Annotated in this window: 218 protein-coding genes, 4 tRNA genes and 1 riboswitch (2 of these 223 cut by a window edge); of the genes, 129 read left to right on the top strand and 93 right to left on the bottom strand. The window is 56.7% G+C overall.

Features of this window, described 5'->3' with window-relative positions:
- The 7 genes from QQG91_RS14250 to hslU form a co-directional block, all read left to right on the top strand.
- Positions 1-592, top strand: partial view of an aminoglycoside phosphotransferase family protein gene (locus QQG91_RS14250; RefSeq protein ID WP_285770883.1) — the 3' portion only. It extends 341 nt beyond the left edge of the window; 592 of the gene's 933 nt are visible here — the last part of the coding sequence; the start codon falls outside the window, past its left edge; the stop codon is at positions 590-592.
- Positions 585-1271 carry a nucleotidyltransferase family protein gene (locus QQG91_RS14245; protein WP_285770882.1) on the top strand — a complete coding sequence of 229 codons (687 nt, stop codon included), beginning with the start codon at positions 585-587 and terminating at the stop codon, positions 1269-1271. The genes QQG91_RS14250 and QQG91_RS14245 overlap by 8 nt, the downstream gene beginning before the upstream one ends.
- Entirely contained in the window at positions 1264-4218 is a 2955-nt protein-coding gene (gene addB, locus QQG91_RS14240; protein WP_285770881.1) for a double-strand break repair protein AddB, read from the top strand. The genes QQG91_RS14245 and addB overlap by 8 nt, the downstream gene beginning before the upstream one ends.
- A complete protein-coding gene (gene addA, locus QQG91_RS14235) occupies positions 4215-7592 on the top strand; it encodes a double-strand break repair helicase AddA (protein ID WP_285770880.1) in 3378 nt (1125 codons plus the stop codon). The genes addB and addA overlap by 4 nt, the downstream gene beginning before the upstream one ends.
- 61 nt (positions 7593-7653) lie before the next feature.
- Positions 7654-7974 carry a thioredoxin gene (gene trxA / locus QQG91_RS14230; protein WP_285770879.1) on the top strand — a complete coding sequence of 107 codons (321 nt, stop codon included), beginning with the start codon at positions 7654-7656 and terminating at the stop codon, positions 7972-7974.
- 109 nt (positions 7975-8083) lie between these two features.
- A complete protein-coding gene (gene hslV, locus QQG91_RS14225; protein WP_285770878.1) occupies positions 8084-8644 on the top strand; it encodes an ATP-dependent protease subunit HslV in 561 nt (186 codons plus the stop codon).
- Positions 8645-8656: 12 nt separating this feature from the next.
- Entirely contained in the window at positions 8657-9964 is a 1308-nt protein-coding gene (hslU, locus tag QQG91_RS14220; RefSeq protein ID WP_285770877.1) for an ATP-dependent protease ATPase subunit HslU, read from the top strand.
- 22 nt (positions 9965-9986) lie between these two features.
- Here the strand turns inward: hslU and QQG91_RS14215 are convergent, their stop codons facing one another.
- Genes QQG91_RS14215 through QQG91_RS14205 form a run of 3 tightly spaced genes read right to left on the bottom strand, consistent with a single transcriptional unit; the run spans position 9987 to position 12264 of the window.
- Entirely contained in the window at positions 9987-10583 is a 597-nt protein-coding gene (locus QQG91_RS14215; RefSeq protein ID WP_285770876.1) for a Smr/MutS family protein, read from the bottom strand.
- Positions 10580-11611 (bottom strand): murein transglycosylase A, encoded by a 1032-nt coding sequence (gene mltA / locus QQG91_RS14210; RefSeq protein ID WP_502881580.1) that lies wholly within the window; start codon positions 11609-11611, stop codon positions 10580-10582. The genes QQG91_RS14215 and mltA overlap by 4 nt, the downstream gene beginning before the upstream one ends.
- Positions 11608-12264 carry a Tim44/TimA family putative adaptor protein gene (locus tag QQG91_RS14205; protein WP_285770874.1) on the bottom strand — a complete coding sequence of 219 codons (657 nt, stop codon included), beginning with the start codon at positions 12262-12264 and terminating at the stop codon, positions 11608-11610. The genes mltA and QQG91_RS14205 overlap by 4 nt, the downstream gene beginning before the upstream one ends.
- A 99-nt stretch (positions 12265-12363) precedes the next feature.
- On the opposite strand from QQG91_RS14205, the gene QQG91_RS14200 reads away from it, so the two are divergent.
- Both QQG91_RS14200 and secB read left to right on the top strand, forming a co-directional pair.
- Positions 12364-12840, top strand: coding sequence for an FxsA family protein (locus QQG91_RS14200; protein WP_285770873.1), 477 nt, complete (start codon positions 12364-12366; stop codon positions 12838-12840).
- Positions 12841-12904: 64 nt separating this feature from the next.
- Entirely contained in the window at positions 12905-13390 is a 486-nt protein-coding gene (gene secB / locus QQG91_RS14195; RefSeq protein WP_285770872.1) for a protein-export chaperone SecB, read from the top strand.
- Here secB and dnaQ read toward each other — a convergent pair.
- From dnaQ to QQG91_RS14175, 4 genes are read right to left on the bottom strand one after another with little or no spacing between them, the layout of a single operon-like run.
- A complete protein-coding gene (gene dnaQ / locus QQG91_RS14190; protein ID WP_285770871.1) occupies positions 13387-14121 on the bottom strand; it encodes a DNA polymerase III subunit epsilon in 735 nt (244 codons plus the stop codon). The genes secB and dnaQ overlap by 4 nt on opposite strands.
- Entirely contained in the window at positions 14114-14704 is a 591-nt protein-coding gene (coaE, locus tag QQG91_RS14185; RefSeq protein ID WP_285770870.1) for a dephospho-CoA kinase, read from the bottom strand. Before coaE ends, dnaQ begins: the two co-directional genes overlap by 8 nt.
- Positions 14701-15534, bottom strand: a complete 834-nt coding sequence (locus tag QQG91_RS14180; RefSeq protein ID WP_285770869.1) for a shikimate dehydrogenase — start codon at positions 15532-15534, stop codon at positions 14701-14703. The genes coaE and QQG91_RS14180 overlap by 4 nt, the downstream gene beginning before the upstream one ends.
- The gene (locus tag QQG91_RS14175; RefSeq protein WP_285770868.1) at positions 15531-16130 is read right to left on the bottom strand and encodes a Maf family protein; all 600 of its coding nucleotides are present in this window, start codon (positions 16128-16130) and stop codon (positions 15531-15533) included. The genes QQG91_RS14180 and QQG91_RS14175 overlap by 4 nt, the downstream gene beginning before the upstream one ends.
- A gap of 385 nt (positions 16131-16515) precedes the next feature.
- On the opposite strand from QQG91_RS14175, the gene hemJ reads away from it, so the two are divergent.
- From hemJ to QQG91_RS14140, 7 genes are all read left to right on the top strand, one after another.
- Entirely contained in the window at positions 16516-16965 is a 450-nt protein-coding gene (gene hemJ, locus QQG91_RS14170; protein ID WP_285770867.1) for a protoporphyrinogen oxidase HemJ, read from the top strand.
- Between the two features lie 122 nt (positions 16966-17087).
- The gene (rho, locus tag QQG91_RS14165) at positions 17088-18362 is read left to right on the top strand and encodes a transcription termination factor Rho (protein ID WP_285770866.1); all 1275 of its coding nucleotides are present in this window, start codon (positions 17088-17090) and stop codon (positions 18360-18362) included.
- A 27-nt stretch (positions 18363-18389) separates the two neighbouring features.
- Positions 18390-19670: a tRNA uridine-5-carboxymethylaminomethyl(34) synthesis GTPase MnmE gene (mnmE, locus tag QQG91_RS14160; RefSeq protein ID WP_285770865.1), complete on the top strand. Its 1281-nt coding sequence runs from the start codon at positions 18390-18392 to the stop codon at positions 19668-19670.
- Positions 19671-19673: 3 nt separating this feature from the next.
- Complete coding sequence (mnmG, locus tag QQG91_RS14155) at positions 19674-21551, top strand: tRNA uridine-5-carboxymethylaminomethyl(34) synthesis enzyme MnmG (RefSeq protein ID WP_285770864.1); 1878 nt, start codon at positions 19674-19676, stop codon at positions 21549-21551.
- Positions 21548-22156, top strand: a complete 609-nt coding sequence (rsmG, locus tag QQG91_RS14150) for a 16S rRNA (guanine(527)-N(7))-methyltransferase RsmG (RefSeq protein WP_285770863.1) — start codon at positions 21548-21550, stop codon at positions 22154-22156. The genes mnmG and rsmG overlap by 4 nt, the downstream gene beginning before the upstream one ends.
- Entirely contained in the window at positions 22149-22946 is a 798-nt protein-coding gene (locus QQG91_RS14145) for a ParA family protein (protein WP_285770862.1), read from the top strand. The genes rsmG and QQG91_RS14145 overlap by 8 nt, the downstream gene beginning before the upstream one ends.
- Positions 22947-22960: 14 nt before the next feature.
- Entirely contained in the window at positions 22961-23851 is an 891-nt protein-coding gene (locus QQG91_RS14140; RefSeq protein ID WP_285770861.1) for a ParB/RepB/Spo0J family partition protein, read from the top strand.
- On the opposite strand, the gene hemW is transcribed toward QQG91_RS14140, so the two are convergent.
- From hemW to rph, 3 genes are read right to left on the bottom strand one after another with little or no spacing between them, the layout of a single operon-like run.
- The gene (gene hemW, locus QQG91_RS14135; protein ID WP_285770860.1) at positions 23848-25005 is read right to left on the bottom strand and encodes a radical SAM family heme chaperone HemW; all 1158 of its coding nucleotides are present in this window, start codon (positions 25003-25005) and stop codon (positions 23848-23850) included. The two genes, QQG91_RS14140 and hemW, sit on opposite strands and share 4 nt — an antisense overlap.
- Entirely contained in the window at positions 24998-25609 is a 612-nt protein-coding gene (gene rdgB / locus QQG91_RS14130; protein ID WP_285770859.1) for an RdgB/HAM1 family non-canonical purine NTP pyrophosphatase, read from the bottom strand. The genes hemW and rdgB overlap by 8 nt, the downstream gene beginning before the upstream one ends.
- Positions 25606-26313, bottom strand: a complete 708-nt coding sequence (gene rph, locus QQG91_RS14125; RefSeq protein WP_285770858.1) for a ribonuclease PH — start codon at positions 26311-26313, stop codon at positions 25606-25608. Before rph ends, rdgB begins: the two co-directional genes overlap by 4 nt.
- 113 nt (positions 26314-26426) lie before the next feature.
- On the opposite strand from rph, the gene hrcA reads away from it, so the two are divergent.
- Together hrcA and QQG91_RS14115 are read left to right on the top strand one after the other, a co-directional pair.
- Positions 26427-27494 carry a heat-inducible transcriptional repressor HrcA gene (gene hrcA / locus QQG91_RS14120; protein WP_285770857.1) on the top strand — a complete coding sequence of 356 codons (1068 nt, stop codon included), beginning with the start codon at positions 26427-26429 and terminating at the stop codon, positions 27492-27494.
- 13 nt (positions 27495-27507) lie between these two features.
- On the top strand, positions 27508-28068 hold the full coding sequence (locus tag QQG91_RS14115) for a nucleotide exchange factor GrpE (RefSeq protein WP_285770856.1): 561 nt from the start codon (positions 27508-27510) through the stop codon (positions 28066-28068).
- On the opposite strand, the gene mutS is transcribed toward QQG91_RS14115, so the two are convergent.
- A complete protein-coding gene (gene mutS, locus QQG91_RS14110) occupies positions 28065-30704 on the bottom strand; it encodes a DNA mismatch repair protein MutS (RefSeq protein ID WP_285770855.1) in 2640 nt (879 codons plus the stop codon). The two genes, QQG91_RS14115 and mutS, sit on opposite strands and share 4 nt — an antisense overlap.
- Positions 30705-30831: 127 nt before the next feature.
- Between mutS and QQG91_RS14105 the strand changes: the two genes are divergently transcribed.
- Both QQG91_RS14105 and QQG91_RS14100 read left to right on the top strand, forming a co-directional pair.
- A complete protein-coding gene (locus tag QQG91_RS14105; protein WP_285770854.1) occupies positions 30832-33087 on the top strand; it encodes an NADP-dependent malic enzyme in 2256 nt (751 codons plus the stop codon).
- Between the two features lie 15 nt (positions 33088-33102).
- On the top strand, positions 33103-33975 hold the full coding sequence (locus QQG91_RS14100; RefSeq protein ID WP_285770853.1) for a ribokinase: 873 nt from the start codon (positions 33103-33105) through the stop codon (positions 33973-33975).
- A gap of 54 nt (positions 33976-34029) precedes the next feature.
- Here QQG91_RS14100 and QQG91_RS14095 read toward each other — a convergent pair whose 3' ends face one another.
- Positions 34030-35256 (bottom strand): argininosuccinate synthase, encoded by a 1227-nt coding sequence (locus QQG91_RS14095; protein WP_285770852.1) that lies wholly within the window; start codon positions 35254-35256, stop codon positions 34030-34032.
- 128 nt (positions 35257-35384) lie between these two features.
- Here QQG91_RS14095 and QQG91_RS14090 point away from each other — a divergent pair, with 128 nt between their 5' ends.
- Complete coding sequence (locus QQG91_RS14090; RefSeq protein ID WP_285770851.1) at positions 35385-36119, top strand: hypothetical protein; 735 nt, start codon at positions 35385-35387, stop codon at positions 36117-36119.
- Here the strand turns inward: QQG91_RS14090 and QQG91_RS14085 are convergent.
- Positions 36116-36535 (bottom strand): NUDIX domain-containing protein, encoded by a 420-nt coding sequence (locus QQG91_RS14085; protein WP_285770850.1) that lies wholly within the window; start codon positions 36533-36535, stop codon positions 36116-36118. The genes QQG91_RS14090 and QQG91_RS14085 overlap by 4 nt on opposite strands.
- 82 nt (positions 36536-36617) lie before the next feature.
- On the opposite strand from QQG91_RS14085, the gene hslO reads away from it, so the two are divergent.
- The 5 genes from hslO (at position 36618) to QQG91_RS14060 (ending at position 41171) form a co-directional block, all read left to right on the top strand.
- Positions 36618-37619, top strand: a complete 1002-nt coding sequence (gene hslO / locus QQG91_RS14080; RefSeq protein ID WP_285770849.1) for an Hsp33 family molecular chaperone HslO — start codon at positions 36618-36620, stop codon at positions 37617-37619.
- The gene (locus QQG91_RS14075) at positions 37606-38202 is read left to right on the top strand and encodes a CoA pyrophosphatase (RefSeq protein ID WP_285770848.1); all 597 of its coding nucleotides are present in this window, start codon (positions 37606-37608) and stop codon (positions 38200-38202) included. The genes hslO and QQG91_RS14075 overlap by 14 nt, the downstream gene beginning before the upstream one ends.
- 53 nt (positions 38203-38255) lie before the next feature.
- Positions 38256-39344, top strand: a complete 1089-nt coding sequence (locus tag QQG91_RS14070) for a CCA tRNA nucleotidyltransferase (protein ID WP_285770847.1) — start codon at positions 38256-38258, stop codon at positions 39342-39344.
- A gap of 57 nt (positions 39345-39401) precedes the next feature.
- Complete coding sequence (locus QQG91_RS14065; RefSeq protein ID WP_285770846.1) at positions 39402-40601, top strand: class I SAM-dependent RNA methyltransferase; 1200 nt, start codon at positions 39402-39404, stop codon at positions 40599-40601.
- A gap of 72 nt (positions 40602-40673) precedes the next feature.
- The gene (locus QQG91_RS14060; protein WP_285770845.1) at positions 40674-41171 is read left to right on the top strand and encodes a L,D-transpeptidase family protein; all 498 of its coding nucleotides are present in this window, start codon (positions 40674-40676) and stop codon (positions 41169-41171) included.
- Between the two features lie 7 nt (positions 41172-41178).
- Here QQG91_RS14060 and dalA read toward each other — a convergent pair whose 3' ends face one another.
- Positions 41179-41694, bottom strand: a complete 516-nt coding sequence (gene dalA, locus QQG91_RS14055; protein WP_285770844.1) for a divisome-associated lipoprotein DalA — start codon at positions 41692-41694, stop codon at positions 41179-41181.
- 197 nt (positions 41695-41891) lie between these two features.
- Between dalA and QQG91_RS14050 the strand changes: the two genes are divergently transcribed.
- Both QQG91_RS14050 and QQG91_RS14045 read left to right on the top strand, forming a co-directional pair.
- Positions 41892-42449 carry a L,D-transpeptidase gene (locus QQG91_RS14050; protein WP_285770843.1) on the top strand — a complete coding sequence of 186 codons (558 nt, stop codon included), beginning with the start codon at positions 41892-41894 and terminating at the stop codon, positions 42447-42449.
- A 145-nt stretch (positions 42450-42594) separates the two neighbouring features.
- Positions 42595-42780 (top strand): hypothetical protein, encoded by a 186-nt coding sequence (locus QQG91_RS14045; protein ID WP_285770842.1) that lies wholly within the window; start codon positions 42595-42597, stop codon positions 42778-42780.
- 85 nt (positions 42781-42865) lie between these two features.
- On the opposite strand, the gene hemH is transcribed toward QQG91_RS14045, so the two are convergent.
- A complete protein-coding gene (hemH, locus tag QQG91_RS14040; protein ID WP_285770841.1) occupies positions 42866-43933 on the bottom strand; it encodes a ferrochelatase in 1068 nt (355 codons plus the stop codon).
- Positions 43934-43997: 64 nt separating this feature from the next.
- A complete protein-coding gene (locus QQG91_RS14035) occupies positions 43998-44816 on the bottom strand; it encodes a methyltransferase domain-containing protein (protein ID WP_285770840.1) in 819 nt (272 codons plus the stop codon).
- Between the two features lie 21 nt (positions 44817-44837).
- Here QQG91_RS14035 and QQG91_RS14030 point away from each other — a divergent pair, with 21 nt between their 5' ends.
- The 4 genes from QQG91_RS14030 to QQG91_RS14015 are packed head-to-tail and all read left to right on the top strand — an operon-like array spanning position 44838 to position 47114.
- Positions 44838-45563 (top strand): ComF family protein, encoded by a 726-nt coding sequence (locus tag QQG91_RS14030; RefSeq protein ID WP_285770839.1) that lies wholly within the window; start codon positions 44838-44840, stop codon positions 45561-45563.
- A 27-nt stretch (positions 45564-45590) separates the two neighbouring features.
- A complete protein-coding gene (gene grxC / locus QQG91_RS14025; RefSeq protein ID WP_285770838.1) occupies positions 45591-45845 on the top strand; it encodes a glutaredoxin 3 in 255 nt (84 codons plus the stop codon).
- Positions 45842-46678 (top strand): carbon-nitrogen hydrolase family protein, encoded by an 837-nt coding sequence (locus QQG91_RS14020; RefSeq protein ID WP_285770837.1) that lies wholly within the window; start codon positions 45842-45844, stop codon positions 46676-46678. The genes grxC and QQG91_RS14020 overlap by 4 nt, the downstream gene beginning before the upstream one ends.
- Positions 46671-47114, top strand: a complete 444-nt coding sequence (locus QQG91_RS14015; protein WP_285770836.1) for a MarR family winged helix-turn-helix transcriptional regulator — start codon at positions 46671-46673, stop codon at positions 47112-47114. Before QQG91_RS14020 ends, QQG91_RS14015 begins: the two co-directional genes overlap by 8 nt.
- On the opposite strand, the gene ubiG is transcribed toward QQG91_RS14015, so the two are convergent.
- Positions 47111-47857, bottom strand: a complete 747-nt coding sequence (ubiG, locus tag QQG91_RS14010) for a bifunctional 2-polyprenyl-6-hydroxyphenol methylase/3-demethylubiquinol 3-O-methyltransferase UbiG (protein WP_285770835.1) — start codon at positions 47855-47857, stop codon at positions 47111-47113. The genes QQG91_RS14015 and ubiG overlap by 4 nt on opposite strands.
- Before the next feature lie 65 nt (positions 47858-47922).
- On the opposite strand from ubiG, the gene pip reads away from it, so the two are divergent.
- The 6 genes from pip (at position 47923) to infB (ending at position 55964) form a co-directional block, all read left to right on the top strand.
- Complete coding sequence (gene pip / locus QQG91_RS14005) at positions 47923-48894, top strand: prolyl aminopeptidase (RefSeq protein ID WP_285770834.1); 972 nt, start codon at positions 47923-47925, stop codon at positions 48892-48894.
- A 63-nt stretch (positions 48895-48957) separates the two neighbouring features.
- Positions 48958-50463, top strand: coding sequence for an ABC transporter substrate-binding protein (locus QQG91_RS14000; protein WP_285770833.1), 1506 nt, complete (start codon positions 48958-48960; stop codon positions 50461-50463).
- Positions 50464-50588: 125 nt separating this feature from the next.
- On the top strand, positions 50589-51179 hold the full coding sequence (gene rimP / locus QQG91_RS13995) for a ribosome maturation factor RimP (RefSeq protein WP_285770832.1): 591 nt from the start codon (positions 50589-50591) through the stop codon (positions 51177-51179).
- Positions 51179-52780 (top strand): transcription termination factor NusA, encoded by a 1602-nt coding sequence (gene nusA, locus QQG91_RS13990; RefSeq protein ID WP_285770831.1) that lies wholly within the window; start codon positions 51179-51181, stop codon positions 52778-52780. The genes rimP and nusA overlap by 1 nt, the downstream gene beginning before the upstream one ends.
- Before the next feature lie 20 nt (positions 52781-52800).
- Complete coding sequence (locus QQG91_RS13985) at positions 52801-53436, top strand: RNA-binding protein (protein WP_285770830.1); 636 nt, start codon at positions 52801-52803, stop codon at positions 53434-53436.
- On the top strand, positions 53433-55964 hold the full coding sequence (gene infB, locus QQG91_RS13980) for a translation initiation factor IF-2 (RefSeq protein ID WP_285770829.1): 2532 nt from the start codon (positions 53433-53435) through the stop codon (positions 55962-55964). Before QQG91_RS13985 ends, infB begins: the two co-directional genes overlap by 4 nt.
- 58 nt (positions 55965-56022) lie before the next feature.
- Here infB and mutT read toward each other — a convergent pair whose 3' ends face one another.
- Genes mutT through QQG91_RS13965 form a run of 3 tightly spaced genes read right to left on the bottom strand, consistent with a single transcriptional unit; the run spans position 56023 to position 58490 of the window.
- A complete protein-coding gene (gene mutT / locus QQG91_RS13975; RefSeq protein ID WP_285770828.1) occupies positions 56023-56427 on the bottom strand; it encodes an 8-oxo-dGTP diphosphatase MutT in 405 nt (134 codons plus the stop codon).
- On the bottom strand, positions 56424-57644 hold the full coding sequence (argJ, locus tag QQG91_RS13970) for a bifunctional glutamate N-acetyltransferase/amino-acid acetyltransferase ArgJ (RefSeq protein WP_285770827.1): 1221 nt from the start codon (positions 57642-57644) through the stop codon (positions 56424-56426). Before argJ ends, mutT begins: the two co-directional genes overlap by 4 nt.
- Positions 57645-57647: 3 nt before the next feature.
- Positions 57648-58490, bottom strand: coding sequence for a peptidylprolyl isomerase (locus tag QQG91_RS13965; protein WP_285770826.1), 843 nt, complete (start codon positions 58488-58490; stop codon positions 57648-57650).
- A gap of 186 nt (positions 58491-58676) precedes the next feature.
- Here QQG91_RS13965 and secA point away from each other — a divergent pair, with 186 nt between their 5' ends.
- The 3 genes from secA to QQG91_RS13950 all read left to right on the top strand — a co-directional run bounded on the left by secA (position 58677) and on the right by QQG91_RS13950 (position 64197).
- Positions 58677-61367, top strand: a complete 2691-nt coding sequence (gene secA, locus QQG91_RS13960) for a preprotein translocase subunit SecA (protein WP_285770825.1) — start codon at positions 58677-58679, stop codon at positions 61365-61367.
- Positions 61368-61551: 184 nt separating this feature from the next.
- Positions 61552-62607 carry a hypothetical protein gene (locus QQG91_RS13955; protein WP_285770824.1) on the top strand — a complete coding sequence of 352 codons (1056 nt, stop codon included), beginning with the start codon at positions 61552-61554 and terminating at the stop codon, positions 62605-62607.
- Positions 62608-62736: 129 nt separating this feature from the next.
- Positions 62737-64197 (top strand): phosphate ABC transporter substrate-binding/OmpA family protein, encoded by a 1461-nt coding sequence (locus QQG91_RS13950; protein WP_285770823.1) that lies wholly within the window; start codon positions 62737-62739, stop codon positions 64195-64197.
- Here the strand turns inward: QQG91_RS13950 and radC are convergent.
- The 4 genes from radC to QQG91_RS13930 form a co-directional block, all read right to left on the bottom strand.
- On the bottom strand, positions 64189-64965 hold the full coding sequence (radC, locus tag QQG91_RS13945; RefSeq protein WP_352232107.1) for a RadC family protein: 777 nt from the start codon (positions 64963-64965) through the stop codon (positions 64189-64191). The two genes, QQG91_RS13950 and radC, sit on opposite strands and share 9 nt — an antisense overlap.
- Before the next feature lie 39 nt (positions 64966-65004).
- Positions 65005-66150 carry a molecular chaperone DnaJ gene (gene dnaJ, locus QQG91_RS13940; protein ID WP_285770822.1) on the bottom strand — a complete coding sequence of 382 codons (1146 nt, stop codon included), beginning with the start codon at positions 66148-66150 and terminating at the stop codon, positions 65005-65007.
- Positions 66151-66230: 80 nt separating this feature from the next.
- Complete coding sequence (gene dnaK, locus QQG91_RS13935) at positions 66231-68141, bottom strand: molecular chaperone DnaK (RefSeq protein ID WP_285770821.1); 1911 nt, start codon at positions 68139-68141, stop codon at positions 66231-66233.
- Positions 68142-68369: 228 nt separating this feature from the next.
- Positions 68370-69191 carry an ABC transporter permease gene (locus QQG91_RS13930; RefSeq protein ID WP_285770820.1) on the bottom strand — a complete coding sequence of 274 codons (822 nt, stop codon included), beginning with the start codon at positions 69189-69191 and terminating at the stop codon, positions 68370-68372.
- A 130-nt stretch (positions 69192-69321) separates the two neighbouring features.
- Between QQG91_RS13930 and cysQ the strand changes: the two genes are divergently transcribed.
- The 8 genes from cysQ to QQG91_RS13890 all read left to right on the top strand — a co-directional run bounded on the left by cysQ (position 69322) and on the right by QQG91_RS13890 (position 78730).
- Entirely contained in the window at positions 69322-70119 is a 798-nt protein-coding gene (gene cysQ, locus QQG91_RS13925; protein ID WP_285770819.1) for a 3'(2'),5'-bisphosphate nucleotidase CysQ, read from the top strand.
- Positions 70120-70125: 6 nt separating this feature from the next.
- Positions 70126-71352, top strand: a complete 1227-nt coding sequence (locus QQG91_RS13920; protein WP_285770818.1) for a glycosyltransferase family 2 protein — start codon at positions 70126-70128, stop codon at positions 71350-71352.
- A gap of 120 nt (positions 71353-71472) precedes the next feature.
- Positions 71473-72366, top strand: a complete 894-nt coding sequence (gene galU / locus QQG91_RS13915) for a UTP--glucose-1-phosphate uridylyltransferase GalU (protein WP_285770817.1) — start codon at positions 71473-71475, stop codon at positions 72364-72366.
- A gap of 6 nt (positions 72367-72372) precedes the next feature.
- A complete protein-coding gene (galE, locus tag QQG91_RS13910; RefSeq protein ID WP_285770816.1) occupies positions 72373-73359 on the top strand; it encodes a UDP-glucose 4-epimerase GalE in 987 nt (328 codons plus the stop codon).
- Positions 73340-74542, top strand: a complete 1203-nt coding sequence (locus tag QQG91_RS13905) for a glycosyltransferase family 4 protein (RefSeq protein ID WP_285770815.1) — start codon at positions 73340-73342, stop codon at positions 74540-74542. The genes galE and QQG91_RS13905 overlap by 20 nt, the downstream gene beginning before the upstream one ends.
- Positions 74543-74591: 49 nt before the next feature.
- Positions 74592-75602: a glycosyltransferase family 2 protein gene (locus tag QQG91_RS13900; RefSeq protein WP_285770814.1), complete on the top strand. Its 1011-nt coding sequence runs from the start codon at positions 74592-74594 to the stop codon at positions 75600-75602.
- A complete protein-coding gene (locus tag QQG91_RS13895) occupies positions 75599-77296 on the top strand; it encodes a DUF5927 domain-containing protein (RefSeq protein WP_285770813.1) in 1698 nt (565 codons plus the stop codon). The genes QQG91_RS13900 and QQG91_RS13895 overlap by 4 nt, the downstream gene beginning before the upstream one ends.
- A 3-nt stretch (positions 77297-77299) precedes the next feature.
- Positions 77300-78730 (top strand): sulfotransferase family 2 domain-containing protein, encoded by a 1431-nt coding sequence (locus tag QQG91_RS13890; protein WP_285770812.1) that lies wholly within the window; start codon positions 77300-77302, stop codon positions 78728-78730.
- Here QQG91_RS13890 and QQG91_RS13885 read toward each other — a convergent pair whose 3' ends face one another.
- The 9 genes from QQG91_RS13885 to malE form a co-directional block, all read right to left on the bottom strand.
- A complete protein-coding gene (locus tag QQG91_RS13885) occupies positions 78731-79195 on the bottom strand; it encodes a PTS sugar transporter subunit IIA (protein ID WP_285770811.1) in 465 nt (154 codons plus the stop codon). It lies immediately after the preceding gene.
- A gap of 32 nt (positions 79196-79227) precedes the next feature.
- Entirely contained in the window at positions 79228-79803 is a 576-nt protein-coding gene (gene hpf, locus QQG91_RS13880) for a ribosome hibernation-promoting factor, HPF/YfiA family (protein ID WP_285770810.1), read from the bottom strand.
- A 232-nt stretch (positions 79804-80035) separates the two neighbouring features.
- A complete protein-coding gene (lptB, locus tag QQG91_RS13875; RefSeq protein ID WP_285770809.1) occupies positions 80036-80788 on the bottom strand; it encodes an LPS export ABC transporter ATP-binding protein in 753 nt (250 codons plus the stop codon).
- 1 nt (position 80789) lies between these two features.
- Positions 80790-81275 carry an LptA/OstA family protein gene (locus QQG91_RS13870; protein WP_285770808.1) on the bottom strand — a complete coding sequence of 162 codons (486 nt, stop codon included), beginning with the start codon at positions 81273-81275 and terminating at the stop codon, positions 80790-80792.
- 3 nt (positions 81276-81278) lie between these two features.
- On the bottom strand, positions 81279-81872 hold the full coding sequence (gene lptC / locus QQG91_RS13865; RefSeq protein WP_285770807.1) for an LPS export ABC transporter periplasmic protein LptC: 594 nt from the start codon (positions 81870-81872) through the stop codon (positions 81279-81281).
- A 9-nt stretch (positions 81873-81881) separates the two neighbouring features.
- Entirely contained in the window at positions 81882-82493 is a 612-nt protein-coding gene (locus tag QQG91_RS13860) for a ribonuclease D (protein ID WP_285770806.1), read from the bottom strand.
- Positions 82494-82625: 132 nt separating this feature from the next.
- On the bottom strand, positions 82626-83516 hold the full coding sequence (malG, locus tag QQG91_RS13855) for a maltose ABC transporter permease MalG (RefSeq protein ID WP_285770805.1): 891 nt from the start codon (positions 83514-83516) through the stop codon (positions 82626-82628).
- Positions 83516-85045, bottom strand: coding sequence for a maltose ABC transporter permease MalF (gene malF, locus QQG91_RS13850; protein ID WP_285770804.1), 1530 nt, complete (start codon positions 85043-85045; stop codon positions 83516-83518). Before malF ends, malG begins: the two co-directional genes overlap by 1 nt.
- Before the next feature lie 69 nt (positions 85046-85114).
- Entirely contained in the window at positions 85115-86281 is a 1167-nt protein-coding gene (malE, locus tag QQG91_RS13845; protein WP_285770803.1) for a maltose/maltodextrin ABC transporter substrate-binding protein MalE, read from the bottom strand.
- A gap of 253 nt (positions 86282-86534) precedes the next feature.
- Between malE and QQG91_RS13840 the strand changes: the two genes are divergently transcribed.
- The 3 genes from QQG91_RS13840 to QQG91_RS13830 are packed head-to-tail and all read left to right on the top strand — an operon-like array spanning position 86535 to position 90015.
- Positions 86535-87578, top strand: a complete 1044-nt coding sequence (locus QQG91_RS13840) for a substrate-binding domain-containing protein (protein WP_285770802.1) — start codon at positions 86535-86537, stop codon at positions 87576-87578.
- Positions 87579-87589: 11 nt separating this feature from the next.
- A complete protein-coding gene (locus QQG91_RS13835; protein ID WP_502881604.1) occupies positions 87590-88663 on the top strand; it encodes an ABC transporter ATP-binding protein in 1074 nt (357 codons plus the stop codon).
- Positions 88660-90015, top strand: a complete 1356-nt coding sequence (locus QQG91_RS13830; protein ID WP_285770800.1) for an alpha-amylase family glycosyl hydrolase — start codon at positions 88660-88662, stop codon at positions 90013-90015. Before QQG91_RS13835 ends, QQG91_RS13830 begins: the two co-directional genes overlap by 4 nt.
- A gap of 33 nt (positions 90016-90048) precedes the next feature.
- On the opposite strand, the gene QQG91_RS13825 is transcribed toward QQG91_RS13830, so the two are convergent.
- From QQG91_RS13825 to QQG91_RS13815, 3 genes are read right to left on the bottom strand one after another with little or no spacing between them, the layout of a single operon-like run.
- Positions 90049-91611 (bottom strand): POTRA domain-containing protein, encoded by a 1563-nt coding sequence (locus tag QQG91_RS13825; protein WP_285770799.1) that lies wholly within the window; start codon positions 91609-91611, stop codon positions 90049-90051.
- A 2-nt stretch (positions 91612-91613) separates the two neighbouring features.
- Positions 91614-92108 carry an invasion associated locus B family protein gene (locus tag QQG91_RS13820; RefSeq protein WP_285770798.1) on the bottom strand — a complete coding sequence of 165 codons (495 nt, stop codon included), beginning with the start codon at positions 92106-92108 and terminating at the stop codon, positions 91614-91616.
- Between the two features lie 2 nt (positions 92109-92110).
- Complete coding sequence (locus tag QQG91_RS13815) at positions 92111-96805, bottom strand: two-partner secretion domain-containing protein (RefSeq protein ID WP_285770797.1); 4695 nt, start codon at positions 96803-96805, stop codon at positions 92111-92113.
- A 1453-nt stretch (positions 96806-98258) separates the two neighbouring features.
- Between QQG91_RS13815 and QQG91_RS15575 the strand changes: the two genes are divergently transcribed.
- From QQG91_RS15575 to QQG91_RS13800, 4 genes are all read left to right on the top strand, one after another.
- On the top strand, positions 98259-99461 hold the full coding sequence (locus tag QQG91_RS15575; RefSeq protein WP_352232106.1) for a peptidoglycan-binding domain-containing protein: 1203 nt from the start codon (positions 98259-98261) through the stop codon (positions 99459-99461).
- Between the two features lie 80 nt (positions 99462-99541).
- On the top strand, positions 99542-101044 hold the full coding sequence (locus tag QQG91_RS13810) for a zinc-binding metallopeptidase family protein (RefSeq protein ID WP_285770796.1): 1503 nt from the start codon (positions 99542-99544) through the stop codon (positions 101042-101044).
- Between the two features lie 1286 nt (positions 101045-102330).
- Positions 102331-102951: a hypothetical protein gene (locus tag QQG91_RS13805; protein WP_285770795.1), complete on the top strand. Its 621-nt coding sequence runs from the start codon at positions 102331-102333 to the stop codon at positions 102949-102951.
- Between the two features lie 152 nt (positions 102952-103103).
- A complete protein-coding gene (locus QQG91_RS13800; RefSeq protein ID WP_285770794.1) occupies positions 103104-103451 on the top strand; it encodes a hypothetical protein in 348 nt (115 codons plus the stop codon).
- A gap of 232 nt (positions 103452-103683) precedes the next feature.
- Here QQG91_RS13800 and QQG91_RS13795 read toward each other — a convergent pair whose 3' ends face one another.
- Positions 103684-104784, bottom strand: a complete 1101-nt coding sequence (locus QQG91_RS13795) for a tyrosine-type recombinase/integrase (RefSeq protein WP_285770793.1) — start codon at positions 104782-104784, stop codon at positions 103684-103686.
- 57 nt (positions 104785-104841) lie between these two features.
- A tRNA-Leu gene (locus QQG91_RS13790) sits at positions 104842-104927 on the bottom strand.
- Between the two features lie 141 nt (positions 104928-105068).
- Here QQG91_RS13790 and QQG91_RS13785 point away from each other — a divergent pair.
- From QQG91_RS13785 to QQG91_RS13740, 10 genes are all read left to right on the top strand, one after another.
- Positions 105069-106052 (top strand): complex I NDUFA9 subunit family protein, encoded by a 984-nt coding sequence (locus tag QQG91_RS13785; RefSeq protein ID WP_285770792.1) that lies wholly within the window; start codon positions 105069-105071, stop codon positions 106050-106052.
- Between the two features lie 15 nt (positions 106053-106067).
- Complete coding sequence (locus QQG91_RS13780; protein ID WP_285770791.1) at positions 106068-106874, top strand: undecaprenyl-diphosphate phosphatase; 807 nt, start codon at positions 106068-106070, stop codon at positions 106872-106874.
- 156 nt (positions 106875-107030) lie between these two features.
- Complete coding sequence (locus tag QQG91_RS13775) at positions 107031-108467, top strand: NAD(P)-dependent oxidoreductase (RefSeq protein WP_285770790.1); 1437 nt, start codon at positions 107031-107033, stop codon at positions 108465-108467.
- A gap of 22 nt (positions 108468-108489) precedes the next feature.
- Complete coding sequence (locus QQG91_RS13770; protein WP_285770789.1) at positions 108490-109239, top strand: hypothetical protein; 750 nt, start codon at positions 108490-108492, stop codon at positions 109237-109239.
- Between the two features lie 33 nt (positions 109240-109272).
- Positions 109273-113811, top strand: coding sequence for a glutamate synthase large subunit (gene gltB, locus QQG91_RS13765; protein WP_285770788.1), 4539 nt, complete (start codon positions 109273-109275; stop codon positions 113809-113811).
- A 98-nt stretch (positions 113812-113909) separates the two neighbouring features.
- On the top strand, positions 113910-114635 hold the full coding sequence (gene mtgA, locus QQG91_RS13760; RefSeq protein WP_285770787.1) for a monofunctional biosynthetic peptidoglycan transglycosylase: 726 nt from the start codon (positions 113910-113912) through the stop codon (positions 114633-114635).
- A gap of 75 nt (positions 114636-114710) precedes the next feature.
- Positions 114711-115376, top strand: a complete 666-nt coding sequence (fzlA, locus tag QQG91_RS13755) for an FtsZ-binding protein FzlA (protein ID WP_285770786.1) — start codon at positions 114711-114713, stop codon at positions 115374-115376.
- Positions 115377-115380: 4 nt separating this feature from the next.
- Positions 115381-116406: a tRNA epoxyqueuosine(34) reductase QueG gene (queG, locus tag QQG91_RS13750; RefSeq protein ID WP_285770785.1), complete on the top strand. Its 1026-nt coding sequence runs from the start codon at positions 115381-115383 to the stop codon at positions 116404-116406.
- Positions 116407-116467: 61 nt separating this feature from the next.
- Positions 116468-116656 carry a hypothetical protein gene (locus QQG91_RS13745; RefSeq protein WP_285770784.1) on the top strand — a complete coding sequence of 63 codons (189 nt, stop codon included), beginning with the start codon at positions 116468-116470 and terminating at the stop codon, positions 116654-116656.
- 54 nt (positions 116657-116710) lie between these two features.
- Positions 116711-117631 carry a DMT family transporter gene (locus QQG91_RS13740; protein ID WP_285770783.1) on the top strand — a complete coding sequence of 307 codons (921 nt, stop codon included), beginning with the start codon at positions 116711-116713 and terminating at the stop codon, positions 117629-117631.
- A 51-nt stretch (positions 117632-117682) separates the two neighbouring features.
- Here the strand turns inward: QQG91_RS13740 and QQG91_RS13735 are convergent, their stop codons facing one another.
- Positions 117683-118552 (bottom strand): branched-chain amino acid aminotransferase, encoded by an 870-nt coding sequence (locus QQG91_RS13735; RefSeq protein ID WP_285770782.1) that lies wholly within the window; start codon positions 118550-118552, stop codon positions 117683-117685.
- Between the two features lie 145 nt (positions 118553-118697).
- Here QQG91_RS13735 and QQG91_RS13730 point away from each other — a divergent pair, with 145 nt between their 5' ends.
- The 7 genes from QQG91_RS13730 to QQG91_RS13700 are packed head-to-tail and all read left to right on the top strand — an operon-like array spanning position 118698 to position 124543.
- Positions 118698-119195, top strand: coding sequence for a MarR family winged helix-turn-helix transcriptional regulator (locus QQG91_RS13730; protein ID WP_285770781.1), 498 nt, complete (start codon positions 118698-118700; stop codon positions 119193-119195).
- On the top strand, positions 119192-119893 hold the full coding sequence (locus tag QQG91_RS13725; protein WP_285770780.1) for a response regulator: 702 nt from the start codon (positions 119192-119194) through the stop codon (positions 119891-119893). Before QQG91_RS13730 ends, QQG91_RS13725 begins: the two co-directional genes overlap by 4 nt.
- 4 nt (positions 119894-119897) lie before the next feature.
- Entirely contained in the window at positions 119898-120824 is a 927-nt protein-coding gene (locus tag QQG91_RS13720) for a histone deacetylase family protein (protein ID WP_285770779.1), read from the top strand.
- The gene (locus tag QQG91_RS13715) at positions 120821-121063 is read left to right on the top strand and encodes an exodeoxyribonuclease VII small subunit (protein ID WP_285770778.1); all 243 of its coding nucleotides are present in this window, start codon (positions 120821-120823) and stop codon (positions 121061-121063) included. Before QQG91_RS13720 ends, QQG91_RS13715 begins: the two co-directional genes overlap by 4 nt.
- Positions 121023-121922: a polyprenyl synthetase family protein gene (locus QQG91_RS13710; protein ID WP_285770777.1), complete on the top strand. Its 900-nt coding sequence runs from the start codon at positions 121023-121025 to the stop codon at positions 121920-121922. Before QQG91_RS13715 ends, QQG91_RS13710 begins: the two co-directional genes overlap by 41 nt.
- A gap of 21 nt (positions 121923-121943) precedes the next feature.
- Positions 121944-123869 (top strand): 1-deoxy-D-xylulose-5-phosphate synthase, encoded by a 1926-nt coding sequence (gene dxs, locus QQG91_RS13705; RefSeq protein WP_285770776.1) that lies wholly within the window; start codon positions 121944-121946, stop codon positions 123867-123869.
- A 17-nt stretch (positions 123870-123886) separates the two neighbouring features.
- On the top strand, positions 123887-124543 hold the full coding sequence (locus QQG91_RS13700; protein WP_285770775.1) for an androgen-induced gene 1 family protein: 657 nt from the start codon (positions 123887-123889) through the stop codon (positions 124541-124543).
- Here the strand turns inward: QQG91_RS13700 and QQG91_RS13695 are convergent.
- On the bottom strand, positions 124509-125369 hold the full coding sequence (locus QQG91_RS13695) for an SDR family oxidoreductase (protein ID WP_285770774.1): 861 nt from the start codon (positions 125367-125369) through the stop codon (positions 124509-124511). The genes QQG91_RS13700 and QQG91_RS13695 overlap by 35 nt on opposite strands.
- Positions 125370-125501: 132 nt before the next feature.
- Here QQG91_RS13695 and QQG91_RS13690 point away from each other — a divergent pair, with 132 nt between their 5' ends.
- The 3 genes from QQG91_RS13690 to QQG91_RS13680 all read left to right on the top strand — a co-directional run bounded on the left by QQG91_RS13690 (position 125502) and on the right by QQG91_RS13680 (position 128365).
- The gene (locus QQG91_RS13690; protein WP_285770773.1) at positions 125502-126983 is read left to right on the top strand and encodes an AMP nucleosidase; all 1482 of its coding nucleotides are present in this window, start codon (positions 125502-125504) and stop codon (positions 126981-126983) included.
- Positions 126984-127116: 133 nt separating this feature from the next.
- Positions 127117-127404, top strand: coding sequence for an HU family DNA-binding protein (locus tag QQG91_RS13685; protein ID WP_285770772.1), 288 nt, complete (start codon positions 127117-127119; stop codon positions 127402-127404).
- A gap of 79 nt (positions 127405-127483) precedes the next feature.
- Positions 127484-128365, top strand: a complete 882-nt coding sequence (locus QQG91_RS13680) for a DMT family transporter (RefSeq protein ID WP_285770771.1) — start codon at positions 127484-127486, stop codon at positions 128363-128365.
- Here the strand turns inward: QQG91_RS13680 and QQG91_RS13675 are convergent.
- On the bottom strand, positions 128348-129292 hold the full coding sequence (locus QQG91_RS13675) for an AEC family transporter (protein WP_285770770.1): 945 nt from the start codon (positions 129290-129292) through the stop codon (positions 128348-128350). The genes QQG91_RS13680 and QQG91_RS13675 overlap by 18 nt on opposite strands.
- The gene (gene aroC / locus QQG91_RS13670) at positions 129293-130396 is read right to left on the bottom strand and encodes a chorismate synthase (protein WP_285770769.1); all 1104 of its coding nucleotides are present in this window, start codon (positions 130394-130396) and stop codon (positions 129293-129295) included.
- Between the two features lie 102 nt (positions 130397-130498).
- Positions 130499-130605, top strand: a riboswitch (TPP riboswitch).
- Positions 130606-130647: 42 nt separating this feature from the next.
- Between aroC and thiB the strand changes: the two genes are divergently transcribed.
- Genes thiB through QQG91_RS13655 form a run of 3 tightly spaced genes read left to right on the top strand, consistent with a single transcriptional unit; the run spans position 130648 to position 133818 of the window.
- Entirely contained in the window at positions 130648-131634 is a 987-nt protein-coding gene (gene thiB, locus QQG91_RS13665) for a thiamine ABC transporter substrate binding subunit (RefSeq protein WP_285770768.1), read from the top strand.
- Positions 131610-133142 (top strand): thiamine/thiamine pyrophosphate ABC transporter permease ThiP, encoded by a 1533-nt coding sequence (locus QQG91_RS13660; protein ID WP_285770767.1) that lies wholly within the window; start codon positions 131610-131612, stop codon positions 133140-133142. The genes thiB and QQG91_RS13660 overlap by 25 nt, the downstream gene beginning before the upstream one ends.
- The gene (locus QQG91_RS13655) at positions 133129-133818 is read left to right on the top strand and encodes a thiamine ABC transporter ATP-binding protein (RefSeq protein WP_285770766.1); all 690 of its coding nucleotides are present in this window, start codon (positions 133129-133131) and stop codon (positions 133816-133818) included. The genes QQG91_RS13660 and QQG91_RS13655 overlap by 14 nt, the downstream gene beginning before the upstream one ends.
- A 39-nt stretch (positions 133819-133857) precedes the next feature.
- Here the strand turns inward: QQG91_RS13655 and QQG91_RS13650 are convergent, their stop codons facing one another.
- From QQG91_RS13650 to petA, 3 genes are read right to left on the bottom strand one after another with little or no spacing between them, the layout of a single operon-like run.
- The gene (locus tag QQG91_RS13650; RefSeq protein WP_285770765.1) at positions 133858-134718 is read right to left on the bottom strand and encodes a cytochrome c1; all 861 of its coding nucleotides are present in this window, start codon (positions 134716-134718) and stop codon (positions 133858-133860) included.
- 17 nt (positions 134719-134735) lie between these two features.
- Positions 134736-136061, bottom strand: a complete 1326-nt coding sequence (petB, locus tag QQG91_RS13645; RefSeq protein ID WP_285770764.1) for a cytochrome b — start codon at positions 136059-136061, stop codon at positions 134736-134738.
- Between the two features lie 11 nt (positions 136062-136072).
- Positions 136073-136633: a ubiquinol-cytochrome c reductase iron-sulfur subunit gene (gene petA / locus QQG91_RS13640; protein ID WP_285770763.1), complete on the bottom strand. Its 561-nt coding sequence runs from the start codon at positions 136631-136633 to the stop codon at positions 136073-136075.
- Between the two features lie 166 nt (positions 136634-136799).
- Here petA and QQG91_RS13635 point away from each other — a divergent pair, with 166 nt between their 5' ends.
- Positions 136800-137159, top strand: coding sequence for a GFA family protein (locus QQG91_RS13635; RefSeq protein ID WP_285770762.1), 360 nt, complete (start codon positions 136800-136802; stop codon positions 137157-137159).
- Here QQG91_RS13635 and QQG91_RS13630 read toward each other — a convergent pair.
- The 3 genes from QQG91_RS13630 to dapF all read right to left on the bottom strand — a co-directional run bounded on the left by QQG91_RS13630 (position 137156) and on the right by dapF (position 139895).
- Complete coding sequence (locus QQG91_RS13630) at positions 137156-137758, bottom strand: glutathione S-transferase family protein (protein ID WP_285770761.1); 603 nt, start codon at positions 137756-137758, stop codon at positions 137156-137158. The two genes, QQG91_RS13635 and QQG91_RS13630, sit on opposite strands and share 4 nt — an antisense overlap.
- 62 nt (positions 137759-137820) lie before the next feature.
- Positions 137821-139083, bottom strand: coding sequence for a tRNA (N(6)-L-threonylcarbamoyladenosine(37)-C(2))-methylthiotransferase MtaB (gene mtaB / locus QQG91_RS13625; RefSeq protein WP_285770760.1), 1263 nt, complete (start codon positions 139081-139083; stop codon positions 137821-137823).
- Positions 139080-139895 carry a diaminopimelate epimerase gene (gene dapF / locus QQG91_RS13620; protein ID WP_285770759.1) on the bottom strand — a complete coding sequence of 272 codons (816 nt, stop codon included), beginning with the start codon at positions 139893-139895 and terminating at the stop codon, positions 139080-139082. The genes mtaB and dapF overlap by 4 nt, the downstream gene beginning before the upstream one ends.
- A gap of 93 nt (positions 139896-139988) precedes the next feature.
- On the opposite strand from dapF, the gene QQG91_RS13615 reads away from it, so the two are divergent.
- Positions 139989-140064: transfer RNA gene (locus tag QQG91_RS13615), tRNA-Lys, on the top strand.
- Between the two features lie 145 nt (positions 140065-140209).
- On the opposite strand, the gene QQG91_RS13610 is transcribed toward QQG91_RS13615, so the two are convergent.
- The 4 genes from QQG91_RS13610 to pcaC are packed head-to-tail and all read right to left on the bottom strand — an operon-like array spanning position 140210 to position 142786.
- A complete protein-coding gene (locus QQG91_RS13610; RefSeq protein ID WP_285770758.1) occupies positions 140210-141055 on the bottom strand; it encodes a 3-oxoadipate:acetyl-CoA acetyltransferase in 846 nt (281 codons plus the stop codon).
- Positions 141048-141662, bottom strand: coding sequence for a protocatechuate 3,4-dioxygenase subunit alpha (gene pcaG, locus QQG91_RS13605; RefSeq protein WP_285770757.1), 615 nt, complete (start codon positions 141660-141662; stop codon positions 141048-141050). The genes QQG91_RS13610 and pcaG overlap by 8 nt, the downstream gene beginning before the upstream one ends.
- Positions 141662-142384, bottom strand: coding sequence for a protocatechuate 3,4-dioxygenase subunit beta (gene pcaH, locus QQG91_RS13600; RefSeq protein ID WP_285770756.1), 723 nt, complete (start codon positions 142382-142384; stop codon positions 141662-141664). The genes pcaG and pcaH overlap by 1 nt, the downstream gene beginning before the upstream one ends.
- 24 nt (positions 142385-142408) lie before the next feature.
- Positions 142409-142786: a 4-carboxymuconolactone decarboxylase gene (pcaC, locus tag QQG91_RS13595; protein ID WP_285770755.1), complete on the bottom strand. Its 378-nt coding sequence runs from the start codon at positions 142784-142786 to the stop codon at positions 142409-142411.
- Positions 142787-142880: 94 nt separating this feature from the next.
- Here pcaC and pcaQ point away from each other — a divergent pair, with 94 nt between their 5' ends.
- Positions 142881-143804: a pca operon transcription factor PcaQ gene (gene pcaQ / locus QQG91_RS13590; RefSeq protein WP_285770754.1), complete on the top strand. Its 924-nt coding sequence runs from the start codon at positions 142881-142883 to the stop codon at positions 143802-143804.
- Here the strand turns inward: pcaQ and QQG91_RS13585 are convergent.
- Positions 143801-144823 (bottom strand): LacI family DNA-binding transcriptional regulator, encoded by a 1023-nt coding sequence (locus QQG91_RS13585; RefSeq protein ID WP_285770753.1) that lies wholly within the window; start codon positions 144821-144823, stop codon positions 143801-143803. The two genes, pcaQ and QQG91_RS13585, sit on opposite strands and share 4 nt — an antisense overlap.
- A gap of 117 nt (positions 144824-144940) precedes the next feature.
- On the opposite strand from QQG91_RS13585, the gene QQG91_RS13580 reads away from it, so the two are divergent.
- Positions 144941-145017, top strand: a tRNA-Arg gene (locus tag QQG91_RS13580).
- Between the two features lies 1 nt (position 145018).
- On the opposite strand, the gene QQG91_RS13575 is transcribed toward QQG91_RS13580, so the two are convergent.
- Entirely contained in the window at positions 145019-145723 is a 705-nt protein-coding gene (locus QQG91_RS13575) for a winged helix-turn-helix domain-containing protein (RefSeq protein ID WP_285770752.1), read from the bottom strand.
- Entirely contained in the window at positions 145695-145967 is a 273-nt protein-coding gene (locus QQG91_RS13570; protein ID WP_502881579.1) for a hypothetical protein, read from the bottom strand. Before QQG91_RS13570 ends, QQG91_RS13575 begins: the two co-directional genes overlap by 29 nt.
- A 182-nt stretch (positions 145968-146149) precedes the next feature.
- On the opposite strand from QQG91_RS13570, the gene QQG91_RS13565 reads away from it, so the two are divergent.
- The 3 genes from QQG91_RS13565 to QQG91_RS13555 all read left to right on the top strand — a co-directional run bounded on the left by QQG91_RS13565 (position 146150) and on the right by QQG91_RS13555 (position 148549).
- Positions 146150-146605, top strand: coding sequence for a hypothetical protein (locus tag QQG91_RS13565; protein WP_285770750.1), 456 nt, complete (start codon positions 146150-146152; stop codon positions 146603-146605).
- 109 nt (positions 146606-146714) lie between these two features.
- Entirely contained in the window at positions 146715-147338 is a 624-nt protein-coding gene (gene rnhB, locus QQG91_RS13560; RefSeq protein ID WP_285770749.1) for a ribonuclease HII, read from the top strand.
- 104 nt (positions 147339-147442) lie between these two features.
- Complete coding sequence (locus tag QQG91_RS13555; RefSeq protein WP_285770748.1) at positions 147443-148549, top strand: site-specific DNA-methyltransferase; 1107 nt, start codon at positions 147443-147445, stop codon at positions 148547-148549.
- A 101-nt stretch (positions 148550-148650) separates the two neighbouring features.
- On the opposite strand, the gene QQG91_RS13550 is transcribed toward QQG91_RS13555, so the two are convergent.
- Entirely contained in the window at positions 148651-149775 is a 1125-nt protein-coding gene (locus QQG91_RS13550) for an alkane 1-monooxygenase (protein ID WP_285770747.1), read from the bottom strand.
- A gap of 47 nt (positions 149776-149822) precedes the next feature.
- Complete coding sequence (mutY, locus tag QQG91_RS13545) at positions 149823-150860, bottom strand: A/G-specific adenine glycosylase (RefSeq protein ID WP_285770746.1); 1038 nt, start codon at positions 150858-150860, stop codon at positions 149823-149825.
- Positions 150861-150934: 74 nt separating this feature from the next.
- On the opposite strand from mutY, the gene QQG91_RS13540 reads away from it, so the two are divergent.
- Positions 150935-151450, top strand: a complete 516-nt coding sequence (locus QQG91_RS13540) for a DUF721 domain-containing protein (protein ID WP_285770745.1) — start codon at positions 150935-150937, stop codon at positions 151448-151450.
- An 11-nt stretch (positions 151451-151461) separates the two neighbouring features.
- Positions 151462-152100 (top strand): DsbA family protein, encoded by a 639-nt coding sequence (locus tag QQG91_RS13535; protein WP_285770744.1) that lies wholly within the window; start codon positions 151462-151464, stop codon positions 152098-152100.
- 45 nt (positions 152101-152145) lie between these two features.
- On the opposite strand, the gene lpxK is transcribed toward QQG91_RS13535, so the two are convergent.
- Entirely contained in the window at positions 152146-153108 is a 963-nt protein-coding gene (lpxK, locus tag QQG91_RS13530; RefSeq protein ID WP_285770743.1) for a tetraacyldisaccharide 4'-kinase, read from the bottom strand.
- A 2-nt stretch (positions 153109-153110) separates the two neighbouring features.
- Complete coding sequence (locus QQG91_RS13525) at positions 153111-154298, bottom strand: 3-deoxy-D-manno-octulosonic acid transferase (RefSeq protein ID WP_285770742.1); 1188 nt, start codon at positions 154296-154298, stop codon at positions 153111-153113.
- Positions 154299-154529: 231 nt separating this feature from the next.
- Here QQG91_RS13525 and QQG91_RS13520 point away from each other — a divergent pair, with 231 nt between their 5' ends.
- The gene (locus QQG91_RS13520; RefSeq protein ID WP_285770741.1) at positions 154530-155318 is read left to right on the top strand and encodes an HAD-IIB family hydrolase; all 789 of its coding nucleotides are present in this window, start codon (positions 154530-154532) and stop codon (positions 155316-155318) included.
- Between the two features lie 10 nt (positions 155319-155328).
- The gene (locus tag QQG91_RS13515; RefSeq protein WP_285770740.1) at positions 155329-156561 is read left to right on the top strand and encodes a glycosyltransferase family protein; all 1233 of its coding nucleotides are present in this window, start codon (positions 155329-155331) and stop codon (positions 156559-156561) included.
- Here QQG91_RS13515 and QQG91_RS13510 read toward each other — a convergent pair.
- The 3 genes from QQG91_RS13510 to QQG91_RS13500 form a co-directional block, all read right to left on the bottom strand.
- Positions 156542-157312, bottom strand: coding sequence for an inositol monophosphatase family protein (locus tag QQG91_RS13510; RefSeq protein ID WP_285770739.1), 771 nt, complete (start codon positions 157310-157312; stop codon positions 156542-156544). The genes QQG91_RS13515 and QQG91_RS13510 overlap by 20 nt on opposite strands.
- A complete protein-coding gene (locus tag QQG91_RS13505) occupies positions 157305-158651 on the bottom strand; it encodes a TldD/PmbA family protein (RefSeq protein ID WP_285770738.1) in 1347 nt (448 codons plus the stop codon). The genes QQG91_RS13510 and QQG91_RS13505 overlap by 8 nt, the downstream gene beginning before the upstream one ends.
- An 81-nt stretch (positions 158652-158732) precedes the next feature.
- On the bottom strand, positions 158733-160250 hold the full coding sequence (locus QQG91_RS13500) for a hypothetical protein (RefSeq protein WP_285770737.1): 1518 nt from the start codon (positions 160248-160250) through the stop codon (positions 158733-158735).
- Between the two features lie 131 nt (positions 160251-160381).
- Between QQG91_RS13500 and QQG91_RS13495 the strand changes: the two genes are divergently transcribed.
- From QQG91_RS13495 to QQG91_RS13485, 3 genes are read left to right on the top strand one after another with little or no spacing between them, the layout of a single operon-like run.
- A complete protein-coding gene (locus QQG91_RS13495; protein ID WP_285770736.1) occupies positions 160382-161131 on the top strand; it encodes an SDR family oxidoreductase in 750 nt (249 codons plus the stop codon).
- On the top strand, positions 161128-161736 hold the full coding sequence (locus tag QQG91_RS13490; protein ID WP_285770735.1) for an enoyl-CoA hydratase/isomerase family protein: 609 nt from the start codon (positions 161128-161130) through the stop codon (positions 161734-161736). Before QQG91_RS13495 ends, QQG91_RS13490 begins: the two co-directional genes overlap by 4 nt.
- A gap of 25 nt (positions 161737-161761) precedes the next feature.
- Positions 161762-162943, top strand: a complete 1182-nt coding sequence (locus QQG91_RS13485; RefSeq protein ID WP_285770734.1) for a TIGR03862 family flavoprotein — start codon at positions 161762-161764, stop codon at positions 162941-162943.
- On the opposite strand, the gene QQG91_RS13480 is transcribed toward QQG91_RS13485, so the two are convergent.
- The 6 genes from QQG91_RS13480 to QQG91_RS13455 form a co-directional block, all read right to left on the bottom strand.
- Positions 162907-163563 carry a hypothetical protein gene (locus QQG91_RS13480; RefSeq protein WP_285770733.1) on the bottom strand — a complete coding sequence of 219 codons (657 nt, stop codon included), beginning with the start codon at positions 163561-163563 and terminating at the stop codon, positions 162907-162909. The genes QQG91_RS13485 and QQG91_RS13480 overlap by 37 nt on opposite strands.
- 66 nt (positions 163564-163629) lie before the next feature.
- Positions 163630-164652 (bottom strand): DNA polymerase III subunit delta, encoded by a 1023-nt coding sequence (gene holA, locus QQG91_RS13475; protein ID WP_285770732.1) that lies wholly within the window; start codon positions 164650-164652, stop codon positions 163630-163632.
- Positions 164649-165149 carry an LPS assembly lipoprotein LptE gene (lptE, locus tag QQG91_RS13470; protein ID WP_285770731.1) on the bottom strand — a complete coding sequence of 167 codons (501 nt, stop codon included), beginning with the start codon at positions 165147-165149 and terminating at the stop codon, positions 164649-164651. Before lptE ends, holA begins: the two co-directional genes overlap by 4 nt.
- Positions 165139-167688 carry a leucine--tRNA ligase gene (leuS, locus tag QQG91_RS13465; RefSeq protein ID WP_285770730.1) on the bottom strand — a complete coding sequence of 850 codons (2550 nt, stop codon included), beginning with the start codon at positions 167686-167688 and terminating at the stop codon, positions 165139-165141. The genes lptE and leuS overlap by 11 nt, the downstream gene beginning before the upstream one ends.
- Before the next feature lie 74 nt (positions 167689-167762).
- Positions 167763-168245 carry a DUF3576 domain-containing protein gene (locus tag QQG91_RS13460; RefSeq protein ID WP_285770729.1) on the bottom strand — a complete coding sequence of 161 codons (483 nt, stop codon included), beginning with the start codon at positions 168243-168245 and terminating at the stop codon, positions 167763-167765.
- A gap of 167 nt (positions 168246-168412) precedes the next feature.
- Positions 168413-169366 (bottom strand): porin, encoded by a 954-nt coding sequence (locus QQG91_RS13455; protein WP_285770728.1) that lies wholly within the window; start codon positions 169364-169366, stop codon positions 168413-168415.
- 225 nt (positions 169367-169591) lie between these two features.
- Between QQG91_RS13455 and QQG91_RS13450 the strand changes: the two genes are divergently transcribed.
- Positions 169592-170245, top strand: coding sequence for a YggS family pyridoxal phosphate-dependent enzyme (locus tag QQG91_RS13450; protein ID WP_285770727.1), 654 nt, complete (start codon positions 169592-169594; stop codon positions 170243-170245).
- Here QQG91_RS13450 and QQG91_RS13445 read toward each other — a convergent pair.
- Both QQG91_RS13445 and ribA read right to left on the bottom strand, forming a co-directional pair.
- Positions 170242-170742: a L,D-transpeptidase family protein gene (locus QQG91_RS13445; RefSeq protein WP_285770726.1), complete on the bottom strand. Its 501-nt coding sequence runs from the start codon at positions 170740-170742 to the stop codon at positions 170242-170244. The two genes, QQG91_RS13450 and QQG91_RS13445, sit on opposite strands and share 4 nt — an antisense overlap.
- Positions 170739-171812, bottom strand: coding sequence for a GTP cyclohydrolase II (ribA, locus tag QQG91_RS13440; RefSeq protein ID WP_285770725.1), 1074 nt, complete (start codon positions 171810-171812; stop codon positions 170739-170741). The genes QQG91_RS13445 and ribA overlap by 4 nt, the downstream gene beginning before the upstream one ends.
- A 158-nt stretch (positions 171813-171970) precedes the next feature.
- Here ribA and QQG91_RS13435 point away from each other — a divergent pair, with 158 nt between their 5' ends.
- Both QQG91_RS13435 and QQG91_RS13430 read left to right on the top strand, forming a co-directional pair.
- Complete coding sequence (locus tag QQG91_RS13435; RefSeq protein WP_285770724.1) at positions 171971-172657, top strand: response regulator transcription factor; 687 nt, start codon at positions 171971-171973, stop codon at positions 172655-172657.
- Positions 172658-172843: 186 nt separating this feature from the next.
- Complete coding sequence (locus tag QQG91_RS13430) at positions 172844-173632, top strand: exodeoxyribonuclease III (protein WP_285770723.1); 789 nt, start codon at positions 172844-172846, stop codon at positions 173630-173632.
- Here the strand turns inward: QQG91_RS13430 and QQG91_RS13425 are convergent, their stop codons facing one another.
- Complete coding sequence (locus QQG91_RS13425; protein ID WP_285770722.1) at positions 173633-174268, bottom strand: SGNH/GDSL hydrolase family protein; 636 nt, start codon at positions 174266-174268, stop codon at positions 173633-173635. It lies immediately after the preceding gene.
- Between the two features lie 126 nt (positions 174269-174394).
- On the opposite strand from QQG91_RS13425, the gene QQG91_RS13420 reads away from it, so the two are divergent.
- Genes QQG91_RS13420 through QQG91_RS13410 form a run of 3 tightly spaced genes read left to right on the top strand, consistent with a single transcriptional unit; the run spans position 174395 to position 176133 of the window.
- Positions 174395-175306: a thioredoxin family protein gene (locus QQG91_RS13420; RefSeq protein ID WP_285770721.1), complete on the top strand. Its 912-nt coding sequence runs from the start codon at positions 174395-174397 to the stop codon at positions 175304-175306.
- A 27-nt stretch (positions 175307-175333) separates the two neighbouring features.
- Positions 175334-175960, top strand: a complete 627-nt coding sequence (locus QQG91_RS13415; protein WP_285770720.1) for an LON peptidase substrate-binding domain-containing protein — start codon at positions 175334-175336, stop codon at positions 175958-175960.
- Positions 175957-176133 carry a Trm112 family protein gene (locus QQG91_RS13410; RefSeq protein WP_285770719.1) on the top strand — a complete coding sequence of 59 codons (177 nt, stop codon included), beginning with the start codon at positions 175957-175959 and terminating at the stop codon, positions 176131-176133. Before QQG91_RS13415 ends, QQG91_RS13410 begins: the two co-directional genes overlap by 4 nt.
- On the opposite strand, the gene QQG91_RS13405 is transcribed toward QQG91_RS13410, so the two are convergent.
- Positions 176130-177383 carry an FAD-dependent monooxygenase gene (locus tag QQG91_RS13405; RefSeq protein ID WP_285770718.1) on the bottom strand — a complete coding sequence of 418 codons (1254 nt, stop codon included), beginning with the start codon at positions 177381-177383 and terminating at the stop codon, positions 176130-176132. The genes QQG91_RS13410 and QQG91_RS13405 overlap by 4 nt on opposite strands.
- Before the next feature lie 51 nt (positions 177384-177434).
- Between QQG91_RS13405 and QQG91_RS13400 the strand changes: the two genes are divergently transcribed.
- The 5 genes from QQG91_RS13400 to QQG91_RS13380 all read left to right on the top strand — a co-directional run bounded on the left by QQG91_RS13400 (position 177435) and on the right by QQG91_RS13380 (position 185182).
- Complete coding sequence (locus tag QQG91_RS13400; protein WP_285772363.1) at positions 177435-178763, top strand: amidase; 1329 nt, start codon at positions 177435-177437, stop codon at positions 178761-178763.
- A gap of 133 nt (positions 178764-178896) precedes the next feature.
- Positions 178897-180075, top strand: coding sequence for an aminotransferase class I/II-fold pyridoxal phosphate-dependent enzyme (locus QQG91_RS13395; RefSeq protein ID WP_285770717.1), 1179 nt, complete (start codon positions 178897-178899; stop codon positions 180073-180075).
- An 8-nt stretch (positions 180076-180083) separates the two neighbouring features.
- Positions 180084-183083, top strand: coding sequence for a DNA translocase FtsK 4TM domain-containing protein (locus QQG91_RS13390; RefSeq protein WP_285770716.1), 3000 nt, complete (start codon positions 180084-180086; stop codon positions 183081-183083).
- Between the two features lie 55 nt (positions 183084-183138).
- The gene (locus QQG91_RS13385; protein ID WP_285770715.1) at positions 183139-184467 is read left to right on the top strand and encodes a hypothetical protein; all 1329 of its coding nucleotides are present in this window, start codon (positions 183139-183141) and stop codon (positions 184465-184467) included.
- Between the two features lie 100 nt (positions 184468-184567).
- The gene (locus QQG91_RS13380) at positions 184568-185182 is read left to right on the top strand and encodes a LolA family protein (protein ID WP_285770714.1); all 615 of its coding nucleotides are present in this window, start codon (positions 184568-184570) and stop codon (positions 185180-185182) included.
- Positions 185183-185211: 29 nt separating this feature from the next.
- Here QQG91_RS13380 and QQG91_RS13375 read toward each other — a convergent pair whose 3' ends face one another.
- Positions 185212-185805 (bottom strand): transglycosylase SLT domain-containing protein, encoded by a 594-nt coding sequence (locus tag QQG91_RS13375; protein ID WP_285770713.1) that lies wholly within the window; start codon positions 185803-185805, stop codon positions 185212-185214.
- Between the two features lie 234 nt (positions 185806-186039).
- Here QQG91_RS13375 and hspQ point away from each other — a divergent pair, with 234 nt between their 5' ends.
- The 3 genes from hspQ to QQG91_RS13360 are packed head-to-tail and all read left to right on the top strand — an operon-like array spanning position 186040 to position 187522.
- Positions 186040-186366: a heat shock protein HspQ gene (gene hspQ, locus QQG91_RS13370; protein WP_285770712.1), complete on the top strand. Its 327-nt coding sequence runs from the start codon at positions 186040-186042 to the stop codon at positions 186364-186366.
- Between the two features lie 59 nt (positions 186367-186425).
- A complete protein-coding gene (gene msrC / locus QQG91_RS13365) occupies positions 186426-186878 on the top strand; it encodes a free L-methionine (R)-S-oxide reductase MsrC (RefSeq protein ID WP_285770711.1) in 453 nt (150 codons plus the stop codon).
- Complete coding sequence (locus QQG91_RS13360) at positions 186875-187522, top strand: pseudouridine synthase (protein WP_285770710.1); 648 nt, start codon at positions 186875-186877, stop codon at positions 187520-187522. The genes msrC and QQG91_RS13360 overlap by 4 nt, the downstream gene beginning before the upstream one ends.
- Here QQG91_RS13360 and QQG91_RS13355 read toward each other — a convergent pair whose 3' ends face one another.
- Complete coding sequence (locus QQG91_RS13355; RefSeq protein ID WP_285772362.1) at positions 187523-188959, bottom strand: aldehyde dehydrogenase family protein; 1437 nt, start codon at positions 188957-188959, stop codon at positions 187523-187525.
- A 132-nt stretch (positions 188960-189091) separates the two neighbouring features.
- Here QQG91_RS13355 and QQG91_RS13350 point away from each other — a divergent pair, with 132 nt between their 5' ends.
- Positions 189092-189745, top strand: a complete 654-nt coding sequence (locus QQG91_RS13350; RefSeq protein WP_285770709.1) for a peroxiredoxin — start codon at positions 189092-189094, stop codon at positions 189743-189745.
- A gap of 36 nt (positions 189746-189781) precedes the next feature.
- On the opposite strand, the gene QQG91_RS13345 is transcribed toward QQG91_RS13350, so the two are convergent.
- The 8 genes from QQG91_RS13345 to rbfA all read right to left on the bottom strand — a co-directional run bounded on the left by QQG91_RS13345 (position 189782) and on the right by rbfA (position 196820).
- Positions 189782-190411, bottom strand: coding sequence for a L,D-transpeptidase (locus tag QQG91_RS13345; RefSeq protein ID WP_285770708.1), 630 nt, complete (start codon positions 190409-190411; stop codon positions 189782-189784).
- A gap of 103 nt (positions 190412-190514) precedes the next feature.
- Positions 190515-191162 (bottom strand): hypothetical protein, encoded by a 648-nt coding sequence (locus tag QQG91_RS13340; RefSeq protein WP_285770707.1) that lies wholly within the window; start codon positions 191160-191162, stop codon positions 190515-190517.
- A 148-nt stretch (positions 191163-191310) separates the two neighbouring features.
- Positions 191311-193449, bottom strand: coding sequence for a polyribonucleotide nucleotidyltransferase (pnp, locus tag QQG91_RS13335; RefSeq protein ID WP_285770706.1), 2139 nt, complete (start codon positions 193447-193449; stop codon positions 191311-191313).
- Positions 193450-193711: 262 nt separating this feature from the next.
- Positions 193712-193981 carry a 30S ribosomal protein S15 gene (gene rpsO, locus QQG91_RS13330; RefSeq protein WP_285770705.1) on the bottom strand — a complete coding sequence of 90 codons (270 nt, stop codon included), beginning with the start codon at positions 193979-193981 and terminating at the stop codon, positions 193712-193714.
- A gap of 144 nt (positions 193982-194125) precedes the next feature.
- Positions 194126-194827: a calcium-binding protein gene (locus QQG91_RS13325; protein WP_285770704.1), complete on the bottom strand. Its 702-nt coding sequence runs from the start codon at positions 194825-194827 to the stop codon at positions 194126-194128.
- 63 nt (positions 194828-194890) lie between these two features.
- Positions 194891-195418 (bottom strand): DUF1643 domain-containing protein, encoded by a 528-nt coding sequence (locus QQG91_RS13320; protein ID WP_285770703.1) that lies wholly within the window; start codon positions 195416-195418, stop codon positions 194891-194893.
- Positions 195419-195427: 9 nt separating this feature from the next.
- On the bottom strand, positions 195428-196336 hold the full coding sequence (truB, locus tag QQG91_RS13315) for a tRNA pseudouridine(55) synthase TruB (protein ID WP_285770702.1): 909 nt from the start codon (positions 196334-196336) through the stop codon (positions 195428-195430).
- Between the two features lie 67 nt (positions 196337-196403).
- A complete protein-coding gene (rbfA, locus tag QQG91_RS13310; protein WP_285770701.1) occupies positions 196404-196820 on the bottom strand; it encodes a 30S ribosome-binding factor RbfA in 417 nt (138 codons plus the stop codon).
- Between the two features lie 95 nt (positions 196821-196915).
- Here rbfA and dapB point away from each other — a divergent pair, with 95 nt between their 5' ends.
- Together dapB and QQG91_RS13300 are read left to right on the top strand one after the other, a co-directional pair.
- Positions 196916-197725 (top strand): 4-hydroxy-tetrahydrodipicolinate reductase, encoded by an 810-nt coding sequence (dapB, locus tag QQG91_RS13305; RefSeq protein ID WP_285770700.1) that lies wholly within the window; start codon positions 196916-196918, stop codon positions 197723-197725.
- Between the two features lie 68 nt (positions 197726-197793).
- Positions 197794-198141, top strand: coding sequence for a dihydrodipicolinate reductase (locus QQG91_RS13300; RefSeq protein WP_285770699.1), 348 nt, complete (start codon positions 197794-197796; stop codon positions 198139-198141).
- Here the strand turns inward: QQG91_RS13300 and QQG91_RS13295 are convergent, their stop codons facing one another.
- On the bottom strand, positions 198142-198321 hold the full coding sequence (locus QQG91_RS13295) for a DUF1674 domain-containing protein (RefSeq protein WP_285770698.1): 180 nt from the start codon (positions 198319-198321) through the stop codon (positions 198142-198144).
- A 67-nt stretch (positions 198322-198388) separates the two neighbouring features.
- Here QQG91_RS13295 and QQG91_RS13290 point away from each other — a divergent pair, with 67 nt between their 5' ends.
- The 9 genes from QQG91_RS13290 to QQG91_RS13250 all read left to right on the top strand — a co-directional run bounded on the left by QQG91_RS13290 (position 198389) and on the right by QQG91_RS13250 (position 209935).
- Positions 198389-199663 (top strand): RsmB/NOP family class I SAM-dependent RNA methyltransferase, encoded by a 1275-nt coding sequence (locus QQG91_RS13290; protein ID WP_285770697.1) that lies wholly within the window; start codon positions 198389-198391, stop codon positions 199661-199663.
- A 69-nt stretch (positions 199664-199732) separates the two neighbouring features.
- The gene (locus QQG91_RS13285) at positions 199733-201487 is read left to right on the top strand and encodes a heparinase II/III family protein (RefSeq protein WP_502881578.1); all 1755 of its coding nucleotides are present in this window, start codon (positions 199733-199735) and stop codon (positions 201485-201487) included.
- Between the two features lie 14 nt (positions 201488-201501).
- Positions 201502-203091 (top strand): bifunctional phosphoribosylaminoimidazolecarboxamide formyltransferase/IMP cyclohydrolase, encoded by a 1590-nt coding sequence (gene purH / locus QQG91_RS13280; protein ID WP_285770696.1) that lies wholly within the window; start codon positions 201502-201504, stop codon positions 203089-203091.
- A 17-nt stretch (positions 203092-203108) separates the two neighbouring features.
- Positions 203109-203603: a signal peptidase II gene (gene lspA / locus QQG91_RS13275; protein WP_285770695.1), complete on the top strand. Its 495-nt coding sequence runs from the start codon at positions 203109-203111 to the stop codon at positions 203601-203603.
- Positions 203604-203653: 50 nt separating this feature from the next.
- Positions 203654-204145 (top strand): DUF3035 domain-containing protein, encoded by a 492-nt coding sequence (locus tag QQG91_RS13270; RefSeq protein ID WP_285770694.1) that lies wholly within the window; start codon positions 203654-203656, stop codon positions 204143-204145.
- 78 nt (positions 204146-204223) lie between these two features.
- Complete coding sequence (locus tag QQG91_RS13265) at positions 204224-205561, top strand: M16 family metallopeptidase (RefSeq protein WP_285770693.1); 1338 nt, start codon at positions 204224-204226, stop codon at positions 205559-205561.
- A gap of 2 nt (positions 205562-205563) precedes the next feature.
- Positions 205564-206874 carry a M16 family metallopeptidase gene (locus QQG91_RS13260; protein WP_285772360.1) on the top strand — a complete coding sequence of 437 codons (1311 nt, stop codon included), beginning with the start codon at positions 205564-205566 and terminating at the stop codon, positions 206872-206874.
- Positions 206875-206915: 41 nt separating this feature from the next.
- Positions 206916-208769 carry a DNA mismatch repair endonuclease MutL gene (gene mutL, locus QQG91_RS13255; protein ID WP_285770692.1) on the top strand — a complete coding sequence of 618 codons (1854 nt, stop codon included), beginning with the start codon at positions 206916-206918 and terminating at the stop codon, positions 208767-208769.
- Entirely contained in the window at positions 208766-209935 is a 1170-nt protein-coding gene (locus tag QQG91_RS13250) for a DNA recombination protein RmuC (protein WP_285770691.1), read from the top strand. The genes mutL and QQG91_RS13250 overlap by 4 nt, the downstream gene beginning before the upstream one ends.
- On the opposite strand, the gene QQG91_RS13245 is transcribed toward QQG91_RS13250, so the two are convergent.
- Together QQG91_RS13245 and QQG91_RS13240 are read right to left on the bottom strand one after the other, a co-directional pair.
- Entirely contained in the window at positions 209932-210582 is a 651-nt protein-coding gene (locus tag QQG91_RS13245; protein ID WP_285770690.1) for a ChrR family anti-sigma-E factor, read from the bottom strand. The genes QQG91_RS13250 and QQG91_RS13245 overlap by 4 nt on opposite strands.
- A 12-nt stretch (positions 210583-210594) precedes the next feature.
- Positions 210595-211143 carry a sigma-70 family RNA polymerase sigma factor gene (locus QQG91_RS13240; protein WP_502881603.1) on the bottom strand — a complete coding sequence of 183 codons (549 nt, stop codon included), beginning with the start codon at positions 211141-211143 and terminating at the stop codon, positions 210595-210597.
- A gap of 214 nt (positions 211144-211357) precedes the next feature.
- Here QQG91_RS13240 and QQG91_RS13235 point away from each other — a divergent pair, with 214 nt between their 5' ends.
- From QQG91_RS13235 to QQG91_RS13215, 5 genes are all read left to right on the top strand, one after another.
- Positions 211358-212656: an NAD(P)/FAD-dependent oxidoreductase gene (locus QQG91_RS13235; protein ID WP_285770689.1), complete on the top strand. Its 1299-nt coding sequence runs from the start codon at positions 211358-211360 to the stop codon at positions 212654-212656.
- Positions 212653-213408: a DUF1365 domain-containing protein gene (locus tag QQG91_RS13230; RefSeq protein ID WP_285770688.1), complete on the top strand. Its 756-nt coding sequence runs from the start codon at positions 212653-212655 to the stop codon at positions 213406-213408. The genes QQG91_RS13235 and QQG91_RS13230 overlap by 4 nt, the downstream gene beginning before the upstream one ends.
- Positions 213405-214634, top strand: coding sequence for an MFS transporter (locus QQG91_RS13225; protein WP_285770687.1), 1230 nt, complete (start codon positions 213405-213407; stop codon positions 214632-214634). The genes QQG91_RS13230 and QQG91_RS13225 overlap by 4 nt, the downstream gene beginning before the upstream one ends.
- 9 nt (positions 214635-214643) lie before the next feature.
- Positions 214644-215372, top strand: a complete 729-nt coding sequence (locus QQG91_RS13220; protein WP_285770686.1) for an SDR family NAD(P)-dependent oxidoreductase — start codon at positions 214644-214646, stop codon at positions 215370-215372.
- Between the two features lie 75 nt (positions 215373-215447).
- A complete protein-coding gene (locus QQG91_RS13215) occupies positions 215448-215774 on the top strand; it encodes a DUF3775 domain-containing protein (RefSeq protein ID WP_285772358.1) in 327 nt (108 codons plus the stop codon).
- Here QQG91_RS13215 and QQG91_RS13210 read toward each other — a convergent pair.
- Positions 215771-216415, bottom strand: a complete 645-nt coding sequence (locus QQG91_RS13210; RefSeq protein WP_285770685.1) for a histidine phosphatase family protein — start codon at positions 216413-216415, stop codon at positions 215771-215773. The genes QQG91_RS13215 and QQG91_RS13210 overlap by 4 nt on opposite strands.
- A gap of 177 nt (positions 216416-216592) precedes the next feature.
- Here QQG91_RS13210 and QQG91_RS13205 point away from each other — a divergent pair, with 177 nt between their 5' ends.
- Positions 216593-218233 carry a peptidoglycan-binding protein gene (locus QQG91_RS13205; RefSeq protein WP_285770684.1) on the top strand — a complete coding sequence of 547 codons (1641 nt, stop codon included), beginning with the start codon at positions 216593-216595 and terminating at the stop codon, positions 218231-218233.
- Between the two features lie 15 nt (positions 218234-218248).
- Here the strand turns inward: QQG91_RS13205 and QQG91_RS13200 are convergent, their stop codons facing one another.
- From QQG91_RS13200 to QQG91_RS13190, 3 genes are all read right to left on the bottom strand, one after another.
- Positions 218249-219454, bottom strand: a complete 1206-nt coding sequence (locus tag QQG91_RS13200; RefSeq protein WP_285770683.1) for a DVUA0089 family protein — start codon at positions 219452-219454, stop codon at positions 218249-218251.
- Positions 219455-219582: 128 nt separating this feature from the next.
- On the bottom strand, positions 219583-219708 hold the full coding sequence (gene ykgO, locus QQG91_RS13195) for a type B 50S ribosomal protein L36 (protein WP_008231708.1): 126 nt from the start codon (positions 219706-219708) through the stop codon (positions 219583-219585).
- 73 nt (positions 219709-219781) lie between these two features.
- A tRNA-Val gene (locus tag QQG91_RS13190) sits at positions 219782-219856 on the bottom strand.
- A 144-nt stretch (positions 219857-220000) separates the two neighbouring features.
- On the opposite strand from QQG91_RS13190, the gene QQG91_RS13185 reads away from it, so the two are divergent.
- Positions 220001-220858 carry an N-formylglutamate amidohydrolase gene (locus QQG91_RS13185; protein WP_285770682.1) on the top strand — a complete coding sequence of 286 codons (858 nt, stop codon included), beginning with the start codon at positions 220001-220003 and terminating at the stop codon, positions 220856-220858.
- On the opposite strand, the gene QQG91_RS13180 is transcribed toward QQG91_RS13185, so the two are convergent.
- The gene (locus tag QQG91_RS13180; RefSeq protein WP_285770681.1) at positions 220859-222112 is read right to left on the bottom strand and encodes a DNA polymerase IV; all 1254 of its coding nucleotides are present in this window, start codon (positions 222110-222112) and stop codon (positions 220859-220861) included.
- 130 nt (positions 222113-222242) lie between these two features.
- Here QQG91_RS13180 and QQG91_RS13175 point away from each other — a divergent pair, with 130 nt between their 5' ends.
- Together QQG91_RS13175 and QQG91_RS13170 are read left to right on the top strand one after the other, a co-directional pair.
- Positions 222243-223124 (top strand): SPFH domain-containing protein, encoded by an 882-nt coding sequence (locus tag QQG91_RS13175; protein ID WP_285770680.1) that lies wholly within the window; start codon positions 222243-222245, stop codon positions 223122-223124.
- On the top strand, positions 223124-223402 hold the full coding sequence (locus QQG91_RS13170) for an NfeD family protein (protein WP_285772357.1): 279 nt from the start codon (positions 223124-223126) through the stop codon (positions 223400-223402). Before QQG91_RS13175 ends, QQG91_RS13170 begins: the two co-directional genes overlap by 1 nt.
- Positions 223403-223502: 100 nt before the next feature.
- Here QQG91_RS13170 and QQG91_RS13165 read toward each other — a convergent pair whose 3' ends face one another.
- On the bottom strand, positions 223503-223727 hold the full coding sequence (locus QQG91_RS13165; RefSeq protein WP_285770679.1) for an orotidine 5'-phosphate decarboxylase: 225 nt from the start codon (positions 223725-223727) through the stop codon (positions 223503-223505).
- A 100-nt stretch (positions 223728-223827) separates the two neighbouring features.
- Positions 223828-224523, bottom strand: a complete 696-nt coding sequence (gene pyrF, locus QQG91_RS13160; RefSeq protein ID WP_285770678.1) for an orotidine-5'-phosphate decarboxylase — start codon at positions 224521-224523, stop codon at positions 223828-223830.
- 417 nt (positions 224524-224940) lie between these two features.
- Here pyrF and clpB point away from each other — a divergent pair, with 417 nt between their 5' ends.
- Complete coding sequence (gene clpB, locus QQG91_RS13155) at positions 224941-227556, top strand: ATP-dependent chaperone ClpB (protein WP_285770677.1); 2616 nt, start codon at positions 224941-224943, stop codon at positions 227554-227556.
- Between the two features lie 41 nt (positions 227557-227597).
- Here clpB and QQG91_RS13150 read toward each other — a convergent pair whose 3' ends face one another.
- On the bottom strand, positions 227598-228058 hold the 3' portion of the coding sequence (locus tag QQG91_RS13150; RefSeq protein WP_285770676.1) for a fasciclin domain-containing protein. 16 nt of this gene lie beyond the right edge of the window; 461 of the gene's 477 nt are visible here — the last part of the coding sequence; its start codon lies beyond the right edge, outside the window — the gene reads right to left on this strand; it ends in the stop codon at positions 227598-227600.

Raw genomic sequence — 228058 nt, 5'->3', positions numbered from 1 at the left:
TGCGCGAATTCAGACGATTTCACCGACATGGGACTTGCCTTTGCTAGACGCAAAGAAAGCGCGGACTCTCGCTGAACTTTTCACCGAATGGTGCGCGCCTGGTCTTGGCCAAGGCGCTTTAGAGTCCTTGGAGGAGGCGTGGCACACCCTTGAACCATATCCGCGCGTCCTATCGCTTCGTGATCTACACGCAGAGAACATCATCTGGCGACCCGAGAAAGCGGGCCTCGATCGGATCGGACTGCTTGACTTTCAGGACGCCGTTCTGACCCATCCCCTCTATGATCTAGTCTCTCTTTTGCGAGATGCGAGGCGTGATGTGAAACCTTCGACCATTCGCGCGGCGAAGTCAGAATTCCTGAATGCATCGCAAATGAATCCGAATGACTTCGAAAAGGCTTTTGCCACAATTTCGGTCCAACGTGCGCTTCGAATTCTTGGAATATTCAAGCGGTTGGAAGTTCGGGACGGAAAAACAAAGTATCGGCCCTTTATCCCGCGTATGGTTGCTTATCTCAAAGAAGATTTAAAACACCCGCACCTCGCCGAGCTTGCAAGGCATTTGGAGCAAGAAATCAAACAATATGATTGAAACAGCTTTCTTTTACGCGGCTGGATTGGGGACCCGAATGAGACCCCTTACCGAAGATCGCCCGAAGCCGTTGATCGAACTCGCGGGCAAAACCCTATTGGAGCATGCAATAGATCCAGCAAGAGCGGCTGGGATCACGAAGTTCGCGACGAATATCCATTACCTTGCAGATCAGATCAAAGAACATCCTGCGACGCGGAACTTTGTGATTTTTGACGAAAGAGAAAAACTTTTGGAAACCGGTGGCGGACTGAAGGCAGCTACAGCAATCTTAGGGGTCGCTCCGCTTTTCACAATGAACACAGATGCAGTCTGGAAAGGAGAAAATCCCTTTCAAAAGCTCGATAAACATTGGGAGCACTCCAAGATGGATGCGCTGCTACTCCTTGTTCCTACGTCTAAAGCCCGCGGATATTCGGGCAAAGGTGACTTTGAACTTGGCGGGAACGGTGAAATTCGGCGCGGGAACGGATTTGTCTATACTGGCTGTCAAATAATCGATCCTTCGGGACTTTCGGACTTTGAAGACTCGGTGTTTTCTACGAACCTTTATTGGGATCGGCTCGCCCAGAAGGGGCGGCTTTTCGGACTGGTCTATGACGGACTTTGGTGTGATGTCGGAAAGCCCGACTCCATCGCGATTGCAGAAAACATGTTAAAAGAAGCAACTGATGTTTGAACCGAGTAAGACGCCGCGCATTTTCGGCTTGGCACCGGGCGTGGACTTTGCGACAGCGCTGGTAGACGGGCTGATCGAACGAACCAAGGGTGACGATCCGTTCCTTCTTGCCCGCACCGAAGTGTTCTTGAACACGCAACGCATGGTGCGCAGGATCCAAGAGGTGTTCGACGAACGCGGGAACCTGCTGCTTCCACGACTGAGACTCGTCACGGATCTTGCGGATGAGCCTGTTGCATCCGATATCCCCCCCGCAATCGCTCCGTTGCGACGCAGGTTGGAGCTGACAAACTTTGTTGCCAAGCTCCTTGAAACTGAACCCGATCTCGCGCCTCAGTCATCGCTTTACGATTTATCCGATAGCCTTGCGGGTCTCATGGACGAAATGCACGGCGAGGGTGTCGATCCCGAGCGCGTCAATGCGCTGGATGTCACAGACCAAAGCGGACATTGGGCCCGAGCTCTCAAGTTTATCAACATCATCAGTGGTTTTTACAAAATCGCGGACTCGCATCCTGATAAGGAGGCAAGACAACGGCTTGTCGTCCAGCGTCTACTGAAGTCTTGGGCGAGCGAAGCTCCGACCCACCCTGTAATAGTTGCAGGCTCGACAGGTTCGCGGGGCACGACCGCGCTCTTGATGGAGGCAGTTTCAAAGCTACCTCAGGGCGCAGTGATCCTTCCCGGTTTTGATTTTGAAATGCCCTCGTCGGTTTGGGACAGTATGGACCGCGATACGGGCGGAGAAGATCACCCACAGTTCCGGCATAAGATTGTTGTCGAAAGAGCAGGGCTGACCAAAGGCGATGTCCCAACATGGAGCAACCATCCCTGCCCTTCACCGGAGCGCAATAAAGTCATCTCGCTTTCTCTTAGACCTGCACCGGTTACCGACCAATGGCTGAGCGAAGGACATACGCTTGGCGATCTTGTGCATGCGATGAAAGATGTGGCGTTGATCGAAGCGCCTTCCCCACGGATCGAAGCAGAGGCCATTGCGCTCGTTCTGCGCAAGGCAATGGATGACGGGAAGAAAGCGGCTCTAATCACGCCTGATCGAAACCTCACGCGTCAGGTTTCCGCGGCTTTGGTCAGATGGAACATCGAAGCCGATGATAGTGCTGGCCAGCCCCTTGCTCTTACGCCTCCCGGTCGATTCTTGCGGCAAGTCGGTGAATTGATCGGGGCGAAGCTGACGTCCGAGGACCTATTGGCGCTCCTCAAGCATCCGCTCACACACAGCAAGCGAGAGGATCGGCGCGAACATCTTTTGCGCACGCGCCGACTTGAGCTTCATATCCGTCGTCACGGCCCTGCGTTCCCAAGCCCCGAGACGATAATCGCCTGGTCAAATGGCAAAGAAGCAGAACGGGACGAGGGGCTGCGGGATTGGGGAGAATGGCTTGCAGAATGTATGCGAGACAGCGAGCAGTTAGTCGAAGCGCATCTGACAGAACTCGTCGCCTTTCACCGCGCAAAAGCAGAACTTTGGGCAGCGGGACCAAAGAGCGCTACACCAAGTGGCGCACTTTGGGACGAGGCAGCGGGGCGTAAGGCGCTTCAGGTCGTCACCGAACTCGAAGACCATGCGGACGCCGGCGGAATTCTATCCGCTCGGAATTACTTGTCGCTATTCGGTGCAATTCTCTCCAAGGGTGAAGTCCGAAATCCCGACACGGTCCACCCGATGATCCAGTTTTTAGGCACACTCGAGGCACGCGTGCAATCCGCAGACCTGATCATTCTGGGGAGCATGAACGATGGAACCTGGCCCGAAACCTCTGCACCCGACCCTTGGCTCAACAGAAAAATGCGCCGCGATGCGGGTCTATTATTGCCCGAAAGGCGCATCGGTCTTGCTGCGCATGACTACGAACAAGCTGTATCAGGAAAAGAGGTCTGGATCTCGCGTTCGATCAGATCGGATGAAGCAGAAACAGTCCCATCCCGTTGGCTTAACAGGCTTGTGAACCTGCTGAGCGGCCTCCCTGAACAAGGCGGTGATGTCGCGCTCCAGGAAATGCAGCGCAAAGGGCGCGAAATTTTGGGATATGTTGCAGCCAACGAAACCGTAGAAGAGCGCGTCCCCCCTTATCAACGCCCCTCGCCTCGCCCTCCGTTAGCCGCGCGCCCAAAAGAGCTTTCTGTTACCCAAGTCAAAACCCTAATCCGTGATCCCTACGCGATCTACGCGGACAAGGTTCTGGGCCTTCGCGCGCTCGATCCATTGGTTCAAACCGCCGACGCGCCCACACGCGGGATTGTCATCCATTCAATCCTCGAACAATTCATCAAATCTGGTGTTGAACCGCACGACCCGACAGCGCTCGAAACGTTGCTCGCAATTACAGATGCAGCGCTTGAGACGGAGTGCCCATGGCCCACAATTCGGAGGATGTGGCGGGCGAGGATTGCGCGTGTCGCGTCTTGGTTCATCGAAGGTGAAAAACAAAGGCGCGCACTGGGAACACCCAAATATTTCGAGACAAAAGGATTTCTGAAACTCGATAACCTTGATTTCATGATCAAAGGAACCGCGGATCGCATTGATGAGACCGAAGACGGAGCAGTCCTGATCTACGACTATAAATCGGGAACGGTTCCATCGGAAAAACAACAAATCCATTTCGACAAACAGCTTTTGCTCGAAGCAGCAATGGTTGAACGCGGCGCGTTCGAAGAGGTCGGGGCAAAACCCGCAAAGGCTGCAACTTACATCGGTTTGGGGAGCAATCCGGTCGAACGAAATGCGCCCTTGGAAAAACATCCCGCAGATCAAGTGTGGGATGAGTTCGGTCAACTGATCAATGCTTGGATGACATTCGAGCGCGGATATACGGCCCGACTTGCACCATTTACCGAGTCAGAAGCAGGCTATTACGATCACCTCGCCCGATTTGGGGAATGGGACCAAACAAACGAGATTGCGCCGGAGGACATGGAATGACCCTTAACGACGCGACCCTTCGTCAAATCGAGGCAGCGGACCCGAAAGCTTCGACCTGGCTTTCTGCGAATGCCGGCTCGGGTAAAACACGCGTTCTGACTGACCGCGTTGCGCGGCTTTTGCTGGATGGCGTTGATCCCGAGAACATTCTGTGTCTGACCTATACGAAAGCCGCAGCGAGCGAGATGCAGAACCGGCTTTTCAAGCGGCTCGGCAAATGGTCGATGATGTCCAACGACAATCTCGCCAAAGACTTGGCGCAGCTTGGTACCAACACCGATATCGAGACCGAAACACTTGGCAAAGCGCGCACTCTCTTCGCAAGAGCGATCGAAACACCGGGCGGTCTCAAAATCCAGACGATCCACTCATTCTGCTCGAGCATCCTTAGACGTTTCCCTCTCGAAGCCCAAGTCAGTCCGCAGTTTACGGTTCTCGAAGACAAGGATACCCAGATCCTTCGTATGGAAGTTCTGGACGAGATTTCAGAGGGCGCCCAAAGCGGCGTAGTCGATGGGATCGCTCGATATTTGAGCGATGAAGGTATCGCAAAATTCCTTTCGGAAGTTTGTTCGAAGAAGTCGACTTTCAGGTCTCCCAAAACGGATGACCAATTGCGGGCAATGTTCGATCTACCTTCCAACATGGCACCCGAGCATGCGCGCGCACCTGCTTGGATCGGCGGAGAATCGGATCTTGCCAAGCAGATTAATGATACGATCATCGCTGCGAACCTGAGCGACACGATGAAGAAATTCGGCGAAAAGCTCGTCGGGATCGATCATGATCGACGCAGTGCCAGTGATTTCGAAGCGCTTGTGTCGATCTTTTGCAGAGAGGACGGGACCTCAAAATCTGAAACATTCCCCCAAAAAGGTTGGGTTAAGATCCGAGAACAGCTGGCCGAAGTGCTCGACGATATGCATGCATGGATGGATCGAACCGCCGAGGCCTTTGAGATCGTAAAGCGAATACAGGCGTTTGAGCGGACCAAGGCGCTTTATGCTTTCGCGGCCGTGTTTCTGCCGGCTTACGAACGCAGGAAACAGTTGCTTGGTGCTCTGGATTTTGACGACGAGATCGAGAAAACGCGCGAGCTTTTGACCCAACAGGCGGTGGCCCAATGGGTGCTTTTCAAGCTTGACGGAGGGATCGACCATATTCTCGTCGATGAAGCCCAAGATACCAGCCCGGCGCAATGGGAAGTCATTCGTGCTCTGACCCAAGAATTTGCCAGCGGCGAGGGGGCTTCACCGAACCGAGATCGCACGATCTTTGTCGTAGGAGACAAAAAACAATCCATCTACTCTTTCCAAGGAGCCGACCCCGAAGGCTTTGACCGAATGCGCGAACACTTTGGTGAAGAACTCGGCAATGTCGGCAAACGGCTTAATCCCCTTGCGTTGGAATATTCGTTCCGCTCTTCAAGCGCGATCCTTTCGCTGGTCGATACAACCTTCAAAGACGAGCGATCAAAAGGGCTTGAAAAAAACGTCAAACACCGAGCGTTCAAACACGAGATGCCGGGCCGTGTTGATCTTTGGCCGGTGATCGAAGCGACCAAATCGGAAAACGAGCGCAAATGGTTCGAACCCGTCGATTCAATAAGCCAAGAGAGTCACACCGTGAGCCTGGCGAAAAAGATTGCCAGCTCTGTGCGCAAGATGATCGACACCGAGACCATTCCCGAGGAAATCAACAATACGGGCGAATTCTACCGTAGGCCAATTCGAGAGGGCGATTTTCTTATCCTCGTTCAAAGCCGCAAGCGTCTCTTTTCCGAGATCATTCGGGAACTCAAAAAGCAAAAGCTTGAGGTTGCCGGCGCTGACCGTCTCAAAATCGGCGAGGAACTCGCAGTAAAGGACATCATCGCATTGCTACGCTTCCTTGCGCTGCCCGAAGATAATCTTTCGCTCGCAAGTGCTCTCAAATCTCCTCTATTCGGGTGGAGCGAACGGGATCTATATTCGGTCGCACAAGGCCGCCCCAACGGGCAAACACTTTGGGAAGCCGTCAGAGCCAATCGCGAAAGGTTCTCGGATACATTCCAAATCATTGACGATCTAATGCGCTGGGCTGACTTCCTGCGTCCATTCGATCTCATTTCGCGGACCCTGATCAAGCACGAGGGGCGTAGAAAACTCGTTGCCCGTTTAGGAGAGGAAGTCGAAGATTCCATTGACGCACTTCTTGCCCAATCGCTGTCCTATGAGCGCAGCAACGTCCCCAATCTTACCGGTTTTCTGAGCTGGTTCGATAGTTCGGACGTCGAGGTTAAACGACAGATGGACTCGGCCGAGAACCGTATTCGGGTAATGACGGTCCACGGTTCCAAGGGCCTTGAGGCGCCTATAGTTATCCTGCCCGATACCACGAAATCCAATCGGGACATCAAAGCCACTCTGATCGGTTCGAACGACGCGCTTATGTGGAAGATGAACGCAAACACAAAACCAAAGATCACCGAGAGCGCCTATGAGGCCTATCTTGATGCACAGGACGAAGAAAAACGCAGGCTCCTGTATGTTGCGATGACGCGCGCCGAAAAATGGCTGATCGTTGCCGCTGCGGGTGACGTTGGAAAAGAGGAAAGCGACAGCTGGTACAATCTTGTCCACGACGGGATGAAATCATCGGGCGCAAAAGAGATTGATGGCGGAGTTCTGAGACTCGAAACCAACGATTGGTTGGGTCTAGACCTTCGCGCCACCGATAACCAAGTCTCGAAGCCACTATCGAAATTGACCTTTGAGACCGCGCAGCCCTTTACCAAATCCGACAAAGTGCTTTCTCCTTCCGATCTTGGTGGCGAGAAATCACTGTTCGGCGAGGCTGTCGAGGGTGACCAAGACCTCGCCAAAGCTAGGGGCAGGGTCATCCACAAACTACTTGAACATCTGCCCTTTCATCCAGCGCAGAGCCGCCAAGAAATCGGGCGCCGAATTCTTGCTTCGGATGAAGACGCCAAGCTTTTGGATACGATAGAGTCAGACTTGAACGATGTTCTTGAAATGCTAGAGAAGCCTGAATTCGCCCACCTCTTTTCTCGGGAAACGCTGAAAGAGGTCGGCTTTACAGCGAAGCTTTCCCAGCTCGGGAATAGAACTGTGCATGGTGCCATCGACGCTCTGGTGATCGAAGGCGATCTTATCACCATCGTTGACTTCAAAACCAACCGAACGCTTCCAAAGGTGCCCGAACAGACGCCAGAAGGAATTTTGCGCCAAATGGGCGCCTATGCCGCAGCGATCAAGAACATCTATCCAAACCATCGGATCAAAACACAAATCCTATGGACAACCGGCCCGACATTGATGGATTTGCCCACAGATATTGTGTCAGTCGCTCTCGATCGTGCGAGCGTCACTTGACCATCCAGACAGACCTACTTAGGTTTCGTTTTCAAGTTATATGCCGCCAAGGAGAAACCCAATGGCAACCGTTGCAGTCACCGACGATACATTCGACGCAGAAGTGCGTCAGTCCGATATTCCTGTGCTCGTAGACTTCTGGGCAGAATGGTGCGGCCCTTGCAAAATGATCGGCCCCGCTCTGGAAGAGCTCTCGGACGAGATGGCCGGCAAAATCAAAATCGTCAAAGTCAATGTTGACGAAAACCCGAACTCGCCTGCCCAGATGGGTGTGCGCGGTATTCCCGCACTTTTCGTTTTCAAAGGCGGCGAAGTCGTAGCCAATAAAGCAGGTGCTGCTCCCAAAGCGGCTCTTCAGGCTTGGATTGAATCCAGCATCTAAGGTTCTGATAAAAGATGTGAATTCGGGCGCCAATTCGGCGCCCTTTTTCGTTTGGGGTTGTAGCTGGATTGGCTGCCTACCATATTCATTTCAACTAAGGAGAGCGATAATGTCCGATAACGAATTCCCGGGTTGGCACGGCACCACAATCATCGGCGTGCGCAAAGATGGCGAGGTGGTCATTGCAGGGGATGGACAAGTCAGTTTGGGCCAGACCGTGATCAAGGGAACGGCTCGGAAAGTGCGGCGGCTGAGTGCGGCTGGCTCCGAGGTGATTTGTGGCTTTGCGGGCTCCACCGCGGATGCCTTTACTCTCCTCGAAAGACTTGAGAAGAAACTCGAGAATACTCCGGGCCAACTTGCACGAGCATGTGTCGAGCTCGCCAAGGATTGGCGCACCGACAAGTATCTTCAAAAATTGGAAGCGATGCTGATTGTCTCGGATGGCGCAGACTTGTTCGTCATTACGGGCGCAGGCGATGTCCTAGAGCCCGAACACGATGTCACCGCAATCGGGTCCGGCGGAAACTTTGCTTTGGCCGCTGCGCGTGCGCTGATGGACTCGGACAAAACCGCAGAAGAAATCGCGCGCAAAGCGATGGGAATAGCAGCCGATATTTGCGTCTATACCAACGGCAACCTGACCGTTGAATCCATCAAGAAGTCCTAAGGATCATTTATTATGACCGACCTCACACCTCGTGAAATCGTATCGGAACTCGACCGCTTTATCATCGGCCAAAATGATGCAAAGCGCGCGGTTGCAGTCGCGCTGCGTAACCGCTGGCGCCGCAAGCAACTCTCCGATGATCTGCGCGATGAGGTTTACCCCAAGAACATCCTGATGATCGGGCCCACTGGTGTCGGTAAGACCGAAATCAGTAGGCGTCTTGCAAAACTTGCCCGAGCGCCTTTCATCAAGGTGGAAGCAACGAAGTTCACCGAAGTCGGCTATGTTGGCCGCGATGTCGAGCAGATCATCCGCGATCTCGTCGATACCGCGATTCTCCAGACACGCGAATTCATGCGCGAAGATGTCAAAGCCAACGCACAACGCGCCGCAGAAGACCGAGTGATCGACGCCATTGCGGGAACCACGGCACGCGATGGAACGCGCGAAACCTTCCGCAAAAAGCTACGTTCAGGAGAACTTGATAATACAATTATCGAGCTCGAGGTCGCCGATACATCAAGCCCGCTCGGGGGTTTTGAAATTCCGGGCCAGCCCGGCGGAATGCCCGGCATGATGAACATTGGTGATCTCTTCGGCAAAGCCTTTGGAGGCCGGAAGGTCAAAAAGAAGATGACCGTTCTGGAAAGCTATGAGGTACTGATCTCGGAAGAGGCCGACAAGCTCTTGGACGATGAGACCGTCAACAAAGCGGCGATCGAAAGCGTGGAGCAAAACGGAATAGTCTTTCTCGATGAAATAGACAAAGTCTGTGCGCGCGCTGAAACGCGCGGCGCAGACGTCAGCCGTGAGGGTGTTCAGCGGGATCTTCTTCCACTTATCGAAGGGACCACAGTGAGCACCAAATATGGTCCGATCAAGACCGACCACGTCTTGTTCATTGCATCGGGTGCATTTCACGTGGCGAAACCCTCGGATCTTTTGCCCGAACTGCAAGGGCGCCTACCGATCAGGGTCGAGCTTTCAGCGCTTACCAAAGAAGATTTCGTTCGTATTTTGACCGAAACCGACAACGCGCTGACACGTCAGTACGCGGCTTTGATGGGCACCGAAGACGTGAAGGTCGAGTTCACCCCTGACGGGATCGATGCCATTGCAGAGATTGCAGCCGAGGTGAATAAATCCGTCGAGAATATCGGAGCACGTCGGCTCTATACGGTTATCGAGCGGGTATTCGAAGAGCTTTCATTTACGGCTCCGGATCGGGCAGGCGAAGAAATCAAGATCGACAGAAGCTATATCGAGCAACGCCTCGGTTCGCTTTCGCGTTCAATCGATGTAAGCCGCTACGTTCTATAGGTTTGGCGCAAGCGGTTCGCTTTTAACGTCCACGCCGCAGGTAAACATAGTAAGCCCCTTCGCCTCCATGCCGAAGGTGGGCAGGCGTGACTTGAAGAACCGCTGATGAAAGTGGCGGAAGACGGAGCCATTGCGGCACTTGATGGCGCAGGATTCCAAATCGGGTCGGGATCGGGCCACCGTCGTCCCGATCTTTGCCCTTACCCGTTATCACCAGAACCAGACGCTTGCCTTCTGAATGTGCACCAAGCACGAAAGCCACAAGTTCGGGATGGGCTTCACCAAGGGTCAGTCCATGCAAATCGAGCTTGGCCTCGGGGAGCAGTTTTCCGCGCTTCATCTTGCCGAAAGCTTTATGATCCATCTGGACCGGAGCCGAGGTCAAGGCATCGCCGATACTTGGAGCAAGATCATGCTTGACCGAAGTCTTGGCCTTTGCACCGATACGAAATTGCGAAATCGGTCGCTGGCGCGGAAGGGTAGGGGCAGGGGTCTTGGCAACAGGTGTCGGACCATGGTCAAGAACAGGCGCAACCTTTTTCTCGAGCGGTATCGTTCGTCCTGCGACAAGGCTCCAAAGCTCTCGCTCTTCTTTGCTGAGATGGCGCTTTCGTCTCACAACACGGTTTCCGGCAATAAGGCATAGGCACGCTGGATCGGCATCAAGACAATCATACGGCCCGGATCGTTCAACCTTCCGGCTTCTCGACCCGCTTTCGCGCCAGTTCCTACAAATATGTCTGCTCGCTGTGCACCCTTGATCGCAGAACCGGTGTCCTGAGCGATCATCAATCTGTTGATCGGGTCCGAGCCTTGTTTTTCGATCCACACAGGTGCGCCCAATGTAGTGAACTCCGGATCGACGGCTATGCTTCGCATCGCGGTGATCGAACGGTTCATCGCTCCAAGGGGGCCTTTGTCTGAAGGAACCTCGCTGACTTCGCGGAAAAAGACAAAACTGTCGTTAACCCAGAGCAACTCCCGGCCATCGACCGGATTGTTTTTCACCCAGTTGCGAATGACTTGGGCAGACACCTGATGTTCGGTGTAAACGCCGCGCCGCACAAGCTCGCGGCCGATCGAGGAATACTCGTGCCCATTCTTACCACCAAAGCCTACACGGATCGAACGCCCATCTTGAAGACGTATACGTCCCGAACCCTGAACCTGAAGGAAAAAGACATCGACAGGATCATCGAGCCAAGCAATCTCGAGGCCGCGACCTTCGAGCGCTCGACCTTCTTCGATTTGACGCCTTGTCAGCCATGGGGCACCCGAAACTTCAGGCGGCTTTGAATAGATCGGGAAACGGAAGCGCGAAGTAGGGACTGCGCTTCCTTCAAGCTCGGGCTCGAAATAACCGGTAAAGACCATAGGTGCGCCATCTTCGATCAGAACAGGCACAAAAAATCGCTCGAAGAAATCACGCGCATTGGTTGCTGTTTTGGCGATGGGACAAAGCGCTTTCCAATCAGGATCGCCAATATCCTCGCAGGTCTCGGAGAAAACGGCCAAAGCGGCCGAATGGTCATCATCCACCCAGCCGCTTAGCTCCGAGAAATCGAGCAAGGTATGTTTTGTCTTGGCCATGGCACCAGCCGCCAAAGTTAAAAAAACCGCTAATGTGCTAGCGATTCGTGCAATCATTCGCCCGTCGCAATCAAGAACCAATTCGGATCTTCCGAACTTAGATCACGCGCAAACGTCCAAACGTCTTTTTGCTTTTTGATCGCGTGCTGGCTACCTTCTACGACTTGGCCTTCGGCATTCTCGACGACATAGCTCAGCTCACCTACAAAACGGACGCTCACTTCGCCTTCCTTGGTCTCTTCGTCGAATTCGGCATCATGGATTGCCAATTCCGAAATACCGATAAACTCGGCTTTAACGACAAGACCCTGTTCTTCACGTTGCTTCACAACCGAGGAAAAGACGTCGAAAACATCGTCGGAAATGAAAGGCCGGATCGAATCCAGATCGCCCTTTTCAAAGCCCATCAGGATCATCTCATAGGCTCCACGCGCACCTTGTAGAAAGCCGGAGACGTTGAAATCGGGATCCACACGCTTCATTGCTGCAAGCGCGCGGGCAGAGCTGCTTCCATCGGGAACGTGGTCGATGATGTCATGATCGGGACCCCCCTCGATCACTTCAAAATTTCGACGTTCTTTTGGCGCTGCATCGCGCACGACATTCGGCTTTTCAAACCCTTCTCGGGTGCCCAACACGCTCCGTAGCCGCAGGATCAAGAATATGGCGATCCCGGCGAGCACCAGAAGTTGGATAATCGGAGCGTTCATTGTTACCTCTTTCTGCGAAGGCGTAGAAACTTGGATACTTCGCACTTATGTAGGTTAGCGTCATGGTCAAGTCTACCTCGGGTGGGAAAGGATAACAAAATGTGGCTTCTCTTTGCTTTTATTCTCGTACCACTCATCGAAATCGGCCTTTTCATACAGGTTGGAGGAGCTATCGGGCTCTGGCCGACGCTTGCAATCGTGCTTTTGACGGCAGTGGCGGGTTCTTATCTTGTGCGCAGTCAAGGTGCGCGAGAGCTTTCGAACCTTCGCAATTCGTTCGGAACAATGCGTGATCCTTCCGAACCACTGGCCAATGGAGCTATGATCCTCTTCGCTGGTGCTCTTCTTCTTACGCCGGGGTTTTTCACTGACTTTGTCGGATTCTTGCTGCTTTTCCCGCCATTCCGCGCAGCAGCTTACAAATGGGTCCGGTCCAAAGTGAAAACCCAGAGTTTTGCATTCGAGTCGCACCAAACAAGCCAATTCCGGCAAACAACCATTATCGAAGGTGAGTTCGAAGACCTTGAACGACGCCCGAACGATCAGAACAGTCCTTCGGGATGGACAAAACACTGACTTTGCATTGAGCCTGTCAAGCAGGGCTGGTAGACATGCGCGACAGATTTTCAGGGAGACAAAAATGTCCGAAGAGACCTCCGCAGCTGAACAGCAGCAGCCGCAAATCAAACAGCGCATCATCGCGCAATATGTCCGTGACCTTTCCTTCGAGAATATCTTGGCTCAGAAGGGGGCAAATGCCGAAGGTCAGCCCGAGATGTCGATCAAAGTGAACCTCGATGCCCGTAAGCGCGCCGAAAACACCTATGAAGTCATCACTAAGCTGAACGTTTCTGCCAACAGCAAAGAGAACAAAGAGCCGCTCTTTATTCTCGAAGTCGAATACGCCGGTGTGTTCCACATCGAAGGCGTTCCCGAGGAACAACTTCACCCTTACCTGTTGATCGAGTGCCCGCGTATGACCTTCCCGTTCATCCGCCGCATTGTCAGCGATGTTTCTCGTGATGGCGGCTTCCCGCCACTGAACCTCGAGAACATCGACTTCCTGTCGATCTATCGCAACGAGCTTGCGCGCCGCGCCGAAGCTCAGAAAGCTCAGATCAACTAACCAAGCTTTTTCCAGATTGAGCCGTCGCCCATCTTGTCTACAAAGGCTTGATGCGCGGCGGCTTCTTCTTGGGTAATGCGCGACGCGAGCCGTGTTCCGCGCGGCATTGGTCGCCAATCTTCCTGAATATCGACGGTCTCTTTCTTGACCTTTGACGGACCCGCAAGGACAAGATCCGGCTGCCGACCTCCGATCAGTTCAAGATAAACTTCTGCGAGGATTTCACTGTCGAGCAAAGCGCCGTGCAAAGTTCGCGAGGAGTTATCAATTCCAAATCGACGACACAGGGCATCGAGTGAGGCAGGAGATCCTGGAAACTTGCGTCTTGCGATGGCAAGCGTATCAATTGCGCGGTCATTACTGATCTTGGGCAGCCCGAGCCAACCCAACTCTGCGTTCAAGAACTTCATATCGAAAGCAGCATTGTGGATGACCAGTTTGGACTCACCTATGAAGTCCAGAAAATCCTGTGCGTGCGCCTTGAATACCTTTTTGTCTCTCAATGTAACCTGACCTTTTTCAGGCTTTTGAGGCGGTTCGAGAAGATCAGGCCCGATGCCGTGCACTTTAAAGGCGTCCGCAGGCATCGAACGTTCCGGATTAATATAAACGTGGAACGTTTTTCCTGTCGGCATATGGTTCAGAAGCTCAAGGCAACCGATCTCGACCAGACGGTCACCACTTTCGGGTTCAAAACCGGTTGTTTCGGTATCGAGTACGATTTCACGCATCTTGCAATTTGCTCCTGATCTCTTTGATCAAATTTGTCACATCTTCTCGGGTTTGTTCCAATGAGAGTGTCTCGATGATGTGATCTGCCTTTGACCGTTTCTGTTTATCTGACATTTGGCGTGAAAGAATGAATTCGAACTGCTCTTGAGTCATTCCAGGACGCGACAAAACCCGTTCCTTCTGGAGCGCCTCAGGTGCTGAAACGACCAAAACAGAGTTTAACCAAGCCTCGGCTCCCGTTTCGAACAGGAGCGGAATATCAAACACAAGAATGTCTGACACGGTTTTCTTGAAGTCTTCGCGATCTTTTGCAAGGAGTGGATGAACAATTTTCTCGATCAATCCGAGCAAGGATCGATCGCTGGAAATCCTGCTTTTCAACACTTCTCGCGAAACCGATCCATTGACGATCGCGTCGGGTATCAACTCGCCAATCGGAGCAACCGCAGCGCCCCCTAAGGCATAGAGTTTATGGACGCAGTCATCCGCATCCCAAACAGGAATACCCTGATCACGGAATATTTGGGCAGTGGTCGACTTGCCCATTCCAATTGATCCGGTCAGCCCGAGCAGCCAAGTCATGAGAGGGCGACACGCCGTGTTTCGTCATCGACCTCTGGCATTTTGCCGAACCAGCGCTCAAATCCTGGTGCAGCCTGATGCAGCAGCATGCCCAATCCATCAACGGTGACACACCCCGCTTCCTTTGCAGTTTTGAGCAAAGTGGTTTCAAGCGGTTCATAAACGATATCGGTGACAACCGTATCCGAGCGCAATCCATCAAGGGGGACCCGAAACTCGGTTTTTCCGCTCATACCAAGGGAAGTCGTATTCACGATTGTGCCAGCATCCTCGACCACATTACCGGCTTGGACCCACTCCACAACGCGAACGCGTGCACCGAACTCGGACTTGAGCATGTCTGCGTTATGTCGTGTCCGGTTGGTCAAAATGATTTCGGGCACACCCGCATCAAGAAGAGAACAAATAACAGCGCGGGAGGCGCCGCCCGCGCCGAAAACCAGGGCTGGACCTGATTTAGGATCCCAGCTTGGAGCGCCTTGTTTAAGAGAAGCGATGAATCCGTAACCGTCGGTGTTGTCTGCGTGGATCTTACCTTCGGCCGTAAAGGTCAGCGTATTGGCCGCGCCAATCAGTGTTGCTCGATCAGTGACTATATCTGCGATGCCAAGAACAGAAACTTTATGCGGTATCGTCACGTTTATTCCGCGAAAGCCCAACTTGGGCAGTGAACGAAGCACCGTCTCTAGGTCATCGTGTTCCACGTGCATCGGCACATAAAACCCTTTGATCCCGTATTTCTTGAGCCAATGGCCATGGATCAAAGGGGAGCGGGAATGTGAAATGGGGTTACCGATCACACCTGCCAATGGAATTTTTGTTTCACTCATCTGTGCAATACCCCTCTTACCTTGAGATACCCGATGAGCTCTATCATCGGCAAACCCAGAATTGTGAAATAATCACCTTCAATCGCAGTGAATAAACGAAGGCCTTCTTCCTCGAGTTTGTATCCCCCGACCGAATGGCGAATGCTTTCCCAGTTCCGCTCTACATAGTCCCCGAGATAGGCGTCAGAGGACATATCCATAGTCAGCCGAGCAACACCGACGTGCCGCCAAACTGGTTCACCCTTATCGTATATGACTGCAGCTGAAAGAAGCTTGTGCTCTTTTCCTCTCATGGCCTTTAGCTGAACGAGCGCTTGATCTTTGGTCGTTGGTTTCGAAAGGACATCACCTTTGAAATCAAGAACCTGATCACACCCGAGCACCATAGCTTCGAGATTCCTGTTGGCGACCTTGAGAGCTTTCATCTCCGCCAACGCATCTGCCACGTCTCGAGTTGTCGCACCGTCTGAAACAAGGGACGCCTTGACCGTTTCCTCATCCACACGCGCTTTCTCCACCAAGTGATCGATACCTGCGTTTCTAAGCAAGGTGCTCCTGATTTCAGAACCAGAGGCGAGGATCAGAGGGATATTCATGTGGATAAAACCTAGGACAGACTGTGAGGGGTTTGTGCATGCTTGACCGGTTTTAGTCTCGTCCCGCTCAGGGCGCAATTCTTACCGAAAGAATGCCCTGTCGGTCCCATGAATATCCACGGTGGATGAGGATAACTGACCTTTGTGAACAACTTTGGTGTCCAAGAGAGTCAAGACGTTAAGTTGTGAAAAATACTCTGTTCGTCTCTCGTCAAACACTTGAAAATAAATAATTTTAATAGATGCGTTCAGCAGGCGCTATGTCTCATGGCCTGTGCATAACAAGTGGGAGGAATCTTTGAACAAGGGTTATCCACAGTAAATCAACTACTACATCTTTCTTTTATCTTTCTTTATAAAGGTAAGAAGAAAAGAGGGCCTAAGAATGACTGACTTCCTGATTGCCGTGTATCCATACGTAAAGTCGCTTCACATTGTTTCGGTGATCTCATGGATGGCAGGGATGTTCTACCTACCACGGCTTTTCGTCTATCATGCCGAGAAAGCCAAAATCGGCTCTGAGCTCGACGAAACCTTCAAGGTGATGGAATACAAGCTTCTTCGTCTGATTATGAACCCTGCTATGATTGCAACTTGGGTCTTCGGATTGATGCTCGTATTCACACCGGGCGTGGTCGATTGGACGCTTCCTTGGTCTTGGGTCAAAGCGGCCGCTGTCATTGCAATGAGCGCCATGCATGGATGGCTCTCCAAGCGCCGTAAAGAGTTTGCCAAAGGTGGCAACACTCGCTCTGGTAAGACTTTTCGTATGGCGAACGAAGTTCCAACAATCTTGATGCTACTGATTGTTTTCGCGGTTGTGGTTAAGTTCTGAGAAGCTTTCGTTGACTCATCTAAGTAATCCGCTTATGCGAATTGGACCCTCCCGTCCGGTGAGGTTGCTTCACTGTTTTTACCGCTGATCTACAACTCTTCGAGTTGCGAAAGGACTTTGCCGTGTCCAAATACCGTCTGAATCTCGCCGACCTTAAAGCTAAGAGCCCGAAAGATCTTCTTTCGATGGCTGAAGAGCTCGAGATCGAAAACGCGTCCACCATGCGCAAGGGCGATATGATGTTCGCCATTCTCAAGGAGCGCGCCGAAGACGAGTGGGTCATCGGTGGTGATGGTGTACTCGAGGTTCTTCAGGACGGTTTTGGATTCCTCCGTTCCCCAGAGGCAAATTATCTTCCCGGTCCTGACGATATTTACGTCTCGCCGGATATGATCCGACATTTTTCGCTTCGCACAGGTGATACCGTTTCCGGTGTGATCCAGGAACCTGGCGATAACGAGCGTTATTTCGCGCTGGTAAGCGTTGAACAGATCAACTTTGAAGATCCCGAGAAGGCGCGCCACAAGGTTGCATTTGATAACCTGACTCCGCTTTATCCCGATGAACGCCTCAAGATGGAGATCGAAGACGATCCGACCATCAAGGACCGTTCTGCGCGGATCATCGACCTCGTTGCCCCAATTGGTAAGGGTCAACGTTCATTGATCGTTGCACCGCCTCGCACCGGTAAAACCGTTCTTCTTCAGAATATTGCGCATTCGATCGAGCAGAACCACCCAGAGTGCTATCTGATTGTCCTGTTGATCGACGAACGACCCGAAGAAGTCACCGACATGCAGCGTTCGGTGAGGGGCGAAGTAGTATCTTCGACCTTCGACGAACCCGCTTCGCGTCACGTCGCGGTTGCCGAGATGGTTATTGAGAAAGCGAAGCGACTCGTTGAGCATAAACGAGATGTAGTAATTCTTCTGGACTCCATAACAAGACTTGGTAGAGCCTATAACACAACGGTGCCATCTTCGGGTAAAGTCCTTACCGGTGGCGTTGACGCCAACGCGCTTCAGCGCCCCAAACGTTTCTTTGGTGCCGCACGTAACATCGAAGAGGGTGGCTCTTTGACCATCATTGCAACAGCCCTGATCGATACAGGTTCGCGTATGGACGAGGTTATCTTTGAAGAGTTCAAGGGTACGGGTAACTCTGAAATCGTTCTTGATCGTAAGGTCGCCGATAAGCGTGTCTTCCCTGCGATGGATATCCTCAAGTCGGGTACTCGTAAGGAAGATCTCCTTGTTGATAAGGTCGATCTGCAGAAAACCTACGTGCTTCGTCGTATCTTGAACCCGATGGGCACAACGGATGCTATCGAGTTTCTGATTTCCAAGCTCAAGCAAACAAAGACAAATTCGGATTTCTTCGACTCGATGAACACCTAAGGCCGGTTTAGGCAAAGGATTGCTCGGATGGAGACGATTTTCGCCCTCGCTTCGGCGCCGGGGAAAGCTGGCGTTGCCGTGGTCCGGATATCCGGGCCGCGAGCTTTTGTTGCGGTAGAGAAGCTTTGTGGCTCGATTCCATCGAGCCGCGGCTTGCGGAAAATCCAAGACTTGGACGGTTCACTTATCGATGAAGCATTTGTCATCGTTTTTCGTGATGGCAAAAGTTTTACCGGAGAAGATGTTGTTGAACTTCATCTTCATGGCAGTGTCGCAATCGTTTCGTCGGTTCTAAGGTTATTGTCCGAACAAGATGGGCTTCGTCAGGCTGAGGCGGGCGAATTTACCCGTCGAGCAATGTTGAATGGTCGGCTCGACCTCGCCCAAGTCGAAGGCCTTGCCGATCTGGTTGAAGCTGAAACAGAAGCTCAAAGAAAGCAGGCCATACGCGTTTTTTCAGGTCACCTTGGTGAGCGAGTTGATCGTTGGCGGGCGAAACTTGTTCGAGCTGCTGCTCTTGTCGAAGCAACGATAGACTTTGTCGATGAGGATGTTCCCGTGGATGTATATCCAGAGGTGCGAACGCTCCTTTCAGAGGTGCACAGTGAAGTCACAAAGGAAGCCGACGGTGTTCGTATAGCTGAGCGAGTTCGTCAGGGTTTCGAGGTTGCGATCGTTGGTGCTCCTAATGTTGGTAAATCGACTTTGCTCAATCGGTTGGCGGGTCGCGAAGCAGCGATTACCTCGGACATTGCGGGCACTACTCGCGATGTTATCGAAGTTCGGATGGACTTGGACGGGCTTCCGGTCACGTTCCTCGACACCGCTGGACTTCGCGAGTCCACAGATATCGTCGAGGGGATCGGGATCGAGCGTGGAAAGCAACGTGCTGAACAAGCGGATGTAAGAATTCACCTTTTGCTGGATGGGGACAGTCCGCTTCTCGAAGTGCAAAAGGAGGACATTGTCGCTTTTGCCAAGTCTGACCTGAGCGAAGCATCTGGTTTCTCGATCTCGGCAAGAACCGGCCGCGGTATTGACGAGCTTGTTTCCAAAGTTTCATCAATTTTAAAGGGGCGCACAGCTTCGATCGGAACCGCCATGCGCGAGCGGCATCGCACAAGCCTTGTTGGTGGGGCGCGGGCCCTTGATATTGCGCTTGATCAGCTCTCGCAGGGTGACCCGATTCCTGATATCTTGGCCGAGGATATAAGAGCCGCGATCCTTCGCTTGGATTCGTTGGTTGGAAGAGTTGATGTCGAGGATCTTCTGGACGAGATTTTCTCGAGTTTCTGCATCGGTAAGTGAGGAATGTTTCACGTGAAACAAAACGACTTTGATGTGATCGTTGTTGGCGGTGGGCACGCGGGGACGGAGGCTGCCCATGCTTCCGCGCGCATGGGGGCGAAGACAGCACTTGTCACGCTCTCTAGGTCGAATATTGGCGTGATGTCATGCAATCCGGCAATAGGTGGGCTTGGAAAAGGTCACCTGGTGCGCGAAATTGACGCTCTGGACGGCGTCATGGGGCGCGTTGCCGACTTGGCAGGTATCCAGTTTCGTCTCTTGAACCGGAAAAAGGGGCCAGCTGTTCAAGGCCCGAGAGCGCAAGCTGATCGGCAGATTTATCGCACTGAAATGCTCAAATTGACCGAGCAGCAGGAAGGTTTGACGATTATCGAGGGTGAGGTTGCCGACCTTATCCAGGAAAGCGACAAGATTAGCGGCGTCGTACTTGCAGATGGATCGCAGATTTCAGCGCATGCTGTCATCCTCACCACTGGAACGTTTCTTCGCGGCGTGATTCATATCGGTGATCAGAAAAGTCGAGGCGGGCGGATCGGAGATAAACCTTCTGATTTGCTCGCGCAAAGGCTGGACTCGTTTGGACTGCCGCTGGGTCGCCTCAAGACGGGAACTCCGCCGCGTTTGGATGGTAGGACGATAAAGTGGGATCAGTTGGAGTCACAGCCGGGTGATGAGGAACCGGAGCTGTTTTCGTTTTTGTCGACCACAGTTTCCGCACGGCAGATCGCTTGTGGTATCACCCACACGAACGAAAAAACTCATCAGATCATTACAGATAACATCCACCGCTCTGCCATGTATGGTGGTCATATCGAAGGTGTTGGACCCAGATACTGTCCATCGATCGAGGATAAGGTGGTGCGCTTTGCTGATAAGGCTTCGCATCAAGTTTTCTTGGAGCCTGAGGGTCTCGGTGATCACACGATTTATCCTAATGGAATATCCACCTCGCTCCCTATTGACGTGCAGGAACAATACGTCCGCTCGATCTATGGCCTTGAAGATGTTATAATTCTTCAGCCAGGATACGCGATTGAATATGACTATGTTGATCCTCGGTCATTATCTTCGACTCTGGAGCTTAAAACAATCAGCGGTCTTTATCTCGCGGGTCAAATCAACGGCACGACAGGTTATGAAGAAGCTGCCGCTCAAGGTTTGATTGCCGGACTTAATGCTGCTGCTTCAGCCAAAGAAGCTGACAGAATTGAGTTCAGCCGAACAACTTCCTACTTCGGTGTCATGGTTGATGATCTCATAACCCGAGGAGTGACCGAGCCTTACAGGATGTTTACATCGCGTGCTGAGTTCAGGCTCTCGCTTCGTGCCGATAACGCGGACCAGAGGTTGACCGAGTTTGGTCGCAAGGTGGGTTGCGTTGGGGCAAACCGAATGGCTTTGTTCCAAGAGAAGATGGAAAAGATTTCGTCTCTCAAACAGGAACTCGAGCAAATACGGGTTACGGCAAAATCAATTGCTTCAACCGGCTCTAAGTTGAACCCTGAAAGCGATAGCCGTAGTGCGCTTCAAGCGCTCGCCCTCTCGGATTTTGACGAAACAGATCTTTTGTCCATCGTAAATCTGCCCCGCGATGCAAATATGGCCGCATTGCGCCAGATCAAACGTGACGCTCTATACTCGAATTATATCGAGCGACAGGCACAAGATATTCAGACGCTTCAGAAAGAAGATGCGCTCAAGCTTGATGTGGATCTTGATTATGCATCAATTCAGGGACTTTCAAACGAATTAAGGCTCAAGCTTGAACGTATTCGCCCGGAGTCGATTGGACAGGCTTCTCGGATTGAAGGAATGACGCCTGCTGCGTTGATGTTGCTGATTTCCAAAGTTCGTTCCAAAGACATGAAGCGTTCTGCATGACATCTTATATCGGTCAAGATGTTTCACGTGAAACAATGGAAAGACTTAAGGGATTTGAGCAACTTGTTCAAAAATGGAACCCGACCATCAATCTTGTCTCGAAGAATGATCTGACAAACCTGTGGGAGAGGCATATCGTAGACTCCCTCCAGGTCGCAAACGAATGCACGGCCTATGAAAAGTGGGTTGATATTGGATCAGGGGGAGGTTTCCCGGGTGTGATAGTTGCCATCGTTGCGAAAGAGAAAAACTCTAGCGCGACGCATACCTTTATTGAGAGCGATCTAAGAAAGGGCACTTTCCTGCGTACGGCGATCAGAGAACTTGATCTGAATGCGACAGTAATCACAAGGCGCATTGAAGAGACAGAACCCCAGCAAGCCGACGTCTTGTCGGCGAGAGCACTCGCTACGCTTGATAAGCTGTTTGGTTTTGCAGAACAGCACTTGAAAAAAGACGGTCAGGCAATTTTTCCAAAGGGCCAATCCGCTTCAAAAGAAATAGAGGAAGCCGAGAAAAGCTGGCATTTTTCATATCGACGCATTCAAAGCACAACCAACCCTGAAGCATCTCTTTTAGTTTGTAGGAATATCGAGCGTGTCTGATTTAGACAGAATTACCGCACCAAAAATCATATCGGTCACCAATCAAAAGGGTGGGGTGGGTAAAACAACGACAACCATCAACCTTTGTGCTGCCTTGGCCGAGCTTGGTCGACGTGTTTTGTTGGTTGATCTGGACCCGCAGGGGAACGCATCCACAGGTCTTGGAATAAATCCCGAAGACCGCGACTACACGACGTATGATCTGTTGGCTGGAGATGCGACGCTCTTTGATGCAATCAAGCAGACCGATGTAGAAAACTTACAGATAATCCCTGCAACGACTGATCTGAGCTCGGCAGATCTGGAACTAATCAGCAATGAAAAGCGCAGCTTTCTTTTGCACGACGCTTTGCGTCAGTCATCGATCGATGCGTTTGCGTTCGACTATATTCTGATCGATTGCCCGCCTTCGCTGAACATTTTGACGATTAATGCTTTGGTCGCATCGCAGTCGGTCATTATTCCTTTGCAAAGCGAGTTTTACGCTTTGGAAGGTCTATCTCAGTTGATGTTGACCATTCGAGAGGTTCGTCAGAGTGCGAACCGTAACCTTAGGATCGAAGGTGTGCTGTTGACGATGTACGATCGTCGGAACAACCTATCGCAGCAGGTGGAGGAAGATGCTCGGTCAAACCTCGGGGAGCTGGTTTTCAATACCATTATCCCTCGAAATGTGCGATTGAGCGAAGCTCCGTCATTTGCCATGTCGATCTTGCAATATGATAGTGCGTCACGAGGGAGCGAAGCTTATCGCGAATTGGCACAAGAAATAGTAGCCCGCGAGGCTTGAAGGGAGATATCTAGATGAATGATCGCACAAATAAGCCTCGTGGCTTGGGCCGTGGCCTCTCTGCCTTGATGTCAGACGTTGCGATGGCGAATGAAACACAGGAGCAAAGCCCAAAGGCTCCGGATCTTTATGTGGCTGTTGAGCGGGTCCAACCAAACCCAAATCAGCCAAGGCGCAGCTTTAACGAAGACGCGCTGTCGGAACTTGCGAGCTCGATAAAAGAAAAGGGGATCATCCAGCCTCTTATCGTGCGGGTGATGCCAAGTGATCCAAGTAAGTTTGAAATTGTTGCAGGTGAACGCCGTTGGCGCGCCGCGCAACGCGCACAACTTCATGAAGTTCCGGTAATCGTCCGTGAGTTTACCGACACTGAAGTTCTCGAAGTTGCGATTATTGAAAATATCCAGCGCGCAGACCTCAATGCAATTGATGAGGCTGCAGGCTACAAACAGCTCATGGATCGCTTTTCGCATACGCAAGACAATCTTGCTTCTGCGCTTGGGAAAAGTCGAAGCCATATTGCCAACATGCTAAGGCTGCTGAATCTTCCAGAAGAAGTGCAGGGATATGTTGTCGAGGGCAAGTTAAGCGCGGGTCATGCCCGAACGCTTGTTGGTAATGACGACGCTATACCCCTTGCCCGCAAGATTATCGCAGAGGGTCTCTCGGTGCGTGACGCTGAAAAGCTCGCAAAGGGGGCGAAACCATCTGTGGTAAAGGAGAAGAAGCCGCGCTCATCCGAAAAGGACCCTGACACGATCCAGCTTGAGCAAGAGCTTTCTGCAACGCTTCGGATCAAGGTTTCGATTGACCATGACTCTGGGAAAGAATCCGGTAGAATTTCTCTTCAGTATCAGGATTTGGATCAGCTTGATGAAATCCTGCGACTTCTGTCGGTTGGTTAATCGCTGAGGAGTTCAGTCAGGACTGCATTAAGAATGGGGCGACCTTCAGGGGTCGCCCTAATGCGTTCCAGGGAAATCTCTAAAAGGCGCATCTCGATAAGTCTTTCGAGATTGTCATGCACTGGACCGTCCGCAAATGCATTGAAACGGGTTTGGGAAATACCCTCAGTGAGACGAAGCCCCATAAGTACGAACTCTGTAAATTGGTCTTTTCGCGAGAGCGGCTCCATCTCGGTTTGACCTGAACCTTTGTGTTCTACAAGATCGAGCCATTTTGAAGGATTGAGCGGACTAAATGTAGAATGCCGAACGCCCTCACGCGTTATCCTTCCGTGCGCCCCAGGTCCGATACCGGCGTAATCCCCATACTTCCAGTAGATAAGGTTATGTCGTGACTCCTCACCGGGTTTTGCATGATTAGAGACTTCATAGGCAGGCATTCCCGCTTTGTCGCAAATCTCTTGGGTCGCCTCATACATGTCCGCTGCGAGATCCTCGGATGGAAGTCCGGTCAATCGGCCAGCGGCATGACGCATACCAAATGCTGTGCCATCCTCGATGGTCAGCTGATACAGAGACAAATGATCAATCGCCATTTCCAGAGCGCGACCGAGTTCTTTCTTCCACTCCTCCAAGCTCTGGTCTTGGCGCGCATAAATAAGGTCGAAGCTTACGCGATCGAATGTTTCCCTTGCGATGCGAAAGGCTTTTTGGGCTTCCTCGGCTGTATGCAGTCTTCCAAGCGCTTTCAGATCTTTATCGTTGAGGGCTTGAATGCCCATTGAAATCCGATTGACGCCGCCTTCCTTAAATCCAAGGAACTTGCCCGCTTCAACAGAGGTCGGGTTGGCCTCCAGCGTCACTTCCAAGCTGTTTGATGTTTGCCAGTTGCGCCTAACGCGCTCGAGGATCGCTGCAACGGTTTCGGGGGCCATGAGGCTTGGTGTGCCTCCACCAAAGAATACAGAGTCAAGAATCCTTGGCCCTGTCAGCGAAGCAACTCTATCGAGCTCCGAAAGGTAGGAAGAGAGCCAGCGCCTTTGGTCTATCTGGCTCGCTACATGGGAATTGAAGTCGCAATAGGGGCATTTGGCCTGACAAAATGGCCAATGGATATAGAGCCCAAAGCCCCCATGTTGCCAATCTTCAAGCAAAGCAGCCCTTTACCAATTTGTTGAAAGCATCTGCCCGATGGCTGATTTTATTCTTTTCCCAGCGGTCCATTTCACCAAAGGTGATGTCAAAGCCCTCGGGCTGAAAAATCGGATCGTAGCCGTGACCCTGATCCCCACGCATGGGCCAAACCAGTTGGCCAGGCATAACTCCTTCGAACACCTCATCGTGACCATCGGGCCAAGCTAGGACCAGCGTGCACCTAAACTGTGCCGTACGCGGGTAGGGCGCATTTATCGCTTCCAGCTTTTCCCAGGTCTTTTTCATCGCCATGACAAAGTCGCGACCATTGGGCGTTTCCGCCCAATCTGCGGTGTAAACTCCGGGGGCGCCTCCAAGAGCATCTACTGAAAGACCGCTATCGTCGGCTAGAGCGGGAAGTCCGGTCGCCTTGGCTGCGGCATGCGCCTTGATCCTTGCATTGCCCACAAAAGTCGTTTCGGTTTCTTCCGGCTCGGGCAAATCGTGATCAGAATTGGACGTAAGCTTGATCCCAAAGGGCTCGAGTAGAGCCTGAATCTCTTCCAACTTTCCCTTGTTGTGGGTTGCCACAACAAGCGAGTTTCCTTCGAAACGGCGGGTCATTTTACAGCAGCCAACTGAGCAGCGGTGAGATCCGCAATCCCTTTGTCCGCGAGGTCCAACAGTTGGTTCATTTGATCGCGGGTAAAGGTCGAGCCCTCTGCCGACATTTGAACTTCGATAAGTTTACCGCCCGTCATTACAAAATTGCCATCGACGCCGGCTTCTGAATCTTCGGGGTAGTCAAGATCGAGCACAGGCTGTCCTGCATAGATCCCGCAGCTGACGGCCGATACCGGTGCCAAAAGAGGATCTGTAATGATGTCGCCAGCTTTCATCAGTTTGTTCACTGCAAGTCGCAGTGCAACCCAGCCACCCGTGATTGAAGCACAGCGGGTCCCGCCGTCGGCTTGGATGACATCGCAGTCGATTGTGATCTGTCGCTCGCCAAGGGCAACCCTATCAACACCCGCCCGAAGCGAACGTCCGATCAGACGCTGGATTTCTTGCGTGCGACCAGATTGACCGTTCTTTGCTTCACGGCGCATCCGTGTGTTCGTTGCGCGGGGCAGCATTCCATACTCTGCAGTGACCCAGCCAAGTCCGGTATTGCGAAGAAAAGGCGGCACGCGTTCATCTAGAGAAGCCGTGCACAGTACGTGGGTGTCGCCACATTTGATGAGGCACGAGCCCTCGGCATGTTTGGTCACGTCAATTTCAATTGAAATCTCACGCATTTCATCAATTCTTCTACCGGACGGGCGCATATCGGAACTCCTTGTGATTTATCCTTCGATACGCTGGCCAAGTTAGAAATCCAACCCCGATTGACGTTCCGTCTCGCCTCGCTTTAATTGGGTCGCTGCCCGAGGACATTGGAATGAACGATAAGACGCCGCAATTGACAGAGTTGAATGATCGCTCGCGCGAGGTATTCCGCTTGGTGGTCGAAGGCTATCTTCAAACGGGCTCGCCTGTTGGATCACGTACATTGACCCGCAATATGTCCGAGAGTTTGAGTGCCGCGACCATCCGCAATGTGATGCAAGACCTCGAGTATCTCGGATTACTGGGCAGCCCACATGTAAGTGCAGGGCGTATCCCCACACAGTCGGGTCTGCGTATGTTTGTTGACGGTCTTTTGGAAGTCGGTGATCTCAACGGTGATGATCGCGCAACCATCGACAAGACTGTGACGAATTCGGACTTGGACGTTGCCTCGCTCCTGGATCGGGTCGGTGCCGCTCTCTCGGGTGTGACACGTGGCGCAAGCCTTGTTCTCACGCCAAAGCATGAAGAAGCATCGATCAAGCATATCGAATTTGTATCGTTAAGCGCGGATCGAGCATTGGTCGTTCTTGTGTTCTCGGATGGCCACGTTGAAAACCGCCTGTTCACTCCGCCTCCGGGACAAACACCATCTTCGATGCGAGAAGCCGCAAACTTTGTGAACGCGATCGCACAGGGCCGCACCTTGAGAGAGTTGAGCCGCGTCATGCAGCGCGAGATCGAAGCAAGACGACAAGAGATCGATGCTCTCGCGGCTGCATTGGTCGAGAGCGGGCTTGCGATTTGGGAAAATCATGGCGAATCGACCGAGCGGTTGATCGTGCGTGGGAGATCCAATCTTTTGAACGAAAGCGAGAATGCAGGAGATCTGGAACGCATTCGAACGCTCTTTGACGACCTTGAAAGAAAGCAGGACATCGCCCAATTCCTAGAACTTACGGACGAAGGTGATGGAGTGCGTATTTTTATAGGTTCAGAGAATAAACTTTTCTCACTTTCGGGTTCCTCTTTGGTCGTTTCTCCTTATATGAACGCCGACCGAAAGATTATTGGCGCCGTGGGCGTCATCGGTCCGACTCGCCTCAATTATGGGCGGATCGTCCCGATTGTAGATTATACAGCTCAGCTGGTCGGGCGCGTCCTGTCCGACCGGTCCTAGAAGGAAGACGGAAATGACCGAGCAGAACGAAGATCTCAAGAGCCTTGATGAACTGGCCGCAGAAGCAGACGAGATCGAAGCGGCTCAGAACGGCGGCATGACTGCCGAGGAAGTTGAAGCGCTTGTTGCTGAACGCGACGATTACAAAGATCGTTTCGTGCGTGCACTTGCCGACGCCGAGAACACCCGCAAGCGCGCCGAGCGTGATCGCCGCGAGGCCGAGAACTATGGCGGTTCAAAACTCGCCCGTGACTTGCTGCCGGTCTATGACAATATGAACCGTGCAATTCAGGCTATTTCGGACGAGCAGCGCGAAACATCGGCAGCTGTGATCGAAGGTATCGAGCTCACCATGCGCGAACTTTTGAATGTGTTTCAAAAGCACGGCGTTACTCTTGTTAAGCCTGAAGTCGGTGATCGATTTGATCCCCAGCAGCACGAGGCAATGTTTGAAGCGCCTGTCCCTGGAACCAAGGCCGGCGATATTATCCAGGTGATGGCCGAGGGCTTCCTCCTTCACGATCGCTTGCTGCGTCCAGCGCAAGTCGGCGTATCTTCGACGCCAGCTTCCTAATCAGACCCGCTCAGAGCTTTTAGCTCGTAGAGAAGATCAAGGGCCTCGCGCGGTGTAAGGTTGTCTGGGAAAATTTCCCTAAGGCGATCTTCCACCGCCGAGGCTTTTTGACTCTCTGTCGGCTTTGCGGGTGCCGACATAGCCGCGAAAAGCGGCAGATCATCGATGAGACTCTGACGTGCAGTGCCGCCTTCACGCTCGCCTTTTTCAAGCGCTTCCAAGACGACTTTGGCACGCTCGACGACAAGCGGAGGAAGGCCGGCAAGCCGGGCGACCTGAACCCCATAGCTTCTGTCTGCTGTTCCACGTCGAACTTCATGAAGAAAGACGACATCGCCCTTCCATTCCTTGACGGATACGGTCGCATTATCCACGCCGTCCAGTTTCTCGGCGAGCGAGGACATTTCGTGGTAGTGCGTCGCAAAAAGAGCGCGGCAGCGGTTCACATCGTGAAGATGTTCAAGTGTCGCCCAAGCAATCGAGAGACCATCATAGGTCGCGGTGCCGCGCCCGATCTCGTCTAGGATAACCAAGGCTCGATCGTCTGCTTGATTGAGGATTGCAGCGGTTTCGACCATTTCGACCATGAACGTTGACCTGCCGCGGGCAAGATCATCGGATGCCCCGACCCGCGAAAAGATTTGGCTCACAAGACCGATTTCGGCGGACTTGGCGGGAACAAATGAACCCATTTGCGCCAGGACCGCGATCAAAGCGTTCTGGCGAAGGTAGGTTGATTTACCAGCCATGTTTGGACCGGTCAAAAGCCAGATCGGGGTTTCGGTTAGCGAGCAATCGTTGACAACAAAGGGCTCGCCTGTTCGTTTAAGCGCTTGTTCAACAACGGGGTGCCGCCCACCCTTGATGTTGAAAGCCCGTGATCTGTCGAGCTTTGGTCTTGTCCAGTTTTCCGCACGCGCAAGCGTCGCGAGGCTCACAGCAACATCAAGCTCTGCCAAGGCACGGCTGAGCTGGCCCAACTCTGCCGCGCGCGCAACAATTGCACTATTCAGGCTTGAATAGAGACGCTTTTCGATCTCGATCGCTCGCGATCCCGCGTTCAGTATCTTGGTTTCGATTTCGCTGAGTTCAACCGTGGTGAAGCGAACTTGGTTGGCAGTTGTTTGGCGGTGGATAAAGGTTTCATTGAGCGGCGCGCTCATCATTTTTTCCGCATGGGTCGCGGTTGTTTCGATGAAATAGCCAAGAATATTGTTGTGTTTGATCTTGAGTGACGAAATCCCCGTGCGTTCGATGAACTCGGCCTGCATGCATGCGATTACCGAGCGACCTTCGTCCCTGAGTGTTCGGGCTTCATCAAGCTCTTCGTCGTATCCGGGTGCTATGAAGCCGCCGTCCCGCGATAGAAGTGGGGGCTCGGCGACCAATGCTTGGTCAAGCAGCTCCAATAGCTCTTCATGGCCAACCAGCGACTCGACCGCGGATTTCAGTACTTCGGGCAAGTTGGATCCCGACAGAACCTGATGCAGACGCTCCGCTTCGCTTTGGGTGTTGCGAATGGCAGCCATATCTCTCGGCCCGCCACGTTCAAGCGCCAGACGGGAAAGCGCGCGGTCAACATCGTGAACGGCGCGAAGATGCTCGCGTACATCTTCCGAAAGCCTTGAGGATTCGTTAAAGAATGCAACCGCTTCCTGACGTTGGACGATGGTCTGGAGATCGCACGACGGTGAAGAAATCCGACGTTCAAGAAGTCTGGCCCCCGCTGCGGTGACCGTTTTGTCGATCGTAGCAAGGAGAGACCCGGCGCGCCCACCTTGGGACCCGTGGGTAAGCTCCAGTGAGCGGCGGGTTGCTGCATCGATTTGCATATTTTGCGAATGCATTTCGATGACAGGGGGCCGAAGAAGCGGCAGGTTCCCCTTTTGTGTAATTTCGAGATACTCGACTACGGCCGCCATCGCAGAAACCTCGGCGCGGCCAAAGGTGCCAAAGGCATCAAGAGAAGCGACAGAATAGAGACTACAAAGGCGCTTTTCGCCATTTGTGCTGTCAAAGGCGGATCGTCCAAGCTCCGAGATTGCAGCACCTGCGTCTTTGACGATGTTCCTGAGTTCGGTATCCGCATCGTCTATCAGGATAACTTCCCGCGGAGACAGTCGCGCAAGTTCAGGTCCAAGCCGGACTTGCGGGCAGGACATGACATTGAAGGCGCCAGTCGAAATGTCGACCCAAGCCAGCGCGCCTTCATCGCGCATCACGGCATACGCCGCGAGGAAGTTGTGGCGCCGTGCATCAAGAAGGCTATCTTCGGTCAGCGTTCCTGGCGTTACCAGACGCACAACATCACGCTTCACTACGGCCTTGTATCCACGCTTCTTGGCCTCTGCGGGATCTTCCAGCTGTTCGCAAACGGCGACACGAAAGCCCTTGCGGATGAGGGTGAGGAGGTAGCCTTCGGCCGCATGAACGGGGACGCCGCACATGGGGATGTCCTCGTCATTGTGCTTTCCACGCTTGGTCAGAGCGATATCAAGAGCCTCTGCCGCCGCGACTGCATCTTCAAAGAACATCTCGTAGAAGTCGCCCATGCGATAAAACAAGAGCGCACCCGGATGATTTTCTTTGATCTCCAGATACTGCGCCATCATCGGCGTAACTGCGCCAGTGCTCATTCGGTCCCCCAATTTGTTGCACCAGAACCTAAACGACCGATGTTAGCGACAAAAGTCGAAAACGAACCCGTTGCGAGGAATGAACCTCTCCCTTATGGCTGAGGAACGCTTCAGGAGGGATAGGCAAATGGCGAAGGCTCGTGTCACACGCGAAGATGCGTTGACGTTTCATATGGACCCAACACCCGGTAAGTGGGAGGTCCAAGCGACCGTCCCGATGACAACCCAGCGCGATTTGTCGCTGGCGTATTCTCCTGGGGTTGCTGTTCCTTGTGAAGAGATCCATGCCAATCCGGAAACCGCATATGACTACACCAACAAGGGTAACCTTGTCGCTGTTATCTCGAACGGCACTGCGGTTCTTGGACTTGGAAACCTCGGTGCACTCGCATCCAAGCCGGTGATGGAGGGCAAGTCGGTTCTCTTCAAGCGTTTTGCTGATGTGAATTCAATTGATATCGAACTTGATACCGAGGATCCCGACGCGTTCTGCAATGCCGTTCGCCTCATGGGGCCGACCTTTGGCGGCATCAACCTCGAGGATATCAAGGCCCCCGAATGCTTCATCATCGAGCAACGTCTCAAGGAAGAGATGGACATTCCGGTCTTTCATGACGACCAGCACGGCACCGCCGTGATCTGTGCAGCGGGATTGATCAACGCACTGCACATCTCGGGTAAAAAGATCGAGGACTGCAAGATTGTTCTGAACGGTGCGGGTGCCGCTGGCATCGCCTGTCTCGAACTCATCAAGACGATGGGTGCCAAGCAGGATAATTGCATTATGTGCGACACCAAAGGCGTGATCTATCAGGGTCGCACCGAAGGCATGAACCAATGGAAGTCGGCGCATGCCGCCGTTACCGATGCGCGCACTCTCGAAGAAGCTATGAAGGGCGCGGACGTTTTCCTTGGTGTGTCGGCCAAAGGCGCCGTGACTGCCGAGATGGTTGCGAGCATGGCTCCGAATCCTGTCATTTTTGCGATGGCAAACCCCGATCCTGAAATTACCCCCGAAGAAGCACATGCAGTTCGCGAGGATGCGATCGTCGCCACTGGTCGTTCGGATTATCCGAACCAAGTGAACAACGTTCTCGGTTTCCCCTATTTGTTCCGCGGTGCACTTGATATCAATGCTCGTGCGATCAATGACGAGATGAAAATCGCTTGTGCAAAAGCTCTCGCAGAACTTGCGCGCGAAGATGTTCCTGATGAAGTCGCTCTGGCCTATGGCCGAAAGCTTGGATTTGGTCGCGATTACATCATTCCGACGCCCTTCGATCCGCGCCTGATCCATCGAATCCCGCCCGCAGTCGCTCGGGCAGGCATGGATACGGGGGTGGCACGTCGTCCGATCGTAGATATGGACGCCTACGAAGCGTCGCTCAAGGCGCGCATGGACCCGACAGCGAGCATTCTGCGCGGAATTCAGTCCCGAGCCCGCGCAGCTCAGGCAACGATTATTTTTGCCGAAGGCGACGATCCTCGCGTTTTGCGTGCTGCTGTTCAGTATCAACGCAACGGTCTTGGCAAGGCTCTTGTCATCGGCCGCGAAGCCGAAGTGGCCGAGCTTTTGACATCCGAAGGACTTGCCGACGCAGTCAGCGAGATCGAAGTCGTCAACGCAAAGAACACCTCGCATTTAAGCACCTACAAGTCGTTCCTCTATGACCGTCTTCAGCGGAAAGGGTTCGACCGCTCCGATATTCACCGTCTTGCGGCCCGAGACCGTCATGTCTTTGGCGCGTTGATGCTTGCACATGGTCACGGTGACGGTCTGGTGACGGGCGCTACCCGTAAATCAGCGCATGTTCTTGAGCTCATCAATCATGTGTTTGACGCATCTCCCTCTTCGGGAGCAGTCGGGATTTCTGCGATCATCAACAAGGGCCGTATCGTTCTGATCGGCGATACGCTTGTGCATGAATGGCCAAGCGAAGAGGACCTTGCGGATATTGCCGAACGCGGTGCCGACGTTGCCCGTGACCTTGGTCTGGATCCTCGGGTTGCCTTTGTATCGTTCTCGACCTTCGGATATCCCGTATCGGAACGCGCAACCAAGATGAATGTCGCACCCAAAATCCTTGATAAGCGTGGTGTAGATTTCGAGTACGAAGGCGAGATGACGGTAGATGTTGCGCTAAATCCGCGTTCAGCAGAGCATTATCCGTTCAGCCGCCTCACGGGACCAGCGAATGTCCTTGTCGTTCCTGCTCGCCACTCGGCTTCGATCTCGGTCAAGTTGATGCAGGAAATGGGGGGCGCGACCGTGATCGGACCGATTCTCGCAGGTGTCGATAAACCCATCCAGATTTGCTCGACTGTCTCGACGGTTAATGACATCCTGAACATGGCTGCAATCGCAGCCTGCAAGGTGCGTTAACCAAGGGAATGTAAAATGGCGATCTGGAATTTAGGCTCTATCAATGCCGATATTGTCTATTCCGTGCCTCATATCCTCGCCCCGGGAGAAACTTTAAGTTCGACGGGGCGGGCGATCTATCTCGGCGGCAAGGGGGCGAATATGTCCGTTGCCGCCGCACGTGCGGGCGCTCAGGTCCACCACATCGGAGCGGTTGGTGCAGACGGGATATGGGCCCGCGATCGGCTTCTCGAATACGGTGTGGATACCCGATATATCGAAACGATCGGCGATTTGACCTCGCAAGCCATTATTGCTGTGGCTGACGATGGTGAGAATACGATCATCATCCAACCCGGTGCTTCGACATTGATCCGACTGGAATCCGTCCAGGCCGCGCTTTCCGAAGCGCATACAGGTGACCGTGTCGTTTGCCAGAACGAAACCAATCTTCAGGTTGAAACCGCCGCGCTTGCCAAGCAGATGGGTCTCAAAGTTGCCTATGCTGCGGCACCCTTCAGCGCAAAGGCCGTTTCGGATGTGATCGAGTTTATCGACTTTCTCATCCTGAACGAAGTCGAGGCGCGCCAGTTGACCGAGGCGCTGGGCAAGACGCCTCAGGAACTTGGTGTGCGTGACGTTATCATCACCTTGGGATCACGCGGTGCAGAATGGTTCGAAACCGAGCACGGCATTCACAAGACGTTTGAAGCCTACAAGGTCGAACCTGTTGATACGACGGGGGCAGGGGATACCTTTACGGGTTATGTCCTTGCAGGTCTTGATCGTGGTCAGCCGATGGAACAAGCGCTCAGGACCGCTAACCGCGCAGGCGCCATCATGGTAACCCGCAAAGGGGCTGCCGACTCGATCCCCGACCTGCATGAAGTCCAGACAGTTCGTCTCTGACAAAGCAAAAAGGGCCCGAATTTCGGACCCTTTCGCATTTCATATGCAACCAGTTCAGCCTTTGACGCGGCGGTTCCGCGTTGCAATGAGCTTGAGACGCAGCGCGTTGAGCTGAATGAAGCCGGCGGCATCTTTCTGATCGTAGGCGCCCGCGTCTTCTTCAAAGGTGACGTGCTTCTCGGAGTAGAGCGAGTATTCGGACCAGCGGCCAACGGTGCTTGCCGAACCTTTGTAAAGCTTGAGTCGGACGGTGCCCGTAACATGTTCTTGGCTCTTGTCGATAAGCGCCTGAAGCATTTCGCGCTCGGGTGAGAACCAGAAGCCGTTATAGATCAGCTCGGCATAGCGCGGCATGATCGAATCCTTGAGGTGACCCGCACCGCTATCAAGGGTGATCTGTTCGATACCACGGTGCGCTTCAAGAAGGATCGTGCCGCCCGGTGTTTCATAGATGCCGCGGGACTTCATGCCGACGAAGCGGTTTTCGACGAAATCAAGACGCCCGATGCCATGCTTACGGCCATATTCGTTAAGCTCGGTAAGGATCGTTGCTGGCGACATTTCGACACCGTTGATCGCAACCGCATCACCCTTTTCAAAGGTGACTTCGATGAACTCGGGGGTGTCTGGTGCCTCTTCCGGAGAAACGGTGCGCTGGTAGACGTATTCGGGTGCCTGATCAGCAGGGTTCTCGAGAGCTTTACCTTCGGACGAAGTGTGCAGCAGGTTTGCGTCAACCGAGAAGGGAGCCTCGCCGCGCTTGTCCTTGGCGATCGGAATCTGGTGCTCTTCCGCGAATTCGATCAGTTTGGTGCGCGAGGTCAGATCCCATTCGCGCCAGGGTGCGATCACCTTGATAGCGGGGTTGAGCGCATAAGCCGACAGTTCGAAGCGAACCTGATCGTTGCCCTTGCCGGTCGCGCCGTGCGCAACGGCGTCGGCGCCGGTCATTTCCGCGATCTCGACAAGACGCTTGGAAATCAGCGGACGTGCAATGGATGTGCCGAGCAGATAAAGGCCTTCGTAAACGGCATTTGCACGGAACATCGGGAAGACGAAGTCCTTTACGAATTCTTCGCGCACGTCTTCGATAAAGATGTTTTCGGGTTTGATGCCGAGCAGCTCTGCCTTTTTGCGCGCAGGCTCAAGCTCTTCGCCCTGACCAAGGTCGGCGGTAAAGGTGACAACCTCACAACCGTATTCGGTCTGGAGCCACTTCAGAATGATCGACGTGTCGAGGCCGCCGGAGTAGGCGAGGACGACTTTCTTTGGGGCGGACATCGCGGTCTCTCCTTGTTGGATATCGCAGGCGCGATAACGGGTTTTTTAACTGCAAGCAAGGGAAGGCCATTGACCCCAAGCCGTGTTTCGTGAGTTCTACGGCTAAATTTTGGGTTCTGGAGAAGAATATGCACGGATTGATCCTGCGACATGCGTTCAAGATGCTGACGGGGAACTTTGGCAATGCGCTCAAGATCTCGGTCGGACCCGCAGTATTGCTCGGCGGGATAATCTATTTCTTGCTGAGCCGATTTCAGATTCTCGAAAATCCAGAAGGAACATCATCGTTCTATCTTTTGATCACCATGTTTGCCTTCTTGGTGCTTACGTCATGGGTGCCTGTTCTGTGGCACCGCTTTATCCTGCTGGAAGAATATCCAGCGTGGCTTCCTGTTGTGCATATGAAGGAACTGATCGGTTATGTCGGTCGGGTCTTTGGTGTTTCGATGATCATTCTTGCCGTCGTGATGATCGGCTTTCTAGTGATCGGAGTGATTTCCATCGGATTAGGTAACCTTCTGGTTTATCTTGCGCCCTTTCTCGAATTCGGTGTGACGCTCGTCGTTTATTTTCTGACCTTGCGTTTCAGCCTTGCACTTACTGGGATAACTGTCGGCCACTCGCTTCCGATCCTCGAGTCCTTTCGGATGACCGCAAGCGTGAGCAAAGACCTTTTTCAAATTGCTCTGATCCTTGGGGTTTTGAACTATGTTCTTAGTATCTTGCTCGTGCAGTTCGAAGCGCTCTTTCCGACTGGAGGAATATTGCTCTGGTTGCCTTTCATCTGGCTCGAATTCATGTTCAGCCTGAGCGTTCAGACTACGCTCTATGGACTGTTGGTCGAAAAACGCGATTTGACCTAGAGCGAGGCGACAAAGGCGCGATCGCCTGAATTTGCGAGCACGATTTCTGCAAGGGCTTTTTCGACCCAAACGGCCTGGTGACCGAGTTCGGTCGGGGCGCCGAGTTTCAGGATCGGGCGCGCGATATAGATGTGGCACACTTTTTTCGCCCAGAGATCATAATCGGGCATATAGCAGAAACGCTGATAAACGCCTACTTTGAGCGGATCGGCGATGCGCCAGCCTGTTTCTTCGAATACCTCTCGGTGAAGCGCTTGAAGAGGTGACTCCCCGCGGTCGATACCGCCACCGGGGAGTTGAACCTCACCGTCCTGTTTGGTGAGCAAGAGACGCCCTTGGCGCGGTAGAATGACATATACTCCGGGGCGAACGGTGTATTTTTGACCCGAAATTACGGGTTCTCCGAAGCGCCTCATGTCATTTACCCCCTTGGACCTTTGCTCAAGACGACTATATGGACGCGATACGCCAATTCCAGACCTTTTCGAAGGAAGTCATATGTCGCTCGGCTCGCAGCTCGCTTGGGATGATACCGTCCTGCCATTTCAACTAGACCGCTCGGATATTCGGGGGCGGGTCGCGCGGCTCGATGGTCTGTTGCAGCAGGTGCTGGCCCAGCACGATTACCCGCCGCAAATCGAAGCCTTGATCGCCGAGATGTGTCTATTGACCGCGCTCATCGGTCAAACCATCAAGCTGCGCTGGAAGCTCTCTCTCCAAGTGCGTGGTAGCGGTTCCGTGCGGCTTATCGCGACCGATTATTATGGGCCGACCGATGATGGCGAGCCTGCTCGCATCCGCGCTTACGCGTCATTCGATCGAGAGGCGCTTGATCCGAACCAGGATACTTTCACCCAAATCGGCCAAGGCTATTTTGCGATCCTGATCGATCAGGGCAAAGGCATGACCCCTTATCAAGGCATCACGCCGATTGCGGGCGGCTCTTTGTCGAAATGTGCTGAAACATACTTCGCCCAGTCCGAGCAAATCCCGACCCGTTTCGAGTTGAGCTTCGGGACATCACAAATGCCTGGGCAAGATGCGCATTGGCGTGCTGGGGGTGTCATGCTCCAGCATATGCCCAAGGCGTCGCCCTTTGCCAAAGGAGAAGAAGCAACAGGAGAAGACGGTCTCTTGGCTGCGACAGATCTCCTCGACGAGGATGAAGGTGAAAACTGGACCCGTGCAAATGTGCTTCTCGATACGGTCGAACAACTCGAATTGATCGGCCCGACGGTCCAGCCGACCGAACTTCTTTTGCGTTTGTTCCACGAAGAAACCCCTAGGGTCTTTGATGCGCAGACAGTAAAATTCGGCTGCACCTGTTCGGAAGAGCGCGTTCGCGAAAGCCTTTCGATCTATTCGGCCAAGGATATTCGTCACATGACGACCGAAGAAGGTATTGTGACCGCCGATTGTCAGTTCTGTGGTTCGCATTACGAGTTCGATCCTGCTACTCTCGGATTTGAAGCAACCGAGAAGCCGGATGAACAAGCCTGATTTAAGACAGATTTTGCTGAGCGCCCTTGCCAAACGGGGCGACAGCTCTTCTGACTTTGATCTCAACCCCGGTATCCGCCTTCCTGCGGGGCGGACACCGAGACAGGCTGCAGTTCTTGTAGCATTCAACGAAAGCGACGGTTCACTGATCCTCACCAAGAGGTCAGCACATCTCAAACATCATCCGGGGCAAATCGCATTTCCCGGTGGTCGTCGTGACGATACGGATGCGGATCTGGAAGCAACCGCGCTGCGCGAGGCCCATGAAGAAATCGGCCTCGTGCCTTCGAACGTCGAAGTGCTGGGTTGCCTTCCGACCCATGAAACCGTTTCGAACTATATCGCGACGCCGGTTGTCGCCCTTGTAAAAGAACCCTTCGTCTTCGAACCCGAAGCGGGCGAAGTTGAAGAAGCTTTTACCGTCCCGTTCGATCACGTCACCAACCCATCGAATTTTCGTGTAGAAGGCAGACGCTGGCAGGGGCAAAAGCGGTTTTACTTCACTGTACCCTACGGCCCTTATTATATTTGGGGTGCGACCGCTCTCATCCTGCGCCGCTTTGCCGAACGGTTGGATCAATGACGAAAATTCGGGACGCATGGATATCGTCATCCGCATCTCAACGCGTGTGCGCAATGTTCGAGGATGCTGGGTTCGAAGCCTTTTTTGTCGGGGGCTGTGTGCGCAACGCCTTGCTCAAGCAGCCTGTGTCGGACTTCGATATTTCGACCTCTGCGACGCCTGAGCAGATACTATCGCTGGCCGAATCTGTTGGAATAAAAGCCGTTCCGACGGGTATCGATCACGGCACGATCACTCTTGTAGAAGACGGCATTCCTTTTGAGGTCACGACCTATCGCAAGGATGTCGAGACCGATGGCCGACATGCCGTCGTTGCATTCGCAGAAACGATGCAAGAGGATGCTGCGCGCCGCGATTTCACCATGAATGCTCTTTATGCAAATTCCAAAGGCGACGTTTTCGATCCTATAGGGGGCTTGCCTGATCTTGAGCAGGGCATCGTTCGCTTTATCGGCAACCCTGAGGATCGAATTCGCGAGGACTACCTCAGGATACTCAGGTTTTTTCGCTTCTCCGCGTGGTATGGTAATGCCGACCAGGGGATAGACGCAGAGGCTCTTGCCGCCTGTGCCGAACATCAGGATGGTATCGAAGCTCTTTCCGCCGAGCGGATTGGGAACGAGATGCGGAAACTCTTGGCAGCGCCCGATCCTGCGCCTGTGCTTGGATCCATGGGCGCTTCGGGAATCCTGGCGCGCGTGTTGCCGGGAGCAGCCCCCGTCACGCTGGCAATTCTCGTCCACCTCGCGACCGAAGCCGTTCCAGATCCGATGTTGCGTCTTGCAGCGCTTGGGGGTCAGGACGCCAAAGAGCGTTTGCGTCTGAGCAACTCCGAGGCAAAACGTGTCGACCTTTATCAAGCAGAGGCGTTAGGGAGCAAGGCTCCTGCCGAGCTCGCTTATCGGTATGGTCTCGAGACCGCTCGGTCCATAATGGTTCTTCGTTTCGCCTTTTTTCAGAATCCGTTACCGGCAATCGAAGATGATCTTGCGCTTGGCGCATCCGCGAGTTTCCCGATCAAGGCACAAGAGCTTCTTGGTCAGTACGAGGGTCACGCGCTGGGCGAGCGTTTGCGGACCCTTGAAGCCGCGTGGATCGAATCCGGGTTCACGCTTTCCAAAGACGCCCTTCTTGCACTCTGACAGTTGCGGGATAACGAAAAGCTGGGGTAATGCAGCCTCGGATCAAAGGAAGCCCTCATGCAACTCATCAAGTCACTCACGCACAACGCTCTTGGCCGCACCGAAGACGGCGAACTCGTCGCGCGGGTGCTTCCCGACGAGGAAGTTGACGTCCTTGAAGATGGCACCGCACGTATTCTCAAGCCTTCGCCAGATCGCGTTGCTCCACCTTGTCGACATTTCAAGGCTTGTGGGGGCTGCGCACTTCAACATGCCTCTGATCGGTTTGTTGCGGAATGGAAAGCATCGGTTGTTCAAAAGGCACTTGCGGCTCAGGGGATCGATTTTGCACCGGAACATGTCGAGACATCGCCTGCAAATTCGCGTCGTCGGGCCAAGTTTTCCGGCAAGCGCACGAAAAAGGGCGCGATGGTCGGTTTTCATGCCAAAGGTTCGGGCACCATTGTCGAAATTCCCGACTGCAAGCTTCTGACGCCCGAATTGATCGCTCTCATTCCGACGCTTGAGGCCCTTACTGTCGCGGCTGCATCGCGGAAGGGCGAGATCGATATTACGGTCATTCAAAGCGAAGCGGGTCCCGATATTCATGTCGAAACCGACAAAGAGCTGACCGAGGCTATTCGCATCGAGATGGCAGAATTTGCGCGCATCCATAATATCGCCCGTTTGGTCTGGAAGGATGAGCCAATCGTCACCATGAACCCGCCCGAGCAGCGTTTTGGAGCAGCGCGTGTCGTTCCTCCGCCGGGTTCATTCCTTCAGGCGACCAAGGCGGGTGAGGCGGCGCTTCAATCCTTTGTCATCGAAACCGTCGGCAAAGCGCCGAGCGTTATCGATTTGTTTTCGGGTTGTGGAACTTTTTCGCTTCCTCTCGCCAAAACTGCAGAAGTTCATGCGGTCGAAGGCGTTCGTGAAATGCTCGCCGCTCTTGATCGTGGTTGGCGCGAGGCAAGCGGCCTCAAACTTGTGACGACCGAAACGCGGGATCTTTTCCGCAGGCCGTTGGAACCTGACGAACTTGCGCGCTTCAAAGCGATCGTGATTGATCCTCCTCGAGCAGGAGCCGAAGCCCAGATCGAAGCCATCACACGCTCCGCCGTGCCCGTTGTCGCGATGGTATCTTGTAACCCCGTTACATTCGCACGCGACGCCAAGACGCTTGTCGATGCGGGGTGGAAACTTGAGCGGTTGATCGTCGTCGATCAGTTCCGTTGGTCGTCACACGTCGAGATTGCAGGTGCATTCACACGCTCGTGAACAGCTGTTCTTCAATAGATCGGGCCTCTGAATTGATGTAGGAGGGCGCAAGGTAAAATTGAGCAGCTAAACATGAAACTTGTAAAAATCTTGGTGGCGTTCGTCGCTTTTCTCGGGCTCGCAAGTTGCGGCAAACCATCAAAGTTTGTCGCCTATAAAGGCCCAGAAATCACGAGCATCGTCGTGCAGAAAGAGAATCGACGCATGTTCCTGATGAATGGGAACAGCGTGGTAAAGGCCTATGATTTCGAACTCGGCTTCACCCCGGAGGGGCACAAGCAGTTCGAAGGCGATGGGAAAACACCCGAAGGCACCTATCGAATCAGCCATCGCAACCCGCGTTCCGCTTATCATTTGTCACTCGGGATTTCGTATCCGAACACCCGAGACGCCGAATTTGCGCGCTCTCAAGGCAAGAAACCTGGCGGAGATATTTTCATCCACGGAACGCCTAAGAGCGAGCTCGGCAAAGATGATTGGACCGCCGGCTGCATCGCGGTGACGAACGAAGAGATCGAAGAGATTTATGCGATGGTGAAGGACGGTACGCCGATCTTCATCTATCCCTGAACAGGCATTAGAACCTGCCGGTGACGAGGGTCCACCAAATCTTGCCGGCAGGTTCCTGATACCACGAAAATCCAAGCAAAGTGGCGTTGCGATCAAGAACAACTGAGCGCGTGTCCTCTTGCTCGAGCCATGCAGCAAGGGTTTCCATCTCGGTTTCGTATGTTTCCGAGATATTCTCTCCAAGGATTGAACCCGTAAAGCCGACGCGGCGCGCACGGTCGAGCGGTGACGATCCGTCAGACCCGAAATGCCAAGGCCGGTTCTGGAGCGCCATATCGCGAGAGTGTGTGGCTGCGGCAGCATTCAGACCGGAATCAAAACGAAGCGGCGCAGCACCTGCGACTTCCCGAAGTGCGTTTATGCCGTCAAGCATGCGGTATTGGATGTCTGCTTCCATGTCGGGCTTGATCCGGTAAACTTGCGGCAAAGGGTTCCCGTCGGGCCCGATGCGCCCTTTGGGCACAGGCGCACAGGCCGCTGCTGCAAAAAGTCCGGATACAACAAGAAAACTACGACGATTCATGGATCAAACCCCAATTAGTTGCCGCATGAATACCGAGAAGATCATGGCTGCGCAAATGGGCATCGGCGGAGAATGGATCATCTAACGCTTGTTTGAATTGCGGTAACAACGACAGGCGCGTAAATAATGTCCAAATTTACGGAAAACTCCGGAGCAGTTCAGTGTCAAAAATCGTTTCCCCGAAAATCAATCGCAGAATGTTCGTTGCCGCGGCTGCAGCTTCGGTCGGAACAGGTGCTTTTGCGCAAGCCAACAATTCGACCGAGATCGAAGGCGAGATTTCGCAATCCACGCGTCGCAACATCTCGAGCTTTCGCTCGCTCGACTGGCATCCATATTTCGATTCTCTGAAAAATGGGGCGGTACTCGTCGATATCCAAAGCCGCGCTCTCCATTTCTGGTCCGAGGATGAATCGACCTACCGTCTTTTCCCGACCAGCGTTCCGCTCACCGAAGACCTGACCCGTCTGGGACGTACCGAGATCGTTCGCAAAGTCGTCGGCCCCGAGTGGCGTCCGACACCATCTATGCGGGAACGAAACCCCGAGTGGCCGGAATACATTGGTCCTGGACCCGAGAATCCGCTCGGCACGCATGCGTTGTATCTGTCGTGGCAGTATTACCGAATCCACGGCACGCATGACACGCGGAAAATCGGCCGTCGCTCTTCGAATGGATGCGTGGGTTTGTATAACGAACACATCGCGCAACTCTTTGAATTGACGAAAGTTGGCACTCAAGTGTTGCTAATTTAACCACATCCGTGCAGATATTTACGTGCCCTACTCTCAATTTCTTTGCAAAGCGCCAGATTTGTAGGTTAGTGGGGGTCACGAGGTAAGTCTTGGTGCCTACGGCTGTCCTCAACAAAATGCCGTGGGCGAATACTGGAGAAATGTTATGAAAAAGCTCGCAATCGCTGCTGTACTCGCTGGTCTCGCTTCCACCGCTTTCGCTGGTGGCATGGCTGCACCGGTAGTTGAAATGGCCCCCGTAGTTGTAGAAGAAGCTGCTTCTTCTTCGTCGTCCGGCCTGATCATCCCGCTGATCCTGCTCGCTATCCTTGCTGCTACCAAACTCAAGTAATAGCTAGCAAGTTTCTAGATTGTGAAAGGGCAGCGCATCGCGCTGCCCTTTTGCTTGTGTTCTGTGCTTCTCGGAAAAGGCCGGATCAGATCCAGCCTTGCAGGTTCTTTTTGATAAGATCGGTGAGCGCTGAAATATGCGCAGGATCATCATTGAGGCACGGGATATAGGTAAAGCTTTCGCCACCCGCATGGATGAAGCTTTCCTTGATCTCTTCGTTGATCTCTTCAAGCGTCTCGATGCAATCCGCAGAAAATGCTGGGGCGCAGACGGCAATGTTCTTGATTCCTTTTTCGGCGAGACGCGCAACCTCTTCGACTGTGTAAGGTTTGAGCCATTCCTCAGGTCCGAACTTCGACTGGAAAGTCGAAGTAATTTGGTTGTCATCCCAGCCCAACCGCTCCTTGAGAAGCCTTGTCGTTTTGACGCATTGGCAGTGATAGGGATCACCTTCCATCAAATACCGCTTAGGCAGTCCATGGTAGGAACATACCAGTAAATCCGGCTTGGTCTCGGCTGCCGCATACGCCCGTTCGACAGACTGCGCGAGAGCATCGATATAGGCTGTATCTTCGAAGTAGGGTTCGACCACGCGCACGATCGGTTGCCATTTTTCCTTCATCAAAGCACGGAAGAACTGATCGACGGCAGTCGCCGACGTTGCCCCCGCATAATGCGGATAGAGCGGGAAAAACAGAATCTTGGTGCACCCTGCTTCGACCATTTCGCGCACTTTCGACTCGGTCGAGGGGTTGCCGTAGCGCATGCAATAATCGACAAGAACCTCTCCCCCAAAAGCCTCTTCGATGTGCGAACGTATGGCGCGGGTTTGGTCTTTGGTAATCGTGAGAAGCGGACTTTCGTTGGCTTCGTTGTTCCAAATAGAGCGATACGCCGCGCCCGAGCGGAACGGGCGGCTGGTAAGAATGATGAGCTGCAAAAGCGGCTGCCATAGCCAGGGAGAGTAATCGACAACGCGTCGATCCGAGAGGAATTCACTCAGATAGCGCCGCATTGAAAAATAATCGGTGCCGTCAGGAGTCCCAAGGTTCGCAATCAAGACACCAATCTTGCTTGGCCTGACGGCGGGGTGGTCTTTTGGAGCGTGGGCAGGGCAAACTGCAGGTGCACCAGTGAGCTGATAGTCTTTCATAATTTGGTCCGATCCCTCTTTTGGTTAGCCAGATAAAGCTGGCTGCAGCTTGGTCAAATGTAACCTAGTCCAATTTCTTCTCAACTGCACCCAAAGCATCAGCGAGCCGCGCCTGAGCGGAACCTGGACGCAACGGTTTTTGCTGGCTGTCGTCGGGCGCCCAGCCGGTAAGGAAAATGATCTCGAAAGTCGCCTCGAGGCGGCCATCTTTACCTTGAAAAGCCCGAGCATAAATATCCCCGGCCTTGGCAAAAAGAGTACGTGGCATCGTGCCCTTGTGTCTTTGGAGTAGGGCATTCGTTTCGCCCATATTGCGCAAATCCCGAAAGAGGGAAAAGACATCGCCATAGCTGACTTTGAGCGGCAAAGAGTCCGCCACGGGCAACGCAAAGCCGGCCCGTTGAAGGAGACCGCCAAGGTCACGGATTTCGGCCATGGGCGCGATCCGTGGAGAAAGTCCGCCGAGAACAGCAATTTCGGCCTCGGCCAACGCACTACGCAACTCGTTCAATGTTTCTCCGCCGAACAATACAGCAAGAAGCAACCCGTCGGGCTTTAGCGCGCGCCGCGACTGAACCAATTGCCCAACCGGATCATTGGCCCAGTGCATCGCCATAGCGTGGACCACGAGATCATATTTCCCCAAGTCGATCGCAATTACGTCTTCGTCAAGGATATGATCGGCTTCGGGAAAATGGGTCCTCCAATAGTCGGGGAATCCACTGACAACCGCGACCTGAGTAAACGGCCTGTTAACCTCTTGGAGCCTTTCATGCATTTCGTCGGCGATCTGATCGAACAGAAATGTCTCGAGCGCCCGCGCTGCACGAGCGCGGTGTTTGAGAAGGGCGTTTCTATCGGTGAGCTGGGGCGGAGTGTTCATAGGTCGATCACATAGGGAAACATGCGTCTTTTGCAAAGTGCCGTTCGTTGGATCTATCCTGCCGAATGTAGCGGTTGTCACGATCTGATGTCTGAAGAGTTTGGATTTTGTGGCAAATGCTGGAGTGAGCTTGGGGTCATAATCGGGCTTGCCTGTCATTTCTGTGGTGCACCGCTCAAGGGGCAATCGGATGGCGGTATCGAGGTATGCGATCACTGTCTTTCCTATCCAAGACCTTGGGTGCGTGGTGCCTCCGCAACACGTTATGGTGGCCTTAGTCGAACTCTCGTTCTTGCGCTCAAATACGCGGATCGGACCGAACTGGCCCGATCATTCAGCGGTATTCTTGCCAGCAAACTCGCCTCTCTCGATGTCCAAGACCCATTGCTTGTCCCGATACCGCTGTTCTGGAAGCGGCGATGGTCGCGCCGCTATAATCAAGCGTCATTGCTGGTGCAGGGCATTTCAGCAAAGACCAGTATCGACATGCAGCTTGATGCGCTTCGGCGGGTCAGGGCGACCCCGATTCTCAAAGATCTTTCGGATGTAGAGCGTTTCACGGCACTGAGTGGTGCGATCGAGGTCATGGATCAGGCGATCCCAAGTGTGAGAGGCCGTTCAATTGTGCTCGTCGACGATGTTTTTACTTCGGGCGCGACTTTCTCCAGCGCGACGAATGCGCTTTTGTCCGTTGGGGCAAAAGAAGTTTTCGTCTTGGCACTGGCCCGAGCGGGCAAGAATGCATAGGTTCCAGTCAAACAAAGAGGATTTGAGATGAAACCCGTAGAAGTCTATGCGACCCCGACTTGTCCTTATTGTCACGCAGCCAAGCGCTTGCTCGTTCAAAAAGGCGTTGAGTTCACTGAAATCAACGTCGCACGCGAACCCGAGCGCCGCATCGAAATGACCGAGCGCTCGCACGGAGGCCGCACGGTTCCACAGATTTTCATCGGCGACGTGCATGTCGGCGGCTGTGATGACCTTTATGCGCTTGAGCATGAAGGTAAACTGGACGCTCTTCTCGCGTGAAAGCCGCGCTCATCCAGATAACATCCTCGGATGATCCGATGGAGAACGCTGAAATGGTGTCCTCTGCGATCCGTGAGGCTGCCGGAAACGGTGCAGGATTTGTCCTGACGCCCGAAGTATCAAACATCGTTTCGATGGATCGTGACCATCAGTCCGAAATCTTGTGTCTGGAGGAAAACGATCCGTTTCTAGCCCATATGAGACGCGAAGCGAAGGCATCGGGCGTGTGGCTTTCGCTTGGGTCTCTGGCGCTCAAAACGGGTGATCAGGATGGACGTTTTGCCAATCGGTCTTTTGTGATCGATCCAAGCGGGGAAATCCAAGCCCGCTATGACAAAATCCATATGTTCGACGCCGAAGTGAGCGACAGCGAAACCTATCGTGAGTCCTCGGGCTATCGTCCTGGGGAAACGGCGACGATCTGTCGGACCCCGTTTGGCGTCCTCGGCCTGACTATTTGCTACGATTTGCGCTTTCCCTATCTTTATCGTGCACTTGCGCAAGCGGGTGCAGAAGTCCTTTTGGTTCCCGCCGCTTTTTCCCCACAAACCGGAAAGGCGCATTGGGAAACCCTGCTTCGGGCACGTGCAATCGAAACGGGCTGCTACGTGCTCGCTTCTGCTCAAACGGGGACGCACAGAACAGGCAAAGGCAAAAAGCGCTCGACTTATGGGCATACGATGGCCATTTCGCCTTGGGGCGAGGTGCTCGCCGACATCGGCGAAGCCTGCGGCACGTTGTATCTCGATTTGGATTTGGCAGACGTGGCGAATGCCCGTAAACGTATACCCAGCCTTCACCACGATAGAAGCTTCAAGTTCCTGAATGACTAATCAAACCAATAGTTTGGCAGTAGCCCTCTTTAGCGAGATCCTCGTCGTGGATCAGCTCGCTCGGCATAACGTAGCCAAGGCCATGCCCAAAGGAATGGAGCTTTCGCATTTCTCGGTGCTGAATCATCTCGCGCATGCGGCCGAAGAACGCTCGCCCGCTCAACTTGCGAAAACCTTTCATCTGACGCGTGGGGCGATGACCAATACGCTTGGCAAGCTGGAATGGGCGGGTTGGGTGCACATCCGCCCCGATTGGGAAGACGCAAGGCGGAAAATGGTATCGATAAGTCCTGCCGGGCTTGCCGCGCGCGATGCCGCACTCGCTGCCATGACCCCAATCATTGCAAATATGGTGGAAAAGGTCGGAGCAGATAAAATCCGTTCGGTTATTCCTGTCTTGCGCGAGCTACGCCTTCAGCTGAGCGAGAACGACTAGCGTTTGATCGCTGCCGTGACATAGTTGACCGATAGATCCTTTTCCGAAATCCGCCACGTCCAGAGCACAGGATTGAACACATAGCCTTTGCGATCAACGGGATCGAGCCCCGCCCGGCGCATGAGATCGAAAAGCTCGTCGGGCGTTATGAACTTGTTCCATTCATGCGTTCCCTTGGGAAGCCAGCGCATCACATATTCGGCACCCACGATCGCCATAGCAAAGCTTTTGGGATTGCGGTTGATCGTCGAGCACAGGTGAAGCCCGCCGGATTTCAAAAGCTGCTGACAGGCCGTCAGATAGGCAAGCGGATCGGCAACATGTTCGACAACTTCCATATTCAGAACCACATCGAATTGTTCACCCGCTTCGGCCAGTGCCTCTGCCGTTGTGTGGCGATAATCGATGTCCAGCCCTGATTGCTCGGCATGGATACGCGCAACGGGAATATTGCGCTCGGCTGCGTCTGCTCCGACAATCGTCGCCCCAAGTCGCGCCATCGGCTCGCACAAAAGGCCGCCACCGCATCCGATATCAAGGATTCGTAGACCTGCGAATGGCTTATCCGCCTTGAGATCACGCCCGAATTCAGCAGCGATCTGATCTGTGATATAGCTCAGTCGCACAGGGTTCATCATGTGGAGCGGCTTGAATTTCCCCTCAAGGTCCCACCATTCGGCCGCCATGGCTTCGAATTTGGCGATCTCGTTTGCATCAACAGTGGTTCGGGGTTCAACGGACATAATTCGCTCCGATTGTTTGTCGTAGGGTGATGGCAACTCTGCGCAACTCATTATATAGTTCGAACATGGATAAATTCTCGGGTCAAAAGCGCAGTGTGCCGCACCTATATCCGCCGATCGACCCGTTCGACCAGCGGATGTTGGATGTAGGAGACGGTCATCGGGTTTATGTCGAACAGGTGGGACGTCCTGACGGCATACCCGTCGTCGTGTTCCATGGTGGGCCTGGTGGCGGGTGTAGCCCGATGATGCGCCGCTTTTTCGATCCTTCTGTTTATCGTGTCGTTCTTTTCGATCAGCGTGGGTGCGGTAGGTCGCGCCCGCATGCCTCGGTCGAGAACAATACGACCTGGGATCTTGTCGCTGATGCCGAATTGATCCGTCAGACGCTGGGTATCGATCGCTGGATCGCCTTTGGCGGCAGCTGGGGCGCGACGCTTTCTTTGATTTACGCCCAAGCACATCCCGAGCGCGTCAAAGCGCTTGTTCTGCGTGGTGTCTTTTTGATGACCAAGCCAGAGCTGGATTGGTTTTACGGCGGTGGTGCTGGAAAATTCTGGCCCGATCTATGGAGCCGTTTCGTCAGTCTTGTTCCCCCCGAAGAGCGGGATGATCTGATTGCCGCTTATCACAAACGACTTTTTTCCGGTGATATCCCGACCGAACTGCGGTTTGCGCGCGCTTGGGCGCAATGGGAAAACGCCCTCGCATCGATTGAATCCCAAGGGTTTGGAGGCGAGCCTCCCTCCGATTATGCCCGCGCCTTTGCTCGGCTCGAAAACCATTACTTTGTGAACAACGGTTTTCTAGGCGAAAGCCAACAAATCCTCGATAATATGGACCGGATCGCGCATATCCCCGGATATATCGTTCAGGGGCGGTTTGACATGATTTGTCCGCCGACATCGGCCTTCGAACTTTCGCGTCTGTGGGCTGGAGCGCGGCTCGATCTTGTTCCACTAGCAGGTCATGCGCTTTCCGAGCCCGGAATCGCGGATGCTTTGGTTCGGATTATGGATCGTCTTCGGTCAAATTGACCACGCGGGCCTTGTAACCTTGTTGGAATCTGCGCAACCTGTGCCTCCGAAACGGAGGAACAGATGACCCCTCTTGGAAGACGTAGGCTCTTGCAGTCCGGTGTCGCCGCAGCCCTGCTCGCGGTGTCGGGAATGCCTGCGCGTGCGCGCTCTCGGGGTGGAAAGTTGACCGCCGCGTTGTCTGGAGCTTCGGTGACCGATACTTGGGATGGTCGCACCCATGCAGGTGTCTTTATGATGGCTGCTGCATCGGGTGCCGTTTTCGATACCCTGACCGAAGTTGCCGCCGATGGCTCTCTCAAAGGAGAGCTTGCGACCCACTGGGTGGCCAGCGCGGACGCAAGGACCTGGACCTTTGATCTTCGCCAAGGCGTTCGATTCCATGATGGAACGGCATTCTCGGCAGAAGACGTGATTGCCTCGCTCCTGCTACACAAAGACGTGACCTCGCCCGCGGCTCCTATTTTGGCCGAAGTGGAGCGGATCGAGAAAACGGGCGCGCATCAAGTCCGGTTCGAGCTCAAGCGCGGCAACGCGGACTTTCCCTATCTTTTGTCCGACTACCACCTTCTCATTTATCCCGCGTCCGATATTGCTGGTGCAATCGAGACGGGGAATGGAACGGGTCTTTACCGTGTGAAGCACTTCGCCCCCGGTGATCGGCTCGTCGCGACCCGCGTTGCGGATCATTACAAAGGTGAGGGTGCAGGGTTCTTCGACGAGATCGAGTATATCGCGATGAACGACGCATCGCGTCGGGTGTCCGCTCTTATGATGGGCAAGGTCGATGCGATCAATGCGGTCCCCGTGGCTGCGCTCGGTCGGATTGCCGAAAGTCCTGCGGTTCAATTGCAAACCGTTCAGGGCAATCGCCACATATCTTTCTCTTCGATCACGGGTGCCGTGCCTTTTGCCGACCCTGACGTGAAAATGGCACTCAAATATGGTCTGGATCGCGTTTCTCTTTTGAACGACGTTCTGGGCGGCCATGGTGCAATCGCGAGCGATTCGCCGATCGGCCCCGCAAACCAGTTTTTCGCCCCTGATATCGTTCCGGTTCAGTTCGATCCCGAACGCGCCGCGTTTCACTTGCGCAAGGCCGGTCTGAACGGGCTTTGCATTGATCTCGGCTATGACCCGCGCGACGGAAACGAGGCCGAGGCCAATGCGCTTTTGTTCAAGGCGAGTGCGGCGAAAACAGGCATCGAAATCCAGGTTTCCGCAGCGCCCGACAGGGAATGGAATGCGGCGACATGGTCGGGTCGTGCGACCGAAGATTGGATGCTCTCCGCAGCGTATGGCGTAAATACACCATGGAATAGGCATGGTTGGGCCCCCGCGCGGTTTCAGGATCTTGTAGCGGCTGCGCGTTCAGTGCTCGACAGCGATCTAAGACGCGAGATGTATTACGAGCTCCAAATCATGTTGCGCGACGATGGTCCCTCCATCATTCCTGCGTTTACACCCTTTCTTCAGGCGACCAGCAATCGGGTCGGAACACCTGAAACCATTGGTAATCTCTTTGACATGGATAGCACGCGAATGGCCGAGCGGTGGTGGTCAGCATAAAGCCTTGCAGTTTTCAGAAGTGCGGCGTATACGCAGCTCAACAGCGGCGCTGAGAACATCGGTTCAACGCTCCACCGGGAAACATCGACGGGCCGCGCGCCCGTTTTTTTGTGCTTGAAGAGACCATGAACGATTTAATTGCCAAAGCGGCTATTGACCGCCGAATTGCCGAGATCATCGATCCGGTCATTGCCGACATGGGTTTCGAGCTCGTGCGTATCCGTTTAATGACTGGCAAGGAATCCACCCTCCAGATCATGGCGCAGCGGCCCGATGGAACCATCGAAGTCGATGACTGCGCCGATATTTCGAATGCCGTTTCGGCTTTGCTGGATGTCGAGGACCCCATTATCGACGCCTACACGCTCGAAGTCTCGAGCCCGGGTATCGACCGTCCTTTGACCCGTCTCAAGGATTTCGAGCTTTGGGACGGTTATGTTGCAAAGCTTGAGACCACCGATTTGATCGACGGTCGCCGCCGCTTCAAAGGCACCCTTCGCGGGGTAGAAGGCGACGAAGTGTTGATCGAACTCGACGAGCAAGGCGAAGACATCACCATCGGACTCAAGTTCGAGTGGCTGTCCGATGCCAAGCTTGTTCTGACCGACGAGCTTATCCGCGATGTTCTGCGCGGACGTAAAGACGCGGGCCAAATCGACGAAGCCCAATTTGACCAAGTTGAGACCATCATTGATGGCGATGAGGAGACGAACTGATGGCCATTACCTCTGCTAACCAGCTAGAGCTTTTGCAGACCGCCGAAGCGGTCGCCCGCGAGAAGGGGATCGACCCCAACCTCGTAGTCGAAGCGATGGAAGAATCGCTCGCCCGTGCAGCCAAGAGCCGCTACGGGTCGGAAATGGACATTCGCGTGTCCATTGACCGCCGCACCGGTCGCGCGACCTTTACGCGCGTGCGCAGCGTTGTTGCCGATGAAGATCTCGAAAACTATCAGTCCGAGATGACCGTTGATCAGGCCAAACAGTATATGGACAACCCCCAGATCGGCGACACCTATTCGGAAGAAGTTCCGCCCGTAGAACTCGGCCGCATCGCTGCCCAGTCCGCCAAGCAGGTGATCCTTCAGAAGGTCCGCGAAGCAGAGCGTGACAAGCAATACCAAGAGTTCAAGGATCGTGCAGGCACGATCATCAATGCTCAGGTCAAGCGCGAGGAATACGGCAACGTCATCGTCGACGTGGGTGCCGGCGAAGCCATCCTGCGCCGCAACGAAAAGATCGGCCGCGAAAGCTATCGCCCCGGCGACCGTATCCGTTGCTACATCAAAGACGTACGTCGCGAGCCGCGCGGACCGCAGATCTTCCTTTCGCGCACCGCTCCCGAATTCATGGCCGAGCTCTTCAAAATGGAAGTGCCCGAAATCTATGAAGGAATCATCCAGATCAAAGCCGTTGCCCGTGATCCGGGTTCGCGCGCCAAGATCGCGGTTGTGTCGTATGACAATTCGATCGACCCCGTTGGTGCTTGCGTCGGTATGCGCGGTAGCCGCGTTCAGGCTGTTGTAAACGAGCTTCAGGGCGAAAAGATCGACATCATTCCGTGGAATGAAGACGTTCCGACCTTCCTTGTGAATGCGCTCCAGCCTGCCGAAGTGACAAAGGTCGTTCTCGACGAAGAAGCCGGCAAGATCGAAGTCGTGGTTCCCGATGAACAGCTTTCGCTCGCCATCGGTCGTCGCGGCCAGAACGTGCGCCTTGCTTCGCAGCTCACGGGTCTCGACATCGACATCATGACCGAGGAAGACGAATCCAAGCGTCGTCAGGCTGAATTCGAAGTCCGCACCAAGCTCTTCATGGAAGCGCTGGATCTGGATGAATTCTTTGCCCAGCTTCTCGTTTCCGAAGGGTTCACGAACCTCGAAGAAGTTGCATATGTCGAACTCGACGAACTTCTCGTGATCGACGGTGTGGATGAAAGCACCGCAGAAGAGCTTCAGGCTCGTGCACGTGACGTTCTCGAAGCACAGAACCGCAAAGCGATCGAGCGTGCTCGCGAGCTTGGTGTCGAGGATAGCCTCTTCGAATTCGAAGGTCTGACCCCGCAGATGATCGAAGCGCTTGCCGAAGACGGCGTAAAGACGCTCGAAGATTTTGCGACCTGCGCCGACTGGGAACTCGCTGGTGGTTGGACCACCGTAAACGGCGAGCGCGTCAAGGACGAAGGTATTCTCGAGAAGTTCGAGGTCAGCCTCGAAGAAGCTCAGGATCTCGTCATGACTGCACGCGTTGTTCTGGGCTGGGTCGATCCGACCGAGCTCGAAGGTGACGACAACCAAGATGAGGAGTCCGAGGCTTAATCGCTTCGAGAGCTTGAAAAATGACACGTGGTGGCAAACATAACCCTCAGGGTTTGGACGCGGAACGCAAGTGCATCGTCACGGGCGACGTCCAGCCCAAGCAAGGATTGATCCGTTTCGTGATCGGTCCCGATGGGTCTGTTGTGCCCGACGTGCTCGAGAAACTCCCGGGTCGTGGAATGTGGGTTACCGCAAACCGTGCAACCCTTGAAAAAGCAGGACGCGGGCAATTTGCGCGTTCTGCAAAACAACCGGTCACTGTGCCCGAAAATCTGGTTGATGAAGTCGAGCGCCAAATCGCGCGTCGCGTCGTCGATCTGATTGCCTTGGCGCGCAAGGCCGGACTTGCCGTATGTGGTTTTGAAAAAGTCAAAAGCTGGCTTTCCGGAAACGAACGCGTTCGCGTTCTGCTTCAGGCTGGTGACGGATCAGAACGCGGCAAAGCAAAACTTTGGACGCCGGAAGGCGCCCGTTATTTCGATTGCATGAGCTCTGAGGAATTGGGTTTGGCATTTGGGCGTCAAAGTGTGATACATGGCGCTCTCGCGGCTGGCGGACTCAGCGATCGTGTAGTAGAGGAAGCCGCAAAGCTGAAAGGCTTGCGCGATATTGACGGCGGCACGGACGCTGCCGGAAAGGAAAAAGAAGCTAGATGAGCGATAACGACGGTAAAAAAACCCTTGGTCTGCGTGGCGGTTCCAACAGCGGAAACGTAAAGCAAAGCTTTAGCCATGGGCGCACCAAGAACGTCGTGGTGGAGACCAAGCGCAAGCGCGTTGTGGTTCCCAAGCCCGGTGCGGCTAAGCCCACGACTGGCGGCGCAAGCCCCGTAGCTGGTGATCCTTCCAAGCGTCCCGCTGGTATCACGGATGCCGAACTCGAGCGCCGCATGAAGGCACTTGCGCTGGCCAAAGCCCGTGAGGCCGAGGAAGCAGCACAACGCGAAGCGGATGAGAAAGCCCGCGAAGAAGAGCGTGACCGCCGCCGTGCCGAGGCCGAAGCCAAGGAACGTGAAGAGCGCGAGCGCGAAGAGGCTCTCAAAGCCCGCGAAGAAGAAGAGCGTAAGCGCAAAGAAGCCGAAGAAAAGGCACGTGTTGCCGAGGCTGCTGCTGCCGCCGCTCCGAAAGCTGCGCCTGCCAAGCCTGCTGCACCTGTTGCGCGCAAGGCAAATGATGCCGACACCGAGGATCGCGGTGCAAGCGGCCCTCGCAAGGTCGATCGTGACCGTGATGCAGGTCGCGCAGAGCGCGTGGTCAAGGCCAAACCTGGTCGCGGTGACGATGGTCGCCGCGCTGGTAAGTTGACCCTCAACGACGCCCTTGCGGGTGGCGAAGGTGGTCGTCAGCGTTCGATGGCTGCAATGAAGCGCAAGCAGGAACGTGCACGCCAAAAGGCGATGGGCGGCCAGCAAGAGCGCGAAAAGATTGTCCGTGACGTTCAGGTCCCCGAGGCGATCACTGTCGCAGAGCTCGCCAACCGTATGGCCGAGCGCGTTGCCGATGTGGTCAAATCGCTGATGCAGAACGGCATCATGGCAACCCAGAACCAGACGATTGACGCGGATACCGCTGAACTCATCGTCGAGGAATTCGGCCACCGCGTTCAGCGTGTGTCCGATGCGGACGTTGAACAGGCGATTGATCAGGTCGAGGACAAAGCAGAAGATCTTCAGTCGCGTCCCCCGGTCATCACGATCATGGGTCACGTCGACCACGGTAAGACCTCGCTTCTTGATGCGATCCGTCAGGCGAACGTTGTTTCGGGCGAAGCCGGCGGCATCACCCAGCACATCGGCGCCTATCAGGTCACGACCGAGTCGGGTGCCGTTCTGTCGTTCCTCGATACCCCTGGCCACGCTGCGTTTACGTCGATGCGTGCCCGCGGTGCTCAGGTCACGGATATCGTGGTGCTCGTGGTTGCGGCCGACGACGCCGTGATGCCCCAAACCGTCGAAGCGATTAACCACGCTAAGGCAGCCAAGGTTCCGATGATCGTCGCGATCAACAAGTGCGACAAGCCCGACGCGAACCCGCAAAAGGTGCGCACCGATCTTCTCCAGCATGAAGTTGTTGTCGAAGAAATGGGCGGCGACGTTCAGACCGTGGAAGTGTCGGCCAAGACGCGTCTTGGACTTGATAACCTTCTCGAAGCGATTGCGCTTCAGGCAGAGATCCTTGAACTCAAAGCGAACCCCGATCGTTCCGCTTCGGGTGCTGTGATTGAAGCCCAGCTTGACGTGGGCCGCGGCCCTGTTGCCACCGTTCTCGTTCAGAACGGCACACTCAAGCGCGGCGATATCTTCGTCGTGGGCGAGCAGTGGGGTAAAGTCCGTGCGCTGATTAACGACAAGGGCGACCGCGTTGACGAAGCCGGTCCGTCGGTTCCGGTTGAGGTTCTCGGCCTTAACGGAACGCCGGAGGCTGGTGACGTTCTCAACGTTGTCGACACAGAAGCTCAGGCGCGTGAAATCGCTGACTACCGCGCACACAGCGCGCGTGAAAAGCGTGCCGCGGCTGGCGCCGCGACGACGCTTGATCAACTTATGGCCAAAGCCAAGGCGGATCAGAACGTCTCCGAGCTTCCGATCCTCGTCAAAGCTGACGTTCAGGGTTCGGCCGAAGCGATCGTGCAGGCGATGGAAAAAATCGGTAACGACGAAGTCCGCGTGCGCGTCCTCCACTACGGCGTTGGTGCGATCACCGAGACCGACATTGGTCTTGCTGAAGCATCGGGTGCTCCGGTTATCGGCTTCAACGTGCGTGCGAACGCATCTGCCCGTAACACCGCCAACCAAAAAGGCGTAGAGATCCGTTACTACTCGGTCATCTATGACCTTGTGGACGATATCAAAGCCGCTGCTTCGGGCCTTCTCTCTGCAGAAATCCGCGAAAACTTCATCGGCTATGCGTCGATCAAAGAAGTCTTCAAGGTGTCCAACGTGGGCAAGGTCGCTGGTTGTCTCGTCACCGAAGGCGTTGCACGTCGTTCGGCAGGCGTGCGTCTTCTTCGCGACAACGTGGTTATCCACGAAGGCACGCTCAAGACCCTCAAGCGCTTCAAGGACGAAGTCAAAGAGGTCATCTCGGGTCAGGAATGCGGTATGGCGTTCGAAAACTACGACGATATCCGTCCCGGCGACGTTATCGAAATCTTCGAGCGCGAGGAGATCGAGCGCAGCCTCTAAGCTGCGTTCCTTTCCCCCAAAATACAAAGGGCGGCTCTTGGGCCGCCCTTTTGCTTTTTCAAAGCCAGTCCCGCAGGATCGGGATAAGCGGAATATCCGCTGGTGGCATGGGATAGTCTTTGAGCTCGCTTGCCTTTACCCATTTCAGGGCTTGGCCTTCGTTCGACATAGGCGTGCCTTCCCAACGGCGACAGGCGAAAAGCGGCATGAGAAGATGGAACTTTTCGTAGCTGTGCGAAGCAAAGGTCAATGGCGCAAGGCAGGATGACCACGTGTTGATCCCCAGCTCTTCCTGAAGCTCGCGGATCAACGCCTCTTCCGGAGTTTCACCTGTTTCCACCTTGCCGCCTGGAAATTCCCAAAGACCGGCCAGAGATTTTCCCTCTGGCCGCTGGGCTAGCAGAACGCGCCCATCCACATCGATGAGCGCGACTGCCGAGACGAGGACGATTGGCTTGCTCACGAGCGATAGTCCGCGTTGATCTGGATATAGACGTTGGTCAGGTCACAGGTCCAAACCGTGCTGATCCCTTGGCCAAGTCCCATATCCACGGCGATCACGAGCTCTTGGCCTTTCATATAGGCGGCCGCATCGGCTTCTTTGTAGGACGGAGACACCCAACCGTTTTCAGCGACGAGGATATCGCCAAAGCGGATCTGGAGAAGATCACGGTCAGCTGCCGCACCGGATTTGCCGACGGCCATCACGACACGTCCCCAGTTCGGGTCTTCGCCTGCAATCGCAGTTTTGACCAAGGGCGAGTTTGCGATTGCCATCGAAACCTTGCGGGCATCGTCGTCATTGGCGGCACCCGTTACGCGGACTTCAACAAACTTGGTCGCACCTTCGCCGTCACGCACCACCTGATGCGCAAGATCGAGCATCACAGCGTTAAGCGCTGCTGCAAAATCATCATTTCCCGTTACATCGACGCCCGAAGCGCCCGTTGCGGCAAGCAAGAGGGTGTCAGAGGTCGAAGTATCGCTATCAACGGTGATGCAGTTGAAAGTTCGGTCTGTGTTCTTGGTCAGAATGGACTGAAGCGCCCCGTGACCGATTTTGGCATCGGTAAAGATATAGACCAGCATCGTCGCCATATCGGGAGCAATCATGCCCGAGCCTTTGGCGATACCTGCGATCTTGACCTCTTTTCCATCCACAATGATCGTTGCCGAAGAGCCTTTGGGGAAGGTATCGGTCGTCATGATCGCCCGCGCCGCACCTTCGATCCCGTTCGCATCGAGCGAAGCCGAAAGTTCTCCGAGTTTCGCGCTGATCCGTTCATGGGGCAGGGGCTCGCCGATCACGCCGGTGGACGACGTGAATACGCGGCTTTCGTCGATCCCGAGTTCTGCCGAGACCGCTTTGCAGAGGCTTGCAACCGCCTCTGCTCCGTTCTTGCCGGTAAAGGCATTCGAATTGCCCGAGTTCACCAGGATCGCGGCGCGTCCCGAAGAGGCGACGCCATTCTTTGCCTGACAATCGAGCACGGCTGCAGAACGGGTCGACGAACGCGTAAAGACGCCCGCAACCGTGGTGCCTTCGGCAAGTTCGGCAAGCATTACATCCGTGCGGTTCTTGTATCGCACGCCCGCTTGGCACGACGCAAAGCGCACGCCTTCGATAACGGGAAGTTCGGGAAAGTATGCAGGAGCAAGAGGGGAAACAGCGAGTGCCATGATTTACTCTTCGAGAAGATCGAGGTTTTTCAGAAGCGCAGGATCGAACGCCCCTTCTTCGGGACGGGTGATCTCGGCCGCAGCGGTGAGTTCAGCCAGCTTGCTGGTCACAAGCTCTTCTTGGAGCTTGCCGGCAATCTCGGCGCGCATCTCCTCAAGTGTGGGGTTGGGGCGATTGCGTGTTTCATTGAGCTTGATGATATGCCAACCGAACTGGGTTTGCACGGGATCGGACACTTGGCCCGCTTCAAGTGCTTCGACGGCGGTCTGGAATTCTTGAACCATCATGCCTTCCGAGAACCAACCCAGATCGCCGCCCGACGGACCCGAGGGACCTGTCGAAAGTTGACGCGCCAATTCGGCAAAATCCTCGCCAGAGTCGGCACGAAGTTTTGCAGCAGCAGCTTCTTCTTCGCTGGCAAGAAGGATGTGAGCAGCGCTGTATTCGAGAACAGGTTCCACGTCCGCGAATTGGGCGTCATACGCGGCTTGGATCGCCTCTTCGGTGATCAATTCGGCGCTCAGCGCGTCGATCAATTCCGCAGCCAAAAGCCCGCGACGGTCATTGCTCATCGCAAGCTCGACCCGTGCAGGAACCTTTTCAAGCGCGTTGGCCAAGAGTTGTTGCTGGATCAGCTGGTCCAACACGCCTTCCCACAAAACGTCATCGGGAAGCTGGAGATACTGTTGCGGAAGTTGCGCACGGGAAATGATCATTTCTCCGAGAAGAATCTCCTTGCCGTCGACCGTAGCGACGACGGTGTTCATGTTCGGATCTTCTGCAAAGGCGGCCTGCGCCGACAGAGCGATCACACCGGCACAAATAATCGTCGAAAAATGCTTCATTAGTCTTTCCCTGCTTGGCCGTAACGGGTTCACGGCGTTGACACTCTATGACCCGCCCCTTACATCCTTGCAAGGCTCTGAGGGGGCCGTCTTGCACCTTGTTTAGGCCTCGGGCGCTACGCCTACAAGCAACCTCCTCATCATAACGACGTTAACAAGCCCCACCAAATGGGGATCGGAGAGAATATGCTCGGAATTGGCAAGCTGGCAAAGAAGGTCTTTGGCACGGCGAATGACCGCAAGGTTAAATCGGTCCGTCCGCTGATCGCAAAAATCAATGCCCTCGAACCCGAGTTCGCCGCGCTTGATGACAATGGCCTCAAGGCAAAGACGGCGGAATTCAAGGAACGTATCGAAAAAGGTGAAAGCCTCGATAGTCTCCTTCCCGAAGCCTTTGCCAACTGCCGCGAAGCCGCCAAGCGCGCGTTGGGTCTGCGTGCCTTCGAGACGCAGCTTATGGGCGGGATTTTCCTCCACCAAGGCAACATCGCCGAGATGAAGACCGGTGAAGGCAAGACGCTCGTTGCGACGTTCCCCGCATATCTCAATGCATTGAGCGGCAAAGGCGTGCACGTCGTCACCGTGAACGACTACCTCGCCCGCCGCGACGCCGAATGGATGAGCAAAGTTTACGGTGCTCTTGGTTTGACCACGGGTGTGGTTGTCCCGCAGCAACCCGAAGCCGAAAAGCGTCAGGCCTATGCCTGCGATATCACCTATGCCACGAACAACGAACTCGGCTTCGATTATCTGCGTGACAACATGAAGTCCGAGCTGAGCCAGATGACCCAGCGCGGTCACAACTTTGCGATCGTCGACGAAGTCGACTCGATCCTCGTGGACGAGGCGCGCACCCCCCTGATCATCTCGGGTCCCGCTCAGGACCGTTCAGAGCTTTATCGCGCCGTTGATGCACTTGTCCCCGAGCTGACCGCCGAGCACTACGAGCTTGACGAAAAGACCAAGAACGTGACGTTTACCGACGAAGGCAACGACTTCATCGAAGCCCGTCTTGTGGCGGCGGGCGTTCTGCCCGAGGGCCAATCTCTCTATGATCCCGAAAGCAGCACCGTCGTTCACCACGTGAACCAAGGTCTGCGCGCTCACAAGTTGTTTGCCAAAGACAAGGACTATATCGTTCGTAATGGCGAAGTCGTTCTGATCGACGAATTCACCGGCCGTATGATGCATGGCCGCCGTCTGTCGGATGGTTTGCATCAGGCAATCGAAGCAAAAGAAGGCTGTGACATCCAGCCCGAGAACGTCACCTTGGCGAGCGTTACGTTCCAGAACTACTTCCGTCTTTATTCGACCCTGTCGGGCATGACCGGCACGGCTTTGACCGAAGCGGACGAATTCATGGAAATCTATGGCCTTGGCGTGGTCGAGGTTCCGACCAACCGCCCGATTGCCCGTAAAGACGAACACGATCAGGTCTATCGCACCACCCGCGAGAAATATGACGCCATTGTCAAAGAGATCAAAATCGCGAACGAAAAGCAGCAACCCGTTCTTGTCGGCACAACGTCGATCGAGAAATCGGAACAGCTTTCGCAGCTCCTCACACAGGCTGGGATCAAGCATAACGTTCTGAACGCGCGCCAGCACGAACAAGAAGCCCAGATCGTTGCCGATGCGGGCAAGCTTGGGGCCGTCACCATCGCCACCAACATGGCGGGCCGTGGAACGGACATCAAACTTGGCGGAAATGTCGAGATGAAGGTGCTCGAGGCTATTGCCCAGAACCCTGATGCGCACCCCGATGAAATCCGCGCGCGGATCGAAGGGGAACACGCCGCCGAAGAAGAGGCGGTCAAGGCCGCTGGCGGTCTCTTTGTGCTTGCGACCGAGCGTCACGAAAGCCGCCGCATCGATAACCAGCTCCGCGGTCGTTCGGGCCGTCAGGGTGACCCAGGTCGTTCGGTGTTCTTCCTCTCGCTCGAAGACGACCTGATGCGTATTTTCGGATCGGACCGTCTCGACAAGGTTCTGTCCTCGCTCGGCATGAAAGACGGCGAGGCGATTGTCCACCCTTGGGTGAACAAGTCGCTCGAACGCGCTCAGGCCAAGGTCGAAGGTCGGAACTTCGATATCCGTAAGCAGCTTCTGAAATTCGACGATGTTATGAACGATCAGCGCAAGGTGATCTTTTCGCAGCGTCGCGAAATCATGGAAGCCAACGATTTGGCGGAAATCGTTCAGGATATGCGTCACGAGTTCATCGACGATCTCGTCGACAAACATATTCCCGCGCGCAGCTATGCCGACCAATGGAATGTCGAGGCTCTTCGTGCGGACGTAAAGTCCAAGCTTGGTCTTGATCTGCCTATCGAGGATTGGGCTGCAGAAGAGGGTGTCGACGACAGCGATATCCGCGAGCGCCTCTTCGAGGCCACGGATGCGTTCATGGCAGAAAAGACGGCCGCCTTCGGTGACGCCACCATGCGCCAGATAGAGAAGCAGATCCTGCTGCAGACGATCGACGCGAAATGGCGTGATCATTTGCTTCGACTTGAGCACCTGCGTTCGGTCGTCGGTTTCCGTGGGTATGCCCAACGTGATCCTCTCAACGAATACAAGACCGAGTCGTTCCAGCTCTTCGAAAGCCTTCTTGAAGGTCTGCGCGAGGACGTGACCGAGAAACTCTCGCAAATCCGTCCGATGACCCAAGAAGAGCAACAGGCCATGATCGCCCAGATGGTCGAGCAACAGCGACGCGCGCAAGCCGCCGCCACTGCAGGTGCGGTCGCCGCTAACCCTGCGGCAGCGCCCGGTTTTGACGAAAGTGACCCAAGCACTTGGGGTAACCCCTCGCGTAATGATCCATGTCCTTGCGGATCGGGTGAAAAGTTCAAACACTGCCACGGCAAGCATTGATCGTGAAAGACCGGCCCAAAAGGCCGGTCTTTTTGTTTCCAGAGATAGAACTAGTCTTATCCCTACAATTTCCGATTGCCTGCTTTTGGCCCTAATTCGGGCGGAAAATTACCTTTGAGCGGTCCTTCGTAGACCATCTTCTGTTTCTAGATTGTCTCCAATTCGTATTGGTTAGGGGGCAATTATGCTTCAGAAGAAAAAGCTTATTACAGCGGGCGCGACCTTTTCTGTGGCGCTTGGAATCGGTTTTGTGATGCAGAACGGTGATGTTCTTGCCGCGCGCTCCACGGTGGAGCCAGAGCCCGAATACGTTCAAACCGAAACAGTTGCTCCCCAAGAGGAATTGATCGCTGATCAAGGTCCCGTTTTGGAAACGCCAGTCGAGGCGGAAGCGGAAATGATCGTCGCGCAAGTGGAGCAAGAGATTGTCATAGAGGAACCCGAGGCTCTGATCCTGCTCGCTGCGGTCGAACCCGATCCGGTGTTCAAGCCGATCCCTCTGGTGCAGTCCGAACCCGTTGCGATCACTTCCGAACCACTGGTCGAGCAGGAACGTGCTGAAGCCGCAGTCGATTGTTCTCCTCAAATGTTTGCAACTCCAGCTCCTGCAGCCTTTGCACAGCTTGATCTGGTCGCGCCGTGCCATGCGAATGCAGGTGTCACCATCCACCATCAAGGCATGATGTTCAGTGTCCTCACGGACCAGGACGGCAAGCTTTCGGTTCTCGCGCCTGCCCTTGCTGAGGAGGCGGTTTTCATTGCGGCTTTCGACTCTGGTGATGGCGCCGTCGCAACGATCGAGGTTCCCGATCTCGTCGGTTACGAACGCGCGGTGCTCCAGTGGCAAGGCGAAACTGCCTTTGCGATCAATGCTTTCGAGGATGGCGCTCTCTTTGGTCAGGAGGGTCACGTTTCGGCGTTGCACAGCCGTGATTTCGCAGCCATCGATGCAAAACAGGGTTTCCTTGTCCCCCTTGGCAATCCTGATGCGCCGCAACAGCTCTTGGCCGAAGTTTACACATTCCCCATCGGCGCGGCGGAAGACGTTGTGCTGAGTGTCGACGCCTCGATCACCAATTCCAATTGCAACCGAGAGGTGACTGCCCAGTCGATCCAGATCTCCCCGGGTTCCGAGCCTGAAGCCCTTGATCTTGTGATGATTATGCCATCATGCGACAGTGTTGGTGACTATCTGGTGTTGAAAAATATGTTCAAGGACCTGACACTCGCCTCGAACTGACGTGCAGAGATAGAGTTGATGACAACTTTTTATAGAAGCGCGGCTGTCGTGGCCGCGCTTTCATGTTTTGGAATTTTTCCGGCTTTTGCCGAACCCATTACTATTTCCACTGAATCCAACGGCATAACCGTGACCGGTGAACTCCTGTCGTTTGACGGACGCTTTTTGCAACTGGAAACAGAGGCAGGTGTCGTCACGATGAAAGCAGACGGTGTGACCTGCACCGGCGAATCCTGTCCCGACTTTGATAACTTCGTGCCACGCATCCGCATTTCAGGCGCTGCCCGCCTCGGAGAGCTTTTGCTGCCTGCCTTGATCGAAGGATATGCGCGCTCGGAAGGGCTACAGGTCGAGCGCGAAGAGGGCGAAATCGTTTCCTATTCCCTCAGCAACGTCGACGGTGATGTGCTCGAAGTCACGATCCGTTCGACGACGTCGGATCAAGGGTTCATCGATCTGCTCGAGGCAAATGCTGATCTGGTGATGTCTGCGCGTGAAATCCGGACCAGCGAAGTCGAAAGCCTGCGAGAGGCGGGGCTTGGCCATCTTGATCAGGCGGGCCATTCAAAAGTGATTGCTCTCGATTCCCTCGTTCCTGTAACAGGGGTGGGTCAAAGTGTTCAGGATGTTTCGATGTCCGAGCTGGCTGCTGTCTTTGCAGGCCAGATCACCGATTGGGGAGCCCTCGGCGGTCAGGAGGGACTCCCTATTCACCTCTACCTCCCCAGCGACCATTCGGGGTTCGCGCAGGGCCTCCTCGAGCGTTTGACAGGCACAGAAACCGTCAGTGTTTCGCTCTTCCGCGAGGATGATACCAATACACTCGCCGACGTGATCGCTGCCGATCCCCAAGCGCTTGGCGTGCTACCTTCACGTGCCTTGGGGAGTGCGGTTGCCCTCGGTCTCGTGGGAGAGTGCGGTTTGCGGTCCGTGCCACGCGTCACGGCTGTCAAAACCGAGGACTATCCGCTGTCCTTTCCGCTCTTTGTCTACATCCCCGAGAGGCCTCTTGCCCCTGTCGTGGATGCAATGCTCGATTGGTTTCGCACAGCGGATGCCCAACTCGTCGTGCGACGCGCGGGTTTCGTAGATCAAGGGGCGGTTCCGATCGGGCTCGAGGTGCAGGGCGAGAGGTTGGCGAACGCGATCCTGAGTGCAGGCGACGAGACATCGCTTGCAACCCTCAAGACGTTGGTTTCCGACATGTATACCGCCGTCCGTCTTTCCCCGACATTCCGTTTTCAGGAAGGCTCCTCCGATCTTGATATCGTATCTCGATCAAGCCTTATGACCCTCGCCCAAGGGCTCCTTGACGGTCGATATTATGGTCAAAAACTCAAACTTGTCGGTTTCAGTGACGGCGCAGGGCCTGCCGAGGCGAACCAATCCCTCTCCGAAGCGCGCGCACTCAGCGTGCTCAACGATCTTCTCGTTATGTTGGGCGGCGAGCTTCCCTCTGGTGTCGTCATTCAGACCGTCGGTTACGGCGAGGCGCTCCCTATCGGCTGCGATGAAAGCCGTTGGGGTCGGCAGGTCAATCGCCGCGTCGAGCTTTGGCTCGAAAACGCGCCAGCTCAGGTGTCACAATAACCCCTCGCTACGGAAACTGAGTTCGCGAGAGCGCCCGATGATAAGGTGATCGTGAAGCTCGATCCCGAGAGCGGCGGCCGCCATACCGATTTGTTTGGTCATTTGGATATCCTGGGTCGACGGAGTCGGGTCCCCGGATGGATGGTTGTGAACAAGGATCAAGGCCGAAGCATTCATCTCCAGCGCCCGTTTCACAACTTCGCGCGGATAGACGGGCACATGGTCGATGGTGCCCCGCGCCTGTTCCTCATCTGCAATGAGAACGTTCTTGCGATCGAGGAAAAGAATGCGGAATTGCTCGGTGTCCCGATGCGCCATGACCGTGTGGCAATAGTCGAGCACGGCATCCCAACTTGAAATCACATGTTTGCGCAGGATGCGGGCACGGGCCAATCGCTGGGCTGTCGCTTCAACGATTTTCAATTCGCAGATGACCGTATCCCCGACCCCCTTGATCTTGGTCAGTTGGGCGACGGGTGCCGAAACCACCGCGTTGAAATCACCAAAGGTTTCCAAGAGAAGATGGGCAAGCGGTTTGACGTCCTGCCGCGGGATCGCGCGGAAAAGCACCAATTCCAAAAGTTCATAGTCGGGCATGGCTGCCGCCCCACCGCGCATGAACCTTTCACGAAGCCGTTGCCGATGATCCCGAAGATATGATGGGGCTTTGGCCTCGGTTCGCGGAATAACCTCGTCCCCCGAAAGATCGAGTGAACCGAAAGGAAGCTGCGCCTCCGAAAGAAAACTGCCGCCATGATTCTGTGTCATGACGGCAGTTTGGATGAGTTCAAATGAAGGAAGGGTTAATTACCCTTTCATCGAGTCCCAGAACCCTTTGACCGCAGAAAAGAACTTGGACGTGTTGGGGTTGTTCTCTTCGCTCAGTTCCTGAAACTCTTTGAGTAGCTCTTTCTGACGGCTTGTGAGCTTTACAGGTGTTTCCACGGCGAGCTCGATGAACATATCACCGCTGCCCGCACCACGAAGCGCAGGCATACCCTTGCCGCGAAGACGCATCTGGCGGCCGGATTGGCTACCTTCGGGGATACGCACGCGGCTACGGCCGCCATCGAGCGTCGGGACTTCTACATCACCGCCGAGCGCTGCATCGACCATCGAGACGGGAACACGGCAAAAGAGGTTCATCCCCTCGCGTTCAAAAATCTCGTGCTCTTGCACTTCAATAAAGATGTAGAGATCGCCCGAGGGACCACCGCGCATACCTGCTTCGCCTTCACCGGCAAGTCGGATGCGCGTTCCTGTTTCCACACCCGCGGGAATGTTGACCGAGAGCGAGCGCTCTTTCTCGACACGCCCCGCACCGTGACAGGTTTTGCACGGATTCTTGATCGTCTGACCCATACCCGAACATGTCGGACATGTGCGCTCGACAGTAAAGAAGCCTTGCTGGGCGCGCACTTTGCCCATCCCCGAACAGGTCGGACAGGTGACAGGCTCCGAGCCGCCCTCGGCACCCGTGCCGTTGCAGCCATCACAGGATACCGAAGTCGGAACCCTGATCGATTTTTGCAGACCGTTATAGGCGTCTTCGAGCGAGATGCGCAGGTTATAGCGAAGATCATTACCACGCGATGCGCGAGAACGTCCGCCACCGCGGCCTCCCATCATATCGCCAAAGAGATCGTCGAACACATCCGAGAAAGCGGAGGCGAAATCGCCGTGCCCACGGAAACCACCACCGGGATGACCGCCGCCGCCCATACCGTTTTCAAAGGCAGCATGACCATAGCGGTCATAAGCGGCCTTTTTGTCGGCGTCTTTCAGAACGTCGTAAGCTTCGTTGATTTCTTTGAACTGGGCTTCTGCGTTCGGATTGTCGGCATTGCGGTCAGGGTGAAGTTCCTTGGCCTTGGTACGATAAGCCTTTTTGATCTCGTCAGCGCTTGCGCCTTTCGAGATTCCCAGAAGTTCGTAATAGTCGCGTTTTGCCATGAGTTATCTTCCCCCTTGGGAATGCAAAAACCGGCCCGTCACTGGGCGAGCCGGTTTCCTCATTTAACTACACGCTGGCTTTAGCCGCGCTTGTTGTCATCGAGATCTTCAAAGTCGGCGTCGAGGATATCGTCTTCATCCGAGCGGCCACCTGCAGAGCGCGGTTCGTCGGAGTCATTGTCATCCTGGCTGGCTTTGTAGATCGCTTCCCCAAGCTTCATCGCAGCTTCGGTCACGTTCTGGATGCCCGAACGGATCTTGGAGGTGTTGCCCTCTTCGAGCTCGTCCTTGAGAGCGGCAATAGCCAGTTCGATCGCTTCGATCGTGGTCGGGTCAACCTTGTCGCCGTGCTCTTCCATCGACTTTTCGGTCGAGTGGATAAGGCTTTCGGCTTGGTTCTTGGCTTCGACCAGCTCGCGGCGTTCTTTGTCGGCCTCTGCGTTGGCTTCGGCGTCGCGAACCATCTTCTCGATATCCTCGTCGGACAGACCGCCCGAGGCTTGGATCGTGATGTTCTGCTCTTTGCCGGTGCCCTTGTCCTTGGCCGAAACCGAAACGATACCGTTGGCGTCGATGTCGAAAGTCACTTCGATCTGGGGCATACCGCGCGGTGCGGGCGGGATGTCCTCGAGGTTGAACTGACCAAGCATCTTGTTATCGGCAGCCATCTCGCGTTCGCCCTGGAACACGCGGATCGTTACGGCGTTCTGGTTGTCTTCTGCGGTCGAGAACACCTGCGACTTCTTGGTCGGGATGGTGGTGTTACGATCGATAAGACGGGTGAACACGCCGCCGAGCGTTTCGATGCCGAGCGAGAGCGGGGTCACGTCGAGAAGAACAACGTCCTTCACGTCACCCTGAAGAACACCAGCCTGAATGGCGGCCCCCATCGCCACGACTTCATCGGGGTTTACACCGCGGTGCGGGTCTTTGCCGAAGAACTTCGAAACCTCTTCGATCACTTTGGGCATACGGGTCATACCGCCGACGAGAACGACTTCGTCGATGTCCGAGGTTGAAAGACCGGCATCCTTGAGAGCGGCCTGACAGGGCTTGAGCGAGTTCTTGATGAGATCACCGACAAGGCTCTCGAGCTTGGCGCGGGTCAGCTTCATTACCATGTGAAGCGGCTGGCCGTTGGTGCCCATCGAGATGAACGGCTGGTTGATTTCGGTCTGGCTCGACGAAGAAAGCTCGATCTTGGCCTTTTCGGCAGCTTCCTTGAGACGCTGAAGAGCCATCTTGTCTTTGGTAAGATCGACCGAGTGCTCTTTTTTGAACTCGTCAGCAAGATAGTTGACGATGCGCATGTCGAAGTCTTCACCACCGAGGAAGGTGTCGCCGTTGGTGGACTTCACTTCAAAGAGACCGTCATCGATCTCGAGGATGGTTACGTCGAAGGTGCCACCGCCAAGGTCATAGACCGCAATGGTCTTGGACTCTTTCTTGTCGAGACCATAGGCGAGCGCAGCGGCGGTCGGCTCGTTGATGATGCGGAGCACTTCGAGACCGGCGATCTTGCCTGCGTCTTTGGTTGCCTGACGCTGGGCGTCGTTGAAATAGGCAGGCACGGTGATAACGGCCTGAGTGACTTCTTCACCGAGATAGGACTCGGCGGTTTCTTTCATCTTTTGGAGGATGAAAGCGGAAATCTGCGAAGGGCTGTACTTCTCGCCACGCGACTCGACCCAAGCGTCACCGTTGCCGCCGTTGATCACATTGAACGGAAGGTTCTTCTTGTCCTTGGCAAGGTGTGCGTCGTCGGCACGGCGACCGATAAGACGCTTCACACCAAAGATAGTGTTATCGGGGTTCGTAACGGCCTGACGCTTGGCGGGCTGGCCGACAAGGCGCTCACTTTCCGTGAAAGCAACAATCGACGGAGTGGTGCGCGCACCTTCTGCGTTTTCGATAACGCGCGGTTTGGAGCCATCCATGATGGCTACGCAAGAGTTGGTGGTCCCGAGGTCAATCCCGATGACTTTTCCCATTTTCAAATCCCTTTCTTTAAGCGGTTTGAACGGCACAAACCCGTTCCGGCATCTGTGCCTTTCTGGATTTCGCATTGGGCAGCGCCCGCAGCGGATCAAGCGGTATATAGGGGCCGTTTTTAGGCGCTGCAACGGGTAGGACGGGAGGAAATGTGATAAAAATACAATACAAATGGGAAAGAGTGCGGACTCTGCCCCATTTGGTCGAAAAACTTAGGCAAACAAGCCCTAGCGCGTGGCGAACCAGCTGAGCGAAACGCGTTTTCTCGTGAAGAATTCTGCCATGAGTCCGATCATAATAAGTGCGATCGAGACATAGATCGGATACATCAGCGAACTTTTGTGCGGGAAATAATTGATAAAGATATAGCCCCGCGCCTGATCGATGCAGTGGAACAGCGGGTTCCAAGCAAAAAGCTTGAGGATGTAGTTAGGGGTTGCATTGGCAACGAACATCTTGCCCGAGGCAAGCATATTGGCGCGAGAATAGACTTGGTTCGCCACATTCGCGAAATTGGGAAACCATGGTTTGAGCGACAGGAAAATCAGTCCGACCGCAATCCCTGAAAGCCATGCCAGCAAAAGGCATCCAAACGCTTTGACGGGATCATAGATTGTGATGCGTTCAATGACGGTGTGATAGAGATAGAGAATGCAGATCAGCGTCAAAGTCTGCATGTAAAGTGCCGACAGTGCCGAAGACACAATTGAAATCAGAGTGTTAAGCGGCGCGTGTTTCATCATGGCCGACGTCGGCCCCTCTGCACCCGCGACGGCGCCCATCGCTTTGTTGTGGGTCAGAAACAGGAAAACGCCCGACATGATATACAAAAGGTAATCGCCCCTGATGGGTGCACTGCGCATCCCCAGAAGAATGAACATCGCATAAAAGATCGCGACAAAGATCACAGCTTGGAACATGCTGAGCACAAGGCCGACAACCGCATTGCGGTGTGATTTGCGATTGGACCGCACCACACTATGAAAGATCAGCTCTCCCATAGTGATGATCGCCATAAAGACGCTCTGACGCTTGATCGGCGTATGCATTGCTCCGAAGTCCTTTCGACGCCTTTATAAACACGAATTTCTTGCGGATCCGTTATGGCTTGAGCATAAGGGCCCTAGATGCTTCAAGCAACTACAACGACATATTGCACGTTTATTTGAAGGTATTTTCATGGACCACGTTCGCCTGACCCAAGTTATTCGCAAACTCGCGCTCGAGGCGGGCGAGATCATTATGGAAATCTACAATTCCCCCGATTTCGAGGTCAAAACCAAATCCGACGCCAGCCCTGTGACAGAAGCCGACGAAGCTGCGGACGCCCATATCTCGGCCGGCCTTCGCGCCGCTTTCCCTGATGTCGCTTTGGTCACCGAAGAACAGGCCCAGTCGCATGGCCAATCGGTGTCGACATTCCTGATCGTCGATCCTTTGGATGGGACCAAGGAGTTCATCAATCGTCGTGGCGATTTCACGGTGAATATCGCCTATGTCGAAAATGGAAAGCCGATCCGCGGGGTGGTCTATGCCCCTGCAAAAGGCCGACTGTTTTATACCGACGCCACAGGTGCAGCGGTCGAGGAAAAAGGTCCCTTCGACACCGACAAGATCGGTGAACTCACACCGATCAAAGTGTCGGAACCCGATAACAATGCGCTCTTGGTCGTTGCCTCGAAATCCCATCGCGATCAGGCAACCGACGATTACATCAACAAATACAAAGTTTCGGACATGCGCAGTGCAGGTTCTTCGCTCAAGTTCTGTCTTGTTGCCACGGGCGAAGCCGACCTTTACCCCCGCGTCGGTCGAACGATGGAGTGGGACACGGCTGCAGGCCACGCCGTTCTTTGCGGTGCGGGCGGCGACGTGATCCGCTTTGATGATCACAGCCCGCTTGTTTATGGCAAAGACGGCTTTGAGAACCCTTTCTTCATCGCCTATGCCCCCGGCGTAGAGCTGCAAAAGGCCTAAGACCTGATGGAGGGGAGTGGATCACAATCTCCCTCAGTTTCCGTCGTTATCGTTACGCGTGACCGCCCGCGCAGCCTTGCGCTCACGCTCAAAGGCCTTCGGCAGCAATACTATGATAACTTTGAAATCGTCATCGTCGGCAATGACAAAAGTTTGGGCGGGCTGGCTGCGGAAACGGGGATCAAACTCGTTCGCTTTGATGAACCCAATATCTCGCGGGCGCGGAACCTTGGCGTTGCCCAAGCATCAGGTGAAATCATTGCGTTCATTGACGATGACGCGATCCCCGAACCAACGTGGCTTGGGTTCCTCATCGCCCCCATCGCGCAAGGCAAAGCCGAAATAGCGGGCGGCTTTGTGCGTGGTCGCAACGGCATAAGCTTTCAGTGGAAAGCACGGTGGGTCGATCACACAGGTCAAACCCGACCGCTCGCCGTCGATGTGACGTCTGTTTTTCCGCCCGACCAAAGCGGCGCCGCGAAAACCGAAGGCACCAATATGGCGATCCGACGCGACGCGCTCATCGCGCTGGGCGGCTTCAACGAGGCCTATCATTTCTTTCTGGATGAAACCGATCTCAACCTGCGGGCGGGCAAGATCGGGCTTCGCACAGCCATTTGCCCCGAGGCACAGGTCCATCATGGCTATGCCGAAAGCGAAAGACGCCGTGGGGATCGTGCTCCGAAAACACTTTTCCAAATCGGAGCGAGCGTTGCCGTTTTCGTTCGCGAGCATACTCCCTCGCCCGACGACGCCATCCGAATTTTTCGGGAACAGCACCGCAAATGGCTCCTCTCTTTGATGGTGTCCGGTCACATCGAGCCCCGCGATGTTGCGAGGCTACTTGCGACTTTCGACACCGGTTTGATCGAGGGTGCGCAAAGGCAGAATACTTTTTCACGGTTCGACCAGCGAGAGAGCTTTGTCGCGCTGCCGGTCAGCCCATCACCTCACATTGCGCTCTATGGTCACTGGGTCCGCGCTATCCCGTTGATCAAAAAGGCCCGTCGTCTTGTCAAACAAGGCAACCGTGTCTCGCTCTTCCTGTTTTCACTCGGTTCGCGCTTTCACACAGTCCGTTTTGTAAGGTCGGGATACTGGCTCCAACATGGGGGCTTATTGGGCAAATCCGAACGTTCCGATCACATGATCCGGCTTATGAGCCTCAAGAGCCGATTTAATCTGGAGTTGGAGCGGGTGCGTAAATTGCGCTCAAATTGTATACAAAGGTGACAAAATTGACGTCATCTAACAAAATTGATGCAAACTGGTTGCTAAACTCTTCACAAGGACCGATCCGAAAGGATAGTTCAGGACTGTTCCTTTGGTCGCAATTTACTTGAGGCAAACACGATGAAGCGCAAAGTCACAAAAGCTATTTTTCCGGTCGCCGGTTTGGGGACCCGCTTTCTCCCTGCGACTAAATCGGTGCCCAAGGAGATCATGACTTTGGTGGATCGTCCTTTGGTTCAATATGCCATCGACGAAGCGCGCGCCGCAGGTATCAAAGAATTCATCTTCGTCACTGCCAAAGGCAAATCTGCGCTCGAAGATTACTTCGACACCGCGCCCGAGCTTGAATCCTCGCTTAAAAAGTCGGGCAAGACCGATCTGCTCGAGACTTTGCGTTCCACTTATATGGACAGCGGCGCAATCGCCTATATCCGCCAGCACAAAGCATTGGGCTTGGGTCACGCGGTCTGGTGCGCACGCCGCTTTATCGGGAACGAACCTTTTGCCGTGATGCTCCCCGATGACGTGATCGCCGCGGAAAAGCCCTGTCTCCAGCAGATGGTCGAAGCCTACGAAGAAACAGGCGGCAGCATGGTCGCCGCGATGGAAGTTCCGCGCGACAAGGTGTCCTACTACGGCGTGCTTGATGTCAAAGAGGATCACGGCAAACACGTGTCCGTCTCTGGCATGGTTGAAAAACCCAAGGCCGAAGATGCCCCTTCGAACCTTGCCGTAATCGGTCGCTATATCCTTTCGCCCAAGGTGATGAGCAATCTAGGCAAGATCAAACAGGGTGCGAACGGCGAAGTGCAACTTACCGACGCCATTGCCGCCGAAATCGAGCAAGGGCGCGATGTGTTCGGCTATCGTTTTGACGGGACGCGTTTCGATTGTGGATCAAAGGCGGGCTTCCTACAGGCGACGGTGTCCTTTGGTCTGTCTCGCGATGACCTTCGCGACGAACTGGCCGATTATCTCGATCAGCTTTACGCGCATCGCCGCGCGGCGCAGTAATCCGTTATGGCGAACAATGTTCTGGTCACGGGCGGCGCGGGCTATATCGGCTCGCACGCCTGCAAAGTGCTCAAGCTTGCGGGCTTTACGCCGGTTACCTTTGACAACCTGAATACAGGGTGGCGGGACGCGGTCAAATTCGGCCCCTTCGAACAGGGTGATCTTCTGGACCGCGCGCGCCTTGACGAAGTCTTTGCCAAATACAACCCCGTTGCGGTCATGCACTTTGCTGCGCTTTCCCAAGTGGGCGAGAGCGTCAGAATTCCGGGTGCCTACTGGCGGAACAATGTTGCGGGCAGCCTCAACCTTATCGAGGCGGCCAACGCCGCCGATTGCAAAAAGTTCGTCTTTTCCTCCACCTGCGCGATCTTCGGTGATCAGGACGGCGTCGTCCTACAAGAAGACAGCCGTCGCGCCCCGCTCAATGCCTATGCCGCCTCCAAGAGCGCGATCGAGGATATGCTCTCCGATTTCGGGGTCAGCGACGGGATGGAGTCCGTTATCTTCCGCTATTTCAACGTAGCAGGCGCGGACCCCGAGGCCGAGATCGGCGAGTTTCACCAGCCCGAAACTCATCTTATTCCCCTCATGCTGTTCTCGATCATGGGGAAACGCGACGCCTTGACCATTTATGGCACGGATTATGCAACGACTGATGGCACATGCATTCGCGACTATGTCCACGTTATGGATCTGGTCGATGCGCATGTGCTTGGACTGAAATGGTTACTCGAGGAAAAAGGCAGCGCAGTTTTCAATCTCGGCACAGGGAGCGGGTTTTCCGTCAGAGAAGTCATCGATCATTCGGCAGCCGTAACAAACTGCGAGGTTCCGATCATCGAAGGCGCTCGGCGTGCGGGTGATGCGGCCAAGCTCGTTTCTGGAAGCCAAAAAGCGGAAACTGTGCTTGGATGGACACCGACGCGTTCGAACCTGCGTCAAATGATCGGTGATGCATGGCGGTGGCACCAGAATGGGCACTACAAAGACTGATAAACCCACACGTCTTCTCGACATCACGCGGCTGGTGAGCCGCGCAGGGAGAAGACTTACGGGAGTTGATCGTGTCGAGCTTGCCTATCTCGAGCGCTTTGTTTGTGATCCTGTTCCGGCCTATTTCATCGTTGCAACCTCGATTGGTTACATCCTGCTCGACAAAGCGGGGGCGAGCGATTTCCGCGATGCTCTTGTCACGGGGGAATGGCCTGAACGCTCTGTCTTCTCGCGCTTTTTCCGCAAGCAAACCAAAGAGATGCAAGCCGCATTGACCCTTCTTCGGGCAAGCGCTGTGGACAAGTCGTCTCGAGCAGCGGTTAACCGTATGCTCATGCGGAACTTCCTTCCGGGTCTCGAATATTACAACGTCGGGCACAGCAACTATCGTGTTGGTTTGCTCGACGCGCTCAAAACCGTTCTCGGGGCCAAGATCAATTTGATGATCCACGACGCCATTCCTGTGGAATATCCCGAATTTCACGCGCCCGCCTCTGTCAGAAGGTTCCGCAAAAAGCTTGAGATCGCTTCCAAATATGCGGATCGGGTGATCAGCATTTCCAACGCCGCTTGCGAATCCGTGGCAAAGGTTCTCGAAGAAACGGGTCGCGTTCCGGAAATCGTGCGGGCCTATATCGGTCGCACCAGATTCCAGCCGAAATACGCAAACTTTCCCGAGTCGATCGATCTGACGCGCCCTTATTACGTGACAGTCGGCACGATCGAGCCGCGCAAAAATCACAATCTGCTGCTCGATGTCTGGCAAGAGCTTCCCGAAAGCGGGCCCCAGCTTGTGATCTGTGGTACCCGTGGCTGGATGAACACCTCGCTTTTTGAACGACTGGACGCAGGTGTGCGCAATGTGATCGAGCTCCCGAACCTGAAAGACGAGACGATCGCCGCTGTCATCGCCGAATCCCAAGGCCTCTTGTTCCCGACATTTGCCGAAGGGTTCGGCCTCCCACCCGTTGAAGCGCTCAGCCTTGGTGTGCCTGTTTATTGCAGCGATTTGCCCGTCTTCTATGAAGTTCTGGGTGATGCTGCCGTATACCTACCCAAGGGCAATTACAAAGCCTGGCTCCGCACGTTAAAAGAGACTCCCGACGGGACCGCGAACAAAGTTCAAATTGAAAAATTTGTTGCTCCAACATGGGACGAACACTTCAATATTGTGTTAAGTTAATAGAAATAAGTCAGAGCAAACAAAGAGTTTGCATTTCCAAGGGTAAAATTTGGGCGTTTGGCAATCATATCGGCTACGGCTTCAACGCAAAAGGTGGCGCATTCGTGCGCTGCGCAAGCGTCGTGAGCTAGAGGTTGTGCAGGATCGCACCGCCGATATTACGCCGTCCGACATCCTTGTTTTTTCCACCCTGCGCAACGAACTTGTGCGACTTCCCTATTTTCTCGAGTATTATCGCAAGCTCGGCATCAATCACTTCTTGATCGTCGATAACGACAGCGATGACGGCAGCCGTGAATATCTTCAAGAGCAACCCGACGTTTCGCTCTGGACCACGACAGCAAGCTACAAGCGCGCGCGCTTCGGCGTGGATTGGCTCAATTGGCTCCAGCGCAAATACGCGGCGGGGCATTGGACGCTTGTCGTCGATCCGGACGAGTTTTTCGTCTACCCGTTCTGCGATACGCGCCCGATCCGCGCTTTGACCGATTGGCTTGACGCCTCTTCGATCAAATCTTTCGGCGCGATGCTTCTCGATATGTATCCCAAGGGTGGGATCAACGACACGCCTTATCGCATGGGGCAAAATCCGTTCGAAATCGCGTCATGGTTCGATGCAGGCAATTACCTTATCGAAAAGAACAAACGCTTTGGAAATCTCTGGATTCAGGGCGGCCCGCGCACACGCGTGTTCTTTAACGATGCGCCTGAAAAGTCCCCAGCATTGAACAAGGTTCCGCTTGTGAAGTGGGACAAGCGTTATACCTATGTCAGCTCGACCCACATGCTTCTCCCGCGTGGTCTGAACCTCGTCTATGACGAATGGGGCGGGGAAAAGGCATCGGGCGTTCTTCTGCACGCCAAATTCCTCAACACCTTTGCCGCCAAAGCCCAAGAAGAACTCCGTCGTCGCCAGCATTTTGCAGGAAGCATGGAATACAAGGCCTATGCCGAGGGCGCGACCGACAATCCCGATCTTTGGTGTAAATGGAGCGAAAAGTATATCAACTGGCGTCAGCTTGAAATTCTGGGCCTCATGTCCAAGGGGAACTGGGCATGACACTTGGTATCGTAATGCTCGCCCACACCGCTCTGGATCGCGCCGAACAGGTGATCCGGCATTGGAACGCTCATGGCTGTCCCGTGGTTGTGCATGTAGATGCCAAGGTCGGGAAAGCCGCCTTTGAACGGTTTAAATCGAACCTTGCCGATCTTGAAGATCTCCGCTTTACCAAGCGCCTGAGATGCGAGTGGGGCACTTGGGAGCTCGTTCAGGCAACGCAAATCGCGTCTGAAACCCTTCTTGCCGAGTTTGCAGAGGTGCGGCACGTCTATTTGACATCGGGGTCGTGTTTGCCGCTTCGACCCGTTGCAGAACTCAAGGCCTATCTCGACGCCCGTCCGCGCACCGATTTTATCGAAAGCGCAACGATCGCCGACGTGCCTTGGACCGTCGGCGGTCTTGACGAGGAACGCTTTACGCTTCGCTTCCCGTTTTCCTGGCGCAAGAACCGTTGGCTCTTTGATCGCTATGTCGAACTTCAGCGCAAGCTTGGGCTCAAACGACGTGTTCCTGCGGGGCTCGTGCCCCATATCGGGTCCCAGTGGTGGTGCCTGACCCGCCAGACCCTCTCGGCCATTCTCCAAGATCCCGACCGCGGGCTCTATGATAGCTATTTCTCCAAGGTCTGGATCCCAGACGAGAGCTATTTCCAAACTCTCGTGCGCCACTATTCGACCCAGATCGAGAGCCGCTCGCTGACCCTTTCGAAATTCGATTTTCAGGGAAAGCCACATATTTTCTATGACGACCACCTGCAACTTTTGCGGCGCTCCGATTGTTTTGTCGCGCGTAAAATATGGTCGGAAGCCAACCTGTTGTATGACACGTTCCTCGGCGATCCAGATGCCGTGGTCAAAGGCTCTGAACCCAACCCCGGCAAGATCGACCGTATCTTCGCCCGCGCTGTCGAACGTCGAACCCGTGGGCGTCCGGGACTTTATATGCAAAGCCGTTTCCCCAACGAAAACTGGGAAAACGGTGTGACCTGCGCCGAATATTCCGTGTTCGAAGGCTTTACCGAACTCTTCGAGGATTTCGAGAACTGGCTCGCCAAGGCCACAGGGGCCCGTGTGCATGGCCACCTCTTTGCGCCTGATCGTGTCGAGTTCGAAGGTGGGCAAACCACATTCACTGGTGCGTTGAGCGATTCCGCTGCGGTGCGCGACTATAACCCGCGCATGTTCCTTCGAAGCCTTATCTGGAACACCCGCGGAGAGCGCCAGATTTTCCAGTTTGGTCCTCTCGATATTCAGGACGTGAGCTGGGATATCGCCCGCGATGCAAACGCGCAGATCAGCATCATCACAGGCGCATGGGCGGTTCCGCTGTTCCAGACGAACCGCAACTTTGCCGACCTGAGGACCGAGGCGGCGTTGTTGCAGAAGATCGAGAATGAACATCTGACCGCGCTTCGCTCTATTCACGCGAAAGCCAAAATCCGCATCTGGACCCTTGCCGAGTTCATCGAAACACCGATGGAAGCCCTCCAAACCGTCGTGGACGAGATTACCGGCAAGAATACCCGCCGTCTGACCGAAGTGCCCAAGATGGTGGACCTGACCGGCTTTGGCCAATTCCTTCAAAACCTAAAGAACCAGGGGATGCACCCCTATCTGATGGGCGATTTTCCCGTCGATCCCGTGCCGGAGAATAAAAAACCGGCAAAGCGCAAACCCTATTTGGTCCGATAATTTATGTCGAAATTTGATTACTTTGTCGTCTTTGCAGAAATGCGGACAGGCTCCAATTTTCTCGAAGCGAATATCAACTCCTTTGATGGTTTGATCTGTCACGGAGAGGCCTTCAATCCGCACTTCATCGGTTATCCCAACAGCTACAATATTCTCGGCGTGACCCAACACGAACGCGAGCAGAACCCGAAACTTCTGCTTGATGCGATCCGCCAGAGAAGCGAGGGGCTTGGCGGTTTTCGCTTCTTCAACGACCATGATCCCCGCGTTCTGGACGAGATGTTGAATGATCCGCGCTGTGCGAAGATTGTTCTCACGCGCAATCCGATCGACAGCTATGTGAGCTGGAAAATCGCGCAAGCGACGGGTCAATGGAAACTGACCAATCCCACCCAAGCGCGTTCGGAAAAGATCGTGTTTCATGACGGCGAATTCGTCGCTCACCTCGAAGCGCTTCAGGCCTTTCAGGTCCGCATCATGAACGCGCTCCAGATTTCGGGCCAGACCGCTTTTTATGTCGCCTACGAGGACCTACAGAACGTCGAGGTGATGAACGGACTCGCTGCGTTCCTTGGATCGAACGCGCGGATCGAAGCGCTGGACAAGAAACTCAAGAAACAGAACCCCGAACCGCTCAGCGAAAAGGTTCAGAACTTCGAGGAAATGGAACGCAGTCTTGCGCGGCTCGACCGTTTCAATCTTAATCTCACCCCGAATTTCGAACCCCGTCGTGGGGCGGTGATCCCGACTTATGTCGCCGCCGAAAAAGCGCCGCTTCTTTATCTCCCGATCAAGGGCGGTCCTGTCGAAGCGGTCAGGAACTGGCTTGCTGCCCTTGATGGCGCGACCACTGAGCAGCTCCAAAGCGACTTCAACCAGAAAACGCTCCGCCAGTGGAAGCGCAAGCACACCGAGCATCGGAGTTTTGCGGTGCTCCGTCACCCTGTCGCCCGCGCGCATGCCGCTTTTTGCGACCACATCCGCGGTGATGCCGAGACGACCTATCGGGAACTGCGTGCAACGCTCATTCGGGTCTTTAACCTTCCTCTGCCGGAAGAGGGGATCGGTGGCGGATTTTCTCTCGATGACCACAAGGCCGCGTTCAAGGCGTTCCTTGCCTTTCTCAAATCCAATGTGGCGGGGCAAACGTCGCTCCGTGTGGATGCGGCTTGGGCCTCGCAGAGCAACATCATCCAAGGCTTCAGCTGGTTCGGCTCGCCTGACTTGATCCTACGCGAGGACCGTCTTCCCATGGATCTGGCGTTTCTGGCGATGCAGATCGGTCGCGACGATGCGCCCGACTTCGATCCTCGGAGCGCGGATGCGCACCATGCGCTGCTCGCGTCCATCTACGACGACGAAATAGAGGCGATGGCCCGCGATGCCTATCAGCGGGATTACATGACCTTCGGTTTCGGAAAGTGGAAGCCCTGATCAGGCCGCTTGCGTCGCGTGCGAGTCCGTAAGGATCGCGTGGAGCGTCGCAGGGTCTGCATTCGCTCGAAGCTTTGCACAGGTCGCGGCGTCACGCATCGTGCGCGAGACAAGCGCAAGCGCCTTGAGATGCTCGACCCCCGCAGAAGCAGGCGCAAGAAGCACAAAGACAAGATCAACAGGCTGACGGTCGACGGACTCGAAATCCATCGGTTTCTCGATGCGCAAGAACAGTCCGCACACGCGATCTACACCTTCGAGTCGTGCGTGGGGCAGGGCGATTCCATGTCCCACGCCGGTCGGTCCAAGGTTCTCGCGCTCGATGAGAGCTTCGACAACCTCGGACGCTTTGTAACCGAGCACGCTTTCGGCCAATTCACCGATATCATGAAAGAGACGTTTCTTACTCGTCGAAGAACCAATGATCTTGATTGCTTCGGGTTTCAGAATTTCAGAAATCTGCATCAACTGGCCTAGGGCTTTGTTCGGTCAGGATTTTACCCCATGCTACGTGGGTCGATCCAGCCGATGTTTCCGTCTTCTCGGCGGTATACAACATTCACACCGCCATGTTTTTCGTTTCTAAAGACCTGAAGCTGGGCGTGGGCCAATTCCATCTGCATCACCGCCTCGCCGACCGAGATCGAAGGAATCTTCGTCTCCATCTCAGCGATAATCATCGGTGCGAGATCTTCTGGCTCCGCCTCACCATGGTCATCAATTCCGGCGAGGATATACGAGGAGACTTCGGAAAGTTCAACCGGCTCCGCACGATCGCGGTGGTGGTCTTTCAAGCGACGCTTGTAACGGCGCAACTGCTTGTCCATTTTTTCCAGACAGCTATCGAATGCGGCATAAATGTCATGCGCATGGCCCTTTGCCTGACAGGTCAGACCGGTGGACAGGTGAACGACGGTTTCGGCGACAAGCTCGCTGCCGGACTTCGAGAAGACGATATAGGCTTCGGTCGGGCGTCCTGCATATTTTTCCAGGGTGGCTTCAAGCTCGGTCTTTACATGCGTTTGAAGAGCTTCACCGATGTCGATTTGCTTGCCGCTGATTTGGTAACGCATCGTATTCTCCTTTATACTGGTGACACAGCTTCAGCCCGAGCCAAGTTGGCACGGTAAATCGCCGTTTGCTGTGTTGATATGGTGATGATCGATCCGGTTTTCACACTCAACACGACCGTCAGGCTGTCGAGCCTGCACCGAAACGCGAGGAGAAACTTTGTCTTTCATCCCCTTCATTTGGCGACAGGTCACGGGTGCTTGTCAACGAGATTCAGCGATCGCGCGTTGAACTTTAGTTGACGCGGAAACCTTGGCCCAAATAGACGCGGCGGACATTCTCGTCGTTCACCACTTCGTCTGTCGTGCCGCTCATCAGGACACGTCCGTCATGGAGAATGTAAGCGCGGTCGACGATGTTGAGCGTCTCGTGCACGTTGTGATCGGTGATCAAAACACCAAGCCCGCGCGTCTTGAGATCGGCCACAAGCGAGCGGATTTCACCGACTGCAATGGGGTCCACCCCTGCAAAGGGTTCATCGAGAAGAACATAGTTCGGATTGGCCGCCAGACAGCGCGCAATCTCGGCGCGACGGCGCTCCCCGCCCGAAAGAGCGAGCGCGGGGGCACGGCGCAAATGCTCGATGGAAAACTCGGACAAAAGCTCTTCGAGCCGCTCGCGGCGGCGCAGCGGGTCCTTTTCGTTGATCTCGAGGATCGCGAGGATGTTGTTCTCGACCGAAAGCCCGCGAAAGATCGACATTTCCTGTGGAAGATAACCGATCCCGAGATTGGCACGGCGATACATGGGGAGCATCGTCACATCGCGCCCGTCGACGATCACCTTGCCGCCTTCGGGCTGGACCAATCCTGCGATGGAATAGAAACAGGTGGTCTTGCCCGATCCGTTCGGCCCCAGCAATGCAACCGCCTCGCCTCGGTTCAGCTCGAGGCTCACATCGCGGATGACGGTGCGCTTTTTATAGCTCTTGCGAAGCCCGACGATGCGGAGCCCCTGACTGCCCTGTTCCACCTTGAGTTCAGCCATCTCACTGGCCTCCCTGCTGCAGAACGGTGCGCACGCGACCCTCTGCAACGGCGGTCTTGGCGGTCAGATCGACACGTAGCGTAGAGGTGGTAATCGAATTGCGTCCCTGAACAAGGATCACATCGCCCGTGAGCTCCAAAAGCCCAGTCTTGAGATCATAGACAGCACTCGCGGCTTCGGCGCGTTCCTGCGAGGTGACAAAGGTCACACCCTCCGAAGCGACCAGCCGCGAAATCTCGCCCGTTTCTTCCGAATAGACCACCTCGACGACACCCGCCGTCACCTTGAGGCTGCCTTGGATGATCTCGACATTGCCGACAAATTTCGCGATGCCCGTGTCCTGATCGACGCTCAGGCTGTCGGCCGCCACTTCGACGGGATCGGTCGGATCAACGTCAAGACCGCCGAGCGAAAGTCCGGTTTGAGCCACGGAAGTGGATGCGACGGCGATCCAGAACACTGCGGCAAGAGCGGCGAATTTGGTCATGGTTCAATCCTTGATCCGATAGGTCATTCTGACCCCGTTCTGGAACAGCAGTGTAGCACCACCATCGATTTTGCCCAGTTCTACGACGAGTTGCCCCGCCGACAAACCCCCGAATGGCGTCACAATCTCAAGAGCACCATCGGTTTGCGCCCGACCTGCGGTCAAGTCGGCCGACAAACCGCGGCTTTCGATCGTGTATCCATTCGATGTTTCAAGGCGCACCAAATCCTCGAAAGTGATTTTGCCCAGATCATCGCTCAGAACCGCCTTGCCTGCACGGATGCGGATTTGCCCTTCATTCGGGTCGATCGCGCTCAGGGTCGGGGCTTCGATCGTGATGCGCGTGGGGTCCGAGGCATCGGGTTTGATCGTTTTGGCCGAGACCTGAAACGACGCGCCGGGATCGGTCATGCCGGAAAAATTCGGGTCGCTCAGCCGCGACTCGCGCGCTGCTTCTTCGATGGTCGAGAACGGGACGGACATTTCCGTGTCCACCGCCCTCGCCAGAAAGAACACCGTCGACAACAGCACAAGCGCCCCAAGAGGGAGCACGACTTTGGCCCAACTCACAAAGGTGCTATAGCTGTTGTTCTGCACGATAACCCTTTAGTGCGAGAAGATGTCGATCTCGGGCCAACCAGCCAGATCGAGCTTGGCGCGCGTCGGCAGGAACTCGTAGCAAGCCTGTGCGATTTCGGTCCGCCCTTCGCGGGCAAGCATTACGTCGAGCGCATCCTTGAGCTTGTGAAGGTAAAGAACATCTGAGGCGGCATAATCGAGCTGTGCCTCGCTCAGCTTTTCCGCGCCCCAGTCACTCTGTTGCTGATGCTTCGAAATGTCTACGCCGACCAGCTCTTGCAAAAGATACTTGAGCCCGTGACGATCGGTGAATGTGCGGACCAGCTTGGAAGCGATCTTGGTGCAATAGACCGGAGCAGAGAGCGCACCGAATGTGTTGTAGAGCGCAGCAATGTCAAAGCGCCCGAAGTGGAACAGTTTGAGCACATTGGGATCTTCGAGCATCTTGCACAGGTTTGGGGCCTCGGTCTGGCCTTTGCCGACCTGCACAAGGTGACAATTTCCATCACCGCCCGACATCTGAATCAGGCAAAGTCTGTCGCGATGCGGGTTCAGCCCCATCGTTTCACAGTCGATTGCCACCACAGGGCCAAGGTCAAGCCCATCGGGAAGGTCGTTTTGATAAAGGAAGTTTGCCATGTCACTCTGTCCGCGTTGTTTGCGTCCGAGATAGAGAACCCCCGACAACTTCGCAACCGAATGACTTAAATGCACGGCACTTTCGGCAAGCATGAGCGCGCGCTTGCCGAAAAGATATGCGCGTTCGTGTCTCTAGCCTTTGACTGCGCCGTCGCTCAGACCGCTCACAAGGTATTTTTGCGCAATCAGAAAGACGACAGTGATCGGAACACCCGAGAGGATCGCAGCGGCGGCGAAATCGCCCCAAAGATATTTGAACTCGTTCAGATAAAGACGAGATCCGACCGCAAGCGTAAGGTTGTCTTCGGACCGCAAGAGCACCGAAGCCATAGGATAGTCGTTGATCGCACCGATAAAGACGAGAACGAAAACAACCGAAAGGATCGGCACCGCCAGCGGCAGAAACACATGGCGGAATGTCTGCCACGGGGTTGCGCCGTCGATTTGGGCCGCTTTGTCGAGCGAAGGGTCGATCGAGTCGAAGTATCCCTTGATCGTCCAGATGTGCATCGTGATGCCCGAGATATAGACGAGAACAAGAGCCCAGTGGCTGTCGATTCCGAGGATCGGGCTTACCTCGCCCAGAGCATCGAAGATCGCATAGATCGCAACAAGCGCGAGCGTCGTCGGGAACATCTGGATGATGAAAAGCGTATCGAGCAGAGCGGCGCGCCCACGGAATTTGACGCGGGCAAAGGCATAGGCCGAAATGGTCGAGAGCGTGACGACACCGACGCCCGCAAAAATCCCGATTTTGACCGAATTCCACATCCAGGTCAGAACAGGATAGGGCGGTTCGATCACGGTTCCGTCGGCGCGGGTATAGTCAAAGCCGAACGCCAGATACCAATGTTCGAGCGTCGGATTCTCGGGCCATAGGGAACCGACCGTGAAATTCCCCTCGCGAAAGGAAATCGAGATCACGACAAGGAACGGAAAAAGGATGATCGCAATGAAACCGATAAGCACGGCATGTGCGGCGATTTTCTTGATCAAGAGATCACGGGGACGTTCGACGATCATCACGCAGCCCTCTTTTGTGCGGCGCGGCGCATGGCCACAAAGTTGAAATAGGCGATCATGCCGACCAAAACGAAAATCAGGAAGGTGATCGCACCGGCAAGCCCGAATTGCTGACCCGAGTCCATAAAGCTGATCCGATAGACAAACGAGCCGAGAATATCCGTCTCACCTGCGGGGATCACCGTTCCGGGAATATCCGGCCCTCCGCGCGTCAACAGAAGGATAAGGACGAGGTTGTTGAAATTGAAAGCAAAGGTCGCAATCAAGAGCGGCAGGAACGGTGGAATGATCTGCGGCAATGTGATGGTAAAGAACACCCGCACAGAAGAAGCGCCTTCGAGCGCGGCGGCCTTTTTGTGGTCCTCGGGCACCCCTTGCAAAAAACCCATGGCCAGAAGCATCATATAGGGATAGCCGAGCCAGACGTTCACAATAAGGATCACTGTCCGCGCAAGCGTGCCGTCGGTGAACCACTCGGGCCTGATCCCGAAGAGCGCATCGAGGATTAGGTTAATCTCGCCGAAGTTCTGGTTGAAGATCCCCTTGAACACGAGGATCGAGATAAACGACGGCACAGCATAGGGCAGGATGAGCAAGATGCGATAGATCGCCTTGCCGCGCAGATGCGGCCACTGGAGGATCACCGCAAGCAAAAGCCCGAGCGCAAACGTGAGAGCTGCCGAGGCGACGGCAAAAACCACGGTCCAGATAAAGATGCTCAGCATCGGCGCACGGATGCCTTCGGAGTTGGCGATACGCTCGTAATTCTGAAGCCCGATGTTGACCCGCCACCCGGGTGCAACGCGGTTCCCGTCGGGATCGACGAAAAAGCCGATCGAATGATCTGCGGTCAGGAGAATGTCGTCCGACGTGCGAAGGAGCGTGTCGTCGCTCACTCTTTCGTATTCGTCGCGCACATCCGCAAACGTGCGCAGCCCCGAATTGCGAAGGATCGCGCCATCAGGCTTGACCAGATCAATCATCTGCAAACCAGCGCGAAGCGCCACGGCTTCCTTGCGTTCGATGAGACCGCTCGGTTCGCTTTCGACCGGGGTCAGATCTGCCGACGCAGGTTCGGCAAACGATACAGGGTCGGACAAAAGCCCGAGGTCGGGCAGATAGACCCGATAGAGATCGCCGTCCTTGACCACGGCAAAGGGCGTTTCGCTCTCTTTATCGACGACTTTGGCGCGCTGGAGCACCGAGACTGCTCGCTCAAAGGTCAAAAGGTTGAAAGACGAGAAATTCGTAAAACCGAGGTAAATCGTGTAAAGCACCGGAAAGAGGATAAACACGAGGATTGCCGACAATCCCGGGAAGATGAACCGATGCGCGTAAAAGCGTGTCGAGCCGAATACGATCGCAAAGCCGACCGCAATGGCGAGAACCATAACGCCAAAGAGCGTCTGACCGATCAGATAGAGCTGGAACGCCGCGTATAAGAGCGCAACGAAAATCGCGCCCACGATGGCAAAGCGACCCCAAGGAGGTGTCGTTTGCGAACCTTGATCCAAAAGGGAACGGGACATTGCGGACATTGGCCTATCCAGTGCTCGAAAGAGAAAAAGGGCGGCCAGTATCGGCCGCCCTTGGGTCTTTTATTCGCCGAGGATACGGGCAGCGGCGTCGTTCAGAGCATCTTCGACGCTGCTTGCACCCGAGGTGATGTTGCCGAGAGCCGGACCCATGGCACCCCAGAAGGCACCCATTTCGGGGTTCGAAGGCATCGGCACACCGCCGGCTGCGATTTCAAGCGTGACTGCGATGTTTTCATCGTTTTGCGCAGCACCGGCGGACTTGTCGGTCAAAGCGCCGAGGTTGCCGTTGCTGTTCCACTTGGCCAGACCTTCGTCGGTCAGCACATAGTTTTCGATGAATTCGATCGCGAGATCGACGTTGGGCGAAGCGGCATTCACAGCAAGACCCTGAACGCCGATAAAGGCGGGCGAGGGCTGTCCGTTGACCGAAGGAAGCGGGGCGACGCCGACATTGATGCCTGCATCCTTATAGGCACCCCAGCTCCACGGGCCGTTAATGACCATCGCGGTTTCGCCCTTGGCCATGGCCGCATCCATGACGCCATAATCTACACCTGCGGGCATGACACCTGCGTCGAACAGAGCGCGCACAGCCTTGGCGCCTGCAATGGCGCCTTCGTTGTTGACGCCCGTGGTCGAACCGTCAAAGGAGCCGTCCACTTTCTTGAAGGCAAAGCCGCCGTTCGACATCAGGAACGGGAAGGTGAAGTAGGTGTTGTTATAGTCCCAAAGGATCGGCGAAACGCCCTCGGGCGTCTGGATCGACGCGATCTCTTCGATGGTTGCGGGCGGGGTCGCGATCAGGTCTTTGTTGTAGACCAGACCGATTGCTTCGACCGATACGGGATAGCCCCAAACCTTGCCGTCAAAGGACATTGCGTCCCATGCGCTGTCGATGATGCCATCGACGATCTCTGCGCTCGGGTTGACGGGCTGGATCAGACCGCCTGCAGCCCATTCGCCGAAACGGTCATGTGCCCAAAGCACGATATCGGGGCCATCGCCCGTCGAAGCGGCCTGCTGGAATTTGTCGGTCAGCGGGTCGGCGTTTTCCACCACAACCTTTACACCCAGATCTGCTTCGAACTGAGCGCCGATTTCCTGCAGCAAATCGTTGCCACGGTCGCCGAGCCAGATGGTCAGAACACCTTCTTCCAATGCAAAAGCAGAAGAAGCGGTGCTGGCCAAAAGCGCAGCCATTGCAGTCATTTTAAGAGACGTCTTCATCTTGGATACTCCTCCCGAGTCGAGCGCCAAACGGTCCGCAATATCGGACCCAAACAATTGACCCGCGCGAGGACTCCCCCCGGACACAGGCCGAACGCCCCGATCAAAAGGGCGATTCATCCTGAGCATAGACACAGTTTTTTCCTTTTCAAAACGTTTTAAATAGACAGAACAGATTTTTTTAGGCAGCATTTAGCCCAAGGGCTGGATCGGCTACGGCTGAACGGGGACCTTCGGGAGGGGATAAACGCGCATGGCAACGCTCAAGCAGATCGCCAAGGAACTTGGGCTGTCACCGGCCACGGTGTCGCGTGCGCTCAACGGCTTTCCCGAAGTGAACATCGACACCCGCAGACTTGTGGAAGAAACCGCCAAGCAGTTGGAATATCGGCCGAACAAGATCGCGCAAAAGCTGGTATCGGGACGCTCGGGCATGGTCGGAATGATCGTCCGGATCAATCCGCGAAGCCCCTTTGACCGCACCTTTGCCGAAATCATGCTTGGCCTTTCGTCGCGTCTGGCGCAGCACGATATCGACCTCGTGTTTCAGGTCGCCAGCGAATCCGATCCCGTCGAATCCTATCGCAAGATGATCGAGAAGCAGATCGTGGACGGCTTTATCGTGAACGCACCTGTAGCCAATGATCCGCGCATCGCTTTTCTGACGAAAAAGGGCATTCCTTTTGTTGTGCACGGTCGCGCCTCCAAGGATGCAGGGCACCCCTATTTCGACATTTCGAACAGCGGCGTGACGGAAACCGCCGCGCGCCATCTTGCGGCTTTGGGGCACAAGCGGATCGCGCTTTTGAACGGCGAGAAAACGGCCGTTTACGCCATCGACCGTGAAGAAGGGTTTCGCGCGGCTGTTGAGGATCTGGGCCTCTTTGTGCCCGAGCGTATGATCGTCAATGACCAGCCTTTCGAGCTCTATGGCTATGAAGCGGCCAAGACCATGTTGTCCGATGCAACCCCGCCCAGCGCGATCATCTGCGTGTCTACCGTGGTGGCGAACGGCGTCTATCGCGCCGCGGGAGAGCTTGGGATATCGATCCCCGGGGACCTTTCGGTGATTGCCCACGACGACGATATTCCCCAACTCCGCGCCGAGAATTTCGTGCCGCCCCTCACTGTGACCAGCGCCCCTCTTCAGGCGTCCTGTGGTCCGCTCGCCGAGATATTGATCACCCGCCTTGGCCTTGTTCAGGGCACTCCATTACAACAGGTCGCAGAGGCAGAGCTTATCCGGCGCGCCTCGACCGCCCCCGTTCTTTCACGATTGGCAACTCCATGGACATGAGACCCGACCAGATGACCAAAGCGCTCTCGACCGAACAACTTCGCAAAAGTTATGGCCCCGTTGACGTTCTCAAAGGGATCGACATCTCGATGGAGCAAGGGGATTTCCTCGTGCTTGTCGGGCCTTCGGGGTGCGGGAAATCCACGCTTCTCAACTGCATCGCGGGTTTGGAAGAGATCACCAGCGGCACCCTGTCGATCAACGGGTATGACGTAACGCGCGTCCCGCCGCGTGACCGCGATATCGCGATGGTGTTCCAGTCCTATGCGCTCTATCCCACGATGTCGGTCGCCGAGAACATCGGCTTTGGCATGAAAGTCCGCAAAGTCGCCAAGTCGCTGATCGCAGAAAAGGTCGCCGAAGTGTCCAAGCTGCTTCAGATCGACCACCTTCTGGATCGCAAGCCGAGCCAGCTTTCGGGTGGCCAGCGCCAGCGCGTTGCGATGGGCCGCGCGCTTGTGCGTGACCCTGCACTCTTTTTGTTCGACGAACCCCTGTCCAACCTTGATGCCAAGTTGCGCGTCGAAATGCGGGCCGAGATCAAGCGGCTTCACCAGACCACGCAAACCTCGATCGTCTATGTGACCCATGACCAGATCGAGGCGATGACGCTCGCCACCAAGATCGTCGTTCTCAAGGACGGGATCGTCCAGCAAATCGGAAGCCCCGAAGAGATATACGATCACCCCGCCAACACCTTTGTGGCCGATTTCATGGGCTCTCCTCCGATGAACCTCGTCGAGGCCGTGGTTTCCGAAGGGCGGTTCCTCGATTTCGGACAAGAGAACGTGGTTATGCTCGATGCACCCCATCCTGCTTTGGCGTCCAAGGCGCGGGTGATCGTCGGGTTCCGGCCCGAGCAAATGTCGCTGACCGAAGCGGGCAGGGGCACCACCGATGTCACCGTCACCATGACCGAAATCACGGGCGCCGACAGCTATGTGAATTTTGCGCTCGGCACCAAGACGGTGACCGCCCGCGTCGCGGGCCGCTTCCGTCAGCCCGACGGCAGCAAGGTCGGCCTCTCGCTCGACACCCGCGAGCTTCGGTTCTTCGATGCTGAAAGCGGGGTCCTCTTGTCGTGAAAGCGGCCTTCCTCGCTCTGACACTTGCAGCCACCCCTCTTTGTGCAGAGGAGAGGCCTTGGTCCGACGAGGTGATCTATTTCGTGATGCTGGATCGTTTTGCCGATGGCGATACGGCGAACAACCAAGGCGTGGATACCGCCGACCCGCTTGCCTTTCATGGTGGAGATCTCGTCGGGTTGCGCGAGAAGCTTGGCGAGATTGCCGATCTTGGCGCAACGGCGATCTGGCTCACGCCGATCGTCGCACAGATCCCCACCACGGTTCCGAGCGACCATGGTCCGTTTGCCCCGCACCACGGCTATTGGGCCGAGGATTTCACCCGCATCGATCCCCGCTACGGCACCGAAGCGGATCTTGCCGCTTTGACATCTGCCGCCCATGCAAGAGGGATCAAGGTCATTCTCGACGTGGTCTATAATCATGTCGGCTATGGCGCGGACTGGACCGCCACACGTCCCGAGTGGCTCAGGCAGGGCGAGGACTGCGGCGGCGACGAGATCACCATGTGCCTTGCGGGGCTTCCCGATCTGAGAACCGAATTGCCAGAAGTGCGGGACATGCTGTTCGAGGCCCATATCGGCCTTGCCGAGAGGGTGGGGCTCGACGGCTTTCGGCTCGATACGGTCAAACATATCCCGCATGACTTCTGGAGCGCCCATGCCCAAGAAGTGCGCAACCGTCTTGGCGACGACTTCCTCCTCTTGGGTGAAGTCTGGGACGGCGACAAATATCTTGCCGCCCCCTATTTCGAGAATAGGGAGCTGGACGCGCTCTTCGACTTCGGGTTCCGCGACCGCACGCTCAAATTCCTGACCGGTGTCGAGCAGGCCGACCGTTTTTCACGCTATCTCGCCAAGCGGCACGATGTCGGGGAGGCGGGGCTTTTGGCGCCGTTTCTCTCCAATCACGATATGCCGACCCTTCTGGCCATGCTGCGCGGCGACCGCGACCGTTATCTCATGGCGGCAACGCTGCTCTTCACGATCGAGGGCATTCCGACCGTCGCATGGGGCGAGGAAATCGGACGAAGGGGCGGCGTTTGGCCCGAAAACCGCGAGGACATGGCATGGAGCGGCGGTTATCGCGACGAGACCCTTCGCGATATGTTCAAACAGCTTATCGCGCTTCGGCGCGCATGGCCCGCCCTGAGCGCAAGCCCGATCGACGTCATCCGTGCCGAAAAGGGCCTCTTGGCCTATCGTCGCGGGGATTTGGTGGTTGCGATCAATCGGTCCGAGGATGTGGTCGATCTCGCTCTGGGAGGAGACATTCTCTTCGAGACTCGAGAGGCAGGCGGTAGCCTTGCGCCGATGTCGGCTCAGATCCTCCACTTACCCGAACTTCGGTGACGACCCCGTCAATACCCGAACGCGGCACTTTGCTCAGAAATTGAACGCCACCTGCGCCCAAAGCCGCGGTGCTTTCGAGATACCGTCAAGATTGGTGCTGATCGGAACCGCAGCGGATAATTCGTAGGACACGTTGTTTTCAAGCGGGATATTCAGACCCGCGCCAATCCCCAGCACCCTGAAGGTGTTGCTCTTGCCCGTGCTGCCTGCATCCCATCCCGTCCATGTTTGGTGATTGATCCTGCCGAATGCACCTTCGCCGAATGCGATGGCCTTCACACCTTTCTCGAGGTTTCGCGCATAGGAGACGCGTCCGATAAAGCCGTCATCGACCGACAACTCGCCGATCGAGAGCGATTGGAGCGCGGTAGGCCCCGCAACAACGAGCTTTTGCGCACCATCCAGATTTTTCGATGCCAATTGGCCCCGAACATCGAGTGTTACAACCGCTTCCGTCTCGATCGGCAATTCCGCCTGCAACGACATAAGGAGCTTTGCGAAAGTGCCGTTCGAGCGGCGGGAAGCCTGATCCTTCTCATAGGAGAGCGATCCGACCCTAAGATCCAGCCGCCCCAACGTTGCGGCAATCTGGGCTTCGAACGAGGCGTCGCGCTGGCGCGTGGCTGGCGCGGATATGTCGACCTGAGCGGTAAGCGAGGTCATGCGCGAAGTTTGTGTCAAACTCCCGATCTTGTTGGTTGAATTGACCCGCGAAAAAGAGACCTGCGCCTGAGACTGGATGTCACCGCTTTTGTCGATGTCGATATTCTGGAGGCTGATCTCGGCCCGCTTTGTGTTGCCCGTCATGTCGAGCGCGGCAAATTCCCCGCCAAGCCGATATCCCGAATAGCCCAGCTCGAACTGGAGCTTTTGGCGATTACCGTTGACGCCGATACTCGACGCGAAATCGAGCGAGAAGGATTCCCGCGATATCTGCGAGCTGAGATTGAACGCTTCGCCATAACCGAACGGGCTTTCCCATCCGACGCGACCAGACAACCGCGCCCCGCTCGTTGCATGGTTATCAAGCACGATCGAGCCGGCCAAAAGCTCGCTGTCTGTTACGACGACATCGACATCCGTTTCCCGTTCGGCTTCGCCAGCGCTCAGGTTCGCGGTGACGTTCACGCCTGCGATCTCGTTCGCCTTGCCGATCCCGTATTCAAGCTTTTCCATATCGAGAAACGCACCGCGCGTCTGACCCGACATGATCAGCGAAAGAATGTCCCCTTCGGTGATCTTGCTGCGCTCCGTGTCCATCTTGGCGCGGAACTCGCCGGAAACCGCCTCTACCACTCCGATGGTGAGCGTGCCGTTGTCGATGGTTTGCTCAGGAAGATAGGCCGCCGCCCAATATCCCAGATCGCGATAGGTGAATCCGATTTGCGATGTAATCTCGTTAAGCGTCTCGACCGTGAGCGTCTGGCCGAGATGATCGTCAAGGCTCTGGGCAAGAACCTCTTTCTCGACCAGCGTATTGCCGACAAAGACGATCTCGCGCAGCACGAACCCCCCGTTATCCTGTCCCATTGCAGAGGTTGAAGCGAGAAGAGCGACAGAAAGACCGACGCCGCAGGTGAGTGCTCTCGGCGCCATCCTCAATCCGCGTCCAAGCGCTCGAACGCTGCCGAAAAGCCCAGAAGCGAAAATGTCGCTTCGATGGTCCCGTTGGTCATGGATCGGAGTTTCAGCGCGGCTCTATTTGCCTTCTTGAGATCCTCCAAAAGGGGATCGCTCAGCGGCTCGGCGACAAAGCACGCTTGCCCGTTGCAAAAACTGAACTCCAGATCGTAACTCTGTCCCCCTTCGATCGACAAAGACACTCCCCGCTTGAGATCGACAAAGGTCGGAACAGCAAGCTGAAACAGCGGAGCCGCGGTCTCGTTGGAGGTCTGGACACTCATCTGGGCAAAAACAGCGCCTTCGGTCGTCATAAGGTTGGACATCACCTCGCAGCGGGTTTCGTTCGCTACGGTCGCACAGTTGTAAAGCCAGTCGCGATAGGTTTCGGTCGTCACGGTCGAATCCGCTTGCGCGAAAACAGCGCTCGCGCCGAGAGCAAGAAAAAGCGATCCAAGGTAGAGTTTTCTCACTATCATTCTCCCAACTTTATGCGGACCAGCGTTTCCGCGCTATCCCCATATTGGTCACGACCGATCAACGTAATGGCGAGTGTATCGGGCGCATTATCGGGCCTTACCCCGATAAGCCGCATCCGCACGGGATCGAAACGGATCCAGCTTGGAAGTGCCTGCCCGTTTCCAAGTTCGGCAGAGATCGTAATTTGAGCCGTGGGGTCCGTGTGAGTGAAGGTGTCGCCCGAAATCTGATAGACGAAAACAGTCCCCTCGACGGCCACCTCCGCCAGTTTCCGCGCTACGATGTTCCGCTCTTCGTTATCTTGGAAATCTGCCGCAGCGCCGACAGAGGCAAACTCTCCGGGCACAAGAATATCGGTCAAAACCTCATCCTCGGCGGTCTCGATCATCTCGATAACCTTTTCGACTTCAACGGGGTCATTGTTCTGAACGACGATCCCCTCGGGGGTCTCGGCCGTCTTCAGAATGATGGTCTCGGGTGCTTTTTCCAAAGGAACACGGACAATGACCCGTGGCTCCTCGGGCGTTTCGCGATCCGTGACAGGTTCCTTGGTCGGGGCGTCTTCGGAACGCGGGTCTTCTTCATCCCTCCGTTCGTTCTCGCCACTACGACCGCCGCCTGCATTGCCGACGTCCTTGTCGTTGCCCTGATTACCGATGGTCCCGCTGACCGTGTTGTCGTTCTCGTCCGAGCTTCCCGGTCCGGCGTCCAGAGGCACATCGTCCTCGGGCTGCTCGGCAAGGGCAAGAACGGTATCATCTTCGGGCGCAACGGGTTTCGGGCTGGGCGTCGCAGGCGCAGCATCGTCAGTCCCGCGCGGGTTGCCCTGTCCGCGACCACCGCCTGCATTGCCGACGTCCTTGTCGTTCCCCTGATTACCGACGGTTCCGCTGACCGTGTTGTCGTTCGCATCCGAGCTTCCCGGTCCTGCGTCCAGAGGCGCGTCAGCTTCGGACTGTTCCGCAAGGGCGAGAACGGTCTCTTCTTCCGCGTCTGCCGTTTCCCAGCCGTTTTCCCCAAAGGCCAGCAACAGGACCTCGCCCTGCTCGGGCGTAAATGTTCGATCCCCGATCGAAATGGAAACGGGGCGGGTGGACTGCCGCTCCAGACTGAACGCGGTGCCGAGCGGTGCCGACTCGGGGAGTTCGATCGCGCTGCGCCAGAACCCGTTCCTGATCACAAGCTGGACTTCGCGATAGGTCTCGAAGAGCGTGGCAAAATCCTCGGCTTCGAGCGATCCGAGAGCAGCCTGCGATCGCAAGAGGCTGTTCAAATCCGCACTGGGGGTTCGTGCATCACGCGTCGTTTGCCCCGCGAGCCGTCCCAGCACATCTTGGTCTTGCGGCGCGTTTACAGACCCGTCGACGTCGATCCCGAGAGTTTCGGCGGTATCCATATTTGCAAGCGGCGCCGCGCGAAGTGTTGGTGTCGGTGTCACGTTTTGGACGGGCTGCTCTGGCAACTGGATCGTCAGGTTCGCGGAACCGTAACTGATCGCATAGCCCAAGCGGTCGGCAAAGCCCGATGGCGTGATCGTATAGCTTCCCACGTCCCGCGCGCCCTGAGAGCTGCCGCCATAAACCAGCGCTCCGCCAAAGGCGCTCAGAGCGTCCGAATTGACGAGCCCCGAAACGGTAAAGCCGTTCCCACCGCTCTTGGTCTGCCCGTCATAGACCGTCGACCAATCGTTGGCCGAGAAAACCACAGTGGGCCGTTCGCGATAGATCGCATAGCTGCCCTGTCCAAGCGCGGCCGAGTAGTTGGTCGCAACCTCGTCCGAGTAATAGCGAAAGTTGCCTGACCCCACACCGATCAGGTCGCTCACACCCGCACTCCCCGCGAGGCTTCCCGTGAAAATCCGCACGCTTCCGTTCGTGGCCGTCAGGTTGGGGTTTCCGTTCAGGACAACATTCCCGCCCGCAGCGTCTCCGGCAGCCGCGTTTTGTCCTGCGTTCAAGGTGATCGACGCCCCTTGGATGTTCCGGTTGACCCGTAGATCGCCCGACGCGGTCGAAAGACTCACCGCCCCGTTCGAGGTAATGCCCGAAGGGTTGATCTCGTCGACGGCAAAGCTCCCCGAATTGACCAGCGTGATATTTCCGACGGGACTGCCGTCATCGTTTCCTGCGGCGAAATTCGAAATCGCATTGTTCGGATCGGTAAAGGAAAGATTGCCCGAGCCTTTGAACGCAAGCGATGTGACCGCGATGGGGTTGAGCTGGGTGACTGTTCCATCGGAATTGATCTTGATGGTGCCAGCCCCGACGTATTTCGTGAAATCGATGGCCTGTGTGGCCGTTCCGAAATCAAGATCGAGCGTGCCACCGTTGGCTACGGTAAGAGTGCCGCCGTAATTGTTGGTCCCGGCCTTGATCGAAATTACACCCGTGGAAGCATCCGAAGTGGAAAGGGCTGCACTGCCATCGACGATCCCGCCATAGATGGTGATCGGTCCGACTGCGGAAATCGGTGCATCGATTGAAACGCGAGAGGTGTTGGTCGGTTTTCCAATCGTGTAGCCCGTGAACGAGGCCCCGCCGAAATCAAAGAACGTGCTGGTGTTGTAGAACGCATTCCACGAAAAATCCGATGAGAAACTCGATGTAAGCGGTGCAATCGTAAGGGTTCCGGCACCCTTCACCACCATATTTGGAGAAGTATCGACAGTATTGAAACTCTGGATGTTGAGCGACATGTCCCCGTTACCCGAATTGAGTTCGGTCGCGAGCGCGTAGCCCCAGCTACTCGGGTTCGAATTAAGACGTGTCTTGCGAAGTTCAGGCGTCGTGATGCTCAGCGTGCCGTTTGTCGTCTTCAAGGCTGAACCATTCATCAACGACAGATAGTTCAAGGTCCGGTTCGTCCCTGTCAGCTTGATCGTAAGATTTCCGTCCGCATTCACCGTCGCCCGATAGAGCAGATACATGTTGCCCGAAATGGTCACGTCGATATCGCCGCTTGCGCGCAGGACACCTCGGTTGACGGAGTCCATGCTGGTGCCGTTCAGTCCCAAAATATCGGTGTTGATCGTGATGTCTTTCGCAAACAACCCCCAACCGACGCCATTCTGATTGTAGGCTTGGAAGTTCTGGGTCGTGACTGCGGCGTCTGCCCCTTCGGTATTGATATAAACGCGGTAGAGATTGAACCGTGTCCCCGCATTGATATCGATCGCAAGCGGCGAACCGGCAGAGCCCTCGATCTTGTGCTGGATCGTGCTGCTGCTGGCAAGGCTGGACCCGATGGTATTGCCGGCCGTCAAAGTCAACTTCGTCTCCGCCCCAGAGGTTTTTTTGATCCCGTTGGAAAAGGTGAAGTTGATGTTGTTGTCGGCCTGAACGGTGACATTCGACGTGTTGAGCTGGGTGCCCAGCGTCGTGGCCGCCGCATCGTCGATGGTAACGTCGGTCGGGTCCAAAAGCCACTGACCCATGGCATCGCCCGTGGTGTCGACGGCGATCCCCGCATAGTCCAATGTGTGTCCCGAGGTTTCGATCCGCCCGCCGTCACCGCCGTTCACGCCGCCCCGCGCGGTAAGCGTTCCCGAAACAGAGGTCCGGCCTTCGCTGTTCCCGATGTCCGACCAAAGAACGATTTCTCCGCCGTTTCCACGTGTGAGCGCACTTGCGTCGATGCGGCTCCCTGCCTCCATCGTCACAAAGGTGGCTTGATCCATGTCGCCGCTGCCTTGCCAGCCCCCGCCCACATGGACCGTTCCCCCACCGCTTGCGCCACGTGCGTCAAGCAAAGCGCCCGACAAAAGCGTGACGTCTTTGCCCGTGATCGTGATCACTCCGCCCGAGGCGTTGGGATTGGCGACCGAAATCGAGTTTCCGATCTGGACCCCACCTCTCTGGCCCGCGTTGATCGAAACGGTGCGGCCGCTGATCTTGCCTGTGCTGCGCACAAGCTTCAGAACGCCGTTCTGCGTGACCAACTGGGTTGCCCCCGCCGCTCCTCCGCCGATGGTCGAAGCGACGACCGCTTCGCTGGCGCTGGCCTGCAATCGGACCGTGCCTTCGCCCGCATCGATCACACCGCGATTTTCGACGGTCCCGAGAACATCGTCGGCCCTGATCGTCGCATGGAGCAGCCCCGCATCGTCAAAGGCAACCTCGATGTCGGATCCCGCAAAAAGATTGACCGTTCCATTGCGTGACAGGATTTGTCCATCATTGCGCACATCACGGCCGATCAACGCGATGTTCAACCCTTCAAGTTGCCCGAGGTTGATGACCGATCCCCCTCCCGAAGAGGAGAGCGTAAAGCTTCCATCCGCAGTCTCGCCAAGTGCATGGGTCGTGGCCAAAAGACTACCGACATCCACTCGCGCATTGGGGCCGAAAACAATCCCGTTGGGATTCGAGAAAAATACCTTGCCGTTAGCCGTGAGGGCCCCGTCGATCTGTGACGGGCTTTCGGACAGAATGGAATTGAGCGCGATCGACGCTTCACTCGGCTGTTGGAATTCAACCGATTTGCCATCTCCGATATTGAAACTGTTCCAATCGAGATGGAGTGTCGGGTCTGCTTGCTGGATGACAAAACGGCTGCCGTCTTGGCTGATGCTGGCCGCGCCGCTTTGGATCGACGCCAGATCAGGAAGGTCTTGCGCTTGGGCAAACGTGACCAATGCCGTTGAATTCAACAGGTGAACAAGGATCTTGAGAAATTGAGGCCGTACAGTCACGCGACTGGCTTTTCATATAAAAACATACTGTTTTTTCGAAAAAGCTATCTGAAAAAGCAAGTTATGCTCCCGCATTTCCACCATTCCAAGAGTATAGTCAGGGGGCGCATTACGGTTGTGTCGCGCCGATATTCTCCAATCGCCGCGCTGCCTTTACGACACACCGATCCGCACAACGGCATGATGCCATGAAAAGACCATGCGAACCGCAACAATGCTGCGTTCTGGAGAGCTCTTAAAATGTCGGGGGATATGGTGCCCAGGAGAGGACTCGAACCTCCACGGCCTTGCGGCCACTGGCACCTGAAGGATTTAAATTATCCTTTATTCCCATAGACTTACTTCATTTCCGCTTTAAAGAATACGTGATCACTACTGGAGGTCAACAGCTCTTTAACAGGTTATGTGTGACAAGATGTGTGACAGGGTTCGAGGAGCCAAGAGTAGGTTCGCAATTTGCCTTTCTTGCACTTAGGTCTCTAGTTTTGATGAAAGCAGGAGAGAGGCCTTTTTCTTGTGATGCTCCTGATAGTCACACAGAGAGCCATACCGCATCGTCTATCTTTCCAGAGTCTCACCCGGCTAGATGTAAGAGTTGGACTCTCTGGGTGCCCTTGAGAGTCTGTGCGGGGGCATGGGCCACAGGGGGGTATACCCGATGTACATATACCTGCTCTGCCAGAGAGGTGGCTTTAGGAACTGGGTGATAGTAGCTGTGGGATGACTGACAGCCTTTGCTGTTGGTCTTCATGACCATCTTCACACGTGAGAGAACATGGAACTGTTCGATCTGTCGTGGACGGGAGTATGCGGCCTGTTCTGTCTGCCAGTCTAACCGCCGATTATTAGCCCCTAGGGTAACGGGGAGTTTCATACAGTCGGCATTAGCAAGCGGTTCTTGAAGGATAGTCCGTCAGTAGAGCCACCCGCTGCACGTCACGCATACCAGCCCGCATCATGTCCCCGTTAATAGCGTGAGGATAGATAACGCCCAGCGCATATCGACAGTCACTGACAGTATAGCCATGAGCATTAACAGTGAGTGCCTGTATCAGTTCTGTCCGTGAGATAGCTTCTACCTAGCGATGGAAGGAGAAGGTGTGGCTGAGCGCCATAGCTGGCGGACCTAGCAAGCCGACAGTGTATAGATGGCTATTCTCTTGGACCCACCCTTTGGGGAAACACGAAGGGGTTAGGGGCGGTTAACAACGGGAAATTCAAGTCAGAGAGATTAGCGTGGGGATTGGACTGTGAGGGTGAGCTGGATGCAAACAACTCTTAGGTGTTCTTATTACCTTAGAGGTGTATTCACTAAAGGTATCTAATTTGACTTTGCATTTAGAATGACCCGCTTTTATCATTCAAAAATGATTGGGCTTTCTTGGGCTTTCAAAGGTTAAAGGTAAGCAATGACATATTCTTTATCTTAACTTCTCGTTTAGTGGACCAATCGATGGTGAAAATTAAGCTACAAAATTTGGCGCTTAACCTACTTTGTTTAATGACGCTACTCAATCCGTCCGTTGGATTTGGTGAAGTCGCTGCTAACTGCTTAGCTTCAAATCTCAGCACATGTTCAAGTGAAGAAGTTTGCTTCAAGGCTACATTCATTGGGAGCGATGGACAGCATAGATGGAAGCAATACCTTCCAGATCAGCCATTCGTTGATGAAGCAAAAACAAGAGGTTTAAGGTGCGGAACGGCACAGGTAGCCGAATGTACGCCGACTAGCCTAGATAGCTGCTCTGTTGAGGAGCTTTGTTTCAATGCAACATTCGTAAATCGCAGCGGTCAATACAACTGGAAGGGAAACCTAAGAGACCGACTGTTCGTCGATGAGGCAAAATCAAGAGGTTTAAGGTGCGGAACGGCACAGGTAGCCGAATGTACGCCGACTAGCCTAGATAGCTGCTCTGTTGAGGAGCTTTGTTTCAATGCAACATTCATTGGGAGCGACGGACAGCATAGATGGAAGCAATACCTTCCAGATCAGCCATTCGTTAATGAGGCAAAGGCACGGGATTTGCTGTGTGAAACACAAGTAGTTTTTCCTATTGAACAAATGAGGCTATTTTTTCTTCAGATGTCCCAAATACGAAGAGTAAGGTTCCAATATGGCCTCAAACAACTTGGGTATTATCCGGGCGCCATTGACGGGCTTTGGGGCCCACAAACACACAATGCTGTCAGAAGTTACGTAGAAACATTTGGCTTGGAGCGCTTAGCCCCCAACAGGATCGTTAGCAGCGTTCGGGAGAAAGTGCCCTCCTCAGAGACATATGAAATGCCTTCCAACTCGGTATTCAGAAATGGGCCTGCACCTCAGCGAACTCCAACTGAGGGCACTGTTCGTCGAGAAGCAGGAATGGTGGCTATTACCGACAACCCATCGGTTTCGGCTACCCAAGCGAAAGCAATTTGCGTACCGCAAGCTGAAAACGCTAGAAGAATTGCTGCAAACTCTACCCCCCGCACAGACTTTGGTAGTAGGACAACATGTACGGGCTACGGATTACTGAGGGAATGCACAACCTTTGGTGGCAGCGGGGGTTTTTGGGGTGGCATGGTAAATGAAATGGATAGAAGTTCTAATGGACGATCTGCTTATCGCAATACACTTGATTCTTGCTTGGCCCAGTTTGGATGGCGTGAATAAGCCCGCTTTTGAGAGCCAACGTGGTATTGATAATTTTCATTGTGGAATTTCAGCTTTTCAACCCAGTTCGCAATGTGATCATGAACTCTGAAAGTATTCAGACCGACAACGCCGTCCTCATCCTTCTGAAGCCAATCTATGAACCGTTCAATCCAGAAGCTGAACAATTGACCTCTCTTCTCTTGAAGCGACTTCAACTACCTTGCTCTGGTCCAAAGTTCCAAAGCTACAATTGTATTATGGCGTCGTTTATTCATGCAGCATTACGTGCCATCCGTTGGAAAGATTTTGAGGCATCTAAACCTCGATCGCAGCAGAAGCATATCTTTGTCGGGATGCTGCTTGGGCATGATCACTGGACACAGTTTCCTGCGGTTGGTGCAAAGATCGGGAAACGCACGTTGGAGGCGCTAGAGACGGGTGGGTTGATCAAACGTGATCCCAGTTCAGGTAAACGAGAGTTCCACACCACAGAGGCTGGGAAGGCGGCATATGAAGGCGTAATGACACGCTGGAAGGTGACCCAAAAGTTAACACGCCTACTTCCCAAAGACGGTGTGACTTTCATCGAGACTGGGCGGCCATTAGTGCAGATCAATCAGGTCGAGACTCGCAGCCAGAAAGAGAAACGAAAACGTCATAGCGACACCAAGAGAAAGCTAACTCATTCAGAAGCAACCATGTTGTTCGGAGGATGTCTTCTACAGGGCCATGAAGCACGTATTCAGGCGCTAAATGAGTATTGGCGCAAACACCCTCTAGTATCGCCCAATGGGAATGCTGCTGCCTGTGTAACACGAGTATTCTCTGATAGCCGCCTCGATGTAGGTGGACGACTATATGGTAGCTGGACCAACTCGAAGAGTGACCACAGGCTCGATTGCACGATTGACGGTGAACCTATGCTTCAACTCGACATATCAGCATCTCAGCCAACCTTACTGAGTATTCTCCTCAACGTCGAAATGCAGAACCTAAGCCCTCAGAAAAGCTGGTATGATCCTTATACTGAGCTAACTGGGCTGATAGGCCATGCGATGCATGGAGGTCTCACAGATTATGAACGGGGCGAAGCTGTAAAACGTGTCCGCACAATATCGAAGCGTATAGTGATGGAGTTAATCGGCACAGGCAATCCTAACAAAGCAGTGCCATCAGAAGACCTCTTGAAAGATACCAACATCTCTCAAGATGAATGGAATGACTACAAACAAGAGCTGAAAGCCGCTATTCCTGCTTTGAACAAGTTGGAACCCCGCTACGACTCTTGCGGAAATCCTACAGGTTATATCAACGGTCCTGCATTCTTAGCTTTTCATGAATCAGAGATGATGCTTCAGACACTTGAGAAGCTATCCTTCGAGTACGATATCCCAGCATTTCCAGTGCATGACTGCCTGCTAGTAAAGGTGAGTGACTGGGAGACTGCCTATACCGTCTTCGTGCAAACGATTAGCTCTTACGTTAAGGAGATGACTGGCAGACAAGTTGTTGTTCCGATCTCACGAGAAGGAGGCGGGTTGCCATACAGAAAGTTCCGGGGGGTTTACGACACAAGTATCCCCCAGCACCTATTGAGGTAAGTAACCATTGTATAGCTATTAGTTTTCATCTTCTTTCATGTTTATAAGAAGAAAGAGATAAGGTGTTAGGTTGAACTATCAGTATCTTCTCAGTCCTTGTCTGGCAGCAGTTCCTGCTTGCAGCTATTACAGGAACGTTTTTGGCAACTAAGGTACTGTTATAATTCATATAAAACATGAAACTTCTGAGTTTCACCTACTGAAACTCGTTAACATCCAGCTCCACGTAACTTGCTATCAGCACTTAGGTTTACTCCCAGTCCACGCTCTGCCAGTGACACCGCCCCTAACCCCTTCGTGTTTCCCCAAAGGGTGGGTCCAAGAGAATAGCCATCTATACACTGTCGGCTTGCTAGGTCCGCCAGCTATGGCGCTCAGCCACACCTTCTCCTTCCATCGCTAGGTAGAAGCTATCTCACGGACAGAACTGATACAGGCACTCACTGTTAATGCTCATGGCTATACTGTCAGTGACTGTCGATATGCGCTGGGCGTTATCTATCCTCACGCTATTAACGGGGACATGATGCGGGCTGGTATGCGTGACGTGCAGCGGGTGGCTCTACTGACGGACTATCCTTCAAGAACCGCTTGCTAATGCCGACTGTATGAAACTCCCCGTTACCCTAGGGGCTAATAATCGGCGGTTAGACTGGCAGACAGAACAGGCCGCATACTCCCGTCCACGACAGATCGAACAGTTCCATGTTCTCTCACGTGTGAAGATGGTCATGAAGACCAACAGCAAAGGCTGTCAGTCATCCCACAGCTACTATCACCCAGTTCCTAAAGCCACCTCTCTGGCAGAGCAGGTATATGTACATCGGGTATACCCCCCTGTGGCCCATGCCCCCGCACAGACTCTCAAGGGCACCCAGAGAGTCCAACTCTTACATCTAGCCGGGTGAGACTCTGGAAAGATAGACGATGCGGTATGGCTCTCTGTGTGACTATCAGGAGCATCACAAGAAAAAGGCCTCTCTCCTGCTTTCATCAAAACTAGAGACCTAAGTGCAAGAAAGGCAAATTGCGAACCTACTCTTGGCTCCTCGAACCCTGTCACACATCTTGTCACACATAACCTGTTAAAGAGCTGTTGACCTCCAGTAGTGATCACGTATTCTTTAAAGCGGAAATGAAGTAAGTCTATGGGAATAAAGGATAATTTAAATCCTTCAGGTGCCAGTGGCCGCAAGGCCGTGGAGGTTCGAGTCCTCTCCTGGGCACCATATCCCCCAGTTAGCTTGCTGATTTTCCTTTGGTTTAACCGAAGGGAGGACACGTCTGTGTCACACATTCAGTTCTGGCCTTCCTCTCATGTTCTTCAGAATTCCAAAGTTCTCAAATTCATACCAGCACTTCTAATAACGTTCTCTACGGCCAATGTTGTGCTGGCTGATGTAATTCCTGAGGCTAACCAACATGCAGTGGCGTCAGTCCTTGAAGCCTACGATAAACAGTGTGCCGAAGAGTTGGGAAATAACCCAGAAAAAGGTCTGAGGATCAAAGGCGACCCTACCTACCAAATGACTATCGACGGCAATGGTACGTCTGCCACCGTCCTAATTTCGGATTTTAGCTGCGGTGATCTTGGGCCAATTTGGTGTGGGACTGGAGGATGTGATACTTACCTCTTCGTAGATGGGAAGACGTTTGTATGGAGGATGAGTTGGGCGCCACTGTTTGTACAGCTCCTTACATATGGCGAGCCTCATACCGCCCTTCTATTCCCGCTAAGCGGTGCATACTGCTCTTCAGCATCAGGGACGCCAACAAGCACAATGATGAGTGGATGCTATGCTGTAGCCTCTTGGGACAGCGAGAGGGAAACCTTTGTGACAACTGTCAGTGGATTGACAGAAGTAGACCTCAATGAAGCCCACACCCTGAAAGACAACGAGCCATGAGGCTTATTGATTACTCGATCTTCACCTTTCTAATCATTGCCCATGGATATCCATCGAGAGCATCGCTTTACACACTGAGATTAAAGATCGACAAAGCCTAACTTTAGATGAAAAACTTAGAAAATAACAAAGCTAGCATGAGGGTATAAAAAGTGAAAATAGCAGTTGGCATTATTGGAATAGTATTATCATTTGTTTCGTTTATGCAGAGTGGCCTCTTAACTGTTGCCTCTTCTGTAGCTGAGAAACAAGGCGTGATGCAGGCTGGAGCTGTCGGAATGCTCATGGCTTTTCTCATGTTCTTGGGCGGCGCATTTTCATTTGGTGTACCAAAAGTTGCCCTAGTAATGTTTATTGTAAACTTTTTATTATCATTTGTCGCAAAGGATCAATTTCCCGACGCTGCCTTTTGGGGTTATGTTAGCTTAGTTCTTGGGGGATTGCTGGCGAAATTCGGAGAGCCTAGCAAAAAAACTAATGACACAAACGGCGAGAAATAGCTAGGTCTGAAAGGCTTCCAAGTCTCATCATGCCAAGCAATTATCACTGAATGGTGAATACTTGAAAACTTCAACTTGGCTACCACCAAATGCACTAAAATGAGTGGCTGTTATGCTGTAGCCGCTTGGGACGGTGCGGGAGAAACCTTTGTGACGACTGTCAGTGGTTTGAAAGAAGTAGACCTCAATGAAGCCTACTCCTTGCAAGACAACGAAACTTGAAGCTTTTTGACTACTCGATCTTTACCTTTTCCAAATAATCTCTCACCATTTTTAAGCTATACCCCTCACCGTACTGAGAACCGATTGAGTTGACAGATGACCAGCCACCAATCTGATCTATTAACTCGAGTGGTGTACAAGCTGCCCTCAGCCTATCTCTCATAGTATGACGCAAAGAGTGCGCTGTAAGGCCTCCAAACCGTTGTTTGACCCAACGGTTGAGAGCATTGCTGGCGTGAGTAGCTCTGATGGCATCTTCTTTGAGATACCGAGGGAATAAGAAGCTCTGATCAGCTTGCTTCAATGCCAGTTCCATTGCCTCCAGCGCATATCCTACAAGTGGCAAGTCTCTCTCGCTGCCCTTGGTTTTGAGACGCCTGCAACTATGGGGACTGATATGGATCACTTGGGACGAAATACAAACATCCTCAATGCGAAGGCCAGTAATCTCAGCCAATCTGCACCCAGTCTCACCCAACAAGGGGAACAGTAGACGCACGTCACTTCCCGAAGCTAACGCCTCTTTATATCCAAGTTCGAGTTGCTTGGACGTGAAGGTAGCTCTACGCATAGCATCGGCACCTTCTCCTCGTATCAGGACACGAGACGCTGGATTACGTTTATCCAATTCTAACTCAGCATATGCATAGTTAAGCACGGCGGAAATACAGTTTAGTCTACGTCTAACAGTCCCTGTCCTATTACCTTTCTGAAGTAGGCTTTGAGCGAAGAGCTTTATGTCCTCACGGGAATACTCAGAGACATGACGGTCCCCCAGCAGAGAAATCAGTGACCTGCTTGCCAGTAGCACAGGTGTGGGGGTGATGGACTTCCAAGATAGATAATCCGAGGTGAATTCTGACAGCTTTGTTAAGCGGGGTTTGTGGCTACTGATGATCGCCTCGATATTGAGCCGCATGACATGATTAGTATCAGACCACGCAGCATTAAGCGCATCAGTTAAACGACCAGCCAGCACTTCTGCTTGAGGCTGCTCTGTGGATAGAGCTACCCGTATGAAATCGCCGTAGATATATCTCGCTGCCCTAGGAACACGGCGATTGTAATAATAGGTGTTTGAACGCAGCAATGTGTACTGAATGTGTGACACAGACGTGTCCTCCCTTCGGTTAAACCAAAGGAAAATCAGCAAGCTAACTGGGGGATATGGTGCCCAGGAGAGGACTCGAACCTCCACGGCCTTGCGGCCACTGGCACCTGAAGCCAGCGCGTCTACCATTCCGCCACCTGGGCAGGTGTCGTGAGGCGGCATGTAAGGCGGCTTTGGGGCACTGTCAACGCGATTCCGACATGATTTCACTTTGTTCCCTTTTGCGCCTTGTCTCATTGGGGGGTGAGGGGTAAACCAAGCCGAGTTTTCAAGAGAGGCGTAGCATGTCCAAGCTTGTCACCATCTTCGGCGGTTCCGGTTTTGTCGGTCGCTATATTGCCCGCCGCATGGCGAAAGAGGGTTGGCGCGTCCGCGTTGCGGTCCGTAACCCGAACGAGGCGCTTTTCGTCAAGCCTTATGGCGTCGTCGGTCAGGTTGAGCCCGTATTCTGCAACGTCCGCGATGATGCAAGCGTCGCCGCAGTCCTTCACGGCGCCGATGCCGTTGTAAACTGCGTCGGTATCCTCGAAGAAACCGGCAAGAACACTTTTGACGCCGTTCAGGCCGAGGCGCCGGGCCGTATCGCCCGTCTCTCCGCCGCTGCGGGTGTCGGTGCGCTGGTCCAGATTTCCGCCATCGGTGCAAACCCCGAATCGGCAAGTGAATACGCCCGCACCAAAGCGGCTGGTGAAGCTGCCGTTCTCGCCGCTTTCCCGAACGCCGTGATCCTGCGTCCGTCGATCATCTTCGGCTCCGAAGACGGTTTCTTCAACCGTTTCGCCGCGATGACTCGTTTCGGCCCGATCCTTCCCGTGGTCGGTGCAGACACCAAGTTCCAGCCCGTTTGGGTCGATGACGTGGCTCAGGCCGCCGTCGCTGGCGTCACGGGCAAGGCTGCCGCCGGTATCTACGAATTGGGCGGCCCCGATGCGATGACGTTCCGCGAGTTGATGGGCGTCATGCTGACCGTGATCCGTCGTCGTCGTCTGGTTGTGAATATCCCGTTCGGCATCGCCAACCTCATCGCGACCGTCGCAGGTATCGGCCAGACCCTGAGCCTCGGCATCGTCAAAGCCCCGCTGACAAAGGATCAGGTGATCAACCTGCGCTCCGACAACGTCGTCTCCGAGGGTGCAAGCGGCTTTGCCCAGCTCGGTATCGAGCCGACCGATATGGAAGCGGTTCTGCCCGACTATCTCTGGCGCTTCCGTCCCTCGGGCCAATACTCCGAGATCAAAGAGTCGGCGAAAAACCTGCGCAAAGCCTAAGAGCAAGAGGCGACTATGGTTCAAGATACAACACTGGTCGCCGCCTTCCTTGGGCTGGTCGAAGGTTTGACCGAGTTCATTCCCGTTTCTTCCACGGGGCACCTTCTTCTTGCGGGGCATTTCCTCGGCTTTGAAAGTGCAGGCAAAACCTTCGAGGTGGTGATTCAACTCGGTGCGGTTCTCGCAGTTCTCTCGGTTTATGCCAAAAAACTTTGGGACGTGTTTTCGCGCGCCCCGAGCGATCCGACGGCACGGCGCACGATCTATTCCGTTCTGATCGCGTTTTTCCCTGCGGTCGTGATCGGTGTTCTGGCGCATGATTTCATCAAAACCGTGCTCTTCGAAACCCCCAAGCTCATCTCCATCATGCTGGTGCTTGGCGGGATCGTGCTTCTCTTCATCGACAAGATCGCGCCCGAACCGAAACACCATGACGCGATGGACATTCCGTTGTCCAAGGCGCTGGCCATCGGCTTTATCCAGTGCATCGCGATGATCCCGGGGGTAAGCCGTTCGGGTGCGACCATCGTCGGCGCGCTTTCGCTCGGTGTGGACAAACGCGCGGCGGCCGAGTTTTCGTTTTTCCTCTCCATGCCGACCATGGCGGGGGCCTTTGCCTATGACCTCTACAAGAACCGTGATGTCCTCGACATGTCGGCCCTGAACGAGATCGCGGTCGGCTTCGTGATCGCCTTCATCTCCGGTGTTCTCGTTGTCAATTGGCTTCTCGGCTACGTGAGCCGCAACGGATACCGCATTTTCGGCTGGTGGCGAATCATCGTGGGAAGCCTTGCTTTCATAGCTCTTTCGATGGGCTTTTAGGCATTAGGTCAGCACAAGTTACCTAATTTCTGAAAATAATTTCGGAAATTAGGCCGCGAAATGCCAAAAAGCGTAATTTAGGTCAGCATTACTGACTTTTCATTCTGCAAGCTCCACAGTATTCAGTCGCTCCGAATAGATTGCGGAGGATGGCCTGTGGCTACTCAGAAGATGCTCAAGTTTGTCGAAGTTCGTCGCGATATGCCGACCAAGCGTGCCGCTGACGAGCGCAAGCAGGACTTCAACGAGATTTATGCAGAGTATGCAAAAGCAAAGGCCGAAGAACAGGCCAGCCGTTGCAGCCAGTGCGGTGTGCCTTATTGCCAGTCGCACTGCCCTCTGAACAACAACATTCCCGATTGGCTCCGCATGACCGCCGAAGGCCGTCTCGAAGAGGCCTATCAGCTGTCTCAGGCCACCAACACCTTCCCCGAGATCTGCGGCCGCATCTGCCCGCAGGACCGTCTGTGTGAAGGCAACTGCGTGATCGAACAGTCGGGCCACGGCACCGTCACCATCGGTTCGGTCGAGAAATACATCACCGACATGGCGTGGGAAAACGGTTGGGTAAAGCCCATCGCCCCCGCCGCAGAGCGTTCGGAAAGCGTTGCGATCATCGGCGCAGGTCCGGGCGGTCTTGCTGCTGCCGACATGCTCCGCCGCGCTGGCGTTCAGGTCACCGTATACGACCGTTACGACCGTGCAGGCGGGCTTCTGACCTATGGCATTCCGGGCTTCAAGCTTGAGAAAGACGTCGTGATGAAGCGTTTCGACCAACTCGTTCAGAGCGGCGTCGAATTCGTTCTCAACTGCAACGTCGGCGAAGACATCACGTTCGACGCGATCCGCGGCAAGCATGATGCGGTCCTGATCGCAACGGGCGTCTACAAGACCCGCGATCTTGTGGCTCCGGGGTCCGAAGCTACGGGCATCGTTCGCGCGATCGACTATCTCACCGCCTCGAACCGCCGTTCCTTCGGGGATGACGTGCCCGAATTCGACAGCGGCGAGCTGAACGCAGAAGGCAAGAACGTCATCGTCATCGGTGGCGGCGACACCGCGATGGACTGCGTGCGCACCGCGATCCGTCAGGGCGCGACTTCGGTCAAATGTCTCTATCGCCGTGACCGCGCCAACATGCCCGGCTCGCAGCGCGAAACCCAGAACGCCGAAGAAGAAGGCGTGGAATTCGTCTGGCTTGCAGCCCCCAAAGGCTTTGTCGGCGGCGACAAGGTCGAAGGCGTCGAAGTCCAGAAGATGCGTCTCGGCGCACCCGATGCCTCTGGCCGTCAGATGCCCGAGCTGATCGAAGGCGCCGACTATGTCGAAAAGGCCGATCTCGTCGTCAAGGCGCTTGGCTTCGAACCCGAAGACCTCCGCAAGCTCTGGGGCGTCGACGGTCTCGAAGTGACCCGTTGGGGCACCATCAAAGCCGAGTTCGGCACGGGCAAGACCTCGCTCGACGGCGTTTATGCCGCTGGTGACATCGTGCGCGGCGCGTCCCTCGTGGTTTGGGCGATCCGCGATGGCCGCGACAGCGCTGCCGCGATCCTCGACTACCTCAACCAATCCGCTTCGGTCGCAGCCGAATAAGCGGAAAACACGGGCAACTTTGATGAACGCACGTCGGATTCAGATCACAGGACTTTCGGGGGTGGCTCTTGCCGCCCTCTTCGGCCTGCCTGTTTCCGCAGGGACCTTCTCGCTCCCCCAAGGCTGCGAGGCCATCGTCACCGTTCAGCAAAAAGCCTGCCTCGTCTCGCATATCTTCACCTGCGAGGCAGACCCCGAGGGGTATACCCGCCGCGTCGATCTCGACATGGACGGGATGACCTATATCGGGTCGATCGACAGCGAAACCCAATGGATCGAGAGCTTCTCGCCCCGTTCGGGCTCGACCTCGGTCCTTGGCGACAACCCCCGTGATCCCGCGTCCTTTTCCGAGCTGCTCGCAACGGGCGAGGATACTTACGACTTCACGACCGAATCCGATGTGTTCGGCGTGACCCGCTATATCGGTGTCGACCGCCTCACAGGAGAGACGACCACCATTGACGGTGTGACGCTCGAATGGACCGAGTTCGAGATCAAGGCTTTCGACTCGGGCGGTCGCCAGATCTGGGCCGCCGAAGGCCGCGAGTTCATCAACCGCGACTGGCGCGTGTTCCTCTCGGGCGAGCGTGATGTCACCGATCTGACGGGCAGCTTCGTTGAAAACGACACCCCCGTCACCTTTTCCTTTCCGGGAGAAGCGGGCTTTCTCGCCTCCGAACCACAGTATGACTGTGGCGCAATCCTTTCCGGCCTCGGGTCCGACCCGCTGCTGAACAACACTAATTCGCAAGCATGGCTGCGGCGCTCATAACGCCCTGTCTTTCCTGCCTCTAAGGAGCCAATCATGACCATCTATGACGAAAATTGGGCCGCAGCCGAAGAAGCTAAGCGCAAGTGGATGACCGAGAACAGCCTCTTCCGTGAGGATGACGAGCATTCCAGCTGTGGTGTCGGTCTTGTTGTATCCGTTGATGGCAAACCCTCGCGCAAGGTCGTCGACAACGGCATCTCCGCGCTCAAGGCAATCTGGCACCGCGGTGCTGTCGACGCCGACGGCAAAACGGGTGACGGCGCAGGTATCCACGTCCAGATTCCGGTCGAGTTCTTCCGCGACCAGATCCGTCGCACGGGCCACGAGCCCGATCTGAACAAGATGATCGCCGTTGGTCAGGTCTTCCTGCCGCGCACCGATTTCGGCGCTCAAGAGCGTTGCCGGACCATCGTGGAATCCGAAGTTCTGCGCATGGGTCACTATATCTATGGCTGGCGCCACGTTCCGGTAAGCACCGATTGCCTTGGTGAAAAGGCCAACGCGACCCGTCCCGAAATCGAGCAGATCCTGATCCGCTGCGAAAAGGACATCGACGAGGACCAGTTCGAGCGCGAGCTTTACATCATCCGCCGCCGCATCGAGAAAGCGGCGATTGCGGCCCAGATCGCGAGCCTCTACTTCTGCTCGCTCTCCTGCCGCTCGATCATCTACAAGGGCATGATGCTCGCCGAGCAGGTCGCCGAGTTCTATCCCGACCTTCAGGACGAGCGTTTCGAATCCGCCTTTGCGATCTATCACCAGCGCTATTCGACCAACACTTTCCCCGAATGGCGTCTTGCCCAGCCCTTCCGCATGTTGGCCCACAACGGCGAGATCAACACGCTCAAGGGCAACGTCAACTGGATGAAGAGCCACGAAATCCGTATGGCCTCTTCGACCTTCGGCGATATGGCCGAAGACATGAAGCCGATCATCCCCGCTGGCGTCTCCGACTCCGCAGCACTCGACTCGGTCTTCGAAGTCCTCGTGCGCGCAGGCCGCAACGCCCCGATGGCCAAGACGATGCTCGTTCCCGAAGCATGGTCCAAGCAGGCCGTCGAGATGCCGCAGGCATGGCAGGACATGTATTCCTACTGCAACGCCGTGATGGAACCGTGGGACGGCCCTGCCGCTCTTGCGATGACCGATGGTCGTTGGGTTTGTGGCGGTCTTGACCGTAACGGCCTGCGTCCGCTCCGCTATGTCGTCACGGGCGACGGTCTTCTGATCGCTGGCTCCGAAGCGGGCATGGTTCCGATCAACGAAGCCACCGTCGTCGAAAAGGGCGCTCTCGGTCCGGGTCAGCTCATCGCTGTGGACATGAAAGAGGGAAAGCTCTTCCACGACACCGAGATCAAGGACAAGCTCGCCGCCAGCCAGCCCTTCGGCGACTGGATCGAAAAGGTCGTCGATCTGAGCGAGATCACCAAGGACGTCGCAGAAAAGCCGCTCTTCACGGGCGACGAGCTGCGCAAGCGCCAGATCGCGGCTGGCTACAGCCTTGAAGAGCTCGAGCAGGTTCTTGCTCCGATGGCCGAAGACGGCAAGGAAATGATCGCCTCCATGGGCGACGACACCCCGTCGGCGGTGCTTTCGCAGCAATATCGCCCGCTGTCGCACTTCTTCCGCCAGAACTTCTCGCAGGTGACGAACCCGCCGATCGACTCGCTGCGCGAAAGCCGCGTCATGTCACTCAAGACGCGCTTCGGCAACCTCAAGAACGTGCTCGACGAAAACAGCTCGCAGACCGAAATCCTCGTGCTCGAGAGCCCCTTCGTCGGCAACGCCGAGTTCGAGCAGATGGTCAAGCAGTTCGGCGACAGCGTTGTCGTCATCGACTGCACCTTTGCCGCGGGCGGCGACCAAGAGGCACTGCGCAACGCACTCACCCGCGTGCGTGAAGAGGCCGAGGACGCCGTGCGTTCGGGCGCAGGTCACATCATCCTGACCGACGAGCACCAGAGCGTCGACAAAGTCGCAATGCCGATGATCCTTGCGACTTCGGCTGTGCACTCGTGGCTGACCCGCAAGGGCCTTCGCACCTTCACCTCGCTGAACGTCCGTTCGGCCGAGTGCATGGATGCGCATTACTTTGCGGTTCTCATCGGTTGCGGTGCCACCACCGTGAACGCCTATCTCGCACAGGACAGCCTCGCCGACCGTATCGAGCGCGGCCTTCTCGATTGCACCCTGACCGAAGCGGTCAAAGCCTATCGCGAAGCTATCGACGCAGGTCTTCTCAAGATCATGTCCAAGATGGGGATCTCGGTTCTCTCGTCCTATCGCGGCGGTCTGAACTTCGAAGCCGTCGGCCTGTCGCGTGCGATGGTTGCCGAATACTTCCCCGGTATGCACAGCCGCATTTCAGGCATCGGTCTTCACGGTATCCAGCACAAGGTTTCCGAAGTGCACGCCAAAGGCTGGACCTCGGGCCAGAACGTTCTTCCTGTCGGCGGTTTCTACAAAGCCCGCCGCTCGGGTGAAAAGCACGCATGGGAAGCGCAGACGATGCACCTTCTTCAGGCCGCTTGCGACCGTTCGTCCTACGAACTGTGGAAGCAGTATTCGTCTGTGATGCAGTCGAACCCGCCGATCCACCTGCGTGACCTTCTGGCGATCAAGCCGATGGGCAAAGCGATCCCGATCGAAGAAGTGGAATCGATCACCTCGATCCGCAAGCGCTTCGTCACCCCCGGTATGTCGCTCGGCGCGCTGTCGCCCGAGGCACACAAGCTGCTCAACGTTGCCATGAACCGCATCGGCGCCAAGTCCGACTCGGGCGAGGGCGGCGAGGATCCGGCACACTTCGTTCCCGAGCCGAACGGCGACAATCCGTCGGCCAAGATCAAGCAGGTCGCTTCGGGCCGTTTCGGTGTCACCGCCGAATACCTGAACCACTGTGAAGAGCTCGAGATCAAAGTCGCTCAGGGTGCAAAGCCGGGTGAAGGCGGTCAGCTTCCGGGGATGAAGGTCACCGATCTCATCGCGCGTCTGCGTCACTCGACCAAAGGCGTGACCCTGATTTCGCCGCCGCCGCACCACGACATCTACTCGATCGAAGACCTTGCCCAGCTGATCTACGACCTCAAGCAGATCAACCCGCGTTGCAAGGTAACGGTCAAGCTGGTGGCCTCTTCGGGCGTCGGCACCATTGCTGCTGGCGTTGCCAAGGCAAAGGCCGACATCATCCTGATCTCGGGCCACAACGGCGGCACGGGCGCATCGCCCGCGACCTCGATCAAATACGCGGGTCTTCCGTGGGAAATGGGTCTGACCGAAGCGCATCAGGTTCTTGCAATGAACAACCTGCGCGAACGCGTCACGCTCCGCACCGACGGTGGTCTGCGCACGGGCCGCGATATCGTCATGGCCGCGATGATGGGTGCCGAAGAATACGGCATCGGCACCGCCGCTCTGATCGCGATGGGCTGTATCATGGTGCGTCAGTGCCAGTCGAACACCTGCCCCGTCGGTGTCTGCACCCAGAAAGAAGAGCTCCGCGCCAAGTTCACGGGCACGGCAGACAAGGTTGTGAACCTCATCACCTTCTACGCCACCGAAGTGCGCGAAATCCTCGCCTCCATCGGTGCCCGTAGCCTTGATGACGTGATCGGCCGTGCGGACCTCCTGACTCAGGTCAGCCGTGGTTCGGCTCACCTTGACGACCTTGACCTCAACCCGCTTCTCATCACCGTCGATGGCGCGGACAAGATCAAGTACGACCGCAACAAGCCGCGCAACGTTGTGCCCGATACGCTCGACGCCGAAATCGTTCAGGATGCAGCCCGCTTCCTCAACGACGGCGAAAAGATGCAGCTCGAATATGCGGTGCAGAACACGCTCCGCACCATCGGCACGCGCACCTCGTCGCACATCGTCAAGAACTTCGGCATGCGCAACAACCTTCAGCCCGACCACCTCACGGTCAAGCTCAAGGGCTCGGCAGGTCAGTCGCTCGGTGCCTTCGGCGCTCCGGGTCTCAAGATCGAAGTGTCGGGCGATGCCAACGACTACGTGGGCAAGGGTCTGTCGGGTGCCACCATCGTTGTGCGTCCTCCGATGAATTCGCCGCTTGTCGCCTCCGAGAACACCATCATCGGCAACACCGTGCTTTACGGTGCGACCGACGGTTACCTCTTCGCGGCGGGTCGTGCGGGCGAACGCTTTGCCGTCCGTAACTCGGGCGCCAAGGTCGTCGTCGAAGGCTGCGGCTCCAACGGCTGTGAATACATGACGGGCGGCGTTGCCGTGATCCTCGGGTCCATCGGTGCCAACTTCGGCGCAGGTATGACGGGCGGCATGGCGTATCTCTACGACGCCGACGGCGACACCGAAGCGCTCATCAACATGGAGTCGCTTGTCACCTGCCCCGTCACCGTCGAGCATTGGGAAACCCAACTGCGCGGCCTGATCGAGCGTCACGCCAAGGAAACCGGAAGCCGCAAGGCCGCCGAGATCCTCCAGCACTGGGAAACCGAAAAGGCCAAGTTCATTCAGGTCTGCCCCAAGGAAATGCTCATCCACATCCCGCATCCGCTCTGGATCGAGGAAAAGGCAGTTCCGGCCGAGTAATCGGACCACAGTCCAAGTCAAAGCCCCTGCAATTCGCGGGGGCTTTTTCGTTTCCAAGACAGCTTTCCTTGCCCCCCCATCCCCTGTAATCTCCTGCCATGGCAAAAAAGAGCAGCAGCAAAAGCAAAGCCATCACAGGTCGCATCGACGGATGGAAAACCAAGGTCAAGCGCTGGGTGCTCCGCGCCTGCCTCGGGTTTGTCGTGCTTGTGGCTCTGGGCATCATCGGCTTTTCGGTGATCAACCCGCCGACCACGCCCTATATGTTCTCCGAAGGTCGCCGCATCGGCAGCATCGACCATGAATGGGTCTCCTTCGACGACATCGCTCCGGTTATGGCCCGTTCCGTCGTCGCAGCCGAGGACGCGAACTTCTGCCTGCACTGGGGTCTCGACCTGACCGCCATCCGCGCCGCTCTTGCCGATGGGGCCAACCGTGGCGGCTCCACCATTTCCCAACAGGTCGTCAAGAACGTCTACCTCTGGCAAGAGCGCAGCTGGCTCCGCAAAACGCTCGAAGCCGTGCTGACCCCGTTGATGGAGGCCGTCTGGTCCAAGCGCCGCGTGCTCGAAGTCTATCTCAACGTGGCCGAGTTCGACACGGGCGTCTTCGGCGTCGAAGCCGCGGCCCAGCATTACTTCGGTGTCTCCGCCGCCGAGCTTGACCCGACCGAAGCCGCCCGCCTTGCCGCGATCCTCCCCGATCCCAAGGATCGCTCCGCCTCGAACCCCTCGAACTATGTCCGGCGCCAAGCCGCCCGTATTCTGGACGGAGCCGCCACGATCCAAGCGGATGGCCGCGCAAGCTGCTTCGAAGGTGACTGAAACGCGCAACAGCCATTGATCAAGCGCCCCCGTTGCGGCATTGAGGACCCGATCTCCGAAGCCAGAGTTTGATGTATGAACCGCCTGTATCATTTCCCGCTGTCGCCGTTTTCCCGCAAAGTCCGTCTTGTCCTTGCTGAAAAGCGGATCGAAGTAGAGCTTGTCGAAGAGCGGTATTGGGAGCAGGACGCAGATTTCATGCGCCGCAATCCCGCAGGCAAAGTGCCCGTGCTCAAGATGGGCAACAAATTCTACACCGAGAGTCAGGCGATTTGCGAATTCCTCGAAGAATTGCATCCGACTCCCGCCCTAATGCCCAAAGGGGCCGAAGCCCGATACGAAGTGCGCCGCATCGTTGGCTGGTTCGATGACAAATTCTATAACGAAGTCACTTGCAAGCTCTTGGGCGAACGTGTGTTTCGCAAGGTGAAGGGCACAGGCTATCCCGACAGCACCAACGTCAAAGCAGGGGCCAAGGCGATCAAGTATCACCTCGACTATATGGCGTGGCTCCTCGAGAAACGCCGCTGGCTTGCAGGCAATGATCTGACCATCGCGGACTTTGCCGCCGCCGCGCATCTGTCGTGCCTCGACTATATCTCCGACGTGGATTGGAACCGCTCCGAGATCGTCAAGGACTGGTATGCCAAGATCAAGAGCCGCCCCGCCTTCCGCTCGATCCTCGCCGATCAGCTTCCGGGTTTCCCCCAGCCCTCGCACTATTCCGACCTCGATTTCTGAGCCGATGCGCGACAAGCTCGAAGCCTTTGCCAAGGAAGCGGGTTTTGCCAAGCTGGGGATCTGTCGCCCCGATGCTCTGCCTGAATTGGCCGAGCGTCTTCAAACCTTTGTGGACGAGGGTCGTCACGGCGATATGGCGTGGATGGCCGACCGTATGCATTGGCGCGGCAACCCCGCCGCTCTCTGGCCCGAGGCGCGCTCCGTCATCATGCTCGCCGAACCCTACACGCCCGAACATGACCCCCTTGCAGTTCTCGGCAAACCCGACCGCGCGGCCATCTCGGTCTATGCCCAGAACCGCGATTACCACGACTTGGTGAAAAAGCGGCTCAAGGCCGTGGGCCGCTGGCTCATCGACCAAGCCCCCGGCACCGAGATCAAGGTCTTTGTCGACACCGCTCCCGTCATGGAAAAGCCCCTCGCACAGGCCGCAGGTCTCGGTTGGCAGGGCAAGCACACGAACCTTCTTGGACGCGATCTGGGAAGCTGGTTTTTCCTCGGCGCGATTTTCACCACGCTGGAATTGCCCGTGGATGCGCCCGAAGAGAGCCACTGCGGTTCGTGCCGTGCCTGTCTTGATGCCTGCCCGACCGATGCCTTTCCCGCGCCTTACCAGATCGACGCACGGCGCTGCATTTCCTACCTCACGATCGAATTCGGCGGCGCGGTCCCCCATGACCTGCGCGAGAAGATGGGCAACCGCATTTATGGCTGCGATGATTGCCTCGGGGTCTGCCCTTGGAACAAATTCGCCGCCGAAGCGCGCGAGATGAAATACGTCGCCCGCCCCGAGCTGATCGAACCGAAACTCTCCGAGCTTGCCACCCTCGACGACCCTGCCTTCCGCGCCTTGTTCAGCGGCTCTCCGATCAAGCGGATCGGCCGAAACCGCTTTGTGCGCAACGTGCTTTACGCCATCGGCAATTCGTCGGATCCTGCGCTGCGCCCCGTGGCCGAGACGCTCGTCACCGACCCCGATCCTGTGGTTGCCGAAGCCGCGCGTTGGGCTGTTTCCCGCCTAGGGACCTAAAACACTCGAAAAATCCACCCAAAGCTGCTAGTCTGGACCTCCATCAAGAGGAGGACTGCACATGCACCGTCATATCGTTGACCGTCCGACCGAGGCCAAAGACAGCACCCGCCTTGGCCAGTTTCTCAAGATCGAGGCGATGGACAAACCCCATCCCGCCCCGCGCGAACTCCATCGACAGCCCCAGTTGCGAAGCGAAACTTCGCGCCTTGCGGCCTTTACCAAGATCGAACGCGGCTATCGCGCTTGACCTTTGCCTTGGCCTCTGGTGCTCTGACCCTATAGCCAGAGCTCCGAGGTCACAATGCAACCGCTCCGAGGCGTCCTTTACAAACTCCTAGCGGTGTCTTTCGGCGTCATCATGTCGTCGATGATCAAGCACGTCTCGGATACCATACCCCCCGGCGAGGCGGTCTTTTTCCGCTCGTTCTTCGCCATTCCCGTGATTGTCGTCTGGCTTTTGTATCGGGGCGAGCTGGGCACAGGGCTCAAGACCAAAAATCCCCTCGGCCATTTCTGGCGCGGTCTGATCGGCACCTCTGGCATGGCTTTCGGCTTTGCAAGCCTTGGTCTCCTGCCGCTCCCCGAAGTGACCGCGATAAGCTATCTCGCTCCGATCCTCGTGGTGATCTTTGCGGCCATGTTCCTCAATGAAAACGTCGGCCCCTATCGTCTCGGGGCGGTTGCGCTCGGTCTTGTCGGGGTGGGTATCATCCTTGCGCCGCGCCTCTCGTTCGAGACCGCGACCCAAGACCCCCTTGCCATGCTCGGGGTCATGACCGCTTTGGCAAGCGCGGTTTCGGCCTCGCTGGCACAGGTCTTCGTGCGCAAACTCACCCGCACCGAGGACACGGCAACCATCGTCTTCTGGTTCTCCGTCACCGCGACCGTCCTGTCGCTCTTTACGATCTATTGGGGCTGGGTCATCCCGACACCCACAGAGGCGGCCTTTCTCGTCGGCGCGGGTGTGCTTGGCGGCTTTCTCCAGATTTTCCTGACGTCGAGCTATCGCTATGCCGACGTTTCTTTGGTCGCACCGTTTGAATACACCTCCATGCTCTTCGCCATCGCAATCGGGTATTTCATCTTCGACGAGCTGCCGACCAAGGCCACCCTGACGGGGGCGGGCATCATCATCGTCGCGGGGATCATCATTATCCTGCGGGAACGCAAGCTCGGGATCGAACGCGCCAAACAGCGCAAAGCCATGACCCAACAAGGATAAACGCCGGCCCATTTCTGGACCGGCGCTTGATGTCGTCTCGGATCGGATCGCTTAGGCGCGAACGAGCTTCTCGTAGCTCTCCGAGATGTCGCGGCAGATCGCGCCGACTTCAAAGGTGTAGTCACCGATCTGGCCGACGGGCGTAACCTCGGCTGCGGTGCCGGTAAGCCAGCACTGCTCGAAGCCTTCAAGCTCCTCGGGCATGATGTGACGCTCGTGAACGGTGAGGCCTTTTTCCTTGAGCATCCCGATCACGGTCTGACGGGTGATCCCGTTGAGGAAGCAGTCGGGCTTGGGCGTGTGGATCTCGCCATCCTTGACGAAGAAGATGTTCGCGCCGGTCGCTTCGGCAACATAGCCGCGATAGTCGAACATCATCGCATCCGAACAGCCTTTGGCTTCGGCGGCGTGCTTGGACATGGTGCAGATCATGTAAAGACCCGCTGCCTTGGCTTCGCAAGGAATGGTCGCGGGATCGGGACGACGCCATTTCGCGATGTCGAGCTTTGCGCCCTTCATCTTTGCATCGCCATAGTAGTTGCCCCACTCCCAAGCCGCGACAGCGAAACGGACGGGGTTACGCTTGGAGGCGACACCCATGTCTTCGCCCGCACCGCGCCATGCGATGGCACGCACATAGGCATCGGTCCAGCCGTTGGCCTTGAGCACTTCGTATTTGGCGGCTTCGATCTCTTCGATGGTATAGGGGATCTCGAAATCCAGAAGGTTCGCCGAACGCTTGAGGCGGTGCGAATGCTCTACGCCTTTGAAAATCTTGCCGTTATAGCAACGCTCGCCTTCGAACACCGAAGAGGCGTAGTGAAGCGCGTGGGTCAAGAGGTGCACCTTGGCATCGCGCCATTCGACCAACTTGCCGTCCATCCAGATTTTGCCGTCGCGATCGTCGTAGGCACCAGCCATTTTTAGACCCTTCCTTTTCGTTTTGTTTCGCAATCAGGTCCGCTTCGGACATAATGTTGCGTTGAATTGCGGATTCGCTACCAGTTGATGCTTGGAATGTCAACAAGGCTGACGTATCTTGGGTTCACTCTTGGAGGGTCAGAGCATGAATGATGTCGCAGGTGGTCAGTCACTTCTTTACCTAACGGACGAACAGCTCCGCAAAGGGATCGAGGCCATGTTCTTTGCCTATCGCGGGTTCACCGCCGATCCTGACCGCATCCTCGAGGACAAGTCCTATGGCCGCGCCCATCACCGCGCCGTGCACTTCATCCATAGGAGTCCCGGAACCACGGTCAACAACCTCCTGTCTATCTTGGGTGTTACAAAGCAATCCCTCAATCGTGTGTTGCGCACCCTGATCGAAGACGGTTTGGTCGAGAGCAGGGTCGGGAAGGAAGACAAACGGGAGCGACATCTCTATCTTACCGAAACGGGGGCCGCACTCGAGCGGGAACTCTCTGACGCCCAGCGCGAGAGGATGCGGGCCGCCTATCGTGCGGCTGGTCCTCAGGCTGTTGCGGGTTTCAGGCAGGTGCTCGAGGCGATGATGGATGTGGAAATGAGGCGCCATTACGAAGCGCTCAAGGACAAGACGACATGAGTTCAGATCTCGCACACCTATTGATCGTGGATGACGACGAGCGGATCAGATCGCTCCTCCAGAAGTTTCTCGTCAAGCACGGGTTTCTGGTCAGCGTCGCCCGTGATGCCGCCCATGCGCGGCGCATCCTTGCAGGGCTGGAGTTCGACCTTATCGTTCTTGATGTCATGATGCCGGGCGAGGACGGGATCAGCCTCTGTGCCGCGCTCCGCCAAAAGATCACGACGCCGATCATGCTCCTCACCGCCAAGGGCGAGACCAGCGATCGTATCTCGGGGCTCGAGGCGGGGGCGGATGATTACCTTGCCAAGCCGTTCGAGCCCAAGGAACTCCTTCTCAGGATCAACGCCATTCTCCGCCGCGTCCCGCAGGTCGAGGTCGCACCCGTCAAGCCCAAGGTCATCAACCTCGGCCCGCTTCGCTATGACACCGAGCGCAACGAGCTGTGGCACGACAAGGACCTCGTGCGCCTGACCGCCACCGAGAACCAGTTGATGAAGATCTTTTCAGCCGCCACGGGCGAGACCTTTTCCCGCGGGCGTCTTGTGGACGAGCTGGCGCGCTCCGGCGGCCAGACCCAAGAGCGCGCGGTGGATGTCCAGATCACCCGCCTTCGCCGCAAGATCGAGAGCGACCCCAAACAGCCCCGCTATCTCCAGACGGTGAGAGGCGAAGGCTATATGCTTGTGCCGGATTAATCCCATGACAACTGCTTTGATCACCCATCCCGATTGCCTTGGGCATGTGAACCCCAACGGCCACCCCGAACAGGTTGCGCGGCTCGATTTCGTGCTCAACGCCTTGGACGGTATTCCGCTGACCAAGATGCTTGCGCCTTTGGCGGCGGAAAGCGACCTTTTGCTGGTGCACCCCAATTCCTATGTGGACCGCATCAAGGCCAAGGCCCCCGATCAGGGGATCGTGCAGCTTGACGAGGACACATGGATGTCCAAGGGTTCGCTTGCCGCGGCCTATCGCGCCGCAGGGGCCGCCGTGCGGGCGGTCGATGTGGTCCTTGGAGGCGAGGCGCAGAACGCCTTTGCCGCGATCCGTCCACCGGGCCACCATGCGGAAAAGACCACTCAGATGGGGTTCTGTCTCTTCGGGAATGTGGCCATCGCTGCCAAATATGCGCTCGAACATCACGGATTGAAACGGGTCGCCATCGTCGACTTCGACGTCCACCACGGCAACGGCACCCAAGACCTTCTCCAAGAGGACGAGCGGGTGCTCTTTATATCGTCGCACCAGCGGCCCCTCTGGCCCGGTTCGGGTGATCCCGAGGATACGGGCGAGTTCGAAAATGTGCTCAACATCGGTTTTCCGCCCGGATCGGACGGGAACCTCTTTCGCAAGGTCTATGAGCGGGACGTCTTTCCGCGCATCGATGCGTTCAAGCCCGATTTGATTCTCGTCTCGGCGGGGTTTGATGCGCATCGCGCCGACCCCTTGGCCCAGCTCGAGTTCGAGACCGACGATTTTGCATGGGTCACGGGGCGAATTTGTGATCTTGCGGATAAACATTGCCAAGGCCGCGTGGTATCCGCACTCGAAGGCGGTTATGATCTCGAGGCTCTGGCCGAGAGCGCTGCCGCACACGTAAGAATACTGGAGGAACGTGGCCGATGACCGATACCCCCGTGAACGAGATGAGCTTTGAAGCTGCGATCAAGGAGCTTGAAGCCGTTGTGAACAAGCTTGAGCACGGCGACGTTGCGCTTGAGGATTCGATTGCCCTCTACGAGCGCGGCGCGGCTCTCAAGGCGCGGTGCGAAGCCAAGCTCAAAGAGGCCGAGGAAAAGGTCGCCAAGATCACCTTTGGCGCCGATGGCGCGCCGAGCGGCACTGCTCCTCTCGACGCTGGCTAAGATGTCGTTCCAAGAGGCGCTGACCCGCGCCAGAGAAATTTCCGAGCACCGTATCGCGCGGGCGCTGGAGGGTGTCGATCTGCCTGTGGCGGAGGCGATGCGCTATGCGGTGACGGGCGGCAAGGGGCTTCGCGGGTTTCTTGTGATCGAGGGCGCGCGGCTTCATGGGGTTGCGGATGCGACCGAAGCAGCGGCCGCGATCGAGGCCGTTCATGCCTATAGCCTTGTTCATGACGACATGCCGTGCATGGACGACGACGACCTGCGCCGTGGTCAGCCGACCGTGCATCGCAAATGGGACGAGGCTACGGCGGTGCTTGCGGGGGATGCGCTCCAGTCTTTGGCGTTCGAGCTTTTGGCCGAGGCCAAATGTTCCGCCGAGGCGCGGATCGGGCTGATCCGCAGCTTTGCCGTTGCGGCAGGGGTGCGCGGGATGGTCGGGGGTCAGGCGATGGACATCGCCGCCGAGACCGCCAAGACGCCTTTGACGCTTGAGGAGATCACGCGGCTTCAGGCGGGCAAGACGGGCGCGCTTATCACTTGGTCGGCCATTGCGGGGCCGATGATGGCGGGGGCGGATGTCACGCCGCTCAGGACCTATGGCGATGCGCTGGGCCTTGCGTTCCAGATTGCCGACGACATCCTTGATGTCGAAGGGGATCAGGACACCGTGGGCAAAGCACTCCGCAAGGATGATGCGGCGGGCAAGGCGACCTTTGTTTCGCTGCTCGGACTCGAGGGGGCGAAACGCCGCGCAAATGAACTCGTGACGGATGCCTGCGACGCTCTATCTCCCTATGGTGAGGCCGCAACGGTGTTGCGGGACGCTGCGCGGTTCGTTATCGACCGCAAGAAGTAATTTTCCAACGGGCGCTTTGCCATGACCAGACCAGTGACGCCATTGCTCGACACGATCCAGAGCCCCGCCGACCTCAAGGGGCTTAGCGATGCACAGCTGCGCAAGCTGGCCGACGAGCTTCGGGCCGAGACGATTTCCGCCGTTTCGGAAACGGGCGGGCATCTCGGGGCGGGGCTTGGCGTAGTGGAAATGACCGTGGCTCTGCATGCGGTCTTTGACGCGCCCAAGGACAAGATCATCTGGGACGTGTCGCACCAGTCCTATCCGCACAAGATCCTTACAGGGCGGCGCGACCGTATCCGCACGCTGCGGACCAAGGACGGGTTGTCGGGGTTTACCAAGCGCTCGGAGAGTGCCTATGACCCGTTCGGTGCGGGGCATTCTTCGACGTCGATCTCGGCGGCTTTGGGCTTTGCCGTGGCGCGGGATCTTGGCGGCACCACCGAGAGCGGGCTTGGCGATGCGATTGCCATCATCGGCGACGGGTCGATGAGCGCGGGCATGGCGTTCGAGGCGATGAACAACGCGGGCCATCTTGGCAAGCGGATGATCGTCATCCTCAACGACAACGAAATGTCGATTGCCGAACCGACGGGCGCTCTGTCCTCTTACCTCAGCCGTCTTTATGCGGGCGAGCCTTTGCAGGACCTCAAGGAGGCCGCGAAGGGTGCGATCGGGCTTCTTCCGCCGCCGTTCCGTGAGGGGGCCAAGCGGGCCAAGGATATGCTCAAGCATATGACCGTTGGCGGCACCATGTTCGAGGAGCTGGGCTTTCGCTATATCGGGCCTGTGGACGGGCACGACATGGAGCAGCTTTTGACCGTGCTGCGCAGCGTCAAGGCGCGGGCGGACGGTCCTGTGCTCATCCATGCGATCACCAAAAAGGGCAAGGGCTATGCCCCCGCCGAAACCGCGCGGGACAAGGGCCATGCCACGGCCAAGTTCGACGTGCCGACCGGCAAGCAGGTCAAAGCCAAGTCCAATGCGCCGTCCTATACCAATGTGTTCGCCGAAGTTCTCCTCAAGGAAGCGGCGCGCGATCCCAAGATTTGCGCCGTGACGGCTGCGATGCCCGACGGCACGGGATTGGCGCGGTTCATGGAGCGCTATACCTCGCGCTGCTTCGATGTGGGGATTGCCGAGCAACATGCCGTGACCTTCTCTGCGGGGCTTGCTGCGGGGGGCTTGCGTCCGTTCTGTGCGATCTATTCGACCTTCCTTCAGCGCGGCTATGACCAAGTGGTGCACGACGTGGCGATCCAGCGGCTTCCTGTTCGCTTTGCCATCGACCGCGCGGGGCTTGTCGGCGCGGATGGGGCGACCCACGCAGGGAGCTTTGACATCGGGTTTATGGCCAACCTTCCCGGCATGGTCGTGATGGCGGCGGCGGATGAGGCCGAGCTTGCGCGGATGGTCGTCACGGCGGCGCGTCATGACGAGGGTCCGATTGCCTTTCGTTTCCCACGGGGCGAAGGCGTCGGCGTCGATATTCCCGCCGATGCGGAACCGCTTGAAATCGGCAAGGGGCGTATCGTGCGCGAGGGCAAGGGCGTTGCCATTCTGTCCTTCGGCACCCGTCTGCAAGAGGTCGAGATCGCCTGTGAGGCGCTGGGCGCCAAGGGGATCACGCCGACGGTCGCAGATGCCCGTTTTGCCAAGCCGCTCGACCGCGATATGATCCTGCGCCTTGCTGCCGAGCATGACGCCTTGATCACCATCGAAGAAGGTGCGGTCGGCGGTTTCGGCAGCCATGTCGCGCAGCTTCTCTCGGACGAAGGGGTGTTCGATCAGGGGCTCAAGTTCCGTTCGATGGTGCTTCCCGATACGTTCATCGACCACGCCAGCCCTGCGGATATGTATGCCGAGGCGAAACTTGACGCAGCGTCCATCGAGGCCAAAGTTCTCGACGTGCTCGGAATTGCGCGTGTAGGTTCTCTCAGCGCATAGGCGTTTCGGAGAGCACAATGACATCGCAGCTATCTGTAAAAGCGTTCCGCTTTCTCGTCGCTGGTCTGGCGGTCTATTGGTTTTCGTGGCTCTTTTGGGGCGGCAGTTGGGAGCCGTTCGGCGGACCATTCCGATACCTGACCAATTGGGCGCTGACGCTCTCCACGGTCTCTAGCCTATTGTTGCTCGGGCGGAGCTTTGGCTTGATAAAGGGGCGCAATGACGGGCTTATCGGATTGACCGCCGTTTTGAACGGGATGGTCGTGATGCTTTATTGGCGGCTTTACCTTGCGGACCCGTTCCTTGTCTCGCCGACCGAGGATACGTCGATCACGGCTCAGGGCTGGTATCTCCATCTTGTGGGGCCTGCGCTCCAGTGGATCGATGCGCTCTTTATCCATCGTAGTTTCCGCAAGCCTCTCGAGTCCGCGACGCTCTCGGTCATCACGCTTCTGGGCTATATCGGCTGGATCGAATGGGGTGTCTCGCCGCGCGTAAACTTCCCCGCGGGGAAGGTAAGTACTGGATTTCCTTATCCTTTTCTTAATGATCTTACACTTGACGGACGGTTAACCTTTTACGCCACGAATCTGATCATGGCGCTTATCCTTCTTGGTATTTTCTTTGGGCTGGCTTGGGTTATTCGGAGTCTTCTTGAGAGAGAAGCGCCCTAAGTCCGCTGCGGTAATCAGGGTAAATCAGGTTAACGCCCAGTTCGGTCTTGATGCGGTCGTTCCGCACCTTTTTGCTTTCGGCATAAAAGCTGCGGGCCATGGGTGTCATCTCTGCGGTTTCGAAGTCCTCGGCTGGCGGTAGAGGAAGCCCGAGAAGTTCGGCGGCGTAGCCGATCACATCCTGCGGCGGCGCGGGATCATCGTCGCAGACGTTATAGGCCGCCCCCGGATTGGGGCGATTGATCGAGGCGTGCAGCACTTGGGCGATGTCCTCGACATGGGTGCGGGAAAAGACCTGACCCTCTTTGATGATGCGGCGGGCGGTGCCTGCGCGGACCTTGGCAAAGGGGCCACGGCCGGGGCCATAGATCCCAGCGAGACGGAAGATGTGAAGCGGCAGGCCCTCGATTGCGGCCCAAGCCGATTCCGCCTCGACCCGAAGCTGGCCGCGTTTGGTGGCGGGGGTCAGGGGGCTTTGCTCGTCCACCCAATCGCCGCCGTTGTCGCCATAGACGCCCGTGGTCGACAGATAGCCGACCCATTCGAATTGGTGCGCCCGTTTGGCAATTTCGCCCTGCAACGCGGCCAGCACGGGATCGCCGTTCTGATCGGGTGCGGCCGAGATCAAGAGGTGCGTCGCGGTGTCGAGCGCAGGGATCATATCGGCGCCGGGCCAGATGCGCGGCTCGATCCCTTGGGACAGGAAGCGCGCGGCTTTGTCCTCGTTCCGCGTAGTGCCGATGATGCGCCAATCGAGCGGAAGAAGGCGCTGGGCCAGCGCTTGGGCCGAGAAGCCGTGACCGAAAGAGAGAAGTGTTTTTGTCATGCCGTTATATGTGGGCGAAAATCGGTAAGAGGCAACAGGGCGCTGCGTCTGTCTTGCGGAGTTCATCTTTGTGGTGTCAGACTTGAACCAAGCCGTGCGGAAAATCCCTCGGCACTGAATTGAGGACGACCGATGACCGACTTTGACGCCGCTGCGATTGCCACCCCCGACACTTTCGAGCACGAGGCTTTTGACTCTGCGGAGGCGGCGGTCGAGCGGCTCATAGCACTTTATGATCAGGCAACGGCGTTTCTGGTCGAAAAGTTTTCCGAAACCGTGGCGTCGGGCAAGCTCGTGTCGCGCTATCGGGCGTTCTATCCCGAGATCCGTTTGGTCACGACAAGCTTTGCACAGACGGACAGCCGTTTGTCGTTCGGTCACGTGCCGATGCCCGGAACCTATGCCACGACGGTGACGCAGCCTAGGCTTTTTGCCAATTACCTGCGCCAGCAGATCGGGCTTTTGATCCGGAACCACAAGACGACGGTGTCCATCGGGCCTTCGGCCACGCCGATGCCCGTGCATTTCGCGGTGGCGAGCGATGCGAGTGTGACGGTCCCGCAGGAGGGCGCTCTCGAGTTTTCGCTCCGCGATGCTTTTGACGTGCCGGACCTCAGCACAACGCATGATGATATCGTGAACGGGCTTGGGTTCACCTATCCCGACGGGGCGCTTCCGCTTGCGCCCTTTACCGCGCAACGGGTCGATTATTCGCTGGCGCGTTTGGCGCATTACACGGCGACCAAGCCCGACCATTTCCAGAATTTCGTGCTGTTCACCAACTATCAGTTCTATGTCGAAGAGTTCGAGGCCTATGCCCGCAAGATGCTGGCCGACAAGGACAGCGGCTATACGGGGTTCGTCGGTCCCGGCAATACCGAGATCACGACGCCCGATGCGCCGATGAACACGCCCGCGAAGCTGCCGCAGATGCCGACCTATCACCTCAAGCGGGCAGATGGGTCGGGGATCACGCTGGTGAATATCGGGGTGGGGCCGTCGAACGCCAAGACCGCCACAGACCATATCGCCGTGCTGCGTCCGCATGCGTGGCTCATGGTCGGGCATTGCGCGGGTCTTCGCAATTCGCAGCGGCTCGGGGACTTTGTTCTGGCGCATGCTTACCTGCGCGAGGACCACGTTCTGGACGACGATTTGCCCGTCTGGGTGCCGATCCCTGCGCTGGCGGAAATCCAGATCGCGCTTCAGGACTCGGTGGCGCAAGTGACGAAACTCGAGGGGTATGATCTCAAGCGGATCATGCGCACGGGGACCGTGGCGACGATCGACAATCGCAACTGGGAGTTGCGCGATCATTCGGGCCCTGTGCAGCGTTTGAGCCAGTCGCGCGCGGTCGCATTGGACATGGAAAGCGCCACCATCGCGGCGAACGGGTTCCGTTTCCGCGTGCCCTATGGGACGCTTTTGTGCGTGTCGGACAAGCCGCTTCACGGGGAACTCAAGCTTCCCGGAATGGCGTCTGATTTCTATAAAACACAGGTCGCAAATCACCTGATGGTCGGTGTGCGGGCGATGGAATTGCTGCGGGAAATGCCGCTTGAGCGTATCCATAGCCGTAAATTGCGCAGTTTTGAGGAAACAGCCTTCCTCTGAAATGTCTGTTTTCCAATAAAATAGGCTTTTTATACTTGCAAAGGCACACAATTCGTTGTGGTGATGCACAACATACCGTTAGAATGCGGGGCATGAGGCCCTACAAATCGGGCAAATAAGGGAGACCATAAAGATGGCAAAGCCGATGACCAAAGCCCAGCTCGTAGCTGCAATCGCTGACGACGCAGGCACCGACAAGAAGACCGCAGCTGCTAGCCTTGAGGCGCTTCTTGCTATCATCACCAAAGAAGTTTCCGCCGGCGGCGCAGTGACCCTGCCCGGCGTTGGCAAAATCTACTGCCGCGAGCGTCCAGAGCGTATGGTGCGCAACCCCGCCACCGGCGAGCAGATCAAAAAAGAGTCCGACAAGGTCGTCAAGATGACCATCGCCAAAGCGCTCAAGGACAGCGTGAACGGCTAAGGCTCGACTGGGGTCTTGCACCTCGGCACAGTTTCGGAAAGGGTCGCCCGAGGGCGGCCCTTTTTCGTTTGGAGAGATCATGGACCTTAGAGCAGTGGCAATGGGCATCGCGTTTGCGTTGATGTGGTCTTCGGCTTTCACCTCGGCGCGGGTGATCGTTGAATATGCACCGCCGATGACGGCGCTTGCCTTGCGGTTTCTGGTTTCGGGCGGCTTGGGGATTGCGATTGCATTCGCTTTTGGGCAAAGCGCCAAGCTGAGCCGCGCGCAGTGGCGCTCGACCGTGATTTTCGGGGTCTGCCAGAACGCGCTTTACCTTGGGCTCTTTTTCCTTGCCATGCAGACGATCGAGGCTTCGGTTGCGGCGATTGTGGCGGCGACGATGCCCTTGATCGTGGCGATTTTCGGCTGGGCCTTCCTTGGGGATCGCCCGAACGGGCTTGGCATGGTCGGACTTGTCGCGGGGATCATCGGGGTTGCCATCATCATGGGCGCGCGTCTGAGCGGCGGGATCGATACGTTTGGGCTTGGGATCTGTGTGATCGGGGTGATCGCGCTGGCGATTGCAACGCTTTCGGTGCGGGGCGCGTCATCAGGAGGAAACCTGTTGATGATCGTCGGGCTACAGATGCTTATCGGGTCGGCGGTTCTCTCGGTGCCTGCGGCGATCTTCGAGACGCTGGAGATCACGTGGAGCGTCGAGCTTGTCGTTGCCTTTGCCTATACGACGCTGGTGCCCGGATTGCTGGCGACCTTTGTCTGGTTCCTTTTGGTGCAGCGCATCGGGGCGGTGAAGGCCGCGACTTTCCACTTTCTCAACCCGTTCTTCGGGGTCGCGATTGCCGCGGCTCTTTTGGGCGAGCATATCGGGACGCTCGATTACCTTGGGGTGGCGATTATCGCGGGTGGTATCCTTGCGGTGCAACTGTCGAAACAGCAGCGCCTAGAGCAGCAGAAATAACAACGCCGAGCTGGTGAAGAAGCCGAAGACGACGCTTCCGAGCATGGCCATAGAGGCCATGCCTGCGTGGCCGTAGTCCTGTGCGAGGATGGCGTAGATGCCGAGCATGGGCATGGACGCCGAGACGATGAGCGCGGCGGCAAGTGTCGGGTCCATCCCCGAGAGGCCGAGCGTTGCCCCCGCCATAATGATGAGCGCGGCGAGAGCGGGGTGGAGGATCAGCTTGGTCACTACGATCTGGAGCGCCATGGAGAGGTTGCCCTGAAGCGGCAGACCGACCAGAGAGCCACCGATCACCATCAGAGCAATCGGGGCGGTGGAGCCTGCAAGGAGGGTCGTGAGGCGCTCGAACGGGACGGGGAGATGCCCGCCGAGGATCGAGGTCAGCATACCGAGGATCATGCCGATGATCATCGGGCGTTTCAGAATGCCGAGAAAGATACCGCCGAGCAGTTTGGCCATGCTCTGGCCGTCGCGCGGCCGCGAGAGGTCGAGCAGCAGGAGCGAAAGCGGCACCATCACAAGGTTTTCGACGATCAGGTTCATCGAGATCGCGCTGGCCGCGACATTCGGGAAGGCAAGCATCAGGATGGGCAAGCCGAGGTAGCCCGAGTTCGGACAGCCCGCGCCCATGACCGCGATGGCGCGGCGGGCGGGCCCCGTGGGGCGCAGCGTGAACCAAAGGTAGCTTAGGCCCATCGAGCCGAGCGACGCGATGCCGTAGATCGCGATATACTCGGGTTGGAACACCTCGGAGATCGGGTTGCGGGCGAGCGCAGAAAAGAGGAGCGCGGGAAGCGCGATATTCAGGACGTATTTGCCGAAGACCTTGAGATCATCTTGGGAGAAAAGGCCCTTCCAGACGACGGCATAGCCCAAGGCGATGAGGCCGAAGACCGGAAAGGTGATCCCGATGATCTCGAGCATTTAGCCGATGATCCCGCGCACACCGCCTGTTTGGGCGCGATCCAGAAGGATGTGATCGAGGATCACGCAGGCCATCATCGCTTCGCCCACGGGAACGGCACGGATGCCGACACAGGGGTCGTGGCGGCCCTTGGTCACGACCTCGGTCGGGGTGCCGTCGATGCGGATCGAAGCGCGGGGGCTGAGGATCGACGATGTCGGCTTGACCGCGAAACGGACCACAACGTCCTGACCTGTCGAGATACCGCCCAGAATGCCGCCGGCGTGGTTCGAGCTGTATTCGGGGCCGTTCGGACCCATGAAAATCTCGTCGGCGTTGTCGCGGCCTGTGAGGGCGGCTGCGGCCATGCCTTCACCGATCTCGACGCCTTTGACGGCGTTGATCGACATCATGGCAGCGGCAAGGTCGGTGTCCAGCTTGCCGTAGATCGGAGCGCCGATGCCTGCGGGCACGCCGCGGGCCACGACTTCGATCACGGCGCCAACCGAATTGTGGTCCTTGCGGCGGAGGTGGTCGAGGTCGTCTTCCCAAAGCTTGGCGGTTTCGGCGTCGGGGCACCAGAAGTCGTTCTGATCGATCTGGCCCCAGTCGAAGCGGTCGCGGTCGATGACGCGCGGGCCCATCTGGACCATATAGCCCTTGATTTCGAGGTTCGGCACGAGAGCCTTGAGCACTTCGCGCGCGACACCGCCAGAGGCCACGCGGGCCGCGGTTTCACGCGCCGACGAACGACCGCCGCCGCGATAGTCGCGGAAGCCGTATTTCTGGTGATAGGTGATGTCGGCATGACCGGGGCGGAAGGTCTGGGCGATGTCGCCGTAATCTTTGGAGCGCTGGTCGGTGTTGCGGATCAGGAGACTGATCGAAGTGCCCGTGGTTTTACCTTCGAACACGCCCGAGAGGATTTCCACCTCGTCGGGTTCGTTGCGCTGGGTCGTGTTCTTGTTCTGACCCGGTTTGCGCTTGTCCAGCCACTGTTGGATCATCGCGGGATCGAGCGCCACACCCGGAGGGCAGCCGTCGACAACAGCGCCAAGGGCAGGGCCGTGGCTCTCTCCCCAAGTGGTGGTGCGATAGATGTGTCCGAACGTGTTGAGCGACATGGCGGTCTCCTTTGTTTCCCCATTATCCTGCAAGCGGCTCTAGGCCAAGGTTCTTGGTCAAAAATCTTGGCCCTTGCGCATTGGAATCTTGGAGCTATGTTTCGCCTTACCTCGGGGTGCTCTGGTTTCGGCCAGAGCTGAGATGCGAAAGCGGACCCGTTGAACCTGAACCGGTTAGAACCGGCGGAGGGAAGGTAACGGGATCATCCCCAATGCCCCCATCCGTCCGGCGCATGAAAAAGGATGACCAAATGAAGACCAAACATCTGAGCCATGTCGCGGGACTTTGCCTTGTTGCCACTGGCGCTATGGCCGAGACCCCTGTGCTCACCGTTTACACCTATGACAGCTTCAACACCGAGTGGGGTCCCGGCCCTGCGGTGGAGGCTGCATTCGAGGCGAACTGTGCCTGTGATCTGGAATTTGTCGCTGCAGGCGACGGCGCGGCGCTCTTGTCGCGGATCAAGCTCGAAGGGGCGGGCACCGATGCGGATATCGTGCTCGGGCTGGATAACAGCCTGATGGGCGATGCGGCGGCTAGCGGGCTTTTTGCCGATGTCGCGGTCGAGGCGGATTATGCTCTTCCCGTAGACTGGGCGGACAGCATGTTCGTGCCGTTCGACTGGGGCTATTTCGCCTTTGTGGCGGGGGCCGAGACGGAGGCGCCCGCGTCGCTGCGCGCTTTGGCCGAGAGTGATCTCAAGATCGTTATTCAGGACCCGCGCTCGTCGACCCCCGGTCTCGGGCTCGTGATGTGGGTCAAGGCGGCCTATGGCGACGAGGCGGCGGCGCTTTGGGCGGATCTGGCCGATAACATCGTCACCGTGACCCCCGGCTGGTCCGAGGCTTATGGGCTTTTCCTTGAGGGTGAAGCGGATGCGGTGCTGTCCTATACCACCTCGCCCGCCTATCACCTGATTGCCGAGGAAGACGCCTCGAAGGTCGCTTGGGCCTTTGACGAGGGGCATTACATGCAGGTCGAAGTCGCGGCCAAGGTCGCAACGACGGATCAGAGCGATCTTGCCGATGCGTTCCTTGCTTTCATGGTGACGGATGCGTTCCAGTCGGTCATTCCGACGACCAACTGGATGTATCCTGCGGTTCAGCTAGATGCGGGTTTGCCCGAAGGGTTCGAAACGCTGATCACCCCCGAAAAGGCTCTTTTGCTTGACCCCGCCGAGGCGACAGCGGCCGCAGACGCAGCGATTGAAGAGTGGCGCGCCGCGCTCGCCCAGTAAGTCTCCCACGATGGCCGGGCGCGGTGGCTGCCGCGCTCGTGCTGTTCATCGTGGTAGGCACTTTGCTTGCCGTTGGCCTTGGGGCGAACGGCCCTGCGTCGCTTGGGGCGGCGGACCTTGCCGCTATCCGCTTTACGATTGTCCAAGCGCTGGTTTCCGCGCTCTTTAGCGTGGTGCTGGCGGTCCCTGTGGCGCGGGCATTGGCGCGGCGCAAGTTTCGCGGACGGGGCCTCTTGATTACGCTTCTCGGAGCGCCGTTTATCCTCCCTGTTATTGTGGCTGTGCTCGGGCTTTTGGCTGTTTTCGGGCGCAACGGGCTTTTGAACGAGGCTTTGGCGGTTTTGGGCTTTGCCAAGGTGTCGATCTATGGGTTCTGGGGTGTGATCCTTGCCCATGTGTTTTTCAATCTTCCGCTGGCAGTGCGGTTCCTGCTCCAAGGGTGGCTCGATATCCCTGTGGAGCGGTTCCGACTGGCGGCGAGTCTCGGGGTGCCTGTTTGGCGGGTGCTTGAAGTCCCGATGCTCCGCGCGGTGATCCCCGGCACGTTTGTGGTGATCTTTGTGATGTGCCTCACGTCCTTTGCGGTGGCGCTGACGCTGGGGGGCGGGCCGAGGGCGACGACGGTCGAGCTTGCCATCTATCAGGCGGTGCGCTTCGACTTTGATCTCGGCAAGGCGGCGGTGCTTTCTGTGGTGCAGTTCGGGCTTTGCGCGCTGGCGGCGGTTCTGGCGTGGCGCGTGTCGGGCGAGAGGGCGCTTGGTGCAGGCTTGGACCGCGTGGTGCAACGCTGGGACCGAGGGGGCTTGGGCGTGGACATCGTCGCGCTGGGCCTTGCGTTCCTGTTTCTGATCCTTCCCTTGGGAATGGTCGTCCTGCGCGGCTTGCCGTCGTTGTTCGAACTGCCGCCGCTGGTGTTCGAAGCGGCGCTGAGGTCGGTCGCTGTGGCTCTGGTCTCGACTGCGCTGGCCATCGCGATCAGCTTGGCGATGGCGATACGGGGCGGAGGCGTGATGTCGCTCGTCGGGGCTTTGCCGCTGGCTGCGTCTTCGCTTGTGCTCGGGACGGGGCTTTTCCTTATTGTGCAGCCGTTCATCAGTCCGCCCAAGCTGGCGCTGGCTGTCACGGCGCTTCTCAATGCGGTGATGAGCCTTCCTTTCGTGCTCCGCGTGATCCAGCCCGCCGTTGCGCAGGTCGAGGCCGATTACGGGCGGCTTGCGGATTCGCTGGGGCTGCGCGGGTGGAACCGTATGCGCATCCTCGTGTTGCCGCGTATCCGGCGGCCATTGGGGTTTGCGGCAGGGCTGACTGCGGCTTTGTCGATGGGGGACCTCGGGGTCATTGCGCTTTTCGCGACGGATGGGCAGGCGACGCTTCCGCTTGTGATGTATCAGCTCATGGGGTCCTATCGCACAGGGCAATCTGCGGGGGCGGCTTTGCTCTTGTTGATCCTGAGCCTTGGCTTGTTCTGGATTTTTGACCGAGGAGGGCGTTCGGATGCTGCGTCTTGAGACTGTGCTGATCGAACAGGGGCCGTTTCGGCTCGCCGCCGATTTTGCGGTCAAAGAGGGGGCGATCACCGCATTGATCGGACCGTCGGGGGCGGGGAAATCGTCGCTCCTTTCGCTGATCGGCGGGTTTTATCAGGTCAATCAGGGGCGGATTTTCATCGGCGGGCGCGATGTCACCGATTTGCCGCCGAGCGAGAGGTCGATTGCTTCGCTGTTTCAGGACGGGAACCTGTTTCCGCATCTGACGGTGGTCCAGAATATTGCCCTCGGGCTGCGGCCTTCGGGTCGGCTTGATGCACAAGAGGCCGCGCAGGTGCGCGAGGTGATTGCTTCGGTCGGGCTTGAGGGGATGGCGGAGCGGAAGCCCTCGGAGCTCTCGGGCGGACAGCAGAGCCGCGTGGCTCTGGCGCGGGTGCTGCTTCAGGACAAGGACGTTGTGCTCTTGGATGAGCCGTTTTCGGCGCTTGGGCCTGCTTTGCGGATCGAGATGCTCGATCTTGTCAAAGAGCGGCTTGCGGGGCGCACGATCCTGATGGTGACGCATGATCCCGAGGACGCCAAGCGGGTTGCGGATCAGGTGATCGTGGTGATGCGGGGGGAAGCGACACAGCCCGTGCCGACGCGCGATCTCTTCGAGGTGCCGACGGATGCGTTGAGAGAATATCTCGGCCACTAAAGAAAAGGCCCGCCGATTGGCGGGCCTTTTTATTCGGACTTAGTCCTCTTTGCGACCGTTCTTGTGCGGTGCCCAGAGGCGCTTGTTGGTCAGGTAAAGAAGGACCGACAGGATGGTGAGGAAGATCACACCGGTCAGGCCAGCGTCTTTACGCTGAACGAGCTTGGGTTCTGCGGCCCACATCAGGAATGCAGCAACGTCCTGAACTTCGTGGTGCAGTTCGTTCGAGTGGCCGTCGTCGAACTCGACGTCTTCACCGACGAGCGGCGGAGCCATCGCGATCCAGGAACCCGGATAGAGGTGGTTGCCATTCTCGTCCTTACAGGCGTCGGGATAGCCGCCAGCCGTAAAGACCGTGTTGTAGTAGCCGTCGAAATCCTCGGGCGCACAGGAGGGCGCTTCTTCGTAGCCGTGGAGCAGCGAAGCGATATACTCAGCGCCGCCCATGCCCTTGATGAGCTGGTTCAGACCAAGACCGTAGGGGCCGTGGAAGCCAGCGCGGGCCTTTGCCATCAGCGAAAGGTCGGGCGCGTTCGAGAGCGCGGAGCCAGGGAACTTGTCGGCCGGAGTGGCCGGACGGAAGTCGCCTTCGCCTTCTGCGAGGGAGGGGTCCCAAACTTCGAAGTTCGAGGCGTATGCACGCACCTGATCTTCGGAGTAGTGGGGTCCGCCTTCGTCACCGAGGGTGCGGAATGCAACGAACTCGAGGCCGTGGCATGCCGAGCAAACCTCGGTGTAGATTTTCAGACCGCGCTGAAGCTGGTTCTGGTCGTAGCTGCCGAAGGGACCTTCGAACGAGAAAGCGAAGTCCTCGACGTGGGATTCGCCGCCCGCTGCGAAGGCCGCACCGGTGGAGAGGCCCAGAGCGACAGCAGCAGTGATGGTGAGTTTACGGAACATCAGTTTCTTGTCCTTTCTCACTCGGCCGGATTGCCGGACGATTTGCCGTAATGGGCGTTGAAGTCTTCTTCGATCGTTGCCGGAGCTTTGGTCGGCTTCTCGATCACACCCAGAAGCGGGAGGATGACGAGGAAATAAGCAAACCAGTAGGTCGCGGCGATGAGCGAAATCCAGTCATAGGGGAAGGTCGTGGACTGGGCGCCGACCCACATGAGGACCATGAAGTCCACTGCGAGAAGCGCGAACCACCACTTGAACATCGGACGGAAGCGGCCCGAACGGACGGAAGAGGTGTCAAGCCACGGAGCCAGCGCCATAACTGCGATCGCGCCGAACATCGCCAGAACGCCGAAGAACTTCGCGTCGATGATGCCGAAGGAGATCCAGTTCACGAACTGAACAGCCCAAACATCGGCGGTGAACGCACGAAGGATCGCGTAGAACGGCAGGAAGTACCATTCGGGAACGATGTGAGCCGGAGTCGCGAGCGCGTTCGCCTTGATGTAGTTGTCGGGGTGGCCGAGGTAGTTCGGCATGAAGCCGACGATGGCAACGAAGACAACGAGGATCACTGCGAGAGCGAAGAGGTCCTTGATCACGAAGTAGGGCCAGAAGGGCAGGGTGTCTTTCTTGGCGTCTTCTTTCGAGGTGCGGCGGACTTCTACACCGGTCGGGTTGTTGTTACCCGTCGAGTGGAAGGCCCAGATGTGCACGATGGTCAGACCTGCAAGGATAAAGGGCAGGAGGTAGTGCAGCGAGAAGAAGCGGTTCAGAGCGGGCTGACCAACGGCCGAAGCGCCGAGGAGCCAGGTCTGGATCGATTCACCGATGAACGGGATCGCGCCGAAGAGACCGGTGATAACCGCGGTGCCGTGGAACGACATCTGACCCCAAGGCAGAACATAGCCCATGAACGCGGTGCCCATCATCACGAGATACATCAGCATGCCGATGATCCAGGTGATTTCGCGGGGCGCCTTGTACGAACCGTAGTAGAGGCCGCGGAAGATGTGCGCATAAACAGCCACAAAGAACAGCGATGCGCCGTTCATGTGGAAGTAACGGATCATGTGGCCGCCGTTCACGTCACGCATGATGTGTTCGATCGACGCGAAGGCCATATCGACGTGCGGGGTGTAGTGCATCACAAGGACAACGCCCGTGATGATCTGAAGGCCGAGAGTGAAGGCCAGAACGATGCCCCAGATCCACATCCAGTTGAGGTTCTTGGGGGTGGGGATCATCAGGGTGTCATAGATGAGACCGATGATCGGAAGGCGCGAGTGGACCCACTTTTCGCCTTTGGTCTTCGGTTCATAATGGTCGTGAGGAATACCGGACATTCAGGCTCTCCTTAACCGAGTTGGATCGTCGTTTCGTCGACGAAGGCGGCGACGGGAACAGGAAGGTTGCGCGGCGCGGGCCCTTTGCGGATACGGCCCGAGGTGTCGTAGTGCGAGCCGTGGCAGGGGCAATACCACCCGCCGAAGTCGCCCGATTCGCCGAGCGGAACGCAACCGAGGTGGGTGCAAACGCCCATCTGGACGAGCCAGACGCCGTCTTCCGACAGGGCGCGGTTTTCGTCCGATGCGTCAGCGCCGGCTGCGGCGTTGGCGTTTTCGGCGTTCTGGTCGGGCAGGTCGCTGACCGATACGGCGCGAGCGGCTGCGATTTCGTCCTCAGTACGGGCGCGGATGAACACCGGCTTGCCCTGCCAGAGCACGGTCAGCTGCGTGCCGGGTTCGACACTGCTCACGTCGACGCGGATCGAGGCCAAAGCCTGAACGTCGGCGGAAGGGTTCATCTGGTTGACGAGCGGCCAGACAGCGGCGCCGGTCACTACTGCGCCAGCACCTGCGGTGGCGTAGTAAATGAAGTCGCGGCGGGTGCCCTGGTGTTCTTCTGCTTGTGACACGGGGTGCATCTCCGAATTTTCCGGGCCAAAATAGCCCATACGAATAGGACAGCCAGCGGTTTCCCGCTGACCATTCGGGCGCTGTTTAGCTACCAAATGGCTTTACGTCCAGCGGACAATCGGGCGCAGGGTGCTATAAAGTCGGAATAACAGGGGAGTCGGGGCCATGATGGAAGTCGAATGTCACTGCGGTGCGGTCAGAATCACGCTTTTAGAGCCGTCCGAGACCGTTACATCCTGCAATTGTTCGATTTGTCGTCGCTATGGGGCACTTTGGTCCTATGGCACCCTCGAGACGATCAAGGTCGCTGCACCTCCGGGCGGTCTTGAGGAATATGCTTGGGGCGAGAAGGGGCTCGCTTTCGTGCGGTGTCGCGGTTGCGGCTGTGTCACCCATTGGGAAAGCCGTTCCGCCGAATATCCCGACCGCATCGCCGCGAATATGCGCAATGCCTCTCCCGAGGATCTTTTGAAACTCGGGGTGAGGCACTTTGATGGCGCGGAGACTTGGACGTATCTCGACTAGGCGGGACGGGTTGCCACCAGCGAGGGGCGCTCTTTGAAGGCATTGTGCCACGCGGAAAGCGCGGGGCAATCGGCGCGCCAAGCGACCTCGGGCAGGCGGAATTCGAGATAGTCGATGGCGATGCAGACGGCGAGCTGGGCCATATCCAGCGGGCCGTTCAGGTGGCTCATCCAGCGGTTCTCGATCGCAGCGAGACCATTGAGCGCCTTGGCGAGCTGCGCATCGGTCCAAGGTTTGAAGCGGAGCTCTTCGGGGCGCAGGCGCGATTCGTAGACGACGAGGACGCAGGATTCCATGATCCCGTCGGCGGTCGCCTCGAGGGTCAGCGTTTCGTAGAGGCGCGACTGTGGATAGAGATCAAGGTCCCAGATATCGCTTAGATAGCGGGTGATGACGCGGCTGTCATAGAGCGTCGGGCCGTCGGCGCGGATCAGCGCGGGGATTTTGCCCAGCGGGTTCGCGGCCTTGGCTTGGGGGTCTGTCTCGAGCGCAGTTGTGGCGACGACCAATTCCTGAACGGCGTCGGTTTTGCCTGCTTCCTCGATCAGAGTGCGGACTTTGCGGACAAAGGGGGAAATGGGCGACGAGATGAGCTGCATTTGGGTCTCCGACTGCGTTCGGGCGAAGTATGGAGCCTCTGCTCCCCGTTGCAAGGCTCTTGTCAGAGGGGAGAGGCGTTGAGCTGGGTTTCGGTCACGCCGATGATTTTCGCGGTGACGATGGCGCTTTCGATTTGGGGGGTATCGAAAAGCACTTCGGTGAATTGCTCGGTGCGGCCCATATGCTCGTTTTCCATTAGGATGTGATGGGTCTTGCCGATCTGCGCCTCAAGGTGACGGCGGACCTGAGTCTCTCCGACCTCGCGCAGACGGGCGGCACGGTCCTTGATCGCCTTGCCGTTCACTTGGGGCATCCGCGCGGCGGGGGTTCCGGGACGCGGGGAATAGGGGAAAACGTGGAGCCACGTCAGATCGCATTCGGTCACGAGTTTCAGCGAGTTTTCGAACATCGCCTCGGTTTCGGTCGGAAAGCCCGCGATGATGTCGGCGCCAAAGGTCATATCGGGACGCAGGCGCTTGGCTTCTTCTGCGAAACGGATGGCGTCATCGCGCAGGTGGCGGCGCTTCATCCGCTTGAGAATCATGTCGTCCCCGTGCTGGAGCGAGAGGTGCAGATGCGGCATGAGGCGCGGCTCGGTCGCGATGGCCTGCATCAGGTTCTCGTCCACTTCGATGGAATCGATGGAGGAAATCCGCAAGCGGGGCAGGTCGGGCACCAGCTTGAGGATGCGCATGACGAGATCGCCCAGCTTGGGCGCGGCAGGAAGATCGGCACCCCAAGAGGTAAGATCGACGCCCGTCAGGACAACTTCGTTAAAGCCCTTGTCCACGAGGCGTTTGATCTGGTCGACCACCACGCCCGCAGGCACAGAGCGGGAATTGCCGCGACCATAGGGGATGATGCAGAACGTGCAGCGGTGATCGCAGCCGTTCTGGACCTGCACATAGGCGCGGCTTCGGGTGCCGAAACCGTCGATGAGATGCCCTGCGGTTTCGGTGACGGACATGATGTCGTCGACCTGCACGGCCTCGGTCTTGCCGATGAGATCGGGGGCCATGTTGGCCCAGGTCTCGGGCTTCATCTTTTCGGTGTTGCCGATGACGAGATCGACTTCGGTCATAGCGGCAAAGGTTTCGGGTTCGGTCTGGGCAGCGCAGCCCGTCACGATGATCTTGGCGTTCGGGTTGTCGCGGCGGAGTTTGCGAATCTCTTGGCGGGCTTTGCGCACGGCTTCGGAGGTCACGGCGCAGGTGTTCACGACCACGGCGTTCTCGACCCCTGCCTTGGCGGCGAGGTCCTTCATGGCTTCGGTCTCGTAGGCGTTGAGACGACAGCCGAGGGTGGTGAACAGGGGAGCCGTCATCCGCGCCATACCCCGTCGAAGACATGGGCGGTGGGGCCTGTCATCCAGACGCCGTCTTCGCGCCAGTCGACATGGAGCGTGCCGCCGTCAAGATCGATGCGCACCTTGCGCCCCGTGAGACCGCGACGGGCGGCAGCCACGGCGGTGGCGCAGGACGAGGAACCAGAGGCAAGGGTCAGGCCCGCGCCGCGCTCCCAGACGCGCATCCGAAGGTGATCGGGGCCGACAAGGCTTGCCACCTGAACATTGGTGCGCTGGGGGTAGAGCGGGTGATGCTCGATCGTCGGGCCAAAGGCGCAGATGTCTACCGCCTCGGCGTTCTCGACGAAAAAGGTGCAGTGGGGGTTGCCCATGCCCGTTGCGGTCGGCGCCCCGTCGATCGGAAGCTCGAGCGTGTCCATTTCGCGAGCAAGGGGAATCTCGTGCCAGAGAAGCTGGGGCTGGCCCATGTTCACCGAGGTGAGGCCGTCGCCTGCGTCACGGGCATAGAGCGTGCCGCGGTCGGTGGTGATGGTCAGCTCGGTCTTGCCCGTTTGGTCCATGATGTGGCGGGCGATACAGCGCGTGGCGTTGCCGCAAGCGGCGCTCTGGCTGCCGTCGGAGTTCCAGAAGGTCAGGTGCACATCCGACCCTGCGCGATTCGAAAGTGTGGCAAGCTGATCAAAGCCGACACCGCGATGGCGGTCGGCAATGGCAATGGCAAGCGCCGCGTCCACGAGGGGGCCCGTGTCGCGTTCGTCGATAACGACAAAATCGTTACCAAGGCCGTGCATTTTCATGAACGGCAGGGGGGTGTTCTGGTCTGTCCGCATGAGGTTCATATACGCCGAGGAAAATATTTATTCCAGATACGCGATTTACGGGTTGACCCTACCCCGAACTATTTCTAGAAGCCGCCCCACAGTGGGCCGTTAGCTCAGTTGGTAGAGCAACTGACTTTTAATCAGTGGGTCGCAGGTTCGAATCCTGCACGGCTCACCACTTACACAAAAAGGCGTCTTTCGAGACGCCTTTTTTGTTTTCATGCCTTGGGTTTACGCCGATCCGCTTCGAATCGGCTGTGGAAACGGAAAGCGCCCGCGCGAGGGGCTCGGCGGGCGCGTGATTCTTCGGTGTGCTTGTTTGATCAGGACGCGGGACGTAGGCCCAGGATCTCGCGGGCCTGAGAAGGTGTCGCGACGGGTCGTCCGTATTTGTCGCAGAGGTCGGCAGCCCGTTTGATCAGCGCGGCATTCGACGGTGCGAGGGTGTCGCGGTCGAGCCGCACGTTATCCTCGAGCCCTGCGCGGGTGTGGCCGCCCGCTGCGATGGCCCATTCGTTGACCGTCAGCTGGTTTGCCCCGATTCCCGCCGCGCACCACGCCGCATCGGGCGCACGGCGTTTCATTGTTTCGACGTAGAAGTCAAAGACCTCTTTGTCGGCGGGCATTGCGTTTTTCACGCCCATCACGAATTGGACGTAGAGCTTGCCGAAGAGTTTGCCCTCGGCGTGCATCTTGATCGCTTGGAGGATGTGGCCGAGGTCAAAGGCTTCGACTTCGGGGGTCACTTCGTAGGTGCGCATTTCCGAAGCGAGCCAGTCCACGAGATCGGGCGGATTCTCGTAGACGCGGGTCGGGAAGTTGTTGGACCCGACGGAAAGTGATGCCATGTCGGGACACAACGACAGCATCCCGCCACGGGTTTTGCCTGCGCCCGACCGACCGCCAGTGGAGAATTGGATAATCGCTTCGGGAACGTGCTTTTTAAGGCCTTCCAGCAGCCTTGCGAACTTTTCCGGATCGGAGGAGGGCGTTTCATCATCGTTGCGCACATGGGCGTGGATGATGGAAGCGCCCGCTTCGACCGCTTCTTGCGCGCTTTCAACCTGTTCGCTGACCGTGATGGGCAGGGCGGGGTTGTTCGCTTTGGTCGGCACGGAGCCCGTGATCGCACAGCACAGAATGCAAGGTTTGCCGGACATATCAGACATCGAAGAAGACCGTTTCGTTGTCACCCTGAAGGTAGATGTCGAAGCGGTAGGCGCTTCCCGATTTCTTGGCGATGAGGGTTTGAACGCGGTTCTGCGCCTCGATCCGGCTTAGGACGGGGTCCTTGGCGTTCGCTTCGGCCTCGTCCTCGAAATAGATACGCGTATTCAGGCCAAGGTTGATCCCGCGCGCCACCACCCAAACGTGGATATGCGGCGCTTGGGGCGTTTTGCCGTCGCGAAAGAGCGTTACCCCCGGTTTGATCGTCTCGAAACGGTATTCGCCCGTTTCACCGTCTGCGGGCTGGCGGCCCCATCCTGTGAAATGCGGATCGCAAGGGCGACCGTCCTCGGGCGAGTTGTAGATACCGTTCGCGTCCGCCTGCCAGATTTCGAGCATGGCGTCCTTGAGCGGGTTGCCTGCGCCATCAAAGACGGTGCCTTGGATGGTGATCCTTTCGCCCTGTGCTGCGCCCGTGATCATGGTTTTGCCCAGATCGTTGCCGCCATACATGCCCTCCAGACCCGCAAAGGTCGGAACGCAGCCGATGTGGACATAGGGGCCTGCGGTCTGCGAGGCGCTTTCTTTGAGTTTGGGAGCGTAGGGCATCAGTTCCCCTCCAGACGGTTGTCGAATTTCACCGAGCGTTTGCCGCGCAGCACAATGTCCCAACGATAAGCCCGCATGTCCATCGGGCGGGTGTTGTGCATATCGAGACGCGCCGTGAGACGGTCGATGGCATCGGGGTCTTTGATCGTGTTCACGATCGGGCAGATGGCGATATGGGGGTCGCCCTCGAAATACATCTGGGTGATGAGGCGCTGGGCAAAGGCAGCCCCGAAAACCGAGAAGTGGATATGGGCGGGTCGCCAGTCGTTCACGCCATTGGGCCAAGGGTAGGGACCGGGCTTGATGGTGAAGAATTGGAAATATCCGTCATCACCCGAGATTGTCCGCCCGCAGCCTCCGAAGTTCGGGTCGAGCGGGGCAAGGTATTGGTCCTTCTTGTGGCGATAGCGACCGCCAGCGTTGGCCTGCCAGAACTCAATCAGGGCGCCGCGCACGGGGCGAGCCTCTTCGTCAAGGAGATAGCCGTGCACCATGATGCGTTCGCCCTGCGCGCTTTCGCCGGGCTGGGCGTAGTTGATGATCAGGTTGTTGTCGAATTCGCCAAGCATATTGTGGCCGAAGACGGGGCCTGTGTTCTCGGTGATCGTGCCTTCGAGCCCGATGCGGGCCTTTTGCGGCGACCGCAGGATCGACGTCTTGTATTGCGGGGTATAGGCGTCCGGATGCCAGTCCAGATCGCGGGGATAATATCCTTGGCTCATGTGGTCTCCTCCTTTGGACGGGCCTTAGCCCTGTTCCATTTCGGCATAGGTTTGTTTGGCCAGCTTGATGGCATGATTGGCTTTTGGAACGCCCGCGTAAATGGCGACGTGCTGGAATGCCTCCAGAACGTCGTCTTTGCTCGCGCCTGTGTTGGCGGTCGCACGGATGTGCATCGGGATTTCCTCGAAGTTCCCCGTCGCGGCCAAAAGCGCGAGTGTGATCATCGAGCGCTCGCGCATCGTGATCTTGTCGCTGGCCCAAACGGTGCCCCAAGCGGATTCGGTGATGAGAGACTGGAAGGCGGTATCAAAGTCGGTCTTGTTCGCTTCGGCGCGGTCGACATGCGCATCGCCGAGCACCTGTCGGCGCTTTTTCATTCCGGTGTCATATCGCGTGGTCATCGGTGCTCTCCTGTTCGCTGAGGGGATGATCAATGATTGCAAAGGGAAAGTAAAATGAGGATATTTGCTGTATAGTTATCAAAATAGGCAAGTAATGATCGACCGCCGTATCAAGTTTCGCCATGTGCAGTGCTTTGTTGAAATCGCGCGTCACAGGAGCCTCAAGCGGGCGGCGGATCGGCTTTTCCTGACCCAGCCTGCCATTTCCAAAACGCTCAAAGAGCTTGAGGACATCTTGGGCGCGCAGCTTTTGAACCGGAGCCGTGCAGGGGTGACGCTCACCCGCGAGGGAGACGTGTTTCTCCAGTTCGCCGAGATGAGCGTCGGTGCGTTGCAACAGGGGATCGACGGTGTCGGACAGGTGAGCGCCACGGGCGGACAGACCTTGACCGTCGGGGCACTCCCGAGTGTGGCAGCGTGGCTTTTGCCGTCTGTGGTGCGCGAAATGGCAGAGGTTGCCCCCGATGTCGTTCTCCGAGTCTCGGACGGGCCGCATGCCTATCTGGTCGACAGATTACGTCAGGGCGCTCTTGATCTGGTGATCGGGCGTCTGGGTGCACCCGAAACCATGCAGCAACTCAGTTTCACCCAACTTTACAACGAACATGTCGAATTCGTGGTCCGCCCCGGTCATCCGATCCTAAACGACCCGAGGCTCGAGCGGATTGCGGAATGGCCTGTGGTGTATCCCTCGCCCGGTTCGGCGATTTTGCCGCTGGTCGAGCGGTTCCTCATCGCAAACGGGATAGGGGATCTTCCGCGCAGGATCGAAACCGTGTCGGGGGCTTTCGGGCGGGTCTATGTGCGCAATTCGGATGCGGTCTGGATCATCTCGGCGGGGGTCGTCGCGAATGAACTGGCCGAAGGGCGGCTTGTGCGGCTCCCCATCGATACCGCTTTGACGCGTGGGCCTGTGGGGCTCATGGCGCGGCCCGACGAAGATCCGAGCCCACCGCAGCGGTTTTTCCGTATTGCGGTGAACAGGGCACTCGAAGAGTTGGGGCTCGTGGGGCGTTAAGAGCGCTTGAGCGTGTCGCCTGCTTCGAGCTTGGGTGTCAGCTCGATTGTTGCGCCTTCGCCTTCGGGATCGGATTGACGCGCGATGATCAACTCGGCGGCCTTTTCGCCGACTTCGCGGCGGCACGCGTCCATCGTGGCAAGTTGGCGCGGCAGACCGTCGAGAAGCTCGACGCCGTTAAAGCCCGCAAGACCGATCTTGTTCGGGATATCGATGCCCTTCTCAAGAAGATAGAGTAGCCCGCCCGCACCGATCATGTCGTTGGAATAGTAGAGAAAATCGATGTCGGGGTTACGGGTCAGGATGTTTTCGGTCATCTCGCGCCCTTTGGCCAGAGCCGAGCCGCCGAGATAGAATTCCTGATCCGCGATCTCGATTCCCGCTTTGGCCAGCGTGCGGGTAAAGCCTTCGAACCGTTTACGGGCGCGGTGGTCGAGCGGCATCTTGGTGCCGAGGAAGCCGATTTTCTTGTAGCCTTGCGCGATGATCTCTTCGGCCATTTTGCGGCCAGCGCGGCGGTGGCTGATGCCTACGGCGCTGTCTACGGGCTCGCCGTCCACATCCATGATCTCGACCACGGGGCAGCCCGCCTGTTCGAGCATGGCGCGAGAGGCCTCGGAATGTTCGAGACCTGCGATGATCACGCCCGAAGGACGCCATGACAGCATCTCGAAGAGAACCTTTTCCTCGTTTTCGGGGAGGTAATCGGTCACGCCGACAACAGGCTGGAGATCGGTGTTCGCGAGCTTCTCGGAAATACCGGCAAGGACTTCGGGGAAGACCATGTTGCCGAGCGAGGGGATGATCACCGCGACGAGGTTCACACGCTGGGACGCAAGGGCCCCCGCGATCTTGTTGGGAACATAACCAAGCCGCTTGGCCGCATCCTGAACCTTTTTACGGGTGGCTTCACTCACGTCGCCTTTGTTGCGCAGAACGCGGCTGACGGTCATTTCACTTACGCCAGAAGCTTCTGATACATCACGAAGGGTAAGCGGGCGCTTGGTCGGTTGTTTCACGTTTGTAGTCCCGAAACTTATGAATTGTCCTAGTTACCCATAGTTTCGACAGAAGTCCAAGTGTCTTGGTGCAGGGCGTTGACGCGGTTCCGAAACAAAGGCAATTAGGAGGCGGTCGGTCCCGTGGCTCAATTGGATAGAGCAGCCCCCTCCTAAGGGGCAGGTTACTGGTTCGAATCCAGTCGGGATCACCACTCACACCATGCGGATCACGTTCTTGTCGATGGCGAGCATATAGCCTTTGCGGGCGATGTTCTTGACCAGAAGTTCGCTGATCATCTGGTTGCCGAGGGAATCGCGTAGACGTTTGATGCGGGTGGCGCCTGCGGCTTCGTCGCAATCAGAGGCGTCGCGGCCCGAGATGACACCTTCGATTTCCGCGCCCGAGAGCACTTCGTCGTCCATGCGTGCTTCTGCCAGAACGCTGAGCGTTTCGATCGCGGCGTCGGTCAGCTTGAACTCGAAATTGTTGAGATAGACGGTCTTTTGGTCACGGCTGATAAGGAGCGAGTTGACCTCGATCCCTTTGCGCTCGATCTGGCCCATGCGGCGGTTGAGGAGGACCAGCATCACAAGGAAGCTCACCGCTGCGATCAGGAGCGCGGTTGAAAAGACCAGCAGAACAAAGATCACGAAACGATAGGACGACAGAGTGTCCGAAAAGGCCGTTCCCGATTGGGCAAGGATTTCAAGAAGTTTGAGTTCGGCCTGAGTTGTCAGATCGTCGTTGGCCACAAAAAGCTGTTCGACGCGCTCGTTAAAGGCGTTCGCATCGGGAAGATTGAGGAACAGCGCGATCGCCGCAGCAAGAAGAATTGCGACGATTGCGGCAATACCGAAAGTCACCACGCGGGTGCCTGTCTGACGCGCCTCAATAGCGGAGGTAGTTGTCTCCGGCACTCTCTTTCCTTTCCTCAAGACCTGAATCATCAAAAACGCCCAGAACGTTCAGCAACGTCCAGCCGTCTGCGGCGAGTTTGGGGGAGAGTTCGGCTTCGGCCATTTCGACCGAGCAGTCTTCGCCCGAGATCTGCGCAACGCCATACTGGAGCCGCAGGGGATCATCCTGTTTGGCTTTGTAATCGGCATAGCAGGCGGCATTCGCCAATGTGCCTGTGCAGATCAAAAGAAGTGTGAGGGGCATCGTGTGTTTCATGATGAAATCAGCATGCCGTTAAAGTTGTCTGTTATTCAATAACCGATCCTTAAATCCGTGTTGTTATCACTTAGCCTGCCGACGTTTTTGAATGGCAGAGCCGAGTGGCGGCAACGTCTTTCCATCGCGTCGGGCATTCCGGTCGGCGCCCAGTTGGAAAGGACCAAGACATGTTCAAGACATTGACCGCAGGGATTACTGCTCTTTCGCTTGTCGTCCCGCATTCTGCCTCTGCCGCACAGAATAACGACATCGGCAAATTTATCGTCGGGCTTGCCGCTGTTGCGATTATCGGCGCGGCCATCGATGCGACCTCGCGCCAACCTGCTCCTGTTGTTGCGGAACCGCGACCGAATGAGCGCGATCAGGACCGTATTCGCGGCAATCGGGTGGAGCCTTTGCCTTCGCAATGCCGTGTCCAGATTCCCGGTCGTCATGGTGTGACCGAGATTTACGGTCAGCGCTGTTTGACCCGCAACTTCTCGCGGGCGGATCGGCTTCCCGAAGTTTGCGCCGTGCGCGTTCAGGGGGAGCATCGGGATCGTCGCGGATACGCGCCAGATTGTCTTCGTCAATTCGGATATGTGGAGGAGTGGGCGGGTCGCACCCGTTTGCCGAACCACTAGGAGTTCAGTGACCCCATCACTGGAACCTCGGAGGGGTGGCACATGTCCAGAAAGCCACCCCTCGCTTTCTTGCTTTGCGGTGCGGGGCGCTGGGCGCTAGAAGCGGCGCATGAGCGATTACACACCTGATCTGAGTTTCGAGCGCGCGGCTTTGGCGCGTGGGTTCACCCGTGTTGCGGGCGTCGATGAAGTCGGACGCGGACCTTTGGCAGGGCCTGTTACGGCCGCCGCGGTGGTGCTTGACCCCGACAATATCCCCGAGGGTTTGAACGACAGTAAGAAACTGTCGCACAAAAAACGCGAGGCGCTTTACGATCAGATCCTCGCGCAATGTGATGTCGGAATTGCGCATGCCTCCGTCGAAGAGATCGACGCGCTCAATATCCTTCGGGCTTCGCATCTTGCGATGGAGCGGGCGGTTGCGGCGCTTGGCTCGGTGCCCGACCATCTTTTGATCGATGGCAACTTGATTCCGAAAGGGGTCGCGCAATCCGCCGAAGCGATCATCAAGGGTGACGCTCGTTCGCTGTCGATTGCGGCGGCTTCAATTGTGGCAAAAGTGTGTCGCGACAGAATAATGGTGGGATTGGCGCAACAGTTTCCCGGCTATGGATGGGAGCAAAATGCAGGCTATCCGAGTAAGCAACATCGCGAAGCACTCATAAAAATAGGGGTTACACCACATCATCGGAGGTCTTTTAAACCGGTGCACAATATCTTGTATCAAGAATAAAACGTAACCACCTGATTCAATAAAGTTTTTGACATAGACCGCTTGGTCACGCATTTTTGTCTCAACCAAATGAGCGAGAATAACTCGCCGGTTATGAGGCAGATATGACGACCAAGAGCACGGCACCGGAGGCGGCAACGCTTCCGCTGAACAGTATTATTGGCGGCGATTGTATAGAGGTCATGAACAGCCTTCCCGAAGGCTCTGTGGATCTTATTTTCGCCGACCCCCCCTATAACCTTCAGCTCAAGGGCGATTTGCATCGTCCCGACAATTCCAAAGTCGATGCTGTTGACGATCATTGGGACCAGTTTTCATCCTTTGCGGTGTATGACGAGTTTACGCGTGAATGGCTCAAGGCCGCGCGCCGCTTGCTCAAGCCCGATGGCGCGATCTGGGTGATCGGGTCCTATCACAACGTATTCCGCATGGGCGCCGAGTTGCAGAACCAAGGGTTCTGGATTCTGAACGATGTGGTTTGGCGCAAGTCGAACCCGATGCCCAACTTTCGCGGCAAACGTTTGACCAATGCGCATGAGACGCTGATCTGGGCGTCCAAGCAGGAAAACAGCAAATACACCTTCAACTATGAAGCGCTCAAGGCGATGAACGAAGGTGTGCAGATGCGATCCGATTGGGTCATGCCGATTTGCACGGGGCACGAGCGGCTCAAGGACGACGAGGGCGAAAAGGCCCATCCGACTCAAAAGCCCGAGGCGCTTCTTCACCGTATTCTGGTGGGCACCACCAATCCCGGCGATGTCGTGCTTGATCCGTTTTTCGGCACAGGCACCACAGGCGCTGTGGCCAAGAAGCTTGGTCGTAGTTTCATCGGGATCGAACGCGAGGGGGCATACCGCAAGGTGGCGGCCAAGCGTATCGAGGATATCCGCGCCTTTGACAAATCTTCGCTCGAGGTCACGACGTCCAAACGGGCCGAGCCGCGTGTTGCCTTTGGGTTGCTGGTTGAACGCGGGTTGCTCAATCCCGGCGAAGAGCTTCTCTCAGGCAATGGTCGTCATAGCGCCAAAGTGCGCGCCGACGGCACTCTGGTCAGCAAAGAGGCCAAGGGGTCGATCCATCAGGTCGGCGCTCAGGTCGAAAACGCACCGAGTTGCAACGGATGGACCTATTGGCACTTCAAGCGCGACGGTCAGCTTGTCTCGATCGATACGCTGCGCCAGCAGATCCGCGCGGAAATGCGGGATTAATAGATAGAGTTACCGCCGAGTGTTCCCGAGACATGTCTCTTGGTGTGTCTGATGGAGAGCACTAACTTACCCCGCCGTTTCGCACGGCGGGGCTTTTTCGTTTAGCGGGGCATCGGGTTGGAGGCGGTTTTATAGGCGCTCCAGTCGGTGATGTCGGGGTAATAGGTCTTGCGCCATGCGCGGACCTTTGGGTTCATCACGCGCCGCCACAGCGGAGGCGTCAGGGCCGCAATTCCCATGAGCGGATAGCCCAGCGGAAGCTGGGGCGCCTCGGTTTCGTCATAGGTTTGCAGCAGAGGGAAGCGGCGGTCGGGTTTATAATGGTGGTCCGAGTGGCGCTGGAGATTGATCAGGAGCCAGTTGGTACCGCGATGCGAGGCGTTCCAGCTGTGGTGCGGTTTCACATGCTCGTATTTGCCGTCGCCGAGGTGACGGCGGGTGAGACCGTAGTGTTCGACATAGTTGGTGATCTCAAGCGCGAGGACGCCCGTAAAGGCTTGGACCGCGAAGAGCCCGATCCCTGTCCAGCCGCCGATCAGATAGGCGAGCGCCAGCATCGCGAGTTGGAGCGCAGCATAGCGCCAGAAGGGATTGCGGCGGCTCCAGACGGGGAGATTGCGGCGTGCGAGCATCGCTTTTTCCGCCCGCCATGCCGAGGGCGGGCACTGGATCAGAACACGCAGGAAAAAGCGGTAGAAGTTTTCGTTGTAACGCGCGGTCACGGGGTCGCGCGGCGTGCCGACATAGGTGTGGTGCACGAGAAGATGCTCGGACCTGAAATGGGAATAGAGCGCCATGGCAAGGAGGATGTCGCCCAGCCAGCGCTCGAGATTGTTTTTCTGATGGAGGAGTTCATGGGCGTAAACGATGCCGATGGTTCCCGTCAGAATGCCCGTTGCGAACATCGCACCGATCTTGCCGCCTGTGGTCAGGTGGTCGGTCGCAGCAAGATAGGCGATGATGCCGAAGATCAGTGCAAATTGGACGAACGGCCAGAGCAGTGTGATCGCGCGATACCACTTGAGATGATCCGAAGGGGTATCGGGATCGGGGTTGTCGGTGTTGTGCGTGCTGAGCGCATCGATGAGTGTAAAGGTGTGCCACCCGAGCAGCGGTGTGAGAAGGATCGTCCAACCGCCGTAGATCGCGGCGATGATCGGAAGCGGAACCAACAGGAGCGACGCCCAGAACGGGAGCGCAGAGGGAAGAGTGCTTTGCTTGGCCATGTGTGCCTCTTGAGTTGAGCCGAGCCTAGCGCCTGCCTCTTTTGGGTTCAATTGTGACGCATGGTCTCGTGTGCGAGGTCGAAGGCCTTGCGGAATACGGTGGGGAGGGCGGTCGGGCTGAAGTCCGAGGCGCTCAGGAAATCACCACGGGTCGGTGTGGAGTCGATCCAGGCGGTCTGTATCCTCAGACGCAGGTGGAAATGCGTGAAGGTGTGGAGCGCTTCGGACTCCAGCTCGGTCCACTCCGCGCTTGCCGGTGGATGATCGTCGGTCGTTTCGCCCCATTCGGTCGTGGGAAAGGCAAGCATCCCGCCAAGCAGGCCCTTGTCGGGGCGGGTCTCCATGAGCCAAGCGCCGTCCTCGCGGCGGGCGATATAGACAATGCCGACGCGGGTCGGCTTGGGCTTTTTGGCGATTTTCTTGGGGAGATCGGCTGCGGTGCCGCGTGCGCGGCCAAGGCAGGGCTCGCGCCACGGACAGATGCCGCAGGCAGGCGATTTGGGCGTGCAGATGGTCGCGCCGAGATCCATGATCGCTTGGGCATAATCGCCCGCCCGCTCGGTCGGGGTCAGAGACTTGGCAAGCGCGGTCAGCTCGGGCTTGGAGGTGGGAAGAGGCGTGTGGATGTCGCAGAGGCGCGAGATCACCCGCTCCACGTTTCCGTCGACCACCGTTTCGGGGAGATCGAAGGCAATCGAGGAAATCGCCGCAGCGGTATAGGGACCGACGCCGGGGAGCGTGAGAAGCGCGTCGTGCGTATTCGGGAAGACGCCGCCGTGGTGCTCGACCACATGGCGGGCACATTTGAGAAGATTGCGCGCGCGGGCATAGTATCCAAGCCCCGCCCATTCGGCCATGACATCGGCATCTTGGGCATTGGCGAGATCGGTCACAGTGGGCCAGTGGTCGATGAAACGGCGGAAGTAATCGCGCACGGCGGCTACGGTGGTTTGCTGGAGCATCACTTCGGACATCCAGATGCGATAGGGATCAGGCTTTATCCCGTCGGCACGATCAACGGGCGAGACGCGCCAAGGCATGACACGGGCATTGCGATCATACCATTCGAGCAAAATCCGGCTCATGTTCACCAAGGTTTCTTGTCTCCGCTCTCGGGTTTCTCTGGCACTTGTGCCGCCATTCACTACAATAGTGCATCATGGACAAACAGCCACGCTCCCGCAGCACGACTCGTGGATTTTCTCGGGTCATCACGCATATGCAGACCCGTATCCGCACCGCTTCCGAGTCGCGCGGCTTTGCGGTGTCGCGTCTTTTGACCCATTGGGAAGAGATCGTCGGGCCGAATATCGCGGCGATCGCGCGGCCCGTGAACATCTCTTACGGGCGCGGCGGCATGGGGGCGACGCTCACGCTTTTGACCACAGGGGCGAATGCCCCGATCCTCGAGATGCAAAAGGAGCAGGTGCGCGAAAAAGTGAACCAGTGTTACGGCTATTCCGCAATCAGCCGTATCAAGGTCACACAGACCGCGCCCACAGGCTTTGCCGAGGGGCAAGTTTCCTTTGAATACAAGGCGAAAGCCGAAAAGGCCCCGCCCCCACCCGAGGTGATGGAAAAAGCGCGTCAAGTCGCCGATGGTGTGGGTAACGAGAATTTGCGACTTGCACTCGAGACGCTGGCGGCAAATGTTCTGAACAAACACAAAGCTTGATAGAGGCACGTATGAATAGACGATTTCTTTTGACCACCGCGACGGCTGCACTGGTGAGTTCTTCGCTGGGCCTGACCGCTGCTCTGGCTCAGGATACAGCCGCCGCCGATCAGGATGCAGGCGTCCAGATCACCGACATGGTACTCGGCAACCCCGATGCGACCGTCGAGGTCATCGAATACGCGTCTTTCACCTGTCCGCATTGTGCAAACTTCCATGCGAACCAGTTCAAAGAGATCAAGAAGAACTATATTGATACGGGCAAGATCAAGTTCGTGTATCGCGAGATCTACTTTGACCGTTTCGGCCTCTGGGCTTCGATGATTGCGCGTTGTGGTGGCGAGATGCGGTATTTCGGTATCGCCGATATGATCTATGAAAAACAGCGCGAGTGGACTGCGGGCGGTGATCCGGTGGTGATTGCGGACAATCTTCGCAACATCGGCAAGGTTGCCGGCCTTTCCGATGCCGATCTCGATGCCTGTATGCAGGACGGCGAAAAAGCGCAGGCTCTTGTGTCGTGGTTCGAAGAGAACTCGACCAGAGACGAGATCGCTTCGACGCCGAGCTTTATGATCAACGGCGAGAAGTACTCGAACATGTCCTACGAGGACTTTGCCGCTCTTCTCGACAAGGCACTCGAAGGCTAAGTCCTTTGCACGAGGATGTAAGGGCCGTCCATCATCGGGCGGCCTTTATTTTTCGAGAAGCGGGGCGAGCCTTTCGAGGAGCGGCTCCCAGTCCTCGAGCTCCAACCGCACAGGAAGGGTGAGCACCTTGGGGCGGAAGCTGTCGGGAAGGCGCACGGCGTCTTTTTCGGTGGTGACGAGCTGTGCGATGCGGGTTTTTCCTTCGAGCTCGAGGCGCGTCATGAGCGCTTCGGTTAGCGGCTGGTGATCTTCGAGCGCTTCGCCGCGGATCACCTCGGCCCCGAGACTTCGCAAGGTGGCAAAGAATTTCGACGGGTCGCCGATCCCCGCAAAGGCCAGAACGCGCATCCCCTGCCACTGCATCCCCGTCATCAGCGGCTTGAGCGATCCACGCAAACGCGGCACGGGAAGCGCGCGGTCAAAGGCGTTTTGATCGCCGATGGTCAGGACGAAATCGGCCCGTTTCAGACCTTTGTCCACAGGTTCGCGGAGCGGTCCTGCGGGCATCACTGCCCCGTTGCCGAAGCCGCGTTTGGCGTCCACTACAACAATCGAGATGTCCTTGTGCACGGCGGGATTCTGGAACCCGTCATCAAGGAGAATGATCTCGGCTCCTGCAGCCTCGGCGGCTTTGACACCTGCGGCGCGATCCTTGGCAATCCACGTCGGGGTAAAGGCCGCGATCAGGAGTGGTTCGTCGCCGACGTCGTGGGCGGTATGGCTGCGCTCGACCACACGAACGGGACCCTGAAGCCGGCCGCCATACCCGCGCGAGACGACATGCGGCTCGATGCCCATGGAGATGAGCTTTTGCGCGAGGGCGATCGTCGTCGGGGTTTTGCCTGTGCCGCCGACATTGATGTTGCCGATGCAGATCACAGGGACCGAGGCGCGATAGGATGCGCCTCTGAGACGGCGCGCCGTTCCCATGGCATAGAGCCATCCAAGCGGCGCAAGCACGGTCGAGAAAAGTCCCTTGGGTTGATACCAGAAGCGCGGCGCGGCCATAGTCAGTATCCTTTCCGTTCCAGCACGTCCCTGATGAGCGAGGCAACGCGGCTGGTGGCGATGGCGCCACCCGATGTCACGTCCCAAGCCGCCATCGCGATGGTCGCGGTGCGATCAGGTGACAAAAGCGTTTCGACCGCCGCGCCCAATTCGCCTGCGTTGTTGATCACAAGGCAACCGCCTGCTTGGTCGAGACGGGCATATCGAAGCGCATGAGCCCCGACAATCGGACCGTGGATGATCGAAGAGCCAAGCGTTGCGATGTCGAAGGGGTCTTGGGAATTGCCGCCGATCAATGTGCCGGCCGCATAGGTGATGGGACTGATGCGATACCAAAGCCCGAGGTCGTCGCCATCGGTATCCAGCACCAGAACGCGGGTCGTTTCCGAGATTTCGGTGCCGTCTGCGGACAGAAGCGTTTCAAAGCCGTGCGCACGGAACCCATCGGCAATGGCGCTTGCGTCCTCTTCCAAAGCAGGCACCACGATGAGCAGAAGACGATGCGCGCGGCGACAGGCGTGTTTATGTGCCTCGACCAAAATGTTCGCTTCGGCAAGGCGCACAGGTGCAGCAAGCCAGCATTGACGGGTGCCTATGGCCTGATTGACGGCTGCGAATTGATCCTCGTCGAAGTCGAGGACTTCGGGGTCTTCGTCGATCGTTCCTGTGATTTCGACTTTGGCCTCGTCGAGTTTGGTTTTCAGGAGCTTCTTTTGCGCGGCGGCGTCGGTGCACAGGACCTGAGAGAGGCGTTGCATGACGGCGCGGGGCATCCCTGGAAACCAGCCCGAGAAGCTCTGAGCGAGGTCGGGCCCGGACGCTTCGACGAGAATGTTGGGAATCTCGCGGGCATGAGTGGCGACGATGGCGGCGGGATCAAGGTTCTCGCCTCCGAGCCAGAGCACCGCGTCGGGTTTCCAGTGATCGAGGAAGGCTTCGATCTGGGTGGCGTTCGGGTTTTGCGCCGTAAAATAGAGCGCGGAGTCGCCTGCTCCTGTGATCAGCATCTCGACGCCGAGGTCTTCCATCTCGTGAAGGGAGGCAATGGCTTCTGCAGCGGCGAGCCGTGTGGGGGAACCGCATCTGATCCAGACGACAGGCGCATTCGGGCGGCGGCGCCAGTCGGGAAGCGGTGTCGTCTTGCCGCGATGAAGCGCCAGATATGCCGATAAAGTGAGTGATCTTGCCATAGTCACGTTCGGTCCCGCCAGCCCGCGCCAAAGGTATGTCCGACTTTGGCCCTGTCGCCACTCTAGTAAGGCATGAGGCGTTTCGGTCAAGGCGAACCGAGGTCAAGCGCTGCCTCAAATCTGTGCAGCTCGGCCAATCCTCGCGCATCCGAGGGGAACCCTTTGGGCCGATGGGACGTTATTTCTGCAAGTGCGAAGTAATCCAAAGCCGAATGTGGTTTGTTTAACCTGATGATGAAAGAAGGGGATGTTTTGACGGGACTTACGGTCTTTAGCGATTTGGATGGAACTTTACTCGATCACGACAGCTATTCGTTCGAACGGGCCAAGCCCGCGCTTGCGGAGCTAAAGGCGCGAGGTGCGCGGCTGGTTCTGGCGAGCAGCAAGACAGCCGCCGAGTTGGAGCCGATCAGGGCGGCTTTGGGATTTTCCGACTGTCCCGCCATTGTCGAAAACGGCGCGGGGATTCTGGGCACTGCCGATACGCCAGCGACATCCCGATACCAAGAGCTCCGGTCGTTGCTTGATCGTGTCGATCCGATGCTGAGGGCCGAGTTTCGCGGGTTTGCCGATATGGGGCCCGATGCGGTTCAACGTCATACGGGGCTTGCCTCTGATCAGGTGTCGCGCGCGATGCAGCGCCAGTTTTCGGAGCCAGGCCTTTTTCTCGGCAGCCCGTCGCAAGAGACGGCTTTTGTCGCCGCCTTGGGGCAGGTCGGTCTTGTTGCGCAATATGGCGGGCGGTTTTTGACGGTCTCGTTCGGTGCGAGCAAGGCCGAGCGCATGCGAGAGCTTCGGGCGCGGTTCGGGGGGCGCACTCTTGCGCTTGGGGATGCGCCGAATGATGCCGAGATGATCGAAGCCGCAGATCGCGGTGTCATCGTTCTCAATCGTCGGGGCACGCCGATCCCTCCACTTCAGGGCGAGAAAGAAGGCAGGATCACCCGCACGACCCAAGAAGGGCCAGAGGGCTGGAGCGCCGCCGTTTTCGCAGAACTAGACCTTTTGACCGAAGCCTGAAGGGGACCCAATGGCCGATTTTCACCAATCCGGAAACATCGCAACCTTTCACGATCTCAGGACGCAATCGACCGAGGCGATGATGCGCGAGGTCGAGGCCTTTGGTGCAAGTCGCAAGATCACTCTTATTTTGCCGTCGCTCTTTTCCGAACTCGAGGGAGAGGCGCTTCCAAGGATTTTGGACGAGTTGGAAAAGGTTCCGTTTCTGCATCGGATCGTCATCGGTCTCGATCGGGCCAGCCGTGAGCAATACATTTATGCCCGCACTTTTTTCAGCCGATTGAAGCAGGATCATGTGGTGCTTTGGAATGATGGGCCGCGCCTGAAGGCAATCGATGCACGGCTCGAGACGCTCGCGCTTGCGCCTTCGGAGCCGGGCAAGGGGCGCAATGTCTGGTTCTGTCTCGGTTACACGCTGGCACGTCAGGACAGTTCGGTCGTCGCGGTGCATGATTGTGACGTGCTGACCTATTCGGCAGAGATGCTGACACGGCTGGTTTATCCTGTCGCGAACCCCGGTTTTCCCTATCAGATGTCCAAAGGGTTCTATCCCCGTGTGGCCGAGGGCAAGCTGAATGGGCGCGTCAGTCGGCTTTTGGTTTCACCGATTTTACAGGCAATGAAACATGTGCTCGGGCCGCGCGACTATCTCGATTTTCTGTCGGGGTTCCGGTATCCGCTTGCGGGTGAATTCGCGATGCGGACCAATATCCTTCCCGATATGCGTATCCCGTCGGACTGGGGTTTGGAGATCGGGCTTTTGTCCGAAGCTTGGCGCAATCTTTCGCCGCGCTCTGTCTGTCAGGTTGAGATTTCCGATCGCTATGACCACAAGCATCAGGATCTTTCGGCAGAGGATGCCAGCGCGGGACTTTCGCGGATGTCGGTGGACATCTGCAAGGCGCTTTACCGCAAGCTGGCTGCCGACGGCACGGTTCTAAGTGACGAGATTTTCCGCTCGATCAAGGCGACATACTATCGGATGGCTCTCGATCTTGTGGATACCTATTACAACGACGCGCGGATGAACGGATTACATGTGGATCGCCACGCCGAGGAAGGCGCGGTCGAACTCTTTGCTTCGAACATCATGCGGGCAGGGCAACTCTTTCTCGAAAACCCGATGGAGACGCCGTTTATTGCATCATGGAACAGGGTTCACGCAGCGGATCAAACCATCATGCAAGACATGGTGGATGCCGTGAAGGAGGATGAGAGCGACTTTATGCCAGCCTTTGCCTGATGGCAGCATGGATCGCGGGGTTTGCCGCAAGCACGCCGTTGGTCTGGGGCATTTCGTTGTTGAAGAGAAGGGCAGCGCCCTGTCGATCCGAGGTCAGACCGCCTGCTTCCTGGACCATAAGGACGCCTGCTGCGATGTCCCATTCCCACGTCGGGCGAAAGGACATCATGGCGTCAAAGCGACCTTCGGCCACGAGGCAGAGCCGATAGGCCAGCGACGACTTGAAATTGCGCTTGGCAATCGGGGTCTTGAGGTCTTTCCAATGGTGCGGGTCAAAGTTTGGCCGTGCGGCGAGGATTTCCGCTTCGTCAAAGCTTGTCGTTTTGCTCACGCTGATCGGTGTGCCGTTGAGTGTCGCGCCGTCTCCCTTGCAGGCGGCAAAAAGCAGATCGCGGGCGGGGAGAAAGACCACGCCGCCCGTCACTTCTCCGTTTGTGACAAGAGCAAGCGAGATCGACCAGTCCTTGTTGCCTTCGATAAAGGCGCGAGTGCCGTCGATGGGGTCGGCGATGAATTGGCTTGCGGTGGCAAGACGGTCCGCGTTGTCTTGGGTCTCCTCGGAGAGCCAGCCGAAGTCGGGACGCGCAGCGGTCAGGTTTTCGCGCAGCATTTTGTCGACGGCAAGGTCGGCCTCGGTCACGGGGCCGGCATTGTCCGCCTTGTGCCAGACTTGGGGGTCGCGCCGGAAATATCCGAGCGCGATGTCACCTGCCTTGGTGACGGTGTCGATCATGAGGTCAATATCAGTCACCGGCGAGGGTCATCCCGTCGACGAGCAGCGAAGGCACAACGCGGCTCAGGTGGCGTTCACCGTCATTCGCGGGCACGATCCGAAGGAGCATGTCCTTGAGGTTCGAAGCAATGGTGACTTCGTTCACAGGATAGGCGATTTCGCCGTTTTCGACCCAGAACCCCGTTGCGCCGCGCGAATAATCGCCCGTGTTCGGGTTGATCGTGGAGCCGATCATAGAGGTGACCAGAAGGCCCGTGCCCATGTCCCTGAGGAGATCGGCGTGGGTCTTGTCGCCGAAGGTCAGTTCAAGATTGCCCGCGCTGGGCGAGGGGGGCGCAGAGGTGCCGCGCGACGCATTTGCGGTGGACTCGAGCCCAAGTTGACGGGCGGTTGAAAGATCAAGCGTCCAACCTGTGAGGATACCCTTGTCCACGATGGCGCGGCGCGAAGTCGGCAGGCCCTCGGAGTCGAAAAGCCGCGAGCCAGAGGTGCGCGGACGATGCGGGTCTTCGATCAGGGAAAGTTCGGTGGGGAGCACCTGTTTGCCCAAGAGATCACGGGCCCAAGAGGAGCCGCGTGCGATCATGCTTCCATTGATGGCGGCAATCAGGTGTCCGATGAGCGAGGACGATATTTTCTCGTCGAAGAGCACAGGGTAGGTGCCGGTTTTGGGACGACGGGCGCCTTGGCGGGCGACGGCGCGTTCGGCTGCCGTGCGGCCGATGAGGTCGGCAGACTTGAGGTCGGCTTGGAAAATCCGCGCATCATAGTCGTAGTCGCGCTCCATCGCGGCGCCGGTCCCCGAGATCGCGGTGCAAACGATGCTTCTGTCTGTTCGCTCGTATCCACCCGCGAACCCGTTGGTGGCGGCAAGATGGATGCGGCGGCGGCTATAGGCGGCCGAGGCGGTCTGGACCTGCGAAATGCCCTGAACCTCCATCGCGGCGGCTTCTGCGCGGATGGCGTCCTGTTGCAGGGCGGCGGGGTCAGGCTCTTCGGTCGCATCGAAAAGCTCGAGCCGCGCACAATCGGTGTCGGTCGCGATCTGGCTTGGCTCGGCAAGGCCTGCAAAGCGGTCGATCGGCGCTTCTTTGGCCATGGCAACGGCGCGCTCCGCCATGAGGACAAGCGCCTCGGGGCGGGTGTCGGAAGAGGAAACGCAGGCTTGTTGCTGCCCCAAAAGCACGCGAAGGCCGATTTCGATCCCTTCGGAGCGTTCCGCATTCTCGAGTTTGCCGCCGCGCACCTCGATGTTCACCGAGGTTCCGTCCACTGCAATGGCATCGGCGCTTTGGGCACCTGCTTTGCGGGCGGCGTCGAGGATTTGTGCGGTCAGATCAGCAAGCGATTGGGTCATGTGGCATCCTTTTGTCAGCCACTGAGGTAGTCCGAGCCGAGGCTTGCTGCAAGCCTCGGCCGCTGTTTTCAGGCGAAAGGATCAGCGCATACGCTGTCCGTTGACCGAGATCGCGCCCGTTTTCTCGATTTCGATGCTCGAGGTCAGTTCGTCGTCGCCCGTGACGGTGGTGAACATCCCGAGCATCATGCGTGCGCCCATGATCTGTTCGTCCATTCCGAGCGGCAGCGCGGAGAGTTTGTCCAGGAGACCATTGACGCCGATTGCCAAGAGTTCGATGCGGCCTTCGGGGGCAGGGAAACCGTCAAAGGTGACAAGATCGTTGTTGTCGAAGGTAAAGTCGCCCGCGCCCTTGAGCTCTGCGCCCAAGGCGGAGAAGAGGAACGAGGTGAGCGAAAGGGTCTGAAGTTCGAAGGGGGACTTGCCGCTTTCGAGGGTCGCGTTCATCGCCTCTTCGTCATCAAGATCGACGACAAGACGGCCCGTGCCTTCGAGATTGAAGGCGAGGGTCAGCGGATCATGAGGAAGGGCGTCGGTCGGATCGATAAAGCCCCAAATGTTCGGATCGAGATCCAGCCCGATGATGTCTGTGCTTAGCGCGATGGCTTGCGGGGTTTCGCTCTGGACGAACGGCATGCCAAGCCCGAAGCCGAGTTGCTCGGCGCTTGCTCCGACAGTGAACGGCATTCCGGGTGCGGTGGCCTCGATACTGACATCGTTGCTCAGGTCATCATAGGCAAAGACACCGTCGACAAGTTCGAAGCGGGTCGTGCCGCCGTTTGTCGATAGGATCGTATTGCCCGCGCCCTCTATGGCGGTTGCATAATCGATGACGGTCGTGCTTTTCGTGGTTGTCAGTTCAAACGCCGTGCGCACCTGTTTGAGTTGGTCGATGTCCGAAGACATGGCGTCATAATTTGCAGGAAGCTCGGTCGATGTGATCGCCGAAAGTCCGTTGATCTGACCCGAGATATCGAACCGTTCGCCCATATCCTCGAAGCCGAAAATATAGGTCAGAAGAGTCGCGTTGGTTGTCGATGCAGTCGACGTTCCCATGGTTTGCGAGCCTTGGCGCAAATAGGTGCCGGTTACATTGTTGAGCACGAGCCCCAAGGTAATGTTCTGATCCTCCTCCGATGCGCGGTCCTGCACGATGGTGATGCTGTATTTGTCGGCGGCATAATCATATGTGATCTCGCCCGGGGTGCCGCTTGCCGTCATGGTCTGACCCGTAAGCGAGACGATGAATTTGAGCGAGTTGTCACCGAAGTCCTGTCCTTCGAGCGTGAACTCGAGGATCGAAGGCATGTCCACATCGACAGTGCCGTCGTCCTGCGACGTCAGGATCAGCGGGCCGATTTCGCCCTTCAACGTGGAGAGGTTGTTTTCGTCCGTGAGGTCGATCGACAGGGTGCTGATGGTCAAAGTGTCGCCCGATTGGGTCACTTCGCCCACCGAGATGCCCTTTCCATACATCTTGAGATCATCCTGCCACGTGTCCCAAACATCGTTCGCGTCAACCTCGGCAAAGGCGGCGTGGGCGCTCAACGCAAGTGCGGCAGAGCAAACGGTGAGGCGGGCGAATTTGGAATAGGACATCTTGAACCTTTCAGATCGAATAAACAGGCAGCGCAAAAACCGATTTGGCACCGCATAAAGACATACCCCTAGAAGTAATGTAGAAATCCGATCATGTAAGAGGGAAATAACGACAGACTGCGGAAACGCCGATGGATATGCATGAAAAAGTTGTCCTGATCACGGGCGCAAGTCGCGGGATCGGGGAGGCTGCCGCTTTTGCCTTTGCGGAGCAGGGGGCAAAGGTGGTGCTTGCCGCGCGGAGTCTCGAAGCAATCGAGGGGATCGCGCGCGAGATCGGCGAGAGGGCTCTTGCCGTCCGATGCGACGTGGCCCGTTTCGACGCGGTCGAAACGGCGGTTGCACGCGCCGTTGCGGCCTTTGGTCGGCTGGATGTTTTCATCTCGAATGCGGGCGTCATCGAACCTATGGCCCAGCTGGCCGAGGCGGACCCCGAGGCGTTCGGGCGCACCATCGACATCAACACCAAAGGTGTTTTCCACGGTATGCGGGCTGCACTCCCCGTTATGGTCAAACAGGGGGGCGGGACCATTATCACGGTGTCGTCGGGTGCCGCATACAACGCTTATCCCGCATGGTCGGCCTATTGCACGTCGAAAGCAGGGGCTTTGATGCTTACCAAAGCGGCGCATGGGGAATATGCGGATCGCGGTATTCGGGCGCTGGGGCTGTCGCCCGGCACGGTCGCAACGCAAATGCAGCGCGACATCAAAGCATCGGGACTCGGTCCTGTGGCGCAACTAGACTGGAGCGATCACATCCCGCCCGAGTGGCCCGCGCGTGCTTTGGTCTGGATGTGCGGGGCCGAAGCGGACGCTTATCTCGGTCAGGATGTCATGCTGCGGGACGAAGCCATTCGCAAAAAGGTAGGGCTTGTATGATCGGATTTGAAAAATCGGGCGATCTGTGGACGATCACGCTGGATCGGCCCGAGAAAGCCAACTCTCTTACCTCGGAGATGTTGACCGAACTCGTTGCCCGTGTGACCGAAGCGCGTTCCGCCAAATGTCTGGTCCTGACAGGCAACGGAAAAGTTTTTAGCGCGGGTGCGGATCTTGACGAAGCGCGCGCAGGGCTGGCCACCAGTCCGCTCTGGGAACAACTTTCGAGCGCAGTTGCCGCGCTCGACTGCCTCACGATTACCGCTCTGAACGGCACGCTTGCGGGCGGGGCTTGCGGGATGGCGCTTGCTTCTGATCTTCGGATTTCGGTGCCGACAGCCAAGGTGTTCTATCCCGTCATGCGGCTTGGGTTTCTTCCGCAGTCTTCGGATGTGAAGCGGCTCACGCGGCTTGTCGGGCCTGCGCGGGCGAAACTCATCCTTATGGGCGGTATCAAGGTGGGCGCCCAAGAGGCGCTCGGGATGGGGCTTGTCGATCGCGTGACCGACGATCTTTGGGCTTCGGTCGAAGAGATTGCCGAGGCGGCGCTCGGGGCGGCACCCGACCATATCGCGGCGATCAAGGCGATGATAAACGCCGCTTGATCGCTTTGGACAAAGGGAAATCGTTTTGGCGCAAGCTTTGGTCATAGGAGGGGGTCCTGCGGGGCTCATGGCTGCGACCGTTCTGGCCGAGCGCGGTCATCACGTGACCGTGGCCGAGGCGATGCCCAGCTTCGGGCGCAAGTTCCTGATGGCTGGAAAGTCGGGGCTCAACCTCACCAAAGACGAGGAAAAGGCAGCGTTCCAAGCGGCCTATGGTCCGCTCCCCGACGTCATGCGCCACGCGCTCGACGATTTCGGACCGCAAGAGGTGATGCACTTCGCGCGTGCTCTGGGTCAGGAGGTTTTTGCAGGCTCCAGTGGGCGCGTTTTTCCTGTGGTGATGAAAGCTTCGCCGATGCTACGCGCGTGGTTGCTCCGCCTTGAAAGTCTGGGGGTTACGTTTCATCGACGGTGGCGCTGGACGGGGTGGAATGGTCCGAGCGCAGTATTCGAGACGCCCGACGGCGTGCAAATGCTCGACGCGGATGTAACCGTCCTTGCTCTTGGCGGTGCGAGTTGGTCACGTCTTGGGTCGGATGGGCGATGGGCACCGCTGTTCGAGGGCGATGTGCGCGACTTTGCGCCCGCGAATATGGGGTTCCTTGTCGGTTGGTCCGACCACATGGCAAAGCGTTTCGGAACGCCCGTCAAAGGTGTCGAGCTCTCTGCGGGCGATGTGACTTCTCGGGGAGAGTTCGTCATATCGGAGCGCGGTCTTGAAGGGGGCGGGATCTATGCGATTTCGCGGGCTTTGCGCGAGGGTGCGCCGCTTGTGCTTGATCTCATGCCGGACGTCGGACAGGACGAGATCGAGCGGCGACTTGCCGCGCGGCGGAGCAAGGACAGTCTTTCGAGTGCTTTGCGCAAGGTCTTGAAACTCGATCCTGTCAAAGTCGCGCTGTTGAATGAGTTCGCGCGGCCCTTCGGGGATGATCTTGCGGCGCGGATCAAAGCGCTCGGGATCATGCACTCCGGGCCGCGTCCGATGGACGAGGCGATTTCCACGGCGGGTGGTATCAAGTTCGAGGCCTTGGACGCGCGTCTGATGTGGAAGCGCCGTGCGGGCGTGTTCTTGGCTGGCGAGATGCTCGATTGGGAGGCCCCGACGGGCGGATACCTTTTGACGGGGTGCTTTGCGACAGGGAAATTGGCGGGCGAGGCGGCCGCCGATTATGCGGCCACTTCGTCTGTGTCCGAAGGGCAGTAGTCGAAGGCCACAAGGTCATCGCGATATCGAATGGAAATGATTTCGGTCGCGTTTCGTCCGAGGGGCCGCGTCGGCATTTGCAGATTGCTTTCGGCGGCAAGCATGGGGATCGGGAGCTGAAGTTCGGAGATCACCTGATTCAAATCTTCGGCCATGTGCTCGCGTCGAATAAAGTGTTCGACAAAGCCCGCACTCCAGTTCGAGGAGGTCCAAGTTCCGAACCTGCGCCAGCGATCCTGAAGCGAGCCGCCACCACCGCGCCCGCCCGTTTCGCTTTTGATCAGCCAGCGGTCGAAAGAAGGTGGCGTTTGTCCGATGAGACGGCGCAAGGTCTTGAAATTATCCTCTTCCAGAATGCGATCATAAACGCGGGGGAGCCGAGTGAACGGGTTTTCGATGCTTGAAATACAGACATAATCGGCGAGGTTGCGATTGTTCTGGAAGAACGCGATTGCCGCCTCCGAGGGCGACATGCAGGTGTAATAGGGCCGTTCGGGGGATTGAGAGTGGAACGGCACGACGGGTTCGTCGGCAAATGGAGCGAGCACGCGACATACAGCATCGGAGCCGGTCTCGGGATTGCTGAAGAAAACAAATTTGAAGCGATGCGATATAATCATACCTGCATCATGCACCCGAAAAGTTAACGAAAGGTGGATATCGTCCCCCCTTGCGACTTTTTCGTCTTATCTTCGTGCCATCATCGCAAGGCGGATCAAGCTGCGTTCGATCAATGCGCTCTGCGGGGCTTTGGTGCTTGAGCGGAGTTGAAGATCGGTGCTGATCAGTTCGCTGATCGCGGTTTCAAGCTTGGCGCGGCCCCAGTTGCCCGCTTGTCTTACGATCGCGTCCCGACGGGGACCGAAGACGGGGGGGCGAAGTCGTCCGACACCTGCGGCGGGGCCGCCCGGATCTGCAGAGGCCGTGTGGAGCGTGCGAAAATGCCGGAGTGCACCAATGCAAAGTCCAACGGGTTGAACCCCTTGGGCATAGAGTCGACGCAATATGGGGGCCAGTTCCTGCGCCTTGCCGTCGGCGACGATGTTCAGAACCTCGTCGAGATCGGCCTCGGTGGATTGGGGGGCGCAGGCCTCGATATCCGCGACGGAAAGCGGGAGCGGATCCCCTTGTTTATAAAGCCCAATCTTCTCGACCGTTTGGCGGAAATCACCAGGATCAAGCGAGCGCGACAGGGCAATAAGGGCATCCATGCTTTCGCGCGCGATATTCGTCAGACCCGCAGCGGTCAGAGCGGCTTCTATCTCGTCGCGGCCGGGCGGGTCGTCATAAATCCCGACCGCATAAACGTTGGGATGGTTTTCGAACACCTTGCGCAGGGCGGATTTGGCCGTGAGCTGGTTTGCGGTGACGACAAGCTGGGCGTCACCGATCTGCCATTCGTTCAGGGCGTCTGCGAAAAGGTCGGCAAGTCCGTCGGTCGCGTCCTCGATAAAGGTGACGCGCGGTCCGGGGAAGAACCCCTGAGCCTTGAGGGAATCGATGAGCTGTGCGGGGTCCTTGCGAAGCTCGGCGCTGTTCATACGGTTCAGGCGCATTTCCTCTTCGGCCTGTGGACCGACGAGCGCCGTGATGACCTCTTTTCTGCGCGTTGCAACACGCATCGCGTCACCTCCATAAATCAAGATCCCCGCACGGTTCGGGTCGGGTTTCTTGAAATAGGCAACGGCGTCTCGCGTGTTGAGCTTCATTCGGTGATATGCCCTGCTTCGGCGAGAATACGGGCAACAACGAGATCGGCGACCATCGCGGCGAGCCTGTCTTCGGCGGCTTGCTTGGTCGATCGTGTCGCGATGCTTGTGCCCGTGGCGGAATAGCTGGTGAAGGTTTGCACCGTGCCTTGGGCGATGGTGCCGCCCGCAGCATCCGACAGTGTATAATGCGCGGTTGCGGGCAGGTTGATACGGGTTGCAGTGTTGTCGGACGCGATGGCAACGGGGCTTTCGGTCACTTCGGTTATGACGGCAAGACGATAGGCTTCGAGTTCCGTTCGGCCAAGCCGCCGTTCCAACTGCTCGCGCAGCCTATAATCGAAACGATCCTCACCAAGGGCAAAGGCGATCTTGCCCTGAAGCTTTGAACCGCCGCCCGTCGGTGCGTAGACCGGAGCAAATCCGCAGCCTGCCAGCAGGAGCGCCCCAAGAAGGGCGGACCGACGCGGCAGGCTGAGAATTGCTTTAGACGACAACGTTCACGATCCTTCCCGGGACGACGATCAGCTTTTTCGGCGCGGCACCGTCGAGCGCTTTGACCACAGCTTCGTGCGCGAGGACGAGTTTTTCAACGTCTTCTTTGGACATATCCGAAGGCACGCTGATTTCCGCGCGGCGCTTGCCGTTGATCTGGATCGGAAGCGTGACTTCGTCCTCGACGAGCATCGCCTCTTCTGCGACGGGCCATGCCGCAAGTGTGACGAGACCTTTGCCGCCGAGCAGCGACCACAGTTCTTCGGAAAGGTGCGGGGTCATCGGGGACATCAGTTGCGCCAAGGCTTTGGCCGCGGTCTTTTTCGCGGTGCCGCCTGCGTTCGATTTGGAGAGCGCGTTGGTGAAACCATAGAGCTTGGCGATCGCAGCGTTGAAGCCAAAGGATTCCACGCCTTGGGTGACGTCGAAAATGGCCTTGTGCATCGCTTTGAGAAGTTCGGTGTCGCCTTCGCCCGTTCCTTCGGGAAGTTCAGCGATTTCGGCGCAGATGCGATAGACACGCGCGAGGTGCTTGGCGGTCGCCTCAGCCCCTGCTGCGGTCCATTCGACGTCGCGTTCGGGCGGCGAGTCGGAGAGAACGAACCAGCGGGCGGTATCGGCACCAAAGGACGAAATGATGTTCAGCGGGTCCACAACGTTGTTCTTGGACTTCGACATCTTGGCCGAGGGAATGATCTCGGCCTCTTCGCCTGTCGCGATGACAAAGGCTTTACCGTCGCGAAGCTCGATCTGTTCGGGGTAGTGATAAACAGGGCGGCCTTCGGCGTTGCGGGTCTGATAGATCGCGTGGGTGACCATGCCTTGGGTGAAAAGCGCATCAAAGGGTTCGCGCGCACTCTCGGGAAGGTGGCCTGTTACGTTCATCGCACGTGCGAAGAAGCGCGAATAGAGGAGGTGAAGAATCGCGTGTTCGATGCCGCCGATGTATTGATCGACGTTCATCCAGTAGTCCGCATCCTCGGCCACGGTCGGCGTGGTGGCGCGCGGTGCCGTAAAGCGAGCGTAATACCAAGAGGAGTCAACGAAGGTATCCATCGTGTCCGTTTCCCGCTTGGCAGGCTTGCCGCACCGCGGGCAGGCGCAATCGCGCCACGTGGGGTGACGGTCAAGCGGGTTGCCCGGAACGTCAAAGGTGACATCATCGGGAAGCTGAACGGGGAGGTTCTCTTTCTTTTCGGGCACCACGCCGCAGTCCTCACAGTGGACAACGGGAATCGGGCAGCCCCAATAGCGTTGACGCGACAGACCCCAATCGCGCAGGCGGAACTTGGTGACGCCCGTGCCGAGACCTTTGGCCTCGCAATGGTCGATGGCGGCGTTTACGCCCTCTTCGCCCGTCTGGACGGTTTCGCCTGCAAAGCCGCGGATATATTCGACCTTTTCAGACTTGAGCGGAACGAATGCTTCGGTCAATTCGGTGTCGTCGGTGCCAGCGGCCTTGAAAACGGCATTGATCGGAAGGCCGTATTTGGTCGCGAAGTCAAAGTCGCGCTGGTCGTGGGCGGGGCAGCCGAAAATCGCGCCCGTGCCATAGTCCATCAGGATGAAGTTCGCGATGTAGATCGGGAGCTCCCAAGCGTCATCAAAGGGATGCTTGACCTTGAGACCCGTATCGAAGCCTTTTTTCTCGGCCTTTTCCAAAGCCTCTTCTGTGGTGCCACCCTTGCGGCATTCGGCACAGAAGGCTGCGATCTCGGGGTTCTTGGCCTCGAGTTCTTTGGCAAGGGGGTGGTCGGGCGAAATGCCGACAAAGGACGCGCCCATGAGGGTGTCGGGACGGGTGGTATAAACTTCGATCTTGTCACCGCCGTCTGTGCGTTCGAACCCGAACTGGAGACCGCGCGATTTGCCGATCCAGTTGGCTTGCATCAGTTTGACCTTGGCGGGCCAGTTGTCGAGCTTGTCGATCGAGGTCAGAAGGTCATCGGCCATGTCCGAGATTTTGAAGAACCACTGGGTCAACTCGCGGCGTTCGACGGGGGCACCAGAGCGCCAGCCGCAGCCGTCGATCACCTGTTCATTGGCCAGAACCGTCATGTCCACGGGATCCCAGTTCACCACGGCGTTCTTGCGATAGACGAGGCCCTTGTCCAGCATGTCGATAAAGAGCGCCTGTTGCTGTCCATAGTATTCGGGATCACAGGTCGCGAATTCACGGCTCCAGTCGATGGAAAGACCGAGCGGCTTCATCTGGCTGCGCATGTCGGCGATGTTCTTGTAGGTCCACTCTTTGGGGTGTCCGCCCGATGCCATTGCGGCGTTTTCGGCAGGCATACCAAAAGCGTCCCAGCCCATCGGGTGAAGAACGTTGTGTCCCGTCGAAATCTTGTAACGCGCGATCACGTCGCCCATCGTATAGTTCCGCACGTGGCCCATATGGATGCGGCCCGAAGGGTAGGGGAACATCTCGAGCACATAGTACTTGGGCTTGCCGCCTTCGCGGGTTGCCTTGAAGACATTGGCCTCTTCCCAGGCGGCTTGCCATTTGGATTCGATTTCAGATGCGGAGTAGCGGGACATGAATGGGTCCTTTGGGACATGGAAACGCCGGGCACGGGGCCCGGCGTGGTCTTAGATCAGAATGCGGGCGGTTTCTATAGCTTACCGTCGGCAATGCGGATCTGGCGCGCGCGAGCCAGAATAGCGTCTTCGACGGCGTGTTGTGTTGCGTTGCTCACGGGGCCGCCGCTGGTGGCGAGCGCTACGTTGAGCGAACGGGCGTCAAGGGCAGGGTCCGAGATGTGAATGGTTCCGCGATAGGCGCGACCACCGCCGGGGGGGCGGCCATAGCCAAAGACGATGACGCCGGTAAAGGGATCAACGCTCTCGATCGGAAGGAAGCTAAGAACATCGAGAGTTGCGGCCCAGAGATAGCGGTTCACCGCCACGTTTTCAGCACCGCGGGTGCGCGCAGCCTGGCGGGTCGCATCTTCCGACGCTCCGCCACCGAGTCCGATGCTTCCGATTCCGGGAAGAGAGCCAAGCGGGTTGCTTCCGCCGCTGATATTGCCGCATGCGCCGAGCGCGATTAGCAAAGTCGCCGTCAAGGCCGTGCGGCTCAATCCAGTCAAAGCCATCAGTTCGTCACCCCCGTTTGGTTCCCGAAGGAACTTATTCGTCTCGGAATGTGTAACGAAGGCGAAAGAGGCTCACAAGTCTCTTGGGCAAGGATCGGCTTTGCAATGCCCACAAAAAGAAAGAGCGGCCCCGAAGGACCGCTCAAACTTAGGTATTTCAGGTTCGATTAGAACTTGAAGGAAACCTTAACAGTCGCGCCGCGAGCGTAGTCTTTCGCGCCGATCTTGTTGTCTGCGTCAGCTGCGCCGCCGTCCTTAACGTAGGAACCGGTGAGGGTTGCACCAGCGCCGAGGTCGTAGGTTGCGCCAACGTAGATGTCGTTGCCTTTTTCAGCGAGACCAGCGAAGACGTTTACGCCCGAGCCGTATGCGTAGGAAGCGTCAGCTTTCCATGCGCCGCCTTTGGTGTATTCAGCAGCAACGGTTACGCCGTTTGCCGAGTACTTAGCGCCGAGGACGTATACCGAAGCTTCGTCGTAAGCAGCCGATACGGTGACCGGGCCAACGGGGTACTCAGCTTTGATGTCCCACTGGTTTGCTTTGCCGCCCTTGTCTACGGTGCCGAAGCCGCCGGAGATGGTTGCGCCAGCAACAGCGCCCGAGAACTTAGCTGCGAATTCGTTCTTGCCAGCTACTTTTGCAGCAGCAGCCGAAACGGTCCAGCCCGAAACGGTGGTCTTAGCACCGAGCTCGAGGGTGTTCAGGTCAGCTTTTGCGCCCTGAGCAACCGGAAGCGATGCGTAAACGGTGGTTTCACCGATTTTGTACGAAGCGAGAAGACCGTTGGTCTTTTCTTCGCCGAGGCCAACACCGTAGGTGTCGGAAACAACGGTGTAAGCAGCGCCGTTAAGAGCGGTGCCGAAGGTCAGCGAAGCAACGTCGCTCGAGATCGAGACGTTTGCACGCTTGAAGGTGCCTGCGTCGACGTCGAAGGTTGCGCCAGCCGAAGCGGTGTAACCGTTGTCGAGAGCAGCCGACATAGCAGCTTTGAGTTCTGCCTGAACGTCGAGACCGGTGTTGTTGTTGTAGGCGGCGCTAGCTTCGCCCGAGAAGGTTACTTCAGCAGCAGCGGCGCCAGCGAAAGCGACCGAAGCGGCAGTAGCGAGAAGGATGCTTTTCATGGTTTTTCCCTCGTGTTTGCATTCCCAAGAATGCCAGTTGAACCAGCATTGAGTGTGTCTTTGCGCCTAAACCTTCTTTCACTCAAGCAAATTGCCCACTGTTTTTTCGACTGGGCCGGATATGTGTCACGAAGGTCACACAACATTTTCTCCCACCTGCGTGACTTAGCGCTGATCACGGGCTATCTGCGTCTTGTTGTTCGACCAATAAACAAAGGTATTCTGATGGGACTGGCAGAGATCAAAGAGCGGATCAGACAGGCTGAGATAGAAAACGGTCGTGATGCGGGGTCTGTTACGCTTATTGCGGTTTCCAAGGTGCAGCCCAATGAACGCGTCGAGTCTGTCTTGAACCAAGGGCACCGAGTCTTTGGGGAAAACCGCGTTCAGGAGGCGGCGGGCAAATGGCCCGACTTTCGTTCGCGCTTCGAGGGAATCGAACTTCACATCATCGGACCACTGCAAACGAACAAAGTCCGTCAGGCCATGCAGCTCGCCGAGGTAATCCATTCGGTCGACCGTCCCAAACTTGCCGAGGCGATTGCGAGGATCGCACAGGAGATCGGATCATGCCCTGATCTCTTTGTTCAAGTGAACACCGGTCTGGAAGAGCAAAAGGCGGGAATCGCACCGCGCGATGTGGATGGTTTTGTAAAGGAGTGCCGCGCTCTGGATCTTCCTGTGCGGGGGCTGATGTGCATCCCGCCTGTGGATGAAGAGGCGTCGATGCACTTTGCTCTTTTGGCCAAAATGGCCGAGCGCAACGGGCTCGACGGGCTTTCCATGGGAATGAGCGATGACTTTGAAAAGGCGATCAGCTTTGGCGCCACGCACGTCCGCGTCGGGTCTGCGATCTTTGGGGCGCGGACCTATTCCTAACGAATGATGAGCCGGCTTTCGGGGCGTAGGGCTTTTGCAATACCGAGAAGATCACGGCGCCTGAGGCCGATACATCCCGCAGTCGGGTAGGTCGGCCTCCGCCATTGATGGATGAAAATCGCGGAGCCTTTGCCTTTTTCGGCATTCGGCCAGTTCCAGTCGGTAATCAGAATCAGATCATACATCGGGTCGGAACGGCGAAGCCTTTCGTGACTGTGGCCATATGGTGCGCGCACCATATGGTTATAGTCGGAATGGTTCGGGTCGTCCGACCACAGGTCGCCGATATGGATCGGCAAGGCCCAATCCGTGGGGCGGGCGATCCTGTCGGGGCGAAAGAGCAAGCCTACGATATTGTGCACGCCGCGCGGAGTTGCGCCGTCCCCTTCGCGTTTCTCGTCGGTGATCCCGCCGCGTCCCACGGTGCAGGGATAGTAGCGCCCCTGAAACAAAAGACCGCGCGGGGTCACGACAAGATCATGCGCGGTGGCGCTCATAGAAGATGTCCGCTCTTTTTCGCTTTGGTCGCGAGATAGTGGTGGTTGTGTCTGTTCTCGCCGACCTTGAGGGGGACCCGCTCGGTGACCTTGATGCCGCATTCTTCCATGCGGGCGACCTTTGCGGGGTTGTTGGTCAGGAGCCGAACCGACGAAAATCCCATACGGCGGAGAATTTCTGCGCCGATCCGGAAATCGCGTTCGTCATCCTCGAACCCGAGGCGATGGTTGGCTTCGACGGTATCAAAGCCTTGTTCCTGGAGAGAATAGGCGCGCATTTTATTGGCAAGTCCGATGCCGCGACCCTCTTGGTTCAAATAGAGCAATACGCCGTTGCCCTCTTCTCCCATTTGGGCGAGAGCGCCGCGCAATTGGGGGCCACAGTCGCATTTGAGGCTTCCCAGAAGGTCGCCCGTGAAGCATGCGGAATGAAGTCGCGACAGAACGGGCGCGTCGCGGTTGGGCCTGCCGATCTCTATGGCGTAATGTTCCTCGGCACCGTCATCGGGTCGGAAAATATGAAGGCGTCCTGCCTCGGAGACTTCCAAGGGAAGACGCGCCGCGATGATCGGTTCCATCGGCGAAAGCCGTTCGGTGTCGATCGCGCTCGCACTCAGGAGTGTGAGGTCATTGCTCTGGGCAAAGCGCTCGGGATCGCTCAGCAGCAGGACAAGAGCGGAGGGCAAGAGGCGCGCTGCTTTTGCGATGTGGATCGCGGCACGATGCAGGGCGCAGTTTCCGCCGCGTTCCGCCTTGAGCGGGCCCTTGAGCGGATTGCGAAGATCGTCGGACGGATCTGCGATGCCGCGCACCCACGAAAGCGATACGTCGGGAGGCAGTTTGATTCGGGCAAGGTCGCCATCATAGGCAGCCACTTTGAGCGTTTCGGCGCGCCAGTTCGTGATCACGAGATCCGCACTCCCGAGCGACCGAAGGTCGGCCAGTCGGGCCGCATCAAGCGTTTCTGCCGCAAAAACGAGTGCACCCTCGGCGAAAACGATCGGCACTCCCATACGGAGATCGGCGCGGGCTCGCGCGAGCTTCTCGGTAAGATCGGGGCCGAAACTCATTGGAACATTCCTTTGCTTGTTCCGCTGACATAGTCCTTTGGCGGCGGAATTGAAATATTTAGCGCCAATTCGACACGACGACGTGAGGCGAGTGACGGAAATATTGCTCTTTGGCGTATCAATACACATCTGCTCCCGTAAGTGTGAAGGAGGCTGAAATGGCTCAACAGAAACGAATTCTCTTGGTGGATGACGACGACGACCTGCGCGAAGCGCTCGGCGAGCAGCTTGTCATGACCGATGATTTTGACGTTTTCGAAGCAAGCTCAGGAGCGGATGCTCTCGCGCGTATCAAAGAAGGCCACTACGATCTTGTTATTCTGGACGTGGGGCTTCCCGATACGGACGGTCGCGAGCTTTGCCGCGTTATGCGCAAGCAGGGCGTGAAATGTCCGATTTTGATGCTGACGGGTCATGACACCGACAGCGATACGATCCTCGGACTTGATGCCGGCGCGAACGACTATGTGACCAAGCCCTTCAAGTTCCCCGTGCTGCTTGCCCGCTTGCGCGCGCAGCTACGGACCCATGAACAGTCCGAGGACGCCGTATTCCAGCTTGGGCCCTATACGTTCATGCCCGCGCAGAAAATGTTGATCACGGAAGACGACAAAAAAGTCCGTCTGACCGAGAAAGAAACCAACATTCTCAAGTTCCTCTATCGCTCGAGCGAAGGCGTGGTTGCGCGGGATGTGCTCCTGCACGAGGTCTGGGGCTATAACGCGGGGGTCACCACCCATACGCTTGAAACCCATATCTATCGTTTGCGCCAGAAGATCGAACCCGATCCCTCGAACGCACGTCTGCTTGTGACCGAAGCAGGCGGATATCGTCTGGTTGCTTGATCTATCTCAAATTCTGCGACGAAAAACCGTTGTAGATTTGACAACAGTCCCCTGATGGTTGGGTTAATCCATCTCCTCCCTGTTGGACTTGCCCGGCCGTTTTCGGTCGGGCATTTTTTTACGGCTTTGGTTTGCGTTGTGCTCTGTGAAAGGGCATGTAGTCGCAAAGCGATATCGGAGGCTCGAATGGCATTCACCCTTGCAACATGGAACATCAACTCGGTTCGTCTACGCGAAGCTTTGGTGATGCGGTTGATGACCGAAGATGCCCCCGACGTTCTATGTTTGCAGGAATGCAAATCGCCCGTGGACAAGATCCCATTCGAGGCCTTTCAGGCACTCGGCTACACGCATATGGTTGCGCGCGGGCAAAAGGGCTATAACGGTGTCGCGATCTTTTCCAAAATCCCGATGGTCGAGGCAGGTGCCGAAGATTTTGCCGCGCTCGGACATGCGCGCCACATCGCGGGGCGTCTGGAAAATGGGGTGACGGTCCATAATTTCTATGTGCCCGCAGGCGGCGACATCGCGGATCGCGAGGTCAATGAAAAATTCGGTCAGAAACTCGATTTTCTGGCCGAGATGCGCGACTATTTCCGAGGGGCGAAGACGGAAAAGTCGATCCTTGTCGGTGATCTGAATATTGCTCCGCGTGAAGATGACGTTTGGGACCACAAGAAGCTTTTGAAAGTGGTGAGCCATACGCCGATCGAGGTCGAGAAACTGGCCGAAGTCCAGGAGGCGGCGGCTTGGGTCGATATTACTCGTCAGGACATGCCCGAAGGTCGGGTCTATAGCTGGTGGTCCTATCGTTCGGCGGATTGGGACGCGGCCGACAAGGGGCGGCGTCTCGATCACGTTTGGGCGACGCCCGACATTTCGAATGCCGCGCATTCAAGCCACATCCGCCGCGAGACGCGTGGCTGGGAAGGCCCCAGTGATCACGCGCCTGTTTTCGCGACCTTTGATCTTTGATCAGAGGCTCCGCACGGCCTCGGCGATCGCTTTGCCCAGAGCCTGATGGGCGTCTGCGCTAAAGTGGACGCCATCCTGCGCGCTGGTTTCGATCACGCTGCCTGCATCGAAAAAGCCGATGCCCCAGTGCTCGGCAAGGTTCTTGTAATGCGGGGCGAGTGCGGCCGACTTTTCACCGGCGCAATAAAAGACGTCTTTGATCGGGCCTTGGACCTTGACGGCGGGGGGGCAGATCAAAAGGGTTTTGAACCCGCCGTGGCGGTCCTGCATTTCTTGGGATTGGGAAATCCCCAACAGCGCAGCGATCCCTGCGGTGATGCGCTCGGGGTCGGTGCCGAACATCATTTTCGAGTCGTTGGTGCCGAGCATGATGGTCAAAACGTCGATGGGACCGTGCGAGTTCAAAGCAATCTTGAGACCAAGGCGCCCGTCCATGTGGCTTCCCATCAAGGGATCATCGAACATGGTCGTCCGACCGGGAAGCCCCTCTTCCACCAGAACCCAGTCGGGCCCTAGCTCGCCGTGCACCACGGTGGGCCAGCGGACACCTGCAGGAAAGCGCCGTGCTTCGCCGCGGACTTCGATAGGAGGGGTGCCGTGCGTGTTGCTGTCGCCAAATGTCAAAATCGTGTGCATGTCTCAAATCTCGGAGTTGTGCTTTGGCTCCACCATGAGAGGATTGTTGCGGCTGCACAAGAGGGGCTCCCTTGCTCTGCGCGTACGGGCGTCACATATAGGGGCAAACAGATAAAGGAGAGCGCTATGCTTGAGCTTGGCGGATCGAAGGCACCCGAGGCCGATCTTATCAAAGAGGGGTCGGACGCGACCTTTATGCAAGATGTCGTCGAAGCATCGAAAACCACGCCTGTGATCGTCGATTTCTGGGCGCCATGGTGTGGACCCTGCAAAACTTTGGGACCTGCTCTCGAAGCAGCAGTCACCAAAGCGCGCGGCGCGGTCAAAATGGTCAAGATCGATGTCGACCAGAACCAGGTCTATGCAGGACAGCTTCAGGTTCAGTCCATCCCGACTGTCTATGCCTTTTACAAAGGGCAGCCTGTCGATGGTTTTCAGGGCGCTGTGCCTCCGAGTCAGATCGAAGCTTTTGTTGCCAAGCTTGCCAAAATGGCGGGCGGGAGCGTCGACGGCGGTCTGTCCGAGGCCGTAGAAGTGGCCGAGCAGATGATCGAAGACGGTCAAGCACAGGATGCGGCCGATACCTTTGTTGCGATCCTTCAGGAAGATGGCGCGAATGTCGCCGCCTATGCAGGTCTGATCCGTGCACATTTGGCATTGGGTGATATCGACCGAGCCGAAGCCATCTTGAATGCTGCCCCCAAAGAGTTCGACAGTGCTGCCGAGCTTGACGCGGCCCGTGCCCAAGTGACCTTGGCGCGACAGTCGCAAAACGCAGGTCCGATTGCTGAGTTGAAGGCGGCGGTCGATGCCGACCCGTCGAACCTTCAGGCGCGTTTCGATTATGCTGTCGCGCTTCATGCAGCGGGCCAAACCGAAGATGCGGTGAACGAATTGTTGGAGATTTTCCGCAAAGATAAGGAATGGAATGACGGCGCGGCCAAAACGCAGCTTTTCCAGATTTTCGACGCGCTCAAACCGAATGATCCGATTGTTCTGAACGGTCGTCGCAAATTGTCCTCGATGATATTTGCCTAAAGTCGGAGCGAGGCTAGATCAATGCGCATGTTCAACGCATCTGATTTACCACAAACCATTCCCGTTTTTCCTTTGCCCGGAGCGCTTTTGCTGCCTCGGGCAAGGATGCCTCTGCACATCTTCGAACCTCGGTATCTTGCGATGATCGAGGACGCGATGAAAACGCCCGAGAGACTGATCGGTATGATCCAGCCGAATGGTTCGAGGGGTCTTCATCTCATCGGTTGCGCTGGGCGGCTGACGGGTTTTTCCGAGACCGAGGACGGTCGTTACATGATCACTTTGACGGGCGTTTCGAGGTTTCGCACGCTCTCCGAGGTCGATGGATTTGCGCCGTATCGCCGGTTCAACGTGAATTGGAGCGGCTTCGAGCGGGACTTGGGCAAAACCGAGAGCGACTTTGACCTTGATCGCGCTGCGCTGCTCGATCTTCTCTCGCGCTATTTCATTGATCAGGGGCTTTCCACGGATTGGGATGCCATGAAGGACGCAGAAGACGAGCTTTTGATCAACTCGCTTTCCATGCTGTGTCCTTTCCCGCCCGAGGACAAACAGGCATTGCTTGAAGCGCCGACTTTGGCCTATCGACGTGAAACACTTGTGACTTTGATCGAATTTGCCCTTCGGGGCGGCAATGACGAGATGCTTCAATGACCGAAACACCGTTTGATCCTAAAATGCTTGAAGCTTTGGTCTGTCCGCATAGCCACACGCGGCTCCGCTATGATGCGGAAAAGCAGGAGTTGGTGTCGGAAGCGGCGAAGCTTGCTTATCCGATCCGCAACGGCATTCCGATCATGCTCGTTGATGAGGCACGGGCGATTTAACCGCGCATCAACTTGGGAAGATCACCCGTAAGGCCCGCTGCCTCGCGGATGAAGTTGCGACGAAGCGCAGGGGCCGCATTGATAAGCCCCATGCCGATGCCGCGGACTGCGCGCAAGAGCGGATTGTCGTTCGAAAACAGCTTGTTGAAGGTATCCGTCGCAACAGCCAGCGAAGCAGTGTCGAAGCGGCGCCACTGTTGATATCGGCCTAGAACGATGGCGTTGCCATAGTCTTCGCCGTGCTGTTTGGCTTCGCCCAGAACCTCTGCAAGAGCGGCGATATCGCGCAGGCCCGCATTCAAGCCTTGGCCTGCAATGGGGTGCATCCCATGTGCTGCGTCCCCGACAAGTGCAATTCGCTGGCCGATGAAGCTGTTGGCGAGGGTCAGGTTCAGCGGATAGGCGAACCGCGCCCCGGCAAGTTTGATTTCGCCAAGGAACGACCCGAACGCGGGTTTGAGCACGTTCAGGAATTCGTCGTCGGTCATCTTCATACAGGCGGCCGCACGGGCATCGGTTTCGCTCCACACAATGGAGCAACGGTTGCCTTTGAGTGGAAGGATGGCAAGAGGGCCGTTCGGCATGAAGAATTGATGCGCGATCCCGTTGTGGGGTTTCTCATGCTCGACGGCGCAGACAATCCCCGTTTGCCCATAGCCCCAACCCGTGCGCCGAATGCCTGCGCGCTCGGCTGTGCCCGATGCGCGTCCGTCACAGCCGACGAGGAGTTTGGCGGTAAGTGTTTTGCCCGAGGCGAGCGTGACGCGAACACCATGTGCGTCGGTGTGTTGAGCGACGACCGTTTCCTGCGGGTATTGGGTGATATGCGCATCGGTTTCGAGGGCGTCGAGAAAGGCGCGGCGCAAGTGGCGATCTTCGAGCATATAGCCCATCGGACCTTCTTCGATTTCGGCATGATCGAAGTGCAGCATCCAAGGAGAGGCCCCTTCGCCTGCGCGGCCATCGGTGACTTTGATCTCGAGCATAGGTTGGGCGAGCTCTGCAACACTTTGCCAAATGCCGATAGCCTTGAGCAGACGCTGCGAGGCAAGGGCGAGCGCATAGGCCCGTCCGTCAAAGTCGGGGTCCTTGCGGGTGTCGATCGGCAGGGCGTCGATCACGCCGACGCGGAACCCCGATTTCGCGAGAGCCAGAGCCAGAGCCGGGCCGTTCAGGCCGCCGCCAACGATGAGAATGTCCTGATCATGGGTCATGATGTGAACTATGGTATGATCGGCGGGATTGTCCATGCGATCCTTGGCCGCTACCTTGAACTTCGGCACATATTTTTGGAGACGGTCATGCAAGAATGGCTTTGGGCATCGGCGGCGGAACTGGGGCGCGGAATCGAACGCGGTGAAATTGATCCGGTCGAACTTACCGAAGCCTATCTTGGCGCCATCGATGCGCATCCGTTCCGCGACCGCATCTACGCGCGGGTGACAGCCGATCGCGCCCGAGCGGAGGCCAAGGCTGCCTCGCATCGGGCCAAAATCGGGCAACGGCGTTCGATGCTCGATGGGGTGCCGATTTCCTGGAAGGACCTGTTTGATACCAATGGAATAGCAACCGAGGCGGGCACACGTTTGCTGGAAGGGCGGGTTCCGTCGCAAGATGCACTCGTGCTCCAACGCGCGACCGAAGGGGGGCTCGTCTGCCTTGGCAAGACGCATATGACCGAGATCGCTTTTTCGGGGCTTGGTTTGAACCCGATGACCGCGACGCCGCCTTGCAAGAACTATCCCGAATGTGTTCCCGGCGGATCGTCTTCGGGGGCTGCGGCATCCGTGGCCTTCGGGCTGGCGGCGGCGGCAATCGGGTCCGACACGGGTGGTTCTGTTAGGGTGCCCTCGGCCTGGAACGACCTTGTGGGGCTCAAGACCACGCACGGGCGGCTCAGCCTTGAAGGCGTGGTGCCGCTCTGCAAAACCTTTGATACCGTTGGGCCGCTGTGTCGAACGGTCGAAGACTCGGCGCTTTTGCTGGCGGTGCTCGAGGGGCGCAAGCCCGCCGACCTTGCTGGAGGGTCCCTACGGGGCACCCGTTTGCTGATCCTTGATACGATCGCGATGGAGGATCTGCGCGAAGCCCCCAAGGCGGCCTTTTACAGCGCGCGGGACCGCTTGAACGCTGCTGGGGCCGAGATCGTCCACGGTCACTTCGAGCCGCTTCGACGCGCCTTTGAATTGGCTGGGATGCTGTTCACCGCTGATGCCTATGCCTATTGGCGGAATACGATCGAGGCCGACCCTTCGAAAATGTATCACCAGATCCTGACGCGCATCCGTCCGGGGGGGTCGTTTACGGCGGTGGATTACATCGCGGGTTGGGCCGAGTTGAGCGACATCCGTGCAGCCTATGCTGAATTTGCATCGGGATATGATGCAGTGATCGTTCCGACCGTTCCTTCGCTTCCTCCGATTATTGCGCGTCTTGAAAACGAGCCTGACTATTTTGTGCAGGAAAACCTGTTGGCTCTTCGCAATACACGGATCGGCAATCTGATGGGGCTTTGTGGTCTGACGATCCCGACGGGGGTTCCTTCGACGGGTCTCTTGCTCAATGCAGCGCCGAATTCCGAGGAGAAATTGCTCCGACTCGGAGGAGCGGTCGAGGCGGCTCTGGCCTAGCGGCTGGGCCAAAATGCCACAATAAGGTTCGCGTAGCTCCCTGAAAGGGTTCCTTTTTCTGGACAGAAGAAGGGAGCTGTTGCTATCCTGCTCGAAAGCGAGGCGCAAATGATCTCGCAACCTTGAGGCAGTTATGAATTTTCCCGAGCGGTTCTCGAACCTTCCGGCTTATGCGTTTCCGCGCCTGCGGGAGCTTTTGGATTCCCACAAACCAGGTGGGGAACCTGTCGCCATGACCATTGGCGAGCCGCAACATGCCTATCCCGAATGGGTGGCCGAGACGCTTGCTGCGCATGTTCATGAATTCGCGAAATATCCTCCGAATGATGGATCGCCCGAGCTTCTCGCTGCGATTTCTGACTGGATCAAAGGGCGCTATGGGGTTGCAGTCAGCCAAGATCAGATCATGGCGTTGAATGGCACACGTGAGGGTCTCTATAACGCCGCGATGGCGCTTTGCCCCGAGGTGAAAAACGGGCAAAAGCCTGTGATCCTGACGCCGAACCCGTTCTATCAAGTCTATGCAATTGCTGCGATTTCCGTCAACGCCGAGCCTGTGTTCGTGCCCGCGACCTCGCAGACGGGGCATCTTCCCGATTATGCTTCGCTTCCCGAAGACATCCTCAACCGCACGGCGATCGCCTATATTTGCTCGCCCGCTAATCCTCAGGGTGCGGTGGCGAGCGAAGCCTATTGGGAGGACCTTATCGGGCTTGCGGAAAAGTATGATTTCCGCATTTTTGCCGACGAGTGCTATTCCGAGATTTATCGCGACGATGCCCCTGTGGGCGCTTTGCAGGTCGCTGCGCGGATGGGAGCCGATCCCGAGCGCGTGACGATTTTCCATTCGCTGTCCAAGCGCTCCAACCTTCCGGGGTTGCGCTCGGGTTTCATTGCAGGCGGGCCGAAATCGATCCATCGTGTGCGTCAGCTTCGCGCTTATTCGGGTGCGCCGCTTCCTCTCCCGATCCAGCGCGTGTCTGCGCGTGTCTGGGCGGATGAAGCTCATGTGATCGAGAGCCGCGCTCTTTATCAGCAGAAATTCAAAGCCGCCGATCAGATTTTCGAGCACGTCAAAGGCTATGAGCCGCCGCAAGCAGGCTTTTTCCTCTGGCTTCCCGTCAAGGACGGCGAAGAGGCAGCTCTCAAGCTGTGGACCGAGACTGGCATTCGTGTGCTTCCCGGTTCCTATCTGAGCCGCGATGTGAACGGGGAAAACCCCGGCAAAGGATTTATCAGGGTCGCCATGGTGGCCCCAACACAAGAAATGCAGCACGGGCTGATCAAGCTGCGTGACTGTTTGTACGATTGAGGTGAGACATGGCATCCTATTCGACCCGACAGCGTGATCCGCTACTCGACAGCACGATGCAGGCGGCGATTGAGAAACGAGGCAAAGAGCTTCTCGGAATAGGGCTTGTCGTCCTTGGCGTCATGGCTGCGATGATGCTCATGTCCTATTCGCCCGAAGATCCTAACTGGATGCTTTCGACGGATGCGCCGGTGCAGAACTGGCTGGGTCGTTTCGGAGCGTCGATCGCAGCACCTTTGATCATGATTGTCGGGCATGCTGCTTGGGGTTTGCCGATTGTTCTTGCGACGTGGGGCATCCGACTGGCGCTTCACCGCGGTGAGGAACGCGCTTTTGGTCGGGCGATCTTTTCGCCGATCTTTATTGCTTTGGCTTCTGTCTATTGTGCCACCCTCGCGGCAGGGTCGGCTTGGGCGCACAGTTTTGGTCTCGGCGGTCTTTTCGGTGATACGGTCCTCAGCATCATTCTGACGGCTGTTCCGCTTCCTGCCGCTTTCGGCGTCAAGCTTATGTCGCTTGTCATGGGGATCGTCACGCTTGTTGCGGGGGCGTTTGTTCTCGGCTTCACGCGGCCCGAGCTGCGTATCGGTTGGCGCTTCCTCCTCGTCGGCGTGATCATGCTTTATGCCACTCTTCTCAAACTTTTGGGCCGAAGCGCCGAGGCTTCGCTGCGCGCCGCGCAGGGCGTCCACGCCAAGGTTCAGGACCGTCGCGAAGAGGCCCGCGCAGAGCGGTTTGCCGCACGCGATCCCTATGCGGTTGTGGATGAAGACGAACGGTTACGCGTGGCGAATGTCGTTCGGGCAAACCCCGCGATGCCGACACATCATGAACCCCGTTTGACTCGGGCCGCGCAGGCCCCAAAGTTGATGGGGGCATCACCGCTCGCCGCTCCACCACGCGAGCCCGAAATGCAGCAAAGCACGGGTGGTATCCGAGGTTTGTTCCCGAATGTGCTGCGCCGTGGCACCGAGCCGATGCCCGCGCCAGAGCTTGTTGAAAATGCACCCGTCGACTACGGCGATATTCCCGTCCAGAGCGGTGACCGCATCAAGAGCAAGATTTCCGACGCCATTCGCGCGCGCATGGTGCAGCCGCAGCCCGAGCCCGAGCAGGTTGCGCCGACGGGTTTCCGTATCGAGCCGACCCTGACCAAAGGACGTGGACCCCGTCCGCTTGTGCTTGATCGCGGACCCGAGGCCGAACAGTTTGCGCCCGCGCCAATGGCCGAATGGCACGAGGAAGAAGCCAACATTCTTGAAGACCGCTATGAGGAATATCCTTCCTACGACGACGAGCCGATGGCCTACGCGCCCGAAGAGTTTGTCGAGGAAGAGCCCGAAGTCCACATGGAACCCGTGATGGCGCCGCGTGTCTCTGTCCCGACGCCCGAGCCGCGCCGCGTTGTTCAACACGCGCTCAAGCGATCGGTCGTTCCCTCAAAACAGGCCAAGGCCGAAGCCCAGCCCAAGCTTGCCTTTGATGAAACCTTTGCCGACTACGAGCATCCGCCGCTGAACCTTTTGATGAACCCCGCCGAGATCGAGCGTCATCATCTCTCGGACGAAGCGCTCGAAGAAAACGCGCGTATGCTTGAAAGCGTGCTCGATGATTACGGCGTCAAAGGCGAGATCGTTTCGGTGCGTCCGGGACCCGTTGTCACGATGTATGAACTCGAGCCCGCGCCGGGTCTCAAGGCCAGCCGTGTGATCGGTCTTGCCGATGATATTGCGCGTTCGATGTCTGCGCTCTCAGCCCGTGTGTCCACTGTGCCCGGTCGTTCGGTCATCGGTATCGAACTTCCGAACGAGAACCGTGAAAAAGTGGTCCTTCGCGAGATCCTTGCCGCGCGCGATTTCGGCGACAGCAACATGCGTCTTCCTCTTGCTTTGGGCAAAGACATCGGCGGCGATCCGATTGTGGCAAACCTTGCCAAGATGCCTCACCTGCTCATTGCAGGGACCACAGGCTCGGGTAAATCGGTGGCGATCAACACGATGATCCTGTCGCTTCTTTACAAGCTGACCCCTGCGGAATGCCGCTTGATCATGATCGACCCCAAGATGCTTGAACTCTCCGTCTATGACGGGATTCCGCACCTTCTCAGCCCTGTTGTGACCGACCCGAAAAAGGCTGTGGTCGCTCTGAAGTGGGTCGTGGGCGAAATGGAAGAACGCTATCGCCGTATGTCCAAGATGGGCGTACGCAACATCGAAGGCTTTAACGGCCGTGTTCGCGACGCCTTGTCCCGCAACGAAATGTTCGAGCGTACGGTCCAGACCGGCTTTGACGAAGAGACGGGCGATCCGATTTTCGAGACCGAAGAATTCGCGCCCGAAGCGATGCCCTATATCGTCGTCATCGTCGACGAAATGGCCGACCTCATGATGGTTGCGGGCAAAGAGATTGAGGCTTGCATCCAGCGTCTTGCCCAGATGGCACGTGCGTCTGGCATCCATCTTATCATGGCGACGCAGCGCCCTTCGGTGGATGTCATCACCGGCACCATCAAGGCGAACTTCCCGACGCGTATCTCGTTCCAAGTGACGTCCAAGATCGACAGCCGAACAATTCTCGGTGAGCAGGGTGCCGAACAGCTCCTTGGGATGGGCGACATGCTTTACATGGCGGGCGGTGCCAAGATCACCCGCGTCCACGGACCCTTTGTTTCCGACGAAGAGGTTGAAGAGATTGTGCAATTCCTCAAATCGTTTGGCCCGCCCGAGTATATGTCGGGTGTCGTCGATGGTCCCGACGAGGACAAGGAAGCGAACATCGATCTTGTTCTCGGGCTTGGCGGAAATACGGATGGCGAGGATGCCTTGTACGATCAGGCAGTTGCAATCGTGATCAAAGACCGTAAATGCTCGACGTCGTACATTCAGAGAAAACTTGCGATCGGCTATAACAAAGCGGCTCGTTTGGTCGAACAAATGGAAGATGAGGGCGTGGTCAGCGCGGCAAACCACGTCGGCAAGCGGGAAATCCTTGTGCCTGAACAGCACTAAAGGACTGGGCGCCCGCTTTATAAGGCGGGCGTTTTGCCCAGATAGGTAAGGCGAATTGGCGACGACGGTCTATGACTACACAGGCATTCTCTACTATTCCGAACGCCTGAGTTATTCGGATTATCAATATTGGCGTTGGAACGGGCAGCAAGCGCTCCAAACGCCTGTGGTCGTTTCTTATGCCTTTCTCGAGGGTGCCGACCTGCCGTCTCTGGGTGATGTGTATTATCCGTCGAGTAGCGTTCGTAGTTTCAACGCTATTCAGCGCGAACAATTCCGCAAAGCGGCGCAAGTCTTTGAGAAAAACGCCGGTGTGGTTTTTGCCGAAGTAGCAAGCTCCACCGTGGCGATGGTCAATATCTATGGGGTCTCTGGCTCGGGACTTGGCGGATGGGCCAACGTTGCGCGTTCTTTTTCGACGTCGACCTCTTCGGGTGAATATGTGATCGACACGGGGGCAGGTGGCAATCTTACCTCGAACGATTGGTTCGAGATCTTGCTTCATGAACTTGGCCATTCGCTGGGACTCCAGCACCCGTTCGAAGGCGATCTTGTGCTTGATTCGACACTCGATTGGACCGCCCTTACTTTGATGTCCTATAACAATTCGCCGGGTGCGAACACGACGCTAGGGTATCTGGACAAAGAGGCGATCCAGTTCCTTTATGGCGCTTCGATCGATACCACAGGGTGGGAATTCGAGGACACCTCTCAAGGGGTGCGCATCAAAGGCGGTCCGAATGCGGATATCATCTATGGTCCTATCGGAAACAGCGTGATCCTCGGCCGTGGTGGGGACGATACGATCTATGGCCGCGAGCAAAAGGACTACCTCCACGGCAAAAGCGGCAATGATGATATTTACGGCGCGCTTGGAAACGACCAGCTTCGTGGTGGGGTCGGTGCGGATACGCTCACGGGCGGGGCGGGTGATGACCTCATTTTGGGCGGCAACGGCAATGATCTTTTGATCGGTGAAGAGGGTAACGACCGTCTTATCGGCAAGAAGGGTAACGACACCCTGCGCGGAGGCGCGGGAAATGATGCGCTCTTCGGTAGTATGGGGAACGACACCCTGAGTGGTGGATCGGGCAATGACACGCTCTACGGCGGTGAGGGCAGTGATATCCTGAACGGTGATGCAGGCAGCGACACCTTTGTGTTCCGGAGCTTTGACGCGGGCGGCTCGGACAAAATCCGTGATTTCGAACTTGGGCTCGACATCCTGACCATCGACCATCCGACATGGAGCCTTGCCGGCGCAACCCTGACCGATACGGGCAGCTCGGTGGTCTTCACATTCGATGGTGGCGGGGCCAATGGGTTTGTGCTTGAGCTTCTCAACATCACCGAGGCCCAAGCCCGTGCCGAATGGTCCCTTTGACCGGCGGCTATTTGCTAGCCACGTTGTTGTTATTGTCTAGCACTTGGCATTCCGCGCAATTTTCCCCATGTGGATACCAAGTCACTCGAGGCGAAAACATATGAACACCCTTCGACGCATTCTTGTCCTTGCCCCTTTTGCTCTCGCATTTTTGGGCGGTTATACGGCACAGGCTCAGCAACTTTCGCTCGAAGAGATATCTTCGTATCTCAATGGCCTGCAAACGGCACAGGCCGAGTTCACGCAAGTGAATGCAGACGGCACGATTTCCACGGGGTCCATCACGATCAAGCGTCCGGGGCGTATCCGCTTCGATTATAACGCTCCGGATAATTCACTGGTTCTTGCCGGCGGCGGCCAGCTCTCCATCTTTGATCCGCGATCGAACAGCAATCCCGAGCAATATCCGCTCAACCGCACGCCGCTGTCGATCATTCTGGATCGGAATGTGAACCTCTCGCGCGAGCAGATGGTCGTCGGGCATCGCTCTGATGGCGCGACCACAACGATCACCGCACAGGACCCAGAGCATCCCGAATATGGCAACATCCAGCTCGTGTTCACGGCAAACCCCGTCGAGCTTCGCCAGTGGATCATTACTGACAACACGGGCTCTCAGACCACGATGATCCTCGGGGACTTGACCAAAGGGGGGGCCTATTCCGAGAACCTCTTTAGTGCGGTCGTTGCCGCCGAAAAATGGCCTTTGAAATAAACAAAGCCCCGCAGTCGCGGGGCTTTTTTCTAGAACCGTGCAGCTCGACAGTTCGCGAGCTGGCTTGCGTAGAGATAGGATCTCCCCTCCACCTCGTTCGCGATACGCACAAGCCATGATTTGGATTTATAGGTTCCACGCAGGTAGCCCGTTCTGCCTTCGTGATAGGCAAGATACTGGTTGCGGGTGTCGTTGATCGGAATACCGGTTTCTTCAACGGTTTGGCTCATATACCAGCCCATAAAGTCGGTCGCATCGTTGATGTCGTCACGGCGCGCACCAAATCCGCCGCCACCGCGCTGATATTCTTCCCATGTGCCGTCAAGCGCTTGGGCATAGCCGAAGGCCGAGGATTGCCGCCCCAAGGGAATGATCCCCATCGCATATTGGTGCGGTGTGCGGTTGTTCGAAATGAATTTACTTTCTTGGTAAATCATCGCCATCAACACGGCAGGTTCGACGCCATACTTGCGCTTGGCGTTCTTGAAAGCCCGCACATATTGGGGACGCTCGGTGATGATCGAACACGCGTTATCAAGGTCGCGTGGAGCAGAGCCTTTGCGCTCGCCGCAGCTACCCAAAACAACAAGTACCATCACGAGCGCGAGGAATTTTCTGCTCATCTGCCTCTCGCTTTTCATTTATATTTTTTCCGATTTTAGCCGATTTTTGCTGTCATGCAAACGGCGGTCTTCGGTCCTTGCAATCACATTTGTATTGAAACTCATAAAGGACAGGCAGGTTTCGGCTCAGGTGGACTGTCAAAGTCGAGTCCACAGACTGTTTCCAATAGAATCGGCTCCCGACGTGGACAGTGAACTGGCCAAGAGTTACTAAGGCTTCGGGGGTTTTCTCTTATGCTCAAGACGCGCGCAAAATACCATCTGGGCCAGATCGTCCGCCACCGCAAACATCCGTTTCGCGGGGTTGTCTTTGACGTGGACGCCATTTTTGCCAATACCGACGAATGGTACGAGGCCATCCCGGAAGAGAGCCGCCCCGCAAAGGACCAGCCGTTCTATCATCTTTTGGCGGAGAACGGTCAAAGCTATTACGTTGCCTATGTGTCCGAGCAAAACCTTGTTGCCGACTATTCGGGCGAACCTGTAACCCACCCCGATCTCCCTGATTTGTTCGGACCATTCGAGGACGGGCTTTATCCGCTGCATTTCCAACTCAACTGAGTGGCTTGCTCCCTTTGGCTTGGCGACTTAGGAAGTCTCTGAGTTTTGCGGAGACTTGAATGCGCGTTGATTACCACGACCTGAGCAAAAGAATTGCGGCTTTGACCGAAAGCGAGACGGATGTCGTCGCTCTTATGGCGACGGTCGCTTGCGAGGTGCACCATTCCGATGACCGCTTTGATTGGACAGGTTTCTATCGGGTGACGGAGCCCGAGCTTCTCAAGATCGGGCCTTACCAAGGGGGGCATGGGTGTCTTGTCATTCCCTTTGCGCGTGGCGTTTGCGGCGCGGCGGCGCGCACTGGCCAGACCCAACTTGTCGATGATGTCGACGCGTTTCCAGGACATATCGCCTGTTCATCCAGCACGCGCTCCGAGCTTGTCCTTCCTGTGTTTGACGCCTCTGGTGCCGTGATCGGTGTTTTCGATCTTGATAGTGATCTGCCCGCAGCGTTTACCGTTGAGGATCAAGCGGCGCTCGAGACCATCCTCGCTTCGGTTTTTGCACGATGAGTGAGGATTACAATCCGCCGAATGATCCGCTTGTAGTTCTCCACGAGGACCACGAGGTTCTTTTGGTGGATAAACCGAGCGGGCTTCTGTCTGTTCCGGGCAAAGGGGATCATCTTGCGGATTGTCTGATTGCGCGTGTGCAGGCCGCGTTTCCCACTGCCTTGTTGGTGCATCGGTTGGACCGTGACACGTCGGGCGTGATGATTTTCGCTTTGACCCCCCACGCCCAAAGGCATCTCGGACTTCAGTTCGAGAAACGTTTTACCAAGAAAACCTATGTGGCGCGGGTCTGGGGTAAGGTAGAGCAAAAGACAGGAACGATTGATCTTCCGATCATAGTCGACTGGCCGAACAGACCGCTGCAGAAGATTGATTTTGAAAACGGCCGTCCCGCCGTGACGGATTATCGCGTTGTGCGAACGACAGAGACAGAAAGCAGAGTGCGGCTCTATCCCCAAACGGGACGGTCCCACCAGCTTCGGCTCCACATGCGGGAAATCGGCCATCCGATCCTTGGGGACCCGTTTTACGCAACGGGGCCTGCACGCGATTTTCCGCGCTTGATGCTGCATTCCGAAACGCTTCAGTTCCGTCATCCCGATGGCGGAAAAGGGATGCGGATTACCGCCAAAGCGCCCTTCTGATCAGGGGGTCCAGCCCGAAATCAGCTTGGTGTCGAGAAACTCTTTGATCCCCCAGATCCCACCTTCTCGCGCTCGGCCTGAATCCCGTATTCCGCCAAAAAAGGCGCTGGCGTCGCGACGGATTCCATTCACTTCGATCATCCCTGCACGGAGTTTCAAGGCCAGCCGATTGCACCTTTCAGGGTCTGCGCTCTGGACAAAGTTCGTGAGGCCATAGCGCGTGTTGTTGGCAATCGCGACGGCCTCTTCTTCGGTGTCGAACGGGATGATGGAGAGCACGGGGCCAAAGATTTCTTCGCGTTCGATCGTCATGCCCGGCACGACGTCGGCAAAAACGGTTGGCCGCACGAAGTATCCCGAATTGAGACCATGAGGACGCCCAGTGCCGCCCGCGACGAGGCGCGCGCCTTGGTCGATGCCCGACTGGATTAGGCTTTGGATGCGCTCCCATTGGCGTTTGTTCACGACAGGGCCAAGATGCTTCCCTTCGTCATGCGCGCTTGCGACGATGGTATTTAGTGCAAAGCTTCTCGCAATTTCAATGGCTTGCTCATAGTAGGGGCGCTCGACCAACATCCGCGAGGGCGCATTACAGGCTTGGCCCGAATTGAAGAAGCAATGACGGATACCGCGCATGACGGCATCGGGATCGGCGTCTGCAAACACGAGGTTTGCCCCTTTGCCCCCAAGTTCGAGCGCGACGTGTTTGAGCGTCGATGCGGCGGCAGCAGAAATGGCGCGGCCAGCACGTGTAGAGCCCGTAAAGGAAATCATATCCACGTCTGGATGCGAAGAAAGCTGGCTCCCGACCCCTTGGCCATCGCCATTCACCAAATTGAACACGCCCTTGGGTAGGCCTGTCGCGTGGATCATTTCGGCAAGGATATAGGCGCAGAGCGGCGCTTCTTCCGAGGGTTTGAGAACGACCGTGCAACCTGCAAGCAGCGCTGGAACCACCTTGAGCGTGATCTGGTTGATCGGGCGGTTCCATGGCGTAATCAGCCCGACCACACCGACCGCGCTTTGGGCGACGATATTGTTCGCCAGATCGGGTGCGATGGGGGACTGCCATTCGATCTTGTCAAAGGCGTCGATAAAGCTGCTCAGATGCCTTGGAAGGCATTCGACCTGATCAACCAAGCAAGAGCTTTTCGGCGCTCCCATTTCCGCAGTGATCGCCTCTGCGAGGTCGAATTTCCGCAGTTCGTATTGTTCGAGGAGTTTGAGAACGAACTCCCGCCGCACAGCAGGTTCGGTGCAGCTCCAGACTTCGAAAGCGCGTTTCGCGGCGCCAACAGCAGCGTCGGTGTCTTCTTGATCACCGAGCGAGATGATCGCAATCGGCTGTTCGGTCGAAGGATCTATAACGTGGTGATCGCGCGGTCTTGTCGGGGAAACCCATTGACCGTCGATATAGAATTCACGCCGTGCCAGCATCTTGGAGACCTGATATTTGATCATATTGCGGCGGACAGTCGCATTTCTTATCCGCGGCGACAAGCGGCGGTGGTAGATTATTCACAGCGTGCCTATATTGCGGTCAGAACCAAATACATAACGAGGAACCTCATGGGTCTGCGCATTAACGATACGATTCCGAACCTGACTGTCGAGACCGATCAGGGGAGCTTTGCTCTTCATGACTGGATCGGGGATAGCTGGGCAATCCTTTTCTCCCACCCCAAGGATTTCACGCCCGTTTGCACGACCGAATTCGGCGCAGTTGCCCAGCTTGCCGAAGAATGGGCCAAGCGCGGCACCAAGGTTATCGGCATTTCGGTCGATGGCGTTGAAGAGCACACCAAATGGAAAGCCGACATCGAGAGCTTTGCCGGTGCCAAAGCCGGTTTCCCGATCATTGCGGATACCGATCTCGCTGTCGCCAAGGCGTTTGATATGCTTCCCGCCGAAGCCTATCTCCCTGATGGTCGCACGCCTGCCGATACCGCGACCGTTCGCTCGGTGTTCATTGTTGCCCCGAACAAGAAGCTCCAGCTGACCATGACCTATCCGATGTCGGTCGGACGTAACTTTGCCGAGGTGCTCCGCGCGTTGGACGGGCTTCAGGCGACCTATGGTGTGCCGATCGCAACGCCCGCGAACTGGCAGGTGGGTCAAGATGTTATTGTTGCGCTTTCGCTCAATGATGATCAGGCGCGCGAAAAGTTTGGTGAGATCGATATCAAGCTGCCCTACCTCCGCACCGCAAAACACAAGGCCTAGGGCCGAAAGCAAAGGGCCCCGAAGGGGCCCTTTCGATTAGTAGGCGTGTGCAACCGTTCCAAGCGGGACGCGCTTATAAAGGTCGATTACGTGACTGTTATACATGCGGAAGCAGCCGTTCGACGATGCGCTTCCGATGCTTGCGGGTGAAACCGTGCCGTGGATACGGATCGCGGTGTCACGACCGTTTTCATAAAAATAGAGAGCGCGCGCGCCAAGCGGATTGGTCGGCCCCCCCGGCATACCATCCGCGTATTTCTCATAGGCAGCAGGGTTGCGCTTGATCATCTCGGGTGTGGGGGTCCAGCTTGGCCATTCGACTTTGCGGCCGATGACGGCTGTGCCGAAATAAGCGAGCCCCTCTTGGCCGATGGCGCAGCCATAGCGGATCGCCTCTCCGTTGCCCAAGGTGAGATAGAGATGCTTGTTTTGCGGAAGAATGTGGATTTCGCCGGCGGGCAGCGCGGCACGGACCTTCACGACGCGCGCCCAATATTCCTCGGGGATCTCGAAGTTCCCCTCCATCCGTCCGGGCAAAGGGATGCCGTTCACAATGGCTGTTTGTTCAGTCGGGGAAATGGTTAGAGAGAGCGGTGCGTTTTGCGCAAGAGCAGGTGCGCAGAGCATGGAAGCCCCTGCAGCGGTCATAAAGTCGCGTCTTTTCATTTCGCTAACATCTCCTCATCGTACTCGGGGCCAGTATACAGCCTTTCGCCATTAAAAAACCCCGACAGTGTCGTCGGGGTTCAATAACTTTGTTGTGAGTCGATCAGAAGCGCAAGCCGACCGAAAGGCCAAGGTAGGGGAATACCTTGAGCTTGGCAGCGTCATTCTTGTAGCCGGTGATGGTCGCATCTGCATCAAGCTGTGCTTGAATGGCGGCATCGTTGCTGGTGACCGAGAGCGCTGCGCCGTTGATGAACATCGCGCCGACTTCGCCGCTCAGCTGCCATTTGTCGCCGAATTGCCAGTCATAGCCCGTGGTGACGGTCGGGATATAGCTGCGGTTGAACTTCAGGCTGGCGTCGATCGAGCCGTTGGTGAAGGCTTTATAAGGGTTTGTTGCAGAGAGCGTCCCTGTCGCTTTGATGCTGCTGGTCGAGTGAATGATACCACCCGAAACGCGCCAGTTGCCTTCGGTCGGATAGAAGTCAGCGAGAAGGCCAGTTGCACCCAATTTGCCGTCGAGAGAATAGTCGACGCCATCGCGCGTGAGATTGGTCTTGTATCCCAGACCACCCATGACAAGCCCGCGTGCACCGAATTTGGAGTTGATGCGATAGCTGCCGCTCAGCGTCCCGCCGAAGATCGAAAGACCGAGATTGATCGACTTGTCACCGGCCTCTTGAGCGGTTGCAATGCCAGCCGCAGGGAGAAGTGCGACAGAGAGAGCGGCGAGTGTGGCTTTGAAATTCATGGGTCAAGGTCCTCTTTAAAAACTGGGTCCATCGTAGCACACTCCAATTCCGAGATATGCCAACAATTTCACCCGCCTCAAAGTTGTTGCCAAAATGCAAAAGGCCCCGATTCTCATCGGGGCCTCTGCGTGGACTTTGACGTGAAGATTACTCTTCTGCGGTTGCTTCTTCTTTCGGAGCGTCTTCACCGGTTTCCTGGTTGACCACTTTCATCGAAAGGCGAACTTTGCCGCGATCGTCGAAACCGAGCAGCTTGACCCAAACTTCCTGACCTTCTTTGAGAACGTCGGAGGGATGGTTCAGGCGACGGTTTTCGATCTGGGACACGTGGACGAGACCGTCACGCTTGCCAAAGAAGTTCACGAAAGCACCGAAGTCGACGAGTTTGACGACTTTGCCTTTGTAGATTTTGCCCTCTTCCGGCTCTGCGACGATCGAATAGATCATGTCATAGGCCTTCTTGATGGCATCGCCGTTCGAGGACGCGATCTTGATGATACCGTCGTCGTTGATGTCGACTTTGGCGCCCGAGGTCTCAACGATCTCGCGGATAACCTTACCGCCCGAACCGATCACCTCACGGATCTTGTCGGTCGGGATCTGCATGGTTTCGATGCGCGGAGCGTGAACCGAGAACTCGTTTGCCGAAGTGAGCGATTTGCTCATTTCGCCGAGGATGTGCAGACGGCCAGCGCGAGCCTGCTCTAGAGCTTTTTCCATGATTGCAGGGGTGATGCCCTGAACCTTGATGTCCATCTGGAGCGAGGTGATACCGGCTTCTGTGCCCGCAACCTTGAAGTCCATATCGCCGAGGTGATCTTCGTCGCCGAGGATATCGGTCAGAACTGCAAAGTCACCGTCATCTTCAAGAACGAGGCCCATGGCAACGCCGGCAACAGGTGCCTTGAGAGGAACGCCTGCATCCATCATCGAGAGCGAGCCGCCGCAGACCGAAGCCATCGAGGAGGAACCGTTCGATTCGGTGATCTCGGAGACCACGCGGATGGTGTAGGGGAAGTCGGTTGCAGCAGGCAGAACAGCCTGAAGCGCACGCCAAGCAAGCTTGCCGTGACCGATTTCACGACGACCCGGCGAACCGACGCGGCCCACTTCACCAACCGAATACGGAGGGAAGTTATAGTGCAGCAGGAAGTTCGAGCGGAAGTTGCCGTGCAGCGCGTCGATGATCTGTTCGTCGTCGCCCGTACCGAGCGTGGTGATGACCAGACCCTGGGTTTCGCCGCGGGTGAACAGGGCCGAACCGTGGGTGCGCGGCAGAATGCCGGTTTCGCAGACGATCGGGCGAACCTGATCAAGGGCGCGGCCATCGATACGCTTGCCTTCTTTTACAACGGTGCCGCGAAGCACGCTCGACTCGAGCTTTTTGAGGGCCGAACCGAGGTTTGCATCTTCGAGCTGTTCTTCGGTCAGAGAAGCTTTGATCGCTTCTTTGGCAGCCGAAACAGCGGCGACGCGCTCTTGCTTGTTGGTGATCGCATAGGCGGCGCGCATTTGCTCTTCGCCAGCAGCCTTAACAGCTTCGTAGAGGTCCGAATAATCGGGAGCGACGAAGTTGAAGGGCTCTTTCGCGGCATCTTCGGCCAGATCGATGATCAGGTCGATAACAGGCTGGATTTGCTCGTGAGCAAAGGTAACAGCGCCGAGCATTTCGGCTTCGGAAAGCTCGTAGGCTTCCGATTCAACCATCATCACAGCGTTCTTGGTCCCAGCAACAACGAGGTCGAGACGCTGCTCGGGGTTGTTGCGAAGGTTGTCCATATCGTCAACCGAGGGGTTGAGAACGTAGTCGCCGTTCACGAAGCCGACGCGGCATCCGGCAACGGGGCCCATGAAGGGAACGCCCGAAATGGTGAGCGCAGCCGAAGCCGCAATCATTGCAACAACGTCGGGGTCGTTGACGAGGTCGTGCGACAGAACGGTGCACATGACCAGAACTTCGTTCTTGAAGCCGGGTGCAAAGAGCGGGCGCATCGGACGGTCGATAAGGCGCGCAGTCAGCGTCTCTTTCTCGGTCGGACGTGCTTCACGCTTGAAGAAGCCGCCCGGAATCTTACCGGCGGCGTAGTATTTCTCTTGGTAGTGAACAGTCAGCGGGAAGAAGTCCTGACCCGGCTTTTGTTCTTTGGCGAAAGTCACGTTAGCCATGACCGAGGTTTCGCCGAGGGTGGCAATTACGGTGCCGTCAGCCTGACGGGCAACCTTGCCGGTTTCCAGAGTAAGGGTTTCATCGCCCCACTGGATCGATTTTTTAACTTCGTTGAACATCTAGCGTATCCTGGTTGGGAGCACTCCCGCCCCTGCGGGTCTCCCGTTTGCATGGTGGCCCCATTGCCACCGACCTTTTCATCCTAATTCGAGCGCCAAGGTCAAAACGCAACGTCTCAGATGTGGGGCGCATACATGAAAACAAGGCATTTGGAAAGCATTGGTTTCGATCGCCATTTTTGTCGCGCTTCCTGTCGGGAGGCGAAAATGAAAACGCCCGCTCTTGCGAACGGGCGTTTGTAATCCGAACCTTGCGGTTAGATTAGCGGCGCAGGCCAAGACGCTCGATGAGCGACTGGTAACGTGCTTCGTCCTTGCCTTTGACATAGTCCAGAAGCTTGCGGCGCTGAGCAACCATCATAAGAAGACCACGGCGGCCGTGGTTGTCTTTCTTGTGGGTTTTGAAGTGCTCGGTCAGTGTCGCGATGCGCGACGAAAGAATTGCAACCTGAACCTCGGGGGAACCGGTGTCACCTTCTTTGGTGCCGAATTCTTTGATGAGGCGAGTCTTTTCTTCTGCAGTAATCGACATCGGGGTCTCCTTTTAAATCAAGGGGTTATGGCGCAGGCCGGGATGTCGTCCAGCAAGGCCCTTGGAGGATCGAATGGTGAGTCTCACCAACCGATGCGCGCTCTTAGTCGAAAAGACCCATAAAGAAAAGAAATTTCCTTTCTTTTATAGAGCTTCAAAGCGAATGGCGCCGAGATCGAAGTTCGTCGCGCCTTGCAGATAGACCAAGGGTTTCCCGTCGCCGAAAATCATGATGCCGCCGCTATCCGCCTCGGCCGAGAGGGCGGGCTGGGCGCTTTGTGCGGGATATCCGATGATGATCGTGTCCTCGTCCGTCATATCGTCGACCACTACAGGCGCGTCATATTCGGACAGAAGAGCGATAGTGTCGCTTCCGCTTCCGCTGTTCACATGATCGCCCGCGCCTGCAACGATCCAGTCGTCTCCTGCACCGCCGTTTAGGAAATCCTTTTGCGGGTCGGGCTCTCTGCCGTCGAGAATGTCGTTCCCGTTTCCGCCGAAGATCAGGTCGGACCCTTGCCCGCCGATCAGCAGGTCGTTGTCGTAGTAACCGTGAAGCGTATCATCTCCATCGCCTCCGACGAGGGTATCATCCCCCATGCCGCCAATCAGGGTATCCGCGCCGTCGCCCCCCTTTAGGATGTCATCGCCAAGATGCCCTGCAAGGTAGTCATCGCCAGCAAGTGTCGAGAGAAGATCGTTCAAAGGACCACCGTTTACGACCATGTCGGTTTGATCGGGCGGGGTCTCTGTTTCGGTCTCTTCAGGCGCAGTGGGCATTGCGATGCCGGCAAGGGCAAAACCGATCAGGCTCAGGAGCAAAAGCATTTCGACCTCGAACAACATTGGAATGTGTTTGAGGTTTAACCGCGCAACGGCTCGTTAACCGACGATTAACTTACCGAATAGTTAACGGGGGTGCCAGATTTCGGGCTGGACGGAATAGCCGATATAAAGCGGATGCTTGGGATGTCCCTGTTTGGTCAGACCGAGGGAATAGAGATCCTTGCCCGTGTCTCGGAGGATTTTTTCGACGGCTGCACCTCTTGAGAGATGATCACCATGTGCCCCCCACGCGCAGACGATTTGGTCCTTACTGTCGCGGATCCATTCCAGTGCGCTTTGGCGAATGGTATCGTCGTTCGTTGGTCCGATGGGATCGGCTGCGGCCCGCATTTTCTGGGGATCGGTGTCGCGCCATGCAAAAATATTCGTAACGCGAAATCCGCCGAACCCGAGCGCCCGTGCGCGGCGCTCGCAACGCTCGACCGTCGGGTCGTTCTGGACTTCTGTTGCGGTCGAGGGGTTCAACATCACAAAGAGAGCCCGCGCGCCGCGCTCTTCCCAAATACGGGTCAGGCTGTAGCGATAGTTCTCGCAGTCCGAATAAACGGCTTCGGAGACAGCATCCTCTTTGGTGAAAAACCGCGTGATCATGCCGACGGCCTAGGCGTCATGGACAAAAACGCGGCTTGGATGAAGTTCGCCGGACTTGAAAATACCGACCGCGATTGCCTGGCCTTCGTAGCTTGCCCAACATTCTTCGCCATATTCGACGTCATGAGCGAGAACCATCGCGGCATTGCCGTTGCGCAGTTTGTTTACACTTTCGGGCGGCACGCGCACTTCGGTCAGATCTGCGAGACCCACCTCGAGCGGTTTCAAATGGGCATCGAGTTCAGGAGTTTTGGCAAGTGCGTCGATGGTTTCGAGGCTAAGACCCTCTGCTGCGTCGAAGGGACCCGACCAAATGCGGCGAAGCCAGTCCACATGGCCAAAGCAGCCAAGTGTTTCGCCCAGATCGCGTGCGATCGAACGGACATACCCGCCTTTGCCGCAGGTCATCTCCAAAAGCACATGTTCGGGATCGGGCCGGTCAACCATTACCAGTTCTTCAACCCAAAGTGGGCGAGGCGCGATTTCAAAATCTTCATCGTCACGCGCCAGCTTATAGGCGCGCTGGCCATCGATCTTAACGGCCGAAAACTTGGGTGGAACCTGCATGATGTCACCGAGGAAATTGCCCAAGGCCGCTTTGATTTCGTCGTCAGTCGGGCGTTTGTCCGAACGCGCGATGATTTCCCCTTCGGCGTCATCGGTGTTCGTTGCCGCGCCCAGAGTGACCGAAAACTCATAAGCCTTGAGGGCATCGGTGATGTAGGGGATGGTTTTGGTGGCTTCGCCAAGTGCTACGGCGAGAACTCCCGTCGCTTCGGGGTCGAGCGTGCCTGCATGGCCCGCCTTTTTCGCGCCGAAAGCCCAGCGGACTTTGTTGACGACCGCCGTCGAGGTGATCCCCGCCGGTTTGTCGATCACCAGCCAACCCGAAATATCGCGGCCTTTGCGCTTGCCCATGTTTGCCTCCGCCTTTGTGCAGGGGCGCCTGCTAGTCGAGACAGGCGCTTGGGTCAATCAAGAGAACTCAGTCCTCGTCGTCCCCGATGTCGTCGTCGAGGTCTTGACGCACGTGCTCGTCCGCGAACATGCGGCGCGTGTCGTCCATACGGTCAAAAGTCTCGTCGATCTCGAAACGGAAATCAGGCGCGTATTTGAGTGTGATGTTCCGCACGATCTGATGGCGGATCTCGGCCTTGTTGCGGCGAAGCGCTGCGAGCGCTTCATCCTTGCCCTGCCCGCCGAGCGGAAGGACATATGCCGTCGCGTGTTTGAGATCGGGCGAGCACCGCACTTCCCCAACGGTTATGGACATGCGCCCGAGATCGGGATCATGCACGTCGCCTCGTGCGAGCACATCAGAAAGTGCACGACGCAGCATTTCGCCAACGCGAAGTTGACGCTGAGAGGGGCCGGAGCCTTCGGAGAAACGGTTCTTTGCCATAACGCCCATGTAAGCGGATGCTGCGCTCTTGCCAAGCGAGGCTTTGACGTGCAGTCAGTGGATTAGCAGATTTTACCGCTACGGAAGGTTGGAACATGTCGAATTCGCCGCTCATTGTGGTTACGGGTGCATCGGGTCGTATGGGGCGGATGCTCATCAAACTCATTAATGAGTCGGGAACGGCGAAGCTCAAATCCGTGGTCGAGCGGAGCGGGCATGACTGGATAGGCCGTGATCTTGGCGAAATGATGGGTGGAGCCGCCAGCGGTGTGACCGTGACCGACAAAGCCGCCGAGGCTTTTGCAGGGGCGGATGCGGTGATCGATTTTACGTCGCCTGACGCAACCGTCGCCTTTGCCGAGCTGGCCGCCGAGGCGGGCTGCGTCCATGTCATCGGGACCACAGGCTTTGACGACAGCCATCTTGCCGCAATTGCGCGGATTGCGGAGCGCGGGACAATCGTGCGCGCAGGCAACATGTCGCTTGGTGTCAACCTGTTGGTTCAGTTGACCAAAAAAGTCGCCGCTGCACTTGACGAGGATTTCGACATCGAAGTGATCGAAGCCCACCACAATCGCAAAGTCGACGCCCCTTCGGGAACCGCACTGATGTTGGGTGAAGCTGCCGCGGAAGGGCGCGGCGTAAACCTCAAGGACGTGCGCGATTCAGGCCGCGACGGCATTACGGGAGCCAGAAAGCGCGGCGACATCGGGTTTACGGCCATTCGTGGCGGCGACATTGTGGGGGAACACGATGTTCTCTTTGCGGCTGATGGCGAGCGGATTGTGCTGCGCCACATTGCGACCGACCGCGCGGTCTTCGCGCGTGGTGCCCTCAAGGCCGCGCTTTGGGCCCAAGGTAAACCCGCAGGCGAGTATTCCATGCTCGATGTGCTGGGGCTTTGACTTAAAACTGAACCGAATCGGGTTATCGAGCGTATTTATGGAGCGTCGTCAAAAAACGGGGGCTCTTCATGAAAGCTATTCTATTTGCACTTTTATTGCCGACAGCGGCTGCAGCCGAATTTAACGTGGTTTCCGATCGCTCGACTTTCGTTGGTCTGATGCAGGAAGGTCAGCTCAAACACAGCCTTTTCCCAATCCGACTTCGGGTGACGCCTGACGGGCTTATCGATGGCGAGGCGGTCGGGTCGACCGTCACAGGGAGCTGGCAATGGGACAACGGATATTTCTGCCGCACCATGGCATGGGGCGACCGCGAAATTCCGTTTAATTGTCAGTTGGTTGAAGTTGACGGGCGCAAGGTTCGTTTTACCGAAAACCAAGGTCAGGGGCGCGCTGCAACCTTTCGCATCGACTGATCAGAAGTCGATCGCAATCCCTTTTTTTTCCCAGTCCCCAAAGCGCACAGGCTCGGGTCCGTCTCTTCCCCCAAGCTCGGGTGGAAGCTCAATAGATTGAGCGGCCTTACGACGTTCTTCGGCTTCTTGAAGCGCGCGTAGGGCGGCGGGCGGGAGGTCTTTCTTTTCGGTATCGGCCATCGGTGTGTTCCTTGTCCGGTTACTGCACTTGATATACGCGGGGAAACAGACTTCTCAAGGGGAACACATGACTCAGATCGGCCTTGCTCCGCGTTCGGCAGCACATTTCTTGCTCGATGAAGTGACCGGAGAAGGCAGGCTCCTGTCCGAATTGATCGGCGGTGGGGCACTTTCGCATCTCGCACCCGAAGATCGTGCACGCGCACAACGCCTGGCGCTTCTGACATTGCGCGGCATGGATCGCGCGGATCGGATGCTCAAGCCGTTTCTCCAGAAGCGCCCGCCATTGACTGTGCGCAATGCTCTGCGGCTTGGAACGGTCGAGATATGGAACGGCGAGGCTGCGCATGGTGTCGTCAATGCTTGCGTTGAAATCGTGGGTCGTAACAAACGAACTCAGGCCATGAAGGGTCTTGTCAACGCCGTGCTGCGCAAAGTCGCCGCCGAGCGTCCCGGGGCCTGGGATCGTCTGCCCGAACCGCGGCTGCCCGATTGGCTTCGTGGTCCTATGATCGAGGCTTGGGGAAAGGCAGAAGTGGCAGGCATGGAACATGCCCATTTCCTTGGTGCTTCGCTTGATCTGACTGTGAAATCCGATCCCGAAAGCTGGGCGCAAAAACTTGGTGGAACAGTTCTCCCCTCGGGATCAGTGCGTTTGGCTGATGCCGGACAGGTGTCCGAACTTGAAGGATACGCAGATGGTGCTTGGTGGGTTCAGGATGCAGCCGCTGCAATTCCCGTTCGAATTCTTGCACCCAAGACCGGCGAAAAAGTGCTCGACCTTTGTTCGGCTCCGGGGGGCAAGACCATGCAGCTTGCCAGTGCGGGAGCGGATGTGACCGCAGTCGACGTTTCCGAATCGCGTATGCGCCGCGTCGAAGAGAACCTCGCGCGCACGGGGTTGAAGGCGCGGACCGTCGTGTCCGATGCTTTCGAGTTCGACGAGGATGGTTATGACGCCATTCTACTCGATGCGCCTTGTTCCGCGACGGGGACCATTCGGCGTCACCCTGATCTTCCCTATGCCAAAGATGGTAGCGAATTCGGCGAGTTGATCGGGCAACAAGAGGCCATGATTGATCATGCCCTGACCCTTCTGAAACCTGACGGAAGGTTGGTTTTCTGCACCTGTTCATTGCTGCCTGACGAAGGTGAGGTTCAGGTCGAGGAGGCCTTGGAGCGCCATGATGGGCTTTGGGTCGATCGTTCTGCTTTCGATCAGTCATGGATAGAAGAAAGCTGGAAAACCGAAGAAGGCGGGCTTCGTTTGCGCCCCGACTATTGGCCAGAGTTCGGCGGTATGGACGGGTTCTATGTCGCTGTTCTTCGAAAGGCTGCGTGACTCGGCGCTTAGGTCTGGCTAACATCTTCTGTAATAAACAGCGGAACACGCAAACCGAGGCAGTCGCGCTTGTCAAAGTCGCAAACATGGAGTGCCAAAGGCACGGAATTCATGCACCGCGTTCATGCGCGAATCGCTGCGCGTGCAAAAGTTCCAACAGGTTTTTCGTCACAGCCCGAGCCTCGGTCGATCGGTATCTATGCGCGTGGTCGGCAATTGATTGCCGGGAATTTTCTCTTCGCAGGCGAGTTGACCGAAGCGCCTTCGGGCTCGATCTGGTCGATCAACGCAACGTCTGCCATGGCTATTGACGAGCTTCACGGGTTTGCTTGGCTTGATGATCTGGCGGCTGTCGGTGACTTCAAGGCTCGCGAACGAGCACAGGCTTGGGTGAGCGAGTGGATTCATCGCTATGGAAACGGCACAGGTCCGGGCTGGGTCCCCGATCTGACGGGGCGTCGTCTTATTCGCTGGATCAATCACGCCTTCTTTTTGATGCGTGGTCAGGATCAGGTTTGGACGGATCGTTTCTATCGATCACTCGCCCACCAGACACTATTCCTCTCGCGGCGAGGCAAGACCGTGAAACCCGGTTTGGCGCGCTTCGAAGCGATGACGGGAATGATTTACGCGGGGTTGTCGCTTCAGGGGATGTCCCAATACGTCGAGCCGGCGGTGTCGATCCTTGCAAAAGACTGTGTCCATCAGGTGGATGGGCAAGGCGGGCTCCCCACACGCAATCCGCAAGAGCTGCTCGAGGTTCTGACCCTGTTGCATTGGTCGGTGCAAGCGCTGGGCGAAGCGGACCGTCCTATTCCGCATAGCGTCCATGCTGCGATCGACCGGATTGTCCCGACGCTTCGGGCGCTACGCCATTCCGATGGCGGGCTTGCCCGATTTCATGGGGGTGGACGCGGGATCGAAGGGCGCTTGGAACAAGCCTTGGCCGCTTCGGGTAACAAGCAAATGCCGACCGAAAGCCTCTATATGGGCTACGTGCGTTTGAGTGCAGGTCGCACCAGTGTTGTCGTCGACGCCGCGGCCCCTCCGACCGGAGCAGCAAGCTTCGAAGGGCACGCTTCGACTTGTGCTTTCGAACTGACGTCCGGTCGTCGGCCCGTCATCGTGAACTGCGGCAACGGTCGTAGCTTCGGCGAAGAGTGGCGCCGAGCGGGGCGCGCAACAGCCAGCCACTCGACACTTGCGATTGACGGGTATTCCTCGTCCAGGCTTGGGTCTGGAACCCGTCTTGGGGGATTGGACCGCGAGTGGTTGACCGATGTGCCCGATCAGGTGCCCGTGGAATGGGAAACCCTTGCCGACGGTCACAGACTTCAGGTCGCACATAATGGCTATCAACGTACACATGGTCTCACCCATGCTCGAACCCTTGATCTGAGCCTTGATGGGCGGGGATTGGTCGGAGAGGATTTCATCGGTTCGATCAGTGATGGGGACAAGAAACGGTTCGACCGTGCGCTCGACGCGGAAAAGCTCCAAGGTGTTCCGTTTTCGATCCGTTTTCACCTCCACCCCGAAGTGGATGCCGAGATTGATCTTGGTGGCGCTGCCATCTCCATGGCGCTCAAAAGTGGTGAAATTTGGGTTTTTCGGCATGACGGGACTGCCGAAATGCGGCTCGAGCCTTCGGTTTATCTCGAAAATGGTCGATTAAAGCCCCGTGCGGCATCACAGGTGGTTTTATCTGGACGCGCAATGTCATATGCGACGCGCGTTCGCTGGTCTTTGGCCAAAGCGCAGGAGACACCTGATGCCCTGCGTGATCTGGTCGGAGATACCATAGCGGGCAGCGACAGCTTTTGAGCCCAGAGGACCACATGACTGACCTGCATCCCATTCGCCGCGCCCTTCTCTCTGTTTCAGATAAGACTGGCCTTATTGATCTCGGCAAAGCGCTGGCCGCGCATGGTGTCGAGCTGCTTTCGACGGGCGGTTCTGCCAAAGCGCTCCGCGACGCAGGTTTGGACGTCAAGGATGTCTCCGAAGTCACCGGATTTCCCGAGATGATGGATGGCCGCGTCAAGACATTGCATCCCAAGGTGCATGGCGGTCTTCTTGCGCTTCGTGACAATGATGAACATGTCGCCGCGATGACCGAGCATGGCATCGGCGCGATCGACCTTCTGGTTGTGAACCTTTATCCGTTCGAAGCCGCTCTTGCCCGTGGCGCAGACTATGAAGAGATGATCGAGAATATCGACATCGGTGGTCCCGCCATGATCCGCGCATCTGCCAAGAACCACGGCTTTGTCGCCACCGTTGTCGACGTCGAGGATTATGCGGCGCTTTTGGCCGAACTCGAGGCAAACGACGGTCAGACGAGCTATGCCTTCCGCCAGCGTCTCGCCCAGATCGCTTATGCGCGGACCGGTGCTTATGACGCGGCTGTATCCAACTGGATGGCAAAAGCGATTGGTGAAGAAGCTCCGCGTCGCCGCGTTGTCGCGGGCGAAATCAAGCAGACCCTGCGCTACGGCGAAAATCCGCACCAACAGGCCGCCTTCTATGTTGATGGCTCCGCACGTCAGGGTGTCGCGACCGCTGTCCAGCATCAGGGCAAAGAACTGTCTTACAACAATATCAACGATACCGATGCCGCCTATGAGCTGGTTGCCGAATTCGATCCGGCTGAAACCGCAGCTGTTGCGATCATCAAGCACGCAAACCCTTGCGGCGTTGCCAAAGGTGCGACCCTGATCGAGGCCTACCAGAAAGCATTCGATTGCGACCGCACCTCTGCGTTTGGCGGGATTGTGGCGCTCAACCGTCCGCTTGACGCCGAAACGGCTCAGGCGATCACCGAGATTTTCACGGAAGTGGTCATCGCGCCCGGTGCTTCGGACGAGGCCAAAGCGATTTTCGCCGCCAAAAAGAACCTTCGCCTTCTCACCACAGATGGTTTGCCGAATGTGATGGACCGCTCGTTCACCGTTCGTCAGGTCGCGGGTGGAATGCTTGTCCAAGACAAGGACGCCGGTTTTATCGGCCTCGATGATCTCAAAGTGGTCACCAAGAAAGCTCCGACCGATGCGCAGCTCTCCGATTTGCTCTTTGCTTGGAAAGTCGGAAAGCACGTCAAGTCCAATGCCATCGTTTACGTCAAAGACGGCGCGACCGTTGGTGTCGGCGCGGGGCAAATGAGCCGTGTGGACTCGGCTTTGATTGCAGCGAAAAAGGCAGAACGGATGGCCGAGGCTCTTGGTTTGCCTAAGCCGCTTACGATCGGTTCTGCTGTTGCATCGGATGCATTCTTCCCCTTCCCCGATGGTCTGATGGAGGCTGCGGCGGCTGGTGCGACCTGTGTAATCCAGCCGGGTGGGTCGATGCGCGATGACGAAGTTATCGCCGCTGCCGATGAAGCGGGTCTGGCGATGGTCTTTACCGGCATGCGTCACTTCCGTCACTAATGCTAAAAGGAGCGCCCATGCGCCTGACATATTGGACTGGCTTTTGGGTGTTCCTTTTGGACCAACTGTCCAAATACGCCATCGTGCATGGAATGAATTTGGTGGAGGTGGGGCGGATTCCGATCTGGTCGCCCTATCTTGAATTCCGCATGGCATGGAACCGTGGCGTCAATTTCGGCTTATTTTCCGATTTCGACATGCGCTGGGTGCTGATCGTTGTCGCGATCGCGATTTCGATCGGTGCTCTTTACTGGATCCGCAAAGAAGGCGGGAGCAAATGGACCTATCTGTCGGGGGGGCTATTAGTCGGCGGGGCTGTCGGGAATATCGTTGATCGCTTGCTTTATGGCGCTGTCGCCGATTTCATCAATATGTCCTGTTGCGGGATCGAGAATCCCTATGCCTTTAACGTGGCCGATATCGGTATCTTTGCAGGGGCCTTCGGCCTCATTGTCTTTACAAGCGACAAGGGCGATAAAGCGTCGCGCAAGACAGGCAACAAGAGCACGTGACGCGGGCTGTTTCTTTGGGTAAACAAAGTCCAAGGCAACTGGAGGGTTCTATGCGCAAGGCAGCGATAGCAGTGACCATGATGGCGCTTTTGGCGGCATGTTCCGGTGGCCGTGGCCTTCGTGATTTGGGCAATCCGCAAGGTGGACCCGATGAATTCAGTGTTCAGCCCAGCCGTCCGCTCGAGCTTCCGGCCGATATGAGCCTGTTGCCCGAACCCACGCCTGGCGGCACCAATCGCACCGATGTAGATCCCAAAGCCGATGCTATTTCGGCACTCGGTGGGCGAGTCTCTGACTCTTCGGGCGTACCGGCAAGTGATGCCGCTCTTGTCGGCACGGCAAGTCGTTATGGTGTGACCGCAGATATACGCGACGTGCTTGCTTCCGATGACGAACGGTTCCGCAATAGTGCCGGACGCTTCAGCTCGGGCGCAGACCGTTATTTCCGTGCCTATGCGTCGCAAGCTCTTGATGCCTATGCCGAGTTCGAGCGCCTGAGAGCACTTGGTGCGCGTGTGCCTTCTGCGCCGCCTTCCAACTGATTTCACATATCTGTTGAGCCACTTGATGTGGCGATGGTTTCGCTTAGGTTGAGGCAAAAGCCTAAGCGAGGAAAAGTCATGTTCAAGCCATTCGCAGTCCTGACAACACTCTGGGCGATCAGCTCTACAGCGTCCTTTGCGCAAGATGTGACAAGTTTCAGCTTGGACAACGGTATGGATGTCGTGGTGATCGAGGATCACCGAGCGCCCGTCGTCGTTCATATGGTGTGGTATCGTAGCGGGTCGGCAGACGAGCCTGTCGGCGCCTCGGGGGTTGCTCATTTTCTCGAGCATTTGCTTTTCAAGGCAACCGATACGCTTGAGTCCGGTGAATTTTCCGAAACGGTTGCCGCCAATGGTGGGTCCGACAATGCATTTACCAATTATGATTATACCGCCTATTTCCAACGGGTTGCTGCTGATCGTCTGCCCTTGATGATGCAGATGGAAGCAGATCGGATGAACAACCTGCGTATCACTCAGGAAGATATCGAGACGGAGCGACAAGTCATTCTCGAAGAGCGGAACCAAAGAACCGAAAACAATCCAGGCGCACTTGCACGCGAACAGTTCAGCGCCGCCCAATTCATGAACCATCGATACGGCGTGCCTGTCATTGGATGGAAACACGAGATGGAAGAGCTGAGCCTTGAAGACGCGCTTGGGTTCTATGACCTCTATTACTCGCCCAACAATGCCATCCTCGTGGTTGCCGGCGATGTCGAACCCGACGAAGTTCGCGCGCTTGCTGAAACTTATTATGGCCCCATTCCTGCCGAGGAACACTTGCCCGAAAGGATCAGGCCTGCGGAGCCGCCCCAAAAGGCTGAAAGGCGCATGATCTATGTCGATCCACGGGTTTCGCAGCCTTATGTCACGCGCAGTTACCTTGCTCCTGAACGTGATAGCGGCGCGCAGAAAGATGCGGCGGCATTGGTTTATCTTGCCGAATTGCTGGGGGGCTCTCCATTTACGTCGGTGTTCGGCACAAAGCTCCAGTTCGAAACCAACACGGCTTTGTTTTCGGGCGCGGGTTATAGCGGGCTAAGCCTCGATGACACTACCTTTTCGGTATATGTCGCCCCTGCCCAAGGTGTTTCGCTGAGCGAGGCCGAAGCTGCCATGGATAAGGCAATCGCAGAATTTCTCGAGTCCGAAATTCCCGATGACCGCATGGAAGCCATTCGAACCCAGCTTCGGGCCTCCGAAGTCTATGCGCTGGATAATGTTCAGGGGCTGGCAAACCTCTATGGTCAGGCTTTGACCCAAGGTCTCACTGTTGAAGACGTCAAAGCATGGCCCGAGATTCTCCAAGAGGTCACAAAGGACGACATCAAACGGGTTGCGCGTGAGGTGCTTGATAGAAAACAGGCCGTGACCGGCTGGGTCGTTGCCACTGAGGAGGACGCAAAATGAAGTTGGTGCGTTTCATCTGGGCTATGGTCCTATCCGTGACGGGAACGGCCGCTTTGGCCGCCATCGAAATTCAGGAAATCACGACACCGAGCGGTATCGATCTTTGGCTGGTTGAAGAACATTCCATCCCCTTTGTTGCGCTTGATATCCATTTCGATGGCGGGTCGAGCCTTGATCTCGAAGGAAAACGAGGCGCGACAAATCTTATGATGGGTCTGATCGAAGAGGGGGCAGGCGAGCTTGATGCGCAGGCGTTCCAAGCTGCACGAGAGTCGTTGGCCGCGAGTTTTTCGTTCAGTGCCTATGATGACGGAGCGTCTGTTTCGGCAAAATTCCTTACCGAAAACCAAGATGACGCCGTTGCCCTTCTTACGCTTGCGCTGACCAAGCCGCGCTTTGATCAGGAGGCAATCGACAGGGTAAAAGGTCAGGTCATCGCAGGGATCGCGAGCGACGCAAAGAACCCCAATCGTATCGCAGGCGATTGGTTCTATAGCGCTGCATTCGGTGACCATCCCTATGGCTCCGACCAAAGTGGGACCGTAGAGAGCGTCACAGCTTTGAGCCGCGACGATATTCTGGAGGCGCATCGGAATGCGCTTGTCAAAACCCGTGCCAAAGTGAGCGTGGTCGGAGATATCACGCCTGACGCCGCAGCCGAGCTGGTTGACCGGATTTTGGCTGATCTCCCCGAGAGTGGTCCCGAGCTGATCGGTGACGTGGGCTTCGGGTTGGAGGGCGGTATTACCGTTATCGATTATGATACGCCGCAAGCCGTCGCTCTTTTCGGTCATAAGGGGATCAAACGCGAGGACGAGGATTTTTTTGCGGCTTTCATCCTCAACAGCATCTTGGGGGGAAGCGGTCGGCAAAGTGTGTTGATGGACGAAGTGCGTGAAAAGCGGGGTTTGACCTATGGCGTCTATACCTACCTCGTCGCCAAGGACCACGCCGAGATGATCCTTGGGTCCGTCGCCTCTGCGAACGAGCGTATTGCCGAAGCGATCGATGTGATCAAAGCAGAGTGGGCGCGTATAGCCGCGGACGGTATCACCCAAGAACAGCTGGATGAGGCCAAGACGTATTTGACGGGCGAATACCCGCTGCGATTTGACGGGAACGCGGAAATATCCAGCATCATGATCGGCCTTCAGGTGCAGGGTCTCGAGCCGAGTTATGTGGTCAATCGCAACGACTATATCAATGCGGTCACGCTCGAAGACATCAATCGGGTTGCGGCAGAATTGCTCGATCCCGATGCGCTCCATTTTACGGTCGTAGGCAAGCCTGTCGGACTTGAAACCGCGCAATAAGACCCTCGTGAATCGGCGTTGGCTATGCTACTTGTTGTGGCATGGCCAATGCGAACCCCAACATACAAGCAGCGCGACCGATTATCCGTCAGCTCGATGATGCTGCAATCAACCGTATTGCAGCGGGCGAAGTCGTCGAGCGGCCTGCTTCTGCGGTCAAGGAACTGATCGAGAATTCGATCGATGCGGGCGCACGAAGGATCGAAGTCGTTATCGCGGAAGGTGGAAAATCTCTTATCCGCGTCACTGACGATGGCTGCGGAATCACTGCGGATCAACTGCCTCTTGCCATGTCCCGTCACGCGACGTCCAAGATTGATGGCTCTGATCTACTGAATATCAACTCCTTCGGATTTCGGGGTGAAGCTCTCCCCTCGCTTGGGGCCGTGGGCCGCCTGACGATCACCAGCCGTGTTCAGGGCGAGGACGCAGCAATGATCTCGGTTTCGGGCGGTCGAATGGAGCCTGTAAAGCCCGCCGCTCTGAACTCCGGAACGGTCGTCGAGCTTCGTGATCTGTTTTATGCGACGCCTGCGCGGCTCAAGTTTCTTCGGACCGATAGAGCCGAGGCTCAGGCCGTCTCGGAGGTCGTCAAGCGGCTTGCGATGGCAGAACCGTTTGTGACCTTTATCCTGCGCGATGTCAGTAACGGTGCGGAGCGCGAGGTCTTTCGGGCCGACGCCCAATCAGGCGATCTCTTTGACGCGTTGCATGGCCGACTTTCGACGGTTCTTGGTCGCGAGTTTGCGGATAACGCGCTCCTGATCGATGCTGAACGCGAAGGGTTCCACCTTACGGGATATGCGGCTTTGCCGACCTATTCGCGGGGCACTGCCGTGGCGCAGTTCCTTTTCGTCAACGGTCGGCCCGTGCGGGACAAACTCCTGCTTGGTGCTTTGCGCGGTGCATATATGGATTTCCTGAGCAGGGATCGTCATCCAGCGGTTGCTCTTTTTGTCGAGTGTGATCCCACATTGGTCGACGTCAACGTGCACCCCGCAAAATCCGAAGTGCGCTTTCGCGAACCCTCGATCGTGCGGGGGCTGATCGTGAGTGGTTTGCGCCACGCCTTGGCGGGGGCAGGGCATCGGGCCTCGACAACCGTTTCAGATGCCACACTCGGCGCAATGCGGCCCGAAACGGTTCCTGCAAGAGAAGAGGGCCGCATCTATCAGATGGAGCGCCCCAGCTTTGGTGCCCGCTCGATGAGCTATCAGGTTCAAGCGCCGTCGATGCCGCAAACGGGCTTTGCAGAGATGGCACAGCCCTCGGCGCGTTTCGAACCCACACTCGAAGCCAAGCCCGAGAGCGAGGCGCTGCCGCTCGGGGCGGCCCGTGCGCAGGTGCACGAGAATTACATAATCGCGCAGACCGAGAACGGCATTGTGATCGTAGACCAGCACGCTGCTCATGAACGGCTGGTCTACGAAAAGCTCAAGAAGCAGATGGCCGATAACGGTGTAGCCTCTCAGGCGCTGCTTATCCCCGATATCATCGAACTCGCCGACGACGAGGCACGCACAATCGTCGAAATTGCTGATGATCTTGCGCGTTTCGGACTCGTCGTCGAGGCATTTGGCGGTGGAGCGATTGCAGTGCGTGAAACGCCTGCCTTGTTGGGCGAGGTGAATTCCAAAGCGCTGATCCGCGACATCCTTGATGAACTCGAGGACCTTGGCGATACAACAAGCCTCCAATCGCGGGTCGAGGCGATCTTGTCGCGTGTCGCTTGTCATGGGTCCATCCGGTCGGGCCGAGTGATGCGCGCAGAGGAAATGAACGCTCTCCTTCGCGAAATGGAGGCCACACCGCATTCTGGACAATGCAACCATGGCCGCCCGACCTATGTCGAACTTCGCCTCACCGATATCGAAAGATTGTTTGGACGCACATGATCAGCCTTGGCGACGTGACGTATTCCTTTTCTGATCCGCTTGTTCTGATCGTGCTTGCTGCGATCATTTTTGGATTTTTGGTTGTGGCTCTGCTTTTTGTCGCCGTGCGGCGTGTGGGCCATGCCTCTGTGGTAAATGAAATTCTGGCAAGCCAGATGGGCGCGATGAGCCAACGTGTCCAGATGCTTTCCGATGGCCAGCAGCAGCTGTTCGGTGGGCTGAATTCAGTCTCGGAAGCGCAAGCACAACAACAGGCCAAGACGCTACAACTCATGGAGCAACGGCTCCAGACCGTCAGCGAGATGATGAACACAAACCTGAACAAGTCGGCACATGCGACTGCGCAGAGCTTGGGCGAACTTCAACTCAGGCTCAAGACGATCGATAAGGCTCAGGAAAACATCACCAAGCTTTCGGGTGATGTGCTTTCGTTACAGGACATCCTTGCCAATAAGCAGACGCGCGGCGCCTTTGGTGAAATCCAGTTGACGGATATCGTCTCGAAAGCTTTGCCGAGTGATAGCTATGCGCTGCAACATACGCTTTCGAACGGAAAGCGGGCTGACTGTCTTGTTCGGCTTCCTAATCCGCCCGGTCCGATCGTGATCGATTCCAAATTCCCGCTCGAGGCCTATGAAAAGCTCCGTAGTGCGAAATCCGATTACGAGCTGAACGAGGCCGCGCGCTTTATGCGCATAGCCGTCAGAGCCCATATTCGCGCCATTTCCGAGAAATATATCATCGAAGGCGAGACGGCGGATGGAGCGATTATGTTCCTTCCTTCAGAGGCTGTTTATGCAGAGCTGCATGCGAACTTTCCCGAAGTTGTTCGCGAAGGCTTTGCTGCGCGGGTCTGGATCGTCTCGCCGACCACTTGCATGGCGACGCTTAACACCATGCGCGCCATTCTGAAAGACGCCAGAATGCGCGAGCAGGCGGGGGCGATCCGTAAGGAACTTGCACTGCTCTATTCGGACGTTGATCGTTTGGGGACACGTGTCGAAAATCTTGATCGACACTTCGGCCAAGCGGCAAAAGATCTTGCCGATATCAAAATCAGCGCAGACAAAGCAGGACGTCGGGCGAAGCGTCTTGATAACTTCGACTTTGAAGAGCTTGCCCCTGATGCTGAGCCGCAGGTCGTGCCGTTGAACAGCCCCGATTAAATCCGAAGAAAGGGTTGCGCCAAACGCGGGATAAGCCCAGCAAAGCGCAGCGGTGCATCCGTTACTGCAAGACAAATGCAATCCATATCGCCCATAGCGATCGGGGTATGCTCGATGTCTTCGTTGGTGACTTCGATATCACCCACACCGAAGCTGTCCAATTCGTCGCTGAATGCGCCTTGGAGGACAAGGGTAAGCTCGATGCCGTTGTGTCCGTGGTCGGGCACGGCAACGCCGGATGGGATATAGAGCAAACGTGCCGTTGCCTCTCCATCCGTTTTGAGGATCATTTGGCGCACGCCGCCACCCACTTTGCGCCAGCGCACAGCGTCCAGATCGCCACCTACATAGTCACGAAGCGGAGCAGGAAACACACCGACAGAGCGCTTGGTCGGAGCCGGAGCAACGTCTTCACTCTCGTTCATCAGTGAGCGCAGTGTTTTTTCGAACGCGCGATCATCCATGTCGACCGTTTCGGCACACATCATCACTTCGCCGCCCAGAGCGTCGAATTCCGCCATGCGTGCACGACATTCGTCGCAGACCGAAATATGGGTCGCGACAATAAGATTGAACGCCTCAGGGAGAGAGCCTGCGCTGTATCCCATCAAAAGGGCGTCGGTAAGATGATGTTTGATCGTGCTCATAGGGTCGTCACTTTACTTCATACTGTGGCGGAGGCGGTCCAGCGCCAATCGGATTCTAGATTTAATTGTGCCCAAGGGAAGGCCTGTCTCCTCAGCAATTTCATTGTGGGACAGGTCACCGAAGTAAGCACGTTGGATTAGGTCGCGTTGTTTCTCGGGAAGTTCCGCGAGAGCTTTACCAAGGCGGTCGGTTTCTTCTTGGAGAGCGAGCGCCTCGCTCGGGTCCCTTTCTTCCTCTGGACCCCAAGCAAGTTCCTCTGGTTCAGGACGACGGGCTTTACGGATCAGATCGATTTGTCGGTTTCTCGCAATCGTAAAAATCCAGGTCGAGGGACTGGCTTTGGTCGGGTCGAAAAGATGCGACTTGCGCCAGAGGGTCGCCATGACCTCCTGTGCACATTCTTCGGCCAATTCGGCGTTTGCGCCCGATCGGATCAAAAAGCCTTTTACCCGTGGGGCAAAATGCGAGAACACCCTAGCGAAAGCCGCCTGATCCTTGTGATCCCGGATTGCGATCAAGTCTTTTGTCCAGTCTGTCGAGACTGCGGCGGTTTTTGTCACTGACGTCTTCTTTGCAATGGGTGCACGAGGCTTTTCCCTCCCAACATAGGGAGGAATCGACTGCGTTGCATCCGTTTTTGTTGCAAGTGCGGCATCGGTTAACATGAGAACTTTACGCGCGGGTTTTGGCATTGGATCAAAAAAACCGTCAAAACTAATCCAAAAATCAATTTGGCGCGTAGACCTTCCAAACATTTGAAGAGAAAGACCATCAATGCCCCTAGAACTGAACTTTACCGGTCCAAAGTCAATTGCAGTGATTGGAGCCGGTATTTCCGGTATGGGGGCCGCCCATATGCTTGCAAACGAGCATCGCGTTGTTCTCTTTGAATCCGAGAAAAGATTGGGCGGGCACGCACGTACCAAAATGGCAGGTCCGAATGGTGAAGATCCCGTCGATACGGGGTTCATCGTTTTCAATTATGCGAACTATCCGCATTTGACGGCTTTGTTCGACGAGCTGGACGTTCCTGTCCGTCCGTCCAACATGAGCTTCGGTGTTTCGATCGATGGTGGTCGCGTGGAATATGCACTCGCGTCGCTTGATGCGCTTTTCGCGCAGCGTAAGCATCTGGTCTCTCCAAGCTATCTTCGGATGGTGCGCGATATCCTGCACTTCAATAAAAACGCTCTCGAAGCCTCAAAAGAGCCGGGTCTTACCGTCGGAGGTTTGTTGGACAAACTCGGGACAGGCCGTTATTTCCGCGACTATTACCTTCTCCCGTTTTCAGGCGCGATCTGGTCGACACCCGTCGAGAAAATTCTCGAATTTCCTGCTTATTCCATGATGCAGTTCTTCGACAACCATGCACTTCTGCAGGCCTCGGGACAGCATCAATGGTTCACGGTCGATGGCGGGTCGCAGAACTATGTTCAACGCCTTGGCTCTTCGATGGAACGCAAAGGTGTCGAGCTGCGTCTCGGCGCAGGCGTTCAGGGCGTGCGGCGCACGCTCGGCGGTGTCGAAGTCAAAACCTCGGGTGGCGACTGGGAGGCCTTTGACGAGGTAATCTTTGCAACTCATACTGATGTGACGCTTGGGCTTCTCACCGACGCAAACGAGGATGAACGCGGTGCGCTCGGATCGTTCAAATACCAACCCAATCGTGTCGTGCTTCACTCTGACGAAAACCTTATGCCCAAGCGACGCAAAGTTTGGTCGAGCTGGGTCTACACCGAAGACCGTTCCAAGGGAGAGGGCCCGATTGACCTAAGCTATTGGATGAACTCGCTTCAAACTTGGCTCAAGGGTCGCGATTATTTTGTAACACTCAATACGACCCGCACCATCCGCGAAGAATTGATCTGGGACGAAGTCGTTTTTGATCACCCCCTCTATGACGCTGCCGCGATGCAGGCACAGGATGCGGTCAAGCGATTTAACGGTAAGAACAACACATGGTTTTGCGGCGCATGGATGCGCAACGGCTTCCATGAGGACGGTCTTGCAAGCGCGGTGGATGTGGTGAACGGGCTTCGTAGCGCGGTCGCCGCTCGTGTGGCCGCAGAATGAACAAGGTCGACCATATCCAAGGCGAAACCTTTCATGGCCGTCGCGGCACTATACGGAATGCGTTTCGTTATGGGGTCGATTACGTCCTTCTGGATGCGGAACAGCCTGTGCAAGCGCCGCTTCTCTTTTCGCGCAATCGCCGCAATCTGATGTCCGTGAGCGACAGAGACCACGGCGGTGAAATCGGTAAAGGCACCGGTGCGAAATGGGTGCGAGAGGTTCTCGCGAGCAACGGTGTCATCGCCTCTGGACCGGTTCTTCTTTTGACGCAGCCACGGACGCTTGGGTATCTTTTCAATCCGGTAAGTTTCTGGCTCTGCCACGATGAGCAGAACCAACTTCGGGCGGTTATTGCAGAGGTCAACAATACCTTTGGAGATCGGCATTCTTATCTCTGCGTCAAATCGGATGGATCAGTCATCGAGCGACGCGATCGCGTGAGCGCCGAAAAGATCTTTCACGTATCGCCCTTTCAGCCGGTCGAGGGGACTTATACGTTCAACTTCGATATCGGCGCCGATCATATCAATATCCTGATCCAATACGAGCGCGAGTCTGGTGGATTGATCGCAACACTGTCGGGCAAGCGGCAATCTTTGACGACTGGCGGCGCATTGCTTGCTCTCTTGCGTCGGCCTTTGGGCTCGATGCGGGTTACGGCCTTGATCTATTGGCAAGCGCTCAAGCTCAAGATCAAGGGCGCGGACTATCTGCAACGACCGACGCCCCCCGCTCAAGATGTGAGCCGATGACCGCGCCAAAAGAACGTCTTTGGGCATATGGGCTTTTCGGCGGCTTGTTGTCCGCTGCCGGGCTTCCAATTTATATTTTTGCGCCAAAGTACTATGCCGACACATACGGCGTAAGCCTCGCCACACTTGGGCTGGTTCTCTTCGGGATGCGGTTGTTGGACGTAGTTCAGGATCCGCTCTTGGGGTGGCTGACCGAACGACTTCGAGCCGGATATCGCCTCGCGATCGGTTTTGCGATGACCGCGCTGGCTTTGGGGATGCTGCTTCTCTTTGCGATAGAGCCGCAGTTTTCAGTCGTGGTTTGGTTTGTGTTGTCGGCCTCGCTTTTGTTCACGGCCTTCAGTTTTCTAACCATCGCTTTCTATGCGCGCGGTGTCGGCAAGGCGTCCGAGCTGCGAGGTGGGCACTTGAGGCTCGCAGCATGGCGCGAGGGAGGCGCTTTGATCGGGGTGTGTATCGCCGCGATCCTTCCCACCTTGCTCGGGGCTTTTCTCGGGGCGCCCTACGCCGCGTTTGCACTGGTGTTTGCTTTCGTTGCGGTCATCGCTGCGATTGCGATGCATCCGGAATGGAGAAGCGTCGAAAACCAAGCACCGATGCCTTGGGGACAGATCCTTGCGGACCCGGTTTCACGCCACTTGTTGCTCGTCGCATTGGTCAATGGAGCGCCGCTTGCGATCACCTCGACCCTGTTTCTCTTTTTTGTCGAGTCGCGCCTTGCCGCACCGGGATGGGAGGGACCGCTTTTGGTGCTCTTTTTCCTATCCGCGGCAGTCTCGTCATCATTCTGGAGCGCTTTTGCCAGACGCGTCAAAGAAAAGACCGCACTGGCCATCGCAATGTGCGCGGCGATTGTGTCCTTTAGCTTTGCGCTCACGCTGGGAGCAGGTGATCTCGCTCTTTTTGTTGGCATTTGTATTGTCTCGGGAGCTGCGACCGGTGCCGATCTGACCTTGATGCCGGCCATGTTCGCCAAACGGCTTGAAGTGATTTCCCCGAAGGGCGGGCAGGGGTTCGGACTTTGGTCCTTTGTAAATAAATTCGCCCTGGCTTTTGCCGCTGTGACGCTTCTTCCCCTACTTGAATTGAATGGGTTTCAAGCGGGCCAAGTGGAACAAAGCGAAACGAGCCTTGTTCTTCTTGGCGTGCTCTACGCAGGCGTGCCGTCACTTTTAAAATTCATGTCGCTGTTCCTTTTGTGGCGGCTTCCGCAGCAGATCGAATGAGGTTTCAAAATGGGTTCTTTAAAAGGCAAACGATATTGGCTTGTCGGAGCAAGTGAGGGCCTTGGGCGTGCGCTCGCGCATGAAATGAGTGCAGCAGGTGTCGAGGTTGTGGTGTCCGCACGCAATCAGGAGAGGCTCGACGAGTTGGTTCGCGAGCTCCCGAATCCTGCACAAGCCGTTACAGTGGATGTTTCCGATAGAGAGGCCGTCGAAGCAGCTGCCGATGCGATTGGTCCTGTCGACGGCGTGGTTTATCTCGCAGGTGTTTATTGGCCAATGAAGGCGCAGGAGTGGGACAACGCGCAGGCCGAGCAGATGGGCGAAATCAATTATCTTGGAGCAAGTCGGGTCGTCGGGGCCGTGCTTCCCAAGATGATCGAACGAGGCGCGGGCCATGTGGTGCTTACAGGATCACTCTCGGGATTCAGAGGGCTTCCGGGGGCAATCGGGTATGGTGCCTCAAAAGCGGCAGTCATGTATCTGGCCGAGTCGATGCGCGCAGATTTGGGCCGCGGACCGATCAAGGTTCAAGTCGTGAACCCCGGTTTTATCAAGACGCGTCTTACGGATAAGAACGATTTCAAGATGCCATTCATCATGGAACCCGAAGAGGCTGCTCGTTTGATGTTCGAACATATGCAGTCGAACCGCTTTAAGACGAGTTTTCCAAGGGTGTTCAGCTGGTTCTTTCGCGGGTCCCAGTTTCTCCCTGATTGGCTTTATTACCGACTGTTCTGATCCTGCTTTGCTTTGGATCAAGGCAGACGTCTTGAAACCGCCCAAGACTGTTTCCCGAAAAGATATGGGGGAACGATCATGCAGATTGCACCGAACAAAGTCGCCGAAATCATTATCCTTGCGCGCGAGGGAGATCGGGGCGAGGCCGAGCTTGATGCCTTTGTCCAAAGGCTGAGCGAGGAAGAACAAGCCGAGCTTGTCGCGCTTTTCTGGATTGGACGCGGCAGCTTCGAGGCCGAGGAATGGGACGATGCGGTGCAAACCGCGATCGAGAGTGCGAGTGCACCGACCGAAGATTATCTCAAAGGTTCACCGCATCTTGCCGATCACCTTGAAGCTGGACTTGAGGCGCTTGGCATCGACAGCTCTGTAGTCGAGGATGACCTTTACCGTGCGGGCTAGAAATGCGTTAGAGCAAAGGCTCTGTCAGCTGCTTCCAGATGCGGAACAGCGTTATAGCCCGCCAAAAGCGGGCCGACGGGCGACACATGCACCCGGTGGATCGATGTATTGAAAATCGGAAGAGCGATATGCGCCATTTTGCGCGGATCAAGCTCTAGAAGGTGCCTCAAAATCATCGAGATAACACCGCCTGATGTGATGCAAAGCACATGACGTCCTGGCTGGATGGCTTCTTGAAGCACGTTCACCACGCGGTTTTCAAAGGTGGCAAAGGTTTCATTGCCTTGAATTTCCGCACGATGCCACGCTTCCATCACCTTGGGCAAATGTTCGGCGAAGCCATCGGATTTGGGCATGGGAACCCCAAGGTTGATCTCCATCGCGCGACCCAGATTGAAGTAGTCCATCTCGTTCAGGCGCGGGTCGATGACGGGGGTGTCAAATCCAAGTCCCATCGCCGTTTCCTTATGGCGACGTAGACTGCCCGAGAGCACGAGGTCGAACCTCTCGGATTGGGTCTCGAACCACTCTCCTAACCACCGCGATTGTCTGTGGCCGAGATCGGAGAGACGATCATACTCCTCTTCATTGTCGGCGCTGGAGTTCGCTTGGCCGTGGCGAATGAGTGTGATCGTGCCCATCGTTTACCTCTTTGTATCCGCGAATTCCTAGGCCCGCCCGACGATAAACGCAATGCGAGGACGAGTTGTTATTGGATAGCTTTCGCCAAACCCGTAGGCTGGAAGCAACCAAACCCCGCGCCGTGCGTTAATCTGTGGCGTCGGTTGAGGTTATTATTGACGCCGAAGGAGATTTGAATGCGCCGTTTTTTGATTGGTTCTGCTCTTGCGACTGTTCTGGCAGGCTCTGCCTTTGCCGAGGACGCGGCGCTCTTGTTCGGGAATGACAGCTATGACCGGCTTGGGCGCGTGTCTCGGGGAGCCGAGATCCTTGGCTCTGCTACACTGCTTGAAGATCTTGGCTTTGATGTGGTGTCGATCCGCAATGGTGATGCGCAAGAGGCCATCGACAAGCTGGATGACTTCGTCGCCCTGGTCCCTGACTCGGATCGTTTGGTTGTTGCGCTCACGGGGCGCTTTGCGACCGACGGAGAACGCACTTGGATGCTTTCCTCTGACGCCGAGAACGTCGGGATACTGACTGTCGGTTTCAAAGGGCTTTCGATCGAAAGTCTGTTGGCTGTTCTGGCCGAAAAGCCCGGTTCGGCCTTTTTGCTGCTCGGCGCCGATCAACTCGATGGAGCAGAATTTGACGAATGGGTGCGAAATGGTGTCGGCGCGTTCGCCGTCCCCCAAGGGGTGACCGTCGCCATCGGCTCCGTCAGGGACATTTCGGCATTTATGCGGACCGAGGTTGCGAAACCGGCACGTGATCTATCCGCAGCGCTCGCGGCGACGTCTTCTATCAAGGTGCAAGGTTTTCTCCCCAAACCGTGGGTGCTCATGCCCACAATTTCGGAGCCATCCGATACCTATGACACTGCAGGAGAATCGGCGCTTTGGGACGGAGCCGTCGCGCTTGATACGGTGGATGCCTATCGCAATTACATCCGGCGCTATCCCCAAGGTGCACATCGCAAAGAGGCTGATGCCGCGATTCAGGCAATTCTGTCCGAACCCAACCGCGGCGCGCGACTGGCTGAAGAAGCGTTGTCTCTGACGCGCAATCAGCGCCGCGAGATCCAGCGGGATCTTACGATCCTTGATTATAACACACGCGGCATTGATGGTATTTTCGGCCCCGGGACACGCGGGGCAATCACCAATTGGCAACAGGTTAACGGTTACGCCCAGACATCCTATCTGACGACGGAACAGATCAATCGGCTGGATGCTCAAGCCTCGCGCCGTGCCGCAGAGCTTGAGGCGGAGGCAGAGCGCAAACGCCAAGAGCAAGCGCGTCTGGATCGGACCTATTGGGAGGAAACGGGCGCCAAGGCGGACGAGGCGGGATATCGCGCCTATCTGGAACGGTTCCCTGATGGCATTTTCTCCGAAGTTGCGCGTGATCGTCTTACCGAGATCGAGCAAAGCAAGCGTGCGCTTGCTGAAGTGGAGGATCGCGCGACTTGGGAGCGGGTTCGCGCCTCGGATACAGTCTCGGGATACCAAGATTACCTTAGCGCTTATCCCGAAGGTGTTTTCGTTGCAGAAGCGCAGGCGCGCATTGCCGAGCTGACGCGCTCGGATCAGGCACAGACCCAATACCTTGCGTCCGAGCAATCGCTGGGCCTCAACTTGATAACGCTGCAATTGATCGAGGCACGTTTGGAGCAGCTCGGGCTTGAACCCGGCCGCGTGGACGGCGCGTTGGACGAAGATTCGCGTCGTGCGATCCGACGCTATCAGCAAGCGCGCGGTTTGCCTGAATCGGGTTATGTCAATGACATGACCCTTGTGCGGCTCTTGGCCGACTTTACGGGGATCGGTGGGCGCTAACGCCCACCGTCTCGGTCATTTCGCCGGTAAATAGGTTTCGATGAGAACCCTGATGCGTGCGTCGGGCATGTCACCGACATTTCCGATCGCAGCAAGATAGCTTCCCGAGTTCACGCGGAACGCGACGAACGAGTCGAGCGCGTCGCCGTTGTCGTCATTGCGGGCAATTTCGCGTCCGAGATCATCAAAGAGAACGAGCTCGGGATCGCTTCCTGAATTCAGGCCGATGGCTTCAACGACGGCAAGTCCGGGCTGTGCGACGTCGAATTTGATCCAGCTGAAATCACGACCGAGTGTCACATCTGTGATCTGCCTGCTGCCGACAGCCCCGATGTCATTTACCGGATAGCTGCCGTCAAGGGGAGGCGCCATCTCCCCATTCTTGATTGCCAGAAGCGCAGCAGCTTGGGGATCATATTCGGTGACCAGAACATCGATCGGAAGGCTCGAGTCACTCAATGCGCGCACCGAAAGACAATAGTCCCCAGCGTCTAGCGGATCGACGAGCGAGAGCCGAGGATTGAGTCCGTCGAAATCATCGCTTTCTTCGATGTAAGTCCCGTCCTCCGCATAAAGCGTGATCAACGGATCGGCGTCTTCGTTCGTCGCAGTGATGGTGAGTGCAAGGGGCTCGGCAAGCGTGATGCGATAATTTGCTGCCTCCGCGACCGAGTTGGAGACCATATCCCCTAGAATGATCTGGGGCGTGTCCGGACTTAGGGTGCAAGAATCATCATTGCTATAGCCGTCGTGACTATCCAAATATCCTTCGGTCAGGGCTTCTTGATCGGCGCGGCTCGCACGCACGAAAGCCGTCATCGGCGAATCTTCAAAACTGCGAAGCGCGACACAATAGGTTCCCGCTTCGAGTTGGGTTTCGATGCGGGCGTCGGAATTCCCCCCCGAGTCGTCATCGGTCGCGATCAATGCGCCTGACGCATCAAAGAGATCAATAACCGGATCACCATTGCCACGGCCGGCGGCTTCTAATCGGATATCCGTTACCTCGCCCAGCGTGAAGGCACCGATATACTGGGTTGAACCAAGCACGAGGGCCATTTGCTCGAGATATGATGGAGCGGTGGTCAGGTCAGAGCTTTGCGCCCCGCCGCCAAGCCAGATCGCGCCTTCGCCAAGGCCTGCGCAGGCTTCTTCCGCCAAAAGAGGCTGTGCGCCGAGTAAAATTGCAGTGCTGAGCAAAAGCGCAGATTTATGCGGCATGAACATACGAACATCCTCGTGTTTGATGGTCGAATGCTACCGAGGGGGCACAGAAAAGACTACGCAAAAAAGAAAAAAGGCCGCATCTTTCGAGGCGACCTTTTTCAAACTGCCATATGGCGCGCTTATTAGCCCTGACGAGCTTTGAAGCGGCGCTGCGTCTTGTTGATAACATAGACGCGGCCCTTGCGGCGCACGATGCGGCAATCGCGGTGGCGCTGCTTGAGCGAGCGGAGCGAGTTACGAACCTTCATAGGCCTTCTCCTTTTCGCGGCGCGGCGATTGGCGCCTGAGTTACAGTTAAGGTCCGAAGACCCGTCGAATTCATGGTGGGCGGTACTGGGATCGAACCAGTGGCCACTACGATGTCAACGTAGTGCTCTACCGCTGAGCTAACCGCCCTAGCCTGTTTTACCTTGTTCCGAGGATCAAGGACGCAAACATTCGCGTCAGGTGTGGCGCTCTATAAAAGGACTCGCGGGGGGGATCAAGAGGGGTTTTGGTATTCTTTAATAATGGTCTATCTTTATTTCAGCAGGAGCAACGATGCATCATAAATCCTTTGAAATAAAACGTCCCAAGACACAGCTCGGAAGCGTGGTTTTCGCCTCGCCGCATAGCGGTCGAGAGATGCCCGAAGGCTTTGTCGAAGGGTCCATCCTCGACCTTCAACAGATTCGCTCGTCGGAGGATGCGTTCGTCGATGAGCTTTATGCGGCTGCCCCCGCGCTCGGAGCGCCGCTTTTCCTTGCCAAGGCCTCGCGGGCGTTCATTGATCTCAATCGTTCTGCCGACGAGCTTGATCCCTCATTGATCGAAGGGCTCGCGCGCAAGACGACGAACCCGCGGGTGTTAAGTGGACTTGGGGTGATCCCTCGGGTTGTCGCCAACGGTCGCCATATCTATCAAGGAAAGCTGACTCTAGCCGACGCACATGCGCGTATCTCGGGATATTGGCGACCTTATCATGATGGATTGCAGGCGATGATCGATGACACCGCCCGCGCGTTCGGCGAGGCGATTCTCGTGGATTGTCACTCGATGCCACATGAAGCATTGGACAACGTGAATACGGATGGCGGACGACCCGATATCGTGATCGGAGACCGTTTCGGGGCGTCTTGTCGCGAAGACATCAGCGAACGCATTGCAACTGCCTTTGCGGCCAGAGGGTTCAGGGTTGCCCGTAACGTGCCTTTTGCAGGTGCCTTCATCACCCAGCACTATGGGCGACCTTCGATCGGGCGGCATGCCATCCAGATCGAGATCAATCGTGCCCTTTACATGGATGAAAAAAGGATCGAACCCAACGCCCAGTTTGATCAGGTCCGTTCGTTGATTACCGATACGCTTCGGGATGTGATCGAAATCGGTCAGCGTGCCCAGCGGCTTGCTGCGGAATAATCACCGGAAAGCGCGGCCTTTCTTTATGGCATCCTTGCCGAATTTAGCGCGAATCTGGTCTGCTGCGCGCTCGGCCTTGGCCCGCTTGGCGGCATTAGGATCAAAGAGATCGCCTTCGAGATCGGCTTCTGTCTCTTCTACCAATTCACTGATTCCGACCCCGATCAGCCGAAACGGTCCCTTATCCGCGACATGATCGAAGAGATCGCGAGCAGTTCGATAGATGACATCTGCAAGTTGGGTCGGTTGATGCAGGCTCAGGCGTCGCGTAAGCGTCTTGTGATCCGACTGTTTTACCTTGAGCGTCACCACGCGACCCGCCTTGGCCTTTGCTTTCGCGCGATCACTGACTTGTTCGGCCAGTCGCCAGATGTGGCCGTCGAGAATATCCGCATTCGCGGTGTCCTCGAAAAAGGTCGTTTCTTTGGAAATACCTTTGACGGGCGTATTGGGTGAGACGCGGCGCTTGTCCTGGCCCCGCGCAAGATGCCACAGCCGTTCGCCCATGGCGCCAAAGCGTGCCGTGAGGCTGTCCGAATCCCAGCGCCTTAGGTCGTCGAAGGTTCTTATCCCGACTTTCTCGAGGTTTTCCTGAGCAGCGGGTCCGATGCCCCAGATCAATCGAACAGGTTTAGGGCCGAGAAAGTCCAATGTTTCTGCCGCGCCGATGACGGCAAAGCCCCGAGGTTTATCGAGTTCAGAGGCAAGCTTTGCCAGAAATTTATTGTGACTGAGGCCGATGGATCCCGTCACGCCGAGTTCGTCCTTCATCCGCTTGGTGAGGCGAGCAAGCATAACGGCAGGAGGCGCTCCGTGGAGCCTTTCGGTGCCCGTGAGGTCAATGAAGGCTTCGTCAAGTGAAAGCGGCTCGATGATCGGAGACAGCTCGTCCATAAGGGCGCGGACCTGTCTGGATGCTTCGACATAGGCGTCCATGCGAGGTTTGACGACCACAGCCTCGGGGCACAGTTTGAGTGCTTGGAACATCGGCATGGCGGATTTTACGCCCTTTATCCGCGCCAGATAGCAAGCAGTCGAGACAACGCCGCGCTTGCCGCCGCCGATGATGACCGGTTTGTCGCGAAGGTCGGGATTGTCACGCTTTTCCACGCTGGCGTAGAATGCGTCGCAATCCATGTGTGCAATGGATAGTGAGAAAAGCTCGGGATGCGTGACTTTGCGCGGGCTACGGCAGCTCGGGCACCGTGCCCCTTCGTCAAAAGTCCGGAAACATTCGCGACACATGGAAGGCATGGCATTTGTTTAGCCTGCGCCGTGATGTGCAACAATCACCATTCCGAGGCGGATCGGCGCCTTGTGGCGCAAAACTTGTAAGGGCCGCGTTTTTTCCCCATATAATTGCAAAGATACCGGAGGACCATGCATGTCACTTGACCAATTTATCGGCGGCAACCTTGTGCTTTTGCTGTTCGCGCTTTTTGTTGTCGTTTGTATTTTTCTCGGTGTTCGCATCGTGCCGCAGTCCGAGAAATTCGTGATCGAGCGATTTGGGCGTTTGCACGCGGTGCTCGGGCCGGGGATCAATCTTATCGTTCCGTTTCTTGATCGGGTGGCGCACCGGATTTCTGTCCTCGAGCGCCAGCTCCCGACGAATACCCAAGACGCGATCACCAGCGATAACGTTCTGGTGCAGGTCGATACGAGCGTTTTCTATCGCATCACCGAACCGGAAAAGACCGTCTATCGTATCCGCGATGTGGATGGGGCGATTATGACGACCGTCGCTGGTATCGTGCGATCCGAGATCGGTCAGATGGAGCTTGATCAGGTCCAGTCGAACCGCTCGAACCTGATTGCAGCGGTCAAGGCCCAGCTTGCCGATCAGGTCGATGATTGGGGGATCGAGGTCACGCGTGCAGAGATCCTTGATGTCAATCTCGACGCCGCCACCCGCGCCGCGATGCTTCAGCAGTTGAACGCCGAACGCGCCCGTCGCGCTCAGGTGACGGAAGCAGAGGGCCGAAAGCGTGCAGTGGAACTACAGGCGGAAGGCGAGCTTTACGCTGCCCAAAAACAAGCCGAGGCGCGTCGGGTCCAAGCAGATGCCGAAGCCTATGCGACGGGTGTCGTCGCGGCTGCTATCGCACAAAACGGGCTTGAAGCTGCTCAATATCAAGTTGCGCTCAAGCAGGTAGAGGCATTGTCCGCCTTGGGGCAGGGCGAGGGGAAGCAAACCATCGTGCTGCCTGCCGATGCGGTCGAGGCATTCGGAAATGCGTTCAAAATGTTGAAGGGCGGCAAATGATGGACAATGCGCTTTGGCATGAATGGTGGCCTTGGGTCGCCGCCGCGGTCGGGCTCGGCATTCTAGAGATGCTGGTGCCGGGGTATATTTTCCTCGGCTTTGCCGTCGGTGCCGCGATGATCGGTTTCGTTCTCGCTTTCGGTGGCACGGGTCTCTCGGTCCCTGTTCTTCTTGTGCTTTTTGCTCTGGCGTCGCTTGTCGCCTATTTGGTCATGCGCAAGGTTTTCGGACTTAGAACGGGTCAGGTCAAAATCTGGGACCGTGATATCAACGAATAAAAAAAGCCCGATGGGGTTGAGGCTCCATCGGGCAGTAAACGGTTACACCTTTGAGGGACTTCATCGGGACAGATGGAGGTGTAACCGCAGGGAAGTGAATTCAGATCAAGAACCGAGGCCGGTCCGACTTTGGCGCGGTGGTATCGGACATTCGAAGGGCCTGGCGCATCAAACCGAGTTTGACTACGTCGATTTCGGCATCCATCGGCAGAGCAAGTCGGCAGGGGTAGCGATAGGTCCGATCGCCGCGCTCTACATCGACACGCGCTTCGAATGCGCCGATTTGCGCATTATACCGTACGGATTTCAGTTTGATCGTTTGCATGACGTTCATCCTTTCGCAAGGTGGCGTTGGGGATAGAACGTTTCTGTGCAAGATTGGTTCCACGCTCGGGCGAGAGCGTGGAATTTTCTTGTAATCGCCTTTACGCGCTTTGGATTTCTTCGATGATTGCGCGCGCTGCCTGTGCGGGGTCGGCCGCTTTGTGGATCGGGCGGCCAACCACCATGTGGTCGACGCCGGCGCGAATGGCTTCCGCAGGGGTCATGACACGTTTCTGGTCGCCGAGATCCGCGCCGGCGGGACGCACACCGGGTGTCACGATTAGCTTGCCGTTCGCTTCGGGGAGAGCGCGGATATGAGCCGCCTCTTGCGGCGAGGCGATCACACCGTCCGCTCCTGCGAGCATGGCTTTACCGGCACGTTCCAGCACAAGATCGGCCACATCACCCGCTTTGTAGCAGGATGCATCGAGGTCGTTGCGATCGAGCGAGGTCAGAATAGTGACTGCAAGGATTTTCAGATTACTCCCCGCTGCGCCTTCTTTTGCGGCCCGCACCACATGGGGATCACCATGGACCGTCAAAAAGTCGAGATCATATTGGGCGATGCCGCGAACTGCGGCCTCGACGGTGGCACCGATGTCGAAGAACTTCATATCGAGAAAGATGCGCTTGCCGTGCTCTTGCTTGAGCTCGTTGGCCATCGCAAGCCCGCCGCCGGTCAACATGCCGAGGCCGATTTTATAAAAGCTTACGCTGTCGCCGAGTCGGCTTGCGAGTTCCATGCCCTGAACGATATTTGGAACGTCGAGGGCTACGATCAGGCGGTCATCAGACATGGCAATCCTTTCGGGTTTGGATGCGCTCCTCATGCGGCGCAAGCCATGTCATGTCAAGAAATTGGTCTGATCAGGCCTCTTGGGTCGAGGTCGACGCGCGGGGCAGAAAATAACCTGCTTCCGCAAGAGCACGATCACAAGCCGCGATGATCTTGCGGCCTTTGGCGCTGATTTTGGTGGACTGGTCCATGTCGCTTCTCCTGAATGGCGCCGCGTTTTGCGGGCGTTCAACAGGCAGAACGGTTTTTGTGTAGGATAGGTTTATGTAACCGAATGCATAGTAAGGGATGTCGTTTTTCAACGCTTCGACGCTTGCAAGACCAGGCTTTGATTACCATCTTTAGACCAAGGCCCGAAGGGACCGTGCTGCAAAGGTAGGCGGTTTCGAATGCGGGTGCTTGGAGAAGGAGAAATGCGATGAACTTAGAGAAGTTCACGGAGCGCTCGCGCGGGTTCATTCAAGCGGCCCAAACGATCGCTGTTCGAGAAAACCATCAACGACTTGCGCCGGAACACTTGCTCAAGGCTCTCTTGGATGACGAGCAGGGGCTTGCCGCCAACCTTATTAATAAATCGGGTGGTGATGCCAAACGTGTGGCTGATGCTGTGGCACTCGCTCTGGGCAAAATCCCCAAAGTGACGGGCGACGCAGGTCAGGTGTATCTTGATAATGCAACGAACAAAGTGTTGGCCGAAGCCGAAACACTTGCACAGAAAGCTGGTGATAGTTTTGTGCCAGTCGAAAGGATTTTGACCGCGCTCGCCATCACTAAATCCCCTGCGGCCGATGCGCTCAAGGCAGGAAATGTATCTGCCCAAGGTTTGAACGCTGCCATCAACGATGTCCGCAAGGGGCGCACCGCAGACAGCGCCTCTGCCGAAGAGGGGTATGATGCGCTCAAGAAGTATGCACGCGATCTGACCGAAGCCGCCGAGCAAGGCAAGATCGACCCGATCATCGGCCGCGACGAGGAAATCCGCCGCTCCATGCAGGTGCTGTCGCGCCGCACCAAGAACAATCCGGTTCTGATCGGTGAGCCAGGCGTCGGTAAAACCGCCATCGCAGAGGGTCTTGCCCTTCGGATCGTGAACGGCGACGTTCCCGAGAGCCTGCGGAACAAGAAACTGCTCGCTCTGGATATGGGTGCGCTGATCGCGGGTGCCAAATACCGTGGCGAGTTCGAAGAACGGCTCAAGGCGATCCTCAAAGAGATCGAAGCGGCAGCAGGCGAGATCATCCTGTTCATCGACGAAATGCATACACTAGTCGGTGCAGGTAAATCCGATGGGGCCATGGATGCCGCCAACCTGATCAAACCCGCGCTTGCCCGCGGCGAGCTTCATTGTGTCGGGGCGACGACCCTCGATGAGTATCGCAAGTATGTGGAAAAAGATGCAGCTCTTGCACGGCGGTTCCAGCCGATCGTCGTCGAAGAGCCGACCGTCGAGGACACGATTTCGATCCTGCGAGGGATCAAGGAAAAATACGAGCTGCATCACGGGGTCCGGATTTCCGACTCGGCTCTGGTTGCAGCCGCGACGCTGTCGCACCGCTATATCACCGACCGTTTCCTGCCTGACAAAGCGATCGACCTTGTGGACGAAGCCGCCAGCCGACTTCGGATGGAGGTCGACAGCAAGCCCGAAGAGCTTGATGCACTCGACCGTCAGATTTTGCAGATGCAGATCGAAGCGCTTGCTCTTGAAAAAGAGGATGATGCCGCGTCTGTCGATCGTTTGGCCAAGCTCAAGCTCGAGCTTTCGGATCTTCAGGAAAAAGCCGATGCAATGACTGCCAAATGGCAGGCCGAGCGCGCAAAACTCGAAGGTGCTCGGGAACTGAAGGAAAAGCTTGATCGCGCCCGTGCCGATCTTGAAATCGCCAAGCGGGAGGGCAACCTCGCCAAGGCGGGCGAGCTATCCTATGGTGTGATCCCACAGCTCGAACGTAGCTTGGCTGATGCGGAAGCGAACGAAGGCGAGCAGATGGTTGAAGAGGCCGTCCGTCCTGAACAGATCGCTGAAGTCGTAGAGCGCTGGACAGGGATTCCCACCAGCAGGATGCTTGAAGGCGAGCGCGAAAAACTGCTCCGTATGGAAGAGGGGCTTCATAAGCGTGTTATCGGTCAAAAAACCGCGGTGCGTGCGGTTGCCAATGCCGTGCGTCGCGCTCGCGCAGGTCTCAACGACGAAAACCGCCCACTCGGGTCGTTCCTGTTCTTGGGGCCGACGGGGGTCGGCAAGACCGAATTGACCAAAGCCGTAGCCGAGTTCCTCTTTGATGATGACAACGCCATGGTGCGGATCGATATGTCCGAATTCATGGAAAAGCACGCGGTCAGCCGTTTGATCGGAGCTCCTCCGGGGTATGTCGGGTATGACGAAGGTGGTGTCCTGACCGAGGCGGTGCGTCGCAGGCCCTATCAGGTTGTCCTCTTTGACGAGGTCGAAAAGGCCCACCCCGATGTGTTCAACGTGCTGTTGCAGGTTCTTGATGATGGTGTCCTGACCGATGGTCAGGGGCGCACCGTGGACTTCAAGCAAACGCTGATCATTCTGACGTCGAATCTAGGGGCGCAGGCGCTTTCGAATCTGCCGGATGGTGCAGATGCCAGCGATGCCAAGAGAGACGTGATGGACGCCGTTCGTGCACACTTCCGCCCGGAATTCCTGAACCGTCTGGACGAGACGATCATCTTTGATCGGCTTGGGCGTGAAGATATGGACGGCATTGTCGACATCCAGCTCAAGCGGCTCGAGAAGCGACTGGCCGGTCGCAAGATCACGCTCATGCTTGATGCAGGGGCACACAAGTGGCTTGCCGATGAAGGATATGATCCGGTCTTCGGGGCGCGTCCGCTGAAACGTGTGATCCAGCGCGCTCTTCAGGATCAGCTGGCCGAGATGATCCTCGCGGGGGATATCAAAGACGGGGACACGGTCAGCATCAGTGCAAGCGCGGATGGCTTGATCGTCGGAAACCGACTGGCGGGATCAAATCGACCGCATCCACAAGCTGCTGTGATACACTAAAGAAAAGACGCCCCCCGAGACTACTCGGGGGGCGTTTCGACTTACATCGAAGGCATAATGACCTTGTCGATCACATGGATCACGCCGTTCGAAGCTTCGATGTCGGCGGCGGTAACGGTTGCATCGTCAACCATCACGGCATCACCAAGCTTAATCGTGACTTCGGCGCCGTTTACGGTTGCAGCCATCATACCGTCGCTCAGATCGGTCGACATCACCTTACCTGCGATCACGTGATAGGTAAGGATTTTGGCAAGTGCTTCGGGGTCAGCCAACAGGCCCTCGACGGTGCCCTCGGGGAGCGCGGCAAAAGCTTCGTCGGTCGGTGCAAAGACAGTGAAGGGACCATCACCCTTGAGCGTGTCGGTCAGGCCTGCAGCTTCAACAGCGGCGAGAAGCGTCGTGAAGTTCCCTGCACCTTCTGCCGTTGCGATGATATCCATCGAGTGGCCGGCAGCAAAAGCGCCCGATCCGATCGTTGCGGTTGCGGCAAGTGCGATAA

It is taken from the genome of Marivivens sp. LCG002 (genome assembly GCF_030264275.1).
Lineage (GTDB): Bacteria > Pseudomonadota > Alphaproteobacteria > Rhodobacterales > Rhodobacteraceae > Marivivens.
The sequence above is the reverse complement of the archived record's forward strand: the minus strand, read 5'-3'. Positions and strand labels throughout refer to the sequence as shown.

Excerpts from the sequence above, each read along its gene's own strand:
- QQG91_RS13460 (WP_285770729.1), bottom strand. The coding sequence starts at position 168,245 with ATGGCTTTGACTGGATTGAGCCGCACGGCCTTGACGGCGACTTTGCTA.
- QQG91_RS13410 (WP_285770719.1), top strand. The coding sequence starts at position 175,957 with ATGACCGAAACACCGTTTGATCCTAAAATGCTTGAAGCTTTGGTCTGT.
- pcaC (WP_285770755.1), bottom strand. The coding sequence starts at position 142,786 with ATGACCACGCGATATGACACCGGAATGAAAAAGCGCCGACAGGTGCTC.
- hslU (WP_285770877.1), top strand. The coding sequence starts at position 8,657 with ATGACCGACCTCACACCTCGTGAAATCGTATCGGAACTCGACCGCTTT.
- QQG91_RS13835 (WP_502881604.1), top strand. The coding sequence starts at position 87,590 with ATGACCAAAGCGCTCTCGACCGAACAACTTCGCAAAAGTTATGGCCCC.
- QQG91_RS13235 (WP_285770689.1), top strand. The coding sequence starts at position 211,358 with ATGCCCCTAGAACTGAACTTTACCGGTCCAAAGTCAATTGCAGTGATT.
- QQG91_RS13505 (WP_285770738.1), bottom strand. The coding sequence starts at position 158,651 with ATGACCCAATCGCTTGCTGATCTGACCGCACAAATCCTCGACGCCGCC.
- QQG91_RS13905 (WP_285770815.1), top strand. The coding sequence starts at position 73,340 with ATGGGCACTACAAAGACTGATAAACCCACACGTCTTCTCGACATCACG.
- QQG91_RS13745 (WP_285770784.1), top strand. The coding sequence starts at position 116,468 with ATGCACCGTCATATCGTTGACCGTCCGACCGAGGCCAAAGACAGCACC.
- QQG91_RS14100 (WP_285770853.1), top strand. The coding sequence starts at position 33,103 with ATGGCGATCTGGAATTTAGGCTCTATCAATGCCGATATTGTCTATTCC.
- QQG91_RS13490 (WP_285770735.1), top strand. The coding sequence starts at position 161,128 with ATGATCGGATTTGAAAAATCGGGCGATCTGTGGACGATCACGCTGGAT.
- QQG91_RS13650 (WP_285770765.1), bottom strand. The coding sequence starts at position 134,718 with ATGTTCCGTAAACTCACCATCACTGCTGCTGTCGCTCTGGGCCTCTCC.
- QQG91_RS13840 (WP_285770802.1), top strand. The coding sequence starts at position 86,535 with ATGGCAACGCTCAAGCAGATCGCCAAGGAACTTGGGCTGTCACCGGCC.
- QQG91_RS13415 (WP_285770720.1), top strand. The coding sequence starts at position 175,334 with ATGTTCAACGCATCTGATTTACCACAAACCATTCCCGTTTTTCCTTTG.
- dnaK (WP_285770821.1), bottom strand. The coding sequence starts at position 68,141 with ATGGGAAAAGTCATCGGGATTGACCTCGGGACCACCAACTCTTGCGTA.
- infB (WP_285770829.1), top strand. The coding sequence starts at position 53,433 with ATGAGCGATAACGACGGTAAAAAAACCCTTGGTCTGCGTGGCGGTTCC.
- pcaG (WP_285770757.1), bottom strand. The coding sequence starts at position 141,662 with ATGCCCTACGCTCCCAAACTCAAAGAAAGCGCCTCGCAGACCGCAGGC.
- QQG91_RS13825 (WP_285770799.1), bottom strand. The coding sequence starts at position 91,611 with ATGGCGCCGAGAGCACTCACCTGCGGCGTCGGTCTTTCTGTCGCTCTT.
- QQG91_RS13550 (WP_285770747.1), bottom strand. The coding sequence starts at position 149,775 with ATGGCCAAGCAAAGCACTCTTCCCTCTGCGCTCCCGTTCTGGGCGTCG.
- holA (WP_285770732.1), bottom strand. The coding sequence starts at position 164,652 with ATGAAGCTCAACACGCGAGACGCCGTTGCCTATTTCAAGAAACCCGAC.
- hspQ (WP_285770712.1), top strand. The coding sequence starts at position 186,040 with ATGCTCAAGACGCGCGCAAAATACCATCTGGGCCAGATCGTCCGCCAC.
- QQG91_RS14035 (WP_285770840.1), bottom strand. The coding sequence starts at position 44,816 with ATGAACACTCCGCCCCAGCTCACCGATAGAAACGCCCTTCTCAAACAC.
- QQG91_RS13325 (WP_285770704.1), bottom strand. The coding sequence starts at position 194,827 with ATGTTGTTCGAGGTCGAAATGCTTTTGCTCCTGAGCCTGATCGGTTTT.
- QQG91_RS14090 (WP_285770851.1), top strand. The coding sequence starts at position 35,385 with ATGCACGGATTGATCCTGCGACATGCGTTCAAGATGCTGACGGGGAAC.
- mutS (WP_285770855.1), bottom strand. The coding sequence starts at position 30,704 with ATGAGCACTGGCGCAGTTACGCCGATGATGGCGCAGTATCTGGAGATC.
- QQG91_RS13495 (WP_285770736.1), top strand. The coding sequence starts at position 160,382 with ATGGATATGCATGAAAAAGTTGTCCTGATCACGGGCGCAAGTCGCGGG.
- QQG91_RS13200 (WP_285770683.1), bottom strand. The coding sequence starts at position 219,454 with ATGCCGCATAAATCTGCGCTTTTGCTCAGCACTGCAATTTTACTCGGC.
- QQG91_RS13420 (WP_285770721.1), top strand. The coding sequence starts at position 174,395 with ATGCTTGAGCTTGGCGGATCGAAGGCACCCGAGGCCGATCTTATCAAA.
- QQG91_RS13425 (WP_285770722.1), bottom strand. The coding sequence starts at position 174,268 with ATGCACACGATTTTGACATTTGGCGACAGCAACACGCACGGCACCCCT.
- QQG91_RS13250 (WP_285770691.1), top strand. The coding sequence starts at position 208,766 with ATGATCAGCCTTGGCGACGTGACGTATTCCTTTTCTGATCCGCTTGTT.
- QQG91_RS13380 (WP_285770714.1), top strand. The coding sequence starts at position 184,568 with ATGAACACCCTTCGACGCATTCTTGTCCTTGCCCCTTTTGCTCTCGCA.
- QQG91_RS13320 (WP_285770703.1), bottom strand. The coding sequence starts at position 195,418 with ATGATCACGCGGTTTTTCACCAAAGAGGATGCTGTCTCCGAAGCCGTT.
- QQG91_RS14050 (WP_285770843.1), top strand. The coding sequence starts at position 41,892 with ATGTTCGTTGCCGCGGCTGCAGCTTCGGTCGGAACAGGTGCTTTTGCG.
- rsmG (WP_285770863.1), top strand. The coding sequence starts at position 21,548 with ATGACATCTTATATCGGTCAAGATGTTTCACGTGAAACAATGGAAAGA.
- QQG91_RS15575 (WP_352232106.1), top strand. The coding sequence starts at position 98,259 with ATGGTGAAAATTAAGCTACAAAATTTGGCGCTTAACCTACTTTGTTTA.
- queG (WP_285770785.1), top strand. The coding sequence starts at position 115,381 with ATGCGCGACAAGCTCGAAGCCTTTGCCAAGGAAGCGGGTTTTGCCAAG.
- petB (WP_285770764.1), bottom strand. The coding sequence starts at position 136,061 with ATGTCCGGTATTCCTCACGACCATTATGAACCGAAGACCAAAGGCGAA.
- QQG91_RS13180 (WP_285770681.1), bottom strand. The coding sequence starts at position 222,112 with ATGCCTTCCATGTGTCGCGAATGTTTCCGGACTTTTGACGAAGGGGCA.
- QQG91_RS14175 (WP_285770868.1), bottom strand. The coding sequence starts at position 16,130 with ATGAATATCCCTCTGATCCTCGCCTCTGGTTCTGAAATCAGGAGCACC.
- pnp (WP_285770706.1), bottom strand. The coding sequence starts at position 193,449 with ATGTTCAACGAAGTTAAAAAATCGATCCAGTGGGGCGATGAAACCCTT.
- dnaJ (WP_285770822.1), bottom strand. The coding sequence starts at position 66,150 with ATGGCAAAACGCGACTATTACGAACTTCTGGGAATCTCGAAAGGCGCA.
- QQG91_RS13870 (WP_285770808.1), bottom strand. The coding sequence starts at position 81,275 with ATGACCAAATTCGCCGCTCTTGCCGCAGTGTTCTGGATCGCCGTCGCA.
- dxs (WP_285770776.1), top strand. The coding sequence starts at position 121,944 with ATGACCAGACCAGTGACGCCATTGCTCGACACGATCCAGAGCCCCGCC.
- QQG91_RS13445 (WP_285770726.1), bottom strand. The coding sequence starts at position 170,742 with ATGAGCGCCACCGCGCATGATCTTGTCGTGACCCCGCGCGGTCTTTTG.
- QQG91_RS13610 (WP_285770758.1), bottom strand. The coding sequence starts at position 141,055 with ATGTCTGATATGTCCGGCAAACCTTGCATTCTGTGCTGTGCGATCACG.
- pcaH (WP_285770756.1), bottom strand. The coding sequence starts at position 142,384 with ATGAGCCAAGGATATTATCCCCGCGATCTGGACTGGCATCCGGACGCC.
- QQG91_RS13375 (WP_285770713.1), bottom strand. The coding sequence starts at position 185,805 with ATGAGCAGAAAATTCCTCGCGCTCGTGATGGTACTTGTTGTTTTGGGT.
- QQG91_RS13770 (WP_285770789.1), top strand. The coding sequence starts at position 108,490 with ATGAACGCACGTCGGATTCAGATCACAGGACTTTCGGGGGTGGCTCTT.
- QQG91_RS13695 (WP_285770774.1), bottom strand. The coding sequence starts at position 125,369 with ATGACAAAAACACTTCTCTCTTTCGGTCACGGCTTCTCGGCCCAAGCG.
- dapF (WP_285770759.1), bottom strand. The coding sequence starts at position 139,895 with ATGCGGACAGACCAGAACACCCCCCTGCCGTTCATGAAAATGCACGGC.
- gltB (WP_285770788.1), top strand. The coding sequence starts at position 109,273 with ATGACCATCTATGACGAAAATTGGGCCGCAGCCGAAGAAGCTAAGCGC.
- QQG91_RS13515 (WP_285770740.1), top strand. The coding sequence starts at position 155,329 with ATGGCCGATTTTCACCAATCCGGAAACATCGCAACCTTTCACGATCTC.
- cysQ (WP_285770819.1), top strand. The coding sequence starts at position 69,322 with ATGGACCACGTTCGCCTGACCCAAGTTATTCGCAAACTCGCGCTCGAG.
- hslO (WP_285770849.1), top strand. The coding sequence starts at position 36,618 with ATGTCGCTCGGCTCGCAGCTCGCTTGGGATGATACCGTCCTGCCATTT.
- addB (WP_285770881.1), top strand. The coding sequence starts at position 1,264 with ATGTTTGAACCGAGTAAGACGCCGCGCATTTTCGGCTTGGCACCGGGC.
- QQG91_RS13655 (WP_285770766.1), top strand. The coding sequence starts at position 133,129 with ATGCTGCGTCTTGAGACTGTGCTGATCGAACAGGGGCCGTTTCGGCTC.
- QQG91_RS13300 (WP_285770699.1), top strand. The coding sequence starts at position 197,794 with ATGAAAGCTATTCTATTTGCACTTTTATTGCCGACAGCGGCTGCAGCC.
- mutL (WP_285770692.1), top strand. The coding sequence starts at position 206,916 with ATGGCCAATGCGAACCCCAACATACAAGCAGCGCGACCGATTATCCGT.
- QQG91_RS13340 (WP_285770707.1), bottom strand. The coding sequence starts at position 191,162 with ATGAATTTCAAAGCCACACTCGCCGCTCTCTCTGTCGCACTTCTCCCT.
- QQG91_RS14085 (WP_285770850.1), bottom strand. The coding sequence starts at position 36,535 with ATGAGGCGCTTCGGAGAACCCGTAATTTCGGGTCAAAAATACACCGTT.
- lpxK (WP_285770743.1), bottom strand. The coding sequence starts at position 153,108 with ATGGCCGCGCCGCGCTTCTGGTATCAACCCAAGGGACTTTTCTCGACC.
- clpB (WP_285770677.1), top strand. The coding sequence starts at position 224,941 with ATGAACTTAGAGAAGTTCACGGAGCGCTCGCGCGGGTTCATTCAAGCG.
- QQG91_RS13480 (WP_285770733.1), bottom strand. The coding sequence starts at position 163,563 with ATGATTATATCGCATCGCTTCAAATTTGTTTTCTTCAGCAATCCCGAG.
- QQG91_RS13635 (WP_285770762.1), top strand. The coding sequence starts at position 136,800 with ATGATGGAAGTCGAATGTCACTGCGGTGCGGTCAGAATCACGCTTTTA.
- hpf (WP_285770810.1), bottom strand. The coding sequence starts at position 79,803 with ATGCGTTACCAAATCAGCGGCAAGCAAATCGACATCGGTGAAGCTCTT.
- QQG91_RS13230 (WP_285770688.1), top strand. The coding sequence starts at position 212,653 with ATGAACAAGGTCGACCATATCCAAGGCGAAACCTTTCATGGCCGTCGC.
- truB (WP_285770702.1), bottom strand. The coding sequence starts at position 196,336 with ATGGGCAAGCGCAAAGGCCGCGATATTTCGGGTTGGCTGGTGATCGAC.
- trxA (WP_285770879.1), top strand. The coding sequence starts at position 7,654 with ATGGCAACCGTTGCAGTCACCGACGATACATTCGACGCAGAAGTGCGT.
- rbfA (WP_285770701.1), bottom strand. The coding sequence starts at position 196,820 with ATGGCAAAGAACCGTTTCTCCGAAGGCTCCGGCCCCTCTCAGCGTCAA.
- rpsO (WP_285770705.1), bottom strand. The coding sequence starts at position 193,981 with ATGTCGATTACTGCAGAAGAAAAGACTCGCCTCATCAAAGAATTCGGC.
- QQG91_RS13225 (WP_285770687.1), top strand. The coding sequence starts at position 213,405 with ATGACCGCGCCAAAAGAACGTCTTTGGGCATATGGGCTTTTCGGCGGC.
- purH (WP_285770696.1), top strand. The coding sequence starts at position 201,502 with ATGACTGACCTGCATCCCATTCGCCGCGCCCTTCTCTCTGTTTCAGAT.
- QQG91_RS13205 (WP_285770684.1), top strand. The coding sequence starts at position 216,593 with ATGCGCCGTTTTTTGATTGGTTCTGCTCTTGCGACTGTTCTGGCAGGC.
- radC (WP_352232107.1), bottom strand. The coding sequence starts at position 64,965 with ATGACACAGAATCATGGCGGCAGTTTTCTTTCGGAGGCGCAGCTTCCT.
- QQG91_RS13730 (WP_285770781.1), top strand. The coding sequence starts at position 118,698 with ATGAATGATGTCGCAGGTGGTCAGTCACTTCTTTACCTAACGGACGAA.
- malE (WP_285770803.1), bottom strand. The coding sequence starts at position 86,281 with ATGAAGACGTCTCTTAAAATGACTGCAATGGCTGCGCTTTTGGCCAGC.
- QQG91_RS13720 (WP_285770779.1), top strand. The coding sequence starts at position 119,898 with ATGACAACTGCTTTGATCACCCATCCCGATTGCCTTGGGCATGTGAAC.
- addA (WP_285770880.1), top strand. The coding sequence starts at position 4,215 with ATGACCCTTAACGACGCGACCCTTCGTCAAATCGAGGCAGCGGACCCG.
- rdgB (WP_285770859.1), bottom strand. The coding sequence starts at position 25,609 with ATGACCCGCCGTTTCGAAGGAAACTCGCTTGTTGTGGCAACCCACAAC.
- QQG91_RS13895 (WP_285770813.1), top strand. The coding sequence starts at position 75,599 with ATGACACTTGGTATCGTAATGCTCGCCCACACCGCTCTGGATCGCGCC.
- QQG91_RS14030 (WP_285770839.1), top strand. The coding sequence starts at position 44,838 with ATGCGTCTTTTGCAAAGTGCCGTTCGTTGGATCTATCCTGCCGAATGT.
- thiB (WP_285770768.1), top strand. The coding sequence starts at position 130,648 with ATGAAGACCAAACATCTGAGCCATGTCGCGGGACTTTGCCTTGTTGCC.
- hemJ (WP_285770867.1), top strand. The coding sequence starts at position 16,516 with ATGACTGACTTCCTGATTGCCGTGTATCCATACGTAAAGTCGCTTCAC.
- QQG91_RS13685 (WP_285770772.1), top strand. The coding sequence starts at position 127,117 with ATGGCAAAGCCGATGACCAAAGCCCAGCTCGTAGCTGCAATCGCTGAC.
- rph (WP_285770858.1), bottom strand. The coding sequence starts at position 26,313 with ATGCGCCCGTCCGGTAGAAGAATTGATGAAATGCGTGAGATTTCAATT.
- malF (WP_285770804.1), bottom strand. The coding sequence starts at position 85,045 with ATGTCCCGTTCCCTTTTGGATCAAGGTTCGCAAACGACACCTCCTTGG.
- QQG91_RS13535 (WP_285770744.1), top strand. The coding sequence starts at position 151,462 with ATGAATAGACGATTTCTTTTGACCACCGCGACGGCTGCACTGGTGAGT.
- QQG91_RS14075 (WP_285770848.1), top strand. The coding sequence starts at position 37,606 with ATGAACAAGCCTGATTTAAGACAGATTTTGCTGAGCGCCCTTGCCAAA.
- QQG91_RS13295 (WP_285770698.1), bottom strand. The coding sequence starts at position 198,321 with ATGGCCGATACCGAAAAGAAAGACCTCCCGCCCGCCGCCCTACGCGCG.
- grxC (WP_285770838.1), top strand. The coding sequence starts at position 45,591 with ATGAAACCCGTAGAAGTCTATGCGACCCCGACTTGTCCTTATTGTCAC.
- QQG91_RS14140 (WP_285770861.1), top strand. The coding sequence starts at position 22,961 with ATGAATGATCGCACAAATAAGCCTCGTGGCTTGGGCCGTGGCCTCTCT.
- leuS (WP_285770730.1), bottom strand. The coding sequence starts at position 167,688 with ATGTCCCGCTACTCCGCATCTGAAATCGAATCCAAATGGCAAGCCGCC.
- QQG91_RS13965 (WP_285770826.1), bottom strand. The coding sequence starts at position 58,490 with ATGAAGCATTTTTCGACGATTATTTGTGCCGGTGTGATCGCTCTGTCG.
- QQG91_RS13290 (WP_285770697.1), top strand. The coding sequence starts at position 198,389 with ATGACTCAGATCGGCCTTGCTCCGCGTTCGGCAGCACATTTCTTGCTC.
- secA (WP_285770825.1), top strand. The coding sequence starts at position 58,677 with ATGCTCGGAATTGGCAAGCTGGCAAAGAAGGTCTTTGGCACGGCGAAT.
- QQG91_RS14060 (WP_285770845.1), top strand. The coding sequence starts at position 40,674 with ATGAAACTTGTAAAAATCTTGGTGGCGTTCGTCGCTTTTCTCGGGCTC.
- QQG91_RS14245 (WP_285770882.1), top strand. The coding sequence starts at position 585 with ATGATTGAAACAGCTTTCTTTTACGCGGCTGGATTGGGGACCCGAATG.
- QQG91_RS13725 (WP_285770780.1), top strand. The coding sequence starts at position 119,192 with ATGAGTTCAGATCTCGCACACCTATTGATCGTGGATGACGACGAGCGG.
- mtgA (WP_285770787.1), top strand. The coding sequence starts at position 113,910 with ATGGCAAAAAAGAGCAGCAGCAAAAGCAAAGCCATCACAGGTCGCATC.
- QQG91_RS13735 (WP_285770782.1), bottom strand. The coding sequence starts at position 118,552 with ATGGCTGGTGCCTACGACGATCGCGACGGCAAAATCTGGATGGACGGC.
- QQG91_RS13270 (WP_285770694.1), top strand. The coding sequence starts at position 203,654 with ATGCGCAAGGCAGCGATAGCAGTGACCATGATGGCGCTTTTGGCGGCA.
- hrcA (WP_285770857.1), top strand. The coding sequence starts at position 26,427 with ATGAACGATAAGACGCCGCAATTGACAGAGTTGAATGATCGCTCGCGC.
- dalA (WP_285770844.1), bottom strand. The coding sequence starts at position 41,694 with ATGAATCGTCGTAGTTTTCTTGTTGTATCCGGACTTTTTGCAGCAGCG.
- QQG91_RS13265 (WP_285770693.1), top strand. The coding sequence starts at position 204,224 with ATGTTCAAGCCATTCGCAGTCCTGACAACACTCTGGGCGATCAGCTCT.
- fzlA (WP_285770786.1), top strand. The coding sequence starts at position 114,711 with ATGAACCGCCTGTATCATTTCCCGCTGTCGCCGTTTTCCCGCAAAGTC.
- mnmG (WP_285770864.1), top strand. The coding sequence starts at position 19,674 with ATGTTTCACGTGAAACAAAACGACTTTGATGTGATCGTTGTTGGCGGT.
- QQG91_RS13555 (WP_285770748.1), top strand. The coding sequence starts at position 147,443 with ATGACGACCAAGAGCACGGCACCGGAGGCGGCAACGCTTCCGCTGAAC.
- ribA (WP_285770725.1), bottom strand. The coding sequence starts at position 171,812 with ATGAGTTTCGGCCCCGATCTTACCGAGAAGCTCGCGCGAGCCCGCGCC.
- QQG91_RS13185 (WP_285770682.1), top strand. The coding sequence starts at position 220,001 with ATGCATCATAAATCCTTTGAAATAAAACGTCCCAAGACACAGCTCGGA.
- QQG91_RS13210 (WP_285770685.1), bottom strand. The coding sequence starts at position 216,415 with ATGGGCACGATCACACTCATTCGCCACGGCCAAGCGAACTCCAGCGCC.
- QQG91_RS13165 (WP_285770679.1), bottom strand. The coding sequence starts at position 223,727 with ATGCAAACGATCAAACTGAAATCCGTACGGTATAATGCGCAAATCGGC.
- QQG91_RS13570 (WP_502881579.1), bottom strand. The coding sequence starts at position 145,967 with ATGCCCCTCACACTTCTTTTGATCTGCACAGGCACATTGGCGAATGCC.
- QQG91_RS14015 (WP_285770836.1), top strand. The coding sequence starts at position 46,671 with ATGACTAATCAAACCAATAGTTTGGCAGTAGCCCTCTTTAGCGAGATC.
- QQG91_RS13955 (WP_285770824.1), top strand. The coding sequence starts at position 61,552 with ATGCTTCAGAAGAAAAAGCTTATTACAGCGGGCGCGACCTTTTCTGTG.
- QQG91_RS13450 (WP_285770727.1), top strand. The coding sequence starts at position 169,592 with ATGGGACTGGCAGAGATCAAAGAGCGGATCAGACAGGCTGAGATAGAA.
- QQG91_RS14205 (WP_285770874.1), bottom strand. The coding sequence starts at position 12,264 with ATGAACGCTCCGATTATCCAACTTCTGGTGCTCGCCGGGATCGCCATA.
- QQG91_RS13740 (WP_285770783.1), top strand. The coding sequence starts at position 116,711 with ATGCAACCGCTCCGAGGCGTCCTTTACAAACTCCTAGCGGTGTCTTTC.
- QQG91_RS13700 (WP_285770775.1), top strand. The coding sequence starts at position 123,887 with ATGACATCGCAGCTATCTGTAAAAGCGTTCCGCTTTCTCGTCGCTGGT.
- QQG91_RS13860 (WP_285770806.1), bottom strand. The coding sequence starts at position 82,493 with ATGGCAAACTTCCTTTATCAAAACGACCTTCCCGATGGGCTTGACCTT.
- QQG91_RS14070 (WP_285770847.1), top strand. The coding sequence starts at position 38,256 with ATGTTCGAGGATGCTGGGTTCGAAGCCTTTTTTGTCGGGGGCTGTGTG.
- rnhB (WP_285770749.1), top strand. The coding sequence starts at position 146,715 with ATGAGCGATTACACACCTGATCTGAGTTTCGAGCGCGCGGCTTTGGCG.
- QQG91_RS13520 (WP_285770741.1), top strand. The coding sequence starts at position 154,530 with ATGATGAAAGAAGGGGATGTTTTGACGGGACTTACGGTCTTTAGCGAT.
- nusA (WP_285770831.1), top strand. The coding sequence starts at position 51,179 with ATGGCCATTACCTCTGCTAACCAGCTAGAGCTTTTGCAGACCGCCGAA.
- QQG91_RS13360 (WP_285770710.1), top strand. The coding sequence starts at position 186,875 with ATGAGTGAGGATTACAATCCGCCGAATGATCCGCTTGTAGTTCTCCAC.
- QQG91_RS13430 (WP_285770723.1), top strand. The coding sequence starts at position 172,844 with ATGGCATTCACCCTTGCAACATGGAACATCAACTCGGTTCGTCTACGC.
- QQG91_RS13985 (WP_285770830.1), top strand. The coding sequence starts at position 52,801 with ATGACACGTGGTGGCAAACATAACCCTCAGGGTTTGGACGCGGAACGC.
- galU (WP_285770817.1), top strand. The coding sequence starts at position 71,473 with ATGAAGCGCAAAGTCACAAAAGCTATTTTTCCGGTCGCCGGTTTGGGG.
- QQG91_RS14045 (WP_285770842.1), top strand. The coding sequence starts at position 42,595 with ATGAAAAAGCTCGCAATCGCTGCTGTACTCGCTGGTCTCGCTTCCACC.
- secB (WP_285770872.1), top strand. The coding sequence starts at position 12,905 with ATGTCCGAAGAGACCTCCGCAGCTGAACAGCAGCAGCCGCAAATCAAA.
- QQG91_RS14180 (WP_285770869.1), bottom strand. The coding sequence starts at position 15,534 with ATGAGTGAAACAAAAATTCCATTGGCAGGTGTGATCGGTAACCCCATT.
- aroC (WP_285770769.1), bottom strand. The coding sequence starts at position 130,396 with ATGTCGCTCAACACGTTCGGACACATCTATCGCACCACCACTTGGGGA.
- mnmE (WP_285770865.1), top strand. The coding sequence starts at position 18,390 with ATGGAGACGATTTTCGCCCTCGCTTCGGCGCCGGGGAAAGCTGGCGTT.
- coaE (WP_285770870.1), bottom strand. The coding sequence starts at position 14,704 with ATGACTTGGCTGCTCGGGCTGACCGGATCAATTGGAATGGGCAAGTCG.
- QQG91_RS14115 (WP_285770856.1), top strand. The coding sequence starts at position 27,508 with ATGACCGAGCAGAACGAAGATCTCAAGAGCCTTGATGAACTGGCCGCA.
- QQG91_RS13220 (WP_285770686.1), top strand. The coding sequence starts at position 214,644 with ATGGGTTCTTTAAAAGGCAAACGATATTGGCTTGTCGGAGCAAGTGAG.
- hslV (WP_285770878.1), top strand. The coding sequence starts at position 8,084 with ATGTCCGATAACGAATTCCCGGGTTGGCACGGCACCACAATCATCGGC.
- msrC (WP_285770711.1), top strand. The coding sequence starts at position 186,426 with ATGCGCGTTGATTACCACGACCTGAGCAAAAGAATTGCGGCTTTGACC.
- QQG91_RS13175 (WP_285770680.1), top strand. The coding sequence starts at position 222,243 with ATGTCACTTGACCAATTTATCGGCGGCAACCTTGTGCTTTTGCTGTTC.
- QQG91_RS13390 (WP_285770716.1), top strand. The coding sequence starts at position 180,084 with ATGGCATCCTATTCGACCCGACAGCGTGATCCGCTACTCGACAGCACG.
- argJ (WP_285770827.1), bottom strand. The coding sequence starts at position 57,644 with ATGGCACTCGCTGTTTCCCCTCTTGCTCCTGCATACTTTCCCGAACTT.
- QQG91_RS13780 (WP_285770791.1), top strand. The coding sequence starts at position 106,068 with ATGGTTCAAGATACAACACTGGTCGCCGCCTTCCTTGGGCTGGTCGAA.
- mtaB (WP_285770760.1), bottom strand. The coding sequence starts at position 139,083 with ATGACGGCTCCCCTGTTCACCACCCTCGGCTGTCGTCTCAACGCCTAC.
- ykgO (WP_008231708.1), bottom strand. The coding sequence starts at position 219,708 with ATGAAGGTTCGTAACTCGCTCCGCTCGCTCAAGCAGCGCCACCGCGAT.
- QQG91_RS13405 (WP_285770718.1), bottom strand. The coding sequence starts at position 177,383 with ATGGACAATCCCGCCGATCATACCATAGTTCACATCATGACCCATGAT.
- QQG91_RS13675 (WP_285770770.1), bottom strand. The coding sequence starts at position 129,292 with ATGCTCGAGATCATCGGGATCACCTTTCCGGTCTTCGGCCTCATCGCC.
- QQG91_RS13350 (WP_285770709.1), top strand. The coding sequence starts at position 189,092 with ATGGGTCTGCGCATTAACGATACGATTCCGAACCTGACTGTCGAGACC.
- QQG91_RS13885 (WP_285770811.1), bottom strand. The coding sequence starts at position 79,195 with ATGCAGATTTCTGAAATTCTGAAACCCGAAGCAATCAAGATCATTGGT.
- QQG91_RS13395 (WP_285770717.1), top strand. The coding sequence starts at position 178,897 with ATGAATTTTCCCGAGCGGTTCTCGAACCTTCCGGCTTATGCGTTTCCG.
- mutY (WP_285770746.1), bottom strand. The coding sequence starts at position 150,860 with ATGAGCCGGATTTTGCTCGAATGGTATGATCGCAATGCCCGTGTCATG.
- QQG91_RS13500 (WP_285770737.1), bottom strand. The coding sequence starts at position 160,250 with ATGTCCTATTCCAAATTCGCCCGCCTCACCGTTTGCTCTGCCGCACTT.
- QQG91_RS13680 (WP_285770771.1), top strand. The coding sequence starts at position 127,484 with ATGGACCTTAGAGCAGTGGCAATGGGCATCGCGTTTGCGTTGATGTGG.
- QQG91_RS13245 (WP_285770690.1), bottom strand. The coding sequence starts at position 210,582 with ATGAGCACGATCAAACATCATCTTACCGACGCCCTTTTGATGGGATAC.
- QQG91_RS13565 (WP_285770750.1), top strand. The coding sequence starts at position 146,150 with ATGTTCAAGACATTGACCGCAGGGATTACTGCTCTTTCGCTTGTCGTC.
- ubiG (WP_285770835.1), bottom strand. The coding sequence starts at position 47,857 with ATGTCCGTTGAACCCCGAACCACTGTTGATGCAAACGAGATCGCCAAA.
- galE (WP_285770816.1), top strand. The coding sequence starts at position 72,373 with ATGGCGAACAATGTTCTGGTCACGGGCGGCGCGGGCTATATCGGCTCG.
- QQG91_RS13455 (WP_285770728.1), bottom strand. The coding sequence starts at position 169,366 with ATGAAAAGCATCCTTCTCGCTACTGCCGCTTCGGTCGCTTTCGCTGGC.
- QQG91_RS13525 (WP_285770742.1), bottom strand. The coding sequence starts at position 154,298 with ATGGCAAGATCACTCACTTTATCGGCATATCTGGCGCTTCATCGCGGC.
- QQG91_RS13890 (WP_285770812.1), top strand. The coding sequence starts at position 77,300 with ATGTCGAAATTTGATTACTTTGTCGTCTTTGCAGAAATGCGGACAGGC.
- QQG91_RS13810 (WP_285770796.1), top strand. The coding sequence starts at position 99,542 with ATGAACTCTGAAAGTATTCAGACCGACAACGCCGTCCTCATCCTTCTG.
- QQG91_RS14065 (WP_285770846.1), top strand. The coding sequence starts at position 39,402 with ATGCAACTCATCAAGTCACTCACGCACAACGCTCTTGGCCGCACCGAA.
- QQG91_RS13400 (WP_285772363.1), top strand. The coding sequence starts at position 177,435 with ATGCAAGAATGGCTTTGGGCATCGGCGGCGGAACTGGGGCGCGGAATC.
- lspA (WP_285770695.1), top strand. The coding sequence starts at position 203,109 with ATGCGCCTGACATATTGGACTGGCTTTTGGGTGTTCCTTTTGGACCAA.
- mltA (WP_502881580.1), bottom strand. The coding sequence starts at position 11,611 with ATGATTGCACGAATCGCTAGCACATTAGCGGTTTTTTTAACTTTGGCG.
- QQG91_RS14000 (WP_285770833.1), top strand. The coding sequence starts at position 48,958 with ATGACCCCTCTTGGAAGACGTAGGCTCTTGCAGTCCGGTGTCGCCGCA.
- QQG91_RS13540 (WP_285770745.1), top strand. The coding sequence starts at position 150,935 with ATGGACAAACAGCCACGCTCCCGCAGCACGACTCGTGGATTTTCTCGG.
- QQG91_RS14200 (WP_285770873.1), top strand. The coding sequence starts at position 12,364 with ATGTGGCTTCTCTTTGCTTTTATTCTCGTACCACTCATCGAAATCGGC.
- QQG91_RS13690 (WP_285770773.1), top strand. The coding sequence starts at position 125,502 with ATGACCGACTTTGACGCCGCTGCGATTGCCACCCCCGACACTTTCGAG.
- hemH (WP_285770841.1), bottom strand. The coding sequence starts at position 43,933 with ATGAAAGACTATCAGCTCACTGGTGCACCTGCAGTTTGCCCTGCCCAC.
- pyrF (WP_285770678.1), bottom strand. The coding sequence starts at position 224,523 with ATGTCTGATGACCGCCTGATCGTAGCCCTCGACGTTCCAAATATCGTT.
- QQG91_RS14095 (WP_285770852.1), bottom strand. The coding sequence starts at position 35,256 with ATGTCCGCCCCAAAGAAAGTCGTCCTCGCCTACTCCGGCGGCCTCGAC.
- QQG91_RS14105 (WP_285770854.1), top strand. The coding sequence starts at position 30,832 with ATGGCGAAGGCTCGTGTCACACGCGAAGATGCGTTGACGTTTCATATG.
- QQG91_RS13920 (WP_285770818.1), top strand. The coding sequence starts at position 70,126 with ATGGAGGGGAGTGGATCACAATCTCCCTCAGTTTCCGTCGTTATCGTT.
- QQG91_RS13355 (WP_285772362.1), bottom strand. The coding sequence starts at position 188,959 with ATGCTGGCACGGCGTGAATTCTATATCGACGGTCAATGGGTTTCCCCG.
- QQG91_RS13710 (WP_285770777.1), top strand. The coding sequence starts at position 121,023 with ATGGCGCGCCGAGCGGCACTGCTCCTCTCGACGCTGGCTAAGATGTCG.
- QQG91_RS13785 (WP_285770792.1), top strand. The coding sequence starts at position 105,069 with ATGTCCAAGCTTGTCACCATCTTCGGCGGTTCCGGTTTTGTCGGTCGC.
- QQG91_RS13930 (WP_285770820.1), bottom strand. The coding sequence starts at position 69,191 with ATGCATACGCCGATCAAGCGTCAGAGCGTCTTTATGGCGATCATCACT.
- QQG91_RS13715 (WP_285770778.1), top strand. The coding sequence starts at position 120,821 with ATGACCGATACCCCCGTGAACGAGATGAGCTTTGAAGCTGCGATCAAG.
- QQG91_RS13345 (WP_285770708.1), bottom strand. The coding sequence starts at position 190,411 with ATGAAAAGACGCGACTTTATGACCGCTGCAGGGGCTTCCATGCTCTGC.
- QQG91_RS13170 (WP_285772357.1), top strand. The coding sequence starts at position 223,124 with ATGGACAATGCGCTTTGGCATGAATGGTGGCCTTGGGTCGCCGCCGCG.
- QQG91_RS13630 (WP_285770761.1), bottom strand. The coding sequence starts at position 137,758 with ATGCAGCTCATCTCGTCGCCCATTTCCCCCTTTGTCCGCAAAGTCCGC.
- pcaQ (WP_285770754.1), top strand. The coding sequence starts at position 142,881 with ATGATCGACCGCCGTATCAAGTTTCGCCATGTGCAGTGCTTTGTTGAA.
- rimP (WP_285770832.1), top strand. The coding sequence starts at position 50,589 with ATGAACGATTTAATTGCCAAAGCGGCTATTGACCGCCGAATTGCCGAG.
- QQG91_RS13435 (WP_285770724.1), top strand. The coding sequence starts at position 171,971 with ATGGCTCAACAGAAACGAATTCTCTTGGTGGATGACGACGACGACCTG.
- pip (WP_285770834.1), top strand. The coding sequence starts at position 47,923 with ATGGATAAATTCTCGGGTCAAAAGCGCAGTGTGCCGCACCTATATCCG.
- malG (WP_285770805.1), bottom strand. The coding sequence starts at position 83,516 with ATGATCGTCGAACGTCCCCGTGATCTCTTGATCAAGAAAATCGCCGCA.
- dnaQ (WP_285770871.1), bottom strand. The coding sequence starts at position 14,121 with ATGCGTGAAATCGTACTCGATACCGAAACAACCGGTTTTGAACCCGAA.
- dapB (WP_285770700.1), top strand. The coding sequence starts at position 196,916 with ATGTCGAATTCGCCGCTCATTGTGGTTACGGGTGCATCGGGTCGTATG.
- lptB (WP_285770809.1), bottom strand. The coding sequence starts at position 80,788 with ATGGCTGAACTCAAGGTGGAACAGGGCAGTCAGGGGCTCCGCATCGTC.